Annotated in this window: 213 protein-coding genes, 1 tRNA gene and 1 other RNA gene (1 of these 215 cut by a window edge); 140 read left to right on the forward strand and 75 right to left on the reverse strand. The window is 62.7% G+C overall.

Features of this window, described 5'->3' with window-relative positions; translation table 11 throughout:
* Positions 1-72 precede the first annotated feature (72 nt).
* The 3 genes from ACP146_RS04375 to ACP146_RS04385 are packed head-to-tail and all read left to right on the forward strand — an operon-like array spanning position 73 to position 2,650.
* On the forward strand, positions 73-1,365 hold the full coding sequence (locus ACP146_RS04375) for an O-acetylhomoserine aminocarboxypropyltransferase (protein ID WP_422365545.1): 1,293 nt from the start codon (positions 73-75) through the stop codon (positions 1,363-1,365).
* Positions 1,366-1,417: 52 nt separating this feature from the next.
* Entirely contained in the window at positions 1,418-2,206 is a 789-nt protein-coding gene (locus ACP146_RS04380; RefSeq protein ID WP_422365546.1) for an alpha/beta fold hydrolase, read from the forward strand.
* 9 nt (positions 2,207-2,215) lie between these two features.
* The gene (locus tag ACP146_RS04385) at positions 2,216-2,650 is read left to right on the forward strand and encodes an acyl-CoA thioesterase (RefSeq protein WP_422365547.1); all 435 of its coding nucleotides are present in this window, start codon (positions 2,216-2,218) and stop codon (positions 2,648-2,650) included.
* A 64-nt stretch (positions 2,651-2,714) separates the two neighbouring features.
* Here the strand turns inward: ACP146_RS04385 and ACP146_RS04390 are convergent, their stop codons facing one another.
* The 7 genes from ACP146_RS04390 to ACP146_RS04420 form a co-directional block, all read right to left on the reverse strand.
* Positions 2,715-4,070: an IS4 family transposase gene (locus ACP146_RS04390; protein WP_422364713.1), complete on the reverse strand. Its 1,356-nt coding sequence runs from the start codon at positions 4,068-4,070 to the stop codon at positions 2,715-2,717.
* Positions 4,071-4,262: 192 nt separating this feature from the next.
* Positions 4,263-5,063 carry an ABC transporter permease gene (locus ACP146_RS04395; protein ID WP_422365548.1) on the reverse strand — a complete coding sequence of 267 codons (801 nt, stop codon included), beginning with the start codon at positions 5,061-5,063 and terminating at the stop codon, positions 4,263-4,265.
* Entirely contained in the window at positions 5,060-5,671 is a 612-nt protein-coding gene (locus ACP146_RS04400; RefSeq protein ID WP_422365549.1) for an ABC transporter ATP-binding protein, read from the reverse strand. Before ACP146_RS04400 ends, ACP146_RS04395 begins: the two co-directional genes overlap by 4 nt.
* 41 nt (positions 5,672-5,712) lie before the next feature.
* Positions 5,713-6,441 carry a TPM domain-containing protein gene (locus ACP146_RS04405; protein ID WP_422365550.1) on the reverse strand — a complete coding sequence of 243 codons (729 nt, stop codon included), beginning with the start codon at positions 6,439-6,441 and terminating at the stop codon, positions 5,713-5,715.
* Positions 6,344-7,123 (reverse strand): TPM domain-containing protein, encoded by a 780-nt coding sequence (locus ACP146_RS04410; RefSeq protein ID WP_422365551.1) that lies wholly within the window; start codon positions 7,121-7,123, stop codon positions 6,344-6,346. The genes ACP146_RS04405 and ACP146_RS04410 overlap by 98 nt, the downstream gene beginning before the upstream one ends.
* Before the next feature lie 9 nt (positions 7,124-7,132).
* Positions 7,133-7,735 carry a LemA family protein gene (locus tag ACP146_RS04415; protein WP_422365552.1) on the reverse strand — a complete coding sequence of 201 codons (603 nt, stop codon included), beginning with the start codon at positions 7,733-7,735 and terminating at the stop codon, positions 7,133-7,135.
* A gap of 202 nt (positions 7,736-7,937) precedes the next feature.
* A complete protein-coding gene (locus tag ACP146_RS04420) occupies positions 7,938-8,393 on the reverse strand; it encodes an Hsp20 family protein (RefSeq protein ID WP_422365553.1) in 456 nt (151 codons plus the stop codon).
* A gap of 333 nt (positions 8,394-8,726) precedes the next feature.
* On the opposite strand from ACP146_RS04420, the gene ACP146_RS04425 reads away from it, so the two are divergent.
* Positions 8,727-9,149 (forward strand): DUF1465 family protein, encoded by a 423-nt coding sequence (locus tag ACP146_RS04425; protein WP_422365554.1) that lies wholly within the window; start codon positions 8,727-8,729, stop codon positions 9,147-9,149.
* A gap of 158 nt (positions 9,150-9,307) precedes the next feature.
* Here the strand turns inward: ACP146_RS04425 and rpmE are convergent, their stop codons facing one another.
* Entirely contained in the window at positions 9,308-9,535 is a 228-nt protein-coding gene (rpmE, locus tag ACP146_RS04430; RefSeq protein ID WP_422365555.1) for a 50S ribosomal protein L31, read from the reverse strand.
* 284 nt (positions 9,536-9,819) lie between these two features.
* Between rpmE and ACP146_RS04435 the strand changes: the two genes are divergently transcribed.
* Positions 9,820-11,643, forward strand: coding sequence for an ABC transporter transmembrane domain-containing protein (locus tag ACP146_RS04435; RefSeq protein WP_422369617.1), 1,824 nt, complete (start codon positions 9,820-9,822; stop codon positions 11,641-11,643).
* A 10-nt stretch (positions 11,644-11,653) separates the two neighbouring features.
* Here the strand turns inward: ACP146_RS04435 and ACP146_RS04440 are convergent, their stop codons facing one another.
* Positions 11,654-12,283, reverse strand: a complete 630-nt coding sequence (locus tag ACP146_RS04440) for a hypothetical protein (protein ID WP_422365556.1) — start codon at positions 12,281-12,283, stop codon at positions 11,654-11,656.
* Positions 12,284-12,493: 210 nt separating this feature from the next.
* Between ACP146_RS04440 and ACP146_RS04445 the strand changes: the two genes are divergently transcribed.
* Complete coding sequence (locus ACP146_RS04445) at positions 12,494-13,375, forward strand: DMT family transporter (protein ID WP_422365557.1); 882 nt, start codon at positions 12,494-12,496, stop codon at positions 13,373-13,375.
* 22 nt (positions 13,376-13,397) lie between these two features.
* On the opposite strand, the gene ACP146_RS04450 is transcribed toward ACP146_RS04445, so the two are convergent.
* Positions 13,398-14,723, reverse strand: a complete 1,326-nt coding sequence (locus ACP146_RS04450) for an NAD(P)/FAD-dependent oxidoreductase (RefSeq protein WP_422365558.1) — start codon at positions 14,721-14,723, stop codon at positions 13,398-13,400.
* 160 nt (positions 14,724-14,883) lie between these two features.
* Positions 14,884-15,612 carry a helix-turn-helix domain-containing protein gene (locus tag ACP146_RS04455; RefSeq protein WP_422365559.1) on the reverse strand — a complete coding sequence of 243 codons (729 nt, stop codon included), beginning with the start codon at positions 15,610-15,612 and terminating at the stop codon, positions 14,884-14,886.
* Positions 15,613-15,631: 19 nt separating this feature from the next.
* Here ACP146_RS04455 and ACP146_RS04460 point away from each other — a divergent pair, with 19 nt between their 5' ends.
* A complete protein-coding gene (locus tag ACP146_RS04460; protein WP_422365560.1) occupies positions 15,632-16,837 on the forward strand; it encodes an acyltransferase family protein in 1,206 nt (401 codons plus the stop codon).
* Positions 16,838-16,903: 66 nt separating this feature from the next.
* On the opposite strand, the gene ACP146_RS04465 is transcribed toward ACP146_RS04460, so the two are convergent.
* From ACP146_RS04465 to ACP146_RS04495, 7 genes are all read right to left on the reverse strand, one after another.
* Positions 16,904-17,632 carry a DNA helicase gene (locus ACP146_RS04465; RefSeq protein ID WP_422365561.1) on the reverse strand — a complete coding sequence of 243 codons (729 nt, stop codon included), beginning with the start codon at positions 17,630-17,632 and terminating at the stop codon, positions 16,904-16,906.
* Positions 17,633-17,893: 261 nt separating this feature from the next.
* Positions 17,894-19,321, reverse strand: coding sequence for a peptidoglycan -binding protein (locus ACP146_RS04470; RefSeq protein WP_422365562.1), 1,428 nt, complete (start codon positions 19,319-19,321; stop codon positions 17,894-17,896).
* A gap of 6 nt (positions 19,322-19,327) precedes the next feature.
* Positions 19,328-20,536 carry a flagellar motor protein MotA gene (locus ACP146_RS04475; RefSeq protein WP_422365563.1) on the reverse strand — a complete coding sequence of 403 codons (1,209 nt, stop codon included), beginning with the start codon at positions 20,534-20,536 and terminating at the stop codon, positions 19,328-19,330.
* Between the two features lie 240 nt (positions 20,537-20,776).
* On the reverse strand, positions 20,777-22,234 hold the full coding sequence (locus tag ACP146_RS04480) for an OmpA family protein (RefSeq protein ID WP_422365564.1): 1,458 nt from the start codon (positions 22,232-22,234) through the stop codon (positions 20,777-20,779).
* 144 nt (positions 22,235-22,378) lie between these two features.
* A complete protein-coding gene (locus ACP146_RS04485) occupies positions 22,379-23,194 on the reverse strand; it encodes an inositol monophosphatase family protein (protein WP_422365565.1) in 816 nt (271 codons plus the stop codon).
* A gap of 90 nt (positions 23,195-23,284) precedes the next feature.
* A complete protein-coding gene (gene efp, locus ACP146_RS04490; protein WP_422365566.1) occupies positions 23,285-23,851 on the reverse strand; it encodes an elongation factor P in 567 nt (188 codons plus the stop codon).
* Between the two features lie 87 nt (positions 23,852-23,938).
* The gene (locus ACP146_RS04495; protein ID WP_422365567.1) at positions 23,939-24,583 is read right to left on the reverse strand and encodes a thiamine phosphate synthase; all 645 of its coding nucleotides are present in this window, start codon (positions 24,581-24,583) and stop codon (positions 23,939-23,941) included.
* Positions 24,584-24,708: 125 nt separating this feature from the next.
* On the opposite strand from ACP146_RS04495, the gene ACP146_RS04500 reads away from it, so the two are divergent.
* Together ACP146_RS04500 and ACP146_RS04505 are read left to right on the forward strand one after the other, a co-directional pair.
* Positions 24,709-25,017 carry an ArsR/SmtB family transcription factor gene (locus tag ACP146_RS04500; RefSeq protein WP_422365568.1) on the forward strand — a complete coding sequence of 103 codons (309 nt, stop codon included), beginning with the start codon at positions 24,709-24,711 and terminating at the stop codon, positions 25,015-25,017.
* A gap of 88 nt (positions 25,018-25,105) precedes the next feature.
* The gene (locus tag ACP146_RS04505; protein WP_422365569.1) at positions 25,106-26,329 is read left to right on the forward strand and encodes an NADH:flavin oxidoreductase/NADH oxidase family protein; all 1,224 of its coding nucleotides are present in this window, start codon (positions 25,106-25,108) and stop codon (positions 26,327-26,329) included.
* Positions 26,330-26,518: 189 nt separating this feature from the next.
* Here ACP146_RS04505 and ACP146_RS04510 read toward each other — a convergent pair whose 3' ends face one another.
* The 4 genes from ACP146_RS04510 to tkt form a co-directional block, all read right to left on the reverse strand.
* Entirely contained in the window at positions 26,519-26,935 is a 417-nt protein-coding gene (locus tag ACP146_RS04510; protein ID WP_422365570.1) for a class II fructose-bisphosphate aldolase, read from the reverse strand.
* A gap of 189 nt (positions 26,936-27,124) precedes the next feature.
* Complete coding sequence (gap, locus tag ACP146_RS04515) at positions 27,125-28,135, reverse strand: type I glyceraldehyde-3-phosphate dehydrogenase (RefSeq protein WP_422365571.1); 1,011 nt, start codon at positions 28,133-28,135, stop codon at positions 27,125-27,127.
* A gap of 79 nt (positions 28,136-28,214) precedes the next feature.
* On the reverse strand, positions 28,215-29,213 hold the full coding sequence (locus ACP146_RS04520) for a class I fructose-bisphosphate aldolase (protein ID WP_422365572.1): 999 nt from the start codon (positions 29,211-29,213) through the stop codon (positions 28,215-28,217).
* Between the two features lie 57 nt (positions 29,214-29,270).
* Entirely contained in the window at positions 29,271-31,238 is a 1,968-nt protein-coding gene (tkt, locus tag ACP146_RS04525; protein WP_422365573.1) for a transketolase, read from the reverse strand.
* Positions 31,239-31,331: 93 nt separating this feature from the next.
* Here tkt and ACP146_RS04530 point away from each other — a divergent pair, with 93 nt between their 5' ends.
* The 6 genes from ACP146_RS04530 (at position 31,332) to ACP146_RS04555 (ending at position 33,870) form a co-directional block, all read left to right on the forward strand.
* Positions 31,332-31,526 carry a hypothetical protein gene (locus ACP146_RS04530; protein WP_422365574.1) on the forward strand — a complete coding sequence of 65 codons (195 nt, stop codon included), beginning with the start codon at positions 31,332-31,334 and terminating at the stop codon, positions 31,524-31,526.
* Between the two features lie 47 nt (positions 31,527-31,573).
* Entirely contained in the window at positions 31,574-31,798 is a 225-nt protein-coding gene (locus ACP146_RS04535) for a hypothetical protein (protein WP_422365575.1), read from the forward strand.
* A 5-nt stretch (positions 31,799-31,803) separates the two neighbouring features.
* Complete coding sequence (locus ACP146_RS04540; protein ID WP_422365576.1) at positions 31,804-32,166, forward strand: cell division protein ZapA; 363 nt, start codon at positions 31,804-31,806, stop codon at positions 32,164-32,166.
* Between the two features lie 18 nt (positions 32,167-32,184).
* Positions 32,185-32,342, forward strand: a non-coding RNA gene (gene ssrS / locus ACP146_RS04545) — 6S RNA.
* Between the two features lie 66 nt (positions 32,343-32,408).
* A complete protein-coding gene (locus ACP146_RS04550; RefSeq protein ID WP_422365577.1) occupies positions 32,409-33,014 on the forward strand; it encodes a 5-formyltetrahydrofolate cyclo-ligase in 606 nt (201 codons plus the stop codon).
* Positions 33,015-33,057: 43 nt separating this feature from the next.
* Positions 33,058-33,870 carry a TIGR00282 family metallophosphoesterase gene (locus ACP146_RS04555; RefSeq protein ID WP_422365578.1) on the forward strand — a complete coding sequence of 271 codons (813 nt, stop codon included), beginning with the start codon at positions 33,058-33,060 and terminating at the stop codon, positions 33,868-33,870.
* Positions 33,871-33,920: 50 nt separating this feature from the next.
* Here the strand turns inward: ACP146_RS04555 and ACP146_RS04560 are convergent, their stop codons facing one another.
* Positions 33,921-34,214 carry a hypothetical protein gene (locus ACP146_RS04560; RefSeq protein ID WP_422365579.1) on the reverse strand — a complete coding sequence of 98 codons (294 nt, stop codon included), beginning with the start codon at positions 34,212-34,214 and terminating at the stop codon, positions 33,921-33,923.
* A gap of 259 nt (positions 34,215-34,473) precedes the next feature.
* On the opposite strand from ACP146_RS04560, the gene ACP146_RS04565 reads away from it, so the two are divergent.
* The 17 genes from ACP146_RS04565 (at position 34,474) to ACP146_RS04645 (ending at position 50,894) form a co-directional block, all read left to right on the forward strand.
* On the forward strand, positions 34,474-35,223 hold the full coding sequence (locus ACP146_RS04565) for a YebC/PmpR family DNA-binding transcriptional regulator (protein ID WP_422365580.1): 750 nt from the start codon (positions 34,474-34,476) through the stop codon (positions 35,221-35,223).
* Positions 35,224-35,294: 71 nt separating this feature from the next.
* Positions 35,295-35,861: a crossover junction endodeoxyribonuclease RuvC gene (gene ruvC / locus ACP146_RS04570; protein ID WP_422365581.1), complete on the forward strand. Its 567-nt coding sequence runs from the start codon at positions 35,295-35,297 to the stop codon at positions 35,859-35,861.
* Complete coding sequence (gene ruvA / locus ACP146_RS04575; RefSeq protein ID WP_422365582.1) at positions 35,858-36,463, forward strand: Holliday junction branch migration protein RuvA; 606 nt, start codon at positions 35,858-35,860, stop codon at positions 36,461-36,463. The genes ruvC and ruvA overlap by 4 nt, the downstream gene beginning before the upstream one ends.
* Complete coding sequence (ruvB, locus tag ACP146_RS04580) at positions 36,460-37,539, forward strand: Holliday junction branch migration DNA helicase RuvB (protein ID WP_422365583.1); 1,080 nt, start codon at positions 36,460-36,462, stop codon at positions 37,537-37,539. The genes ruvA and ruvB overlap by 4 nt, the downstream gene beginning before the upstream one ends.
* Complete coding sequence (gene ybgC, locus ACP146_RS04585; RefSeq protein ID WP_422365584.1) at positions 37,536-37,982, forward strand: tol-pal system-associated acyl-CoA thioesterase; 447 nt, start codon at positions 37,536-37,538, stop codon at positions 37,980-37,982. Before ruvB ends, ybgC begins: the two co-directional genes overlap by 4 nt.
* Positions 37,983-37,985: 3 nt before the next feature.
* Positions 37,986-38,714, forward strand: a complete 729-nt coding sequence (gene tolQ / locus ACP146_RS04590; RefSeq protein WP_422365585.1) for a protein TolQ — start codon at positions 37,986-37,988, stop codon at positions 38,712-38,714.
* Between the two features lie 4 nt (positions 38,715-38,718).
* Entirely contained in the window at positions 38,719-39,210 is a 492-nt protein-coding gene (tolR, locus tag ACP146_RS04595; RefSeq protein WP_422365586.1) for a protein TolR, read from the forward strand.
* Positions 39,211-39,261: 51 nt separating this feature from the next.
* Complete coding sequence (locus tag ACP146_RS04600; protein WP_422365587.1) at positions 39,262-40,167, forward strand: hypothetical protein; 906 nt, start codon at positions 39,262-39,264, stop codon at positions 40,165-40,167.
* Between the two features lie 5 nt (positions 40,168-40,172).
* Complete coding sequence (tolB, locus tag ACP146_RS04605; protein ID WP_425032981.1) at positions 40,173-41,558, forward strand: Tol-Pal system beta propeller repeat protein TolB; 1,386 nt, start codon at positions 40,173-40,175, stop codon at positions 41,556-41,558.
* Between the two features lie 147 nt (positions 41,559-41,705).
* Positions 41,706-42,221, forward strand: coding sequence for a peptidoglycan-associated lipoprotein Pal (pal, locus tag ACP146_RS04610; protein WP_422365588.1), 516 nt, complete (start codon positions 41,706-41,708; stop codon positions 42,219-42,221).
* A gap of 295 nt (positions 42,222-42,516) precedes the next feature.
* Positions 42,517-43,611, forward strand: coding sequence for a tol-pal system protein YbgF (ybgF, locus tag ACP146_RS04615; RefSeq protein WP_422365589.1), 1,095 nt, complete (start codon positions 42,517-42,519; stop codon positions 43,609-43,611).
* A gap of 36 nt (positions 43,612-43,647) precedes the next feature.
* Positions 43,648-44,988: a tRNA lysidine(34) synthetase TilS gene (gene tilS, locus ACP146_RS04620; RefSeq protein WP_422365590.1), complete on the forward strand. Its 1,341-nt coding sequence runs from the start codon at positions 43,648-43,650 to the stop codon at positions 44,986-44,988.
* A 111-nt stretch (positions 44,989-45,099) separates the two neighbouring features.
* Positions 45,100-47,037 carry an ATP-dependent zinc metalloprotease FtsH gene (ftsH, locus tag ACP146_RS04625; protein ID WP_422365591.1) on the forward strand — a complete coding sequence of 646 codons (1,938 nt, stop codon included), beginning with the start codon at positions 45,100-45,102 and terminating at the stop codon, positions 47,035-47,037.
* Positions 47,038-47,228: 191 nt separating this feature from the next.
* Entirely contained in the window at positions 47,229-48,326 is a 1,098-nt protein-coding gene (gene folP / locus ACP146_RS04630; RefSeq protein ID WP_422365592.1) for a dihydropteroate synthase, read from the forward strand.
* Between the two features lie 62 nt (positions 48,327-48,388).
* Entirely contained in the window at positions 48,389-49,768 is a 1,380-nt protein-coding gene (gene glmM, locus ACP146_RS04635) for a phosphoglucosamine mutase (protein ID WP_422365593.1), read from the forward strand.
* Positions 49,769-49,803: 35 nt separating this feature from the next.
* Positions 49,804-50,178 (forward strand): CidA/LrgA family protein, encoded by a 375-nt coding sequence (locus tag ACP146_RS04640; RefSeq protein ID WP_422365594.1) that lies wholly within the window; start codon positions 49,804-49,806, stop codon positions 50,176-50,178.
* Entirely contained in the window at positions 50,178-50,894 is a 717-nt protein-coding gene (locus ACP146_RS04645; RefSeq protein ID WP_422369619.1) for an LrgB family protein, read from the forward strand. Before ACP146_RS04640 ends, ACP146_RS04645 begins: the two co-directional genes overlap by 1 nt.
* 29 nt (positions 50,895-50,923) lie before the next feature.
* On the opposite strand, the gene ACP146_RS04650 is transcribed toward ACP146_RS04645, so the two are convergent.
* Positions 50,924-52,312, reverse strand: coding sequence for a PLP-dependent aminotransferase family protein (locus ACP146_RS04650; RefSeq protein ID WP_422365595.1), 1,389 nt, complete (start codon positions 52,310-52,312; stop codon positions 50,924-50,926).
* A 94-nt stretch (positions 52,313-52,406) separates the two neighbouring features.
* On the opposite strand from ACP146_RS04650, the gene ACP146_RS04655 reads away from it, so the two are divergent.
* The 8 genes from ACP146_RS04655 to ACP146_RS04690 all read left to right on the forward strand — a co-directional run bounded on the left by ACP146_RS04655 (position 52,407) and on the right by ACP146_RS04690 (position 59,042).
* On the forward strand, positions 52,407-52,655 hold the full coding sequence (locus ACP146_RS04655; protein WP_422365596.1) for a DUF1127 domain-containing protein: 249 nt from the start codon (positions 52,407-52,409) through the stop codon (positions 52,653-52,655).
* A gap of 46 nt (positions 52,656-52,701) precedes the next feature.
* Positions 52,702-53,499 (forward strand): PhzF family phenazine biosynthesis protein, encoded by a 798-nt coding sequence (locus ACP146_RS04660; protein WP_422365597.1) that lies wholly within the window; start codon positions 52,702-52,704, stop codon positions 53,497-53,499.
* 54 nt (positions 53,500-53,553) lie between these two features.
* Positions 53,554-54,093 carry a cupin domain-containing protein gene (locus ACP146_RS04665; RefSeq protein WP_422365598.1) on the forward strand — a complete coding sequence of 180 codons (540 nt, stop codon included), beginning with the start codon at positions 53,554-53,556 and terminating at the stop codon, positions 54,091-54,093.
* Positions 54,090-54,590, forward strand: a complete 501-nt coding sequence (locus ACP146_RS04670; protein WP_422365599.1) for a GNAT family N-acetyltransferase — start codon at positions 54,090-54,092, stop codon at positions 54,588-54,590. The genes ACP146_RS04665 and ACP146_RS04670 overlap by 4 nt, the downstream gene beginning before the upstream one ends.
* 53 nt (positions 54,591-54,643) lie before the next feature.
* Entirely contained in the window at positions 54,644-55,090 is a 447-nt protein-coding gene (locus ACP146_RS04675; protein ID WP_422365600.1) for a MaoC family dehydratase, read from the forward strand.
* A gap of 205 nt (positions 55,091-55,295) precedes the next feature.
* Positions 55,296-56,465: a phosphoserine transaminase gene (locus tag ACP146_RS04680; RefSeq protein WP_422365601.1), complete on the forward strand. Its 1,170-nt coding sequence runs from the start codon at positions 55,296-55,298 to the stop codon at positions 56,463-56,465.
* A 78-nt stretch (positions 56,466-56,543) separates the two neighbouring features.
* On the forward strand, positions 56,544-58,121 hold the full coding sequence (serA, locus tag ACP146_RS04685) for a phosphoglycerate dehydrogenase (protein WP_422365602.1): 1,578 nt from the start codon (positions 56,544-56,546) through the stop codon (positions 58,119-58,121).
* Between the two features lie 9 nt (positions 58,122-58,130).
* Positions 58,131-59,042 (forward strand): FG-GAP repeat domain-containing protein, encoded by a 912-nt coding sequence (locus ACP146_RS04690; protein ID WP_422365603.1) that lies wholly within the window; start codon positions 58,131-58,133, stop codon positions 59,040-59,042.
* Here ACP146_RS04690 and ACP146_RS04695 read toward each other — a convergent pair.
* The gene (locus ACP146_RS04695) at positions 59,033-59,593 is read right to left on the reverse strand and encodes a paraquat-inducible protein A (protein ID WP_422365604.1); all 561 of its coding nucleotides are present in this window, start codon (positions 59,591-59,593) and stop codon (positions 59,033-59,035) included. The genes ACP146_RS04690 and ACP146_RS04695 overlap by 10 nt on opposite strands.
* A gap of 296 nt (positions 59,594-59,889) precedes the next feature.
* Between ACP146_RS04695 and ACP146_RS04700 the strand changes: the two genes are divergently transcribed.
* From ACP146_RS04700 to ACP146_RS04715, 4 genes are all read left to right on the forward strand, one after another.
* Complete coding sequence (locus tag ACP146_RS04700; protein ID WP_422365605.1) at positions 59,890-61,044, forward strand: ATP phosphoribosyltransferase regulatory subunit; 1,155 nt, start codon at positions 59,890-59,892, stop codon at positions 61,042-61,044.
* A gap of 6 nt (positions 61,045-61,050) precedes the next feature.
* Positions 61,051-62,343, forward strand: a complete 1,293-nt coding sequence (locus ACP146_RS04705) for an adenylosuccinate synthase (protein ID WP_422365606.1) — start codon at positions 61,051-61,053, stop codon at positions 62,341-62,343.
* Between the two features lie 208 nt (positions 62,344-62,551).
* On the forward strand, positions 62,552-64,591 hold the full coding sequence (locus ACP146_RS04710) for a hypothetical protein (RefSeq protein ID WP_422365607.1): 2,040 nt from the start codon (positions 62,552-62,554) through the stop codon (positions 64,589-64,591).
* 12 nt (positions 64,592-64,603) lie between these two features.
* Positions 64,604-65,185, forward strand: coding sequence for a hypothetical protein (locus ACP146_RS04715; protein ID WP_422365608.1), 582 nt, complete (start codon positions 64,604-64,606; stop codon positions 65,183-65,185).
* 29 nt (positions 65,186-65,214) lie between these two features.
* Here the strand turns inward: ACP146_RS04715 and rpoH are convergent, their stop codons facing one another.
* Both rpoH and ACP146_RS04725 read right to left on the reverse strand, forming a co-directional pair.
* Positions 65,215-66,099, reverse strand: a complete 885-nt coding sequence (gene rpoH, locus ACP146_RS04720) for an RNA polymerase sigma factor RpoH (RefSeq protein WP_422365609.1) — start codon at positions 66,097-66,099, stop codon at positions 65,215-65,217.
* A 177-nt stretch (positions 66,100-66,276) separates the two neighbouring features.
* Positions 66,277-67,254 carry an RluA family pseudouridine synthase gene (locus tag ACP146_RS04725; RefSeq protein ID WP_422365610.1) on the reverse strand — a complete coding sequence of 326 codons (978 nt, stop codon included), beginning with the start codon at positions 67,252-67,254 and terminating at the stop codon, positions 66,277-66,279.
* Positions 67,255-67,299: 45 nt separating this feature from the next.
* Here ACP146_RS04725 and ACP146_RS04730 point away from each other — a divergent pair, with 45 nt between their 5' ends.
* From ACP146_RS04730 to ACP146_RS04750, 5 genes are all read left to right on the forward strand, one after another.
* Positions 67,300-67,599, forward strand: coding sequence for a hypothetical protein (locus tag ACP146_RS04730; protein ID WP_422365611.1), 300 nt, complete (start codon positions 67,300-67,302; stop codon positions 67,597-67,599).
* Between the two features lie 40 nt (positions 67,600-67,639).
* Positions 67,640-68,692 (forward strand): threonine aldolase family protein, encoded by a 1,053-nt coding sequence (locus tag ACP146_RS04735; RefSeq protein WP_422365612.1) that lies wholly within the window; start codon positions 67,640-67,642, stop codon positions 68,690-68,692.
* 2 nt (positions 68,693-68,694) lie between these two features.
* Positions 68,695-69,357 (forward strand): NUDIX hydrolase, encoded by a 663-nt coding sequence (locus ACP146_RS04740; protein ID WP_422365613.1) that lies wholly within the window; start codon positions 68,695-68,697, stop codon positions 69,355-69,357.
* A gap of 139 nt (positions 69,358-69,496) precedes the next feature.
* Positions 69,497-69,572 (forward strand) — tRNA-Glu (locus tag ACP146_RS04745).
* Positions 69,573-70,226: 654 nt separating this feature from the next.
* A complete protein-coding gene (locus tag ACP146_RS04750; protein ID WP_422365614.1) occupies positions 70,227-70,868 on the forward strand; it encodes a toxin-activating lysine-acyltransferase in 642 nt (213 codons plus the stop codon).
* A 59-nt stretch (positions 70,869-70,927) separates the two neighbouring features.
* Here the strand turns inward: ACP146_RS04750 and ACP146_RS04755 are convergent, their stop codons facing one another.
* Positions 70,928-71,530, reverse strand: coding sequence for a hypothetical protein (locus tag ACP146_RS04755; RefSeq protein ID WP_422365615.1), 603 nt, complete (start codon positions 71,528-71,530; stop codon positions 70,928-70,930).
* Between the two features lie 81 nt (positions 71,531-71,611).
* Here ACP146_RS04755 and ACP146_RS04760 point away from each other — a divergent pair, with 81 nt between their 5' ends.
* The 3 genes from ACP146_RS04760 (at position 71,612) to ACP146_RS04770 (ending at position 87,209) form a co-directional block, all read left to right on the forward strand.
* A complete protein-coding gene (locus tag ACP146_RS04760) occupies positions 71,612-72,784 on the forward strand; it encodes a hypothetical protein (protein ID WP_422365616.1) in 1,173 nt (390 codons plus the stop codon).
* 912 nt (positions 72,785-73,696) lie between these two features.
* Entirely contained in the window at positions 73,697-84,931 is an 11,235-nt protein-coding gene (locus ACP146_RS04765; protein WP_422365617.1) for a calcium-binding protein, read from the forward strand.
* Positions 84,932-85,937: 1,006 nt separating this feature from the next.
* Positions 85,938-87,209, forward strand: coding sequence for an O-antigen ligase family protein (locus ACP146_RS04770; protein WP_422365618.1), 1,272 nt, complete (start codon positions 85,938-85,940; stop codon positions 87,207-87,209).
* A gap of 43 nt (positions 87,210-87,252) precedes the next feature.
* On the opposite strand, the gene ACP146_RS04775 is transcribed toward ACP146_RS04770, so the two are convergent.
* Positions 87,253-88,494: a glycosyltransferase family 4 protein gene (locus ACP146_RS04775; RefSeq protein WP_422365619.1), complete on the reverse strand. Its 1,242-nt coding sequence runs from the start codon at positions 88,492-88,494 to the stop codon at positions 87,253-87,255.
* Positions 88,413-88,703 (reverse strand): hypothetical protein, encoded by a 291-nt coding sequence (locus ACP146_RS04780; protein ID WP_422369620.1) that lies wholly within the window; start codon positions 88,701-88,703, stop codon positions 88,413-88,415. The genes ACP146_RS04775 and ACP146_RS04780 overlap by 82 nt, the downstream gene beginning before the upstream one ends.
* 221 nt (positions 88,704-88,924) lie before the next feature.
* Here ACP146_RS04780 and ACP146_RS04785 point away from each other — a divergent pair, with 221 nt between their 5' ends.
* The 25 genes from ACP146_RS04785 to ACP146_RS04905 all read left to right on the forward strand — a co-directional run bounded on the left by ACP146_RS04785 (position 88,925) and on the right by ACP146_RS04905 (position 117,797).
* Entirely contained in the window at positions 88,925-90,211 is a 1,287-nt protein-coding gene (locus ACP146_RS04785; RefSeq protein ID WP_422365620.1) for a nucleotide sugar dehydrogenase, read from the forward strand.
* Between the two features lie 391 nt (positions 90,212-90,602).
* Positions 90,603-91,226 (forward strand): winged helix-turn-helix transcriptional regulator, encoded by a 624-nt coding sequence (locus ACP146_RS04790; RefSeq protein ID WP_422365621.1) that lies wholly within the window; start codon positions 90,603-90,605, stop codon positions 91,224-91,226.
* Positions 91,223-91,738 (forward strand): transcription termination/antitermination protein NusG, encoded by a 516-nt coding sequence (gene nusG / locus ACP146_RS04795; protein ID WP_422365622.1) that lies wholly within the window; start codon positions 91,223-91,225, stop codon positions 91,736-91,738. The genes ACP146_RS04790 and nusG overlap by 4 nt, the downstream gene beginning before the upstream one ends.
* Positions 91,739-91,857: 119 nt before the next feature.
* Entirely contained in the window at positions 91,858-92,796 is a 939-nt protein-coding gene (locus tag ACP146_RS04800; protein WP_422365623.1) for a Gfo/Idh/MocA family oxidoreductase, read from the forward strand.
* Positions 92,797-92,847: 51 nt separating this feature from the next.
* Positions 92,848-93,468 (forward strand): DapH/DapD/GlmU-related protein, encoded by a 621-nt coding sequence (locus ACP146_RS04805; RefSeq protein WP_422365624.1) that lies wholly within the window; start codon positions 92,848-92,850, stop codon positions 93,466-93,468.
* Positions 93,465-94,595, forward strand: a complete 1,131-nt coding sequence (locus ACP146_RS04810; RefSeq protein WP_422365625.1) for a DegT/DnrJ/EryC1/StrS family aminotransferase — start codon at positions 93,465-93,467, stop codon at positions 94,593-94,595. The genes ACP146_RS04805 and ACP146_RS04810 overlap by 4 nt, the downstream gene beginning before the upstream one ends.
* A gap of 32 nt (positions 94,596-94,627) precedes the next feature.
* Entirely contained in the window at positions 94,628-95,629 is a 1,002-nt protein-coding gene (locus ACP146_RS04815) for an NAD-dependent epimerase/dehydratase family protein (RefSeq protein ID WP_422365626.1), read from the forward strand.
* A 53-nt stretch (positions 95,630-95,682) separates the two neighbouring features.
* Positions 95,683-96,474: a class I SAM-dependent methyltransferase gene (locus tag ACP146_RS04820; RefSeq protein WP_422365627.1), complete on the forward strand. Its 792-nt coding sequence runs from the start codon at positions 95,683-95,685 to the stop codon at positions 96,472-96,474.
* Between the two features lie 23 nt (positions 96,475-96,497).
* Positions 96,498-98,378 carry an asparagine synthase (glutamine-hydrolyzing) gene (asnB, locus tag ACP146_RS04825; RefSeq protein WP_422365628.1) on the forward strand — a complete coding sequence of 627 codons (1,881 nt, stop codon included), beginning with the start codon at positions 96,498-96,500 and terminating at the stop codon, positions 98,376-98,378.
* A gap of 35 nt (positions 98,379-98,413) precedes the next feature.
* Positions 98,414-99,292: an NAD-dependent epimerase/dehydratase family protein gene (locus tag ACP146_RS04830; protein ID WP_422365629.1), complete on the forward strand. Its 879-nt coding sequence runs from the start codon at positions 98,414-98,416 to the stop codon at positions 99,290-99,292.
* A 9-nt stretch (positions 99,293-99,301) separates the two neighbouring features.
* Positions 99,302-100,519, forward strand: a complete 1,218-nt coding sequence (locus ACP146_RS04835; protein ID WP_422365630.1) for a hypothetical protein — start codon at positions 99,302-99,304, stop codon at positions 100,517-100,519.
* Between the two features lie 129 nt (positions 100,520-100,648).
* A complete protein-coding gene (locus ACP146_RS04840) occupies positions 100,649-102,124 on the forward strand; it encodes a glycosyltransferase (protein WP_422365631.1) in 1,476 nt (491 codons plus the stop codon).
* Entirely contained in the window at positions 102,117-102,821 is a 705-nt protein-coding gene (locus ACP146_RS04845; RefSeq protein ID WP_422365632.1) for a WbqC family protein, read from the forward strand. The genes ACP146_RS04840 and ACP146_RS04845 overlap by 8 nt, the downstream gene beginning before the upstream one ends.
* Positions 102,822-102,848: 27 nt before the next feature.
* Positions 102,849-104,285 (forward strand): oligosaccharide flippase family protein, encoded by a 1,437-nt coding sequence (locus tag ACP146_RS04850; RefSeq protein WP_422365633.1) that lies wholly within the window; start codon positions 102,849-102,851, stop codon positions 104,283-104,285.
* A gap of 198 nt (positions 104,286-104,483) precedes the next feature.
* Complete coding sequence (locus tag ACP146_RS04855; protein WP_422365634.1) at positions 104,484-105,824, forward strand: hypothetical protein; 1,341 nt, start codon at positions 104,484-104,486, stop codon at positions 105,822-105,824.
* A gap of 36 nt (positions 105,825-105,860) precedes the next feature.
* Positions 105,861-106,703, forward strand: a complete 843-nt coding sequence (locus ACP146_RS04860; RefSeq protein WP_422365635.1) for a class I SAM-dependent methyltransferase — start codon at positions 105,861-105,863, stop codon at positions 106,701-106,703.
* Between the two features lie 125 nt (positions 106,704-106,828).
* Positions 106,829-108,778 (forward strand): asparagine synthase (glutamine-hydrolyzing), encoded by a 1,950-nt coding sequence (gene asnB / locus ACP146_RS04865; RefSeq protein WP_422365636.1) that lies wholly within the window; start codon positions 106,829-106,831, stop codon positions 108,776-108,778.
* Between the two features lie 372 nt (positions 108,779-109,150).
* Positions 109,151-110,095 (forward strand): NAD-dependent epimerase/dehydratase family protein, encoded by a 945-nt coding sequence (locus ACP146_RS04870; protein ID WP_422365637.1) that lies wholly within the window; start codon positions 109,151-109,153, stop codon positions 110,093-110,095.
* Between the two features lie 12 nt (positions 110,096-110,107).
* Complete coding sequence (locus tag ACP146_RS04875) at positions 110,108-111,049, forward strand: NAD-dependent epimerase/dehydratase family protein (RefSeq protein ID WP_422365638.1); 942 nt, start codon at positions 110,108-110,110, stop codon at positions 111,047-111,049.
* Between the two features lie 16 nt (positions 111,050-111,065).
* Entirely contained in the window at positions 111,066-112,118 is a 1,053-nt protein-coding gene (locus ACP146_RS04880) for an NAD-dependent epimerase/dehydratase family protein (protein ID WP_422365639.1), read from the forward strand.
* A 15-nt stretch (positions 112,119-112,133) separates the two neighbouring features.
* Entirely contained in the window at positions 112,134-113,180 is a 1,047-nt protein-coding gene (wecB, locus tag ACP146_RS04885) for a non-hydrolyzing UDP-N-acetylglucosamine 2-epimerase (RefSeq protein ID WP_422365640.1), read from the forward strand.
* Positions 113,177-114,406: a glycosyltransferase gene (locus tag ACP146_RS04890; protein ID WP_422365641.1), complete on the forward strand. Its 1,230-nt coding sequence runs from the start codon at positions 113,177-113,179 to the stop codon at positions 114,404-114,406. Before wecB ends, ACP146_RS04890 begins: the two co-directional genes overlap by 4 nt.
* Positions 114,407-114,422: 16 nt before the next feature.
* Complete coding sequence (asnB, locus tag ACP146_RS04895) at positions 114,423-116,339, forward strand: asparagine synthase (glutamine-hydrolyzing) (protein WP_422365642.1); 1,917 nt, start codon at positions 114,423-114,425, stop codon at positions 116,337-116,339.
* A 178-nt stretch (positions 116,340-116,517) separates the two neighbouring features.
* Entirely contained in the window at positions 116,518-117,225 is a 708-nt protein-coding gene (locus ACP146_RS04900; RefSeq protein ID WP_422365643.1) for a Crp/Fnr family transcriptional regulator, read from the forward strand.
* A complete protein-coding gene (locus tag ACP146_RS04905) occupies positions 117,222-117,797 on the forward strand; it encodes a DUF4202 domain-containing protein (protein WP_422365644.1) in 576 nt (191 codons plus the stop codon). The genes ACP146_RS04900 and ACP146_RS04905 overlap by 4 nt, the downstream gene beginning before the upstream one ends.
* A 7-nt stretch (positions 117,798-117,804) precedes the next feature.
* Here the strand turns inward: ACP146_RS04905 and ACP146_RS04910 are convergent, their stop codons facing one another.
* From ACP146_RS04910 to ACP146_RS04980, 15 genes are all read right to left on the reverse strand, one after another.
* Positions 117,805-118,065 (reverse strand): hypothetical protein, encoded by a 261-nt coding sequence (locus ACP146_RS04910; RefSeq protein WP_422365645.1) that lies wholly within the window; start codon positions 118,063-118,065, stop codon positions 117,805-117,807.
* A gap of 5 nt (positions 118,066-118,070) precedes the next feature.
* Positions 118,071-118,628 (reverse strand): cytochrome c oxidase subunit 3, encoded by a 558-nt coding sequence (locus tag ACP146_RS04915; protein ID WP_422365646.1) that lies wholly within the window; start codon positions 118,626-118,628, stop codon positions 118,071-118,073.
* Complete coding sequence (locus tag ACP146_RS04920; protein WP_422365647.1) at positions 118,625-120,568, reverse strand: nitric oxide reductase activation protein NorD; 1,944 nt, start codon at positions 120,566-120,568, stop codon at positions 118,625-118,627. Before ACP146_RS04920 ends, ACP146_RS04915 begins: the two co-directional genes overlap by 4 nt.
* 9 nt (positions 120,569-120,577) lie before the next feature.
* On the reverse strand, positions 120,578-121,381 hold the full coding sequence (locus ACP146_RS04925; RefSeq protein WP_422365648.1) for a CbbQ/NirQ/NorQ/GpvN family protein: 804 nt from the start codon (positions 121,379-121,381) through the stop codon (positions 120,578-120,580).
* Between the two features lie 5 nt (positions 121,382-121,386).
* Positions 121,387-122,757, reverse strand: a complete 1,371-nt coding sequence (locus ACP146_RS04930; RefSeq protein ID WP_422365649.1) for a cbb3-type cytochrome c oxidase subunit I — start codon at positions 122,755-122,757, stop codon at positions 121,387-121,389.
* A gap of 13 nt (positions 122,758-122,770) precedes the next feature.
* Positions 122,771-123,223 carry a c-type cytochrome gene (locus ACP146_RS04935; protein WP_422365650.1) on the reverse strand — a complete coding sequence of 151 codons (453 nt, stop codon included), beginning with the start codon at positions 123,221-123,223 and terminating at the stop codon, positions 122,771-122,773.
* 113 nt (positions 123,224-123,336) lie between these two features.
* Complete coding sequence (locus tag ACP146_RS04940; RefSeq protein WP_422365651.1) at positions 123,337-123,720, reverse strand: c-type cytochrome; 384 nt, start codon at positions 123,718-123,720, stop codon at positions 123,337-123,339.
* 28 nt (positions 123,721-123,748) lie between these two features.
* Positions 123,749-124,684: an FAD:protein FMN transferase gene (locus tag ACP146_RS04945; protein ID WP_422365652.1), complete on the reverse strand. Its 936-nt coding sequence runs from the start codon at positions 124,682-124,684 to the stop codon at positions 123,749-123,751.
* Complete coding sequence (locus ACP146_RS04950) at positions 124,681-125,193, reverse strand: nitrous oxide reductase accessory protein NosL (protein ID WP_422365653.1); 513 nt, start codon at positions 125,191-125,193, stop codon at positions 124,681-124,683. Before ACP146_RS04950 ends, ACP146_RS04945 begins: the two co-directional genes overlap by 4 nt.
* Positions 125,190-126,014, reverse strand: coding sequence for an ABC transporter permease (locus tag ACP146_RS04955; RefSeq protein WP_422365654.1), 825 nt, complete (start codon positions 126,012-126,014; stop codon positions 125,190-125,192). Before ACP146_RS04955 ends, ACP146_RS04950 begins: the two co-directional genes overlap by 4 nt.
* A complete protein-coding gene (locus tag ACP146_RS04960) occupies positions 126,011-126,913 on the reverse strand; it encodes an ABC transporter ATP-binding protein (protein WP_422365655.1) in 903 nt (300 codons plus the stop codon). The genes ACP146_RS04955 and ACP146_RS04960 overlap by 4 nt, the downstream gene beginning before the upstream one ends.
* A complete protein-coding gene (locus ACP146_RS04965; RefSeq protein ID WP_422365656.1) occupies positions 126,903-128,165 on the reverse strand; it encodes a nitrous oxide reductase family maturation protein NosD in 1,263 nt (420 codons plus the stop codon). The genes ACP146_RS04960 and ACP146_RS04965 overlap by 11 nt, the downstream gene beginning before the upstream one ends.
* A 4-nt stretch (positions 128,166-128,169) precedes the next feature.
* Positions 128,170-130,101 carry a TAT-dependent nitrous-oxide reductase gene (nosZ, locus tag ACP146_RS04970; protein WP_422365657.1) on the reverse strand — a complete coding sequence of 644 codons (1,932 nt, stop codon included), beginning with the start codon at positions 130,099-130,101 and terminating at the stop codon, positions 128,170-128,172.
* Positions 130,094-132,289 carry a 4Fe-4S binding protein gene (locus ACP146_RS04975; protein WP_422365658.1) on the reverse strand — a complete coding sequence of 732 codons (2,196 nt, stop codon included), beginning with the start codon at positions 132,287-132,289 and terminating at the stop codon, positions 130,094-130,096. The genes nosZ and ACP146_RS04975 overlap by 8 nt, the downstream gene beginning before the upstream one ends.
* Positions 132,290-132,365: 76 nt before the next feature.
* The gene (locus ACP146_RS04980) at positions 132,366-134,444 is read right to left on the reverse strand and encodes a 4Fe-4S binding protein (protein ID WP_422365659.1); all 2,079 of its coding nucleotides are present in this window, start codon (positions 134,442-134,444) and stop codon (positions 132,366-132,368) included.
* 131 nt (positions 134,445-134,575) lie between these two features.
* Between ACP146_RS04980 and ACP146_RS04985 the strand changes: the two genes are divergently transcribed.
* The 18 genes from ACP146_RS04985 (at position 134,576) to ACP146_RS05070 (ending at position 151,272) form a co-directional block, all read left to right on the forward strand.
* Positions 134,576-136,330, forward strand: coding sequence for a cytochrome D1 domain-containing protein (locus ACP146_RS04985; protein ID WP_422365660.1), 1,755 nt, complete (start codon positions 134,576-134,578; stop codon positions 136,328-136,330).
* 82 nt (positions 136,331-136,412) lie between these two features.
* Positions 136,413-137,204, forward strand: coding sequence for a uroporphyrinogen-III C-methyltransferase (gene cobA, locus ACP146_RS04990; RefSeq protein ID WP_422365661.1), 792 nt, complete (start codon positions 136,413-136,415; stop codon positions 137,202-137,204).
* Complete coding sequence (locus ACP146_RS04995; protein ID WP_422365662.1) at positions 137,197-137,523, forward strand: c-type cytochrome; 327 nt, start codon at positions 137,197-137,199, stop codon at positions 137,521-137,523. The genes cobA and ACP146_RS04995 overlap by 8 nt, the downstream gene beginning before the upstream one ends.
* Entirely contained in the window at positions 137,520-138,689 is a 1,170-nt protein-coding gene (locus ACP146_RS05000) for a cytochrome D1 domain-containing protein (RefSeq protein ID WP_422365663.1), read from the forward strand. The genes ACP146_RS04995 and ACP146_RS05000 overlap by 4 nt, the downstream gene beginning before the upstream one ends.
* Positions 138,690-138,691: 2 nt before the next feature.
* On the forward strand, positions 138,692-139,702 hold the full coding sequence (locus tag ACP146_RS05005; protein ID WP_422365664.1) for a hypothetical protein: 1,011 nt from the start codon (positions 138,692-138,694) through the stop codon (positions 139,700-139,702).
* A complete protein-coding gene (locus ACP146_RS05010) occupies positions 139,699-140,163 on the forward strand; it encodes an Lrp/AsnC family transcriptional regulator (protein ID WP_422365665.1) in 465 nt (154 codons plus the stop codon). The genes ACP146_RS05005 and ACP146_RS05010 overlap by 4 nt, the downstream gene beginning before the upstream one ends.
* Positions 140,160-140,651 carry an Lrp/AsnC family transcriptional regulator gene (locus ACP146_RS05015; RefSeq protein ID WP_422365666.1) on the forward strand — a complete coding sequence of 164 codons (492 nt, stop codon included), beginning with the start codon at positions 140,160-140,162 and terminating at the stop codon, positions 140,649-140,651. Before ACP146_RS05010 ends, ACP146_RS05015 begins: the two co-directional genes overlap by 4 nt.
* A complete protein-coding gene (gene nirJ, locus ACP146_RS05020; RefSeq protein ID WP_422365667.1) occupies positions 140,651-141,859 on the forward strand; it encodes a heme d1 biosynthesis radical SAM protein NirJ in 1,209 nt (402 codons plus the stop codon). The genes ACP146_RS05015 and nirJ overlap by 1 nt, the downstream gene beginning before the upstream one ends.
* Entirely contained in the window at positions 141,834-143,393 is a 1,560-nt protein-coding gene (locus tag ACP146_RS05025) for a cytochrome D1 domain-containing protein (RefSeq protein WP_422365668.1), read from the forward strand. The genes nirJ and ACP146_RS05025 overlap by 26 nt, the downstream gene beginning before the upstream one ends.
* Entirely contained in the window at positions 143,350-144,141 is a 792-nt protein-coding gene (locus tag ACP146_RS05030) for a sirohydrochlorin chelatase (protein ID WP_422365669.1), read from the forward strand. Before ACP146_RS05025 ends, ACP146_RS05030 begins: the two co-directional genes overlap by 44 nt.
* Positions 144,142-144,346: 205 nt before the next feature.
* A complete protein-coding gene (locus ACP146_RS05035) occupies positions 144,347-144,826 on the forward strand; it encodes a hypothetical protein (protein WP_425032262.1) in 480 nt (159 codons plus the stop codon).
* Between the two features lie 192 nt (positions 144,827-145,018).
* Positions 145,019-145,996: a homocysteine S-methyltransferase family protein gene (locus ACP146_RS05040; protein ID WP_422365671.1), complete on the forward strand. Its 978-nt coding sequence runs from the start codon at positions 145,019-145,021 to the stop codon at positions 145,994-145,996.
* A 4-nt stretch (positions 145,997-146,000) separates the two neighbouring features.
* Positions 146,001-146,894 (forward strand): alpha/beta fold hydrolase, encoded by an 894-nt coding sequence (locus tag ACP146_RS05045; RefSeq protein ID WP_422365672.1) that lies wholly within the window; start codon positions 146,001-146,003, stop codon positions 146,892-146,894.
* A gap of 69 nt (positions 146,895-146,963) precedes the next feature.
* Entirely contained in the window at positions 146,964-148,277 is a 1,314-nt protein-coding gene (locus ACP146_RS05050; RefSeq protein WP_422365673.1) for an O-acetylhomoserine aminocarboxypropyltransferase/cysteine synthase family protein, read from the forward strand.
* A gap of 145 nt (positions 148,278-148,422) precedes the next feature.
* Complete coding sequence (locus tag ACP146_RS05055) at positions 148,423-149,361, forward strand: dihydrodipicolinate synthase family protein (RefSeq protein ID WP_422365674.1); 939 nt, start codon at positions 148,423-148,425, stop codon at positions 149,359-149,361.
* Positions 149,362-149,500: 139 nt separating this feature from the next.
* The gene (locus tag ACP146_RS05060) at positions 149,501-150,001 is read left to right on the forward strand and encodes a hypothetical protein (RefSeq protein WP_422365675.1); all 501 of its coding nucleotides are present in this window, start codon (positions 149,501-149,503) and stop codon (positions 149,999-150,001) included.
* Positions 150,002-150,008: 7 nt separating this feature from the next.
* Complete coding sequence (locus ACP146_RS05065) at positions 150,009-150,671, forward strand: aspartate/glutamate racemase family protein (protein WP_422365676.1); 663 nt, start codon at positions 150,009-150,011, stop codon at positions 150,669-150,671.
* Between the two features lie 112 nt (positions 150,672-150,783).
* Positions 150,784-151,272, forward strand: coding sequence for a YtoQ family protein (locus ACP146_RS05070; RefSeq protein WP_422365677.1), 489 nt, complete (start codon positions 150,784-150,786; stop codon positions 151,270-151,272).
* A 27-nt stretch (positions 151,273-151,299) separates the two neighbouring features.
* On the opposite strand, the gene ACP146_RS05075 is transcribed toward ACP146_RS05070, so the two are convergent.
* The 9 genes from ACP146_RS05075 to ACP146_RS05115 all read right to left on the reverse strand — a co-directional run bounded on the left by ACP146_RS05075 (position 151,300) and on the right by ACP146_RS05115 (position 160,591).
* Complete coding sequence (locus ACP146_RS05075; protein WP_422365678.1) at positions 151,300-152,157, reverse strand: hypothetical protein; 858 nt, start codon at positions 152,155-152,157, stop codon at positions 151,300-151,302.
* A 12-nt stretch (positions 152,158-152,169) separates the two neighbouring features.
* On the reverse strand, positions 152,170-153,027 hold the full coding sequence (locus ACP146_RS05080) for a hypothetical protein (RefSeq protein WP_422365679.1): 858 nt from the start codon (positions 153,025-153,027) through the stop codon (positions 152,170-152,172).
* Entirely contained in the window at positions 153,024-153,827 is an 804-nt protein-coding gene (locus tag ACP146_RS05085) for a TIGR04255 family protein (protein ID WP_422365680.1), read from the reverse strand. Before ACP146_RS05085 ends, ACP146_RS05080 begins: the two co-directional genes overlap by 4 nt.
* Before the next feature lie 182 nt (positions 153,828-154,009).
* On the reverse strand, positions 154,010-154,936 hold the full coding sequence (locus ACP146_RS05090; protein ID WP_422365681.1) for an N-formylglutamate amidohydrolase: 927 nt from the start codon (positions 154,934-154,936) through the stop codon (positions 154,010-154,012).
* Positions 154,926-155,945: an ABC transporter ATP-binding protein gene (locus ACP146_RS05095; RefSeq protein WP_422365682.1), complete on the reverse strand. Its 1,020-nt coding sequence runs from the start codon at positions 155,943-155,945 to the stop codon at positions 154,926-154,928. Before ACP146_RS05095 ends, ACP146_RS05090 begins: the two co-directional genes overlap by 11 nt.
* Entirely contained in the window at positions 155,942-156,946 is a 1,005-nt protein-coding gene (locus ACP146_RS05100) for an ABC transporter ATP-binding protein (RefSeq protein WP_422365683.1), read from the reverse strand. The genes ACP146_RS05095 and ACP146_RS05100 overlap by 4 nt, the downstream gene beginning before the upstream one ends.
* Positions 156,943-157,884 (reverse strand): ABC transporter permease, encoded by a 942-nt coding sequence (locus ACP146_RS05105; protein ID WP_422365684.1) that lies wholly within the window; start codon positions 157,882-157,884, stop codon positions 156,943-156,945. Before ACP146_RS05105 ends, ACP146_RS05100 begins: the two co-directional genes overlap by 4 nt.
* The gene (locus ACP146_RS05110; protein ID WP_422365685.1) at positions 157,881-158,861 is read right to left on the reverse strand and encodes an ABC transporter permease; all 981 of its coding nucleotides are present in this window, start codon (positions 158,859-158,861) and stop codon (positions 157,881-157,883) included. Before ACP146_RS05110 ends, ACP146_RS05105 begins: the two co-directional genes overlap by 4 nt.
* A 125-nt stretch (positions 158,862-158,986) precedes the next feature.
* Positions 158,987-160,591 (reverse strand): ABC transporter substrate-binding protein, encoded by a 1,605-nt coding sequence (locus ACP146_RS05115; RefSeq protein ID WP_422365686.1) that lies wholly within the window; start codon positions 160,589-160,591, stop codon positions 158,987-158,989.
* 309 nt (positions 160,592-160,900) lie between these two features.
* On the opposite strand from ACP146_RS05115, the gene ACP146_RS05120 reads away from it, so the two are divergent.
* The 3 genes from ACP146_RS05120 to ACP146_RS05130 are packed head-to-tail and all read left to right on the forward strand — an operon-like array spanning position 160,901 to position 164,388.
* A complete protein-coding gene (locus ACP146_RS05120; RefSeq protein ID WP_422365687.1) occupies positions 160,901-161,848 on the forward strand; it encodes a LysR family transcriptional regulator in 948 nt (315 codons plus the stop codon).
* A gap of 9 nt (positions 161,849-161,857) precedes the next feature.
* Positions 161,858-163,396, forward strand: a complete 1,539-nt coding sequence (locus ACP146_RS05125; RefSeq protein ID WP_422365688.1) for a M81 family metallopeptidase — start codon at positions 161,858-161,860, stop codon at positions 163,394-163,396.
* A 29-nt stretch (positions 163,397-163,425) separates the two neighbouring features.
* Positions 163,426-164,388, forward strand: coding sequence for a M14 family metallopeptidase (locus ACP146_RS05130; protein ID WP_422365689.1), 963 nt, complete (start codon positions 163,426-163,428; stop codon positions 164,386-164,388).
* Here the strand turns inward: ACP146_RS05130 and ACP146_RS05135 are convergent.
* Both ACP146_RS05135 and ACP146_RS05140 read right to left on the reverse strand, forming a co-directional pair.
* Complete coding sequence (locus ACP146_RS05135; protein ID WP_422365690.1) at positions 164,385-165,530, reverse strand: DegT/DnrJ/EryC1/StrS family aminotransferase; 1,146 nt, start codon at positions 165,528-165,530, stop codon at positions 164,385-164,387. The two genes, ACP146_RS05130 and ACP146_RS05135, sit on opposite strands and share 4 nt — an antisense overlap.
* Positions 165,531-165,541: 11 nt before the next feature.
* A complete protein-coding gene (locus tag ACP146_RS05140) occupies positions 165,542-166,558 on the reverse strand; it encodes a Gfo/Idh/MocA family protein (protein WP_422365691.1) in 1,017 nt (338 codons plus the stop codon).
* Positions 166,559-166,797: 239 nt separating this feature from the next.
* Between ACP146_RS05140 and ACP146_RS05145 the strand changes: the two genes are divergently transcribed.
* The 6 genes from ACP146_RS05145 (at position 166,798) to ACP146_RS05170 (ending at position 170,445) form a co-directional block, all read left to right on the forward strand.
* Positions 166,798-167,403, forward strand: a complete 606-nt coding sequence (locus ACP146_RS05145) for a CDP-alcohol phosphatidyltransferase family protein (RefSeq protein WP_422365692.1) — start codon at positions 166,798-166,800, stop codon at positions 167,401-167,403.
* Positions 167,404-167,455: 52 nt separating this feature from the next.
* Complete coding sequence (locus ACP146_RS05150; protein ID WP_422365693.1) at positions 167,456-167,869, forward strand: RidA family protein; 414 nt, start codon at positions 167,456-167,458, stop codon at positions 167,867-167,869.
* A gap of 240 nt (positions 167,870-168,109) precedes the next feature.
* The gene (locus tag ACP146_RS05155; protein ID WP_422365694.1) at positions 168,110-168,775 is read left to right on the forward strand and encodes a trimeric intracellular cation channel family protein; all 666 of its coding nucleotides are present in this window, start codon (positions 168,110-168,112) and stop codon (positions 168,773-168,775) included.
* 21 nt (positions 168,776-168,796) lie between these two features.
* Positions 168,797-169,417, forward strand: coding sequence for a TrmH family RNA methyltransferase (locus tag ACP146_RS05160; protein WP_422365695.1), 621 nt, complete (start codon positions 168,797-168,799; stop codon positions 169,415-169,417).
* 97 nt (positions 169,418-169,514) lie between these two features.
* Positions 169,515-169,661 carry a hypothetical protein gene (locus tag ACP146_RS05165; protein ID WP_422365696.1) on the forward strand — a complete coding sequence of 49 codons (147 nt, stop codon included), beginning with the start codon at positions 169,515-169,517 and terminating at the stop codon, positions 169,659-169,661.
* A 223-nt stretch (positions 169,662-169,884) separates the two neighbouring features.
* Complete coding sequence (locus tag ACP146_RS05170) at positions 169,885-170,445, forward strand: tetratricopeptide repeat protein (protein WP_422365697.1); 561 nt, start codon at positions 169,885-169,887, stop codon at positions 170,443-170,445.
* Between the two features lie 363 nt (positions 170,446-170,808).
* On the opposite strand, the gene ACP146_RS05175 is transcribed toward ACP146_RS05170, so the two are convergent.
* A complete protein-coding gene (locus ACP146_RS05175) occupies positions 170,809-171,333 on the reverse strand; it encodes a YHS domain-containing (seleno)protein (RefSeq protein ID WP_422365698.1) in 525 nt (174 codons plus the stop codon).
* A gap of 103 nt (positions 171,334-171,436) precedes the next feature.
* Here ACP146_RS05175 and ACP146_RS05180 point away from each other — a divergent pair, with 103 nt between their 5' ends.
* Positions 171,437-172,312 (forward strand): cupin domain-containing protein, encoded by an 876-nt coding sequence (locus tag ACP146_RS05180; protein ID WP_422365699.1) that lies wholly within the window; start codon positions 171,437-171,439, stop codon positions 172,310-172,312.
* A 90-nt stretch (positions 172,313-172,402) separates the two neighbouring features.
* Here ACP146_RS05180 and glxR read toward each other — a convergent pair whose 3' ends face one another.
* Genes glxR through gcl form a run of 3 tightly spaced genes read right to left on the reverse strand, consistent with a single transcriptional unit; the run spans position 172,403 to position 176,012 of the window.
* A complete protein-coding gene (gene glxR / locus ACP146_RS05185) occupies positions 172,403-173,317 on the reverse strand; it encodes a 2-hydroxy-3-oxopropionate reductase (protein WP_422365700.1) in 915 nt (304 codons plus the stop codon).
* 38 nt (positions 173,318-173,355) lie between these two features.
* Positions 173,356-174,153 (reverse strand): 2-oxo-tetronate isomerase, encoded by a 798-nt coding sequence (gene otnI, locus ACP146_RS05190; protein ID WP_422365701.1) that lies wholly within the window; start codon positions 174,151-174,153, stop codon positions 173,356-173,358.
* Positions 174,154-174,185: 32 nt separating this feature from the next.
* On the reverse strand, positions 174,186-176,012 hold the full coding sequence (gene gcl, locus ACP146_RS05195; RefSeq protein ID WP_422365702.1) for a glyoxylate carboligase: 1,827 nt from the start codon (positions 176,010-176,012) through the stop codon (positions 174,186-174,188).
* Positions 176,013-176,303: 291 nt separating this feature from the next.
* Here gcl and bhcR point away from each other — a divergent pair, with 291 nt between their 5' ends.
* From bhcR to ACP146_RS05225, 6 genes are all read left to right on the forward strand, one after another.
* Positions 176,304-177,152: an HTH-type transcriptional regulator BhcR gene (bhcR, locus tag ACP146_RS05200; RefSeq protein WP_422365703.1), complete on the forward strand. Its 849-nt coding sequence runs from the start codon at positions 176,304-176,306 to the stop codon at positions 177,150-177,152.
* A 407-nt stretch (positions 177,153-177,559) separates the two neighbouring features.
* Positions 177,560-180,907, forward strand: coding sequence for an ATP-binding protein (locus ACP146_RS05205; RefSeq protein WP_422365704.1), 3,348 nt, complete (start codon positions 177,560-177,562; stop codon positions 180,905-180,907).
* The gene (locus ACP146_RS05210; protein WP_422365705.1) at positions 180,904-182,211 is read left to right on the forward strand and encodes a YcaO-like family protein; all 1,308 of its coding nucleotides are present in this window, start codon (positions 180,904-180,906) and stop codon (positions 182,209-182,211) included. The genes ACP146_RS05205 and ACP146_RS05210 overlap by 4 nt, the downstream gene beginning before the upstream one ends.
* Positions 182,208-183,647, forward strand: a complete 1,440-nt coding sequence (locus tag ACP146_RS05215; protein ID WP_422365706.1) for a TfuA-like protein — start codon at positions 182,208-182,210, stop codon at positions 183,645-183,647. The genes ACP146_RS05210 and ACP146_RS05215 overlap by 4 nt, the downstream gene beginning before the upstream one ends.
* Positions 183,634-185,070, forward strand: a complete 1,437-nt coding sequence (locus ACP146_RS05220) for a hypothetical protein (RefSeq protein ID WP_422365707.1) — start codon at positions 183,634-183,636, stop codon at positions 185,068-185,070. The genes ACP146_RS05215 and ACP146_RS05220 overlap by 14 nt, the downstream gene beginning before the upstream one ends.
* A 143-nt stretch (positions 185,071-185,213) precedes the next feature.
* Complete coding sequence (locus tag ACP146_RS05225; protein WP_422365708.1) at positions 185,214-185,816, forward strand: hypothetical protein; 603 nt, start codon at positions 185,214-185,216, stop codon at positions 185,814-185,816.
* A 40-nt stretch (positions 185,817-185,856) separates the two neighbouring features.
* On the opposite strand, the gene ACP146_RS05230 is transcribed toward ACP146_RS05225, so the two are convergent.
* Positions 185,857-186,741, reverse strand: coding sequence for a TIGR01459 family HAD-type hydrolase (locus tag ACP146_RS05230; protein ID WP_422365709.1), 885 nt, complete (start codon positions 186,739-186,741; stop codon positions 185,857-185,859).
* A gap of 458 nt (positions 186,742-187,199) precedes the next feature.
* Here ACP146_RS05230 and ACP146_RS05235 point away from each other — a divergent pair, with 458 nt between their 5' ends.
* The 4 genes from ACP146_RS05235 (at position 187,200) to mtnA (ending at position 190,014) form a co-directional block, all read left to right on the forward strand.
* On the forward strand, positions 187,200-187,547 hold the full coding sequence (locus tag ACP146_RS05235; RefSeq protein ID WP_422365710.1) for an ArsR/SmtB family transcription factor: 348 nt from the start codon (positions 187,200-187,202) through the stop codon (positions 187,545-187,547).
* Between the two features lie 72 nt (positions 187,548-187,619).
* Positions 187,620-188,129, forward strand: coding sequence for an arsenate reductase ArsC (locus ACP146_RS05240; protein ID WP_422365711.1), 510 nt, complete (start codon positions 187,620-187,622; stop codon positions 188,127-188,129).
* Between the two features lie 18 nt (positions 188,130-188,147).
* Positions 188,148-188,846 (forward strand): MIP/aquaporin family protein, encoded by a 699-nt coding sequence (locus ACP146_RS05245; protein WP_422365712.1) that lies wholly within the window; start codon positions 188,148-188,150, stop codon positions 188,844-188,846.
* 70 nt (positions 188,847-188,916) lie between these two features.
* Positions 188,917-190,014, forward strand: coding sequence for an S-methyl-5-thioribose-1-phosphate isomerase (mtnA, locus tag ACP146_RS05250; protein ID WP_422365713.1), 1,098 nt, complete (start codon positions 188,917-188,919; stop codon positions 190,012-190,014).
* On the opposite strand, the gene ACP146_RS05255 is transcribed toward mtnA, so the two are convergent.
* Positions 190,011-190,829, reverse strand: a complete 819-nt coding sequence (locus tag ACP146_RS05255; protein ID WP_425032273.1) for a helix-turn-helix domain-containing protein — start codon at positions 190,827-190,829, stop codon at positions 190,011-190,013. The two genes, mtnA and ACP146_RS05255, sit on opposite strands and share 4 nt — an antisense overlap.
* Positions 190,830-190,973: 144 nt before the next feature.
* Here ACP146_RS05255 and ACP146_RS05260 point away from each other — a divergent pair, with 144 nt between their 5' ends.
* A complete protein-coding gene (locus ACP146_RS05260; RefSeq protein WP_422365715.1) occupies positions 190,974-191,972 on the forward strand; it encodes a type II toxin-antitoxin system RatA family toxin in 999 nt (332 codons plus the stop codon).
* Positions 191,973-191,987: 15 nt separating this feature from the next.
* Here ACP146_RS05260 and ACP146_RS05265 read toward each other — a convergent pair whose 3' ends face one another.
* Positions 191,988-192,836: a DUF2189 domain-containing protein gene (locus ACP146_RS05265; RefSeq protein WP_422365716.1), complete on the reverse strand. Its 849-nt coding sequence runs from the start codon at positions 192,834-192,836 to the stop codon at positions 191,988-191,990.
* A 192-nt stretch (positions 192,837-193,028) separates the two neighbouring features.
* On the opposite strand from ACP146_RS05265, the gene ACP146_RS05270 reads away from it, so the two are divergent.
* Positions 193,029-193,643 (forward strand): LysE family translocator, encoded by a 615-nt coding sequence (locus tag ACP146_RS05270; protein ID WP_422365717.1) that lies wholly within the window; start codon positions 193,029-193,031, stop codon positions 193,641-193,643.
* Between the two features lie 108 nt (positions 193,644-193,751).
* Entirely contained in the window at positions 193,752-194,165 is a 414-nt protein-coding gene (locus ACP146_RS05275) for a DUF1761 domain-containing protein (protein ID WP_422365718.1), read from the forward strand.
* 151 nt (positions 194,166-194,316) lie between these two features.
* Here the strand turns inward: ACP146_RS05275 and ACP146_RS05280 are convergent, their stop codons facing one another.
* On the reverse strand, positions 194,317-195,165 hold the full coding sequence (locus tag ACP146_RS05280; protein ID WP_422365719.1) for a phytanoyl-CoA dioxygenase family protein: 849 nt from the start codon (positions 195,163-195,165) through the stop codon (positions 194,317-194,319).
* Between the two features lie 185 nt (positions 195,166-195,350).
* Between ACP146_RS05280 and ACP146_RS05285 the strand changes: the two genes are divergently transcribed.
* Positions 195,351-195,770, forward strand: coding sequence for a globin family protein (locus ACP146_RS05285; RefSeq protein WP_422365720.1), 420 nt, complete (start codon positions 195,351-195,353; stop codon positions 195,768-195,770).
* Positions 195,771-195,803: 33 nt separating this feature from the next.
* Here ACP146_RS05285 and ACP146_RS05290 read toward each other — a convergent pair whose 3' ends face one another.
* Positions 195,804-196,670, reverse strand: coding sequence for a LysR substrate-binding domain-containing protein (locus tag ACP146_RS05290; RefSeq protein WP_422365721.1), 867 nt, complete (start codon positions 196,668-196,670; stop codon positions 195,804-195,806).
* Positions 196,671-196,811: 141 nt separating this feature from the next.
* On the opposite strand from ACP146_RS05290, the gene ACP146_RS05295 reads away from it, so the two are divergent.
* Together ACP146_RS05295 and ACP146_RS05300 are read left to right on the forward strand one after the other, a co-directional pair.
* Positions 196,812-197,261: a globin family protein gene (locus ACP146_RS05295; protein ID WP_422365722.1), complete on the forward strand. Its 450-nt coding sequence runs from the start codon at positions 196,812-196,814 to the stop codon at positions 197,259-197,261.
* Between the two features lie 47 nt (positions 197,262-197,308).
* Positions 197,309-197,593 carry a DUF1330 domain-containing protein gene (locus ACP146_RS05300; RefSeq protein WP_422365723.1) on the forward strand — a complete coding sequence of 95 codons (285 nt, stop codon included), beginning with the start codon at positions 197,309-197,311 and terminating at the stop codon, positions 197,591-197,593.
* Between the two features lie 12 nt (positions 197,594-197,605).
* Here ACP146_RS05300 and ACP146_RS05305 read toward each other — a convergent pair whose 3' ends face one another.
* On the reverse strand, positions 197,606-198,358 hold the full coding sequence (locus tag ACP146_RS05305; RefSeq protein WP_422365724.1) for a winged helix-turn-helix transcriptional regulator: 753 nt from the start codon (positions 198,356-198,358) through the stop codon (positions 197,606-197,608).
* Positions 198,359-198,500: 142 nt separating this feature from the next.
* Here ACP146_RS05305 and ACP146_RS05310 point away from each other — a divergent pair, with 142 nt between their 5' ends.
* Positions 198,501-199,916 (forward strand): FAD-binding oxidoreductase, encoded by a 1,416-nt coding sequence (locus tag ACP146_RS05310; protein WP_425032278.1) that lies wholly within the window; start codon positions 198,501-198,503, stop codon positions 199,914-199,916.
* 19 nt (positions 199,917-199,935) lie between these two features.
* Here ACP146_RS05310 and mtnK read toward each other — a convergent pair whose 3' ends face one another.
* The gene (gene mtnK / locus ACP146_RS05315) at positions 199,936-201,219 is read right to left on the reverse strand and encodes an S-methyl-5-thioribose kinase (protein WP_422365726.1); all 1,284 of its coding nucleotides are present in this window, start codon (positions 201,217-201,219) and stop codon (positions 199,936-199,938) included.
* Between the two features lie 131 nt (positions 201,220-201,350).
* Here mtnK and ACP146_RS05320 point away from each other — a divergent pair, with 131 nt between their 5' ends.
* The 12 genes from ACP146_RS05320 (at position 201,351) to ACP146_RS05375 (ending at position 213,997) form a co-directional block, all read left to right on the forward strand.
* Entirely contained in the window at positions 201,351-202,376 is a 1,026-nt protein-coding gene (locus ACP146_RS05320; protein ID WP_422365727.1) for a hypothetical protein, read from the forward strand.
* Positions 202,377-202,686: 310 nt separating this feature from the next.
* Positions 202,687-203,709: a carbohydrate ABC transporter permease gene (locus ACP146_RS05325; RefSeq protein WP_422365728.1), complete on the forward strand. Its 1,023-nt coding sequence runs from the start codon at positions 202,687-202,689 to the stop codon at positions 203,707-203,709.
* Positions 203,710-203,719: 10 nt separating this feature from the next.
* Positions 203,720-204,559, forward strand: coding sequence for a carbohydrate ABC transporter permease (locus ACP146_RS05330; protein WP_422365729.1), 840 nt, complete (start codon positions 203,720-203,722; stop codon positions 204,557-204,559).
* A gap of 4 nt (positions 204,560-204,563) precedes the next feature.
* A complete protein-coding gene (locus tag ACP146_RS05335) occupies positions 204,564-205,673 on the forward strand; it encodes an ABC transporter ATP-binding protein (RefSeq protein WP_422365730.1) in 1,110 nt (369 codons plus the stop codon).
* Between the two features lie 3 nt (positions 205,674-205,676).
* The gene (locus ACP146_RS05340; protein WP_422365731.1) at positions 205,677-206,783 is read left to right on the forward strand and encodes an ABC transporter ATP-binding protein; all 1,107 of its coding nucleotides are present in this window, start codon (positions 205,677-205,679) and stop codon (positions 206,781-206,783) included.
* A gap of 83 nt (positions 206,784-206,866) precedes the next feature.
* The gene (locus ACP146_RS05345) at positions 206,867-208,405 is read left to right on the forward strand and encodes an ABC transporter substrate-binding protein (RefSeq protein WP_422365732.1); all 1,539 of its coding nucleotides are present in this window, start codon (positions 206,867-206,869) and stop codon (positions 208,403-208,405) included.
* A gap of 122 nt (positions 208,406-208,527) precedes the next feature.
* The gene (locus tag ACP146_RS05350) at positions 208,528-209,520 is read left to right on the forward strand and encodes a dihydroxyacetone kinase subunit DhaK (RefSeq protein WP_422365733.1); all 993 of its coding nucleotides are present in this window, start codon (positions 208,528-208,530) and stop codon (positions 209,518-209,520) included.
* Between the two features lie 7 nt (positions 209,521-209,527).
* Positions 209,528-210,136 carry a dihydroxyacetone kinase subunit L gene (locus tag ACP146_RS05355; protein ID WP_422365734.1) on the forward strand — a complete coding sequence of 203 codons (609 nt, stop codon included), beginning with the start codon at positions 209,528-209,530 and terminating at the stop codon, positions 210,134-210,136.
* Positions 210,133-211,647, forward strand: coding sequence for an FGGY-family carbohydrate kinase (locus tag ACP146_RS05360; protein ID WP_422365735.1), 1,515 nt, complete (start codon positions 210,133-210,135; stop codon positions 211,645-211,647). Before ACP146_RS05355 ends, ACP146_RS05360 begins: the two co-directional genes overlap by 4 nt.
* 53 nt (positions 211,648-211,700) lie before the next feature.
* On the forward strand, positions 211,701-212,147 hold the full coding sequence (locus ACP146_RS05365; protein WP_422365736.1) for an RbsD/FucU family protein: 447 nt from the start codon (positions 211,701-211,703) through the stop codon (positions 212,145-212,147).
* A 117-nt stretch (positions 212,148-212,264) separates the two neighbouring features.
* The gene (locus tag ACP146_RS05370; protein ID WP_422365737.1) at positions 212,265-213,095 is read left to right on the forward strand and encodes a class II aldolase/adducin family protein; all 831 of its coding nucleotides are present in this window, start codon (positions 212,265-212,267) and stop codon (positions 213,093-213,095) included.
* Positions 213,092-213,997 (forward strand): ribokinase, encoded by a 906-nt coding sequence (locus ACP146_RS05375; protein WP_422365738.1) that lies wholly within the window; start codon positions 213,092-213,094, stop codon positions 213,995-213,997. The genes ACP146_RS05370 and ACP146_RS05375 overlap by 4 nt, the downstream gene beginning before the upstream one ends.
* 23 nt (positions 213,998-214,020) lie before the next feature.
* Here ACP146_RS05375 and ACP146_RS05380 read toward each other — a convergent pair whose 3' ends face one another.
* The 3 genes from ACP146_RS05380 to ACP146_RS05390 all read right to left on the reverse strand — a co-directional run bounded on the left by ACP146_RS05380 (position 214,021) and on the right by ACP146_RS05390 (position 217,261).
* Positions 214,021-214,449: a truncated hemoglobin gene (locus ACP146_RS05380; RefSeq protein ID WP_422365739.1), complete on the reverse strand. Its 429-nt coding sequence runs from the start codon at positions 214,447-214,449 to the stop codon at positions 214,021-214,023.
* Positions 214,450-214,654: 205 nt separating this feature from the next.
* Positions 214,655-215,593: a polyphosphate kinase 2 gene (ppk2, locus tag ACP146_RS05385; protein WP_422365740.1), complete on the reverse strand. Its 939-nt coding sequence runs from the start codon at positions 215,591-215,593 to the stop codon at positions 214,655-214,657.
* Between the two features lie 276 nt (positions 215,594-215,869).
* Positions 215,870-217,261, reverse strand: a complete 1,392-nt coding sequence (locus ACP146_RS05390; RefSeq protein ID WP_422365741.1) for an MBL fold metallo-hydrolase — start codon at positions 217,259-217,261, stop codon at positions 215,870-215,872.
* A gap of 163 nt (positions 217,262-217,424) precedes the next feature.
* Between ACP146_RS05390 and ACP146_RS05395 the strand changes: the two genes are divergently transcribed.
* On the forward strand, positions 217,425-218,018 hold the full coding sequence (locus tag ACP146_RS05395) for a TetR/AcrR family transcriptional regulator (RefSeq protein ID WP_422365742.1): 594 nt from the start codon (positions 217,425-217,427) through the stop codon (positions 218,016-218,018).
* Between the two features lie 31 nt (positions 218,019-218,049).
* Here ACP146_RS05395 and ACP146_RS05400 read toward each other — a convergent pair whose 3' ends face one another.
* Genes ACP146_RS05400 through ACP146_RS05410 form a run of 3 tightly spaced genes read right to left on the reverse strand, consistent with a single transcriptional unit; the run spans position 218,050 to position 219,673 of the window.
* Positions 218,050-218,772: a DUF2161 domain-containing phosphodiesterase gene (locus ACP146_RS05400; protein WP_422365743.1), complete on the reverse strand. Its 723-nt coding sequence runs from the start codon at positions 218,770-218,772 to the stop codon at positions 218,050-218,052.
* Positions 218,773-218,816: 44 nt separating this feature from the next.
* Positions 218,817-219,347 (reverse strand): rhodanese-like domain-containing protein, encoded by a 531-nt coding sequence (locus ACP146_RS05405; RefSeq protein WP_422365744.1) that lies wholly within the window; start codon positions 219,345-219,347, stop codon positions 218,817-218,819.
* Positions 219,348-219,349: 2 nt separating this feature from the next.
* Complete coding sequence (locus tag ACP146_RS05410) at positions 219,350-219,673, reverse strand: ArsR/SmtB family transcription factor (protein WP_425032285.1); 324 nt, start codon at positions 219,671-219,673, stop codon at positions 219,350-219,352.
* A gap of 139 nt (positions 219,674-219,812) precedes the next feature.
* Here ACP146_RS05410 and ACP146_RS05415 point away from each other — a divergent pair, with 139 nt between their 5' ends.
* Positions 219,813-220,724, forward strand: coding sequence for an MBL fold metallo-hydrolase (locus ACP146_RS05415; protein ID WP_422365746.1), 912 nt, complete (start codon positions 219,813-219,815; stop codon positions 220,722-220,724).
* A 6-nt stretch (positions 220,725-220,730) separates the two neighbouring features.
* Here the strand turns inward: ACP146_RS05415 and ACP146_RS05420 are convergent, their stop codons facing one another.
* A complete protein-coding gene (locus ACP146_RS05420; protein WP_422365747.1) occupies positions 220,731-221,663 on the reverse strand; it encodes a sugar kinase in 933 nt (310 codons plus the stop codon).
* 156 nt (positions 221,664-221,819) lie between these two features.
* Positions 221,820-222,041, reverse strand: a complete 222-nt coding sequence (locus ACP146_RS05425) for a hypothetical protein (protein WP_422365748.1) — start codon at positions 222,039-222,041, stop codon at positions 221,820-221,822.
* 748 nt (positions 222,042-222,789) lie between these two features.
* On the opposite strand from ACP146_RS05425, the gene ACP146_RS05430 reads away from it, so the two are divergent.
* The 4 genes from ACP146_RS05430 to ACP146_RS05445 form a co-directional block, all read left to right on the forward strand.
* Entirely contained in the window at positions 222,790-223,797 is a 1,008-nt protein-coding gene (locus ACP146_RS05430) for a BMP family lipoprotein (protein ID WP_422365749.1), read from the forward strand.
* A 113-nt stretch (positions 223,798-223,910) separates the two neighbouring features.
* A complete protein-coding gene (locus ACP146_RS05435; protein ID WP_422365750.1) occupies positions 223,911-225,503 on the forward strand; it encodes an ABC transporter ATP-binding protein in 1,593 nt (530 codons plus the stop codon).
* A complete protein-coding gene (locus ACP146_RS05440) occupies positions 225,503-226,633 on the forward strand; it encodes an ABC transporter permease (RefSeq protein WP_422365751.1) in 1,131 nt (376 codons plus the stop codon). The genes ACP146_RS05435 and ACP146_RS05440 overlap by 1 nt, the downstream gene beginning before the upstream one ends.
* 3 nt (positions 226,634-226,636) lie before the next feature.
* Positions 226,637-227,548 carry the 5' portion of an ABC transporter permease gene (locus ACP146_RS05445; RefSeq protein ID WP_422365752.1) on the forward strand. 63 nt of this gene lie beyond the right edge of the window, so 912 of the gene's 975 nt are visible here — the first part of the coding sequence; it begins with the start codon at positions 226,637-226,639; its stop codon lies off the right edge, out of view.

Consider the following 227,548-nt stretch of genomic DNA (forward strand, 5'->3'; position numbering starts at 1 on the left):
GCCCGGCGAATTCTGGCTGCGTCGCTTCGGTCTGTTTGTGTAAGCTTCAGCGCAAACCAACGGAGGCCAGCCGTGGCGGACCCAAAGTTCCTGAAATTCGATACGCTTTCACTCCATGCCGGTCAGCAGCCAGACCCGGTGACCGGTGCCCGGGCAGTGCCGATCTACCAGACGACTTCTTACGTCTTCCGCGACACCGATCAGGCCGCCGCGCTGTTCAATCTGGAGCGGGCCGGCCATATCTACAGCCGTATTTCCAACCCCACGGTGGCGGTGCTGGAAGAACGCATTGCCGCCCTGGAACTGGGGGTCGGGGCCATCGGCACCGCCTCCGGCCATGCGGTGCTGCATCTGGCGGTTGCCACGTTGATGGGCCAGGGCGGGCATATCGTGGCCTCGTCGTCGCTCTACGGCGGCTCGATCAACCTCTTCACCCATACCCTGCCGCGTTTCGGGATCACCACGACCTTCGTCAATCCCCGCGATGTCGGGGCCTTTCGCGACGCCATCCGCCCGGAAACCCGGCTGGTTTTTGCCGAGGGCCTGGGCAATCCGGGCCTGGAGGTGCTGGACATTCCAGCGGTGGCCGAGGTCGCCCATGCCGCCGGCCTGCCGCTGATGATCGACAGCACGTTCGCCACGCCCTACCTCTGCCGGCCCGTCGAACTGGGCGCCGATCTGGTCATGCACTCGGCCACCAAGTGGCTCGGCGGCCACGGCCTCGCGCTTGGCGGTCTGCTGGTCGACGGCGGGCGTTTCGATTGGGAGGCGAGCGGGCGCTTCGACACCCTGACCGAACCCTACGAGGGCTATCACGGCATCGACTTTGCCGAGGAGTTCGGTCCCCAGGCCTTTTCCATGCGGGCGCGGGCCGAGGGCCTGCGCGACTTCGGTGCGGCGATGAGCCCGCAAAACGCCTTTTACATCCTGCAAGGCGTTGAGACGCTGCCGCTGCGTATGGAGCGGCACATGGCCAACACTCACAAGGTGCTGGATTACCTGCAGCGCGAGGAAGCGGTCTCCTGGGTCATTCACCCCGACCTGCCGGAGCATCCCGACCATGCCCTCGGCCAGCGGCTCATGTCCAAGGGCTGCGGCTCCATCGTTTCCTTCGGGGTGAAGGGCGGGCGCCCGGCCGGCGCGAAGTTCATCGAGGCCTGCCAGCTCTCCTCACACCTCGCCAACGTTGGCGATGCCAAGACGCTGGTGATCCACCCAGCCAGCACCACCCACCAGCAGATGAGCGTGGAACAGCTTGCCACCGCCGGGGTGGGGGAGGATATGATCCGACTCTCCGTCGGTCTGGAAGATGCCGACGACATCATCGGCGATCTGCGCCAGGCGCTCCGTACTTCGCAAAAGTAGGGGGCTTCCCAAAAAGACTGAGTGCCACGGCTCTACGGACGGACAAGGCTTTATGGAACTGACGGTAAACGGTGCGCGGGTCTATGCCGCGACCGGCGGGCGCAACTTCGATCCGGATCTGCCGGTCATCGTTTTCCTGCACGGCGCAGGCCTCGACCATACGGTCTGGGCTTTGCCGGCGCGCTACTTCGCCCATCACGATTGTTCGGTGCTGGCGGTCGACCTGCCCGGCCACGGGCGTTCGGAGGGGGCACCCTTGACCTCTATCGAGGCCATGGCTGACTGGGTGGTGAAACTGCTGGACGAAGCGGCGCTCGGCCGCGCCGCCCTGGCCGGCCATTCCATGGGCGCGCTGGCGGCGCTGGACTGTGCCGGACGGCACGGCGACCGCGTGCGCGCCGTCGCCCTGATGGGGGCGGCGCCCAAGATGCCGGTGCACCCGGACCTGCTGGCGGCGGCCGAGGCCAACGACCCGCTGGCCTTTGAACTCATGACCTCCTGGGGGTTCGGACCCAGCGGTCACTTCGGCGGCGCGCGCATGCCGGGCAGTTGGATGATGGGCGGCGGCGAGCGCTTGTTGCAGCGTATCCCCGACGGCGTGCTCCATGCCGATCTCTCGGCCTGCAACGCCTATCAGGGCGCCATGGCGGCCGCGGAGAATGTCACCTGTCCGCTGCTCATCGTCATGGGCGACCAGGATAAGATGACCCCGGCCCGCGCCGGCGCCAAGTTGGTTGCCGCCATCGCGGGCGCGCAGCAGGTCACCATCCCCGCCTGCGGCCACATGATGCTGGCCGAAAAGCCGGACGAAAGTCTCGATGCCCTGAAGACCATTCTGTGACCGGATAAGATGACCGAAAGCACGCCCGCCACCCGTGCGGACTATCCCCACGCCTTGACCATCCCGACGCGCTGGATGGACAACGACATCTACGGCCATGTGAACAATGTGGTCTACTATTCCTACTTCGACACCGTGATCAACGACTACCTGATCCGCGAGGGCGGGCTGGACATCCACGACGGCCAGGTGATCGGCGTCTGCGCCGAAAGCGCCTGCCAGTATAAGGCCGCCTTTGCTTTCCCAGAGGCGGTGGAAGCGGGCCTGCGTGTCGCGCATCTCGGCAACCGCGCGGTGCGCTACGAAATCGCCCTGTTCAAGGAAGGCCGGGAGGAGGCCGCGGCGACCGGCAGCTTCGTCCACGTCTTTGTCGAGCGCGCCACCATGAAGGCGGTGCCGATCCCCGAAGGCCTGCGCGCGGCGCTGGAGAAGCTGCAGGCATAGTTTTTCGTGTTTGCCCTTCGGGCTCCCCCTCACCCCGGCCCTCTCCCGCGAGGGGCTATGGGATTCACACATTTTCGATGTTTGTTGCGAGTGCGAATCCGGTGAGTTGTGCTGCGAGGGTTTGCCAACCGGTTTTCATGGTCTTTGGTCCGGGCGGTTTGTAGTAGCAGTTCCATCCGCCGAGGCGGGCGCAGACCCAGGCGAGGAACGCGAGGCTGTCGGCTGGATGCGGATTTTTCTGGCGCTCGGTGTTGCCTTCGAGCGTCTTGGAGATCGCCTGGAGTGCGGGCAGAAAGCCGGCGTCGAGGGCGTCCGTCGCCGGTCGGCGCGAGCCGTCGCGGGCATCGACCAGTTGCATGATGCGGGCCGCCGCGCCGAGCGCCATGGCGGCGAACTTCATCAGCCGCCCGGCATCGTGCATCTGGGTTTCGTCGAAGCGCAGGCCGTCGCTCTTGCAGGTTCGGAACAGCTGCTCGATGCGCCAGCGCAGGCGGTAGAGCTGAACCGCACGCTGCGGCGCGATGTCCGCCGACGACAGCAGACGCCAGTGCAGCGCCGCCTTGCCCGCCGGCGGATCGGGCTCGCGCGCTTCGACGACGGTCATCTCGACCATCTCTGCGGCATGCGCCTTCTTCAGCCTCGAGGGGCGGACGATCCGCACACGGCGTGCCCGCAGTTCCACCGTGGCCTCGCGGCCCTTGTCGCCCGGCCCACGCGGGCCGACCTTCACGACAGACCGGCCTTGCGCAGGTTCCGCCGCCAGTGCCTCGAACAGGCGGCGGCCATCCGCCCCGTCTGCTTCGTTCTCCCCGTCCGCCAAGCCACGGTCGTGGCGCGCCCGCACCACAAGCTCCACGCCCTCGGGCTTGCCGGCAAACAGCGTGTAGACGTCGCTTTCCCGGTCGGCCACCACGGTTACGCTGGCGGCGCCGGCCAAACCCTCGCCGGCGCAGCGCGCCCCGGACAGCCAGCGACCGCTCTCCTTGTCCGAAGGCGCACGCCGCCGACGATCGCCCGCCTTGACCGGCGGCCGGGTCCAGATCTCGGCCCCCACAAGGCCAAGCACCGCCTCGTCCTCGGCGTCCACCGCAAGCAGCGGGTGCAGGAAAAAGGCCGGGCTCGTGCCATCCGCCCCGCATCCAAAACCCCGGCGGTTGGCCGCGCGGTTCTTGAAGTTGATCTCGCTCGTATCCTGGATGCAGATCACATGCCGACCCGCGCACACCGCCGCCGTCCGGGCCGCAAGGCCGGACAGGATCGCCGCAACGCTGGAATGCGGCGAAGACAAAAACCGGTGGCACGCCATCTCACCAGCCCGGTCACCACCAACCTTGCGCAATACGCAACTGCCGCTCGACACCAACTGGTCCATCATCCATTCCGACCGACCCGCAACACGCACGTCTCCAAACCCAGCCATCCAGATCCCCCAAAAAAACCTGGATTGCTTGAATCACATCATCGCCTCAAAGAGAAGCAATTCCGTGAATGCCGTAGCCCACGGAGGGGAGAGGGGGAATTAAAAAGAGGGTCGTTTCTAAGACCCTCTCCCCTCGTGGGAGAGGGAGGGTGAGGGGGCTTGCCGCGTAAGCGGCAAAAGAAGGGGTCTTCCTTACTCCGCCGCCAGCCGGTCGAGCCGCAGCCGGTCGCGGCTGTCGGTGAGGCGGTAGAGGCCGACAAAGACGGCGGTGACGGCGCCCAGGGTGGTGCCACCGGCGATCAGGAACATGATCATCAGCTGGTATTTCACCGCCTCCATGGGCTCGACGCCGGCAAGAATCTGACCGGTCATCATGCCGGGCAGGGACACCAGGCCGGTGGCGGCCAGCGCGTTGATGATCGGCATCAGGGCGGTGGTCAGCGCCTGGCGGGTGATTGGCAGCATGGCGGCGCGCCGTGTCGCGCCGAGGCAGAGCTGCGCTTCGATCCCCGCACGCTGCTGACGCGCACCTTCGGTCAGGCGCTGGAGGCCGAGGGCGATTCCGGTCATGGTGTTGCCGAGGATCATACCCAGCAGCGGCAGGGCATAGCGCGGATCGTACCAGGGCTCCGGCTGCACCTGGGTGGTGAGCGCAAAGAGGGTCACGAGCGTGGCGGCCATCAGCATAGCCGATGTGCCGATGCCATAGGCCCAGAGCTTCTGGAATCCGCGTTCCTGGCGCGCCATGATTTCGCGTCCCGCAAAGAGGATCATGGCCAGCGCTGCCAGGCCGGTCCACCAGGGCGAAACCAGTTGAAAGAGCTTGGTCAGCACGAGGCCGACAAGGAAGAGCTGCAACACACAGCGCAGTCCGGCCAGCGCAAGACTGCGTTCGATCCTGAGCTGCAGTGCCAGAGACAGGCCGGCGACGGCGAGCAGCAGGAGCGCGGAAAGGCCGAGATCCAGATACTCGAGACGGATGTAGTCGGTCATTGCGCGTCTTCCTGCAAGGCTTCGCGCAGGCGCCCGCGGTCGATCCAGAAACGGCGCGTTGCCACCCTTTCCGCCTGACGCCGGTCGTGGGTAACCCAGAGCAGCGCCAGACCGTGGTTCTGCTGTTCCTTCAAAAGGGTTTCGACGGCCGCGGTTGCCTCTTCGTCCAGCGGGCCGGTCGGCTCGTCGAGCAGCAGAACTTTCGGTTTTCTTTCGATGGCGCGCAGCAAGGCCAGCCGCTGGCGCTCGCCGGTGGAGAGCTGCGGCACCGGCCGGTCGTCGACCCCCGCTTTCAGGTGCAGGCGCCCGGCGAGAGGCGCGAGGGCATCCCAATTCTGGAAGTGATCCTCCAGCCGGTCGGACCACCAGCCCGGCTCGGCGGGCAGGTAGCCGACCAGACGGCGCCAGCCCGGCCCGGACATCGCCCGCCGGTCCTTGCCGTCCAGCGTGACATCGCCGACGCAGGGGTCGAGGTCGGCCAGGGCGCGGAGCAACAGGGACTTGCCGGCGCCCGAGGGGCCGCTGAGCGCAACACTCTCCCCGGCGGCGAGCGAAAAGGACAGCGGCTCCAGACCGGGGCGGGAAAGCGCGTCGACCGACAGTGTCATGCGGCCGTCTTAGGGGAAGGGACCGAGTCCCGGCCAGCGGGCTAAATTTCGATCAGATGATCGGGCAGTTCGTTTTTGCTGGCGTGCGCACGGCCGGGTTCGGGAGGAAAGTTCTCGGCCAAGATGGTGCCGCAGGCCGCCACCGCCTGCTCGAAGCCTTCGGCCACCCGTTTCGCTTTTACGGCGACAACGAAGTCGGCGACGATGGCATCCCAGCGCTCTTGCGTCACTTTCTCGTTGATGCCTTTGTCGGCCAGAATCTCGACATAGCGCTCACCGACCGAGACGAAGATCAGGACGCCGCTACGGCCCTCTGTGTGATGCAGACCCAGATCGAGAAATTGCTCGCGGGCGGTGCGCGCGGCGCGGTGCTGTTTCACCTTGGCGGGGATCAGGCGCATTTTCAGGGCCGGCGAGCGCAAGGCGACGGCGAGTACGAGGAACAGCACCAGCTGAACGATGGAAACCAAAGCCAGCGGCCAGGCAAGCTGCAGCGCCAGCACCAGCGGCGGCACGGCAAGTGCAATCAGGCCTGCCCAGAGCAGGGGGATGTAGGGATAGGGGTCGCTTTCGCGGGCGATCACGGTGACCAGTTCGCCGCTGGTCTTCTGCTCGATGTCTTTGATTTGCGCTTGAAGCCGCTGCTTGTCGACCTTGCTCAGGAATGCCATGTCACCATCCTCCGGACGCGCCACCGCCACCGCCGCCGCCACTGCCGCCGCCGCCGCTGAAACCGCCTCCGCCGAAGCCGCCGCCCCCGAAGCCGCCACCGCCGGAATACCCGCGGCCCGAACGTCCTCTGTGGTAGCCGTCGCCGATGCCGCCGCCGTCGCCGAACTCCTCGCGGTAACGGATCAGCAGGATGATGGCAAAGACAATGAACAAGAACATCACCGGCGAGAATCGTTCCAGGAGGGGAATCTTTTTGGGCAAGGGGTCGTAGCTGCCGTCGATGGCGGCAAGGATGGCATTCACCCCGGCTGTGATTCCGCCGGCGAAGTCGTTGTTGCGGAACGCGGGCAGGATCTCCCGCTCGATGATCATCTTGGCGATGGCGTCGGGCAGTTCCCCTTCGAGACCATAGCCGACCTCGATGCGCACCTTGCGTTCATTGGGCGCCGCGATCAGCAGCGCGCCGTTGTTGCGTCCTGCCTGTCCAATGCCCCATTGGCGGAGGAGTTGGTAGCCGAATTCTTCGATCGTAGTGCCTTGCAGCGAAGGAAGGGTAACCACCACGACCTGGTTGGAGGTTGCACTCTCGTGGTCCGCCAGGAGCTGGGTGAGGCGGCTTTCTGCGCCGGCGCCCAGCAGGTTGGCATCATCGACCACCCTGCCGCTGAGGACGGGGAAATCCAGTGCCGCCCGGGCCGGCAGAGAGACGAAGGCCAGCGCCAACAGCAGTAAGACAATGGCCTGAACCCGCAGGCCCGGAGAAGCCAGGAGCGCGCGCACCACGCCAGCCTAGTTGAACTTCACTTCTGGCGGCTCGGCCAGGGATTCAGGTTGGCTGAAGGTCTCGCGGAGATCCATGTCCGAGTAGAGCAGCGCGGCCCAGATACGGCCGGGGAAGGTGCGCAGTTCGGTGTTGTAGACCTGCACTGCCTGGATGTAGTCGCGCCGCGCCACGGCGATGCGATTCTCGGTACCTTCCAGTTGGGCCTGCAGGTTGAGAAAATTCTGGTTCGATTTCAGATCGGGGTAGCGCTCCACCACCAGAAGCAGCCGCGACAGTGCCTGGGTGAGAGCGCCCTGATTGGCTTCGAAAGCCTGAAAGGCCTGGGGGTTGGAGAGAATGTCGCTGGGGATCTGCATCTGGGTCGCCTTGGCCCGCGCCTCTACCACGGCGGTCAGGGTTTCCTGTTCCTGGGCGGCAAAGCCCTTCACAACCTCGACCAGATTGGGGATCAGATCGGCCCGGCGCTTGTACTGATTGTCGACCTGGGCCCAGGTGGCCTTCACCGCCTCGTCATAGGTCGGGATATCGTTGACACCGCAGGCGGCCAGCAGGGAAACCAGAATGCTGCAGGCCATAAAGCGGGGGAATAAGCGGCCAATCACATACATGCGTGGAAATTCCTCAAAAGGCTAATAAGCCGGAACCTATCACCCGATGGGTCGGAATTCTACCGCGCCGTCTGTGCCGGCCAGCCTCACCGCGGGCCGAGATTCCAAGCTCGATCGCGAGGGGCGGAAACAAAGACTGCCGGCCGGCGATCGCTCGCCGACCGGCAGGGCTGGAAGTTGGAGGTCTGTGCGGGAAGCCGCTTTAGGCCGCTTCGCTCTCGATCACCTTGGACTGGCCCGCGATCTTGATGGTGCGGGGCTTCTTGGCCTCCGGCACCTCGCGGAGCAACTCGACGGTCAAGAGACCGTTTTCGAGCCGGGCGCCGGCGACCTTGATGTAATCGGCCAGATCGAAGCGGCGCTCGAAGGCGCGGTTGGCGATGCCACGATGCAGATACTTGGTCTGCTCGTCTTCAACGGCGGCCTTTTTGCCGGTGATGGTCAGGGTGTTTTCCTTGGCCGTGACGTCGAGCTCGTCTTCGGAAAAGCCGGCGACGGCCATCACGATCCGATAGCTGTCCTCGTCGAGGCGCTCGATGTTGTAGGGCGGATAGCTGTAGGCGCTGTCATCCTGCCGGCTGGCCGAATCCAGGGCCGAAGCAAGGCGGTCGAAACCGACGGTGGCGCGATACAGGGGGGAAAGATCAAGACTACGCATGTCCATATTCTCCTTGTTGAGCAACATGGTTGGTCATTGGGTCCACCGGATGGTCGAACCCTCGTCATATGCCGCATTTCCGGGAAACCCTGCTGGAGGCGTAACCCCGCGACACCCCGTATATGGGGGGCCGGGAAACCGATTCAAGCCTTGCTCAGAGCCATGAATATGATATTATTCCTAGTTCATGTGGCGCCTTCCGGGACTTGCCGATCCCAAGGGATTGTTAAGCCGCAACGCGCTAAACTTCGGCGTCAACGCGAGGGAAACCGTGGCCTGACACCGGCTGCGGGGACTCGGCTTCGGGTAACGAAAAGCTGTAAGAGATCCGTTTTGAGCGATCAGACCGTCGCCTTTTTTGATTCGACCTTCGACGAGGCCTTGTCGCTGACCCGCGAGGCGCGGGATTACCTGACTCATCGCGAGCCCGCCGAGCGCAAGGACCTTACGCCGAAGGACCGCATGGCCGTGAGCTGCGAGACCATGCGCCTGACCTCCCGCCTGACCCAAATCATGGCCTGGCTGCTGGTGCAGAAAGCCGTCCATGCCGGGGAGATGACCCGCGCCGAGGCCACCGCGCCGGAGTTCCGGCTGGCCGGCAAGGAGGTCTGCGAAGAGACCATGCCGCCGGTGGAGGGGGCCACCCTGCAGCCGCGCCTCGTGGAGCTGCTGGATCGTTCCCACAAGCTCTATCAGCGGGTGGCGCGCCTCGATGCCATGCAGGACCAATCTCACCGCCCGGCGCTTCACCAGTAGCCCGGGACCGGTAGCGCAGTATCTGCGCCAGCCCGGCAAAACCGACCGAATACCGGCAAGACAAAAGGGCGGCCAAACAGCCGCCCTTCGTTTTCTTTCGAAACCTTAACCTCCCGGCCGGCCCCCAACAAAAATGGCAGGGCGCCGGTAGAGGCAGGTTACTCGGACTTCAGTCCGAAACCGCCGAAACGCTTGTTGAATTTCGCCACCTGACCGCCGCTGTCCACCAGACGATGCTCGCCGGTCCAGGCCGGGTGGGTCTTGGGGTCGATGTCCAGGCGCATGGTATCGCCCGCAGCCCCATAGGTGGAGCGCGTGGTGAATTCGGAGCCGTCGGTCATAACCACCTTGATTTCGTGGTATTCCGGATGCAGGTCTTTTTTCATGGCTTTGATCCTCGCGAAAGCGCCGGGCTGTATACCCGAGGGCGGGCCGCGATGCAAGCACCGAGAAGGGGCCTCCCGCCGCCCTGCCGGGAACCCTGGAAATCCGCCGAAAATTCACCATTTCAAGGCTTTGCGGGGCCGTTGCTGCGCCTTCGGGCTTGCGGGCCCGGCGCCGCCTTGCTGGAATGCCCCGCCAGCCCGGACCAACCTCTCCGGTTGATCCGCCCCTGGGTTGATTCGCGGCCGATCCGCCCGGCTGATCAGAAAGAGTATTGCCGATGCGTATGTCTTCCCCCGCACCCCAAGGTGTCCGTAGCGATCTTGGGGAGGCCGCACCAGCCCGAAGCAGCTTGAAGCTTCTCGTCGAGCTCTGGCAGTTCGTGCGGCCCTACTGGCGTCAGCTCATCGGTGCGATGGCGGCCCTGCTGCTTGCGGCCTCCACCGTTCTGGGCCTCGGCATGGGTCTGCGCCGTTTGGTCGACGAGGGGTTTTCCGCCGGCAATGCCGCGCTTTTGAACCAGGCGGTCCTGGTCCTCTTCGGTGTGGTGATTCTACTGGCGGCGGCCAGCTATGCACGCTTCTTCCTGGTCTCCTGGATCGGTGAGCGCGTCGTGGCGGATATCCGCAAGCGGGTTTTCGATCACATCCTCACCCTCTCGCCCGGTTACTACGAGGTGACCCGCACCGGCGAGGTGCTGTCGCGTCTGACCACCGACACCACGCTGTTGCAGACCGTGGTCGGTTCTTCCGTCTCCATCGCGATCCGCAACTCCCTGCTGCTGATCGGCGGCTCGGTCCTGCTGATCATCACCTCGGCAAAACTGACCGCCCTGGTTTTTCTGGTGGTGCCGCTGGTGCTGCTGCCGATCCTGACCTATGGCCGCCGGGTGCGCCGCCTCAGCCGCGACAGCCAGGACCGTATCGCCGATCTCGGCGTTTATGCCGGGGAAACGCTGGACGCGATCCGCACGGTGCAGGCCTTTGTGCACGAAGGCGAGGACCGGCGCCGTTTTGCCGGGCGGGTGGAGGAGGCTTTCGGCACCGCCCGGCGGCGCATCTCGGCCCGCGCCATGCTGACCGCGGTGGTCATCGTGCTGGTCTTCGGCGCGGTCAGCGTCATCCTCTGGATCGGCGGTCACGATGTCCTCAGCGGCCGGATCTCCGCGGGGGAGCTTTCCGCCTTCGTCTTCTACGCCATCATCGTGGCCGGTGCCGCCGGGGCGGTAAGCGAGGTGATCGGCGATCTGCAGCGCGCCGCCGGCGCCACCGAAAGGCTGATGGATCTCTTGGAGGCGGAGCCGGAGATCACCGCCCCCTCCGACCCGCGTGCCCTGCCGCTGCCGGCCCGCGGCGCGGTCAGCTTCGACAACGTGGTGTTCAACTATCCTTCCCGCCCCGACCGCTCGGCCCTTCAGGGTCTTAGCTTCACGGCGGAGCCGGGCGAGAAGATCGCCATCGTCGGTCCTTCCGGTGCCGGCAAGACGACGATCCTTCAGTTGCTGCTGCGGTTTTATGATCCCCAGCAGGGCACGATCCGCCTGGACGGCGTGCCTCTGGCGGAGGCCGATCCAGGGGAGCTGCGCGCCCGCATCGGCTTGGTGCCGCAGGAGCCGATCGTGTTTTCCACCAGCGCCTGGGAGAACATTCGCTACGGCCGCCCGGAGGCCAGCGATGAAGAGGTGCGTCAGGCCGCGGCTGCCGCCGGGGCGCTGGAGTTTCTGGAGCAGTTGCCCGAGGGCCTGGACAGCTACCTCGGCGAGAAGGGCGTGCGTTTGTCGGGCGGCCAGCGCCAGCGCCTCGCCATCGCCCGCGCGATCCTGAAAGACCCGCCGCTGCTGCTGCTTGACGAAGCGACTTCGGCCCTGGATGCCGAGAGTGAGCGTGCCGTGCAGCAGGCCCTGGACCGGCTGATGGCCGACCGCTCCACCCTGGTGATCGCCCACCGTCTGGCGACGGTGTTGAAGGCCGACCGCATTCTGGTGATCGACGAGGGCCGCTTGGTGGAAAGCGGCAGCCACCAGGAACTTGTCGCCGCCGACGGCCTTTATGCCCGTCTCGCCGCCCTCCAGTTCGGCCAGGCCGCGGCCTTGGATACCTCGGCGGCCTAACACTGCGGCTTTAAGTGATGCTGGGATGCAAGACGGGTACGTAACCGGCGGCCAGGGCGGTCACGGTCGAGGCCGGCGTTATGACGGAGACCGTGACACCGGCCGGTCGCTGGCGGGGCGGGCCGTAGCCGCTGTGTGACCAGGGGTGAAGTGCTGAGCCCCGGACCAGCCATGGTCTCGGATCGTCCGGCAGCAGTACGAAGCTGCCGTCCGGCAGGTTTTCGAGGTCGGCGTCGTGATGGCGCTGGTGGCGCCGTTGATCGAGGCGGTCTGCATGAAGCCGGGCATCGACGTCGGGTTGCCGCGGTGGCCGCGCTTGGGTCCAGCCGGTCCCGGCGGCCCAACAGGCCAGGAACTTCCGGTAAGCCTCGCGCCGGCAGTAGCCGCAGGGGCGATGGCCAGCGGCCAGCGCCACGGCTTCGTCGAGGAAGAACAATTCGGTCCAGGACCGCGGCCTCATCAACTCTCGCCGAACCCCTTTCCAGGCGAGGCGGCAGATGATCCAGGATTTGGTCCGCCAGCCTTGGCTGCGCAGCGCCCGGTCGTTGTTGTGAAGGCAGCCGCGATTGCCCATGACGAGGCCGCGGCTGTCCACGGCCTCGATGGTGGAGAAGGGCGTAACGCGGTTCTGCAGCGGCATTCCAAGTTCTCTGTGGTCAACCCGCCGGCCGGCGGCCTTGAAAGCGCCGGATCGAAAGACTGTGGACGGACAGTCTATCACCTCCGGCACGGCGCAGGGATGGTGCCCTTCACCGGTGAAGGTGTCGCGTGATGTTCCTGACAGCACGCTGGCAGGAGTCGTCGGTTAGGTTCCGCTGAAGGTACCCGGAACCAAGGATCAGCGGCTGATATGGCGACACCAAAGACCGGAAACGATATTGCCCTTGGCACGTTTTACATGATCCTTGCGGCGCTGCTGTTGGCGCTGGGCGCCACTTCGGCACGATTTGCGGCCAGCGATCTGAACGTCTTTACCCTCGTATTCTGGTCGAACCTGTGGATGTTCGCCCTGATGTGCGCCTGGGTGTCATTCAAGCCCCCGGCCGGTGGTATCGGAACGAAGCGGCTGGCACGGCATTTTTTGCGGTCGGTCTTCACCTACAGCGCCTTGGTGACGTACTTCTACGCCTTGGCGCAGATCCCCTTTGCCAATGCGGTTATCCTGCAGTCGATGGGTCCGATCTTCGTTCCCGTTCTGGCACTGCTCATTTACCGCCGCTTGTCGGATCGCTATGTCTGGCTCGGTGTGCTGATAAGTTTCGCCGGTGTGGCCATGATCATTCAGCCCGGCAACCTCGGGATATCCCTGGGTGATGCCTCTGCCATCCTTGCTGCGCTCGGCGGTGCGGCTGCGGCGCTCGTCATCTGGTCGCTGTCGACGACCGAGCCGCCTGTCCGGCAGATGTTCTATTTCTCACTCTTTGCGCTGCTTCTATCGGCTATTCCACTACCCTGGACATGGTCCTGGCCCAGTTCAACGCAGCTCTGGCAAATCGCTTTCGTTGCCGCTTTCACGCTTATCGGACAGTATTTCTATGCCAAGGCTTTTTCAGCCGCGCCCGCCGACAAGGTGAATACCTGGAGCTACATGACGATTGTGTTCGCGGCGGGCATCGGCTTTGTCGCTTGGAACGAGCCCATCCTTGCAGTGACGGTCGGCGGTGCGGTCTTGGTTGTGGGCGGTGCCCATCTGGCGACACGGGAACGCCGGATTGCGCACAGCAGCCCTTGATCCTGCACAAGAAGAGCCGGCCTCAATGCAGCTTCAGCTTCGGCCTGACGATGCGATTGACGTGGCCGACCAGGATCAGGGCGAGGCCCTTGATCCAGCCATGGATGGCGATGAGGTGCATGCGGTAGAGGGAGGTGTAGGCGATGCGGGCGAGGCGGCCCTCGATCGCCATGCGGCCGCCGACCAGGTTGCCCATCAGGCTGCCGACGGTGGAGAAGCGGCTGAGCGCGACCAGCGACCCCCTGTCGTTGTAGACGAAGTCCTTCAGGGGCCGGTCTTCGGTCAGCGCGACGATGTTCTCGAAGACCTGGGTCGCCATCTGATGGGCGGCCTGGGCGCGCGGCGGGATCGGACGCTCTTCGCCTTCCGGGGTGTAGGCACAGCAGTCGCCGATGGCGAAGATGCGCGGGTCCCGGGTCGTCTGCAGGCTCGGCCCGACGATCAGGCGGTTCGCCCGGTCCACCTCAAGCCCGTCGAGGGCGGAGAGGTAATCCGGGCCCTTCACGCCTGCCGCCCAGAGGGTCAGCTCCGCATCGACGGTCCGGCCGCTTTTCGTTTTCACGGCGCCGGGTGTCACCGCTTCGACGACGGTGTCGGTGAGGATCTCGACCCCGAGGGCTTCGAGCTCGGCGGCGGCGGCCTCGGAGAGTTTTTCCGGCAGGGCGGGCAGGATGCGCGGACCGGCTTCCAGGATCGTGACCTTAAGGCGCGTCTCGTCGAAGACCTCCAGGCCGTAGTGGCGCAGCGCATGGGCGGCGTTGTAGAGCTCGGCGGCCAGTTCGACCCCGGTGGCCCCGGCGCCGACGATGGCGATCCGCACGAGGCTGCCGCTCTCGCCCTGGGCGACGTTGTGTGTGACGCGCAGGCAGGCGTTCAACAGCTTGGAGCGGAAGTGGTCCGCCTGGCTGCGGTCTTCCAGGAAGAGGGCATGCTCCAGCACGCCGGGAATGCCGAAGTCGTTGGAGATTCCGCCGACGGCGAGCACGAGGTAGTCGTAGCGGATGCTGTGGGCGCCGATGACCTCCCGCCCGTCTTCGTCCGTGAGCGGTGCCGTGTGCACCAGACGCCTTTCCCGGTCGACCCCGGCAAAGGTGCCGTAGAAGAAGCGGTAGCCCCAGCGCACGCCGTGGCCGCCGTAGCCGACCTCGTCCATGTTGGCATCCAGCGAGCCCGCCGCCACTTCGTGCAGCAGCGGCTTCCAGATATGCGTGCGGTTGCGTTCCACAAGGATGATGTCGTAGCCGTCGCGCCCGAAGCGGCTGCCAAGCTTTCGCACAAGCTCCAGGCCGCCGGCCCCGCCGCCGACCACGACGATCTGCGTTTTTTGCTGCTCCGCCGTCGCGGTCATCGCTCGCCTTGCTTTCGTTGGAGGGGGTATCGAGAGGGATTAAGTGCGGAGTGCGTCGGGCGGGATTATGTCGGGCAGGGCTTGTCGCTGCAATCCTATCCCTCCACTGCCGCAGTGGCTCAGGTCTGTGCTGAAATGAGGGCGCTCTATCCGACGCTCTCTAGCGTGCGGCAAGCCCCTGGATCAGCAACGAGATGCTGGTGTCGCGTGCCGCGATGTCATCGCAGCTGGGCGGTTCGGGATCGCCCCTGCGGCGCATGGCCATCCAGACCAGCATTTCCAAAGAGGCACGTGCAGCCGCGGCGAGGTCGAGATCGCCGCGCAGATGGCCGGCCGTAGAGAGGCGGCGCAGGCAGGACTCAAAATCGACGTAAAAGCGGTGGCGCGCGCCCTTGATGTAGAGGTTTTCCAGCACCGTCACCTCGCGGGAGCAGCGGTCGAGGAGGCCGATCAGCAACTTCTCACGTGCCAGCATGTCAAAGGTTTCGGCCAGCACGTCCCGCAACGTCTGCGCCGTCGGTGTTTCGGTCACGGCGGCTTTCAGGGCCGGCCACTGGAACCGTTTCGCGATGACGGACTCGGCCACGCGCCTTAACCGAGCCGCATTGAAACGCACCGGTTTGCTGACCGGGGGCAGGTCGCAGCGTGCCGCTGACAGCAACGCCAGTTCGATAAGCGCATCCTTCTCCGCGACATAGATGTAGACGGTGCCCGCGGCGACACCTGCCTCGCGCGCGACATCCGCAACCTGGGTGAGGCGTGGCCCCTGTGCGGTCAGGACATGGCGTGCCGCAGCGCCAATCGCTGCCAGCTTCTGCGGATCGCGTTTCGGCCCGCGTCTTGATGCGGGCGCGGATCTGTGTTTATTATGAATGAATGGATCGTTCATTATTTGAGGTTACTCGAAAATGACTAATCCGTCCAGTCCGATTCCCAGAGACGAAGCCCGGGTTCGACGCCACGATGTCGACTTGCTGCGGGCCTTCGCCGTTCTGCTGCTGGTGCCGTTTCACACCGCCCGTCTGTTCGATGCGGAGCCCTGGCATATGAAGGATTTGGAGGCCCCTTATTGGGCCGCCGACTTCCTCATCCGGAGCCTGAACATCGCGCAGATGCCGCTGCTGTTCCTTCTGGCCGGGATGAGCGCGGCCTGGGCATTGGAGCGCCGGACGAGCGGCACCTTCCTGCGGGAAAGAGCTGCCCGTCTGCTTTTACCTTTGATAATTGGCATGGTGGTGTTGGTCGCGCCGCAGGTCTGGCTCGAACGGATCAGCGGCGAGGTGCCTTTGCGGATGAGCCCGATTGATTTCGACGCCGGATTCTGGGCCTTTCTTCCCTCCTATTTTTCCTGCTGTTATCCGGCGTCGAACCTGTCGTGGCATCACCTGTGGTTTCTGCTTTACCTGTTTGTCTACTGCCTGCCGCTGGCAGCGTTGGCCCGTAGTGGCGGCGGCCAGGGTTTGGCGCGCTGGACAGCCCGGGCGCCGTGGCGGCTGTTCCTCTTTGGCCTTGTCTTGGTGGCGGTCGAAGCGGCGTTGCGGCGGACCTTTCCGAGCACGCACAATCTGGTCTGGGACTGGGCGAACCATGCGCATTATGGCGCCCTGGTCCTCTTCGGCTGGTGGCTTGGCCGCAATCCTGTGCTGGAAGATTCGCTCCAGACGATCCGAAGAGCGGCGCTGACCGCGACGGCCCTGCTGACACTGCTTTGGTTTGCCGCCATGCCGACGATGTTCGGCGGTTTCGGGCTTCTGGATATGCCAGGCGCGCTTCGGCACCTGGTCCGCATCGCTGCCGAGTGGTGCATGCTGCTGACGGCGCTGGCCTATGGGCGGCGCCTACTGGGCAACGCGCTCACCGGCCTCCGCAGATGGCTGCCGCTCGCTCTCCCTTTCTACCTGTTTCATCAGACGGTCATCGTGATCCTCGGATGGGTCTGGCTCGGTTGGTCCGGCACACCGCTTCCGAAAGCCCTGGTCATTGCCGTGCTTGCCACTGTCCTGAGTCTGCTGCTGGCCTGGGCTTGCGCGCAGTTCCGGATCACGCGGATTGCCACCGGCTTGCCGATGAAGCGGAAGCAAGGCGCCCCGCCCGGTGCCACGGCATTGCCGTGATCCGCCTTAGCGCTGCGTCAGTTTGAATTCGATCCGGCAGTTGCGGTTCCGCTTACTACATGGGCTTCAGTTTGTCGCCGCGATCTGGACCTTCCCGTCGTTCAGGAAGCAGGTTTTGTCGAACAGCGTGAGATCCAGGGGATTCGGCAAGCGGACATCTTCAAGACCGGGGCACGGCCTCGACGAGGGATCGTAGGAGCGGTCGATCTGGGAGATGAATACGATGATCAATCCCCTGTCGGCGGCGAGTGATTTCAGCGCACGCACCTGAGCCATGAGTGTCGGGTTCTCCCGCTTCTGATCCAGAAGCTGCAGGTAATCTATGACCACCACGGCACCGGATGGCGCGGCCGCCAGCCGATTGATGATGTAGTCGGCGTTGATGGCGTCGGAGGTATCGAAGGCGAAGCGATCACTGAGAGTCGCGGGATCCCCGGCAACCTTTCGGATGCGATCCAGAACCTCGTTCTCGTTGTACTCTAAGGTGAAGAACACCCCGTATCGGCCTCGCTTTATGGCTTCCACGATGAGTTCTAGGCTCATTAGCGTCTTACCGTGTCCGGGACGCGCAGCCAGCAGCACCAAGTCCCCCGGGTTCAAACGGGCGAGCAAATCACGCGACGGGCCGGTGGCGGCTCCCCGGGCGGCAAGCAGACTCCAGTTGCTGAAGCCCTCTTCCCCGGCAACACGATCCAGTGCCGCGTTCAGCGGTATGTGCTCCGCGCGGGACAGCACTCTTGCCCGGCGTTTCAGGCGATAGATGGGTGCAGACAGTTTAAGTGGGGGCAGTTTCATAAGAGAACCTCCTATTGCGGGTGGTCGTCGCAATCCCTCCTTATGCGTGGTGCCCGAACAGTCGGTTCGATGAGATCAGAGCCCCATATGTCAGATACTTTCCCGGATGGAGGGGGGAGGCATGGGCCATGGCCTGATCGTTAGTATGGGCCAAGTTCGAGCGGATTCGCAATCACCGGGAAGCAGCTCTGGGCACGGAGATGCGGCAACAAGGGCCCCGCATTTTGGCTTTGAGGGCGTGACGCCCAAGCCGTTCCTAACCTATCTCTGGGTCAGTTTGAATTCGATGCGGCGGTTGCGGCGGAAGGCGATTTCGTCGTTGCCACCGTCCAGTGGCTGGAACTCGCCGAAGCCGGTGGCGGCGAGACGGTTGGCCGGGATGCCGCGGTCGATCATGAACTTCACCACGGCGATGGCGCGGGCGGCGGAGAGTTCCCAATTGGAAGGGAACTGGAAGGTGGCGATGGGCGCCCGGTCGGTGTGGCCGTCGACCCGCATCACCCAGTCCAGCTCCGGCGGAATGGTGCCGGAGATTTCCTTCAGGGTTTCCGCGAGGCGGCCGAGCTGTACCCGGCCCTGATCGCCGATGGTGGCGGAGCCGCTCTGGAACAGGATCTCAGACTGGAAAACGAAACGGTCGCCGACGATGCGGATATCCTGGCGATTGCCGATGGCTTCGCGCAGCCGCCCGAAGAATTCCGAGCGGTAGCGCGCCAGTTCCTGAACCTTGCTGGCCAGAGCGACGTTGAGGCGCTTGCCGAGGTCGGCGATCTGCACCTGCTGGGCTTCGTTTTCCGCTTCAGCCAGGTCGAGAGCTTCCGACAATGTGGAAAGCTGCTGACGCAGGGTGGCCAGTTGCTGGTTCAGCAGGGTGATCTGGATCTGCGCTTCCTCGGAGAGCTGCTGCTGCTCGGCCAGGGCGGCGGAGGTGTCGCGGCCTGCCGCCTCGGCCGCCTGCAGCTTTTCCACCAGATCGTCGCGCAGGGACTTCAGGATCGCCAGTTCTGCCAACTGGGCTTCGATCTTGGCCTTGTCGGCGTCGATGGTTTTGTAGGCGTCTTCCAATTCCGCCGCATTCGCCGCGATGGCGGCCAAGGCCTCTTCGAGCCTTTTCTGGTCGGTCTGCATGCGCGCGAGGGCGGCATCGAGTTCGGCCTGGCGCGCATCCAGCGCCTGCCGGGTTTCGGCCAAGGCGGCCTCCCGCTCGGCGAGCGCGCTGCGGCTTTGCTCGAGTTCTTCCTCACTGGCTTCGGCAAGGGCGGCGAGGCGGTTGGTTTCGTCCTGTTCGGCGGCCAGCAGGCTGGCCAGGCTGTCGCGTTCATCGGCGAGGGCGGCAAGCTGCGCCGCCAGGGACTCACGCTGTTCGGTCAGCGCCGCCAACTGCCCGGCCAGGGATTCCCGCGCCGCCAGGGAAGACTGCAGTTCGGAGGAAAGCTGGGCGATGTTGACCCGCAGCTCCGTATTGGCGTTGCGTTCCAGCGCCAGCAGGTCGGCCAGTTCGTTGATCTCGTTTTCCAGCCGCAGCAGGGCCTCGTCCTTGCCGGAGATGGCGACCGAGAGGAAGAACTGCGCCACCATGAAGACCATCAAGACGAAGATGACGACCAGCAGAAGGGTCGCAAGGCCGTCGACAAAGCCCGGCCAGATGTTGATGGAGCGGCGGGAACCGCCACGGCCCAGGGCGTACATGCTGGGCTATTCCTCTTCAGCCATGGCTGCCAGGGTGCGGGTCAGCAGGCGGATCTCGCCGCGCAGTTCCTCGACCGCCTGATCGCGGCCGCTGGCCATCTCTGCGGAGATGCGCTCCAGCCGCAGGTCGAGGTTGCGGATGTGCCCCTTGGTCGCCTTGTCGAAACCCCCGTCCTCGCCGCCGGCATCGGCGATGCGGGCGAGAATCGGTTTCAGGCTGGCCTGGGTTTCGGCGATCGACAGCATGACGGACTGCTCCGTGCGCATGTGGTCGGTCAGGCTGCTCAGCCGCTCGGTGAGGGCGGCAAGGTTCTGGTTCACCAGACCCCGGTCTTCCTCACCCCGCGCCACAGTGCGCTGAAGCATCTCAAGGCTGTCGGCGGTTTTTTCCAAGAGCGCATGAACATAGGCCGATACCGGCTGGTCGCCCTCGCCGGAGGCACCGGCGCTGCCCAGCTTGGTGACGCTGGAAAGCCACTCTTCCAGCTCGTTCACGAAGCGGTTATGGGCCTGGGCCGAATTCAGTTCCAGGAAGCCCAGCACCAGCGAGCCGGCGAGGCCGAAGAGCGAGGAACTGAAGGCCGTGCCCATGCCTGACAGCGGGGCCTCCAGGCCGCCCTTCAGTTCTTCGAAGAGGGAGACCGGATCGTTGCCGCCGGAGAGGCCGCCGATGGTCTGGCCGACCGCGTTCACCGTGTCCAGCAGGCCCCAGAAGGTGCCCAGCAGGCCGAGAAAGATCAGCAGTCCGATGATGTAGCGGGAGATTTCATGAGATTCCTCGATGCGGGCGTGGATCGTATCCAGCAGGGTCCGCATCGACATGGTCGAGAGGCTGAGGCGCCCGGCGCGGTCACCGATCATCGTCACCATGGGGCCGAGCAGGCGCGGCGGCGTATCCTGGGACAGGGTGCCGGGGAAGATCAGGCCGCCGCGGCTCTCCCGGCGCAGGGTTTCCAGCCAGTGGATCTCGCCGCGCAGCCCCAGCACCTGGACAAAGCTGAGCCCGATGCCGAAGAACAGGATCAGCATGATCAAGCCGTTGAGCAGCCAGTTGGCGAGAAAGGCATCCTGGAGCTGCGGTGCGATAAAGGCGGCGGCGATCAGCACGGCCACCAGAAAGAGCACCATGCGGAGGAGGTAGGTCTGCAGGAAGGACATGCTTACGGTCTTTTCCTCGTGCCCGCCCCATTCCCCAAAGGCGGGCCGGTTGGTCATCGGTTCCGGCCGCTGAGCCGAAGTCGGGCCAAGACTGGGTCGGGTCAAGTCTGGGCCGGGCCGGGTCAGGGCCTGACCCTACATATCACGTCCTCGGGCCTCGACACAGATTTTCGTATAAGCGGAAAATGCGGCAGAATCACGGCTAACCGGTTGAATCAAGGATGATTCAACCGGCAGATCATCGCCGTCGAACAGAAATCGGATTTGGCCGGTTTTGACCCGGAAAGGCTTTCGGGGTCAGCTACCGACAGGCTTGATGTCGACCCGATTCGCAGGACCGCTGCCCGATGCGTTGCTCGGCGGGCGCACCTGAATGCGGGCCGAGGGGATCCCGGCGTCAATCAGGAAGGTCCGAACTTTCAGGGCCCGCGACAGGGCCAACTGGCGGGCCAGATCGGGTGAACCCTCGGTGCTGGAGGCAAAGCCCAGCACCTGAATGCGGTCGTCGCTCTTGCCGCGCAGGTCTTCGGCGAGGGACCGCAGCGTCGCCTGGGCGGTGGTCGAGAGTTCGGCGGAATCGGTATCGAAGACGAAGGAGATATCTTCCGCCGCCAACGGCGTCTCACCTGTGTCCGAAAGGCTCGCGACCTGCTGAAGTCTCTCCGCGGGTTCCGCTCTATCGACCGAAGCCGTCTTCTCCGCCTCACCCGGCATCGCCGTCTGGTCCTGCGGCAGCAGACTCACCGGGGCCGAAGCCTCGGCAACCGAGCGTTCTGCGGTCTCGACCGGGTCGGTCCTGGCCTGTGCGCTTTCCATCGGCGCAGGCTCGGGGGAGGTTTCCGGTGAAGCAGGCGTTTCGGCGGCGGCTTCGTTCAAAGCCGTGGTCTCTGCCTCGGCCAGGGGTGTTTCGGCCAGGGGTGTTTCGGCTAGAGGTGATTCGGGGCGCGCGTCGTTTGCGGCCTCATCAGCCGCGGCAAGGCGGTCGGTTGCCGGCTCGTCCCTGAATTCCGGGGCCAGCAGGCCGTCAGCCGGAAGCTCGGCGGTGGCGACAGCGACCGGGGGCAGGCCCTGTGCGACGGCTTCCTGCAATCCCGGTTCTTCCTGCTCGGCTGCTTCCAGCGCGGCGAGCATCGCCGGCGAGGGCGCGGGTTTACGCGGGGAGGGCTGCGGAATCGGTTTGGATTCGATAATCACGGTCTGGAAGATCCATTCGCCCTCATCTTCCATCGGGGCTGCGCTGTCGGCATTGGCCAGCGGCAGCAGCAATTGGGATTGGGGCTCCGGCCCGTCGGCAAAGGCATTGTCGAAGGCCTGCTTGCGCTGTTCCTCGGCGACATCCCGCGAAAACCCGGGGGTCAGGCTGCTCGACGGATCGCGCAGGGGCGGGAACAACAGGGTTCCGGGCCGGGTGACGACGATGGCGCCGTCGCCGCGTTGCGGGAGCGTGCCGCCGCTGTTACCGGTGCCGATATTGAACTGCGGAAGCGGTGCGGCGCCCGGGTTTTCCGGTGCGGCCAGCGGCGGCGCGGCGGGCGGCGGAGGCGCGAGCGGCAGCGGCGCCATGGGCGCCGGGCCCGGGCCCAGGCTGTCCAGGACGTCGGTGTTGACGGTGATGCCGGATTGCGACCGGTACTGAGCTTCGGCGGGGCTGCTGCCCAGGCCAAAGGCCAGGCAACCCGCGACGGCCATCAGGCCCAGCGCTGTCGCGCGGCCGCTTCGGCTTCGAAAACACCCCTGCTCGGCAAACATGGTCATTTAGCCCCTGGAACCCGTTCTCCTTGGAGAACCCTTTTGGTTAACAGTATTCCTCCGGCAGGCCCGGGACAACCGCTTTGCGGGCGTCGCCAAGCGCAGCCCACCCTTAGGATGTGACCCAGGGTGTGGACTGCCGGGACGCTATTATTGCGCCTTTTGGTTACTCAAAGGTTTGCGGAGCAGCTTCATTAAGTCGCTGTGGGTATTGTTGTTACTGGCCAGGATAGAGGGGCTGTCCAGGTTGAAAGACTTGCCGTTCATCTCGCTCACGTAGCCGCCGGCCTCGCGGACCAGGATGACGCCTGCCGCCACGTCCCAGGATGACAGGCCCCGTTCCCAGAAGGCCTCGAAGCGCCCGGCGGCCACATAGGCGAGATCCAGGGCGGCCGATCCCCAGCGCCGTACGCCGGAGGTATTTTCCATAATAACGTCGATTTCACCGAGAAATGTCGCCCGGTCGCCGTGGCCCAGGAAAGGCGCGCCGGTGGCGATCAGGCAGTCGGCCAGGCGGTTTCGTGCGGAAACCCTGAGACGGCGGCCGTTCTGATAGGCGCCGGCACCGCGCTCCGCATGGAACAGGTCGTTCTTGATGGGGTCGTAGACCAGCCCGGCGATGATCTCGCCGCGCTCCTCCAGGGCGATGGAAATGGCGAAATGCGGCAGGCCGTGCAGGAAATTGGTGGTGCCGTCCAGCGGATCGACGATCCAGCGCCGGCCGGAGCCGTCGCTGGCCTTCTGCTCGCCGGATTCCTCCATGATGAAGCCGTAGCCGGGCCGGGCCTTGGAGAGTTCCTCCTTGATCGTCTTTTCCGCCTTCAGATCGGCGGCGGAGACGAAGTCGGCCGGCCCTTTGCGGGAGACCTGGAGATTCTCAAGCTCCCCGAAGTCCCGCTTCAGGCTGCGCGCGGTCTTGTCGGCAGCCTTCTCCATAACGTTGATGAGGGCGGAACGGGTGGCCATGGCAGGCAGGCTTTCTAGCGGGATCGCTGTGGGAAGGCGGTTCAGGGAAACGCGGTTCGGGTCGAGGGCGAAGGGAGGGGCGGGCCGGGATCAGTCCTTGGCCCGCTCCACGTAGCTGGCATCGGCGGTGTTGACCACGATGCGGGTGCCGCTGGCGATGTGCGGCGGCACCATGACGCGGGAGCCGTTCTCCAGCTTTGCCGGTTTATAAGAAGAAGAGGCGGTCTGGCCCTTCACCACGGCATCGGCCTCGACGATCTCCATGGTCACCGTCTCCGGCAGCATCACCGAGATCGGCTCTTCCTCGTAGGACTCGATGGTAACGGCCATGCCGTCCTGCAGGAAAACCACCGGCTCGCCGACCAGATCCTTGTTCAGGGTGATCTGCTCGTAGGTGTCGTTGTCCATGAAGGTCAGCATGTCGTCGTCGGCGAAAAGGAACTGGTATTCCTTCTGGTCGAGGCGCACCCGCTCCACATCCTCGCTGGCGCGGAAGCGCTCGTTCAGCTTGGTGCCGTCGCGGATGTCCTTCAGTTCGACCTGCAGATAGGCCCCGCCCTTGCCGGGCTGGGTGTGCTGGGTCTTCACCGCGCGCCAGAGGCGGTTCTTGTGCTCGATGACGTTGCCGGGGCGGATGGCATTGCCGTTGATCTTCATGGCTGTCTGGTCCGGAAAATGGCGGTTTTGGAAAGCGCGCGGAAGCTACCAGCTTGCCCTGGGGGTGGCAACGCCTGTGGTGGCGTCTCAGGCCGGGCTGCGAAGAGCGGCGACGGCTTCGGCAAAAGCGGCGGCGGGGTCGGGGCCATCGAGCCAGAAGCCCGGCGTCAGGGCCAGGAACTCGGCGCCCTGGCCGGCCAGGGTCTTTGCCGTCTCCAGGTCCGCCGCGCCCAGGGCGACCAGGGGCGGGGTCATCCAGTGGACCCACCAGTCCACCAAGTCGGGGTCTGCGGCCTCGCCGCCGTCGAGCGCACCGAAGGCGACGTAGTCGGCGCCCTCGTCGCCGGCCTGGATCGCGGCATGACGCGAGGCGCCGCAGCCGGCCCCGATGATCAGATCGCCGCCGAGGCGCTCGCGCAGCCGTTTCACGCTGCCGTCTTTCTCACCCAGGGTGATGTGGACACCGTCGCAGCCGGCGGCCTCGACCAGACCCACGCGGTTTTCCAGCAGGACCGCCACGCCTGCGCTCTGGGCCGCCTCTACGAGGGGGCCGACGGCTTGGAGAAAGGCGTCGTCCTCCAGAGCGCCGTCGCGCAGCAGCAGGACCGAGGGGTTGGGCGCAGTGTCGTCGCGCAGCAGCTTTTCCAGCGCCGCCGCCAGTTGGCCGTCGGTAAACACCGCCTCGTCGGGGCCGGGCGAGATGAGAAGGATCTGGGGAAGGTCGTCGGACAAAGGGCGTCTTTTCGGGGCGGAACGAGGCAGAGCCCGGTTCACTAGCCGAGGCGCTGTGGGATTGCAAATCCAAGCGCGGGCAAACAGGTCTTGAAATCAAGAGATAAATCGATATATCTCGATATATGGAATTTGATAAAGCTCTCGCAGCCCTCAACAACCCGGTGCGGCGCCAGATCCTGGCCTGGCTGAAGAAGCGGTCCAACTTTCCGCCTGCCTTGCCGGAACATGCCGACCTGGATGGCGTTTGTGTCGCCTACATCCAGGAAAAGGCCGGGCTGTCGCAGTCGACGATCTCGAACTACATGGGCCTCTTGAAGCAGGCCGGTCTGGTGATTTCCGAACGTCACGGCCAATGGACCTTTTACCGGCGCGATGAGGCGGCGATCCGCAAGTTCCTGGCAGCGGCGGAAAAAGAACTGCTGAAGCCTTAAGGCAAGAAGGGGCGGCAGCCGATATCCCAGGTCTAAAGTCGATCTCAATAGAACGATAAATCGAAATATTTCGATGAAAGAAGCGAATATGATTGATCAACCGCTGACACTTCCCAATGGGGTCGTACTGGCCAACCGCCTCGTCAAGTCGGCCATGTCCGAAGCCTTGGGCGATGCGCGGAGTAACACCACCGAAGCCCACATCGGGCTCTTCGACCGCTGGGGCAGGGGCGGCGCGGCGCTGCTCATCACCGGGAACACGCCGGTCGACCGCCTGCACCTGGAACATGCCGGCAACGTCGTTCTCGATAAGCAGACGGACCTGGCGCGCACCGCCCGGCTTGCCGAGGCCGCCAAGCGCGGCGGCGCCCGGGTTCTGGTGCAGCTGGCCCACGCGGGACGGCAAACGCCCGAAGCGGTCAATCCCCGGCCCCTTTCGATGTCCGGCCTGCGCCTGGACCTGCCGGGCTATGGCACGCCCCGCGCGGCGACGGAGGAGGACCTGGAAAGGGTCGTGGGTCAGTTTGAAGAGTCCGCCCGCCTGGCGAAGGCCGCCGGCTTCGATGGCGTGGAGGTTCATGCCGCCCACGGCTATCTGGTGAGCTCCGCCTTGTCGCCGCGGATCAACACCCGCCGCGACCGCTGGGGCGGCTCCTTGGAAAACCGTGCGCGGCTGGTGCTGTCCATCATCAGGGCGGTGCGCCGGGTGGGCGGCCCCGGTTTCACTCTTGCCGTGAAGCTGAATTCTTCAGACTTCCAGAAAGGCGGTTTCAGCCATGAAGACAGCATCGCCGTCGCCAAGCTGCTGCAGGACGAAGGCATCGACTTGCTGGAAATCTCAGGCGGCAACTTCGAGACGCCGGTCGCCTATCAGCATGGCGCCGAGAAAAACAGCAGCGCCTCGCGGGAAGCCTACTTTCTGGACTACGCCCGCGACATCAAGGCGGCGCTGACGGTGCCGGTGATGGTCACCGGCGGTTTTCGTTCGCGCGATGTGATGAACGAGGCGCTGACGTCGGGCGCAACGGATCTCATCGGTATGGGCCGCCCCTTCATCATCGATCCGGCATTTCCGGGGAAACTCCTGAGCGGCGTCATCGACCGGGCGCCCGCCGTCGAGCGCGACTTCCCCGCCGCCGCGACGCTTCCGCGCGGCGCGGTCCTCAACTGGTTCTGCCATCAACTGGCGCTGCAGGGGAACACCGGCGCCGCCGACCTTTCCCTGCCTGTTGTCGAAGGGCATGCACGTTATCTGGCTGATCTGGAAAGGGCGACCGAGCGGCTTTTGGAAGCCCGCGGTAGCCAGGGATGATGAATCTTGCGGCTGCCTGAGAGCCGTTGCGGAGGATGGCTTATGATGTCTGTTGGCCATCCTTCGAGACAGCCCCTGCCGGGCTTCCTCAGGATGAGGTGGTGCCTTAAATGGTCCTCATGCTGAGGAGGCGTGAAACGCCGTCTCGAAGCATGTTCGTTTCGTTCTTTCGATTCTTCCTGCAACCGTCTACGGCTTCGCCGCCAACCAGCTGCGGCAGGCATCGGGCACATCGGTTTCTTGCGCCAGGTCCAGGCTGTCCAGCTTGCCGGTGATCAGGTGATAGCCTTCATGCTCTGCCAGCGCCGCCAGCTTCTCGGTCTGGAGCTTGCCGCCGGTGAAGCGCACCGATCTGACCCCCTGACGGAAGGCTGCCATCACCAACCCCGGTTTGTCGCCGCAGTCCAGGATGGCGGTGAAGTCGGCCTCCGGCACCTCGCGGGCGGCTTCCTTTACGACTTCGCGAAACCACAGGGCGCCGGTATAGGCCGCCGCGCCGGGCGGGGAGGCGAGGGTGACCGCACAGTCCAGGGCCCGGGCGGCCTTCAGGGCCGCCACGGCGTGCTCCAGGGAATGGATGATGATGGTTCTGCCGCCTGGGGTCATATCCGGGGGTGCTGATGTTGGGGGGAACCGCACCAAAGGGGTGTTGCTGCAGAAGATAGCGCCCGAGGTAGGCAGAATCCATGCCCCTCAAAAACACCGTTGACGCGGGGCGGCAGGTCAAAAAAAACGGGAGCCGCCAGGGCCCCCGCTTTTGTCGTCAGATCAGCTTCTCTCCAGAGAAGCTTGCCCCTAGAGGAGCTTCCCGAGGGCAACCGCGGTGTCGCTCATGCGGTTGGAGAAGCCCCACTCGTTGTCGTACCACGACAGGACGCGCACGCAGGTGCCGTCGAGCACCTGGGTCTGGGTCGCATCGAAGGTCGAACTGGCATTGGAATGATTGAAGTCGCTGGAAACCAGCGGCGCCTCGTTGACCGCCAGCACGCCCTTCAGGCGGGCGCTCGCGGCGGCTTTTTTCATGGCGGCGTTGATTGCTTCCGCCGTGGTCTTCTTCTTCGCTTCGATGGTCAGGTCGATCAGGCTGACATTGGCGGTGGGCACGCGGATCGACGTGCCGTCCAGCTTGCCGTCGAGGCCCGGCAGCACCAGACCGGTCGCGCGTGCGGCGCCGGTCGAGGTCGGGATCATGGACATCGAGGCGGCGCGGGCGCGGCGCAGGTCCTTGTGCAGGGTATCGACACTCGGCTGGTCGCCGGTGAAGGAGTGCACGGTGGTCATGAAGCCGTGCTTGATGCCGACGGTCTGTTCCAGCACATGGGCGACCGGCACCAGGCAGTTGGTGGTGCAGGAGGCATTGGAGATGATCTTGTGGCTCTTGCGCATCTTGTCGTGATTGACGCCGTAGACCACGGTGATGTCGGCGCCGGAAGCGGGCGCGGAGACCAGGACCTTCTTCGCGCCGGCCGCCAGATGCTTGCCGGCGGCTTCCTTGCTGGTGAAGATGCCGGTGCATTCCAGCACGATATCGACGCCCAGCTTGGCCCAGGGCAGGTTGGCCGGATCACGCTCCGACAGCACCTTCACCTTTTTGCCGTCGACCTTGATGGCATCCTTCATGGCCTCGACCTTGCCGGGATAGGTGCCGTGTACGGAATCGTACTTCAGCAGATGGGCATTGGCCGCGGGGGTGCCCAGATCGTTGATGGCGACGAACTGGATATCCTTGCGCTTGGCCTCCATCGCCGCGCGGAACACCAGCCGCCCGATCCGGCCAAAGCCGTTGATTCCAACCTTCACTGCCATCGTCCTGTCTCCCTTCGTGCAGTTTCCGGTCTTCGCCCGCGAAGACCGGTATGTCTGTTATATGGCGCGGCGCCGGTCTTCAGGCGTAGCTGCCGGTGGCCGCTTCGCCGTTGGCTTTGGCGCGTTCGAAAAAGGCCGCCTGACCGGCTGAAACATTCTTCGCCTTGCCCGACCAGGCTTTCAAGGGCGCGGCCTGCAGGGCACGGCCATAGGAGAAGCTGAGCTTCCAGGGCAGGTTGCCGAGCTTGTTCATGGCATCGAGGTGCTGCGTGGCCAGTTCATCGTCCTGACCGCCGGAGAGGAAGACGATCCCGGGCACCACCGCGGGGACCGTGCGTTTCAGGCAGCGGACCGTGCGCTCGGCGACCTCGGCGACGCCGGCCTGTTCCGGACAATCCTGGCCGGAGATCACCATGTTCGGCTTCAGCAGCGTGCCTTCCAGCCAGACGTTCTGGCCTGCCAGTTCGGCATAGACGCTGCGCAGGACCTCCTCGGTCACTTCTTCGCAGACATCGATGCTGTGGTCGCCGTCCATCAGGACTTCCGGTTCGACAATCGGCACCAGGCCGGCTTCCTGGGCCAGGGCGGCATAGCGCGCCAGGGCGTGAGCGTTGGCGACAACGCAAGCCGGGCTCGGGATCGTCTCACCGATGCGGTAGACGCCGCGCCACTTGGTGAAGCGGGCGCCGAGCTTGGCATATTCCTTCAGCCGGTCGCGCAGGCCGTCCAGCCCCTCGGTGACCGTCTCTTCCGGGTGGCCGGCCAGCGGCTTGGCGCCCATGTCGACCTTGATGCCGGGGATGATGCCGGCGCCCTTAAGCTTGGAGACCAGGGTCTTTCCGTCGGCTGCCTTCTGACGGATCGTCTCGTCATAGAGAATGGCACCGGAGATATAGGTGCCCGCCTCGGGCGTTGTGAACAGCATGTTGCGGTAGTCGCGGCGGTTCTTCTCCGTCGAGGCCAGCTTGATGCTGTCGAAGCGTTTCTTGATGGTCGGCGAACTCTCGTCGGCGGCGAGGATACCCTTACCGTCGGCGACGAGCGCGTTGGCTGTTTCGGCGAGTTTCTTTGAAGTCATGGCTGAGCCCTCCGTCTGCGCGCTTCTATATAGGAAGGCCGCTCCGCTTTGGAGTGGTCAAAAACGTGTCTTGACGGCTTCCACTACGGCTTCGGCTGTTATCTTAAAGTCTTTGTAGAGATCCTTGGCCGGCGCCGAGGCACCGAAGGACCGCATGCCGATGAAACCGCCGCCGGATTCGACCCAGCGTTCCCAGCCGAAGGGGCTGGCGGCTTCGATAGCGATGTGCAGGGTGCCGGGACCGAGAACCTCGTCGCGATAGTGCGGCGGCTGCTGGTCGAACAGCTCCCAGCAGGGTACGGAGACGACCGCGGCGGAGATGCCTTCTTCCTTCAGCATCTTCTGGGCATCGACGGCGATCTGGACTTCGGAGCCGGAGGCCAGAAGCGTCACCTGACGCTCGCTGTCGGCAGGCACCATGATGTAGGCGCCGTAGGCGGAGTGATTTTCCGAGCCGTCTTTGCGCAGGGTCGGCAGCCCCTGGCGGGTGAGGGCGAGCACCGAGGGCGCGTCTTGGTTGTCCATCGCCAGTTCCCAGCACTCCGCCGTTTCGACGGTGTCGCAGGGGCGGAACACCAGCAGGTTGGGGATGGCCCTGAGAGCGGCAATCTGTTCGACCGGCTGATGGGTCGGGCCGTCTTCGCCGAGGCCGATTGAGTCGTGGGTCATCACATAGATGACCCGCTGCTTCATCAGCGCCGAGAGACGGATCGCGGGACGGCAGTAGTCGGTAAAGACCAGGAAGGTGCCGCCGTAGGGGATCAATCCGCCGTGCAGGGCGATACCGTTCATCGCCGCGGCCATGCCGTGTTCGCGCACGCCGTAGTGGAGGTAGGCACCGGAGAAGTCATCCGCGGAGACAACTCCCTGGCTCTTGCTCTTGGTGTTGTTGGAGCCGGTCAGGTCCGCCGAGCCGCCGATCATCGCCGGCACCACGGCGGTCAGGACGTCCAGCGTCTTCTGGGAAGAAACACGGGTCGCCACCGTCGGCGACTCCGCCACGATCTCGGCCTTGAAGGCCGACAGCGCTTCGCGCCAGCCGGCCGGCAGTTCGCCCGCCATCTGCTGCTTGAAGGCCCTGCGGCTTTCGGCAGGGGTGTCGTTCAGGCGCTCCTGCCAGGCCGCCGTCTCGGCGGCACCGCGCGCGCCGGCGGCGCGCCAGGGTGACAGGACCGTGTCGGGAATCTCGAAGGGCGCATGGGGCCAGCCGAGCGCTTCGCGCGTACCGGCGATCTCGTCATCGCCAAGGGGCGCGCCGTGGGTTGCGGCGGTGCCCTGCTTGTTCGGCGCGCCGTAGCCGATGGTGGTTTTGCAGGCGATCAGGCTTGGCCGGTCGCTCTTCTTCGCGGCGGCGATGGCCGCGGCGATGGCTTCGGGGTTGTGACCGTCGATACGGGTCGCGGCCCAGCCCGAAGCCTCGAAGCGCTTGATCTGGTCGTCGGAGACCGTGAGATCGGTGCTGCCGTCGATGCAGATGGCGTTGTCGTCGAACAGGACGATCAGTTTGTTCAGCTTCAGGTGGCCGGCCAGGGAAATCGCCTCGTGGCTGATGCCCTCCATCAGGCAGCCGTCGCCGGCGATCACATAGGTGTGGTGGTCGACCAGATCGTCGCCGAAGCGGGCGTTCAGCAGACGCTCCGCCAGGGCCATGCCGACGGCATTGGCCAAGCCCTGGCCCAGCGGGCCGGTGGTGGTCTCGATGCCCGCAGCGTGACCGTATTCCGGATGGCCCGCGGTGCGGCTGCCGAGCTGGCGAAAGTTGCGCAGCTCGTCCATCGTCATGTCTTCGTAGCCGGTCAGATGCAGCAGCGCGTAGAGCAGCATGGAGCCGTGGCCGGCGGAGAGAACGAAGCGGTCGCGGTCGGGCCAGTCCGGTGTGGCCGGATCGAACTTCAGGAACCGGGTGAAGAGCACGGTGGCCACGTCGGCCATGCCCATGGGCATGCCGGGGTGGCCGGAGTTCGCCTTTTGGACCGCGTCCATGGCCAGTGCACGGATCGCGTTGGCCATATCTCGGTGGTTCATGTCTTGATGATCCATGGGGGGCTTGCTGCTGTCTTGCGGGGCAGACGACGGGACGGCGTCCATCAAACGGGTTCACCTGCAGGAGAACGGAGGATGGCGGCGCAGAAGCTGCGCGACCGGATGGGCGGCAACATGCCGACACCACCGGCCAAGGTCAACCGGCATGTGGTGGATAACCCGCTGAATTCCGCTGCCGGACCTGGGGACAGCGGCTTCGGGCGCATCAGGGGTGCCCGGTTGACCGGTTACGGCGCGCGCGCCTATGTTGACACTGGTATGAAAGTGTAGCTGCTGTAGGACTTTGCGGCTGCCGGAAAGAACCGAACGGAACGCCCATGGCACGATTGGATGAAGCCAGCACCAGGCTGCAACGCGCGATCGACAACCTGGAGAAGGTCGTCTCGGCGCGTGCCAGCGCAAGCGGCGGGCAGGATGACAAGGCTCTGCGTGACGCCTTGTCTGCCGCGCAGCGCGAAAACGTGGCCCTGCAACAACTCACCAGCACCGTTTCGGCGCGCCTCGATTCGGCGATCCTGCGGCTGCGGCGTCTGGCGGGCTGACGCGCATGGCTCAGATCTCACTCTCGGTTCACAATCGCTCCTATCAGGTGACCTGCGACGACGGGCAGGAAGCCCACCTCAGGGCCCTGGCCGAATACATCGACCGCAAGCTCGGGGAACTGGAAAACAGCATCGGTCAGGTGGGCGAGCAACGCCTGTTGTTCATGTCTTGTCTGTTGATTGCCGATGAACTCTTCGACGCCCGCCGTCAGATCGACGGCCTGAAGGCCGGTGGACAACCCGGCGGTCAGATGCCCGGGCGGGCGGGGAACGCGGGCTCGGGCGGTGACGAGGGCCGGGCTTCCGAAGCCCTGGAAGCCTGCGCCGAGCGGATCGAGGCTATTGCCGCACGACTGCAGGAAGCCTAGATAAAGAGATCGTGTCGGGTGGCGCTGCAGGGTGCGTCAGGTTTCGAGATCCCTGGGGCCAATACCGAACCTCTAGGGAGCTGTCCCTGCCGGGGCCGTGGTCCTGGTATATGGCGCCCACCTGCTTGGCAGGCCACAGAGGATCCTATGCTACCAACGGCCTTTGCGGCGCCACCCGATGCTTTTTCCCACGTTCATGAATCCGTTCCGCCTGGCGCTGAGCCCCCGCTTGGCGCTAGGCCATGGATGAGGCCGTTTTCGTGACCCAGATGCTTCAGGCGGCCAAGCAGGAACTGCGGCTCGCCGCCAAAGCAACCCGCAAACAGGCTGCCGCGGCGGACCGGGCAGCAGGGCCAATGGCAGCCAAAGCCGTCAGCGATCTCTTCCTGGCAGAACTGAGGCCGGAGCCGGGCAGTATCGTGGCCGGCTATTGGCCGATGGGGGACGAGATGGACCCGCGGCCGCTGCTCCAAAACCTTGCGTCCTTGGGCTGTTCTCTTGCGCTGCCGGCCCTGCAGGGCGCCGAAAAGCCGCTGCTTTTTCGTGCCTGGGCACCCGGCGAACCGCTTTTCCCGGCCGCTTTCGGCACAGAAGAGCCGGATGCCGCCCAGCCGCTGCGAACCCCTTTGATCCTGCTGGTGCCGCTGCTGGCATTCGACGCCCAGGGCTATCGCCTGGGTTACGGGGGCGGATTCTACGACCGCAGCCTTGCGCAGTTGCGCCCCAAGGGTGATACCCTGGCGGTCGGCCTTGCCTTTTCAGCCCAGCAGGTCGAGCGGGTGCCGCGCGACGGCAATGACCAGAGGCTCGACTGGCTGGTGACGGAAAACGGCGTGATCCGCCCCTAGAGGCTGATGGCTGGGTGTCCGACAAGGGATTGCGGTTGCATATATGAGACTTCTTTTTTGCGGCGATATCGTCGGCCGTCCCGGGCGCGATGCCGTCCTGTCCCGTTTGCCGGGCCTGCGTTCACAACTGAAGCTTGATTTCGTGATCGCCAATGGCGAGAACGCCGCTGCCGGTTTCGGCATCACCGAAAAAATCTGCAAGCAGCTCTTCGAGGCCGGGGTCGACGTGATATCCGGCGGCAATCACAGTTGGGACCAGCGCGAGGTGATGGGCTACATCTCGAACGAGCGCCGCCTGCTGCGTCCGCTCAACTATCCGGCCGGCACACCCGGCCGGGGTGCCGGTGTCTTCGAAACCCAGCGCGGCAAGAAGGTGCTGGTGATCAATGTCATGGGCCAGCTCTTTATGGAGGACCTGGACGATCCCTTCGCCGGCCTGGCGGCCCAGTTGGCCCAGTATCGCCTGGGCGCGACGGTCGATGCGGTGGTCGTCGACTTTCATGCCGAGGCGACCTCCGAGAAGATGGCGGCCGGGCATTTCCTCGACGGCAGGATCTCGCTGTTCGTCGGCACCCATACCCATGTACCGACGGCGGATGCCATGATCCTGCCCGGCGGCACGGCCTATCAGAGCGATGCGGGGATGTGCGGGGACTACGATTCGGTGATCGGCATGGATAAGGCCGTGCCGATCGAGCGTTTCGTGAAAAAAGTGCGGGGCGACCGCCTTTCCGTCGCCGCCGGCGAAGGCACGCTTTGCGGTGTCTTTGTGGAGACCAGCGATTCAACCGGCCTTGCCGAGCGTATCGTGCCGCTGCGTCTGGGGCCGCGCCTGGCCGAGAGCCTGCCGGACTGAAAGACTAGAGGTTCCTGAGGGCAGTAGATTCTTGAGGTCAGTCGGGCCGGTCAGCGCTCGGCGGATACCGAGATGAAGCGCTCGACCTCGCCGTGCAGGACGCTGCTCTGCTCGGTCACTTCCTCGGAAATCCGCTGCGTTTCCTCGACCATTTCAAGGGTCGTATCGGCGTTTTCGGTCTTCTCCGCCATGGTCAGCAGGCGGTCCAGAGCGTCCAAACCGCTCTGTTCGGCGAAGTCCTGGACCAGGTCGGCAGCCTTATCGAGTCTGCGGGCGACCTCGGCCGAATCGCCCGAGATGTCCTCGGTGATGGCGAGATCAATGATATTCAGCGGCGTCGACATGGCGGTTCTGGTCCTGTCCCGGCGGATTGCGAGGTCCTGAGTGTCCCTTATGGAAATTAACGAGGCCTTAACCGGGACCGCCGTTTCCGCGGTTTTTGGCGCGGTGGGGGGCTTTAGGTTCAGTCCGTGACCTGTTAGAAGCCGCCCTAATGTCGCCATATTGGAAGGTTAACGCTGGCGGTCGAATGCGCCGCGTGACCTCAAAATATGGTAGGCTCCACTGACTTTGTCCCACTATGTAGGATAGGATCGTCCAGTTATGGCGGGCCATTCACAATTTAAGAACATCATGTACCGCAAGGGCGCGCAGGATAAGAAGCGCGCCAAGCAGTTCGCGCGGCTGACCCGGGAAATCCTGGTCGCCGCCAAATCGGGCTTGCCCGAACCGGACAAGAATCCGCGTCTGCGCGGCGCCATCCAAGCGGCGCGGGCGGCGAACATGCCCAAGGACAACATCGAGCGGGCCATCAAGCGGGCCGCCGGCGGCGAGGACGATACCAGTTACGACGAGGTCCGTTACGAAGGCTATGGCCCGGGCGGGGTCGCGGTGATCGTCGAGGCCCTGACCGACAACCGCAACCGCACGGCATCCGAGGTGCGCGCCGCCTTCAGCAAGCATGGCGGCAGCCTGGGGGAAACCAATTCGGTCTCCTTCATGTTCGATCGTCTCGGCGTCGTCACCTATCCGGCCGCCATCGGCTCCTCCGACGAGGTTTTCGAGGCGGCGGTCGAGGCGGGGGCCGGTGACGTCGAATCGACGGCTGAAAACCATGAGATCACCTGTGATCCGGACGATTTCTCAGCGGTGCGCGATGCGCTGACCGAGCGTTTCGGCGACCCCAGCGAGGCGGAGCTGATCTGGCGGCCCCAGACCACGGTGGCGATCGACGAGGACAAGGCGCAGACCATGTTGAAGTTTCTGGACGTGCTGGACGAGAGCGACGACGTGCAGCGTGTTTCCGCGAATTTCGAGATCAGTGAAGACGTAATGGCCCGCCTGACGGCCTAGGCCGGCGGACAGGCGAATGGATCCGGTCCCGGCGCGGGGCCTTTGCGAAGAGGGAAACCGAAGTCATCGCGATGCGAGTTCTTGGATTGGATCCTGGTTTGCGTCACACCGGTTGGGGGGTGATCGAGGCGGAGGGCAACCACCTGCGCCATCTTGGCAACGGTGTCGTGGTCTCCGACGCCAAGGCTGAACTGGCCGAGCGCCTGTTGCAGTTGCACCGCGGGATCGCCGAAGTGGTCGAGGGCTATACGCCCGATGCGGCGGCGGTTGAGGTCACCCTGGCCAACAAGAACCCTTCGTCTACCCTGAAACTCGGCATGGCGCGGGGCATCGCCCTTTTGACGCCGGCGCTGAGCGGCCTGACGGTCGCCGAGTACCTGCCGATGATCGTGAAAAAGGCGGTGGTCGGCACCGGCCATGCCGACAAGAAGCAGGTCGAGATGATGGTCGGGCGTCTGCTGCCGGGCTGCGCCATTGCCGCCCCGGATGCCGCCGACGCCCTGGCGGTCGCGATCTGTCACAGCCATCACGTCGCCACCGGGCAGCGCTGGGCGGCAGGCAGTGAAGACCCCTTGCGGGGCCGGGCCTCGGCGGGCGGGGCTGCAGCGCGCCGGGCGGCCTCGGGAGAGCCGGCGTGATCGGCAAGCTGACCGGCCTCATCGATTCCCTCGGTGACGACTGGGTGCTGATTGATGTCGGCGGCGTCGGCTACATGGTGTTCTGTTCCGGGCGCACGCTGGGTCTGCTGCCGCCGGCAGGTGGTGCCGCCAGCCTGTGGATCGAAACCCACGTCCGCGAGGATCACATCCATCTTTTCGGCTTCGCCGATCAGGCGGAGCGCGACTGGTACCGGCTGCTGAACGGGGTGCAGGGCGTCGGCGCCAAGATGGCGCTGGCCATTCTCTCGGTGCTGCCGCCTGCCGAACTGGTGCAGGCGATTGCCGCCCAGGACAAGGCGGCCCTGGCGCGGGCCAGCGGTGTCGGCCCCAAGCTCGCCGGGCGCATTGCTTTGGAACTCAAGGACAAGGCCGGCGGTATTGCGCTGGGGCCGGTCGCTCTTGCCAATGGCGGCAGCCGTGCCGGCGGCGGCGTCTCGGAAGACGCCGTCTCCGCCCTGGTCAATCTCGGTTATCGCCGGGCCGAGGCGTTCTCCGCCGTCGCCAAGGCGATGGGCGACCTGGGCGGCGAAGCCCCGGTTGAAGCCCTGATCAGGGCCGGCCTGAAGGAGCTGGCCCAATGAGCGATCACGACGAGCGCGTCGTCACGCCGAACTTCCGGGAAGAAGACGGCGGCGATCTCAGCCTGCGGCCGGCCCAGCTTGACGATTTCGTCGGCCAGCGCGCGGTGCGCGAAAATCTTCGGGTCTTTGTCCAGGCGGCCCGCGCCCGCGGCGATGCGCTGGACCATGTGCTGTTTTTCGGCCCTCCGGGGCTCGGCAAGACGACCCTGGCGCAGATCGTCGCGCGCGAGATGGCGGTCGGCTTTCGCGCCACCTCGGGTCCGGTGATCGCCAAGGCCGGCGATCTGGCGGCGATCCTCACCAACCTGCAGCCCCACGACGTGCTCTTCATCGACGAGATCCACCGCCTCTCGCCGGCGGTCGAAGAGGTGCTCTATCCGGCGATGGAGGATTTCCATCTCGATCTCATTATCGGCGAAGGGCCGGCGGCGCGCTCGGTCAGGATCGATCTGCCGCCCTTCACCCTGGTCGGCGCGACCACCCGTTCCGGACTCATCACCACGCCGCTGCGCGAGCGTTTCGGCATTCCGCTGCGCCTGCAGTTCTATGAGCCGGAGGAACTGCAGCAGATCGTCAGCCGCGGCGCGAAGGTGCTGAAGATGAACCTGACCGACGACGGCGCCGCCGAGATTGCACGCCGGGCGCGGGGCACGCCCCGGGTGGCCGGACGCCTGCTGCGGCGGGTGCGCGACTTTGCCGCCGTGGCCGGCGTCGAGGTCATCGCCGCGCCCCAGGCCGACGGCGCCTTGCGGCGTCTGGACGTCGACGAGCGCGGCCTGGATGCCATGGACCGGCGGTATATGCGGTGTATTGCCGACAACTACGGCGGCGGCCCGGTCGGGGTTGAGACCATGGCCGCGGCTCTCTCCGAGCAGCGCGACGTGCTGGAAGAGGTGATCGAACCCTATCTGATTCAACAGGGCCTGGTTCAGCGCACGCCGCGCGGGCGGGTGCTGTCGCGCGGCGGCTTTGCCTATCTGGGCCTGGAGGTGCCGCGCAGCCTGGAGCAGCTCGATCTGCTCGGCAGTAACGCCGACGAAGAATCGGGTAATGGTTCGGGGGAGGGCGCCGCTTGACCGCTCTGTCCGGCAGGATCGTGGACGGCGAGCATCGCTATCCGCTGCGGATCTTTTACGAGGACACCGATGCCGGTGGCATCGTCTATCACGCGCGCTACCTGAACTTTGCCGAGCGCGCCCGTACCGAGGTATTGCGCCTGGCCGGCATCCAGCAGACCGAACTGCAGGCAAGTTATGGCGTGGTCTTCGCGCTGCGCTCCTGCAAGGTCGATTTCCGGCGCCCGGCGCGCCTGGACGATCTGGTCGAGGTGCGCTCCCGCTTCACCGCCATGAAGGGCGCCAAGCTGACGGCGGCGCAGACCATCTGGCGCGCTAACGAAGAACTTACACGTATTGATGTAGAGGTCGCTTCCGTCAGGGACGATGGCCGACCGATTCGCATTCCGGAGACGGTTCGCGCCGCCCTGGAGCCGTATTTGCAGTCTATGGAGCAGGGGTAACCCATGGAACAAGACGCTATTAACTCACTGGTTCTCGAGGGCTCGGTCGATCCGAATCTGTCGGTCTGGGGGCTTTTCCTGGAGGCCGACATCGTCGTGCAGGCGGTCATGGTCATGCTGATCCTGGCCTCGTTCTGGAGCTGGGCGATCATTTTCGAGAAGGTCCTGCGCATGCGCCGCCTGAAGGAGCGCGCCGGCCAGTTCGAGGAAGCCTTCTGGTCCGGCGGCTCCCTGGACGACCTTTACGACCGTCTCGACAACCGTCCCCCCGACCCGATGGCCTCCGTCTTCGTCTCGGCGATGCGCGAATGGCGCCGCTCCTCGGCGCGGGGGATCAGCGGCGGGGCCGATATCAAGGCCAGCCTGCAGCAGCGCATCGAGCGGGTGATGGAAATCGCCCTGGGCCGGGAAATGGAACGCCTGGAGCGGCACATGACCTTCCTCGCCTCGGTCGGCTCGGCGGCGCCCTTCATCGGCCTGTTCGGCACGGTCTGGGGCATCATGAACGCCTTCACCTCCATCGCCGCTGCCAAGAACACCAGCCTTGCGGTGGTGGCGCCGGGTATCGCCGAGGCGCTCTTCGCCACCGCGCTGGGGCTGGTCGCGGCGATCCCCGCCGTCATCGGCTACAACAAGCTGTCCAACGACCTGGGCCGCTATGCCGGCCGCCTGGAGGCCTTCGCCGGCGAGTTCGGGGCGATCCTGTCGCGCAAACTGGACGAGAAGGCCTAGGGGCATGGCAGCGACACTGATACAGGTAAGGCGTGGCCGTGGCGGCCCGCGCTACACGCCGCTCAGCGAAATCAATGTGACGCCCTTCGTCGACGTGATGCTGGTGCTGCTCATCGTCTTCATGGTCACCGCACCGCTCTTGACCGTCGGCGTTCCCGTCGATCTGCCCAAAACCCAGGCCCAGTCGATTGCCGATCCAGACGAGCCGCTGGTCATCTCGATCAACGCGGAAGGGGTGATCTATATCCAGGATTCACCGGTCGAGATCGGCCAACTGGTGCCGCGTCTCAGGGCGATTACCGAGAGCAAGCCGGACACCCGCATCTTCGTGCGCGGTGACCGGGCCATCGCCTACGGCCGGATCATGCAGGTCATGGGCACGGTGAACACGGCGGGCTTTCAGCGCGTCGCTCTGATCGCCGAACTTCCCAAGGGTGGCGAAGTGCCGGCGGATGGCGGCGCCGCCCCGGAGACGGAGCCGCAGCAGGAAAACTGAAGGCCGAGGATTTAGACATCACAACCGGAACAACAGTGGTTCGGCGCAGGCATGGGTAAGGCAGCCTTCTTTTCAGCACTTCTGCACCTGGCGGTGGTTGTCGCCTTGGTGGTTGGGCTGCCCGTGTTTCGCGAGCCGCTGCCGGACTTCGAAGCGATCCCCGTGCAGTTGGTGGCCCTGCCCGAGGAGGCGGTGGAGATCGAACAACCGATTGAACCGGAACCCGAACCCGAGCCGGAGCCGCAAGCCCCGGAGGAGGCCGCCGAGCCCGAGCCTGAGGTTGCCGAGGCACCGGCGCCGCCGGAGCCCGAGCCCGAGCCGATCCCAGAGCCGGAACCTGAGCCGGAACCTGAGCCGATCCCAGAGCCCGAGCCCGAGCCTGAACCGGAGCCCGAGCCGGAGCCCGAACCCGAACCAGAGCCGGAACCTGAGCCCGAGGCAAAGCTGCCGCCGAAGCCGCTGCGGAAGCCGGAGATCCAGGTTGCCCAGCAGACCGAGGAACCGGAGCCGGAGCCGGCCAAGCCGGAAGACCGGATGACCTCGATCCTGAAGAATGTCGAGAAGCTCGCAGAACAGGCACCCAAGCGTGAGCAGCAGACAGCGAAAGCCCCGACCCCGGCGCCGCAGGCCAGGGTCTCGGCAGTGCAGCGCGTGCAGCTCGAGAACTCGATCCGCGGTCAGGTCGAACGCTGCTGGAGCCCGGATGCCGGTGCCCTGCAGGCCGAGGATCTGATCGTTGAACTGACCGTCAACCTGGCGCCGGACGGCCGGGTGGTCGGCCAGCCGAAGGTGGTCGACCTCCGCCGCATGGGCCGTGATGCCTATTTCCGCACAGCCGCCGAGGCGGCTGTCAGAGCTATACTGCGGTGCAGTCCTTTCGAGCTGCCCGTCAATCAATATTCCGAATGGAAGCAGATGAACCTGACCTTCAACCCGAGGGAGATGTTTGGGCCATGATGTCGATGCAGCGCTTCAAATCCCGTCTTGCCGGGCAATCCCCCCGCTTGGCTCCCGCCCTTCTTGCTGCCGCGGTGATGGCTTTTGCTGCCGCCGTGGTGGCGCCCGCCGGCCCGGCGCAAGCCCAGTTGCAGGTGGATATCACCCGTGGCTTCGTGGAGCCCCTGCCGATCGCCATCGCTGACTTTTTCGGTGAGATCCCGGAGGAGCAAAAGCTCGGCAACGACATTGCCGCCGTCGTTTCGGCCAATCTGGAGCGCAGCGGGCTTTTCCGCCCGGTGGACAGGGGCGCCTTTATTCAGGACGCCAGCAGCCTGCGCAGCGGTCCGCGCTACGGCGACTGGCGGCTGATCAATGCCCAGGCCCTGGTGGCAGGCAACATCCAGCTTCAGGGCGACGGCCGCATGCGGGTTCAGTTCCGGCTCTGGGATGTGTTTTCGGAAGCGCAGATGACCGGCCTGCAATACACGACCACACCGGCCAACTGGCGCAACATCGCCCACCGCATTTCCGATCAGATCTATCAAAGACTGACAGGCGAATCCGGCTATTTCACCACGCAGATTGTTTATGTGGCGGAACAGGGGCCGCAGAACCGGCGCATCAAGCGTCTGGCCATTATGGATCAGGACGGCGAGAACCACCGCTTCCTGACCAGCGGCAATGAGACCGTCCTGACCCCGCGCTTCTCGCCCTCGACGCGGGAGATCACCTATCTGGCGTTCCAGAGAAGCGGCGGGCGCGAAGTTCCGCGGGTCTACCTGTTCAATCTGGACACCGGTCAGCAGGAGGTGCTCGGCGAGTTCCCGGGCATGACTTTCGCCCCGCGTTTCTCGACCGAGGGCAACTCCGTGATCCTTTCCATGGCCAAGGATGGCAACACGGAGGTCTATGGTATCGACCTGAGGACCCGCCGCCAGCAACGCCTGACCAACCATCCGGGGATCGACACCTCGCCGTCTTATTCCCCCGATTCGAGCCAAATTGTCTTTAATTCAGACCGCGGCGGGCGCGCTCAACTTTATGTGATGAACAGCGATGGAAGTAATGTGCGCCGAATCAGTCAGGGTAAGGGCAGCTACTATACCCCGGTCTGGTCGCCGCGCGGCGACCTCATCGCTTTCACCCGCCAGCATGCAGGGGAATTTTACATCGGAATCATGCGCGCCGACGGCAGCGGAGAGCGGATGTTGGTACGTGATTACAACGTCGAAGCCCCGACCTGGGCGCCAAACGGCCGGGTGCTTTCCTACTTCAGAACGACCCGTGCGGATTCGCAGGGCCGCATCACTAGTAAGATCTTTACGATTGATCTGACAGGTTTCAATGAACGTGAGCTTGTGACACCCCTGGACGGGTCTGATCCGGCTTGGTCCCCCTTGATTCCCTAGGGGGCCGTCGGTATAGTCCGTTAACCATTTTCGGCGTTTACACGTCGACGTTGGGGGGGCATATCAAGCAGGCATGACCTGTGAAGTCACCGGTGGCAGGTCAGCCTCAATCCATAAAATCCGGGGATGTGTTTGAGAGGGCAGAATATGCGCTTTTCCCTTGTTACTACCTTCGCCGCGGCGATGTTGCTTGCAGCTTGTTCCACGCCGTCCGAAGAGGCCTCGACCACGTCGGGCAGCGGCTCCAGCGGCTCCACCACGACGAGTTCCTCGGATACTCAGTCCGGCGCCATTCCAGGCCCCGCCGCTGGTACGCAGGAAGAGCTGACCGTCGAGGTCGGCGATCGGATCTTCTTCGACTACGACCAATACAACATCCGCGCCGACCAGCGCGGCACGGTCGAGGCGCTGGCCGCCTGGCTGGATTCCAACCCGGCAGCCACCCTGACCGTCGAAGGTCATGCCGACGAACGCGGCACCCGGGAGTACAACCTGGCTCTTGGTGAGCGGCGGGCGAACTCCGTGCGTGACTACCTGATCGCCCTCGGCACCAATCCGGGCCGTCTCAGCGTGGTGAGCTTCGGCGAGGAGCGCCCCGCGGTTCTCGGGTCCAATGACTCGGCCTGGGCACAGAACCGCCGCAGCGCCTTCGTGGTCAACTAAGACCGCCACGGTGTTGATGGGTCCCGGCTTGCGGGGCCCGGCAATTCGAAGAAACCCCTTTCGGCCCTGCGGCTCGCCGCCGACGCCGGAAGGGGTTTTTCGTATCTCGGGTCTTTCTTTACCGCTTGTTGCCGAAACAGCGTGCAGGATCGGGGCCTGTCGGGACTTGGCTGCGGACGCGCCGCGCCATAAAAATGACAAGATGGCCTGTCATAAGAGACGGTGCCGGGACTGCGGGCGCGGTTTTCCCTGCCCGGAAACTACGACTTGAGAGACCTTGCGGAGGAAAACGGCGATGATCATCGCAAAGCCCCTGGTGCCGGAGATCGAGCGGCCGATGCGAAATCAACCCCGTGCGGAGCGCCGCGCAAGCGATGGGTTTTGGGTGCATGGCCGGCTCCTGGCCGCCTCCGTCTGTGCGGCTTTGCTGCTCGGCAGCTTGGCCCCGCAGTCCGCGGCGGCGCAGTCGGTCGACGATCAGATCCAGCGTCTGCAGCGCGAGCTTTCCGATCTGCAGCGTCAGGTCTACGGCGGCGAGACGCCACCGGCCGGGGCCTCTTCCGGCGCTGGGGTCGCGCCAACCCAGGCGGCGCGCATCGAACTGCGCCTGAACCAGTTTGAAGATCAACTGCGGGACCTGACCGGCCGGGTTGAGGAGATGCAGTTCCAGGCCGACAGTGTCGCAAGCCGCCTTGACCGTCTCGTCGCCGACGTCGATCTGCGTTTGCAGCAGCTTGAACAGGGCGCGCCGGCGCCGCTGGCAGCGGCAGGTGACCCCGGCACTCCCAGTGGCGGCCTCAGCGGCGATCCCGGCGCTTCGCAGCAAGGGTTGGCTCCGGGTTCGCCGGCGGCAACCACCAGCCCCGCAGCGCCGCAAACCCTCGGCACCATCCCCGAGACCGACCTGCAGAATTTCCAGCGGCAGCAGGGCAATGTGGCGGCCAACCCGCCGGCCGCCGCGCAGAGCGCGCCCGCTGCGGGCCAGGCGCTCGCCGCCGTGCCGGCCGGCACCCCGCGTGAGCAATACGATCAGGCCTTCGCACTGCTGCGCCAGGCCAACTATCAGGGCGCTGAGCAGGCCCTTTCCGACTTCCTCGTCCGCCATCCCGACGACCCGCTCGCCGGCAATGCCAAGTACTGGCTGGGAGAAACCTATTATGTGCGCGGTGACTATCAGTCGGCGGCCGTGACCTTCGCCGAGGGTTTCGAGGCCTATCCCGACAATCCGAAGGCGCCGGACAACCTTCTGAAACTCGGGATGTCCCTGGCCTCCCTGGGCAGCAAGGACGACGCCTGCGGCACCTTCGAGGTGCTGCAGCAACGCTATGCAGATGCTTCGGCGACAATTATCCAGCGCGCGCGCCAGGAATCCCAGCGCATCGGCTGCTGAGATCGCGGTGCCGCGGCGAGGCTGCAGGAGCCCGCGATGAAGGCCCTGAATCGCGAAGACTTCGCGCTGCTGATGGAAGGCCTGGGTCCTTTCGAGCCGGAACCGGCAATGGCCGTCGGTGTTTCCGGCGGCGCTGACAGCCTTGCCCTAGCGTTGCTGTTGAACGACTGGCTCGCCGATCGTGGCGGCAGCCTGTTGGCCCTGACGGTCGATCACGGCCTGCGGCGCGGGTCGGCAGAAGAAGCGGCCGAGGTCGGCGCCCTGATGCGGCGGCTCGGTATCGCGCAGGAGACTCTGCATTGGCGCGGCGAAAAGCCCAGTGCCTCCCGCCAGGCCGCGGCCAGAGAGGCGCGCTATGCTTTGATGACCCGGGCCTGCGAGAAGCGCGGCATCCTGCATCTCGCCTTGGCCCATCACCAGGAAGATCAGGCCGAGACCTTTCTTCTGCGTCTCGGGCGGGGCAGCGGTCTCGACGGCCTGGCGGCCATGGCGCCCCTGGCGGAAACCGCCGGTCTGCGCCTCCTGCGGCCCCTCCTGACGGTGCCCAAGGCGCGGCTTGAGGAAAGCCTGCGGCAGCGGCACATCGCCTGGGCCGAGGATCCGAGCAATGAGGATGCGGCTTTTGCCCGGGTGCGTCTGCGCCGTCTGCTGCCCGATCTGGCCCGCGAAGGACTGACCCCGGGGCGGGTCGGAACGGCCAGCCGCCATCTTGGACGTGCCCGCGCGGCCTTGGAAACCGATGTCGCGGCCCTGCTTGCCCGGGCGGCGCGGCCCCATCCGGCGGGCTTTGTGGTGCTGTCGCCGGCGGTCCTGGCGGCAGCGCCGGGCGAGGTCTCGCTGCGGGCCCTGGCGCGCTGCCTGATGATTGTCGGCGGTGGCGCTTATACACCGCGGCTTGACCGGCTGGAGCGTCTGCACGGCCAACTGGCTGCCGGTCTGAAGCGTGGGGTGACCCTCGGCGGCTGCCGCATCCTGGCTCAGGGGGAGAGCTGGCTGATCGTTCGGGAAGCCGGCCGCTGTGCCGAAGAGGCCCTGGCGCCGGGCGAAAGCCTGCTCTGGGACGGCCGTTTTGAATTGTCCCTCGGCCGCCGGCGTGGTGCGGCCCTAGGAGCAAAGTCCGGAAAACTGACGGTCGGCGCACTGGGAACGGCGGGCTGGCGGCGGCTTCTGGCGGAGCTTTCACCGTCGAAAAGCCAGCTGGCGCGCCTGGTTCCGCCGGCCGCCCGTGCCGCCCTGCCGGCGCTCAGCGACCGCAAAGGGCTGGTGGCGGTTCCACTGCTGGGCTATTTTCGCGACGGAACAGCGGCCAAGAGGTTGATCCGCTGTCGTTTTGCCCCCACAAATGGGTTAACTGGCGCTGCATTTACGGTTGTTTAGAGCGCTTCGAACATTATCTTTATCTATGTGCCCAGGCGTGATTTACGATGCCGGGCAGCTTTGCACGCCCCCAGCGCCTCGAATGGCCCGCGTCTAACAGGGAAGTTGATCGTGAATTTCAGCCGGAATGCAGCTCTGTGGATCATCATTGTTCTACTGCTGTTCCTCTTGTTCAATTTCTTCCAGACCTCGATGAGCGGGCGCGCGCAGCCCCCGGTCGCCTATTCCGTTTTCCTCGATGAGGTAGCGGCGGGCCAGGTCGGTGAAGTCACCATCCAGGGCAGCGAGATCACCGGGTATTACACCCAGGGCGGCCGCTCCTTCTCGACCCGCGCGACCGACGACCTGGACGGCCTGGTTCAGGCCTTGAGAGACGGCGGGGTCACCTTCGAGGTGAAGCCGGTGGAGGGCTCCAACACGCTCTTCATGATCCTGATCAACTGGTTCCCCATGCTGCTGCTGATCGGCGTGTGGATTTTCTTCATGCGCCAGATGCAGGGAGGTGGCGGCAAGGCCATGGGCTTCGGCAAGTCCAAGGCCCGTCTGCTGACCGAGAAACTGGGGCGCATCACCTTTGACGACGTCGCCGGCATCGACGAGGCCAAGCAGGAACTGGAAGAGGTCGTCGAATATCTGCGCGACCCGCAGAAGTTCCAGCGCCTCGGCGGCAAGATCCCGAAGGGCTGTCTCCTGGTCGGCCCCCCGGGTACCGGTAAGACGCTGCTGGCGCGCGCCATCGCCGGTGAAGCCAACGTTCCGTTCTTCACCATCTCCGGCTCCGACTTTGTCGAGATGTTCGTCGGCGTCGGCGCCAGCCGGGTGCGTGACATGTTCGAGCAGGGCAAGAAGAACGCTCCCTGCATTATCTTCGTCGACGAAATCGACGCGGTCGGCCGCCATCGCGGCGCCGGTCTCGGCGGCGGCAATGACGAACGCGAGCAGACCCTCAACCAGTTGCTGGTGGAGATGGACGGCTTCGAGGCCAATGAAGGCGTCATCCTGATCGCTGCCACCAACCGGCCGGACGTGCTCGACCCGGCGCTGCTGCGCCCGGGCCGCTTCGACCGCCAGGTCGTGGTGCCGAACCCCGACATTCTGGGCCGCGAAAAGATCATCAAGGTGCACATGCGCAAGGTGCCCCTGGGACCGGACGTGGAAGCCAAGGTGATCGCCCGCGGTACGCCAGGCTTCTCCGGCGCCGATCTCGCCAACCTGGTGAACGAGGCCGCTCTCCTCGCTGCCCGTGCCAACAAGCGCGTGGTCACCATGGCGGATTTCGAGGCCGCAAAGGACAAGGTGATGATGGGGGCGGAGCGCCGCTCCATGGTCATGAGCGAAGAGGAAAAGGAGATGACCGCCTATCACGAGGCCGGTCATGCCCTGGTCGGCCTCTTCGTGCCGGGCAACGATCCGCTGCATAAAGTGACCATCATCCCGCGCGGCCGGGCGCTCGGCGTCACCATGAATCTGCCGGAATCGGACCGCTACAGCCTGAAGTTCAAGGAGATCGTCGCAAAGCTGGCCATGATGTTTGGCGGGCGTATGGCCGAGGAACTGATTTACGGGATGGAAAACGTCTCCACCGGCGCCAGCAATGACATTCAGCAGGCCACCAACATGGCCCGCCGTATGGTCACGGAGTGGGGTATGAGCGACAAGCTCGGCCGCCTGCGCTATGTCGACAACCAGGAAGAGGTATTTCTCGGCCACTCGGTTTCGCGCAGCCAGACCATTTCCGGCGCCACTGCCAAGCTGATCGACGAAGAAATCCGCCGTATCATCGAAGAAGCGGAGGAAAAGGCGCGGCAGGTGCTGACCGACCACATGGATCATCTGCACGCCGTCACCAAGGCCTTGCTGGAGTATGAGACGCTGAGCGGTGACGAGGTCCAGACCATCATCGACGGCGGCGATATCGACCGTGGCGACCAGAGCGACCAGGGCCCCTCGGGCCGCCGCTCCTCGGTGCCCACCAGCGGCAAGCCGGCGAAAGACTCCGGAGAGGATACCTCCGGCGGCATGGAGCCGGAGCCACAGCCGGGCAGCTAGGTAGGGTTCTACCGAAAGCCTGCTTCTAGAGACAGGGTCTCCGCGCTGCGATGCCGGAGGCCCTGTCGGTTTTCGCAGTCGGCTTTCCACCGTCAAAGCTTGGCCGTTTTAATCCCGACCCGGCGCGTATATAAGCAATTCCTATGACTGCATCGCCGATCATGCCTGCAACCTCAAAAGGAAAGCTCACCTTGCGTCCGCTCGGTCTGCGCGGCCCGGCCGAGTGCGAGGCGTCGAGCGAACCCCTGCGGCTTCTGGCCGGCGGACCGCTGTCGTTCAGCCATTGCGAGGCGGTCTGGCGGACGGCGGAGGAAACCCGGCGCAGCGTGCAGCCCTTGGCGGAGATTGGCGCCTGGGCCGAGCGGCAGGCGCCGGGGCAGAAGATTGCCGCCGCCCGGATCCTGGAGCGCCTGACCGCGCCGCGGCGGCCGCTCTGTGGGGTCAGCTTCGAACGGCCCTGTATCATGGGCATTCTGAACGTCACGCCGGACTCCTTCTCAGACGGCGGCGACCGGGCCGATCCCGAGGTTGCGATCCGCGACGGTCTGGCGATGTTGGAGGCAGGCGCCGATATCCTGGATATCGGCGGGGAGTCGACCCGCCCAGGTGCCGAGGCGGTGAGCCTGGAGGAGGAAGAGGCTCGGGTCCTGCCGGTGGTAACCGCCCTGGCCAAGCAGGGCGCCTGTGTTTCCATCGATACGCGCCATGCCGCCGTCATGCGTGCTGCCGTGGCGGCCGGTGCACGGATGATCAACGACGTGACCGCCCTCAGCGGCGACCCCGACAGCCTGGCCGTTGCCGCTGAGAGTGACGTGCCGGTGGTGCTGATGCATATGCAGGGCCAGCCGCAGACGATGCAGCGCGATCCGCGCTACGACAACGCGGCCCTGGATATCTACGATTACCTGGCGGCGCGCCTCGAAGCCTGTGCCGCCGCGGGCATTGCGGCGGAACGGCTGATCGTCGATCCGGGCATCGGCTTCGGCAAAACCCTGACCCACAATCTCCAGGTTCTCGAACAGATCGCATTGTTCCAGGGGCTGGGCTGCCCGGTGCTGCTGGGTGCGAGCCGGAAGAGCTTCATCGCCAGGCTTTCCCATGGGGAGCCGGCGAAGGAGCGTCTGCCCGGCTCGCTGGCGGCGATTCTCTTTGCGCTGCAGCGCGGGGTTCAGATCCTCCGGGTCCACGACGTCGCCGAGACTGTGCAGGCCGTGTCGGTGTGGCAGGCCATGACCCGGGTATCCAGCGGGTTTGAAGCATCGGACATCCCGCCGCGGGCTCTGCTATAAGGAATTGATTAGGGAGAGGGTCGCGTGTCGGGCGCGGCCTTGCCCGACCGGAAGGACGTAGAATGTCTCGTAAGCTTTTTGGAACCGACGGTATTCGCGGTACAGCGAACCAGGAACCCGTTACCGCAGAAACCGCCCTGGCGGTGGCCAAAGCCGCCGGCCGCCAGTTTTTCCGCGGCGATCACCGCCACACCGTGGTGATCGGCAAGGATACACGCCTCTCGGGCTATCTTCTGGAGCCGGCCCTGACCGCCGGGTTCATCTCCGTGGGCATGGATGTCGTGCTGCTGGGCCCGATGCCGACCCCGGCGGTGGGCATGCTGACCCGTTCGATGCGGGCCGACCTCGGGGTCATGATCTCGGCCTCCCACAATCCCTATCAGGACAACGGCATCAAGCTTTTCGGCCCTGACGGCTTCAAGCTTTCAGACGAGGTGGAAAAGGCAATCGAGGCGCGCATCGAGGACGGCGGCGGTCCGCTGGCACCGGCGCATCAGTTGGGCCGGGCCGAGCGTCTCGACGGCGCCCTGGGCCGCTACATAGAGTTCGTCAAAAGCAGTTTCCCGCGCGGCCTGCGCCTGGACGGCATGAAGGTGGTCATCGACTGCGCCAACGGCGCAGCCTACCGCGTGGCGCCCAAGGTGCTGTATGAGCTTGGCGCGGAGGTGGTGCCGGTCGGCGTCTATCCCGACGGCTTCAACATCAACCAGCGCTGCGGCGCGACCGAGCCGACGCGCATGCAGGAGGCGGTGGTTACCCACGGCGCCGACTTCGGTATCGCCCTCGACGGCGATGCGGACCGGGCCATTCTGGCGGACGAGAAGGGCCGGGTGATCGACGGCGATCAGGTGATGGCGCTGGTCGCCCGCTCCTGGCAGCAGTCCGGCCGGCTTGCCGGCGGCGCCGTCGTTGCGACGGTGATGTCCAACCTGGCGCTGGAACACTATCTCACCGAACAGAGGCTCGGTCTGATCCGCACGCCGGTGGGGGACCGCTATGTGGTCGAACGCATGCGCGCAGAGGGTTACAACGTCGGCGGCGAACAGTCCGGACACATCGTGCTGAGCGACTTCGCGACCACCGGCGACGGCCTGATCGCCGCCTTGCAGATTTTGGCGGTGGTGGTGCAGTCCGACCGCCCGGCCTCCGCCGTCACCCAGGTCTTCCAGCCTTATCCGCAGTTACTGCGCAACGTGCGCTTCAATGGCGGTGCGCCGCTGGAGGATGCGGCGGTGCAGTCGGCGATCAGCGCCGGCGAAGAGCGCCTGGGCACTGCGGGTCGCGTGGTGATCCGCAAATCCGGCACCGAACCGGTGATCCGCGTCATGGCCGAGGGCGAAGACGAAGCGCTGGTGGATCAGGTGGTCGGCGATATCTGCCGGACCATCGAAGGCTGCAGTGTGGGAACGGCGGCCGATGCCAAACGGGCCGGTGCCGGTTAAGCCGAACGCCGTCTCGTGATAGGACGCGGTTTCCGATGCTGCCTTCCCTGACGGCGCTTTTGCTCTGCCAGCTGATCGGGGAGGCGCTGGTCCGTTTTTTGGGTCTGCCGGTTCCGGGGCCGGTTGTCGGGCTGGTCCTGCTTTTTTCCTTTCTGGCGCTGAGGCGTTCGGTTCCGGACAGCCTGAACCGGACCGCTACCGGCCTGCTGCATCATCTCTCGTTGCTTTTCGTGCCCGCGGGTGTCGGCGTCCTGCAGCATGTCGACCGCATTTCCGCAGAGTGGATGGCCATCGCCGTCGCGCTTCTGGTCTCGGCGGTCTCCACCATTCTGGTCACCGCCGCGGTGATGCGCGCCATGATCCGCCTGATGAAGCTGGATGACGAAGCGGGGGAGGCGACGGATCCGTGATGGAAGGTTTCCCGGAGATCTGGGTCTATCTGCGAACCGGTCCGCTGCTCTGGTTGACCGTGACCCTGGCGGCTTACCTTCTGGCGCAAAGCCTTTACGAGCGTGCCGCTCTCAATCCCCTGCTGAATCCGGTCGCTCTTGCGGTGATCCTTCTGTCCGGCCTGTTGCTGGTCACCGGTACCGGCTACCAGGCCTACTTCGAAGGGGCTCAGTTCATCCACTTTCTTCTGGGCCCGGCAACGGTCGCTCTGGCGGTGCCCCTCTACAGCCATCTCGGCAAGGTGCGGGCCGTGCTTCTGCCCATGCTGGTCGCTTTGCTTTGCGGCGCGGTCACGGCTGTGGTGACGGCCGTCGGGACAGCACTGCTGCTGGGCGCCAGTTTTGAAACCCTTGCCTCTCTGGCGCCAAAGTCGGTCACCACGCCGATTGCCATGGGCATTTCCGAACAGATCGGCGGCCTGCCATCGCTCACCGCTGTGCTGGTGATCCTGACCGGCGTCCTGGGGGCCATGCTGGCGACGCCGCTACTGAACGCTGTCGGTATCCGCGATTGGCGTGCCCGCGGTTTCGCAACCGGGGTGGCCGCCCACGGGATCGGCACGGCAAGAGCCTTTCACGTCAGTGAAGTGGCCGGCACCTTCGCCGGCATCGCCATGGGCCTGAACGGCCTGGTCACGGCCTTCCTGGTGCCGCTGCTGATCGACTGGGTGCGGTAGAGCGCTACCGCTCGGGGGCCTTCAGTTGGTCAGACCATGCTGCTGAAAGCGTAGGAGGGTCCTTCCTGCAGCACCCCGGCAAGGATATCCAGCCCCCGTTTCAGTTCTTCGGTATCGCGTGACGGTCCGAAACAGACCCGCACGGCATGAACGCTGTCGCGCCGCCCGACCTGAAAAACGTCGCTCGGCGTGATCAACACGCCGCGCCGTTCGGCCTCTTCCACGAAGGCGTTGGAACGCCAGGGGTCCGGCAGGTGAAGCCAAAGAAAGTTTGCGCCCGGATCGCTTTCGAAGTCCCAGCCGCGAAAGGCCGCCAGCGCGAGGTCGCGGCGTTGCGCCGCAGCGCGCCTGCGCCCGGCGGCGACTTCTGCCGCCACGCCGCTGTGGATCAATTCAGCGGCGATCTCGGCGGTCAACGGGCAGGCCATCCAGCAGGTCGAGTTGATCGCCTGACTGAGGCGCAGTTGGGCGTCATCCGGTGCGACGACATAGCCGACGCGCAGGCCGGCTGATACGGTTTTCGACAGCCCGACAATGTAATAGCCCAACTCCGGCGCATGGGAACCGACTGGCGGCGGCCGGTCCTCTGCCAGAAAGCCGAAGACGTCGTCCTCGACGATCCCCACGTCGTAACGCCGCGCAACCGCAGCCAGGGCGCGGCGGCGTTCGTCGGGCATGGTGACGCTGGTCGGATTGTGCAGCGTCGGGCAGAGATAGATCGCCTTTACGTCATGGGCCCGGCAGGCATCCTCGAAAGCGTCGGGCAGGGGGCCCTCGCGGTCGCGGGCGAGCCCGTCGAGGCGCAGACCCAGGAGGCGTGCCAGGCCGAGCATGCCGGGATAGGTCAGGGAATCGGCAACGATGTGATCGCCGGGCCGGGTAATGGCGGCGAGGACGACCAGCATCCCGTGATGGGCACCGGCGGTGACGGTGATCTGTTCGCCTGAGGTCTCGACGCCGTTCTGGGTGAGCCAGTCAGCGCCGGCCTGGCGATGTTCGGGTCGGCCGCGCTGCGGCTGATAGCCGAGCATCTCCATAGCGCGTGGGCTCGCGGCGCAACGCGCCATAACCGCGGCGATGGCGCTTTCCTCCGGGCAGGGGATGGGAAACGACGAGCGCATGGGGATGCTGCCCGGCGGGGCGTCATTCCAACGGTGCAGATGCTCGTTGCTGGCCGGTGCGGAGACAAAGGTGCCGCGCCCGACCTCGCCGGCGGTGAGGCCGCGCCGTTCAGCCTCGGCATAGGCGCGGCTGACCGTTCCCACCGTAACACCCAGGTGCCAGGCCAGATCGCGGTGGGTGGGCAGCCGGTCGCCCGGTTTCAGCCGTCCCTCCGTGATGTCGCCGGCCAGGGCATCGGCGATGGCCATGTAGCGCGGCCCCGCGGCCTCGGCAATCTGTGGGGTCCATTTTGTCATGATGACAATAATACAATTGACCTTAAAGCACGGCAACAATAATTACAATCATTGCCTATTTCATTGATACATTCGCATTTGGCGGGAGGATTGAATGCATACAATTTCGAAGCCGCCGGTTCTGCTGGAGATTCCAGGCCGCCTTGGCCGCAAACCGGGCCATGGGTTCAGAGAACTGGCTTTCAGATTCCTGATGACTTGCCTGGAGACCTTGGCGGTCTGGCAGGAGCGGGCGGCGGCGCGCTATCGCCTGGCCGAGATGGATGACCGACTGCTCAACGACATCGCGCTGAGCCGGGCCGATATCGAGCCGGAGGTCCGCAAACCCTTCTGGCGGGCTTGATGCTTTAGCGCGCCGGAACCATCGCAAGAGACTTTAGGATCACCCCATGACTGAGATCGCACTTTATCAGGTCGACGCTTTTACCGACCGCGTCTTCGGCGGCAATCCGGCAGCAGTCTGTCCGCTGGAGGCTTGGTTGCCGGACGAGACCATGCAGGCCATTGCCTTTGAGAACAACCTGTCGGAGACCGCCTTCTTTGTGGCCAACGGCACCGGCTACCACCTGCGCTGGTTCACCCCCGCGATTGAAGTACAGCTTTGCGGCCACGCCACCCTGGCGGCGGCCTATGTGATTGCCAATCACATCAACCGCGGTGTCGAGAAGGTGCTCTTCGACTCCGCCAGTGGCCCGCTGCTGGTGGTTCGCCGTGGCGAAGTCTATACCCTGGATTTTCCGGCCATCGCCTCTGCGCCCTTCGACGACAAGGGCGCCGTGAGCGAAGCGCTCGGCGTGACTCCGCAGGCGGTTCTGAAGGCGGAGAAGGGAAAGGCCCGGAAGATGATGGCGGTGCTGGCCAGCGAAACCGAAGTGCGCGACGTTGATCCATACCTCGCAAGGGTTGCGCGTCTGCCGGCGCAAGGGCTGATCGTCACCGCGCCTGGCGACGACTGCGATTTCGTTTCCCGCTACTTCGCCCCCCATGCCGGCATCGACGAAGACCCGGTGACCGGCTCGGCGCATTGCCTGCTGGTGCCTTACTGGGCCGAAAGGCTGGGCAGGAAGAAGATGGAGGCAAGGCAGATTTCCGCGCGCGGCGGCAGCCTCACGGTGGAAGACCTGGATGATCGGGTTCTGCTGTCGGGTCGGGCCGCCCCCTATCTTGAAGGTCGCCTTCGCGTATGAATTGTCGCAAGATCCGTCTTGCCGCCGGACGAGACGATATGCGAGAGGCGCAGAATGAGCGACAACCTGAATTCTCCAGCCCCGAATCCTCCAGCCCCGAATCCTCCAGCCCCGAATCCTCCAGCCCCGAATCCTCCAGCCCTGGATCCTGACAGCCTGGAACCGAAGCTCGGCTCGAGCTATCCGGCCCCCTTCCGGGATGCCTGTGGCGCGCGGGAGAAGCGTGCCCTCGGCGACGCTCTGGGCCTTACCCACTATGGCGTCAACCTAGTGCGCCTGCCGCCGGGGGCGACTTCGGCCCAGCGCCACTGGCATACCCATGAAGACGAGTTCGTCTATGTCCTGGAAGGCGCGTTGGTGCTGATCACCGAGGGCGGCGAGCAGACTCTGACAGCGGGCACGGCGGCGGGCTTTCCGGCCGGCAAGGAAGACGGCCATCAACTGGTGAACCGCAGCGATGCCTGGGCGGTCTATCTCGAAATCGGCAACCGCTCCGACGCCGATGAAGTGCATTATCCTGACGTCGATCTTTTCCTTACGATGAGGAACGGTGACTGGGTCTTCACGCACAAGAGCGGAGAGCCCTACGAATGAGCGCCAAAGGAACCAACGACGCGCAGATCCGCGCGGCGGGCGCAGAGGAGATGGATGCCGTCCGAGGGATCTTCCGTGAATATGCCGACTGGCTGCAGGTCGACTACTGCCTGAAAGACTTCGAGGCGGAGCTTGCCGGGCTGCCCGGCGCCTTCGCGCCCCCCGCCGGCGGGCTCTGGCTCGCCTGGGTCGGTGACGATCTTGCGGGTTGCATCGGGTTTCGGTCCCTCGAGACGGGGGTCTGCGAGATGCGCCGCCTCTGGGTGCGCGAGGCCTTCCGTGGCCATCGGCTCGGACGGCAATTGGTAGAGGCAGCCTTGGCGGCGGCGCGGGCGGCGGGCTATGCGCGCATGTCGCTGGAGACGCTGGGGCACATGACCGCGGCCCGCAGCCTCTACGCCAACCTTGGTTTTCGTGCCGAGGCGCGCGCCTATGACGGCCTCGACGACGACCTGCGCTACATGGTATGCGATCTCACGTCTCCGGTCGCCGCCTGACCACCGCCTTCCCAGCCGCAACCTTGATTTCCCTGCATGAGAGGTGCACAGCCGTGCAAGCGCTGTACTTTGAAGACTTCGAACCCGGCCAGCAGTTTCACAGCAAGGGCGCGACCCTGAGCGAGAGCCAGATCATGGACTTTGCGCTGACCTACGATCCGCAGCCCTTTCACATCGACAAGGTGGCCGCGGCGGAAGGGCCCTTCGGCGGGCTCATCGCTTCCGGCTTCCAGACCCTCTCACTCGCCTTTCGCCTGTTTTACCAAGCCAACGTGATCAACGCCTGCTCCATGGGTTCGCCCGGCTTCGACAAGCTGCGCTGGGTCAGGCCGGTGCGCCCCGGCGACACCCTGTCCGTCGCCGCCGAGGTAGCGGAGATGCGCCCCTCAAGCTCCAAGCCCGACCGCGGCACCCTGCTGATGGACTACACCGTCACCAATCAGAACGCCGAGCCGGTCATGACCTTCACCGCCATCCATATCCTGGCCCGGAAGGTCTAGGCCGATTTCCTGACCTTTCGGTCAAGTTTGCCGTCTGCGACGCTTTGGCGCCGGAAAGCGGCGTATGGGCAATTGACGCAGTGCAGCATAGTGCTAGTATCCGGCCCGCGCGCGCCGCGGGATTTCAGGCTTTTGGCTGTTTCGGGGCGCAGACTTTCGAACGGGGCCAAGATAGAGCGCCCTCACAGAATTTAGGAGCAGTGCTATGAATGCCGCCCGCCCGGCCAGTCGGCCTGGGAACCCTTGCTTTTCATCAGGACCCTGCGCCAAGCGGCCCAGCTGGTCCCTGGATGGTCTTGGCGAGGCGTCCCTGGGTCGATCTCACAGGGCGAAGGGCGGCAAGGCCAAGCTGGCCGAGGTGATCGAGCGCTCCAAGGCGCTGCTCGGCCTGCCGGCGGACTATCGCCTGGGCATCGTCCCGGCCTCCGATACCGGCGCGGTGGAGATGGCCATGTGGTCGCTGCTCGGTCCGCGCGGCGTCGACGTGCTGGCCTGGGAAAGCTTCGGCAAGGGCTGGGCGACCGACGCCCAGAAGCAGTTGAAGCTGGATGATCTGCGGGTGCTGGAAGCCGGTTACGGCGAGTTGCCGGACCTCGGCCAGGTCGGCGCCGACCGCGACGTGGTTTTCACCTGGAACGGCACCACCTCCGGCGTGAAGCTGCCCGACGGCGACTGGATCGCCGCCGACCGTGAGGGGCTGACGATCTGCGACGCGACCTCGGCCGCCTTTGCCATGGAACTGCCCGCGGCGAAGCTCGACGTCATCACCTGGTCCTGGCAGAAGGTGCTGGGCGGCGAGGCGGCCCACGGCATGCTGGCGCTCTCGCCGCGCGCTGTCGAACGGCTGGAGTCCTTCACCCCCGACCGTCCGCTGCCGAAGATCTTCCGCCTTACAAAGGGCGGCAAGCTGATCGAAGGCATCTTCAAGGGCGAGACCATCAACACCCCCTCCATGCTGGCCGTCGAAGATGCGCTGGACGGCCTGAAGTGGGCCGAGGGGATCGGCGGTCTGCCCGCGCTCGTCGCCCGCTCCCAGGCCAATCTACAGGCGGTCGAGGACTGGGTCGCGCAGTCCGACTGGGCGGACTTTCTGGCGGTGCGGCCGGAGACTCGCTCCTCCACCTCGATCTGCCTGAAGATCGTCGATCCCTGGTTCCTGGCGCTGGACGATGCCGGCCAGTCCGCTGCGGCCAAGCGGATCGCCGGTCTGTTGGAAGAAGAGGGCATCGCCTTCGATATCGGCGGCTACCGCGACGCGCCGGTGGGCTTGCGTCTGTGGGGCGGCTCCACCGTCGAAGCCTCCGACATGCGGGTGCTGCTGCCCTGGCTCGACTGGGCCTACGGCCTGGTGAAATCGGAGAAAGCGGCGGCCTGACGGCACCCCAAGACCAGAAGCCAAAGACATCATCCGGCCCGCCGTTAAACGGCAGGGCCGTCGGAGAGGGACATCGAAATGCCCAAGGTACTTATTTCAGACAAGTTGAGCCCGCGTGCGGCGGACATTTTTCGCGAGCGCGGCGTCGAGGTGGACGTGAAGCCCGGCATGACGCCGGAAGAACTGAAAGCGGTGATCGGCGCCTATGACGGCCTTGCCATCCGCTCCGCCACCAAGGCGACGGCTGAGATCATTGCTGCGGCGGACAATCTGAAAGTCATCGGCCGCGCCGGCATCGGCGTCGACAATGTCGACATCCCGGCGGCGACCGGGCGCGGCATCGTGGTGATGAACACGCCGCACGGCAATTCCATCACCACGGCGGAACACACCATCGCCATGATGTTCGCCCTGGCGCGGCAGATCCCCGCCGCCGACCGTTCGACCCAGGCCGGCAAGTGGGAAAAGTCGCGCTTCATGGGCACCGAGCTGACCGGCAAGGTGCTGGGAGTCATCGGCTGCGGCAACATCGGCTCCATCGTCGTCGAAAGGGCCCAGGGCCTGCGCATGCGTGTCATCGCCTTCGATCCCTTCCTCTCGCCGGACCGGGCCGAAGACCTGGACATCGAAAAGGTCGAGCTGGACGAGCTTCTGGCCCGGGCCGACATCATCACGCTCCACGTCCCGATGACCGACCAGACCCGCGGCATCATCGATGCGGCGGCACTGGCCAAGACCAAGCCGGGCGTGCGCATCGTCAACTGCGCGCGCGGCGGCCTGGTGGTGGAAGAGGACCTGAAGGCGGCCATCGAGTCGGGCCACGTCGCCGGCGCGGCCTTCGATGTTTTTGCCGAGGAGCCGGCGAAGGAAAACGTGCTCTTCGGGATGGAACAGGTGGTGGCCACGCCGCACCTGGGGGCCGCCACCACCGAGGCACAGGAGAAGGTGGCCCTGCAGGTTGCCGAGCAGATGGCCGACTACCTCTTGACCGGCGCCGTCACCAACGCGCTCAACATGCCCTCGCTCTCGGCGGAGGAGGCCAAGCGGCTCGGCCCTTACATGCAGCTTGCCGAACAACTCGGCAGCTTCGCCGGACAGCTCACCCGTACCGGTCTTAAGGATGCGCGCATCGAGTACGAAGGCCATGTCGCCCATCTGAACACCCGGCCGCTGACCCAGGTGATGCTCTGCGGGCTGCTGCAGCCGATGCTGGATACGGTGAATATGGTGAATGCGCCCAGCGTGGCGCGGGAGCGGGATATCGATGTCGCCGAGGTGAAGCACGAACGCGACTGCGACTACCAGACGCTGATCCGCCTGACGGTGACGACGGAGCGAGGCGAACGCTGTGTTGCCGGCACGCTCTTCGGCACCGACAAGCCACGCCTTGTCGAGGTGAAGGGCATCTCCGTCGAGGCGACTTTGACGCCGCACATGCTCTACATCACCAACGAGGACAAGCCGGGCTTCATCGGCGCCCTGGGGACGACCCTGGGTGATGCCGGGGTGAACATCGCCACCTTCCACCTCGGGCGCGCGGAGCGCGGCTCCGATGCAATCGCGCTGTTGGAACTGGACGCCGCGATTCCGGCCGACGTTTTGCAAAAAGTGCGGGCCCTGCCGCATACCAAGCAGGCCGAGGCGCTGCGCTTCTAGGGCTGGGGCGTGCGTTTTCTCGGCACCCTCCTGCTGGCTCTTGTGCTTGCCGGTCCCGCCCGGGCCGGCAGCCTGGAAGCGTTGGGACTCCGGCCCCTCATCGTCGAGACGGCGCGGGAGCTTGCCATCGAAGTGCGTCCGGTGGCGCGTCCGGTGAATGCCTTGCCGGACGGCCATCCGGCCCTGGGGTCCGGCGTCATCACCGAGGTCTGGCTGACCGAACCGACGGAGCGCTATGGCCATGCGGTGCTGGGCGACGGCATCGAGGCCGGCGGCCTGCTGATGCGGCTGGCCGGTGGCGAGGAACGCAGCCTCTCGCTGCCGGAGCATCAGGTCTTCGAGGACCTGCAGCCGCGCCTCGCCGACCTCGACGGCGACGGCAACCCGGAGATCCTGGTGGTGCGCGCCTCGCAAAGCAGCGGCGCTGTGCTGACGGCCTATGGTCTGGTTGACGGAGAATTGCAGCTTATCGCCAAGGGACCGGAACGCCTGACCGCCTTTCGCTGGCTCAACCCGGTGGGCGTTGCCGACTTCGACGGCGACGGTGTTCTGGAAGTCGCCTATGTGGAGACGCCGCACATCGGCGGTGTGCTGCGGATCCTTTCTCTTGATGACGGCGCGCTGAGGCAGGAGGCCGAGGCCTATGGGTTCTCCAATCACTTCATCGGCTCCCGGGCGCTGGGCCTCTCCGCGATCCTGGATGTCGATGCGGACGGCCTGCCGGAAATCCTGCTGCCGGACACCCGCCGACAGGCGCTGCGGGTCATGGGTTTCGTCGATGGTGAACTGCGCGAGCGGGCGATTTACCAGATCGACGGCCGGATCGTCGGCGACTTCCGCCTGGAGGATCTCGACGCCAACGGTCTCGACGGAGTTGTCGTGCCCCTGGACGGCGACCGAGAGCTGCGTCTTTACCGATAGTCCGAAGGTTTCTCCGCGGCGGTTTCTTTCCCCGCAGACAGACTCCGATGGGCGAGGATCGCAATTCTGCGCACGGCGATCATCGAGAGGATTACGGCCAGCATGAAGACATAGAGCCCGGCGTGGATCTCAACATCTGAAATCAGCGACAGCTTGATCACCACGACGAGCAGGGCGACGACGAAAACATCCAGCATCGACCAGCGGCCCAGAACTTCGATCCAGGCCAGGGCCCGCCGCACCCGCGGGTCCTCGACGTTGAGCAGGCTCCAGGCGACATAGGCAACGATCAGTTTCACGACCGGCAGGATCACGGTGAAGACGACGATCACCACAAACAGCAGATAGTCGCCGCTGTCGAGCAGGCGAAAGGCGCCGGTGAGGATCGATACCTCGTCGAAGAAGACCAGCAGCGTGCGAATGGTCATGACCGGCAGCAGCCAGCCGGCGAGCAGGGCGACAGCGGCGGCGAGGATTAGCAGGCCCAGGAAGCGATCGAAGCCCTGGCTGTCGGCGGCCAGGGTGGCGGGCTTGGAAAATCTGGAAAGCAAGAGCTTGGCCGCAGTCCTCGGCAGTTCGTGGGGTAATCTTCGAGAGGGGCAGTCTATCCGGCACAAGGGCGGCCCGCCAGTCTTCTAGGTTACGGAAAACGCTGCATTTTTGCGATCTTTTGAGGCCCGGGCAGGCACGCGCCGCGGGATTTCTGTTTGCCCGCCGGGGCCCGGGCTGCTAACAGAAGGCGGAAGCGGAGCCGCCCAGGAACCCAGCTTGGGACCCAGGCCGACGGTATCACCGCTTCCATGCTTGCCCATGGAACCGGACCGCACTTCTCCGAAGACCTGCTGACATGACCGAGACTGCTGAAAAGGGCCTTTTGCCGGCCGGCCTGCAGGATGTGCTGGCCCCGCTCGCGGCGCATGAAGCCGCCAACGTGGAGCGGCTGATCGCCTGTTTCCAGGCGCATGGCTACGACCGGGTGAAGCCGCCGTTGCTGGAGTTCGAAGAGGCGCTGCTGACCGGCGCCGGCGCGGCGGTCGCGGGGCAGACCTTTCGCCTGATGGACCCGGTCAGCCAGCGCATGATGGGTCTGCGCGCCGACATGACGCCCCAAGTGGCGCGTATTGCCACCAGCCGTCTGAAGAACGCGCCGCGCCCGCTGCGCCTCTGCTATGGCGGTCAGGTGCTGCAGGTGCGCGGCAGCCAGCTGCGCCCGGAACGCCAGTTCGCCCAGGCCGGGGTCGAATTGATCGGTCCTTCGGCTGCAGCCAGCGACGCCGAAGTGATCCTGCTGGCGATCGAAGCGCTGACCGGACTTGGCGTGAAAGATCTGTCGGTCGACCTGAATCTACCTCCGCTGGTGGGCTCTCTCGCGGCGGATCTGGGGTTGGCGGACGCAGAGGTTGCCGCGCTGCGCCTGGCACTCGACCGGAAGGATTCGGCGGCCGTTGTCGCCCTGGCCGGCGAACAGGCACCGACCTTCATGGCGCTCCTGCAGTCTGCCGGAACCGCGGAACAGGCACTGGAGGCGCTGCAGAAACTGGCGCTGACCGGCGATGCGCTGCGCGCCGTCGAGGGGCTTGCGGCCGTCGTGGCGTTGATTCGCGCGGCGGCGCCGGAGGCGCGGCTGACCGTCGATCCGGTCGAGCATCGCGGTTTCGAATACCAGACCGGCATCAGTTTCATCCTCTTCGCCAAGGGCGGCCGCGGTGAGCTCGGCCGCGGTGGGCGTTATCAGGCAACCGGCCCGGGCGGCGAGCGCGAGTCGTCGACCGGGTTCACGCTCTACATGGACACGGTGTTGCGGGCGATTGCGCCGCCGCAATCTCCGGCGCGTATTTTCCTGCCTTTTGGAACCGCAACGGCCAAGGCCCGGGAACTGCGCGATGCCGACTGGGTGACCTTGGCCGGCTTAAGCGCGGATGAAGATCCCGAAGAAGAAGCCCGCCGTCTCGGCTGCAGCCATGTGCTGAGCGGTGGCGAGATCATCGATATAGAGGACTGACAGAGCATGGCAAACGTGGTGGTCGTCGGCTCCCAATGGGGGGACGAGGGAAAAGGCAAGATCGTCGATTGGCTGTCTGAGCGCGCGGATGTGGTGGTGCGCTTTCAGGGTGGTCACAACGCCGGCCATACCCTGGTCGTCGGCAGCGAAGTCTACAAACTCTCTCTCTTGCCCTCAGGCGTCGTGCGCCAGAACAAGCTGTCGATCATCGGCAACGGCGTGGTGGTCGACCCCTGGGCGCTGGTGGAGGAGATCGACCGGCTGCGCGCCCAGGGCGTCGAGGTCACGCCGGAGTTCCTGAAAGTCTCGGAAGGCGCAACCCTGATCCTGCCCATGCACGGCGCCGTGGATCGTGCACGCGAAGCGGCGAGAGGCGAGGGCAAGCTGGGCACCACGGGTCGTGGTATCGGCCCGGCTTATGAGGACAAGGTCGGCCGTCGCGCGGTGCGTTTTTGCGATCTGGCGGACCCTGATCTGCTGCGCCAGCGGGTCGACGGGCTGCTGCTGCACAACAACGCCTTGCTGCGCGGCCTCGGCCAGCCGGAGTTCACCGCGGAGGAGGTCGTGGAAGGCCTCCTGGCCTTGGCGCCGCGCATTCTGCCTTTTGCGGACCGGGTGTGGCAGCGTCTCGATGAAGCCCGGCGCGCGGGCCGCCGCATTCTTTTCGAGGGCGCGCAGGGCGCCATGCTGGATGTCGATCACGGCACCTATCCCTTTGTGACGTCGTCGAACACCATGGCCGGCAATGCCGCTGCGGGTTCCGGGACCGGACCGGATACCATCGACTTCGTTCTCGGGATCACCAAGGCCTACACCACCCGTGTCGGCTCCGGCCCCTTTCCGACCGAATTGGACGATGCCACGGGGGAGCTGCTTGGCGAGCGCGGCCATGAATTCGGCGTGGTGACGGGACGCAAGCGCCGCTGCGGCTGGTTCGACGCTGTCATGGTCCGTCAGGCGGCGAAGATCGGCGGGATCACCGGCATTGCGCTCACCAAGCTCGATGTGCTGGATGGCATGGAGGAGCTGAAGGTCTGCGTCGGCTACGAGATCGATGGCGAGAAGCGGGACTATCTGCCCGCCGCCCAGTCCCGTCAGGCGCGGGTCACCCCGGTCTACGAGACCATACCCGGCTGGGCGGAAAGCACCCGGGGGGCTCGCTCCTGGGCCGATTTGCCGGCCGCGGCGGTGAAGTACATCCGCCGCGTCGAGGAACTGATCGAGGTGCCTGTGGCCCTGCTGTCCACATCGCCGGAACGCGATGACACCATTCTGGTGCGTGATCCCTTTCTCGATTAACCCCAGATAGAATGTTGATGCCCGGTGACTCAGGGGGAAGATCCCGGAAATCCCGGCGTTCGAGCATTCGCCGCCATCGCGCCTTAACGAACTCTTTGCCTTATCCCGCGTAACTTTACGGCTGGAATCGGGCCATAGCGCCCGTTTCACGCGGCCGTGCCAGATAACTGGCGGGCCGGATTGAACGCGGGCCAGATCAGCGACGGCAATGAGCAGTAAAACCGAGGAAAGCGGGCAGGGCGCTCACAACGACGGTAGCCACATTATGCTGGCCGACCGCTACCGCCTGCATCCCGAATCGCCCCTGGCCGAGTTGAGTTCGCCTGACGTGCCGGCCTTTACGGTGACGGACGAAAGGGGGACGCCCAAGCCACTGTTCGCACTGGTCTGCCGGCAGGGTATTGGTGCGCGTACCGAAGTGCTGGCGCAGTTTTCGCGCTTCCGCCGCCTGCCGATGCTGAATCCGGTCCGCCACGGTGTGGTTTACTGGCCACCCTCCCGCGCCCGCCGCTTCGTGATTGTCTTCGAACAGCCCGAGGGCGAAAGAGTTCTTCCCAGCCCGGATGCGACGATCGAGCCCTGGCGCGAAGACCGTGTGGTGCGCTGCGTGGTGCAGCCTCTGACGCCGATGCTGAAAGAACTGAGCGACCGTATCCTGTCTCACCGGTCGATCAGAGCGGACAATATGTTCTTCGCGGACCCCAGCCGTGAATCGGTGATCATGGGGGAGTGCTTCAGCGGGCCGCCCGGGCTTACGCAGCCGTACTACTACGAGCCCATCGACAGCGCCATGGCGATGCCCGAGGGTCGCGGGACGGGTACGCCGGCCGATGATTTCTATGCCCTCGGCGTTATGATGCTGGTGCTGCTTTGCGGGGGCAACCCCGTCGCCGATCTCACCGAAGAGCAGGTGGTCGAAGACAAGATCAGCAGGGGCTCCTATGCCGCCCTCGTGCGCGACACGCGCTTGTCCTTGCCCATGGTGGAGGTGCTGCGCGGCCTGCTCTGTGACGATCCGGACCAGCGCTGGCGGTATGAAGACCTCAACATGTGGCTGAACGGCCGTCACCTCAGTCCCAAGCAGGCGCTCTTGCCCCCGAAGGCCGCGCGGGTCTTTGAGTTTGATGAGGTCGAGTATCTGAATGCTTCGGCCTTGTCGCAGGCGCTGGGCCGCAAATGGGCCAAGGCGCTGCTGGTCATCAAGAAGCCCGGCCTGGAAAGCTGGGTTCGGCGGTCTCTGGCCGATGATCAGAAAGCCGATGGCGTGCGCCTCTCGACCAAGGCCGCCTCGGGTGGATCCGGCGCCCGAAGCTTCGTTGACGACCGATTGCTGTCACGTGTCCTGATGACCCTGGATCAAAGGGCGCCGCTTCGATACAAGACGGTCTCGGCGCGGCTGGATGGCCTGGCGCAGGCTTTCGCGGTGACCTATCACGACAAGGACATGCGCCAGACCTTCACCGAGATTTTCACGCAACGTCTGCCACAGACCTGGATCGAAAATCAGCCGGCGCTGCGGCCTGAACTGGCGGTGCTTCGGCGGCTCTACGACACCGTCGCTCTGACCTTGTCCAAGCAACGCATCGGCTATGGCGTGGAGAAAGCTCTCTATGTCAGCAACCCCACCTGGCCCTGTCAGAGCCCGCTGTTGAAAAACGATTATGTGGTCGAACTGGAAGATCTGCTTCTGGCGCTCGAGCGCGTGGCGGATCAGGAGGGGCTGGAGCGAAGCCCGGTCGATCCGCATATTGCCGGCTTTGTTTCCGCGAAGATGAAAGCCTCAATAGAGCAGGCGCTCAGTGAGTTGGGAAGCCCCGGCGATCCTTCGGTATTCAATCTGGGGGTTTTGCGCCTTCTGGCCGACGTGCAGCGCGCCGCCGGACCGTCGCGCGTTCCGGGTTTGGCGATCTGGTGCTGCGCCCTTTTGAAGCCTGTGGTCGAGGGCTTCCGCAACCGCACCCGTCGCAAGCAGATGGCCGATACAGCCGCCAAGCTGGCCGCAAAAGGTAACCTGACGATCCTTCTGGCCCTGATCGACGACCCGGACCGCAAGGCGGCGGACGAACTCGGTTTCCAGAAAGCCAAAGAAGACTTCGCTGCCTTGGTGGAGCAAGCCAACTGGCTCCGTGGCGGCGGCATGACCTCGCCCGCAATCGTCAGGCATCACGCCCGTGAGGCCTCGAGCATCGTGTCTTCCGTGATCGCCGGGGTCGCCTTGATCGGCATCACTCTGTCCGCAGTGTTTTAGCGGGGGGCGGGCATGGCAAAGAAGGTGAAAGCCAAAAAGGCAGTGAGGAAACCGGCGCCTCTGAAGCCCTGGGTCAAGGTCCTGGTGCTCATCATGCTGTTTCCCTTTGCCGCCCTGCTGCTGCCGACGACCTTGGTATTCGCCACGATGATGGCGCCCACCTGGGTTGCCTACATCACCGACCGCTCTCGAGAAAAGCATCTGGCCATCACTGTCGGTCTGCTGAACTTCAGCGGCACGCTGCCGGCCATCATCGATCTCTGGTCGCGCGGACAGAGCCATAATGCCGCGATGGCGCAGCTCGGCGATGTTTTTGTCTGGGTTGTGGCCTATGGAGCGGCCATGGCCGGCTGGGTTCTCTTCGCCATCATGCCTTCACTGGTCGGCAGCTATTTCAAGATGACAACCGACAACCGGATCAAGAACCTGGCGGAGCGGCAAAAAACCCTCATCGACGAGTGGGGCCATGCCGTAGCCACGGGCTCCGGAATGGCCTCTCCCGACCAGATCGATGAAGACGAGGAAATGGAAGACGAAGACGATTCCGCAGAGGTCACGGAAGCCGAACTGGTTGAGCCCGCACAGGCGAGCTGAGCCCGCCCCGTGGCTTTCGCGGTCGACCCTTAGCTTATCGCCAGACGCTCTTCGATCGCGGCGTTACGAATGGCCCGCTGCAGCTTCTCAAAGGCCCGAACTTCGATCTGGCGGACCCGCTCGCGGCTGATGCCGTATTCCTGAGACAGATCCTCCAGTGTCGTCGGATTGTCCTTCAGGCGGCGCTCTTCAAGAATGCGTCTTTCGCGTTCGTTGAGGTTCGCCATTGCCGCCTTTAGCAGGGTACGGCGCTTGCCCAATTCCTCGGATTCTGCCAGCAGGCTTTCCTGATCCTCGGTGTCGTCCACCAGCCAATCCTGCCACTCACCGTCGCCGTCGATGCGCAGCGGTGCATTCAGCGAATGGTCCGGGGCTGCGAGCCGGCGGTTCATCGAGACCACGTCCTGTTCCGGCACGCCAAGGGTTTCGGCGATCTTGGAGACGTTCTCCGGGTGCAGGTCGCCCTCTTCCATTGCCTTCAACTGGCCCTTGAGCTTGCGCAGATTGAAGAACAGTTTTTTCTGGGATGCCGTGGTGCCCATCTTCACAAGCGACCAGGAGTGCAGGATGTATTCCTGGATTGCGGCGCGGATCCACCACATGGCGTAAGTCGCCAGACGGAAGCCGCGCTCAGGATCGAAGCGCTTGACCGCCTGCATCATGCCGACGTTGCCTTCGGAAATCAGCTCGGACAACGGCAGGCCGTAGCCGCGGTAACCCATGGCAATCTTGGCAACGAGGCGGAGGTGGGAGGTGACGAGCTGGTGCGCCGATTCGGTATCGCCGCGCTCACGCCAGGCTTTCGCCAGCATGTACTCCTGATCCTGTTCCAGCATCGGGAACTTGCGGATCTCCTGCAGGTAACCCGAGAGATTACCTTCAGGGACGAGAACAGGGACTTTTGCAGCGGCCATGATACACTCCGAATTTCGCGGTAAGCGCGATCAGCAGAATAACTATAGAACCTTTATGAGTGTCGGTTTCCGCAAAAACCCGGCTTTCGCCCAGCTTTCAAGGCTGACACTGCGCAGTATAGCATGGATCCCCCGTCTGCGGCGATATATGACTCATTTGGTCATATATAGATGGAACTATTCCAAAGACTCGATCAAGCTACACATATCACTTGGTAATTCGCTCTCGAATTGCAAGGTCTCAGACTTCACAGGGTGGTGAAAGCCCAGAGTTCTGGCGTGCAGGGCCTGGCGGCCCAGGGCGGCGAGGGCGGCCTTCGCCGGTTCGGGCAGTTCCGCCAGCCGTTTGCCGCTGCCGCGTCCGTATTGCGGATCGCCCAACAGGCCGTGGCCGGCCTCGGTCATGTGGACACGGATCTGGTGGGTGCGGCCGGTCTTCAGGCGACACTCGACCAGGCTGACCGCGCCGTTTTGAAAGCTCCGCAGCACTTTGTAGCCGGTTTCCGCCGGCCGGCCGCCGCGGCTCAGAACCGCCATTTTCTTACGGTTTCGCGGGCTGCGGCCGATGTTGCCGGTCAGTTTGCCCTGGTGCGGAACCGGCCGGCCCCAGACCAGCCCGAGATAGGAGCGCTCAACACTGCGGTCGGCGAACTGTTCCACCAGGCTGCGATGGGCGGTTTCGCTCTTGGCCGCCACCATCAAACCGGAGGTATCCTTGTCGAGACGGTGCACGATGCCCGGCCGGCGCTCGCCGCCGATCCCGGTCAGGCTGTCGCCACAGTGGGCGATCAGGGCATTGACCAGGGTGTTGTCGGGGTTGCCGGCGGCCGGATGGACAACCAGCCCGGCGGGTTTGTTGAGGACGATCAGGTCTTCGTCCTCGAACAGGATCTCCAGGGGTATCGCCTGGGCAGCCAGGGGGGCCTGGACAACCTCGGGAACCGTCACGACCAGGTGCTGCCCCGCCTTCACCTTGGTCGACGCCGCGCTTGCCGCGGCGCCTTCCAGACTGACCTGCCCGGCGTCGATCAGCGCCTTGAGGCGGCTGCGGGAGAACTGGGGCAGGGCCTCGGCCAGCAGACGGTCGAGCCGCTTGCCCGAGGCTGCGTCGTCCACGGTGACCTCATGTCGCTCTTGACCCTTCTGCCCGGTCATGCTTCCTCGCTCCTTTGACGCCCAATAAGCCTGAGGCCTCCGTCGATGCAAGCTTTGAAGTTCCTCGTCATTTTCATGGCCGTCCTGATTGTGGCGGGTATGGGCCTTCTGGCCTATGGCCTGATCAGCCGGGGCGGCGGCGGTGGCAGCAGCGGCGATAGCTTCGCCGAGGTCGAGGTGCCGCTGCCCGAGGGCTGCACCATCGCCGAGACCGAGGTTGCCGAGAACCGCCTGATCCTGCGTTTCGACGGCTTGGCGGAACGTAACTGCCAGCAGGTGGTGGTGATCGATATGGAAAGCGGTAAGGTGCTGGGACAGGTGCGCGGCGTACCAGGAGCCCCATAGGGGCCCGGCCACAAGAGCCGGCAAGAGAAAGACGACAGCAATGGGCAACTTCGCATCCGATAACGTGACCGGCATCTCGCCGCAGATCATGGCGGCTCTGGCAACGGCCAACGAGGGTACGGCGATGCCCTATGGCGACGATGCGATAACCCAAGGGTTGCGGAATCGTGTCTCGGAGGTTTTTGAGCGTGACTGCGCCGTCTTTCCGGTGGCGACAGGCAGCGCTGCCAATGCCCTGGCGCTGGCCACGCTGGTGCCGCGTTATGGCGCCGTCTACTGTCACCGTGAGGCGCACATCAACGTCGATGAGTGCGGCGCGCCGGAGTTTTTCACCAGCGGCGCCAAGCTGGTGGCGCTCGACGGTCCCCGGGCCAAGATCGACGCTGCTGCCGTGGAAGCGGCGATCGACGGCGTCGGCGACGTACACCGGGTGCAGCCGGCGGCTGTCTCCATCACCCAGGCCAGCGAATTGGGCGCGGTCTATACGCCCGATGAAGTGTCCGCGCTGAGCGATTTGGCGAACCGTCACCGCCTCGCCCTGCACATGGATGGCGCCCGTTTCGCCAATGCCCTGGTGACACTGGGTTGTGCCCCGGCTGATATCACATGGCGGGCCGGGGTCGATGTGCTGACCTTGGGCGCAACCAAGAACGGCGCCCTGGCGGCCGAGGCGGTGATTTTCTTCGATCCGGCGAAGGCGGGGGCGTTCGAGTTTCTCCGCAAGCGCGGCGGTCATCTTTTCTCCAAGATGCGCTTCGTTTCGGCCCAGCTCGAGGCCTATCTGACCGATGGTCACTGGCTTGAAAATGCCCGCCATGCCAACGCCCTGGCGAAGCGTCTCGCCGAAGGCCTTGCGGACTTGCCGGGTATCGAATTGCTCAATCCCGTTGAGGCCAACGAGCTGTTCCTGGCGTTGCCTGACGCGGTTGTCGAGGGACTCGAGGCCCGGGGGTTTCGGTTTTACAGCTGGGGCAAGGTGGGGGAAAAACAGGTTCGGTTGGTCACCGCTTTCAACACCCGGCCGGAAGATGTCGAGGCCTTTATTGACGCTGCTGTCGCGCTGACGGGTGCAGCGGTTCGCGCAAGCGCCTGAACATGACGTCTGAGGAAAGAGGCGCGCTTGAGACGCCCACGGAGGCCGGCGAACCGCCTTGGCTTGCCTGGGCAAGGCGTCTTCAGGCGCTCTCGCAGAGCGGCTTGTATTACTGCGAAGACGCTTTCGACCGGGAGCGTTACGGCGAGGTCGCCCGCATCGCCGCGGAGATCATGGCCCGGCACAGCAGTGTGGCGGCAGAGCAGGTCGAGCGGTTCTTCAGCGCAGAGGTCGGCTATGCCACGCCCAAGACCGATCTGCGCGCCGTGGTGCTGCGGGAGGACAAGCTGCTGTTGGTGCGTGAGCGCAGCGACGGCCTATGGTCGCTGCCCGGCGGTTGGGCCGATGTGGGGGAGACGCCGGCGGCCTGCATCGAAAAGGAGGTCTGGGAGGAAGCGGGCTTTCGCAGCCGCGCGGTGAAGCTGCTGGCGTTCTATGATCAACGCAGGCGCGGCGCCAAACCCCACCCGCTGCACACCTACAAGGCCTTCTTCCACTGCGAGATCACCGGTGGCGAGGCCCGGCCCAGCGTCGAGACCTCCGAGGTCGGGTTCTTCGCCGAGCACGCGCTGCCGCCGCTCTCCACCGGTCGGGTCACGGCCGAGCAGCTGACCCGTATGTTCGAACTGCTGCGCAACCCGGACTTGCCCGCCGATTTTGACTGATCCGGCCGGCGGCGGTGCCCGGTTGTAAGAGTGCCGGCCCCCAGGCCCGGGGACCCCGCCGCCGAAACCCGCGCAGCGCGGCGATCGGGGCTTGCCTTCCCCCGGATCTTGGGCTACACCACCGGCCTTCCGGCCATTGGTCCCCTTCGTCTAGTGGCCTAGGACGCCGCCCTCTCACGGCGGAAACAGGGGTTCGACTCCCCTAGGGGACGCCAGGAACTCTCCAAGCCATTGATAGCTTTGTGAAGCGCCGCGTTTCCGATCGCACAAGGTCGCGACGGTCTCTGTTGTCCTGGGGTCCGGAATGCGCGGGCATCGATGCAATGATTTTCCTGTGATGCTGCGCCGCTTCGCCGCGCCTTAAGCGGGTCGGTTGCCTCTCTGCGTCTTCGCGCCCAAGGGTGTCAGTTTTGGATCGCATGATCTGAAAAGTTGTGCTACCTTTGATTGATTGATGGGGAATGCACACGCTGTACCGGAGGGGGTCGCAAATGCGGTCAGCAGGCAAGTTCAATGCTTCTCTTGTTCTCGGTGCCGCCGGGGAATCACCGCAGCGCTTCCTGCGACTCCTCTCGATACGGAAATATGCCGTTATTTATCATGGAGATGGGGACGAGTGCCCCGGCTCAAAGCTCCTGTGGCCTCAGCACAGGAGGATGGGATGAATTTCCGGCAGCCGTTTGCCGGCGCTGTATCGAGCCATCGAGAAGCGGCAACTTCAGGTTTTCTCTGCTCTATCGCACCAGGCGCGGCCCGACCGGGCAGGTGTTTGGCGTTGTCATGCCCTGTCGCGGGTGCAGGAGGCATGGCGCGGAAAACCCGCTGTGTTGTGCAGGAAAACGGCTGACTTGTAAGGAGTAGGCAGGAGCATGGCGAAAGAGCAAGGTCAGGCGGCGCGCAAGGCCGCAGCGGCGATGGCAGGTGCGCTGAAGGCAGAGGCGGCGGCATCCACCGCCGCGGTTAAGGGCAAGGCGTCCGACGACAGGAAGCCCGAAGGCGCGGAAAAGACCGGGCAGAAACGCTCCCCGGACCAATTGCTGCGGGCGGCCTTCGCGCAGGCCTCTCAGGTTTTCGGCCAAGCGGTCTCCATAATGATGCAGTCGCCCCAGCACCGCCATCTGCTGCTGAGCGACTTGGAATGGCGGGTGATTCCGCCGATCGCGCTTCAGCAATACCGCCTGGTACAGCGCAACGGCACCCCGGCCGGCTTCGTCTCCTGGGCCTTTGTCAGCGACGCGGTCGAACAGCAACTGCAACAGCCCGACTTCCGCCTGCGCCCGCAGGACTGGAAGTCCGGCGAGCGCGTCTGGATCGTTGACGTCGTCGCCCCGCCGCAACAGGCCCCGGTCTTGATCGAGAAGGTAAAGGCGGAACTCTTCAAGGACCGCGAGGTAAAGTTGCGGAACGGGTTGGTGGCGGAGCCCCAGCGCCGAGAGACCTCAGACGGCGCGAAGGCGCCCGATTCAACAGAGTCTTACGAAGGCACGCCGGTGGTGGGGGACGTGTTGTGATCGGCGCATTTCGCTTAGCGGCGTGGAGTTGAAGGTCGATGCGGTGTGGGGCAAGACCTCTAAACGGGCTCTCTCAAGGGCGCCATATGCGTCACACCAACCATGACCTCAAGCGCCAAGGTGGCGGCGATCCCCGGCGGCAGCACCCCTTTGGTCTGGTTTATCAGGAGCACGATGGCCAGGACGACGGCTTTGGCCATGTCCGCGGCTTCCAATCCGTGATCGGCGAAGATCTGCTCGATACCGTCGCGCAGTCGCGGGCAGGCATTCGGCGACCACTCATGCGGGTAGTGTCTTTCCGGGACCGATATCGGTGGAAAGGGCGACCCGCCGACCGCCTCGGCGGTTCGCGCGGTTACCTCCGCAGGGTCAGGCAGGTCGGCTGCGCCCGCGCCGGCCTTTACGGCACCTTCTCTAAGGATATCCCAAAGCCCGACTTGGCCTCTGGCGTGGTCGCCAAAGAGAAGGCCGCTGGTCTTTTCGCTGACCACCCAACCGCTTTCCGGCAGTTCCGGCTCGGCCGCGCGCAGGGCCGACTCGCCGGCCAAAGCAGCGGCGGCCCCGATGATGGTTTCCGCGTGCACACCCCGCTCGTTGCGATAGCAGGTGATCAGGAATTTCAGGATGTCGGAACTGGCTGCGGCAACGGCGGGCGGAATCATGACAGGCACTTTCATAATGTTCGTCGGCAAGGCGATCTCGCCGTCGATATGTAGTCGCTAATAAAGGAAATGGGAAGCTTGGTGGCGGAGAGCACGTTAACGACGGTTTTTGGTTGGTGGGATTGGGATGCCGAAACGCCGGCCCTGGTCAACCGCGTAACTGGCGAACGCGTCGCTTTCCGCGGCAAGTTTGGAGATCCGGATCTGGTCCCCTCGGACGAAACCTGGCTGCGCTTCGACTACGAACACCCGGAACTGAGCTTTCCATTGCTTGTGGAAGAACGCCAGGCGGAAGAGAGACTCGAAAAAGGTCTTCCAGCTTGGCGGCTTGACTACCAACGCTCCAGCCACCTATGGAGGCGCGAGTTTGAGGGTGAGACACGTCGACCTATTTATGGTGCTTGGCGACGCGTCGATGATTGCGTAACCGATGCGCTATCTTGTTGGCCGGAAAGCGAATACGATCGGAATGGTCGAGCATCGTATGTTTGTTTTGATGGCGGTTGGCTGAATGGTGACTGGGATGAAGCGGTGTCGCGTAGAGAGACGCGGTTGGCCACCCCCGCGAAAGAGCAACCGAACGGCGATGACTACAATCCATGGCTTTTTCCAATGGATGCAGTACCGCCGAGCCGCTTTGACTTCTACGATCTTGTCCTGCGGCGCAACGGACCGGAGAATTGGAGTATCGATAATCCGGTGCTTTTGGATGGTCTGAGGTTCGAGGATCCAGAGCTCCGCTACGGACCAAGCTTACCGGCAAACACGCCCTTGAAGGGCCTTGATGGCCGCACGGCCTATCTTCTTTCGGAGGATAGCACACGTGTTCTCTATCCATACTTTGGCGATACCAAGAGGCGCTCCGATTCGGGTCACTGGAAGCCACACTTTTCGCTGATCTATGTGGACAACGAACTTCTATTGACGGGCCTCGCAAAGCCGATCGCCCCAAGCCGCCGACCTGTCGACTGGACATTCAGGTTCTATAACGAAGGCTTCTACTTTCGGTCAGACTCTGTCGACGCGGCGTTTCATATCAACTCCCGCCATCCTCTTCCATCCATTCCGTCGCGCGCGCTTTGGCTGCGATCCCGTTGGGCGATCTTGGACGGCTTTAGCTGTTGGGAGGGCAGTAAGGCAAGGAGTCCCGACTGGTTACCGGAACTCGAGTTGGTAGCCGCGTCTGGAATTCAAGTCGCTTTGGGGTACCGCGGCGGTCAGTGGGCTGCGCCGCTAATGACAGCGCGCTTTTGAACTCATCAAAATTCTGGGGGAAAGCAAATGAGTGGAGACGATTTCAGTGGCATCGACGCAGGGCTGAAAGCCGATGTTACTGCATTCCTCAATGCTCAGTACTCAGACGTTGACTGGTGGATTCAAACCAGCAGCTTCGCCACAGGTGAGCATGGTTCCATCTTCTGGTCCGGCAGCTTCGAAGGACAACACCTGGGCCAAGTCGCCGACGCATGGTCTGTGGCGGACAACACCACATACACTTCCCTCGCGACGACACCGGGCGGCTCCCAAGTAGGAGGGTTGCTGGATGGGGTCGATCTGTCAGGTAAAGTTGCCGAGATCAATACCCTAACGCAGGCGTACAGCGACTCTTTGCCGACGCCACTCTCCCAGCAGGACCTGGATCAACTCCGAGCCGACTTAAATGCCTATGCCGATGCGCAGCGAGGTACCCTCGATCGTCAACGTTGGCAAGCCGCTTCGGCGAAATACGCTCAGTCTGCATCTGGGGATGTGACGGTTCTCATCAATACCATTGGTACCAATGATGCTGGAGAGACGGTTGACTTTCGAGACAAAACGATTTTCTGGGACACAGAGCTTGAACACTTGATGGCTAATGATGCCGTTACTAGGATAAATGGTGTCAAAAAGGCAGACCTAGCGAACCTACCTGACAAGGCAGCACGGTTCGCGCTGATACATGATGTATCGATAGATGCGCTGCACATCTACAAGGAGATTGGCGGAGGAACGCTCGCGGATCTCTCCGCCTTTCAAAATACCCCTGACAAACCACAACTGACATCCACGCATCAACTGATGCATGCCGCTGGAGAGTATCGATCCACTCACGACGTTCCTCTCGGCGACCGATCGCACGTTTTACAGATGGGACTGCGTAATGCTAGCGCGGATGCCCTGCCCAGTATGCATACCCGTTTCTTGGGCAATGCTGATGGCGCGGTCAATATGGCCGATGCTTTGGTTTTGGGAGCTGCTGCATGGCTCCTTTACAAATCCAATGATTACGACCTCGAGGCCGCATGGGAAGAAGTAAAGTCTAAGGTTACGGCGGAAGCAGCCACGGAGTTGGTCGTCGGAGCAATCGGTTTCGGGGTCGGCGCAGCAGCCGTGACAACACTGCTTGGCCCGCTTGGTGTGGCTGCTGTCGTTACATTCGGTGCCTATGCAACTTATGACGACTTCCGCACGCTTCTTGATGCCTACCGTGAGGAATATCCGGATTGGGAGTTTCTCGAGTGGTTAGATACGTCGCTTGATGAACTGGAGGCGGAACTTAAGAGCTTCCTTCCGGATCTCAAGCTCGAGTTCCCCGACGTTTACATTGCCGACAAGGAAACCAAGGTCGTTGGTGACGAGAACACCAACCTTCAAATGGGCCGAGAGAATAGTGTGCTCGAAGGCGAGGGTGGCGATGATTACCTTGTCCACTTCGGTTACGGCGAAATGGATGGCGGCGCGGGTGATGACCTGCTAGTCGCGATCTTCCCCGATTATGTCTCCGATGGGGAAGGGGGTTTTTTGCGGCTTGAGATCGATGGTGGTGCCGGTAACGACACCATCATCTCGATCGGCGGTAATGGCCCTATCGTCCACGGTGGTGCGGGGGATGACTGGATCTTCGTCTGGAGCTTCGGTGCCGAGGTTTACGGCGACGAGGGCGCCGACCGGTTTTTCTGGGCGCCGGATATCCTGATTGCCGATGCCGAGGCGCACGATAGTCTCAGTTTCTTCGGCATCACGCTGACCGGCGGCATTGCCTATGGCGGTGAGGAAGCGCAGTGGGCTTTCCAAAGCTTCCTGCCTTTCATTCGCTATGGTCTCAACACCGAAGGCGAACTGGTCATCGACGTCTTTGGCCATCAGATGTTCGTTGCCGACTACAAGGGTGGGCCGGGCGCGGACGAAAACAGTTTGGGTATCTACCTCGCCCGCATCGAATTCGCCTTTTATCAGATTCTTGACGACCGGCCGGCGCTTGAGGCTTCGCCGCTCAGTGAGATCATCGGCGCGCAGCTGAAGGCCATGGGGATTACCCACCCCGACGACCCCCTGGCGCTGGACCTGGATGGCGACGGGCTGGAGTTCACCGGGCTCAAGACCTCCGACACCTATTTCGATCTTGACGGCGATGGTTTTGCCGAGCGCACCGCCTGGCTGCGCTCCGACGACGGCTTTCTGGCGATGGACCGCGACGGCGACGGCGCTATCGGCGACATTGCGGAGCTGTTCGGCGCGCCGGGCGTCTCCGGTTTCTCGGAACTGGCCGAACTGGACAGCAACGGCGACGGCGTCATCGACGCGCTGGACAGTCTGTTTGGCGACCTGCTGGTCTGGCGCGACCTGAATCAGGATGGCGTCAGCAGCAGCGATGAGCTGTTCTCCCTGGCCGACCTGGACATCACCTCGATCAACCTCAATGCGACGGTCATCAATACCGAGACGCCGAGCCAGAACGTCCTGCACGCGGAATCGACCTTCACGCGCGGCGATGGCAGCCAGGGCAATCTCTATGACGTGCTGCTGGACGCCAGCCAGTTCGATACGCAGTACATGGGCGACCCCGGCATCGCCGACTGGGCGGCCCAGGTGCCGGACCTCAAGGGTTACGGCCTGCTGACGGATCTTCAGCTTGCGGTCTCCAACGATTTCGGCGTGGCGGAGACCTTGGCCCAGGTCGGCGCCAATCTCAACGTCGTCGACCTCGACGCTTTGGTGGCCGCGACCGAGCCGCTGCTTTTGGCCTGGAACGCTGCCAACACGGACTCCCAGGAACTGGCCCCGGTCCTCGTACAGACCGATGCCAACGGTGCCCAGTGGCTCGACCACGGCGTCTATCAGGAAGATGCCCAGGGCGGCTATTGGACCCTGGCAAACGGCAATCCGATACTGGACGGCGGTGGGGTGGAGATCCCAAGGGCGACGCTCGAAGATCTCCTCGCGCAAACGACCGGAGCGGACCAGGTCTGGCGGCTGGAGCAGATGTGGTCGCCGGAGCGCAGCACAGCGCCCAGCGACCGGCCCGCAGCGCCCTACAAGGTGTCGGTCGATGCCGCAGGGGTCGTCACCGTCCTCGACTACGGCATTCATCACGAGGATGCCCAGGGCAGCTATTGGACGCTGGCCAGCGGTGCAGACATATTGGACGGCCTGGGCGATCCCATCGCGCGGCCGACGCTGGACGATATCCTGGCGCAGGCGCCGGGTGAGGGCGCTGCCTGGCGGGTCGAGAGTTTTGCGCCCGCCGCGGAAGCCGCTGTTGTCGATTCCTTCGCCGTGTTCTACCTCAATGGCAACGCTGTGGATTACTCGGTCTATGTCGATGATCCCAACGGTGGCTACTGGGCATCGGCCCAGGCGGTTGCCGAGGCGGTCGGGCTCGGCCTTGCGGCGCCGGCCGGCCCCACCCATGCCGATCTGCAGGGCTTCGTCGATCTCTATCTGGTGGAGAACGCCGGCAGCATCACCGGCAGCCAGGTCGTGGAGACGGAAAAGGCCGGCTATGCCATCAAGACCGGCGGCGCGGAACTGAGCGACCTGAATTCTCTGGTGGCCAGCATCGATGGGTCGGGCGACCTCGTCTACGTGCAGAACGTCGAGCAGCAGGCCGAGTTCCTGCAGGAAGTCATGGAGCGCTACGAATTCTGGGGCGAGGCCGTGGCGGTGCGCGTGGCCTCTCAGACCGGACTTTCGTCATTCTTCCAGGGTGTCGTCTATAACGCCGAGACCGATGTTTTCGAAGCGGCGACGGTCCGCGAGCTGATTCCGCTCTACGAGGCGATCTTCGCTGCTGCGCCGGGCGATGCCCAGGGGGCGCTGGACTATCTGCAGGCCTGGCGCGAAATCCTCGACGTCGTCTACGCCGATTTCGAGCAGCACGGCAACGGCGCCATGAGCGCCAGTTTCGTCTTCGCCAATGTGGTGGCGGCCTATGAGAGCACCGGCCTGGCCGCGGGCATCCTGGAGGCGGCGGAGATTCTGGGCGTGCCGACGGAAACGGTGATCCACGACACCACCGACAACGCCGTTGTCGACGGCACCGGCGGGCGGGACATCTTCTATCTCTCCACCGGCGACCAGACCCTGCGCGGCGGCCAGGACAGCGATGTCTATGTGGTCGGCAAGAACTTCGGCAACGACGTCATCGACGAGAGCGAGGCGCCCTTCTCCAACCGCGGACCCGATCTGCTGCGCTTTGCCGACATCGGCTCGACGGAAATCTCGGCGCATCGCGAGGGTATCGACCTGATCCTGACCGTCGATGCGACCGGCGATACGCTGCGAATCAAGCGCCAGTTCGAGGGGCGGGAGCCCGGGCTTTTCGGCGGCGATGCCTCCGACGATACCGGGGTGACCGAGATCGCCTTCGCCGACGGGGTGGTATGGGATCGGGTCGATATCGCCTGGGCCGTTGCCGACCCACAGGCGACCAGCGATCTCATCGAAGGAACGCCGGAGATCGACGTGCTGGACGGCGGTGCCGGCGACGATACCCTGATCGGCGGCGAGGAAAGTGATCTCTACGTCTTCAAGCTGGGTTACGGCAAGGATGTCATCGAGGACAATAATGACAATATCCTGATCGAGCATACCGATGTGGTGCTGTTCGGCGAGGGGATCGAGAAAGACAACGTGACCCTGCAGCGGGACGGTAACTCCGATACCTTGGTCTTTATCGTCGGCGATGGCGGCGACGAGCTGAAGGTCGTCGGCCAGTTCTCGGCGATCTATACGGGCCCCCTCGGCAAGCAATGGCTCGACCGCATCGAGCTCTTCACCTTTGACGACGGCAGCTACTACAGCGCCGAAGACATCATGGTGAAGCTGGTCGCTGACGCCAAGACGGCCGGCGACGATACCATTTATGGTTTTGCCTATGAGGACAACCTGGACGGTGGCCTCGGCAACGACCGTCTCGTCGGGGCTGAAGAAAGCGACACTTACATCTTCGGGGCCGGCTATGGGCACGACACGGTCTTTGAGAACAGTCCGAATATTCTCTCCGGAAACGAGGACCGCGTTGTCTTCAAGGACGGCATCACCGAAGCGGACGTCACCTTCTCCCGTGACGGCAACTCGAGCAACCTGGACATCCTGGTCAATGGAACCACAGACGTCCTGACGATCGAAGAGCAGTTCGCCGCGACCTATACCGGTCCCTTCGGCACGCAGTGGCTGAACCGGATCGAGGAAGTCTTCTTCGACAATGGCTTCTCCTACCGCTGGTACGAGATCATGGAGAAGATGGTTGCCGACGCGAAGACCGGCGGTAACGATACGATCTACGGATTCTCCTATGAGGATACGCTCGACGGCGGTGCGGGCGATGATTTCCTCTCCGGCGGCAATGAAAGCGATATCTATATCTTTGGCCTGGGCTATGGCCAGGACGTCATCCACGACCAGATGACCAACCCCTTGGGTGGCGATCAGGATCAGGTCATTTTCCAGGACGGCCTGACCGCGGCCGACCTTACTTTCTCACGCAGCGGCAACAACCTGATCATCGAGGTGACCGCCACCGGCGAACGCCTGACCATTCAGAGCCAATTCGGCGCCAACAATCTGGGGTCGCGCTTCGATGAGATCGAATCCCTGGTCTTTGGCGATGGCGCGGTCTGGGGCCGCAGCGAGATCCAGCAGCACCTGCTTCAGAGCACGGACGGTGACGATACGCTGACCGGATTTTTCAGCGATGACGTTTTGGACGGCGGCCTCGGCAATGATCTGCTCCTGGGTCAAGACGGCGCCGACACCTATGTTTTCGGCCTCGGCTACGGTGTAGACGTCATTCATGATCAAACCCTGAGCATCTTTGCCAAGGGCCCCGATAAGCTGCAGCTGGGGGAAGGGATCACGACCGCCGATGTGTCGCTAAGCCGCGGCGGCAGCAGCCTTAACGACCTCGTCGTCACCTTGGACGCGACCGGCGAGCAGGTCACTATTCTCGGTCAGTTCGGCACCAACAACCTCGGCAGCCGCCTGGACGAAGTCGAAGAGATTCATTTCGCCGACGGCACGATCTGGACCCGCGGCGACATTCAGGCACAGTTGCTGAATGACGGAGCGACGGCCGGCGACGACACGCTGATCGGCTTCTTCGGCACCGATATCATGGATGGTGGCGCCGGCAACGACTATATGGAGGGCGGCAACGGCGGTGACATCTATGTCTTCGGCACCGGGTCGGGTGTCGATGTCATCTACGACAACGCCTCTTCGATCTTTGCGGACGAGGGTGATCAGGTCGTCTTTACTGATGATATCGCCCCGGAAGATGTCGTTCTCAGTCGTGACGGCAGCAGTCTGATCGTCAACCTGACTGGTTCGGATGATCAGTTGACCATTCAGGGCCAGTTCGGTTGGAACAATCTCGGCAGCCGCCTGCAGGAGATCGAGTCGTTTGCTTTTGCCGACGGCACGGTCTGGAATGCCTGGGACATCCAGCTCATCCTCCTTCAGGGCACCGCCGGCGACGACAACCTGCTGGGCTTCTACAGCTCTGATACCCTCGACGGGGGCGCCGGCAATGACACTCTCGCGGGCGGCGACGGCAGCGATACCTATGTCTTCGATGTCGGTTATGGGCACGACCAGATATCCGAGAGCAGAGTCAGCATCTTCGCCGGAGAGGACGACCGCGTCGTCTTCGGGCCGGGCATCACGCCGGCCGACCTCGCCCTGTCACGCGAAGGCAACGATCTCATCATGACCGTCACGTCGACCGGCGACAGCCTGCGGATTGTCAACGAGTTCTGGGGGTCGGACACGCGGGTTGAGTCCTTCTTCTTCGATGACGGCACGGTTTGGAGTTACGCCGACGTTACCGAGATGATGACCGTGGGTACTACGGGCGACGACGTCATTCCGGGCTTTGACGTTGGCAACCATATCGACGGCCTCGCCGGCAACGATACCCTGCATGGCGGCAGCGGCAATGACACTGTCATTGGTGGCCTGGGCGACGACAGCCTTGTCGGCGGTTTCCACAACGACACCTACATCTACACCCGCGGCGACGGCGATGATGTCATCGTCGAGGAGGAAGCCCGCTGGCACACGCATCCTGGCGGCACCGCGGACAAATTGTTGTTGCACGGCATCGATCCGGCGGCTGTATCCCTTGTTCGTGCCGGCAATGATGTGACCCTGGTAATCGCGGAATCGGCGCCCGGCGCCGGTGATGGCGGATCGATACTGCTGAAGAACAATCTGGACGAGTGGTACAGCCGCGGTGTCGATGAGATCATTTTCGATGACGGCACTGTCTGGACCCGTGGCGAGCTGCGTCTGACAGTTCTGGATCAGGCGCTGAGCCCGGCCGATGATGTGGTCAACGGGTTCAATACCAGCGACAGCATAGACGCAGGAGCGGGCAACGATACGGTCTTCGCCGGGTCCGGCCATGACACGATCATCGGTGGAGCCGGCGACGACAGCCTTGTCGGTGGCTTCCACAACGACACCTACATCTACACCCGTGGCGATGGCAATGACGTTATCGTCGAAGAGGAAGCCCGCTGGCACACGCATCCTGGCGGTACGGCGGATACCCTCATTCTTCAGGGTATTGATCCGGCAGAGATCTCTTTTGTGCGCAACGGCAATCACATCACTCTGGTGATTGCCGAATCCGCACCGGGCGCCGGGGATGCCGGATCCATCGAACTGAGGAACAACCTCAACGAATGGTACAACCGTGGCATCGATCAGATCACCTTCGACGACGGCACGGTTTGGACGAGAGCCGATCTGCGGGCGCTTTGGCTTGAGCAGGCGCCTACTGAAGGGAATGATCTGATCCAGGCCTTTACGTCGTCGGACTCCATCGCAGCAGGAGGTGGGGACGATACGGTTTTCGCCGACAGCGGAAACGACACGGTCGATGCGGGTGACGGCAACGATACGGTCAATGGGGGCAGCGGCAACGATTCCATCATCGGCGGTGGCGGAGATGATTATCTGACCGGCAGCCACGATCAGGATACCGTCTACGGCGGCGCCGGCGACGATGCCCTCTTCGGGGGCAACGGCGACGATCAGCTATTCGGCGGCGACGGGAATGATACCCTGCGCGGCGACAACGGCGTCGACACATTCGATGGCGGTGCCGGCATCGATACCATCGATTACAGCACCAGCAGTTCGGGTCTGGTAATCGATCTCACGACCGGTGATGTCAGCGGCCTGGAGAGTTTCGTCAACATTGAGAACGTAATTGCCGGTTCCGGAAACGACACCGTCTTCGGTGACGCCGGAGCCAACCACCTAGCAGGTGGCGGCGGCGACGACTCGCTAGTTGGTGGCGCCGGGAACGATACTTTCAGCGGTGGCGGTGGGGTCGACAGTTTTGTGGGTGGTGCCGGTGTCGACACCGCGGACTATAACGAGTCCACGAGTGATTTCGTTGCGGACTTGGATAGCGATACACTGACAACATCTGTCGGGACCGTGGAACTTCTGGTCGAGATCGAGAACGTTCTTGGATCGACCGGCGAGAACGCGCTCTACGGCGACGCTGCGGGTAATCTGTTGGACGGTTATCTCGGCGACGATACCCTGATAGGGCGCGGCGGCGACGACACCTTGTTGGGTGGCGGCGGCAGTGACGACTTTATCTACGATATCGGGGATGGGAATGATCTGATCACCGAAGTCGCTGGTGAGAGCGTCGGCGACCGCCTTGTCTTTGGCGCCGGCGTCGCTCAGGGAGATGTCAGCTATGCCTTCGGCGTAGACCAGAGCGAGCTTCTTGTCTCACTGGCGGGCGGTGGCACGATCATCCTTCAGCAGCAGTTCGCCGGTGATCAGACCGGTGTCGACAGCATCCAGTTTGCGGATGGCACCAGCATTTCGACGCTCGACATCTATGATGAGCTGACCAATGTGGCGCCTCTGGTCGACCAGGGAATAGCTGACGTTGCGATCGACGAAGACGCTCCTCTTAATCTGGCGATTGCTGCCGATGCTTTCTCCGACGCCAACCTTCGTAATACGCTGACCTACACTGCACAACTGGCTTCCGGTATGGCCTTGCCTGCCTGGTTGTTGTTCGATGGCACAGCTTTTGCCGGTACGCCTCTCAATGCCGACGTCGGGTCTTTGGATATCGAAGTGACCGCGACCGATGACTTCGGTCAAAGTGCAACCACGCAGTTCACCCTTACGGTGGCGAACACCAATGACGCCCCAACGGTTGGGGACAGCCTGTCGACAGTTGAGATTGAGGTGGGAGGCTCCCTGGCGGCCGCGATACCGGATGCAGCCTTCACCGATGTAGACGTCGGCGACCAGTTGACCGTAACCGCAACCCTTGCGGATGGTTCGCCCCTGCCGGCTTGGCTCCAATTCGACGGCGCGACTTTTACGGGGATGCCGGGCGATTCCGATGTCGGATTTGTTGCGCTCACGATACAGGCCACCGACCTGGCGGGAGAATCGGTCAGCCAGAACATGCAGATCAACGTGCTGCCCAGTGGCGGATTTGCGCTGGTTCTGGGCACGCCCGGTGATGACGACCTTTCCGGCACTGTGGCTGACGAACTGATTGTCGGTGGGTTGGGTGATGACACGCTTTCCGGCGGTGAAGGCAACGATGTCTATCTGTATAAAACTGGTGAAGGGACTGACTTGCTCCAGAATGCCCAGGGCCGCGGGATTTACGACCTCGATGTTCTCCGGTTTGGCGAGGGAATTGCTGTTGCTGACGTCTCACTTGCCCAAAGTGGTGATGATCTCCTGCTCTCACTTGCGGGTGGCGGCCAGGTTCTCGTGGAGGACTACTATCACCGTGGCCAGTTGTCGGGGATCGAGTGGTTCGATGGCACGACGCTTTCTTATACCGACGTATTGGCACAGACACTTGGCGGCACCGCTGGCGACGACAGTCTCGTAGGCGACAGTTCCAATGAAGTCATGGCCGGCGGTGTAGGGAACGATACGATCAAATCCTCGACGGGCGCCGATGTCCTGATTGGCGGCGCCGGCAACGACTATATGGAGGGGTGGTGGCACGCCGACATCTACGTCTACAACCTGGGTGACGGCGACGACACGATCTACGAATACAGCAGTTCCACCCAGTATTCCCGCCACCTGGGCGACAAGCTGGTGCTGGGGCCGGGTATTGCGGTTGGCGACATCATCGTCACCCGCGACGCTGCAGACTGGGAGGATGTGACCATCAGCTTCCAGGGCGCGGCGGGCTCGATCCTGTTGAACGAGCAGTTCGGCGACAATCGCTTTGGCGTGGAGGAGATCGTCTTCGCCGACGGTACGATCTGGAACCAGTCGCAGCTTGCGCATCTGGGCTACGCCCAGGCGATGACCGCCGGCGACGACTACATCTTCGGCATCCATGAGAACGACACCATCAACGGCGGCGAGGGGAACGACAGTCTTTACGGCTGGTTGGGTGCGGATAGCCTGACCGGTGGTGCCGGCAACGACTATCTGGAAGGCAGTTGGCACGCCGATACCTATATCTACAATCTGGGTGACGGCGACGACACGATCTACGAGTACAGCAGTTCCACCCAGTATTCCCGCCACCTGGGCGACAAGCTGGTGCTGGGGCCGGGCATTGCGGTTGGCGACATCATCGTCACCCGCGACGCTGCAGACTGGGAGGATGTGACCATCAGCTTCCAGGGTGCAGCGGGCTCGATCCTGCTGAATGAACAGTTCGGCGACAATCGCTTTGGCGTGGAGGAGATCGTCTTCGCCGACGGTACGATCTGGAACCAGTCCCAGCTTGCCCATATCGGCTATGCCCAGGCGATGACCGCCGGGGACGACTACATCTTCGGCATTCAACAGAACGACACCATCAACGGCGGTGAGGGCAACGACAGTCTTTATGGCTGGTTGGGTGCGGACAGCCTGACGGGCGGTGCCGGCAACGACTACCTGGAAGGCAGTTGGCACGCCGACATCTACGTCTACAACCTGGGTGACGGTGACGACACGATCTACGAGTACAGCAGTTCCACCCAGTATTCCCGCCACCTGGGCGACAAGCTGGTGCTGGGGCCGGGTATTGCGGTTGGCGACATCATCGTCACCCGCGACGATGCAGACTGGGAGGATGTGACCATCAGCTTCCAGGGCGCGGCGGGCTCGATCCTGTTGAACGAACAGTTCGGCGACAATCGCTTTGGCGTGGAGGAGATCGTCTTCGCTGACGGTGCGATCTGGGACCAATCCCAGCTTGCCCATGTCGGCTACGCCCAGGCGATGACTGCCGGGGATGACTACATCTTCGGCATTCAACAGAACGACACCATCAACGGCGGTGAGGGCAACGACAGTCTTTACGGCTGGTTGGGTGCGGACAGCCTGATCGGCGGTGCCGGCAACGATTACCTGGAAGGCAGCTGGCACGCCGATACCTACGTCTACAACCTGGGTGACGGCGACGACACGATCTACGAATACAGCAGTTCCACCCAGTATTCCCGCCACCTGGGCGACAAGTTGATTCTCGGATCTGATTTTGCGCCGCGTGATGCGATGTTCGCCAAAGGTGAGGTTGATGCCCTTGATGTGACGATCACCTTCGGCGATTCACCAGGGTCAATCCTTCTCGATAACCAACTGGGCGATAGCCGTTACGGACTGGAAACGATTGAATTGAATGATGGCACGATCTGGACCAAGGCGCAGATTGCCGGGATGGTTTCTTCCAGTGGCGACGATACGGTCACGGGCACAGTTGGGGAAAACTATCTAAATGGTCAGGCAGGTCGGGACTTGATCATCGGCAATGAAGGGGACGACATCCTTCTTGGCGGACTGGGTGACGACACGCTGATTGGTGGCCTTGGCAGCGATACGCTTGAAGGCGGCGATGGCGCCGATACCTTCGTCTATCAAGATCTCCTCGACGCCGGCGACGTGATCGATGGTTTCGATGCCACGGGCCCGGATCTCATCGACATTGATGCACTGTTGGACAGCCTTGGCGTTGCCGACGCCGAGCGCAGCGCCAGATTGGATATCCAACAAGCCGGCAGCGACCAAGATGCTGTGATCTCCCTGGATAGCGATGGTGATCTCGTTTTTGAAACGGTGCTCGCCACCGTTACGAACGTCACGGGCAGTTTGGACAATGGCGACGTGGATCTCGGTACCCTTGTTTGAGCGATGGGACGTTCTGACAATCCAAGTCCTGAAGTCATTCGCAAACTGAACAGGCTGTGGTTATGGTTTGGCTGATACTTGACATCGTTAGACCAGTTCTATCGGCGAATGTTGGTCTTAATAATCGAAAGTCCTGGGCTTCAGCTATTGCGACGGGAAAGCCATAAGGTCGGGAAAGCCGTACAAGGGCGGTTGCGTGCCCTCGAATTGAACCTGCAGTCAGACCTCACAGCGTTACATCCAGGCGAAGGGGTTATCGGTGAGCTTGCACTCCTGACCGGATCTGGCTGATCGCTTAGGTATTGGATTATGGTCCTCACCTCGGAGGTTGAGTCTGGTTGATGCCGAAGTTCTCGTTCTTCAAGTCCATGGGCCGTTGGACAGATCATTGGATCGATCGAAGGCTGCCAGCGTAGACCTTTTCCCAGTGCTACAAAGACTGCTACAAATTGCTCATTGAGTAAGTCAGTAATGCATTGTTTTTAAATGTTTTTTTGACGTCAGCTGTAAATCCTCTAGAGGACGCCGATTAATTCAAGTGGTTCACTTCCAACGCCCGAAGTGGCCTGATGATTCAGGGTGTTTTTGGGAGTACGATTGTTTGGGATATCCCATTTGCCGGATATGAGGTGAAACGCTGTAGAGGTTTGCCAAGGCGGTGGCTTTCGGGGATGCCTCTCCAGAGGAGGATAGATCCTATCTGCCGCAGCGGTCCGTCGCCGGCTTTCCGCCACCGATGAGAGCTCTCGGCCTTATCTGCAACCGCGAAAAACGCTGTTCCTTAGCATTTGTCTCTGTGATAAAAGCCTCTCGGTTATGACGTTTCGCGTCCTCATCCAGTCGCAAACTTCAACCTATCGGAATTCAGCTTAATCAGGTGGCGGAGTGTCGGCCAATCGGTCTCCGGCAGGGCGGCCTGGACGGGACACGCTTCCAACATCATGAAGATCGCGGTCACCCCATTATCTTGCGGTAGATGACCAAACCCTGCGCTGGACGGAACGTAGTGACAAACGCCTCGGAAGCCCTTTCCAACAACCCACAACGCGCCAACCGTCTCAGCATCATCCTGATGCTCTTTGCTCTGCTGCTGGCCCCGCTCAGCCTGCTGGCGGCCAAGGCGGTGGTGCCGCTGGTGTTCGCCGCTGCGCTGGCGGGCGGCCTGGTGCTCGGCACTTCGGCTTTGCCCTGGCGTGTGATCGACCGCCGTCTGGCCGGCGCGCTCGCCCTTTTCATTGCCTGGTGTCTGGTAGCCGCCTGGTGGAGCTTTCATCCGGCGGATGCCGCCACGCTCGCGCTCCGGGTAGGCGTGCTGCTGTTGGTGTTGCTCTATCTCGCGGGCTTGGTGCGGTTGCTCGATGACCGCCAGCGCAAACGCGTGGTGCATGGGCTCTGTCTCGGATTTGCCGTGGCGGCCTCTATCGTCTTGATCGACCTGCTGTTCGGCATGCCCATTTTCGGCCTGCTGAAGGGCACGGCTGGCGGCGGGAACACCAATTGGCAACTGAATCGGGGCGTTTCCGCCTTGGCCATTCTTGTCTGGCCGCTCGCCGCTTTTGCCTGGCGACAGGGATGGCATGCCGCCGCGCTGCTGCTGCCATCGGCATTCTTCGCCTTGACGCTTCTGTCCGATTCCTCCTCCTCCATGATTGCCCTGGGGGCTGCTCTTCTGGCGACCGCAGTGGCTTGCTTCGGCCGCGCTGCCGCGCGTTTGGTGCTTGCAGCCGCTGTCGTCGGCACCCTGCTCGCTGCCCCGCTGGCCGTGGATCTGATCCCGCGGGCTGGTTTGGATCAGGACGAGATGTTGCCGCGGAACGCTCTCCACCGCCTGCACATCTGGGAAGTCGTCAGCGATCGCATCGGCGAACGCCCGGTCCTCGGCTGGGGATTCGATGCCTCGCCCGACCTGCCAACGGCCGGCGTCGAGCCCTTTGCACCCGGCGTAAAAATCATCCCTTCCCATCCACACAATGGCGCGCTGCAGATCATGGTGGAGACCGGGGCCGTCGGCATCTTGTTTGCCGTGGCCGTTCTGGTCCTGATCGCCCGGCGGATCGATCGCTTGGGGTCACCGGCAATGGTCTTTGCGGTTGCGATGTTCGTTACCGTTCTGGGGATCGCCAGCATTGCCTACGGGCTCTGGCAGAGCCATTGGCTAGCTTTGGCCGGCGCCGCCGCAGCGGTCTTTGTCGCTGTCCTGCCTGCACCGGGGCCGAAGGAGGCCGGTCAGATGACTGCCCAACTGCTTGGCAGTGATGGCCGCACCACAGAGCCCTGACAGACAGTGCGCTCCTTCCTGTAAGCTTTACTGATGCACCGCATCAACCACGGGACATTTCAATTTCGCGGTTCGTCTGAAGATCGTCATCAAGCCCCATAACAAATATCATCTTCTCGTTTATTGCTTTGATATCAAAGCGCTCTTCGGCGAGCCGGCGGCTGCTCTGGCCCATGACGGAAACCTGCTGCGGGTTCTCGACGAAATACAGCATCGCTGTTACAAGGGCGTCGACGTCACGCGGAGGAACAAGGACACCGTTCTGACCGGAGATGACGGTTTCTCTGCAGCCAGGCGCATCCGTTGTTATTATCGGGCGCCCGGCGGCGAGAGCTTCCTGGGTGCTGCGTGGAACACCCTCACGATAGGAGGGGAGTACGAAGACGCTGGTTTGTGCCAGCCAGGGCCGCACATCCACGTGACCCTGCCATTCCACCGCACCCTCGGCCACCCAGGAAGCCACCTCTGTTTCTCCGATGGCGGAGGGGTTGGAGTCTATTCCTCCAAGAAGAAGGAAGCGCACTTTGGGGTGTTTCGCCTTGATCCGGCGCGCAGCAGAGACGTACTCACGCACGCCCTTTTCCGCCAAGAGTCTTGCCGTTAACGCAAAGGTCACCGGCAGGCCGGGCAAATCCATCAAGGGCCAGGCAACGAGATCGACTCCGGTCCCGTTGACTCGAACGACCTTATCAGGCGCGACCATGTGCCGGGCAACAAGCTCATTGGCATCATCCGGGTTCTGTACAAAAACCACATCGGCTTTGTGCAGGGCTATACGGTAAAGTTGGCGCGCTGCTGTTTGCACGACCCGGTCTCTGAGCGTTTTGCTCTCGGAAGACACGTATCCCAGCCCCGTTACCAGCGCAAATCGCCGGGGCACACGCGCCATCGCAGCGGCAAGCAAGCCGTAGATGACCGGTTTGACAGCGATGCCCAGAAAAACATCCGGATTAAGTCGGCGCATCGTCTGATAGAGTCTGACAATATCTCGGAGGTCCGTAAGCGGGTTCATCCCCGTACGTGACAAAGAGATATCGACGGGTGTGACGCCAATTGCAGACAATTCAGCCCGCGTTTCCGCATCGAAGTCTGGGGCCATCGCTGAAATCTCGTGGCCGCAGGCCTTCATTGCCTGCATCAAAGGGCTGCGAAAGTTGATCAAATAGCGGGCGTGGGCCCCGACAATAGCGATGTGCAAGCATGTCATCGTGCCGCGCCCCCGCTCAGATCCATCCAGTTTTCGTTGGGCCGGACTGAACTTGATGTGGTGAGTCTTGTCAAGCAATGGCCGCCTCGGCGCCCTCTGTGGTTGTCTTCCAGGCGCCCAGCATCGTCTGCACCGCGGCCGTTGCGGCACTGAATTTCAATGATCTTCGGAGTTCCGGGGCCGCAGTTCGCCAGGCGATGCTTTTGGTCGGGTGCGATGAAGGTGGACTGACCGGGTTTCAATTCGCAGACCTCGGCAGGGGAATGCGAGGTCTTCCAACCGTCGATTTAGACCTTGCTGATCGCCAAATCTCTTATTACCAATGCCCGGCTTGGCTCGGCTTAGCGCCGATCCGAGCGACGCGCGGCAAGTGACGTCGAGCGGAGCTTAGCGACGTCAAATCAGCGCATGAGTGCTACATCAGCGCTGGCGCGCTGGTTTTGTTTTCTGCGGCGCAGTCAGAGCAGCAGACAGAGATCCTCCTTTTTGCGCCCTGGAGACGCAGTCTATGAAGAGTGATGAGAGAATTGCCGTCATTGGCCTCGGGTATGTCGGCCTTCCCCTGGCCGTCGCCCTTTCCGGTCGGTTTAAGGATGTCGTTGGCTTCGACGTAGACAGCAAGCGCGTAGAAGCGGTCGCAAACAACGACGACTGGACAGGCGAGATCGCACCAGAGGTCTTGGAGAGCGCCAGCCTGGTCGTATCCGACGATCCAGAATGCCTGCGCGACCGGACCTTCTATGCGATCACGGTACCGACGCCGGTGGACCAGAACCACCGTCCGGACCTGGGTGCGGTCAAGAGCGCCTGCCGCACCGTCGCCGGCTATCTGACCCCCGGGGCCATCGTCGCCCTGGAGTCCACGGTCTACCCGGGCGTCACAGAGGACGTCTGCGGGCCGCTCCTCGCCGAGGTTTCGGGCCTTACCTGCGGCAAGGATTTCAAGCTCGCCTACTCCCCCGAGCGCATCAATCCTGGTGACCGCGAGCACGTATTGGAGCGCATTGTGAAGGTTGTCTCTGGCCAGGACAGAGAATCGCTCGACCGGGTCGCGAAAATCTATGGCGCGATCACCTCTGCCGGTGTGCACTGCGCCGGTTCCATCAAGGTGGCCGAGGCAGCCAAGGTGATCGAGAACACCCAGCGCGACCTCAACATCGCTCTCATGAACGAGCTGGCCATCATCTTTGAGCGCATGTCGATTCCAACACGCGATGTCCTCGCTGCTGCCGGCACAAAATGGAACTTTCTGCCCTTCTCCCCCGGTCTTGTCGGCGGGCACTGCATCGGCGTCGACCCTTACTATCTCACCGCCAAGGCGGAGGAGGTCGGCTACACGCCTGAGGTCATCCTTTCCGGTCGGCGGATCAACGACAGCATGGGCACTTTCATTGCCGGGCGGGTGGTGAAGATGCTGGGTCAGGAAAGGCGTCTGAACGGCGCGGTGAAGGTTGGTATCCTGGGCCTGGCCTTCAAGGAGAACGTCCGCGACCTGCGTAACAGCCGGGTTCCCGACATCATCACCGAGCTTCGCGAGTACGGCATTGAGGCTGTGGTCTATGACCCCTTGGTCGACAAAGACGAAGCCCGCGAGGAGTTTGGTATCGAGTTGGCCGGAGAAGAGGTAATGACCAATCTCGATGCACTGGTGCTCTGCGTGCCTCATCGCGCCATAATGGAAAGTAAGGATCCACGGCCCGTCGATCGATTGGCCAAGGGGGGCATACTGGTGGACGTGAAGTCGGCCTTGGATCCTTCCGACCTTCCTCCGTCGATCCGCTACTGGAGCCTCTAAGCCGCTGTGCTGCCGAGGAGTTGGTCCCATCAGCGGCCTCTGGCTTTGGAACATCGGATTTACCGCGTGTTGCCGGTCCAGAACTTGAGCCCGGAACAGGTCACCCTTTTTGCGGCCCGGATTTGCGAGCTGCTACACGGCGTGATCAGGACGGCAGGGATGGGCTCGAACCCTCTTTCAGGTTAAGTCATTATGGTTCCTACATATTTTCGTTCAACATGGGCATTTTTTAATATTCACGACGTGAACAAAGTCTTTGACATTCATGCCGTGAACAAACTATACGGTTGGTGTGGTAGCTCAACCTTTGAAATGGCGGCAAGGGGCCATCCTCCAGTTGGGTCCAGGGGAAAACATGGCGAGTTCTGACATCTCGGAAGAGCAGCGACAGATGACGGCGAGCATAACACTGGGTGTGCTTAACGCCGTCGAAGGCGACCGCGCCGTAACCCAGCGGCGTATCGCCGCCGATCTCGGCATCGCCGTCGGCCTGGTCAATGCCTACCTCAAACGCTGCGTCAACAAGGGACTGATCAAAGTCCAACAGGTGCCAAAACGGCGTTACGCCTATTATCTCACCCCTAAGGGTTTTGCCGAGAAATCGCGTCTTACAGCCAGCTATCTGCTCAATTCCTTCGACTTCTTCCGTCAGGCGCGCGCCTCTTGCGAGCAGAAGCTGGGCGAGGCGGCGGCCAATGGCTGGAAGTCGCTGATCCTGGTCGGGCGGAGCGACATGGCTGAGATCGCGTTGGTCTGTGCGCTGCACCATCCGCTGCGCTTGGTGGCGGTGGTCGATGAGGGTGCCGCTGGGCAGGAGAGCTTCGCGTACCTGCCGCTGGTGCCGAGAATCGGCGCCGTGACCGAACCTTTCGACGGCGTGTTAATCACGGATATCGCGGATGCCCAGAAGGCATATGACGTTGCGGTGGCCGAGCTTGGGGCTGACAGGGTGCTGGTGCCGCATCTTCTCGCCCAGGCCATCGCGAGGCCCAGACAGAGCGACGATGAAGTATGATGAGGGGCGACGACATCCGCTGGCACGCGGTGCAGACCAAACCTGGCCAGGAAAACAAGGCCGCTTTCAACCTGCGCCGTCAGGGCTATGGTGTTTACTTGCCCAAGTATGCCTGCTTGCGCCGCCACGCGCGCAAGACGGAAAGGGTGGAACGTCCGATTTTTTCCGGCTATCTCTTCGTCGCCTTCGATGCTGGCCGCCAGGGCTGGCACTGCATCAATTCGACCCTTGGCGTTGCCCGGCTGGTTGCCGCGGCGGATAAGCCCGTCGCGGTGCCTCATGCCGTGATCCAGGCGCTGCGCGATCGCGAAGGCGAGGATGGTTGCGTCCGTCTCGAGCCGCAGCGTCATCTGAAGAGCGGCGACAAGGTGCGCGTTACCGAGGGCGCGTTCGAGAGCTTTCTCGGACTCTACGAGGGCTTGACGGCGAGCGAGCGCGCGATCGTCCTCATCGACTTTCTGGGGCGCAAGGTGCGCACCCTGTTTGATCCGGAGGCCCTGGCTGCCGCCTGAAGGGCGTGGCGCCGGCTGACGAAAAGGAATTGCAGCTCCGGGAGGCGAATCCGCCGTCACCCGGAGTGCGGTAGCGTGGGCTAAGTGATCTGAAGTGCGGAAAAAGGATTGTTCCCCTAGTGACCAACTTTGCACTTATCGGTGCCGCCGGCTATGTCGCGCCCCGTCATATGAAAGCCATGCGCGCCGTGGGCGGCACGCTGAAAGCTGCGGTTGATCCCAATGATTCTGTCGGCATCATGGACAGCCATTTTCCAGATGCCCACTTTTTCACCGAGTTCGAGCGCTTTGACCGCTATATCGATAAGCAGCGCCGCAGCGGCGAGTGCATCGACTATGTTAGCGTCTGCTCACCCAACTACCTGCATGATGCCCATGTGCGTTTTGCCCTGCGCTCTGACAGCGACGCCATCTGCGAGAAGCCGCTGGTGCTTAATCCGTGGAATGTCGACGGGCTGGCCGAAATCGAATCCAGCACCGGGCGGCGGATCAACACCATCCTCCAATTGCGCCTTCATCCTGCGATTATTGCCCTGAAACAAAAGGTGCATGGGTCCGACCGGCGCCACTCGGTGGATCTCTCTTATGTGGCTTCGCGAGGGCGCTGGTATCACCAATCCTGGAAAGGCGATGACAAAAAATCCGGGGGTGTTGGCACCAACATCGGTGTGCATTTCTTCGACATGCTCAACTTCGTTTTCGGCACCGTTACCGATAGCGCTCTTCATCTGAGGAATGAGCGCCAGATGTCCGGTTTTCTGCAGTGCGAGAAAGCCGATATCCGCTGGTTCCTCTCCGTCGACCGCAACGACCTGCCTGCCGGCATTGACAGTGGTCGGTCAACCTATCGCGCGGTTACCGTCGATGGTGAGAACGTGGAGTTTTCAGATGGCTTCACCGATCTTCACACAGCGAGCTACGAGGCGATCGTTGCCGGCAATGGCTTCGGCCTGGAAGACGTGCGCCCGTCGATAGAGATGGTGTCGGCCATGCGCACAGCCGACGTCGAACTGGGACGGGGCGAGCAGCATCCGATGACCCGGCAGGCCGCGGAGTGAGTGCAAGGATACAGGGATGCGCGTCTTGTCGCGTCGTGGCCGAGCCACCTATTGGCATGGAAGAGTATTGTTCGCTTTGAAGAACTTGAACGCTTGATGGGATTACCAGAAGTCAGTATCCACCCTACCGCGATTGTCGACGAAGGAGCCCGTATCGGACCCGGCAGCCGTGTTTGGCACTGGGTTCACGTTTGCGGCGGCGCCGTTATTGGCGAAAACTGTTCACTGGGGCAGAACGTATTCGTTGGAAACAGGGTGACCATCGGCAACCGAGTCAAGATCCAGAACAATGTGTCGATTTACGATGACATAGTCTTGGAAGACGGTGTGTTCTGCGGCCCGTCCTGTGTGTTCACCAACGTCATCAATCCGCGCGCCGAGATCGAGCGCAAGAGCGAATATAAGCCCACAACCGTGGAGCGGGGGGCAACAATCGGCGCCAATGCAACGATTGTTTGTGGCAACAGGCTGGGCGCTTATTGCTTTGTCGCGGCGGGTGCCGTGGTGACCAGGGATGTTCCGGCCTTTGCTCTCATGGCGGGGTTGCCCGCCAGACGGATCGGCTGGATGAGCAAAGCCGGCGATCGCCTGGGCGATGATCTGGTCTGCTCCATAGACGGCAGTCGCTATCGGTTGACCGGCCCCGAGACTCTGGAAGAGATTTCTGGATGATCGACACTTCCATTGCCTTCATCGATCTGGCCGCTCAGCAACGCCGCCTGGGTACGCGGCTCGACCAGGCCATCGGGCGGGTGCTGGCCCATGGCGCCTATATCCTGGGCCCCGAAGTGGCGGAACTGGAGGGGCAACTGGCTGCCTTCTGCAATGCCGCCCATTGTGTAACCTGCGCCAACGGCACTGACGCCTTGCAACTGGTGATGATGGCCGAAGGCGTGGGGCCGGGTGAAGCCGTCTTCGTGCCCGCCTTCACCTTCGTCGCCACGACCGAGGTGGTGCCGCCGACCGGTGCCACGCCCCTGTTTGTCGACGTGGGTGAGGATAACTTCAACATGGACCCGGCAAGCCTGGAGGCCGGCATCTTGGAAGCCAGGCGCCTGGGCCTGACCCCGCGCATGGTCATCGCTGTCGATCTGTTCGGCCATCCGGCCGACTACGATGCCATCCGGGATATCTGCACACGCGAAGGCATGACCCTGGTGGACGACGCCGCCCAAAGCTTCGGTGCCGCCTATAAGGGTCGACGGATCGGTGCTTTGGCGGACTACACGACGACCAGCTTCTTTCCGGCCAAGCCGTTGGGCTGCTACGGCGACGGCGGCGCGGTATTCACAGAGGACTCTGTCAAGGCGGGTCTGCTGCGCAGCCTGCGCTTCCACGGCAAGGGCGGCGACAAGTACGACAATGTGCGGATCGGCCTGAACTCCCGCCTCGACACCCTCCAGGCGGCCATACTGATCGAAAAGCTTGCAATCTTTGAAGACGAACTGGCCGCCCGCCAGACGGTGGCTGCGCGTTACGCCGCCGCCCTGCAAGGTCTGAACACAGTGACGGCGCCCCGTGTAGACGAGGGCTGCACCTCGACCTGGGCGCAATACACCCTGCTGGTCCGCGGTCGGGACGCCTTGGCCGCGGCCTGCAAAGCCAAGGGCGTGCCGACGGCGGTCTATTACCCGATTCCGCTGAACCGCCAAACCGGCTACGCCATGCATCCGACAGTGCCCGGCGGCGTGCCAGTTGCGGATCGGCTGGCGGCCCAGGTTCTCAGTCTACCCATGCATCCCTATCTGGACAGAGACCAGATTGCGATGATCACAGACGCGGTGCGGGCGGCGGCCTAAGGCCCGCACCACCGAAAACAAGGAAACGGACGTTGGATATCAGAGGGAAGAAGTTAGTAGTGATTGGCGGTGCAGGGCTTATCGGTTCGCATACCGTCGATCAGCTGACAAAGGAAGATGTTGGCGAGATCGTCATTTATGACAATTTCACCCGCGGATCACTGGAGAACCTCGAAGCAGCGCTGAAGGACCCTCGGGTGCGCATCTATGAGGCTGGAGGCGATATCTGCCAGACTGATATTCTCAACGCGGCGCTTAGGGGGGCCGCCGGCGTGTTTCATTTCGCCGCCCTTTGGCTATTGCAATGTCATGAGTTTCCCCGCGCCGCTTTCAACGTCAATGTGGGGGGTACCTTCAACGTTATGGAGGCCTGCGCTCAGCAAAATGTGGCACGTCTTATCTATTCTTCCTCCGCCTCGGTCTATGGCGATGCGGTGGAGGAGCCGATGAATGAGGATCATCCATTCAACAACAAGAATTTCTACGGCGCGACCAAGATTGCTGGTGAGGCGATGATCCGCTCCTTCCATCACCGCTATGACCTTGATTACGTGGGCTTGCGCTACATGAATGTGTACGGGCCGCGCCAGGACTATCACGGCGCCTATATCGCCGTGATCATGAAGATGCTGGATGCCATCGATAATGGTGACGCGCCAACAGTTTTCGGTGATGGTAGCGAGGCCTTCGACTTCGTTGCGGTAGAGGATTGTGCGCGAGCCAATGTCTGCGCCATGAAGGCCGACAGCGTTGATCGCTTCTACAATGTCGGAACGGGCAAGCGCACGTCGCTCAAGGAACTTGCTGAGAAGCTTCTTATGCTTACCGGTTCTAACCAACCAATCAACTATCAGGAGCGCAGCCTTGTTACCCTGGTGCGCAATCGAATCGGCTGCCCGAAGCGGGCAAGCGAGGAGATCGGGTTTGCCGCCCGTGTCGGTCTTGATGACGGACTGAGGGCGTTGATTGAATGGCGTGGCCAGCACAAGCAGGAAGTGGCGGTGCGGCGCCAAGCGCAGAGGGCCAGCGCTTGAGTGTACCTCCCCAGCTTGTGTGTGATACGCACCAAGTGAGTGCAGGCGAGCTAATGGCGGCTCCCCATGCCTCCGCACTTATGTTAAGTGAGGTTCTTCCTCTGCTCACCTCTCCCGACAGCGGCAAGCAGCTAGCGCCCGTCGATGGCGGCGCAGCCCTCTCAGATGGCGAGCATCTTTATCCTCAGCGCGGTGAGGCGCAGCTTCTTCTGCCTCATCGTCTCCAGCCGCATTTCACCGATAGGTTAGTGGTGCCGCTGGCTGATTATGCTGATGATAGCTTCATGCAGTACTTCCTGCTGGCTTCGATCAAGCAGTCGGGTGAGATTAACGCGCCGAGTGATGATACTCACTACGAGCGTCATTTGCATCGGCTACGTTCTCTTTTGGCGGGGGCTGAGGGAGCTCTTCTCGATGTTGGCTGTGACGACCCGGAGATCGGTGCTAGCCTGCTACCCCCTACCGTTCATTATGTCGGTCTCGATCCCTTTTGCAGCCGCCAGGCGCCTTTTCGTCTCATTGGGGTTGGCGAATACCTGCCTTTCAGGGACGCCAGTCTGGATGGCGTACTATTCAACACCAGCCTTGACCACATTCTCGACTGGCGCCGTGCTATAGAAGAGGCCCGTCGTGTCCTCACCCACGGCGGACGCCTCTACCTTAGTACCTTGGTGTGGACCGAGCGCGCTGATCTCGTTACCGACGCAGTACATTTCCATCATTTCCGCGAATATGAGATTTTCGGTGCGCTGGAAGGTCTCGCCGTTGAGGATGTGCGCCGCTACGATTACAAGGGTAACAACCATCGCCACGGTCTCTATCTCACGGCTCACAAGCCGGCCTGAAAAGAGGCGGGACAAGTATCGAAATGTGTGGGCTGGCTGGGTATATCAACGTTGGCGGCGCGCCAGTGAAGCAGGGCGTCCTGCAGGCTATGGCGTCCGCGATCGCTCATCGTGGACCCGATGGCGAGGGCATCTGGCGTGAGGGTAATGTCGGGCTCACCCACCGGCGTCTAGCGGTCATCGACCTTTCTGATGCCGCTAGTCAGCCCATGCACAGCGCCGATGACCGTTACGTGTTGGTTTTCAACGGTATGATTTACAATTTCCGTGAGTTGCGGGGTGAACTGCAGGCTCTCGGTTACGTCTTTCACTCGCGCACGGATAGTGAGGTTCTGCTTAACTCCGTGATCCATTGGGGACCACATGCGCTGAGCCGCTTCAACGGCATGTTCGCCTTTGCACTCTGGGATCGACAGACCCGTCAGCTTCTGCTCGCACGCGACCGCTATGGCATCAAACCGCTCTACTATTGCCGGCAAGGCAGACTCCTTGCTTTTGCCTCAGAGCAGAAGGCCATGCTCGCCATTCCCAATCTCGCGCGTCGGCTCGATAAGAAGGCGCTGCTTGAGTATTTCACTTTTCAGAACCTGTTCACCGACAGTACCTTTCTTGAAGGTGTTTCGGTCTTGCCACCCGGTCACTATGCATCGGTCGATGTGAGCAGTTCCGATCCGGAACTGGAACTGGTTCGCTACTGGGATTTCCATTTTCGCGAACCGGTGCGCGAGGCTTCGCGCGCCGAGTACCGGGAAGAGCTTGATCGGCTGTTCCGACAAGCAGTAAACCGACAGCTGGTATCCGATGTTGCCTTGGGCAGCTATCTAAGCGGCGGCATAGATTCAAGTTCCATCACAGCGGTTGCTGCTCATAACAGACCCAATATCGACACCTTTACCTGTGGCTTTGATTTGGCCTCTGCGTCGGGCATGGAAATTGCCTTTGATGAGCGTGAAGCGGCGCGCTGCATTGCAGATTTCCTCCACACGACGCATCATGAGACCGTGCTGAATTCCGGCGATATGGAGCGAGCGCTTCCCACGCTTGCCCATCACCTTGAGGAGCCGCGCGTCGGCCAGAGCTATCCGAACTTCTACGCGGCGCAACTCGCCAGTCGCCATGTCAAGGTAGTGTTATCAGGTGCTGGTGGTGACGAGATGTTTGGGGGATACCCTTGGCGCTACTACCGAGCGGCTGTGAGCGATGACTTCGAGCACTATATCGATCAGTATTACGGTTTTTGGCATCGCCTAATCCCCAATGTCGAGGTCGCCAAGCTTTTCGCGCCAATCTGGCCAGATGTGAATGACGTTTGGACCAGGGATATCTTTAGAGACGTTTTCGATTTCCATGAAAACAAACTCGAGACAGCGGAAGACTACATAAACCACTCGCTTTACTTTGAAGCCAAGACGTTCCTTCACGGCCTTCTGGTGGTGGAAGATAAGATCAGTATGGCTCATGGGCTGGAGTCCCGAGTGCCTTTTCTCGATAACGATCTTGTCGACTTCGCCATGAAATGCCCTGTTTCGCTCAAGCTAAACAATTTGCGGGGCGTGATTCGAACAAACGAGAACGAGATGCTGGGGCGGAAGGGCAAGTATTTCCAGAAATCTGCCGACGGCAAACAGATTTTGCGTGACGTGATGGAACGCTACGTGCCCCGAAGTACGGCAAAGGCAGTCAAGCAAGGGTTCTCCGCGCCCGATGCCAGCTGGTTCAAGGGGGAAAGCATCGACTTTGTGCGCCGCTCGATCCTCTCCGACAACGCCCGCATCCATGAATATCTTGACCGCGCTACCACAACGCGGCTGGTGGAAGAACATACGAAGGGCGCCACCAACCGCCGCCTGTTTATTTGGTCGCTACTTAGTTTTGAAGCTTTTCTTGCGGAGTACCTGCCCTAACCATGCCTATTTTCCCAGCCTCGAGAAGCATTCTGGTGACAGGCGCCGGCGGCTTGCTGGGCGGCGAGGTCTTAGCTGCTTGGCAGGGCGGTTGCGAACTCCATGCGCTGGTGCGCCGGATGCCCGAGAAGCCCCTAGAGGGGGTTTCCTATATCGTGATGGATCTGGCAGCCCCGCTGGAGCCTGGGCGCCTGCCCGAGCGTATCGATGCGGTGATCCACCTGGCCCAGTCATCGCACATGCGGGATTTCCCTGATGCTGCACTTGATATCTGCGCTGTCAACACAACTTCAACGGCACAATTGCTAGATTGGGCGATGAGAGCGGGCGCTGAGCATTTTTTCTTTGCTTCTACTGGTGGACTCTACGCGCCCTCGTCCATCGCTTTGACCGAAGACTCGCCGCTCGATCCGCAGCGCGGATCTCTCGGCTACTACTTCGACACCAAACGTTGCGCGGAGATTCTCGTGCGAGCCTACGAGGAGCAGATGCGCACTGTAGTACTGCGCCCGTTTTTCATTTACGGACCCAGACAGAGAGAATCGATGCTGATGCCCCGGCTGATCGACAGCGTCTGCACGGGTAACGCGCTAACCCTGCGCGGTGGGCAGGGAACTAAGCTCAATCCAATCTTTGTTAATGATGCGGTTAACGCTCTTGCTGCCTGCCTTGCGGACGACGCGCCGAAGTTACTAAATCTCGCCGGACCAGAGGTGCTGAGTATCCGCGACATTGCGCTTCATATCGGAGCGATTGTCGGTCGCGAACCGCTCTTCGATGAGCAGGAAGGCGAGGCCGATTGCTTGATCGCTGATATTTCTCTGTTGAAGCAACGGTTGAGTGCACCGATGACAAGCTGTCGGGACGGTATCGCGACGGTCGTTGGATCAATGGAAAGCAATTTTGTAGATTGAGCTGGAAGGATGAAGCAAAATCCCTTGGAATTCAGCCCAGCTGGCTTAGCGCATTTGCTGACGGCGCTCTCCGGCGCAGGCTATCGGACTGCGACCTTCGGCGAGGTAAGCGCGGGCGAAGTACCACGTGAGAAAACCGTGTTGCTGCGCCATGACGTCGACGTCTGCATGGACTTCGCGCGAGAGATGGCGTGGATTGAAAAGGCACAGGGTGTGCGCGCTACTTATTTCCTCATGCTCCAGTCGCCGCTCTACAATCTCTTTAGCCGACACAGCATGGGCGCGCTGCAGGAGATCTGTGATCTCGGACACGAAATTGCGCTTCACTTTGACGCCGAGTTCGCTGTGCGGGAAGGCAAAGATATCACGCAGCAGCTTCAATTCGAACTCAGAACCTTGGGGTCTTTGGTGAACGCACCGATCCGTGCCTTCTCCTTCCATCAACCAACCGATGACGCGATTGCTCTCTGCCTGGCGCCCGAGGGAGTTATTAACACGTATCACCCGCAGCATATGGCTGGTTTCGAATATCTATCTGATTCAAATCGTGGCTGGCGTAAGGATCCGCTCGAAACGATCAATGGGAAGCATGACGGCCTGCAGATCTTGTTACACCCAATTTGGTGGATGTCGGAAGGGCCCACCACCGAAGACTGCTGGGATCTCGCCATAAAACGCAACTTCGAAAGCGTTCAAGAGCAAATTCTTGAAACCGAGCGTGCCTATGGGCCAGCGCGGGAGCTAGCTGTTCGGCGTGCAGGGAGCGGCAAGGTGACGGAGGTCGGATTATCAGAAACAGAACACGTTACTACTCGGGTGATGGACCCGGAGTCCTTATCGGTCTGGATTGATCGCGCCATCCAGTTGGAACAAGACAGCGGGCTTACGCCTTGGTCTCGGGAAAATTTTCTTTTGGACTTGCCGGACAAGTGGAAACTATCCAAGTGGGTTTACTGCGGGAATTCTGAGGCACCAGTCGGATATGCGGTAATTTCTCGCAAATCGTCATTCAGTGCACATATCCACAGGTTTGTTATTGGAGACACGGGCGTGGGCGTGGGTACGGCAGCTCTAAGGAATGTAATTGAGAGTTTAGAAGGATCAGTGTTTTTTCTCACATTGTTTACAGAAACGAACTCTTTTCGAGTTCAGAATTTTTATGAAAATAATAATTTTAAGAAGGTACTCAGTGTAGGTGACAATTTTCTTTATATATATAGTTTCTAACACGCTCAATGAATCTCAATGCCAATCTCGGGGTAAACTGGTCCTTTAATGAACGGATATATTACTTCGTTTGCCGAAAGACTAAGGCCACGCCACAGGCTGCGCCTGCTTAATTCAAAGCTTGGACTAATGGCTGGTTACGTTGGATCGATAACTGGCTATCTAAGTAACAAATCCGGATCGCGTTTACTGCTTGCTGAGCTTGATCAACAGTTTCCCGAGCTCGGCAAGCAGTCCGGTCTACTGCCTATTGGCGAAGCTGATCGACGCGCGAGATTCTTGCGGAACCGTGTCCGCGCCGCTGCGGGGCTTTCAACAAAGCTCGACGGGAACGAGGCGGTCGATGAGCTCTGGCCGGAAGTGGTCTTTCTGTATCATCACGGATCAAAACTGAGGCCCTATTTCGAGGGCTTGCGTGCGCGTAGGGTGCTTTATGCAGGGCAGTGTTACTACAATCATTGGTATCTTTCGCACGGATTGCGAGACCTGGGTTGGCGTGCTGATGTACTCAACTGGGATTCCAAGCCAGATACGCAGATCTTCTACCATGGCGCAGATGTGCATTTTTCTGAAGAGCGACCCTACGATTTGGCGCGAGACCTGCGCTTCTATCTTGAAGCACTTTACAGCTATGACGTCGTGCACTTTGCCAATGCGCATGGAATCTGTTTTGGTTTTCGCCTTCAAGCTCTATTCGGAGCGAAGTTGGGTAGCCATGCGGAGATCTACCTGTTGCGAAGCTTGGGCAAGAAGGTTTGCTATACCAACAACGGCTGTCTTGACGGTGTAACGCAGACTTCTTTCACTAAGTGGGGTCCAGCATCCGTCTGTGCCATCTGCCGTTGGCGCGACGTGCCCGAGGTTTGCAGTGATCGCCGTAATAGTACTTGGGGGGCATTCCGCAATTCGGTAACAGACTATCAGTGCTTACTTGGCGGAAATCGAGTCGATTTTAACTCTGCACAGACAGTCCACGAGTCACCAGAGGTCTATTGCCTTGACAAGAACTTCTGGGACCCAGACCTCAAAGTGCCGCAACGAATGCGCCTTGCAACGCTCCCGGAGAGAACAATTCGCCTCTACCACAGCGTCGGAAACAAAGAAGCACGTACACGCGACGACGGCACTAGTATCAAGTGCACGCATATTTATTTGCCCTTAGTCGAAAAACTACGAGCTGAAGGTCACCGCCTGGAATTGATTTCTCCGACGAATGTTCCAAACAGGGATGTGCGGTTCCTGCAGATGCAGGCAGATATCTTTCTCGAAATGCTGACCTTCGGCTGGTTTGGTGCAAACGCCCGTGAGGCGATGATGCTGGGCAAACCGGTGATCTGCTTTATAAGGCCGGAGTGGCTGGATTCACTTCGCGCGGAGATCCCCGACTACGCCGATGAACTGCCGATCATCAGCGCAACACCCGATACCGTAGAAGATGTATTGCGCGATCTTGTGAGCGACAAAAAGAAGCGGCTGGAGATCGGTAAAAGGTCGCGTGAATTTGCCATAAAGTGGCACTCGAAGGAGGTTTCCGCTAGTCGTTTTGACATGATTTACCGCGAGCTCCTTTGCGGGAATCCGCTTTTGTTGGAGCAATATGCCTGAACGGATTGTCGCCATCCATCAGCCGAATTTTTTCCCTTGGCTCGGCTATTTCAACAAGATCGTGCGCAGTGATGCCTTCATCTTCTTGGATCATGTGCAGTTTCCCAAGAAAGGCGGTAATTGGTCGAACCGGGTCAAATTGATCGACGGTAGCGGAGCGGGTTGGGTCACGGCGCCGGTTGCGCGCAACTATCATGGATTTCGCTCGTATCGAGAGATGCGGTTTAGAGAAGACTCATCCTGGAGAGAAAAGATACTGCGGACCATCGAGGTAAACTATCAGCGGGCGCCTTTTTTCCTGGACAATTTCGACTTCGTCGCCGGCCTCGTTCTCAGTGGAGAGTGTGGACTTGCCGCCTATAACGAGAACGCGGTGCGCAAGATCTCAGCACGTCTAGGGATTGGAGAGGAAAAGTTCCATCGATCCTCGGAGCTACCCTTTGAAGGGCAATCCAATGAGATGCTCGTTTCGCTGGCTAAATCGGTGGCTGCCGACGTCTATATGTGCGGCGGCGGGGCAGGCGAGTATCAGCAATCGGAAGTATTTGAAGCGGCTGGCGTGACTCTATTGGAACAAGGCTTTCGGCCGACCCGATACACCCAGGTCCACGGCGAATGGGTGCCTGGGCTGTCGGTGATTGACGCTTTGCTAAATGTGGGCACTCTCGGCGTGCGCAGGCTTCTAGGCGTCAGTTGACGGGCAGTGTGGCGTGAACTCAACCGTTTGGCCAAGGGTTCGGTCGTCTACGGCATCGGCGGTGTGTTGCAGCGCTTCCTGAGCTTGCTTCTTCTGCCATTTTTTACTCGAGTGCTCAGCCCGCAGGAATATGGTGTGGTGGCTTTGGTCGGCTTAGTGGCAATGGCGCTTTCCGGACTGTTTAGCCTCGGTACCGGCAGCTCGATGAGCATCCTTTACTTCGAGTGCGATACCCGTAGCGAGCGGCACAAAGTGGTGTGGTCAACCGCCGCGCTGCTGACAGTCAATTGCATCGTGCTGCTGGCGGTACTGGTAGCGGCGGCCCCCTACATCAGCCATGTCGTGTTCGAAACGACGGAGTACGCCAATCTGCTCCGAATCGCTTTTACCTCTACGATGATAGTGGTCGTTCTCGAACCCTTTTACGCATTTCTAAGACTGGAGGGGAAAGCGGCAAGGTTTGTTACCTTGAGTGTCGTGGGAGCTGTGGCGGGTGCCTTGATAAGCATTGTGCTGGTTCTCGTGTTGGGCTGGGGGATACAGGGGTTGCTCCTGGCGTCGCTGTTCGCCCAGATTCTATCCGCTACCCTTGTCGCTGTGACTGTGGCCCCGCACCTCATGTTCGGGATCACCACCAGATTCTTCGTGCCGTTGGTGCGAATAGGATTTCCTTCGATCTTCGGGGTTTTTGCTTTTTTTGTGATCGACTATCTCGATCGACAGATGCTGCAGCGGATGATCGGCCTTGATGCTGTGGGCGTTTACTCGGTGGGCTACAATCTGGGCTTAGTGATGCTTATCGCTGTGTCAGCTTTCGGTATGGCCTGGCCGCCGTTTTTCACCTCCTTCATCAAGCGCCAGGAAGAAGCTAAGCTATTATTCGGCAAGATCCTCAACTACTACCTCATCGTCTTCGGCGGACTGGCAGCCTTGTTTTTTGTCGCAGCAAAGCCGCTGGTGACTATGCTCGCCCCGGACTTTGTGACCGCTGGACAAATCATTGGCTTAGTAGCGGCCGCCTATATGCTCAAAGGAGCTTACCTCATCATCTTGCCCGGGATTTACTTTGCTAAGAAGCTTCACTGGCAGTCCGCTGTGGAGTGGATCGCGGCTATTGCTAACATCGGCCTAAATCTGCTGCTGATTCCAGTCTTCGGCATTGTCGGTGCCGCGGTGGCGACCTTGGTTAGCTACGCTCTGATGACGACTCTGGCCTGGATGGTAGCGCGTCACTATCTTGCGGTCCAATACCATTGGCGGCAGATTGCGACTGCTGTTGGTGGGCTCGGCGTGACTTGCGGTTGGGTTTCCTGGGCTTCGATGCAGTTTTCGTTCTCTGGTCTGGCGATACACTCGCTGCTGGCCTTGTCCGTGCTCTTCTTTGTCTTTGGCTTTTACGTGCTGGACAGAAGTGAGCGCAACGCTCTGACCGCCCAGGTGATCCAATTGGTACAGCGCTCATGAATAAGGAAGGTATCCATTCTGCTCATCGAGCCGAACCACCATTGCATCTTTATCTAAAAACGGAAAAGAGGGAAAATGGAAGAGGAGGCCCGCATAAATGCTGAGGCACTGCATCGAGTTCTTGATATGCTTTAGCTGCAGGAATCATCTTGGGCGTAATGGAGCGATATTAATTTCTCCTTCAAGAGTGTTTATTGCGTGAAGAAGAAAACGATTCTAATGCTCTATGGAGAGCAGTTCCGTTTCATCGGAACGATTGGAGCGCATCTCGAAGCATTTAAAGCCTATAGTCAACATGACGTTTTGCAATTGGACTCGATCGCACTCTCTGCCATCGACCTCGATTTGAATGGTTTTGATTGTATAGTCCTTCATTACTCACTGATTGTTTCGCAGCCTAGGCACATCAAAGAAGATGTGCGACAGGAACTTCGAGAATACAAGGGCCCCAAGCTCCTGTTTATACAAGATGAAATGCGGTGGGTGGATGCGACCAGCGCCGCGATCAGAGATCTCGACATAACCACGGTTTTTACCGTCGTCAACAAGGATGTGATCCGTAAGATCTACCGTGACCCTTGGATGAACAAGGTGCGCTTCGAGCAGACCTTAACCGGCTTCGTGCCGGAAGACCTGACAAAGATTGCGGTACCTACCTATCAGGATCGACGGATCGATGTGTCGTATAGGGCGCGAAGACTGCCGGGCTGGTGTGGAGCATTCGGTCAGGAGAAATGGATCATCGGTGCGCGTTTTGCCGATGAGGCCGTGGACTTTGGTCTCAAATGCGACATCTCGACAACTGAGCGCGATCGAATCTATGGCGAAAAGTGGGTCGAGTTCGTCGCAAATTCCAAAGCGACGCTTGGGACGGAAAGTGGTTCCAGTTTTATCGATTTTTCCGGAAATGTCGCCCCTGCAGTCGATGCTTTTGAGGCGGCCCACCCTAAAGCGTCTTTCGATGAAGTACGTGACGGATTTCTAGAAGGGCGGGACGGTGAGATCGTCATCCACGTGATCTCGCCGCGCTGTTTCGAAGCTGCGGCGTTGCGCACCCTGATGATCATGTATGAAGGGGAATACTCCGGCGCACTTACTGCCAACCGTCATTACGTCGCCTTGAAACGCGATCACTCCAACATGGAGGACGTGGTGGCGGTGCTGCGTGACCCGAAACGCGCTGGTCGCATCATCAATCAGGCTTATGAGGAGGTAGCCTGTTCCGGAGCATGGACCTTTGCAGCTTTTATCCGACACTTCGACAACGTAGTCTCGGAGGAGTGTGCAAAGAACAGTCAGGTGCCCAACGTCGTGCTTGAGCGCGACGAAGCTGTGGCTCTGGAGCTTCGCAGTAAGGAGTTGGCCGCGGTCCGCATCCGCTGGACTCAGATCGCTATGAAACTGCAGACACTTGAAGGTAAGGCTTTGCGCTTGATCGAGGACATGTTGCCAGGCTTTGTCGGCCGGCCCATTTTGCATATTGAGCAACAGATCATGACATGGCTGAAGTCGCAGTTGCGTCGAATTCTCTTGGATTAGAGAAATCCACTTGATGGCGAATATCGAGAAAAGAAGATGAACGGTTCGGCTTCCTCTGAATCAATCCAAAAACAAGTGGATCAGGCCAACAGAGCATTCTGGAACGAGTTGTGCGGAACAGGACTGGCGCAGTCCTTAGGCATTACCGATGACAGTGTGGAGAGTCTCCGTCGCTTTGATGAGTGGTACTTGGATTTCTATCCTTACCTGAAGACCCACATCCCGTTTGAGAGTTTCGCTGGTCAAAAGGTTCTGGAAGTTGGACTTGGCTACGGAACAGTCGCCCAGCGCATTGCGGAACACGGCGCTGCCTATTTCGGACTGGACGTTGCTGCAGGCCCCGTCAGCATGGCTAACCGTCGTTTGGCGGACGTTAACGGAACTGGGGTTGCGATTGGGGGCAGCATCCTTGAGGCACCATTTCCCGACGCCACATTTGACTATGTTGTCGCCATCGGCTCGTTGCACCACACGGGTGCGTTGGATCGAGCTCTGAGCGAAGTATATCGCCTGCTTAAACCAAGTGGCGGAGCGACGGTAATGGTCTACAACGCTATCTCGTATCGACAATTGATACTTAATCCGATCAAGACGCTACGGCGTAAGATGTCGGATCCGGCGCAATACGTCAGTCATAACGAGACTGATGAGCGGATGCGCCGAGCCTATGACGCCAATGCCGCCGGGAGCGGTGCGCCGCAAACGGAGTTTGTGACTCGGGCTGAACTGGCGCACCTGGCGCGTGACTTTTCACGCTGCGAGATCTCGGCAGAAAACATCGGAGGCGAGTCGGTCTTGAGGTATCTGTCAAGGTCGACTGCCTGTCGGCTCTTCGGTCCCCATCTCGGCCTTGATCTATATTGCAGGCTGGTCAAATGATCTGCCCGGCAGAGCAAGGGGCATCGATTGCAGCCGCCTGACAACGGACTGCTGCCGGAGTTGGTGGACGGACAAACGGCGGTCGGGAAATGGATCGGCTATCTGGCTAAAAGGATGCGAATACTTTGTGTGGAATAGCGGGAATTGTTGATCTGGCGGGCGAGGGATTGCCGCGGCTCAAGTCGCGCCTCGCCGTGATGAACCGATTGATCGCCCATCGCGGGCCGGATGGTGCGGGGGTTTGGACAGCGCCCGACGGTAAGGTCGGGTTGGCTCATCGCCGGTTGTCGATTATCGACCTGACCGAGCACGGCGCACAGCCCATGGCTGCCGAGAACGGCACAGTGATTTCCTACAACGGAGAGATCTACAACTACGTCGAGCTGCGGGAACAGCTTGCCTCTGGCTGGTCTTTCCGCAGTCACTCGGATACCGAATGCATCCTTGCCGGCTATGCGCGCTGGGGCCGCGATGTTGTTGATCATCTGCGCGGCATGTTCTCATTCGCGCTGTGGGATGAGGCCAACCAGCGCATGTTCTGCGCCCGCGACCGCTTCGGCATCAAGCCGTTTTACTACACGGTGGTCGACGGCGTGTTCTATTTCGCTTCGGAAGCCAAGGCTCTGCTGCCGTTTCTGCCTGAGATCGATACCGATCCCGGTGCTTTGGCCGAATACCTGACGTTCCAATACACTATTGGCGAACACACCCTGTTCAAGGGCATCAAGCAACTTCTGCCCGGTCATGCGCTGACGCTGGAGAATGGCGAAGTTACGGTCCGGCGCTACTGGGATGTGCACTATCAGATCGACTACGATCACAGCCAGAGCTATTTCGAACGCCGATTGACGGAATTGGTGGAAGACTCCGTGGACGTGCATCTGCGCAGCGATGTGCCGGTCGGTGCCTATGTTTCCGGCGGTATCGATTCCAGCCTGATGGGGCTGCTCGCGGCCCGGCATGACGAAAGCAATCGCAAGGCCTTCAACGGTCGTTTCACCCAGTTTCCAGGCTATGACGAGAGCCAGTATGCCGGCTTGGTTGCCGAGCGCATGGATGGGGACCTCCATGTCGCCGACATCACCCATGAAGATTTCCGCGAGAATGTCGCTGACGTCATTTACCACCTTGATTTTCCTGTCGCGGGGCCTGGTTCATTCCCGCAGTTCATGGTCTCCAAACTGGCGGCCGAGCATGTAAAGGTAGTGCTCGGCGGACAGGGCGGGGACGAGATCTTTGGCGGTTATGCACGCTATCTGTTGGCTTACTTCGAGCAAAGCATCAAGGCGGCGATGGATGGCACCTACAAGAACGGCAACTTCGTCGTGACCATCGAATCCATCGTGCCCAACCTTGGACTGTTGCGCGAGTACAAGCCGCTGATGCGCGAGTTCTGGCGTGAGGGGTTGTTCGGCCCCCTGGACGAGCGCTACTTCCGCCTCGTCAATCGCGCCAATGACATCGATAGCGAGATCGACTGGAGCAGCCTCGATATGAGGGGCGTTTTCGAGCGGTACCAGGCGATCTTCAACAACCAGTCCAATGTGCGCAAGGAAGCCTATCTCGACAGCATGACGCATTTCGATTTCAAGTGCTTGCTGCCGGCACTGCTGCAGGTGGAAGATCGCATGAGCATGGCCCACGGTCTGGAGAGCCGGGTGCCGCTGCTCGATCACGCCTTGGTGGAGTTCGCCGCTACCGTTCCCGCCGATATCAAGTTCTCTGGCGGTCGCATGAAGCATCTTATCAAAACCGCCTTCGCTGATACCATCCCCCACGATGTGCTCAACCGTCGTGACAAGATGGGCTTTCCCGTACCGCTTAAGGAATGGTTTGGCGGCGAACTGCGCGGCATGATCCTGGACATCTTCACCAACCTGCGCGATTGCCACCGGCCTTACATCAATGCGGAGGCTGTACTCGCCAATTTCGACAAGGCGGCGCCATTCTCGCGGAAGACCTGGGGATTGCTCAGCCTGGAGTTATGGCACCAGGCTTTCCACGACAAAGCGGCGCAGTATCGCGCGCTTCTCGCCCCCCAGGCGGAAGAGGAAATAGAGCGGGCCACAGGGTGAATGCTATTGTATGAAGTGCGGCCAGTTGGGCCCGGCGACAACGGGGGGAGCGCTGACAAGCAGCGGCGGGATGATGGCCGTTGATGGTCCTTTTCGCTACTGGCAATAAGAGCCCCCTGGCAATCAAAAGGCCTTTGATGAGCTGCTTGTGGCCGACTGCCGGATCAGGAAACTACCCCTCGGAAGTCGCGGCATCTGGTGCGTCGGTGATCGAGCTGAATACCCGCTCTAAACCAGCTTGCATATTCGTGGCTTGATGCTAAGGGATAGCCTCCGGGGAGGTGCGGCAGTAGCGCAACCTGCGCTAAAGCTGTTTTTCTCGAGTTCCTTCGTGCCCGGCGATCCGGCTTTTGTAATAGGGAGTGCGTTTACGTGAAAGTTCTCATCACCGGCGGGTGCGGCCAGGTCGGTTCGCATGTGGCCGAGCTTCATCTGCAGCGCGGCGACGAGGTGCTTGCCGTCGATAACTTCGACACTGGCCGCCGCATTCACTTGCCGGAGAATCATGATCGCTTGACTTTCGTGGAGGGTTCCATCGCGGACAAGGCCCTGGTCGATAGACTGGTCGGGGACTTCAAGCCCGACGTTCTGATTCACACCGCTGCTTCCTATAAGGATCCGAACGACTGGCACTCAGATATGCTGACGAACGGCGTCGGCGGTGTGAACCTCATCCAGGCGGCGAAGGACAGCAACGTCGGCCGGTTTATCTACTTTCAGACCGCACTGACCTACGGACTGCATCCGCAGCAGAACCCCATTCCTATCGACCATCCAAAGAACCCCGGCAACTCCAGCTACTCTATTTCGAAGACCACGACCGAGGACTATCTGGACCTGTCCGGGCTCGACTATGTTACCTTCCGCCTTGCCAACGTGGTCGGCCCGCGTAACGTCTCGGGACCTTTGCCGATTTTCTTCCAGCGTTTGTCCGAGGCGAAGAAATGCTTCGTCACCACCGCCCGGCGCGACTTTGTCTTCGTCAAGGATTTGGCCCGGACGGTGATCGAGGCGACCGACGGTAAGGGCCATGGCGCCTATCACTTCTCCTCCGGCTCTGACGTGGCCATCAAGGAACTGTATGACGCGGTGGTCGAGGCGATGCAGATCAACGACTATCCCGAGCCGGAAATTCGTGAGCTCGGTCCCGACGATGCGGCGTCGATCCTGCTCGATCCCAGCCGCACTTTTGCCGATTTCGGTGATCTCGAGTTCACACCCCTGAAGGACACTGTAAAGGCCGCGGTCGAATACTATCGCTCCTTTGGCGCCGTCGGCGGATATACGCATCTCAAGCTCGACGAAAAGACGAAGTAAGGACCCCATCCTGTGCGCATCGTGATTTCCGGCGGCGCCGGCTGCCTGGGCTCGAACTTGGTGGAGCGGCTGATACCCGAGGGCCACGAGGTTCTGGTGCTGGACAATTTCGCCACCGGCAAGCGTGAGGTTCTGCCCCCCGTCGCCGGCCTGACGGTTGTTGAGGGCAGCATTGTCGACAAAGCCGTTGTGGATGACTGTTTCGACCGCTTTCGACCGAGCCATGTCATCCACAGCGCAGCCGCCTACAAGGACCCGGCCGACTGGCAGGAAGATGCAGCGACCAACGTCACCGGCACGATCCACATGGTGGAGGCGGCAAGACGACATGAGGTGCGGCGCTTCATCAACTTCCAAACGGCCCTCTGCTATGGTCGGCCATCGCAGGTGCCGATTCTGATCGATCATCCGGCTCGACCCTTCACCAGCTACGGCATTTCCAAGACAGCCGGCGAGCAGTATCTGTTGATGGCCGCTGAGGGCCTTTCGGTGGTTTCCTTGCGGCTGGCCAACGTCACCGGCCCGCGCCTGGCGATCGGTCCGATCCCTACGTTCTACAAGCGGCTGAAGGCCGGACAGAATTGTTTCTGTTCGGACACCGTGCGCGACTTCCTGGACATGGATGATTTCTTTGCCCTGATGGACAAGGTGATGACCGATGACGCACCGACCGGCGTCTTCAATGTCTCCACCGGTGACGGCCATACAATCAAAGACATCTTCGATGTGGTGGTTGACCATCTGGGCGTCACCCTTTCTGAGCCGGTACCGGTCGTGCCGCCGGGGGATGACGACGTGCCGGCGGTTGTGCTGGACCCCTCGGCAACCGAGGCTGCCTTCGACTGGAAGGCCCGTTACGGCTTTGAGGAAACGATCCGTCGCATGCTGGCTTGGTACGACGCTTATGGCGTAACCGACATTTTCAGCCACCTCGCTGCGCCCAAGAAGGATTAAAAGGGGCTCCCTAGAGATGCACGAACTGAGTTTTAACAAGGCGACGATCCTTGTCGTCGGCGGTGCCGGCTTTGTCGGCTCAAACCTTGTCCTAAAGCTGCTGCAGAAGGATTCCGCACGGGTCATCATTGTCGACAATCTACTGTCATCGGACATTGCAAATGTGCCGGATGATCCGCGGGTCGACTTCCGCTACGGCCCGATAACCGACGACCGCATCCTGGGCGCTCTGCCCGAGAACCTCGATTTCGTCTTCCACCTGTCCTGCTATCACGGCAACCAGTCATCGATCGCAGATCCGCTGGCTGATCACGAGAACAACACCTTGACCAGCCTCAAGCTGTTCGAGCGGCTCAAGGAAATCAAGGGCCTGAAGAAGGTGGTCTACGCCGCCGCCGGCTGTGCCGTGGCCGAGAAAACCTACGACACTGCGCGGGCGACCAACGAGGACGCGCCGGTCTCGCTCTATCACGACAGCCCCTATTCGATCTCCAAGCTGATCGGCGAGCTTTATGGCAATTTCTACTGGAAGCACTGCGGCCTGCCGCTGGTCAAAGCACGCTTCCAGAATGTCTACGGACCGCGCGAGGTGCTTGGTGCCGGGCGCTGGCGCGGCACTCCGCACACTGTCTGGCGCAACGTTACCCCGACCTTCATCTGGAGGGCTCTCCGTCAGGAAGCCCTGCCCCTGGACAACGGCGGGAATGCCAGCCGCGACTTCATCTTCGTCGAGGATATGGCGCGTGGCCTGATGTGCGCGGCGGCGCGCGGCGAGCCGGGTGGGGTTTATAACCTAGCCTCAGGAGTGGAGACGACGATCCGGGAGCTGGCCGAAATCATCAATGCGGAGACCGGCAATACCACGCCGGTGGATCTGCGCCCGGCACGCGATTGGGATCGCTCGGGCAGGCGTTTCGGCTCTACCGAAAAATCACGAGACAAGATTGGTTTCACGGCGGAAGTTCCGATACGCGAGGGTATTGCGCGCACCGTGGCCTGGACCCGCGAGAACCGCGATATGATCGAGCGCTGTATCCATCAGCACGACCGCTTCATGGCAGCGCTCTAGGAGACGCCGTCCATAATGGTCAAGCTTGTCACTGTCATTGGCGCCCGCCCGCAGTTCATCAAGGCGGCAAGTGTCAGCCGGGCCGTTGCGCGCCAGGACGGAATTTCCGAGATCATGCTGCATACCGGGCAGCATTTCGACGCCAACATGTCGGATATCTTCTTTGAGGAGCTGGGCATTCCGGCTCCGGACCATCACCTCGGCATCGCCGGCGGCAACCACGGTGAGATGACCGGGCGCATGCTTGGCGGCATCGAGACGATCCTGATCGAAGAGAAGCCCGACTGGGTGCTGGTCTACGGCGATACCAACTCGACTCTGGCCGGAGCATTGGCTGCTGCCAAGCTGCACATCCCGGTTGCCCATGTCGAAGCGGGGCTGCGTTCCTTCAATCGCCGCATGCCGGAGGAGGTCAACCGTGTCCTGACAGACCATGTCAGCGCCCGGCTCTATTGTCCGACCAGCGCGGCGGTGAAGAACCTTGCCGATGAAGGGGTTCACGATGGTGTCGTTCACGTCGGCGATGTCATGTATGACGCCGCACTCAATGCACGCGAGCGGGCGCGAACCGGCTCCGATATTCTGGATCGGCTCGGCCTTGAGCCCGATCGCTATTCCTTGGCCACCATTCACCGCGCAGAAAACACAAATGATGCAAACAGCCTGCGTTCGGCGATCGCCCACCTGGAGAAGGTGACCGCGGAACGCGCGGTCGTATTGCCACTGCACCCCCGCACGGCGCAGGCGGCCACCCGCTTCGACGTTTCACTGAAGGCCCTTAAGGTCATAGAGCCCGTGGGCTATCTCGACATGAGCGCGCTGCTCGATGGCTGCGTCGATGTGCACACCGATTCCGGCGGGGTGCAGAAGGAAGCCTACTTCCACGGCAAACCCTGTGTCACGCTTCGCAGCGAGACCGAGTGGGTGGAAACGGTAGAGGCAGGTTGGAACCGGTTGTGGTCGGAGTCCGACTACAGACAGCCCCGTCAAACCATTGACGAATATGGCAGCGGTAATGCCGCCGATCTCATCGTTTCGAGTCTTCTAATGGCTGATGCGTGAGCGCTGAATCCTCCGCGCTGCGCGCTTTGGTGGTGAGTGCCGAATACACGGACCGTCTCAGCTACTACGACGATTGGAAGACGGCGTTCCAGACATCACCACAATTCGAAACGGTGCTTTTCAACGTTGCCGGCGGCAACGCTGCCCGGCGGCTGTGGTCCGCGTTGAGGGGCATCGATGCGATCATTCTTCTGCACTCGACCAACGGCGACACCACGCGATATCTGGAGCCGGTGGCCCCGGTGCTCGCGGAGCGCTCTTGCCCGCTGCTGGCTTTTGTCGGCAACGAGGTCAACCTGCCGGGTTCGCCGATCAGCGCCAAACGCGCGGTCTTCGCTACCATCCGGCCGGACTTTATCGCGACCCAGCTTTTGCCGGAGAGCGGTGAATACCTGTTTGGCGATCTCACGAGGCGCGGCGTCGTGGCATTGCCCCACGGCCTCAACCCCGAAGTCTTTCGTCCGCAAGTTCCTCACAGCGAACGCATCCGCGATATTGGGGTGCGATCGGTCAGATATCTGGCGCATCTCGGTGATGACGATCGCAACAGGGTCCATGACTTTTTCACCCGTCATGAGTTTGCGCCGGACCTGACCGTTGATATCTCCGCCGAGCGGTTCAACCGCGACGGATGGGCGGCCTTTCTCAATGATTGCCGGGGCACGGTCTCCACTGAGGCCGGCTCCTGGTTCATCGAGCGCGATGATGCCACCATAGAAGCAATCCGCGCCTGGACGGCGGAAAGACGAGCTGGGCAAGGTTTTGTCATCGCCAATGACAGTCCGCTGCGTCTAATCGGACACAAGCTGCCCTTCAGGTTGCGGCAATGGCTGCGCAAGAGGCTGAGCCGTGGACCGATCCGCCACGAGTCGACGGTTACCGAGGCATTGGCATTTGACGAGGTTTATGAGAGGTTTTTCGCCGGTCGGCCTGTTCCGAAGCATCACGGAAAGTGTATTTCTTCTCGCCATTTTGACGCTATCGGGACCGCCACCTGCCAAATTCTTTTGGAAGGGCGCTACAACGACATTCTGACGCCCGGGGTTCATTACATCAGCTTGGCGTCAGATTTTTCGAATGTTGCCGAGGTTATGGAAGTCTTCGAGGATGAGCGCCGGCGTCTTGAGATTACAGAAGCGGCCCTTGCCCATGTAATGGACCGGCATACCTACGCCCATCGCGTCGGGGCTGTTTATGACATCCTGACCGGGAGTGCGCCGGCCTGATGGTAGGGAGGCGTCTATGTGCGCCATAGTCGGATTCCTCGGGCCTGCCGGGGAGGGGCGAGACCTTGAGGGGCTGGCAAGGCGCATGGCCGACTGCCTGGTTCATCGGGGTCCGGATGATGGTGGAGCCTGGGCCGACGGAGAGGCTGGTATCGGCCTTGGACATCGCCGCCTTTCGATCATTGATCTCTCGGCAGCGGGGCGCCAGCCTATGGTCTCCGTCAACGGTCGCTATGTGCTGACCTACAATGGGGAAATCTACAATGCCCCGGAATTGCGCCGGGAGTGCGAGGAGGCTGGCATCGTCTTTCGCGGCGCCTCCGACACCGAAGTTCTTGTCGAAACCATCGCCCGCCTCGGTCTAAGGCCAACGCTCGAACGCCTTATCGGTATGTTTGCGTTCGCTCTTTGGGACCGCGAGCTGCGCGAACTAACCCTGGTGCGTGACCGGCTCGGCATCAAGCCCCTCTATTGGGGAGCTTTCGGCAAGAGTTTTCTTTTCGGCTCCGAGCTTTCAGCCCTAAAGCGTCATCCCGGTTTTGCCGGCGAGGTGGACCGCGATGCGCTTTGTAGCTTCTTACGATTCAGTTACGTACCGGCGCCGCAGAGCATTTATCGTGGCGTCCACAAGCTGCGTCCCGGACACTTGCTTACGGTTCGCCCGGGCGCAGGGCCGCAAATCGAGGCATGGTGGTCGCTTGCCGCAGCGCGGGAGAAGGGTATCTCGGCGCCGTTTGCAGGCAGCGAAGACGAGGCGATCTCGGCGCTCGACGCCCTGCTCGGCGATGCGGTCCAAAAGCGCATGATCGCCGATGTGCCGCTTGGCGCTTTCCTGTCCGGTGGCGTGGACTCATCAACGGTTACTGCGTTGATGCAGGCATCCTCTTCGCGACCGGTGCGAAGCTTTTCCATAGGCTTCGCCGAGGATGCCTATAACGAAGCGGTTCACGCCAAGGCGGTGGCAAGTCATCTCGGTACCAACCACACCGAGCTTTACGTTACGCCGGAAGAGGCCCGCGCCATCATTCCGAAGCTGCCCGCACTCTATGACGAACCTTTTGCTGACGCCTCGCAGATTCCAACCTTTCTCGTTTCGCGCATGACCCGTGAGCATGTCACTGTCGCCCTGTCCGGTGATGGCGGCGACGAGGTTTTCGGCGGCTACAATCGCTATCTTCAGGCTCCCGATATTCTGTCACGGACGTCGCTGGTGTCCGGCGCACTGGCCCGCGGCGGCGGCGCGCTGATTTCCGCAGTGTCTCCGAACCGATTGTCGCAAATTCTGGGGCCTTTGCCGAAGATTGGCGCCACTCCGATGCTCGGTGAGAAGCTGCATAAGATTGCCGGTATTTTGGGCAAGAGCCCGCAACAAGCTTACTGCGCCTTGGTGAGCCATTGGCCGGAGCCCAACACGCTTGTCCTCGGCGGGCATGAACCTGTTGATGCCATCTGGAACGAGGTGGACGGCGACTTGTCCGGCTTCGCGGCGCGTATGCAGTTCGCCGATACCCTCACCTATCTGCCCGACGACATCCTTACCAAGGTCGACCGTGCCTCCATGGCGGTATCGCTTGAGGCACGGGTGCCTCTGCTCGATCACCGGGTGGTCGAGTTTGCTTGGTCGCTGCCGCAAGGTCTGAAGATCCGCGGCCGCGAGGCCAAATGGATATTGCGGCAAGTGCTCGATCGCTATGTGCCGCGCACACTGATCGAGCGGCCGAAAATGGGCTTTGGCGTTCCCATAGATTCCTGGCTGCGCGGTCCTCTGCGAGATTGGGCGGATGACCTGCTCAGCGAGCCTCGCCTCAGGCGGCAAGGCTTTCTCGATCCGACGCCGATCCGTACCCGCTGGAGAGAGCACCTTTCCGGAAAGCGTAACTGGCAGTACTCGTTGTGGAATGTTTTGATGTTCAATGCTTGGCTGGATGCGTAACTGGTCAGCTGGGTTCCGGCTCCCCGCGCGGTGAGACGGCCGCGATCCCAGCTTCTGCCCTGTTTGACCCATCTCAATGATGGTTCGTCTGTTACCCTTTAGTTTCCGCTCCAAATACAGTCGGGGCCAAACATAACTGGGGTTAAGTACAACGGGGCCAAGCACAGCGGGGAAGGTCATGCATCCGAACGAGGACTGGCGGATTGCCAAGGAATCCGTGTTGTTGGCGAGTGTGCCCGAGGACCTGGTCGAGACCATCCTGTCTCATACGGAGACCCGATCCTTCGATCGCGGCACCACGATATTTCTTCAGGGCGAGCCAGCGGACAGCGTCTACATCGTGCTGGAAGGCTGGGTCAAGCTGTTCCGGATCTCGCAAAACGGTGCCGAGGCCGTCGTCGGTGTCTTCACCAAGGGCCGCAGCTTCGGTGAGGCCGCGGCTTTCCGCAACGACGTTTATCCCGTAGCGGCCGAGGCGGTTACTGACTGCCGGGTGATGCCGGTGCGTGCCGGCCTCATCCTCGGGTTGATGAAATCCCGCCCGGAACTCTGCACGGCGATCCTGGCATCGACCTTCAAGCACCTTCATGCCCTGGTTTCCCAGGTCGAGCAGTTGAAGGCCCACACCGGCGCCCAGCGTGTCGCAGAGTTCCTGCTTGAACTCTGTCCGATCACCGAGGGCGCCTGCGCTGTTACGCTGCCTTATGACAAGGTGCTGATCGCCGGCCGGCTTGGCATGAAACCCGAAAGCCTGTCGCGGTCTTTCGCCCGGCTAAAGGAGGTCGGCGTCAAGATCAGCCAGAACCATGCGATGGTTTCCAATGTCGAGGCTTTGCGCCACTACGCCGAAGAGGATCGCGCCATGGCCTGGAGCCGGGCTCAATGAGCGATCGCCTTGCCGGTATCACCGCCGCCATAGACAAGGCCAATGCTGAAGACCCGACCCTGGAAAACGACGGGGCGGAAGAGCGGCCCGCCGCCCTGCTCTATGGCCAGCGCATGTCGGCGGAGCTGGACCGCATTTGTCCGCAGGCCTCCGAGCTGTTGAAGATTGCCGCGCGGGGCCAGCATATCGAGCGCTGGAAGATGCCGCGCAATTCCTATCCGGAAGGCCGCAAAGCCTATCTCGCCTGGCGCAGAGACCAGGCGGTGTTCCACGGCAGGCGGGTGTCCGAGCTAATGGCCGAGGCCGGTTACACTGCGGAGGAGGGCGCAAGGGTTGCCCAGATGCTGCGCAAGCAGGGGATCAAGCGCGATGCCGAGGTGCAGATGCTGGAGGACGTCATCTGTCTCGTTTTCCTCCGCTGGTACTTTACCGACTTCGCCGCGGACCGCGCGCCGGATCAGGTCTTCAACATTGTTTCCAAGACGGCCCGCAAGATGTCGGAGGCCGGCCGGGCGCGGGTTGCCGCCGAATTCGATCTACCCAAGGAACTGGTTCCGGCCCTGTCGGATTAGCCGCCGGTCAGGCGAAGGGCATGAGGTAGAGGCCTAAAAGGCCGAGCATGTAGAGACCCAACACCAGGCCAAAGCCGGCGTTCCAGTAGGGTGTTGCGGCGAGCCCCAGGTAACGTGACAGAATCAGGCGCATCTTCAGATAGGCCAGGGCGAGTATCAGAATCCCGACCATTGGAGCATAAGTCTCCAACCACTGCGCAGCAAAGGTGCTGACGAGGCTGAAGGCGAGAAGCCAGGCCCAGGCGCGCCAGAGGTTGTCACGGATCATCTGCATCACCTTAGGAGATAGATCACCGGGAACAGCAGGATCCAGACGAGATCGACCATGTGCCAGAAGGCTGTCCCGCTTTCGAGGTTTCGCGGGCTGTCGCGCCAGGCGATGAGGGCCAGGATGATGATCCCGGCGACGACGTGTGCGGCGTGGAAGCCCGTCAGCAGATAGTAGAAGGTGAAGAAGGGGTGGGTCTCGGTGCCGATGCCGGCGGAGACCTTCGCCTCGTACTCAACCGCCTTCACCCAGAGAAACAGGCCGCCGAGAAGGCCCGCCGCACCCAGCCACAACCTTGCCGCCAGGCGCCGTTCAGCAAGGCGCAGGCGCGATGCCAGAGCCGCGCAGAGGCCGCTTGTCACCAGCACCGCCGTGTTGATGCCGCCGGCGGTTCGGTCGAGCAGATCCTGTGCTTCGGCAAAGCCCACAACGTCGGTGGTTCTCACCGCAAGGAAGGCGACGATACCGGCGCCAAAGACCAGCAGTTCGCTGACGATCAGCACCCAGATCATCAGGTCGCCGGGCAGCTCGGCGAGGCGGCTCTCTGGGGCCGGGGCGCTCATCCCCCGACGAGGTGGCGGTAGATGTCCGGCAGGGCCGCTGACAGCCGGTCGGGATCGGCGATGACGGCATAGCCGCCGCGCCCGAAAATGCGGGCGAACCAGGACTTTCCCTTGGCATCGATGGTGACGCCGAAGACCGACTGCCCGGTGCGGCGCGCCTCGCGGATCGCCATGCGACTGTCCTCGATGCCATGGCGTCCCTCGTAATGGTCGAGATCGTTGGGCTTACCGTCAGTGATCACCAGCAACAGGCGGCGTTGGTGGCTCTGCCGCGCGAGATCGGTAGAGACATGGCGTATCGCGGCACCGAGGCGCGTATAGAACCCGGGGCGCAGACCGGCGATGCGGGCTTCGACTTCCGTGGACATCGCTTCATCGAAACCCTTGCAGCGCAGCAGGTAAACACGTTCCCGGCGCAGCGAGGAAAAGGCGTTGATGGCACAGTCGTCACCACAGGCGGAGAGGCCCCAGGCGAATGCGGTCAGGGCCTCGCGCTCGATATCGATGACAGCGCGCCCGGTCACGGCGCTCTCGGTTGAGCGGGACACGTCCAGCAGGATGGAGACCGCCAGGTCGCGCGCTTCCTGGCGGGTAGCACGCCAGATGCGGTTCGATCCGCGCCCGGTGGCGAGCAGGTCGATGCGGGAGCGTACGGTCGCTTCGAGGTCAAGGTCATCGCCATCGGGCTGCGCGGGCAGCACGACGCGCCGGGGTCTCAGGGCCTCGAACTGACGCTTCACCGCGCGGATGCGCCGCCGCGCCGCGGAATCGGCCGCAAAGCTAGCCGGTGTTTCGGCGGGCTCGGCATCGCTGGCGAGAACGCAGCAATGATCCGGCAGGTACCGGCCGCTGCGCACATCCCATTCCGGATAGAGGTGACGGCCGGAGAGCCGCTCGCGATTGACGTCTTCCGGCGCGAGATCGAGGTGCAGCTTCAGCCGGGTGGCCGGTGCCTTGGAGATCTGGCCGAGCGCGATTTCCTCCTGGTCGTCCAAGGCCTTCTTCGCGCCTTCGGGATCGTCGTCGTCCACCTTGCGGTTGAGGTTCAGGAACTCGGCCCAGGAGAGTATGGCCTCGAAGCGGTGCAGGATGAGGCTGTCGCGACGCTCCGCGTTGTCGGACTCCTGGCGTCGCGCACGGCGGAGTTTGTTGTCGTCTTCCTCGGCGCTGCCGCCGGACTCGGGCGTATCGACGTCCGCCGCGAGACTGTGGAGCAACGGCCTCAGGTCCGGCCACAGCGGGACCGGCATGAAGGGCCGGTAACCGCGCGGGGCGGAGATGTTGCCGAGATCGAAATCGGGGGCGGCGGTCTGGGCGAGCAGGTGATCAGTCTCTGCCGTGTCAGGCGCCTCGCCGCCCAGGAGGGAGTGAACGGCGCCTTCCATGGCGGCCTCCCATCGCGGCAGACCCTGGCGTTGCCGCGTGGCCCGGCAGGCGGCGGCAAGGCCGTCGTAGAGCGCCCGCAGTCCGGGGCAATCTGCCAGTGTCGCATCAATCATGTATCGGGCGGCCGCCAAAGCCCGTAGATCGGCGCGCAGCGGGTCCTCTTCGATGACCGGCGCCGGGGCGTGAGCGACGGCGGCGGCCAGCCAGAAGTACAGCGAGGCATTGACCGAGCGTTGTGGGAAGTGCGCAATGCGCGCCGGCAGGCGCAGCACGTCACCGTCGAAGGAGCTCCGCGCGAGCTTTTCCTCGACCGTCGCAAGACGCTGCCGCCAGGACAGACGGTGCCGGCTGGTTTCCAGAGTGACCGGCCGGATTTCCACCGAGCGTTCGCCGCCCAGGCCCCGGAAAAACACCGCTAGGCGGCCCCGAACCTCCTCCAGATCGACGGCGGCCTCTTCATGGTCCTGCGGGTTTTCCAGGCGGCTGGCGATGCTGTGCCACAGCTTACCGACGGTTTCTTCCGGCTCCCAGGGTTCGAAGGCCTTGGCCGACATGGCGGAGGCCTAGCCGAAAACGGCGGTGACGAGATCGAGGAGGCCCGCCTTCACGTCTTCGTCGTCGGTCAGCGGCTCGATCATGGCGGCCAGAACCGCACGCTCCACCGGCATTTCCTGCCGGATCAGGGTGGCGCAATAGACCAGCAGCCGGGTCGACACCCCTTCTTCAAGATCCTGGCCCTTGAGGGCGCGCAGCTTTCCGGCGAGGCGCACCAAGGGCTTGACCCGATCCAGCGGGAGACCGCTCTCGGCGGCGACGATCTCGGCTTCCTGGGCGGGACCGGGAAAGTCGAACTCGATGGCCAGGAAGCGCTGACGCGTCGAAGGTTTCAGTGTCTTCAGGATGTTCTGGTAGCCGGGATTGTAGGAGGCAACGAGCATGAAACCCTTTGCTGCCTCCAGCTCCTCGCCGGTGCGGTCGATGGGCAGGATGCGCCGGTCGTCGGTCAGGGGATGCAGCACCACCGTCACGTCCTTACGGGCCTCGACCACCTCGTCGAGATAACAGATCGCCCCTTCACGAACCGCGCGGGTCAGGGGGCCGTCGACCCAGACGGTCTCGCCGCCCTTCAGCAGGTAGCGGCCGATCAGATCGGCGGCGGAAAGGTCGTCGTGGCAGGCGACTGTATAGAGCGGCCGTCCGAGCCGGGCCGCCATATGGGCGACAAAACGGGTTTTGCCGCAGCCGGTCGGGCCCTTCAGCAGCAGCGGCAGGCCGTTTGTCTGGGCGGCGGCAAAAACGTCGCACTCGTCACCCTGGGGAAAGTAGAAGGGGACTTGCGCCCCCTCCAGTACTTGCGCTGGGCCCACGGTTTTCACTCCGCCGGGACCGAGCGGGTCGGCCCGGGTTCGATGATCTCCTTTCGCGGCGCCAGGACGGCGTAGATGAACAGCACGGCGCCGAGAACGACGGCCACACCGGAGCCGAAGCGCATCATGTAGAAGATGGCGACCTGGTCCTGCACGTCCATGAAGTTCTCGCCCAGGACCCTCTGCAGGTGGGTTTGGATAACGCCGGCAAAGGTCAGCACGAAGGTCATGAAGGTCATGCCGCCGGCCATCAGCCAGAAAGAGGCCATGTTGAGAACCTGGTTGTAGGGATCGCGGTTCCTGAGGATCGGGAAGGCGTAGGTGAAGATCGCCAGGTTCAGGCAGACATAGGCCCCGAAGAAGGCGAGGTGGCCGTGCGCCGCGGTGATCTGGGTGCCGTGGGTGAAGTAGTTGATGGTATGCAGCGTGTGCATGAAGCCCCAGACACCAGCGCCGAAGAAGGCCAGGGTTGCACAGCCGAGCGACCACAGCAGCGCGGCTTTGTTCGGATGATCGCGCCGTCCCTTCCAGACCATCACAAAGGCAAAGGCCATCATGCCGAAGAAGGGAATGACTTCCAGGGACGAGAAGATCGATCCGATCCACTGCCAGTAGCCGGGCGTGCCGATCCAATAGTAGTGGTGGCCGGTGCCGAGGATGCCGGTGATCAGCGAGGTGGCGACGATCAGATAGAGCCACTTCTCGACGATCTCACGATCGACGCCGGTCAGTTTCAGCATCAGGAAGGCGAGGATCGAGGCCATGATCAGTTCCCAGACGCCCTCGACCCAGAGATGGACGACGTACCACCAGTACTGTTTGTCGAGACTGAGGTTTTCCGGGTTGTAGAAGGCGAAGAGGAACAGCAGCGCCAGGCCCCAGAGCCCGATCAGCAGGACATTGGCGATGGCCGTCTTGCGGCCTTTCAGCACCGTCAGGGTGATGTTGTAGAGGAAGATCAGCGCCGCCACGACGATGCCGATCTTCACCCAGAGCGGCTGTTCCAGAAACTCGCGCCCCTCCTGGCCGAGCAGAATGTTGCCTTCAAAGAGGTTGAAGACATAGGTCACCACCACGCCCAATGTGCCGATGACCAGAATGGCGAGCTGCAGGTAGGCCAGCATCGGTGAGTGGATTTCCCGCTCCGCTTCTTCGGGAATCAGGAAATAGGCCGCCCCCATGAAGCCGAGAATCAGCCAGACGATCAGGCTGTTGGTGTGCAGCATGCGCACGATGTTGAAGGGCAGCAACTCACTCAGCGCATTGGGCGCCACGTAGATCCAGCCGGCCAGCAGGCCACCGCTGACCTGGATCGCAAAGAGCGCCATGGCGACGATGAAATAGATCTGAGCGATCTTCTGTGTCTGATACTTCATCTTCAGGCCCTCCTCAGCCCGCGTCGTTCGGCGGCCAGTCCTGGGTCCGGATCTTGTTGGTCCAGAGCAGGAACTCGGTGAGGTCGCGGATTTCTTTGTCTGTCAGGTTGAAATTCGGCATCTGACGGCGGCCTTCGATGCCGCTGGGCTGAGACTCCATCCAGGCCTTCATCACCTCAAAGGCGGCTTCCGGGTCGTCGTCGACGCCCCAACGGGTCATCACGTTGCCGACCTCTGGTGCGAAGTAGGCCCCTTCACCCAGGATGGTGTGACAGTTGACGCAGGCCTTGCGTTCCCAGATCCGTTTGCCTGCCGCCACGCTCTCCGTCAGGCCCGCCTTATCGGTGGATACATTCACAATGTAGATGTGACTGTGAATCGACAGGCCGACGAAGATGACGATGAAGAACAGCGACCCGCCGTAAAAGACGTTCCGGGCCATGGATTTCGTCATAACTTCGCGCATCGCGCTCTCCTACCAGGAGTCGTTTCCGGTAGGCGGCAGAATGGCCCTGAAGGCGCAGCGAGGCCTTAACGAAAGTCAAGCAATGACCGCGCCGCGCGGTGGGGTTTTGCGGTTCAGGGGTAATCCTTCAGATAGGCGATGACGTCGGCGCGGTCCTTCTCTTTGCGCAGTCCGGCGAAGCTCATCTTGGTGCCGGGAATGTAGTCTTTCGGTTTGGCCAGGTAGGCGTCCAACTCGGCCTCGCCCCAGGTCAGGCCCTCGGCCTTCTTTTCGAGAAAGGCCTTGGAGTACTTGAAACCTTCCACCGAGGCGATCTCGGCATCGATGATACCGTTCAGCAAGGGGCCGACCTTGTTCTTCGCCTTCTCGCCCACGGCATGGCAGGCTTTGCATTTCCTGAAGACTTTTTCGCCTTTCGCCGGGTCCCCTTCGGCGAATGCCGGGCTTGCGATGCAGACGGCGAGTCCCGCCAGGATAAGGCTTCTGAAGACAGTCATACTGTTTCCCCCTTTTGGGTTGTTTTGGTCATAGAAGAGCTTCGAGGCTGACATCCGGATACCCGGCGAGCGCAGCCGTGATGGCCGGACGGTCCATCAGGCAAAAAGCGGTGGAAAGGCCGTCGGCCAGGGCGGCGCGCTCCGCCGCAAGCGACACCAGGCGCCATTGTCCGCCGGGCTCGCCGCTGCGCGGATCGAGGATGTGGCCGACCCGGCCGCCGGGATCCAGCAGGGTGCCCAGCGGCGCCGAGGTGGCCAGCGCGCGTTCGGCAAGCTGTACCTGCCGTACGATTTCACCTTCCGGCGTGGCGATACCGGCGCGCCAGGGTCCGCCGTCCGGGCGCCTGCCGAGCGCTGCGATCTCGCCCATGTCGATCAGCAGGTCGCGCAGCCCGCGGCGGCGCAGCAGTGCCGCGACCCGGTCGGCGATGAAACCCTGGGCGATACCGTTGAAGGTCAGAGCCATGCCCTTGCGGGAGAAAGAAACCTCTGCGGCGTCATAATGCAGCTGGTTCCAGCCGCAGCGTGACCGGGCCTCGGCGAGCGTTGCTGCCTCGGGAACTTCTCCTCTGGCGGCGCTAAGGGCGTGCACCTGCCAAAGCGGCTGGATCGTCGGGTCGAAGGCTCCGCCGGTCACTTGGTGAAGGCTTTGCGAAAGGCCGAGCAGTTCCAGCATCTCGGCGGGCGGGGAGGCGAGCCTTCCGGCCCCGTTCAGGCGGCGTAGGGCAGAGCCCGGGCGATGCAGGCTGAAGATCTGCTCCAGGCGGCTCACTTCGGCCCCGACCGCAGCAAAGATTTCATGGGCGGTTTGATCGGTCATACCGACCAGGGTCATGGAGGCAGCGGCGCCCAGCGCCTGTCCACGCCACCGCGCCACCGGTGGCTGAGCCCAGGCCGATCCCGGCAGAGCCGCCGCGGCGGCGGATATGGTGAGGAAACGCCGCCGGTTCAGCCCGGGTTTCATTGTGTCTCCTCCCCCGGCAGATCGAAGTCGGCGGCGCCCAGAACGGCTTCGGCCGGAATTTCCTCCAAGGCCATGACGCTGCCGCCATGACGGGCTGCGAAGGCCTCGGCGGCGATTGTGGAACCGAAGGGCGCGACTTCCGGCGCCCCCATACCGCCGGTGACATCGGCGCCGACAACGAAAGCCGCAGTCTCGGCGTCGACCCAGTTGGCGGGGCCGGGTTCCTCCCAGCTTACGGCCTGCGCCATGTCGCTGACATAGACGGCGGTAACCGGCGCCTCGCGCTCGGGGCTGCGCAGATAGGCGAGAGCGTCGCGCACCTGGGCGAAGAAAATCGGCTGATCAAAGCCCTCCAGATGGATCTGCGCTTTCGGGCCGCCATGATCGGCGATCCACATCTGACAGAAATAGCTGAGAGCGGTGTCGGTGAGCGGAACCGGATCCGGCGCCACCGCGACCTCGTCGTTGCAGGCCGCCAGAAGCAGCAGGCTAAGCAGGGCGCGTTTCATGGTTCGATCCTTCCAAAGGTGATCCGCGCGAGGCCGAGTGCTGCCAGCGGCCAGAGGATGAGCGCAGCCGGTGCCGCCCAGGCAGGCAGAGCGCTCGCCGCGCCGTTCATACCGGTCGCCAGTGCCACCCCTTCGGCGGCGGCGACATTCCACAGCCGAAAGGCATCGGCAGGGTTGATGGTCAGCAGCCAGGGAAAAATTGTGCGGGTAAAGCTGCCGCCATCATCGAGGACCACGGCGCCCAGCAGACCGAGATCATAGAGGACGACAAAGATCAGCCAGAGGCCGGCGGCCAGTCCCGCCGCGCCGGTGCTACTGCCGGCCAGGGCGGAGAGGGCATAGCCGAGGGCGATGAAGGCGGCGCCGAGCAGGATCGAGGTGCCGATCAGGCGCGCGAGCGCCATCAGGCTCTCGGCACCGGCCCCACCGGCAAGTGCCGCCGCGGCGCCCGCCGCGCCGAAACCGATCGTCACCGCGAAGGCCAGAACGCCGAGCTGCGCGGCGAACTTGCCGAGCAGAAGCTCTCCTCGGGAAACCGGGTATGTCAGCAGCAGCGCCAGCCCGCCACGCTCCGCTTCGCCGGCAATGGCGTCAAAGGCCATCAAGAGCGCCAGAAGCGGCGTCAGGTAGACCGAGAGGGTGGTCATCGAGGCGACGGAAACGGTGAGCAGATCGACACCCAGCGAACCGGTCGGGGCTGCTCCGGCGAAGGTGAGCGCCAGGGCGAAAAGGATCATGATTCCGGTTGCCATGAAGACCCAGCGGTTACGCCGGGCGATGGCGAACTCGGCGGCGGCCACGGCCAGACTGCGCGATATCATCGGCGATCCTCCCCGGAGTAATGGCGATAAAGATCTTCCAGGCTCGGCGGTGCCATCTCGACATCGGCCACCAATCCGCCCAGCCCGGCGATCCTCGCCAACTGGCTCATCTTTTCTTCCGGCCGGCAGTGAAGCTCGACAGCGGTGCCGTTCACCCGCAGGCCGCCAAGGCGGTTCTGGATTTCCGCGGCGCCGTCCTGACGCGCGGTCAGCCGCAAGCGGATCGGCAGGCCGGCCTTGGATCTCAGCCGGTCCAGGGTGTCGTCGGCGACCAGGCGGCCCTGGCGCAGGATGGCGATGCGGTCGGTCCGCGCCTCAACCTCGGTCAGGGTGTGAGAGGCGATCAATACCGCCGCCCCGCGGGCCGCAATCTCGTCGATGATGGCATAGAGGTCATGACGCGAGATCGGGTCGAGCCCGCTGGTCGGCTCGTCGAGCAGGGCGACGCGCGGCGATCCCAGCAGGACCTGGGCGAGGCCGAGCCGCTGGCGCATGCCCTTCGACCAAGTGCCGATGCGCCGCCCGGCCGCTTCGCCGAGGCCGACCCGTTCCAGCAGCGGCTCGACGCAGCTTGGCGATTCTCCGGCCAGACGGGCGAAGAGACGCAGTTGCTCGCGGCCGCTCAGCAGTTTGTGAAAGGCGACGGCTTCGGGCAGATAGGCGGAGGCCTTGCGTGCCGCCGCCGAGCCCGGCTGTGCGCCGTCCAGGGTGATGCTTCCGGCGGTCAGCCCCGTCAGGCCCAACACCAGTTTCATCAGGGTCGTTTTGCCGGCGCCGTTGTGACCCAGCAGGGCGACGCGCTCACCCGGCTTCACGGTGAGGTCGATGCCCTTCAGGGTTTCGGTCTTGCCATAGCGTTTGGCAACGCTGTCGAGGGTGAGGGCGGGATTATCGGTCATTTTCGATCTCCCAATCCGGAACCGGGATTTCGACCGGCCGCATCAGCGGGTTGCTGTCGATCACGCCACCGGGCAGCAGGGCTGGGAAAGCGGATTGGGCCCAGCGCACAAGCTGCACCGCGGGGGCGCCGAGCAGCAGTTTGGCCGCCGGCTGCGTCCAGAGAATATGGTCCATGTGATCGTTCGGCCGATAGGGCGCATCGGCGATGCCGTCACCGTCGACGTCGTAGGCGGCCAGGTCGCTCCAATGGTTGCCGCGACCGTCATCCGACCACTCCAGCCAGCGCGAGCCGACATACTTCACCTGGGTGCGGTTGCCGATGAAGGCGTTATCGGTCAGGGCATTGCGCTCCGAGCCTGCGGTGAAGTGAATACCGATCCTGCAGCGCTCGAAGCGGTTGCCTTCGATGCGATTCTTATGGGCGTTGTAAAGGAAGGCGCAGCGATTCTCGCCGCCGCGCACGAGGTTGCCGGAGACCAAGGAACTATTGGCATAGTTCAGCATGATGCCGTGCTCGCGGTCGTCGAGAGAGATGTTGCCGGTGACGCGCAGGCGCTTGGAAAACATGACGGCGTAGCCCAGATCGTTGCCGACCGAGAGGTTGCCGGAGACTTCGCTGTCGTCGGCATACATGTAATGCACCGCGAAACGCAGTTCGCGGAAACGGTTGTTCCGAAACACATTCTTCCGCGATGTGTTGACGAAGATGCCGTCCCGGCCCCAGCGGATGTCGTTGCTTTCGACCACGGCGCCCGGCGCATTCCAGACGTAAACGCCGTTGCCCCGCTGGTTCACTCGGTGGTCGCGGCGGCCGTCGATGACGTTGCCGGCAACCCTGGCGTCGCGGGCGCCGTGGATGTCGACGCCGTAGAGGTTGCCCAGTAGTCTGTTGCCCTCGACCACCGCATTCCGGGCCTTCTTGCCGAGAGAGACTCCTGCATCGATGGTCTCATGAGAGGAGCCCGAGCCGACGATGGTCAGGCCGCGCAGGACAACATCCGGGGCGGCGACGGTGATGACGCTGCCTTCGCCTCCGCCGTCGATGGTCGCGGCGCCGCCGCCCTCCAGCGTTAGCGGCTGTTTGATGACAATGGGCCCCTGGTGACGGCCCGGTGCGAGATGCAGGACGTCCCCCGACGCCGCCTCCCGAACCGCGGCCGCCAGGGCCCCGGGCTCAGCCGGCACGTCCCGCTGCGCCGCCGCGGCGGCGGGCATCAGCAGAATGGCGAGCATGAGCCCGAGGCGCAGCATGCGGTCAGACCCCCCTCGGCTCGACCAGCATGCGGCCGCGCATCTCCATATGGAGTGCGTGACAGAACCACTGACAGTAGTACCAATGGACCCCAGGGCGTTCGGCGACGAAGGTTACCGAGGCCGTTGCCAGCGGTCCCACCTCCATGGCGACGCCGAAGTTCGATAGACAGAAGCCATGGGTCAGATCGTCGATGTCGTCCAGGTTGGTGACGTAGATCGTCACCTCGTCGCCCTGCTTCACCGTGAACTTCTCCATGCTGAAGACGGGGGCGACAGAAGTCATGTAGACCCGTACCTTGTTGCCGTCGCGGATCGGTTCCTCAGCGCCGTCCTCCAGGTTGACGCCATCGGCTTCGGCCTGTTTGACCGCGTCGGCGAACATGGGGTCATCGCGCTTCCAGACGATTTCCGGATTCAGCTTGGAGCGATGCACCAGCACGCTGTCATGGGGTTCGGCGAAGGTCGGGCCGTCGTGGACGACCTTCATTTCATCGCTGGAGATATCGATGAGCTGCTCGTTCTCCGGCTTCAGCGGGCCGACGTTCAGGAAACGGTCCTTGGAGAACTTGTTCATCGAGATCAGCCACTTGCCGTCGGCCTCTGCCGTTTCGCCCATGGAGGTCGAGTTATGGCCGGGCTGGTAGTGGACATCGACCTTGGAGATGATCGGGTCGACGTCGCTGCCGGCGTAGACCTGGATCGCCTTGTCGATGTTCCACTTCACCACCTGGCTGTCGAGGAACAGCGTGGTGAAGGCATTGCCCTTGCCATCGAAGGCGGTGTGCAGAGGGCCGAGACCCAGTTGCGGCTCGGCCACGATGCAGGAGCGCGGATCGGCATCTTCCTCAAAGAGGGCGTCCACCTTTGTGACGTCGATGACCGAGACAGTGGGCGACAGCTTGCCGTTGATCACCACATGGCGCTTGTCGGGCGCCGTATTGCAGCCATGCGGGCTGTTGGGGATCGGCACATAGCGGGTGTACTTCGACCCCTTGCGCCCGTCGAGCACCGGCACGCCGTGCAGCATTTGAACATCGCCGGCTTTCACGCCTTCTTCGATGCGCTTGATGTTGAAGATCACCACATGGTCGGTTTCGCTGGCTGTCATCTCGGCCAGATTCATGCCCATTTCCGAGTTGTAGCTGGTCGAGAATGCGTACTTGCCCTGATAGTCGGCGTCGCAGTTATCGAGGTTGCCGCTGACGATCACCTGCCAGGCGACCTTCATTTCATCGCCGTCGATGGCGCTGAAGATGTTCACGTACTCCTCGGGCTTGTCGAGGATCATGCCGTCGTTGATCAGCGGCGCCTCGTGCTCGCCGTTGGCGAAGACATAGCCGGTGCGCGGGAACTTCTGCGGGCGCAGGCCATGAATGTCCTTGGCGTTGGGAATTTCGATGATCTTGTCGCATTTCATGACATCGCAGCGCACCCGGGCGACCCGGGTGTTGGCCTTGTCGTTCATGAAGATGTAGCGGCCGTCGTAAGTGCCGTCGGTGAAGGACATGTGTGGGTGATGCAGGTCGCCGTTGTCGTAGGTGACCTTGCCCTGGGCCTTGAGGTAGGTCTTGGTTTCCGGCAGCAGCCCCTCGGTCAGGACCTTCAGCGACTCGTTGGTCTGGCCCCAGCCCGTTGCCGAGCAGCGGTTGAAGACCGGCACCCGCATCAGCTCGCGCATCGACGGCACGCCGAGGATACGCATCTCGCCGGATTGGCCGGAGGACCAAAAGCCGTAGTACTCATCGAGTTCGCCCGGCTCCAGGGCGAAGGCGCCGCTGGCGGCCTGGGCTGGGCGGCTGGCAGTAAGAGCCGAGCCGCCCGCGGTCGCCGAAGCCAGGAGGGCGCCGCCGGCCGAGGCTCCAAGGAGATCGCGCCGGGTGATGGCCCAGGGATTGGCCGAGGGATTGGCCTGGGGATTGGACTTATCAGACATAGCTTTTCTCCTTCTGAGAGGCTGGGGCATTGGAAGGTGGGGCGGCGAGTTTGCCGTCCTGAAGTTTGGGGGCGGCCTTCATCCGCTCGGCGGCGGTGGCAAGGCGCTTCATCTGGCGGGCGACCACCGGGCAGCGCTCCTGCGACTGATAGAGCATCTGGCAGTGCAGGCAGTTGACGCATTCGTTGGGATTGATTTCGCCGGTCGGATGAATGGCCTGAACGGGGCACTCGCTCGCGCAGGTTTTGCAGGGGCGCCCGCACTCGTGGTAGCGCTTCAGCCAGTCGAACATTCGCATTCTCGCCGGGATCGCCAGCGCCGCCCCCAGCGCGCAGAGATAGCGGCAGTAGAAGCGCTCAATGAAGAGTCCGGCGACCAGCAGGGCAACGGCGAAGATCACGAAGGGCCATTCGCGAACGAACTTCAGGATGATGGCGGTCTTGAAGGGTTCGACCTCGGCATAGGTCTCCGCCAGCGGGATCGAAGCCAGCGAGATGCCGAAGAGGCCGAAGAAGAGCATGTACTTGATCGGCCAGAGCCGTTCGTGCAGGCCCCAGGGGAGTTCCCACTGCGGGACGCGAAGGGCTCGCGCGATTTTGTTGGTCAGTTCCTGCAGCGCGCCGAAGGGGCAGAGCCAGCCGCAGTAGGCGCCGCGGCCCCAGAACACCAGCGCTGCGGCGACGGAGAACCAGAGAATGAAAACCAGAGGGTCGAGCAGGAAGGCATCCCAGGTGAAGTTGGTCCTGAGCGCCCCGGCCAGAGCCATCAGGTTGACCACCGAAAGCTGCGCGTTGGCGTACCAGCCGAGGAAGACCAGGGTCACTGTCAGGTAGCCCATGCGGAACCAGAAAAGGCCGCGTTCATTGACCGTTGCCTGACGTTGGAAGAAGAATAGGCCGGTGAGGACCACCAGCATGATGCTGAGCCCGGCGATCTCGATCTTGCGCTCGCGCCAGATGCGCTGCCAGAGGGCTGCCTTTGCGGCGGCCTCTTCACCGGCACTGTCGACCACCGGGGCGAGGGGCAGAAGGTAGCGCTCCGGCAGGCGGTAGCCGAGATCGAAGGTAAGAAAAGTCTTCTCGACCGGTCCGACTGCGCGCTGCGCCAGGAGTTGCAGGCGCCAGGGAGCGGCCGGATCGAAGTCGGCATCGGCGGGGATCTTGAAGAGATCCAGTTCGTCGAAGGAAGGGGCGCCCGCTGCCGCGACCTCGCCGAGGCGCCGGTGCTGGCGGTCGAAGAAGCGCACCGAACGATCGCCTTGAATCAGTTGAATGCGGTCGAATATCCCGCCGCGGACATAACCGGAGCCCTTGAAGGAGTAGCGTCCGCGCCCGGCGACCAGAATGGCGTGCTCACCTTCCTGCAGCCAGTTGACCAGATTGGCGTACTCCGCTTCGCCGAGCAGACTGAGCCCGATGGAGGGCACGCTGACGAGCGCGGCTTTCATGTCGATGAAGGTGTCGGTATCGGGGCCTTTCTCGGGGCGGGCCGCGGCCCTGTCATCGCCGGAAGCGGCGAAGGCGGCGTTGATCTGGCCGACGTCGATCGCCAGGCTGCGCAGGGAGCCGTCACCGGCCAGGGTAGTCCAGTCTTCGTGCCGCTGCAGTTCTGGGTTGAGCGCCCGCTGCGGCCCCCTGGCTTCCGGGGCAAGGCCGCCGAGGCCCAGGGTCCGCGCAACCTTAAGCCCACCGCGCACCACCGAATCGTCGATCACCATGATGGTGACGGTGGCGCCGGAGATGATGTCGAGATCGTGGGCAGAGCCGCCCGCCGCCGCTTCCGCCTTTAAATCGAGACCGGCATAGCTTTCGGTGAGTTCGCGGACCTCGGCTTCCGGAATGCCGATGAGGACGATGGGTTCGGAATGTTCGACCAGTTGGACGCCGGTCAGAACGGCGTCCGGCGAGATCGCCGCAACCACATGGATCGGTTTGCCGGAATAGCCGGTGGTGCCGACGAAATCCGACGTCAGGAAGGCCCAGGCAAGAGTCTCGCCGTCTTTCAGGACCGGGGCGACGGGAATATCCTCGCGCAGCGCCCCGAACCCGGTGGCACCGGGAACCAGCGCCGATGCCTCAAGTTCGGCAATCAAACGCGGCAGTTCCGCCTGCGCCGAAACAACCGCAGGTTCGGCGAAAAAGCCGGCGGCGAGGGCGAAAAGGGCGGTCAGGCATGCACCGAGGCGCATGGGGGGCTTCCTCCATAGCGGAGGACGGAGTCTGCAGGCTTTTGAGCCTGTCCACCTTGACTATGGTCAAGCTCTCTTATCCCGGCGTCGGGGCTTCGGTTGCCTGCTTGCGCCGGCTGCTGCGGCGCTTCAGCACCGGACAGGTGGCATCGTCGTGGAAGATCATCTGGCAGCGCAGGCAGAGCACGCATTCATTGGGGTTTATCCGGCCAATGGGATCGATGGCCCCTACCGTGCACTGCTGCTCGCAGAGCCGGCATTCGCGTCCGCACTGGGGCCGGCGGCGCAGCCAGTCAAACAGCTTCAATTTGGCCGGAATCGCTAAGGCGGCCCCCAGCGGACAAAGATAACGGCAGTAAAAGCGCTCAATGAACAGTCCCGCGATGAGGATAAGCGCGACGAAAACAACGAAGGGCCAGGCCCGCAGGAAGTACATCGACATGGCGGTCTTGAAGGGTTCCGCCTCGGCCAGGATCAGGGCCTGCTCCATGGAGTAGAAGGACAGGCCGAGAATCGCCACGAAGAGCGTGTATTTGATGACCCAGAGCCGCTCCTGGATCACAAAGGGCACTTCGATCTGGGCGATGCGCAGACGCTGCGCGATCTCGTTGGTCAATTCCTGCAGTGCGCCGAAGGGGCAGAGCCAACCGCAATAAACGCCGCGCCCCCAGAACAGCAGACCGAGAGCGACGAAGCCCCAGAGGATGAAGACCACCGGCTCGATCAGGAACGTCTCCCAGCGGAAGCCGCTGAGCAGGGAATGCAGGAAGGCCACGACGTGGACGACAGAAAGCTGACCGCCGGCGATCCAGCCCAGCCAGACGAGGGTAACCGTCAGGAAGGCGATACGGCCCCAGCGCCACAGGTGGGCGCGCCGAACGAAGGATTCCTGGAAGAACAGGATGCCCGCCAGGACGGCGAGCATCAGGCCAACCCCGGCAATCTCGGCCCGTTTGCGCTGCCAGGCCGAAATCCACAGCGGCGCGGCCTCCGGCAGGTCTGCGGCCTGCTGGCGGAAACCCGGGGGCAGCAGGTAGGGCAGCGAGGTTACCATGGAGATGCTGCCCGTCGCGGTTTCGCGCTCGGCGGTGACTTCCAGTGTAAAAGGCGCCGTCGGGTCGAAGACTTCGGTGGAAAGCCGGAACAGACTCATCTCTTTGAAGTCCGGCGCTTCCGGCAGAGCAAGCTTGTCGATGCGCCTGTAGTCCTCGGCGCGGAAGAAATAGGTCTCGTTGCCTTGCCGCAGCGCGATCCGGTCGAAGACGCCGCTGCGCCGCCAGGCCGTTCCGCGGTGGGATTGCAGGCCCTTTGAGGCGACGAAGAGAGCGACCTCGTCGGGCCCCAAAGCGGCCATGGCGCGGGTGTATCCCTGCTGACCGAGGAGATTGCGGCCGATGGTCGGGGGATCAAGCACCGCGACACGGAGGTCGATGAAGGCGCCGCCGCCCGATGGTATGGGGGTGCTTGCGCCGGCCAGCGCCTCCCTTGCCTGGTCCAGCGTCACTTCAGTTCCGGCAACGGCCTTTTCCGCTGTCAGGCCCGCCCAGGTTATCGGTGCAAAGCTTTGCCGGTCGATCCCCGTAGCACCGCTGCTTTGAAGACGCCGGCCCAGGATGACGCTTCTTACGGTGCGCAGAATGGCGTCGCGGATCACGCCGGTGGAAACGGTGGCCCGGGCGATGACATCCGGCAGAACACTCTCTGTATCGCTGCCGTGATGCAGCTCCGTCAGATCGACACCGGCGAAGCCATCGACATAGCGTGCGATGTCGGCGGTCGAAATTCCAAGAGTGAGGATCGGTTCGTTGTGCCGGATCAGTTCCGCGCCGGCGATCCGCCCGTCGGGCGTGACCGCGACGAGGATGTCGATGGGGCGCCCCGAGTATCCGACGGAGCGGGAGATTTCCCAGGTCGACGCGAGGTAGCCTATAGGCTTCCCGGAAGCTTCCACCGACCAGTCGGGAAGCGGCGTTTCCTGGCGCCTTAGCCGTAATGGCGCGTTGCTGTTCAGCAGGCGGGCGGCAATGGCCTGGTCGGGAACGGCCGCCTCAAAACTGCGGTCCAGAAAGGACCCCCCCGCTGCCAGTACATTGCCCGCCGACGTTGAAAGCAGGGCGGTCAAGATGACGGCAGCGAAGGTTCCAATGAGCCGCATGATGTGCCCCGGTTTTCGATGATCGAAACCTGCGGCTGCTGACCTTCCGTTGCCTTAACGAAAGTCAAGGAAGGCCCGGGGGACGGGGCGCATCCTCGCGCTGGCCCCACCCGTGCAATGGAGAGATCGTCATGCACAGCCTCCGCGGTATTAGAAAACTTGCGCTCCTCACTTCCGTTGTCCTGCCTATGGCCATCGCCGCCAACGGCGCCCTGGCACAGGACAAGCCGAACGCCCATGGCGACGGCCCTGCGGCGGCTTACAATCCCAGCCTGACAACCCTCGGCCAGATCGATGTCGAGATTCCCGGACGCAAGCCCGGCGATCCCGTAATCTCGCCAGAGGAATTCCAGGCCGCCAGCAAGATGTACTTCGAACGCTGTGCCGGCTGTCACGGCGTGTTGCGCAAGGGCGCCACCGGCAAGCCGCTGACCACCGACATTACGCGCGAGAACGGCTACGAGTATCTGCGCGACTTCATCACCTACGGATCGCCGGCGGGCATGCCGAACTGGGGTACCTCCGGTGAAATGACCGAAGAGCAGGTCGACCTCATGTCGCGGTACCTGCTGATCGAGCCGCCGTCGCCGCCGGAATTCGGCATGGCGGAAATGCGGGAGACCTGGAAGGTTCTGGTTGCGCCGGAGGATCGGCCGACCAAGAAGATGAACGACATCGATATCGACAATCTGTTCTCGGTAACCCTGCGGGATTCCGGTCAGGTGGCTCTGATCGACGGGGCGTCCTACGAGATCCACGCGATTATCGAGACCGGTTATGCGGTGCATATCTCGCGGATCTCCGCTTCGGGGCGCTACATCTACGTCATCGGCCGCGATGCGTTGATCAACATGATCGACCTTTGGATGGAAACGCCGGCAACCGTCGCCCAGATCAAGGTCGGCGCCGAGGCACGCTCGGTCGAGACGTCCAAGATGAAAGGCTGGGAAGACAAGTACGCCATCGCCGGCAGCTATTGGCCGCCGCAGTACGTGATTATGGACGGCGGTACCCTTGAGCCTCAGAAAATCGTCTCGACCCGGGGCATGGTTTACGACACCCAGGAGTTCCATCCGGAGCCCCGCGTTGCCGCCATCGTCGCCTCTCACTACCGTCCCGAGTTCATCGTGAACGTGAAGGAGACCGGCAAGATCCTGCTGGTCGACTATTCCGACATCAAGAACCTGAAGGTCACGGAGATCGAGGCCGAACGGTTCCTGCATGATGGCGGATTCGACTCCACCAAGCGCTACTTCCTCACCGCCGCCAACGCGCGCGGCAAGATCGCCGTGATCGACACCAAGGAGGGTTCGCTGACGGCGCTTTTGGAGAGCGGTGGCGAAACCCCTCATCCCGGCCGCGGGGCGAACCTGAACCACCCGGTATATGGACCGGTCTGGGCAACCTCCCACCTCGGCGACGAGACGGTCGCGCTGATCGGCACAGACCCGGAAGGCAATCCCGACCATGCCTGGAAGATGGTGCAGCAGCTCTATGCGCTGGGTGGCGGCTCGCTGTTCGTTAAGTCGCATCCGACCTCCAATCATCTCTATGTCGATACGCCATTGAACCCGGAAGCCGAGATCTCCGCTTCGATTGCCGTGTTCAAAGTCGATGAGCTGGATCAGGAGGAGCCGGAGTACACGATCCTGCCGATCGGCGAGTGGGCCGGCATCGCCGAGGGCCAGCCGCGCGTCGTGCAGGGTGAATTCAACAAAGAAGGCGACGAGATCTGGTTCTCGGTCTGGAACGGCCGTGAGCTTGAATCGGCAATCGTGATCGTCGACGACAAGACCCTGAAGATGAAGCACGTCATCAAGGACCCGCGTCTGGTCACGCCGACCGGCAAGTTCAACGTCTTCAACACCCGTCAGGACGTTTACTGACGGGAAAGAGGGAAGGGCGGCCGGCTTGGGGCCGCCCCTTTCCGCCCAACTTCTAGCGCTAAACGTGATCAGGGAGAACGCCATGAGAAAGCCGGGACAGGTATTTCTGGTTGGCGCCGGGCCCGGCGACCCTGAGCTTCTGACACTGAAAGCCCTGCGGATGCTCAAACGCGCCCAGGCGGTCGTCTATGATCGGCTGGTTTCGCCGGAAATCCTGGCGCTGGCGCCGCCTTTGGCGCGCAGGGTCCCGGTCGGCAAGGCACCCAAGGCCCATCCGGTTCCTCAGGAACGCATCAACGAGATCATGGTCGAACTGGCGCTCGACGGACTGACGGTGGTGCGCTTGAAGGGTGGCGACCCTCTGGTCTTCGGGCGCGGTTCCGAAGAGGTTGCGGCCTTGAACGCGGCCGGCATTCCGGTCGAGATCGCCCCCGGCATCACCGCAGCCCAGGGTGTGGCGGCGGCGACAGGGGTGCCGCTGACCCATCGCGGCCTCGCCAACGGCCTGCGTCTGGTCACCGGTCATTGCCGGGACGATCAGCCGCTTGATCTGGATTGGTCGGGCCTTGCCGACCCCGACACCACCCTGGTCGTCTACATGGGGGCCGCAAACATCGCCGAGATTGCCACAAGACTGATCGGCCAGGGCATGCCCGAATCGCTGCCGGTCCTGGCGGTGGCCAGTGGGACGACGCCGCGCGAACGCCGCCTGGTTTCCCGCCTCGACAGGATTGCGGACGAAGCCTCGGCGGCCCAGTACTTCGGACCGGTTCTCTTCGTCATCGGTCGGGTCGTATCGCTCTACCAGAGTTGCCCCGCCGAAGTGCTGGCGATGCTGGCGACCCGGCCTTTGCGGGAAGCCGTCTATGCCTAGCGCACTGAAAATCCCCATGCTGGCGGTTCTGCTGTTGGGCAGCCTACCGGCGGCGGCGGTTGATCTGCCGCCCGGGCGCGCTGCGGAGTTGGAGCGTCTGGTGCTGCAGGACTGCGGGTCCTGTCACGGTCTGACACTCAAGGGCGGGCTCGGGCCCGACATCCGTGCCGCGACGCTGGCGGGCACGCCGCCGGAGAGCCTGGCTCATATCGTTCTCCACGGCGTGCCCGGTACGCCGATGCCGCCTTGGCACCCACTGCTGAGCGAAGCCGAGGCCCAATGGATTGCCGAGTTCCTGTTGAAGGGAGAAGCCCCATGACCCGCTTTGTCGCCGGCGGCCTGCTGTTTGTGACGATCTGCTTTACCGTCTGGTTCAACACAGTTCTGGCCGATACGGCCCTGCGCGCCACCGGCGACCTGGGCGTGGTGATTGAGCGCGGCTCCGGCTCCCTGCTGATCGTCGATCAATCCGAGCACGCCGCAATCGGCCGCGTCAAAGGCCTGGGCGATCTTTCTCATGCATCGGTGGTCTTTTCACCGGATCAGCGCTTTGCCTTTGTCTTCGGACGCGACGGCGGGCTCAGCAAGGTCGACCTTCTGACCCAGACGATCGCGGCCCGGGTTCTGCAGGCGGGGAATGCGATCGGCGGGGCGATCTCCGACGACGGCGCGTTGGTGGCGGTCTCCAATTATGAACCGGGCGGCGTCAGGGTTTTTGATGCCGGCACAATGGAAATGGTGGCGGACATTTCGACCGGGTCCAAGACCATTGGGCTGGTGGATGCCCCCGGGCGCCTCTTCGTCTTCACCCTCTGGGATGCAGGCGAAACCTGGATTGCGGATTTCTCGGGCGACCAACCTCAGATCACCCGGATCGAAGGCATCGGCAAGAATCCTTACGACGCGCTGATCACTGCCGATGGGCGTCATTACATCGCCGGGCTCTTCGGTGAGGACGGTTTGACGGCGCTGGATCTCTGGCAGTCGCCGCCGATCCCCAAGCGCATCCTCGCGGGCTACGGGCGCGGCCAAGAACCCCTGCCGGTCTATAAGATGCCGCACCTGGAGGGCTGGGCGCTCGCCGGCGACCGCTTTGTTCTGCCCGCCGTCGGCCATCATGAGGTGCTCTGGATCGATGCACGCAGCCTGGAAGAGGCTGGCCGCACCAAAACCCATGGCCAGCCGGTCTTCGCCGTCGCCCGGCCCGACGGGCGCCAGGTCTGGGTGAACTTCGCCCACCCCTTGAACGACACGGTTCAGGTGATCGATACGCCCTCGGGCGAGGTGATCCACACTTTGCAGCCGGGCCCCGCCGTGCTGCACATGGAATTCACGCCGCGCGGCCACGAAGTCTGGGTCTCGGTGCGCGATGCCGGCCGGATCGATATCTACGACACCCAAAACTTTGAGAAGCTGGGGGAGATCGCCGCCGAGACCCCCTCCGGCATATTCTTCACCGCGCGTGCCCACCGGACGGGACTCTAGCCATGAGCCCGGTCCTTGATCCTATCGACCACGCCCTGCTGGACGGCTGGCAACGCGGTTTTCCCCTGGTGCCGCGTCCCTTTGAGGTGATCGGTCAACAGTTGGACCTTGCCGAAGAGGAGGTTCTCGACCGTCTGCGCCGACTTTCCATGGCCGGGGCGATCAGCCGTATCGGGGCAACCTGCCGGCCCAACACCGCAGGGGCCAGCACGCTGGCCGCCGTGGCGGTGCCGGATTTACAGATCGACGACGTGGCCGCGACTATCGGCGCAGAGCCGGGCGTGAACCATTCCTATCTCCGCGAGAACAAGTGGAACATCTGGTTCGTGGCCACCGGCCCCGACCGGGCCCATGTCGACGCGACCCTGGACCGCATCAGACGGCACACCGGGCTGGAGGTCCTCGACCTGCCGCTGCTGCGTCCTTTCAACGTCAATCTTGGGTTCTCGCTGGACGGAACGGGCCGGCTGCCGACAACGCGCAAATCCGTGGATGCCGGGGTCCTGCTGCCCGAAGACCGGCCGATCATGCAGGCGCTCTCCAATGGCTTGCCGTTGGTTTCGCGCCCCTATGCGGAGCTCAGCGCCGCGCTGGAGCGCCCGGAATCTGAAATTCTGTCGCGCATCGCCGCTCTTTCGGCGGCCGGAATTCTATCGCGGATCGGCGTCATCGTGCGCCACCGGGCACTCGGCTGGCGCTCCAACGCCATGGTGGTCTGGGAGCTGCCGGAGGAAGACATCGATCGCGTCGGCCCCGCTCTAACCGCGGTGCGCGGCGTCACTCTCTGTTATCAGCGCCGCCCGGTGCTGGGCGTCTGGCCCTACACGCTCTATTGCATGATCCACGCGCGCAGCCGCGCCGAAGCCATGGAAGTGCTGGACCGTGCCTGTGCCGAGGTGGGCTTGTCCGAAGTTCCCCATCAGGTGCTCTTCAGTATCCGTTGTTTCAAGCAGACCGGCGCCCTCGTCAGCTCGTCGAACGGGGGTGCCTCGTCCAGTGGAGCCGCCGCATGAGAAGACAGCCGCTCAAACTTGATGCGACAGACCGGCAGATCATCAATCTGCTGCAGGAAGGCTTCCCGCTTTCTTCGAGGCCTTATGCCGAGGCGGCCAAGCGTCTCGGCCTCAGTGAGAATGGGCTCATCGCCCGGCTCGGGATGTTGCGCGAGATAGGTGCCATTACCCGTTTCGGGCCTTTTTTCGACGCGGCGGCCATGGGGGGCGCTTTTTGTCTTTGCGCGATGGCCGTGCCGGGCGCCGAATTCGATGCGGTCGCGGCCAAGGTCAATGCCCATGCTGAAGTCGCGCATAACTATGAGCGTGCGCACGTCTTGAACATGTGGTTCGTGCTGGCGACCGAGACGCCGGGGGAAATCGAAGCAGCCGCCTGTGCCATCGAAGCGGATACCGGGCTTGCCGTCTTTCGGTTTCCGAAAGAGGAAGAGTTCTTCATCGGCTTCAGGGTGGTGGCATGAGCATATCGGCCAACGACCGCCGGATCATCGAGGCAACCCAGTCGGGTCTGCCCCTGACTCCCGCACCTTATGCGGAGATCGCCGCGAGTCTTGGCCTTGAAGAGGGCGAGGTGATCGGCCGTCTGGCGGCGCTGCAGGCGCGCGGAGTCGTTCGACGGATCGGCGTCGCACCCAATCATTATGCCCTGGGCATGGTTGCAAACGGGATGACGGTCTGGGACGTGGCGGACGCCGAGGCGAGCCGCCTTGGAGCAGCCGTTGGTGCCCTGGATTATGTGTCTCATTGCTATCTGCGGCCGCGCGCCCTGCCGCTCTGGCCCTACAACCTCTTCGCCATGGTCCATGGCGCCGACCGAGACGAGGTTGAGGAAAAGCGCGCCGGGATCGCAGCGCTGCTCGGCGATGCCTGTCGCGACAGCGATGTTCTCTACTCGATAAGGATTTTGAAGAAGACCGGTTTGCGGTTGACCCGGAAAGGAGGGCGCTGATGTTTCGCCTGTCCCATTACATGCGCCAGCTCGTTGCGCCGACGCCTCTGCGTCCGAAGCGTCATCCCGTTAAGCCGGTGGTGATCTGGAATTTGACGCGGCGCTGCAACCTGCGGTGCCGGCATTGTTACTCCGTCTCCGCCGACCGGGATTTTCCGGGAGAGCTGAGCCATGAACAGGCGATGGCGGTGCTGGAAGACCTCGGAAGCTTCAACATTCCGGCCCTGATTCTTTCGGGGGGAGAGCCGCTCGACCGGGCCGATCTGTTTCAGATTGCCGCGCGGGCTCGGGAAATGGGCATGTATCTGGCATTGTCGAGCAACGGGACAAAGATCATCGGTGAGCAGGCAGACCGCGTGGCCGAGATCGGTTTCGACTATGTCGGCATCAGCCTGGACGGCATCGGCAAAACCAACGACTGGTTCCGTGGCCGCGAGGGGGCGTTCGATCAGGGGCTTGCGGGGGTCCGCGCCTGCAAGAAGCGCGGCATCAAGGTCGGTCTCCGCTTCACCCTTACGCAGGATAACGCCCACCAACTGCGCGACCTGCTGGCTCTGGCCGATGACGAGGGCGTCGACAAGTTCTATCTGTCCCACCTGGTCTATGCCGGGCGCGGAGACAAGCACCGGGGCGCTGATGCCAGCTGGCATCGCTCACGGCACGCCATGGATGTTCTGATCGATCGGGCCTGGATCGCGGAAGCCGAGGACATGCCGATCGATATCGTCACCGGCAACAACGATGCCGATGCCGTCTACTTTCTGCGTTGGGTGGAGGAGAACTTCTCGGCCGACAAAGTCGCGCATCTGCGCAGGCACTTGGCGGCCTGGGGCGGTAATGCCTCCGGTGTCGGTGTCGCCAACATCGACCCGCAGGGCCGTGTGCATCCGGACACCTACTGGTCGGACTACACCATCGGCAGCGTGAAGGAGCGTAAGTTCTCCGAGCTCTGGACCGGCCGGGACCCGATGCTGGCCCAGCTTCGCCGCCGGCCGCGTCCGCTGAAGGGGCGCTGCGGTGCCTGCATCTACAAGGATGTCTGCGGCGGGAACACCCGTATCCGCGCCCTGCAACTGACCGGCGACCCCTGGGCCGAGGATCCGGCCTGTTACATGAGCGATTCCGAGATCGGTGTCGCAAGCGGTGATCGCCTGACGGTGACCCCTTTCCTGGGAAAAAGCCATGATCCGCTTCATCGCTTTCTCTAGCGCGTTGATTTTCTTCGCAGGTCTGGGGGCGGCGGACCCGGTGCCGCCCGCGGAAGAGCTTTACCGCGAACACTGTGCCGCCTGTCACGGCATTGACCGCCTGGGCGGGACGGGGCCGGCCCTGATCCCGGAAACCCTGAAGCGGTTGCGCGGGCCGAAACTTGCAACGGTGATCGGCAAGGGCCGGGCGGCGACCCAGATGCCGGCCTTTGGGGAGACGCTGGGCGCAGAAGAAATCGCCGCGATCATCGATTACGTGAAGGTGCCGCTGAGCGAAACCCCCGCCTGGGGCCCTGAACAGATCGCGGAGAGCCGCACCGTCGACCCGGACTATCAGCCTGTTGCGGCGCCGGTCTTCGATGCCGATCCCATGAACGTTTTCCTGGTGGTCGAAACCGGCGATCACCACGTCTCCGTGCTCGATGGCGACCGCTTCACCGTCATGGATCGCTTCCCGACACCTTTTGCCGTGCATGGCGGGCCGAAATTCACGCCCGAGGGGCGCTTCGTTTTCATCATGTCGCGTGACGGCTGGGTGCAGAAGTACGATCTCTGGAGTCTGGCCGAGGTCGGGCGGATCCGGGCCGGGCTGAACAGCCGCAACATCGCGATCTCCAAAAACGGCCGGTACCTGGCGGTCGCCAATTACCTGCCTCGGACGCTGACCATCCTCTCGACCGATGACCTCTCGGTCGAACGGGTCTTCGACGTCGCGGCAAATGACGGCGCGGCCTCGCGCGTGTCAGCCGTTTATCAGGCACCTCAGCGCGACAGCTTCATACTGGCGCTGAAAGACGCGCCGGAGATCTGGGAGATCGCCACCGATCCGGAGGCCGAGCCGGTCTACGAGGGCAAGGTTCACAGTTATGAGAAGGGCATGGTCGAAGCTCTGCCGTCTTCCGAAGGCCTCTTTGCCCTGCGGCGGATCGAGGTCAGCGAGCCGATCGATGACTTTTTCTTTACGCCCGACTACCGGCATCTGATCGGTGCTTCGCGCGACGGTGCGCGGGGCGTGGTGGTCAATCTGCATGTCGGCCGCGAGATCGCCGATCTGCCCCTGCCGGGGCTGCCGCACCTTGGCTCGGGCATCTCCTGGTTCAACCAAGGACGCCGGGTGATGGCGACGCCGCACCTGAAGGAGGCGCGGTTGTCAGTCATCGACATCGAGGACTGGCAGGTGGTGGAAACCATCGAGACTCTGGGTCCGGGCTTTTTCCTCCGCAGCCACGAGAATGCCGATCACGTCTGGGCCGACGTTTTCTTCGGTCCCAATCGGGACGCGGTCCATGTCATTGACAAGGAGTCGCTGGAAATCGTGAAGACGCTCCGCCCCGTCCCCGGCGCCACCGTTGCCCACGTCGAGTTCGATCGCAGCGGCCGCCATGCCTTGGTCAGTGTCTGGGAGGAGGAGGGGGCGGTAATCGTCTACGACGCCGCCACACTGGAGGAAGTAAACCGCCTGCCGATGCGCAAGCCTTCAGGAAAGTACAATGTCTGGAACAAGATTACTTTCTCGGACGGCACCAGCCACTGAAGGCGCACCGGCGCCCCTTGCCGGTGCCTGTCCTTCGGCGGTGATCGTCTCGCACGGCTCCCCTTCGGCGCCGGAGGGGCCGGAGGCGGCGGTGCAAGGCCTGGCGCGTCGGGTGGCCGACCGGCTGCCGGGTTGGAAGATCCGTGGTGCGACCCTTGCCGCCGAGGGCAGGTTGGCGACGGCGTTGGACGGCCTCTCCGACGGGCAGCCGCTGATCTATCCGTTTTTCATGGCCGATGGCTGGTTTGTTCGCAGCAAGCTACCGCAGCGGCTCCGCGAGATCCGGGAGGGCGAATATCAGGTGTTGCCGCCTCTCGGTCTCGATCCGGTGCTGCCGGCAGTCTGTCTTGAAGAACTGCACCGGGCAGCCCGGCGTGAAGGCTGGCCGCTGCGGGAAACAAGGGTGCTGCTGGCCGCCCATGGATCGCCGACCGACGCAAGGCCTCGGAAAGCCGCCGAAAGGCTTGCGGAATCGATCAAGGCGGCCGGCCTGTTTCGAGATGTTCACCTCGGCTTCATCGACGAACAGCCGTTTCTTGCCGAGGCAGCGCGGATCGAAGGGCCGGCGCTTTGTCTGCCGCTTTTTGCCGGTCGCGCCGGCCATGTCGAGATCGACCTGCCGCAGGCTCTGGCCAGTGCCGCCTTTTCCGGCCCGTTGCTCGATCCCATCGGCCTGCGGCCGGGAACCGCGCAAGTCGTTGCCGCTGCGCTGATGCGCAGCCGAATGTCCGGGCTGGACATGGGCTGACCGGCTTTTCTCGACCAGTATTCCTTGTCAAAGGACGGTAAGGCGACCGCCAGAGCCCAACCGTTGGATCTTGCCTTTGCTTTGCGTTGGATGGGCGTTGCCTGGGAATTCTCTCCTTGGGCGGCGTTTTGCCTTTCATGAAATCTTTACCATCGGGCATCACATTCCAGTATGCAAAGCAACTCCAGATTGATTTAGAATGCCCTTGAAACAGATCAGTGTATTGGACCTGCCGAAGGCCCATCCCGTGGCGGTTTTCGCCGCCTTCTGGACCTTGGCGGCCAACGGCAGGACGGCGCTGCCCTGGTCTGTCTTCGATCCGGCTGAGCACAAGGATGTTCTGCCCTGGGTGCTGCTGCTGAAGCGCGACACCGCTGCAGATCCGGCGCTGGCGCGGTCCTGGTGTTACGCAATCTGCGGTACGGGTTGTACCGAGCTTTTCGGCCAGACATACCAGGATAAAGTCTTCGGCGAGAACCTCTCGACCCAGGCGGTGGCCGAGCGTCAGGCAGAGATTGCTCAGGTGATGGCCGGTTCCGGCCCATTGTTCTCCCACACGCCCCTGCCCTGTGAAGGCCGTGAGTTCGTTCGCGTGTTCCGCGGCGTATTCGCCTTTACCGACGATGACGGCGACATCGACCGCTTGCTCTTCGTCGTGGCCCGCGAGGATGAGCGGTTAACCTAGGCGCATCCCAAGGTCGGCAAGGCCTCAAACAACCGCAAACGTAGAGCACCACCGGGTTCCGCGCGTGTTTCACCTAGGCGGCGGTTCTTTTCCTTTGTTTCAAATGCGCGAAATCATCGGGAAATAGACAAGTCTTAGCCTCCCGCACCATTGCAGGTCTGAACCTGCGGTTTATGGATTTGGGAAGGCACTATGACAGAGACTCAAACCCCGCGCTCCGCGAAGTACCGTGGTCAACTGCCACAGTTGGGGGGCGGCTTGTTCCTGACCGACGGCGGCATCGAAACGACGCTGATTTTCCACGACGGTTTTGAGCTGCCTTACTTCGCCGCCTTCGACCTGATGAACAAACGCGAGGGCCGCGATGCCCTGCGCCGCTACTTCACCCGCCATGCCGGCATCGCCAAGGCGAACGGCCTCGGCTTCGTTTTTGAAAGCCCGACCTGGCGCGCGTCAATAGATTGGGGCGCCAAGCTCGGCTATTCCGAGTCCGACATGGCTCAGGTGAACAAGGACTCCATCACTTTCCTGGCGGCTCTGCGCGACGAGATGGAGACCGCAGCCACATCCATGGTGATCAGCGGCTGTGTGGGCCCCCGCGGCGACGGCTACGACCCGGGCGAGATGATGACCGCGCTGGAGGCGGAAGCCTATCACCGCAAGCAGGTCGCCGCCTTCGCCGAGAGCGAAGCGGATATGGTGACGGCCATCACCATGACATACGTCGAGGAGGCGATCGGGTTGACCCGCGCGGCCCAGGCCGAGGGGATGCCGGTGGTGATCTCTTTCACTGTGGAGACCGACGGACGCCTGCCTTCCGGGCAGAGCCTTCACGAAGCGATCGAGGCAGTGGATGCGGCGACCCAGAACGGTCCTGCCTACTTCATGATCAACTGCGCTCATCCTTCCCACTTCGAGGACAGCCTGAGCGCAGGAGAATCCTGGGTGAAGCGGATCAAGGGCCTGCGCGCCAACGCCTCACGTCTCAGCCATGCCGAGTTGGACGAGGCGGAGGAATTGGACGACGGCAATCCGCAGGAACTGGGCCAGCAGTATCGCGGCCTGCGCGACCTTATGGCGCAGATGACGGTGCTGGGTGGCTGCTGCGGCACCGACCATCGCCATATCGAGGCGATCTGCCACGCCTGCAAGACCGAGCAGGCGGCCTAGATCGATGACGCCGGAGGAGCGCAGTTGGGCATTTTTGGGACGGGAACGCAGCCGCTTTCCGGTCATGGCCCTGCACAGTTCCGCATCCTCCGGCGGGCAGTGGAAAGCTCTAACGCGGAACTTGGGCTGGGAGCGCCCGGTGCTTACCCCGGACCTGCCCGGCTACGGCAAAGCCAGCGAGTCGGCTCCGCTGATGACGGCAGCGGACTTGGCCCGGGAGGCCGAGTGGCTCTTGCGAAATGCCGGTTTGCCGGCCGGGCCGTTTCACCTCGTGGGCCACTCCTACGGCGGCGCGGTCGCAATGAAGCTGGCACTCTTGGCGCCGCGGCGGGTGCGCAGTCTCACGCTTATTGAGCCGGTGCTGTTTCATCTGCTCTCGCCGGCGGTGGTTCCGGCGATGTGGGATTGCGAGAGACGGCTCCACCGCGACATAGTCGGCCTGCGCGACCGGATTCGCGGCGCCGTTGCCGCCGGCTGGCCGGGTCATGGCATGGCGGCTTTCGTCGACTTCTGGTCGGGCGAGGATACCTGGCGGAGGCTGGATCCGGCAAAGCGTCGGTTCCTGGCCTTGCAGGCAAAATCGGTATTGCGCAATTTCGAGGCCGCCTTTGCTGAGAACTGGAGCATCGACGACGTCGGGCGCCTGAACCTGCCCCTTCAGATTGTTTTCGGCGATGCCTCTCCGCCCGTGACGCGGCGGCTCTGTGACCTCCTGGTCGAGGCTGCGGGCAAGGGGAATCACCGGGTTACGACGACGCGGATTTTCGGTGGTGGCCACATGGCGCCGATCACGCATGCCGCGGCGGTCAATACGGCAATCGTTCATCATTTGGAGGTGGCGGAGGGGCACTGGCAGCGGCCCGCCAGCTTTGCTTCCTGTCATCCGATGGTGGCCTGAGTTCAGAGCAATTCGATTTCAAACCGAGATTTTCGACGACAGTTTACGACAGAAGAGGATTCATAGAGGATGACGAGCAGTAACCCGGAAACCCTGGCGCTTCATGCCGGCTATCGTGCCGATCCGACCACCAACGCGGTGGCGGTGCCGATCTACCAGACGACGGCCTATCAGTTCGAGGATTCGGCCCATGCCGCACGGCTCTTCGAATTGTCGGAGATGGGCAACGTCTATACCCGCTTGATGAATCCGACCAACGATGCTTTCGAACAGCGCATTGCCGCGGTAGAAGGCGGGGTTGCGGCCCTGGCCGTCAGCTCCGGCCAGGCGGCGACAACCATGTCGGTTCTCAACATCGCTCAGGCGGGTGACAACATCGTCTCCTCCACGGACCTCTACGGCGGCACCTGGAACCTTTTCGCCAACACCTTGAAATCCTTGGGAATCGAGGTGCGCTTTGTCGATCCATCGGATCCGGAGAACTTCAGCCGCGCCACCGATGCCAGGACCCGGGCCTACTATGCCGAGACCCTGCCCAATCCGAAGCTGCAGGTCTTCCCGATCCGCGAGGTCGCCGACCTGGCGGAGGCGTTCGGACTGCCGCTCATCATGGACAATACGGCCTCCCCGATCATCTGCCGGCCTTTCGACCACGGTGCTCACATCGTCGTGCATTCCTGCACCAAGTACATCGGCGGCCACGGCAATTCCATCGGCGGTGTGATCATCGACGGCGGCGCCTTCGACTGGGTGAAGCACTCTGAGCGCTTCCCCTTGCTGAACCAGCCGGACCCGAGCTATCACGGTGCGGTTTGGACAGAAGCGACCAAGGAACTCGGCCCCGTCGCCTACATCGTGAAGGCACGCTGCACCCTGCAGCGCGACTTCGGCATGTCGCTCAGCCCCTTCAATACCTTCAACTTCATTCAGGGCCTTGAGACTCTTCCACTGCGCATGCGCGAGCATTGCCGCAATGCGCAGGCGGTGGCCGACTATCTTGCAAAGGATGCGCGGGTGGCGAAGGTGATCTATCCCGGCATGAGCGCGGATGACCGCAGTGAACGGACCGAGAAATACCTTCCGGAAGCCAAGGGCGGTCTGGTCGGTTTCGAGATCAAGGACGCAACGGAAGAGACCGGCGCCCTTTTCATCGACTCGCTGCAGATGATCTACCACGTTGCCAATATCGGCGACACACGGACCCTGGCGATCCATCCGGCCAGCACCACCCACCAGCAACTGAAACCGGAAGAACGCCTCGCCACCGGGGTGACGCCGGGTTATCTGCGTCTTTCCGTCGGTATCGAACACATCGACGACATCCTGGCCGATCTCGACCAGGCCTTGACCGCAGCCGTCAACGGCACCGCGCGGGCTGCCTGACTGCGGGTGCCTTTCCGCTCTCTCCAGACTTAAAGGGCGGCCCTCTGCGGAGGGCCGCCTCTTTTCTTTTCCGTAGCCGGTCTTGACGTTGCCGGTCTGCTCCTCAATCCTGCTGCCGGAACCATGGCAGCAGGAGGGGGCGATTGTGCGCATTTCAGAAGAAACGAGGGGCGTTTATATCATTGCCGCCACACCGTTTACCGCGGACGGGGCCTTGGATTTGGCGAGCACCGACAGCCTGATGGACTTCTATCTCGCCGCCGGGGTTCACGGTATGACCATTCTCGGCATCATGGGCGAGGCGCCGAAACTGACCCAGGAAGAATCGGTCGACTTTCTTTCCAGGGTGATGGCGCGGGTCGACGGCCGGGTGCCGGTTATCGTCGGGGTCAGCAATCCCGGGCTCGACAATCTGGCACGCCTTGCCCACACGGCGATGGACAGGGGCGCCGCCGGGGTCATGGTGGCGCCCCTGCCGGGCCTCAATACCGAGGCCAAGTTGTTGAGTTATTACGGTCAGGTCTGTGCGGTGCTGGGCCCGGATGTGCCGCTGGTCTATCAGGACTATCCGCAGACCACCGGTGTGCCTGTTTCCGTCGACAGCCTCAACACACTGATCGACCGCCACCCGCAGATGGTGATGCTGAAGCACGAGGATTCGCCCGGCCTCGCCAAGATCACCGGGCTGCGCAAGAGCGCGGCGGCGGACGGGCGGCGGCGCATTTCGATTCTTGTCGGCAACGGCGGGCTGCATTATCCGCAGGAACTGGCGCGCGGCGTCGACGGCGCCATGACCGGCTTCGCCTGTCCGGAAATGCTGGTGCGGGTTTATGACCTCTTTACCGACGGTAAAGTCGACGCTGCTGAGGACCTCTTCGATGCCTACCTGCCCCTGGTGCGTCACGAATTGCAGCCGGGCCTCGGCCTTGCCATTCGCAAGGAGGTGCTGAAGCGGCGCGGCGCCATCGCCTCATCGAAGGTTCGTGCCCCCGGGCCGAGCCTCTCGCCGGAGGATCAGGCGGAATTGGGCCGTCTTATTGACAGGGTCGAGGCGCGCCTGTCGACCCTGGGTCTGGCGGCCTGAGACGCCGAATTGGAGTAAGCTGGAAGCTGACATCATAGGGTTTTGCCGGGAAGGGCTGGACCCGGTGCGGTCCTTTGGGGCAGAAGGGTCTTGGGAGAGACATAAAGAGGGGTGGTGGGTCCGATGAAGGAGCTTTGCCATGGCAAAGAAACAGGTCTTTCGCCTGCTGATGATTCCCATCCTGATGGTGACGGCCGGGCTGTCCTATTACTTCTATGAGCGCAGCAGGGAGACGCCTGCTCTCAGCGGCGCGGGGCCGGGTTCCGCCGTGGTCTATCCCGAACCGCGCCTGGTCGGTCTCATTTCGCTCTTGTCTGCGGAAAAACCCCGCCTCGTCTTCTCCGATCTGGTGAACGTGTCTTGGGACTATGTCTGCTTCGTATCGCCCTACTATGATGTTGCGCGAGACCCGAAGCTTGCTGGTGTTTCAATCCCCTGGGTCGACAACGACTCTCTTCAGACCATTGTCTTGGTCGAGGAAGGCAAGCATGAACTCTACAAGGTCAGCCGCGGCCGTGTGGTCGCTTTTGAGCTGGCAGGGCTTGACGAGGGCGAGGCTTGTTATGATTCTACCGCCGTGGTGATCGAGCATGTTGAGGGCGAGAGGCCGATGAAGCTTCGGGTCGTACCACGGGAGTGATCAAGCCATGAGCCGCCGTATCGTGATTATCAATCCCAACTCGACAGAGGCCGTTACCCAGGGCATCAGCGCGGCGGTAGATCCGCTGCGGAGTGCCGACGGCCCAAAGATCGACTGCGTGACCTTGGAAGAGGGACCGCCGGGGATCGAGACGGCAGAACACATCCGCGATGTCGTGCCGCCGTTGCTCGCGCGGCTAAGGCATGAGGATGCGGAGGTTTCGGTGATCGCCTGCTTCAGCGATCCCGGCCTGAAGGCGGCACGGGAACAGAGTGCAAAGCCGGTGTTCGGCATCGGGGAGAGCGCCTTTAATCAAGCGCTTGGGGTCGGCCGGCGCTTCGGTATCGTCGCCATCCTGGAGGCTTCGACGATCCGCCATCGCCGCTACGTCGCCGAGCTTGGACTGGCAGGGTCTTTCGCCGAAAGCCGGCCTCTCGACCTCGGTGTGTTGGAATTGCAGGACCGCGACAGGACTTTCGGGCGGATGCTGGAGGTGGGCCGCAAGCTGCGCGACTCAGACGGGGCCGACGTTCTGGTCCTCGGCTGCGCCGGGATGACCGGTTATCCCGCCGAGCTTTCAGCCGCCCTCGGCCTGCCGGTGATCGAACCCTGCCAGGCCGCAGCAACGGAGGCCCTTGCGGCCCTTGCGGCAGATCCGGTGACACCCTGATCAAAGCTCACTAAAGCGCCCGCAGCGAAGGCCGGGGCTGCATGTACCCGTCAGGCTGTGGTAGATATTGTATCCGAGAGTTCAAACCCGGCGGCAGCAAGGATCAGCGAAAATGAGCGAACGGCTTTGGAAAGTCTATCTTTCCGGTGAGATTCACAGCGACTGGCGCGAGCAGATCGCCCAGGGCGTGGCCGAGGCCGGTCTGCCGGTGCGTCTCGACGCCCCGATTACCGTGCATGAGGACAGTGACGACTGCGCGGCGGTAATCCTGGGTGAGGAAGATCAGCCGTTCTGGCGCGACCAGAAGGGCTCCCGCATGAACGCCATCCGCACCCGCACCCTGATCGGCGAAGCAGACGTGGTGGTCGTGCGTTTCGGCGACAAGTACAAGCAGTGGAACGCCGCTTTCGATGCCGGCACCGCGGCGGCTCTTGGCAAAGCGCTCATCACCCTGCATGACCCGGCGCTGACCCATGCCTTGAAAGAAGTCGATGGGGCGGCGTTGGCGGTCTGCGAGACACCGCAGCAGGTGGTCCAGACCCTGGCCTACGTCATTCGCGGCGAACTGCCCGGCCGTAGTGGCAGCCTGGCGGCGGAGTAGGAGGGATAGAAATAGGGACTGCCCTGCTTAGTAAGACAGAATTTCGAAGTCGAGCGGTTGGGATTCGTAGATCATTTGGGCTTCGAACCCTCGAGCGTCATCCACAAACTCGAATGGTTTGTTCTTCTCGTAGCCTTCGGGCAAAACGACCTTACTTAGCTGCTCATGAATCTCTGTCCTCACCTGCTCTGCTGATACAAGCATCCTCGATTGGTCTTGTAGGACTATGAATACAGCCAAAGTCTTGTGTGGAGCATCCCAGCGTGGGGCAGCGCGAACCCGAATCTCTCGAATTGATCTATAGATGTTTGCCAGAGGTGAGTTTGGGTTTGAGTGCTTGGAGCGAACATGCTTGTGGAATTTCTGGAAAGCTTTGGCAAAGTCATCTGGGAATGCAAATCGGCCAAATTTCCGCTCAACGGCCTTGCCAAACCTAATCCTTGATTGTTCTTCATTGAAGCCGCGGTGCCGAGTCCAACCTAACAGTAGCCGCTTGCTGATACACATTGTGCAGCCTAGGTCGGCTGCTACCAGCTCCTCTGTATGGTGCTCAATTCTAGCAAACTTTGCACTTGCACCTCGCTGCATGTCACCCAGCGCTGAAGGGTCCAGTTTGACAAGAGGACTCGCAGTGACATAACTGCGATCAGGATCATTGTTTGGGTTGATGACTATGTCGCAGGTTTGCGAAATCAGCACTAGCCCTATAACTTGCCGATCATTGACATGTGACATTTCGATGGCGGTGTAGGGCAGATCTGAACCCCCTTCGGGAGGCTCGAAGAAGGTGAAGCCATCTATGTCATCAACATAGTCGCCCTGTCTCCACTCATTGAGACCTGAAAACTCATCACTTTCATCTTGGCTGTCCGACAGGGCAGTCAAACTTCAGTAACCTTATCTTCGTTGGATAGGAACCCGTCGCTGCCTATTAGGTTTCAGGGCAGACTGATCTGGAGAATTTGAGAGCTGTTCCTTTTCCTTGGTTGCTTCGCCAAGCCTATCGCGGAGTTGCAATGGACCATGTGCGTCGATCCATTCCTGATCGACAACAGTTTTTGGGTATTTAGGCCGTCCCTCGCCCTTGCCACCAAAACGCCGTGCCTCATTGTGTTGGCCCGCAGCAACCAATTCGAAGATCGTTTTTCCTTCGGGAGTTGAGGAGAAAAGCATATCGCGATTGGAGTGAACCATTCCACGATCTAGAAATCGAAAAGTGGCTAGAACCTCTGCGACGTTCCTTTCGTTCTTTTTACTTATTACTTTGCCAGATGCCCAATTGTGAAGAGATCTCCTCCTGACGTTTAGGAGTAGAGAGAGTTCGTCCCACGTCAGGCCAGCTATGCGGCGTAGTTCAGTAAGCTTAAGATGTACCTTTGAACAGGTTTCGGTACCTGAATACAGGCGTTCATCTGGCTCATCTTTACTAGCAAGCTCGGTGTGAATTAAGGACTGGAACGCCGCAACAAGTTCCGTTGGCAACTCCTCAACCATCTTCTCGAGGAACTCACGCGTGATGATTTCAGAGTCTGATGACGTTTGAGTAGCTGTGTTGACCAAGAAGTACACATTCTGCCAATTGTCGCTAATGACGGCGTCAGACCGGTCAGTCACAAACCCTCTCACGCTCCGGGGGCTGATATGAATTGGTAAAAGATAGGACTCGGCCGCATTTGCGTTTGAAGTCCCTTTGTCATGCCATGTAAGTGATTGACTGGTTGGTGTGGCTGGACTTAGGAGCGCGGCGCTAGTCATACCTTTCCTCCGTAAGTCCGAATAAACTCATCGCGGACAGCCCAACGAAAAAATGCGTAGGCTCTCCCTGCAAGGGCAAAGGCGATTTCTTTAACATTTTCCCCATCGAAAGGAGTTTGTTGATCGGGGAACTCTCGATATGCATCAAGGTCCAACATCCATGATTTATCTGGTACCGCAGGCATCATGATTGCGTCGTGTGTCGTATTCTCTTGCATCAATCCCCAACGTACCAAGAGCCGACCTTCTTCGACTTCGCAAAGAGTTTCATTCAAGCTACGGACTAAGTGGGGCTTTAGTTCTGAAGTAGAGAACCCAACAAGCTCCCGTCGAACTAAGTCATGCAATCTGCTAAGTGGCTCTTCCTTAATGTGATCAACATAACGAACACCGATCCGGGTAACTCTGCTAGGTTGGAAAACATCAGATACTACCTTAAGAAGTTTACCAAGGCGATTATTAAAATCCTGGCGAGATTCATATGCTTTAGTCTCCAAGCTCATGAAGTCAGTCGCGATCGATACGCGCCAGTTCATTTCATCATTCTCAAAGCGCCAAATGGGTACGATTTTAGGCTGCGGCATAGGTCCGCTTACTTGCAATGATACGTTGTGCTCTTCCTTCGCTATTGGGAACTCATCGCTAATTTCATTGTGAAAATCTGCGATAAAGCTTTGATCTGCAGCCGCGAATACATGGGTAAAGCGAATTTGTGCGAGCACTGTCGTAAGTGGCGCGTCCGGTAAGGGAATCTGACTGGGTACAGGACCGAATAAGGGATTAACTTGATTCCCATCCATACCATTTAGCTCCTCATTCGAATCACAAGTTGTAACAGTATGTGAAGTAGAATGTGAAATAAACCTTGACAAGATGGAAAGCCATTGGTTTTCCACACATTAACCAATTACAATCTTTGGAACATCAAAACTCACAATATAGTATGAGTAATTTTGGGGCGTCAGATGTTTGTTTTCGAGGGCTAGCAATCCTCATTAGACAGATCGTCTCGACACGGCTTCAGGTCCCCAGTCTCTCGCGTCCAGGCCACGATCTCGGCGACCAGCCGGCGCAAGTCGGCACGCAGAGGCTCGAAGCCCTCGGTGGCGGTGACCGTCGCCTCATCCATGTAGAGGGCGCGCTTCATTTCGATCTGAAGGGAGCGGCGGTTTTCCGCCGGCCGGCCGTGCAGCCGGATCAGCTCGGCACCCTTGTAGGGGTCGTTGATCGCCACGCTGTATCCGAAGCTGCGTAGACGCTCTGCCACAAAGGCAGTGAAGGCCGGCTCGCAACTCTTGCCCTCCAGGTCGCCCAGCACCATGTCGGCCCGCTCGGCGCCGGGGCCGTCCGGTGTGATGGCGGTGCCAGTCGACTTCATAGAGTGAACGTTCAGATGCCAAACGGCGCCGTGGCGTCGATGAACCTGATCCAGCTCTTCCTGCAAGGCACGACGATAGGGTTTCCAACACCGTTCGATGCGGGCCTGCAGGGCGGCGACGGAGAGGGGCGCATCGAGCAGCGGTTTGCCGTCGCCGGTCTTGGCGCGGAAGAGGCCGATGCCGAGCGCCGTCTTGGGGCCGGGGTTGAGGGCCTCCGGCCAGGGGCCGTCCAGCAGTGCCGGATCGATATCGTCGAGGCGGCGGTTCGGGTCGATGTAGGCGCGGGGAAAACGGGCGGCCAGCAGGCTGGCTCCTTCCGCCGGGGCATCGCCGAACAGGCTGTCGACCTGCCAGTCCTCGGCGCCGCGCAGCACCGTCTCGGGAACGGCGGTGCGAAAGTCCTCGGGATAGATGCGGCCGGAATGAGGGGAGTCGATGAGCAGCGGTGTCGGCTTGGCCGCTTCGAAGAAATCGAAAGCGTTCTCGTCGAAAGGCGGCAGGAGGTCCGGTTTTGCCGTCTCAGCCGTCATTGAGGTGACAGGCCGACCAGCGGCCAGGTGCGATCTCCTTCAGGGCGGGGCGTTCGGCGGCGCAGCGTTTGGTCGCAAAGGGACAGCGCGGATGGAAGTGGCAGCCCGTCGGGGGTTCGAGCGGTGAGGGGATTTCGCCCTTCACCGGCTGATAGGCTCGCTTGCGCAGATCGATGCGCGGCACCTCGGAGAGCAGGGCCTGGGTATAGGGGTGGTTGGGCTGGTCGAAGAGTTCGTCGGTGGGCGAGACCTCGACCACACGCCCGAGATACATGATGACGATGCGGTCGGAGATATGCTCGACCACAGAGAGGTCGTGGCTGATGAAGAGATAGGTGAGGTCGAGGTCTTCGCGCAGGTCCATGAACAGATTGATCACCTGGGCCTGGATCGAGACGTCGAGCGCCGCAATCGCTTCGTCACAGACCAGGAAGCGCGGCTTCACCGCCAGGGCGCGGGCGATGCCGATGCGTTGGCGCTGGCCGCCGGAAAACTGATGCGGATAGCGGCGCCGGAAGTCCGCGTCCAGGCCGACCCGCTGCATCACCTCGGCGACGTAGTCGTCCATGTCCTTGGCGCTGACCATGCCATGCACCTTCGGCGCCTCGCCGATGATGTCCAGAACCCGCATGCGCGGATCAAGCGAGGCGAAGGGGTCTTGGAAGATCATCTGCACCGCCAGGGCGGTCTCCTTGGAAACCGGCTTGCCGTCGCGCCAGATCGGCCGGCCGTCGAAGGTAAGGTTGCCGTCGCTCGGCGGCAGGATGCCGGCGACCATGCGCCCGAAGGTCGACTTGCCGCAGCCGGACTCGCCGACCAGGCCCAGCACTTCGCCTTCGTCGATGGTCAGACTGACGCCGTCCACCGCATGAACGGTTTCCTCACGGATCGAGGAGCCGAGACGCTGAGCGATCTTGCCCGCAAGGTCGAGGCGTTTGACGAAGCGCTTGCTCACCCCTTCAGCGGAAAGGATGGGCGCTTTCTCGGTCTTCAGGGCCGCCTCGCTCATGCCGCCGTCCCATCGGTTGCCTGTGCGATCATTGGTCTGACGCAGCGCACCAGGCGCCCGTCGTCGATGCGGCTCTGGGGCGGTTCGACGTCGCAGGCGCTGTCGGCGTGCGGGCAGCGGCTGCGGAAGGCGCAGCCGTCCGGCAGGTTCAGCATCGACGGCGTCATCCCGGGAATCTGGAACAGCCGCCGGCCGCGCTGGTTACGCCCGGGGACCGAACCGATTAGCCCGGCGGTATAGGGATGGGCCGGTGCATCGAGCACCCGCTCGACCGGCCCTTGCTCGACGATGCGCCCGGCATACATGACCGAGATCTGGTCGGCCAGGCCGGCGACGACGGCCAGATCGTGGGTGATCCAGATCATCGCCGTCCCGGTGTCGCGGCAGAGGTTCTGCGCCTCGTAAAGGATCTGCCCCTGGATGGTGACGTCCAGCGCCGTGGTCGGTTCGTCGGCGATGATCAGTTCCGGCTCGTTCAAGAAGGCGATGGCGATGGCCACGCGCTGACGCATGCCGCCGGAGAATTGGTGCGGATAGGAAACCAGGCGTTCGTCCGGCGCGGCGATGCCGACCTTCACCAGGGCTTCCCGGGAAATCTCCAGCGCCCGCTCGCGCGAGACATCGCGGTGGGCGACGACCGCCTCGACCATCTGCGTGTCGATGCGCAGCACCGGGTTCAGGGTCATCATCGGGTCCTGGAAGATCATGGCGATCTTGGAGCCGCGCAGCTTGCGCAGTTCCTCTTCGCGCAGCTTCGCCAGGTCTTGGCCCTGAAAGAGGATTTCACCCTCGACGATGCGGCCGGGCGCGTCGACCAGCCCGAGAACGGAAAAGCCGGTGATCGACTTGCCGCTGCCGGATTCCCCGACCAGTCCCATGACTTCCCCCGGCGCGACGTCGAAGGAGATTCCATTGACCGCCTTCACCACGCCCTCGCGGGTGAAAAAGTGAGTCTTCAGGCCGCGCACCGAAAGCGTCGGCTCGGCACCGCCGCCTGTCATCGCTTCAGCCTCGGGTTCAGGACGTCGCGCAACTGGTCGCCAACCAGGTTGATGGCGATGATGGTGACCAGCAGGGCGATACCGGGAAAGAAGGAAACCCAGTACTTGCCGGAGAGCATGTAGCCGTAACCGTTGGCGATCAGCAGGCCGAGGGAGGGCTCGGTGATCGGCACGCCGACCCCCAGGAAACTCAGCGTTGCCTCCAGGGCGATGGCGTTGGCCACCTGCACCGTGGCCACCACGATCAACGGCGGCAGGCAGTTGGGCAGCAGGTGGTTGAAGACGATGCGCCGGTGAGACAGCGCCAGACAGGTGGCGGCTTCGATGTATTCCTTGCGGCGTTCCACCAGAGCGGTGCCGCGGACGGTGCGCGCGTAGTAGGCCCACTGGATCGCAACAAGGGCGATGATCACCTTGTCGACGCCCTTGCCGAGAGCAGCCAGCAGGATCAGTGCGATCAGAATGGTCGGGAAAGAGAGCTGCAGGTCGACGATGCGCATGATGATGGTGTCGACCTTGCCGCCGAAGTAGGCGGCCAGCACGCCCAGCGACATGCCGATGCCAAGGGCGATGGCCACGCTGATGGCGCCGACCCCCAGGCTCATGCGCAGGCCGAAGATGATGGCGGAGAGCATGTCGCGGCCCTGCTCGTCGGTGCCGAGCCAGAAGGTCCGGGCGCCGTCGAAGGTGGTGCCGCCGGGCGGCAGCATGCCGTCCATGATGTCGAGCTGCGCCAGATCGTAAGGGTTTTGCGGCGTGATGAAGTTGGCGAAGATCGCCAGCAAGGCCAAGATCACGACCAGCAGCAGAGAAGCCACGGCAATCCAGCTGTCGGCGAATTCGGCGGCGAAGCGGGCAGCGGGTGTGCCGCGCCAGCGGCCGGGGCGCAGAACCTCGGCCTCGGCAAGGACGCCGGTGGGTTTGGCGGCTTCGCTCATGCCTTTGCCTCCGAAAGACGCACCCGCGGATCGAGCAGGCAGTAAAGCATGTCGACCACCAGGTTGATGACGATGAACATGAAGACCGTCAGCATCAGGTAGGCGACGACGACGGGGCGGTCGAGGGCCTGGATCGAATCGATCAGCAGTTTGCCCATGCCGGGCCAGGCGAAGACCGTCTCGGTCACCACGGCAAAGGCGATCATGCTGCCGAGTTCGAGGCCCAGGATGGTGACCACGGGGATCATGATGTTCTTGGCGATGTGCACCAGCACGATGCGGCGCTCCGAGAGCCCTTTGGCGCGTGCAAACTTCACATAGTCCTGCAGCGCTGCTTCGCGGGTTCCCGCGCGCGCCAGGCGAATTACGAGAGAGGTCTTGAAGAGCGCCAGGTTGATCGCCGGCAGCAGCATGTGCGAGAGGCCGTCGGCGGTCAGGAAGGAAACCGGGACGCCCAGCAGGTCGACGGTCTCCCCGCGGCCGCCGGAGGGCAGAAAGCCGCGCAGAATGACCGAGAACACGAAGATCAGCATCATTCCCTGCCAGAAGTTCGGCAGGCTGAAGCCCATGATCGAGCCGGTCATGATGGCCTTGCCGGCAACCGAGTTCGGCCTGAGCCCGGCGATCATGCCCAGCGGTACGCCCAGGAACACGGCGAAGACAAGCGCGAGGAAGGCCAGTTCCAGGGTTGCCGGCAACTTGGAAAGGATCAGTTCGGCCGCCGGCGTGGCATAGACGAAGCTGTTGCCGAGATCGCCCTGCAAGGCATTGGAGACGAAGATGAAGAACTGTTCCCAGAGCGGCTTGTCGAGGCCGAGGCGCGCAATGGCAGCCTCCATTTCGGCCTGATCCGCGTCGGGCGAGATCATCATGTCGATCGGGCTGCCGATCGCATAGACGCCGATGAAGACCAGTACCGCCATGGCGGCGATGACGAGACAGCTCTGACCCAGACGGCGGAGGAAATAGACCAGCATCGGCGAAGCCTTGTGCTGACGTTGCCGGATGGTTTGTTCAGGCGCCGGCCCGGGTCAGCTCTCGTGAGTACGATCCGCAAAGGGCGGGATCACGAGATCCCGCCCCTTTTGGATTTCAGTTACCGTCAGCTCGCCGGCTTAACGCCCGTCGCGATGGTGTACTGATCGGTCCGCGGGGTGTAGCTGAGCCCCTTGCGATAGGCCCAGGGAGTCACCTCATAGTGCAGCGGCAGGATGGCGTAGTTCTTCATTGCCTCCTGGCTCGCTTCCCGCAGGATCGCCTCGCGCTTGTCGTCGTCGACCGTGGCCAGGGCCTTTTCGATCATCGCGTCAAGCTCGGCATTGGAGTAACGGCCCCGGTTGGTGCCGCCCATGCCCTTGTCCTTATCGCGGGTCGCGACCAGCGCCCGCAGGGGTGAGGACATCTCGCCGGTGCCCGAGCCCCAGCCCGCCATATAGAGACTGAACTCGTACTTGTTGCGGCGGGCGAAGAAGGTGCTCTTGGTCATGGCATCGACTTCTGTGGTGATGCCGACACGGGTCAGCATCTGGGCCACCGCCTGAGCGATCTGGGCATCGTTGATGTAGCGGTCGTTGGGTGAACCCAGGACCAGCTTGAAGCCGTCGCCATAACCCGCTTCCGCCAGCAGTTTCTTGGCGGCTTCCGGATCATAGGCGTCATGCTCTGCGCCCGGTGTGGAGCCGAACATGCCCTGCGGCAGCAGTTCACCGGCGGGCACCGCAACACCGCCCATGATGCGGGCAACGATGGCTTCCCGGTTGATGGCCTTGGAAACGGCTTCGCGTACCCGGGCGTCCTTGAAGGGATTCTTGCCGCCGGTGCCGTCGATACCAGGCGTCGGCTCCTGCTCATGGTCGAAGTGCAGATAGATCACCCGGTTTGACAGACCCTGGGTGACTTCAAAGCCTTCGGTCCTGATGCGCTCCAGATCCTGAAGCGGCGGCCTGTCGATCATGTCGACATCGCCGGCCAGCAGGGCGGCCACACGTGGACCGTTGCTGGTGATGGGGCGGAAGGTGACGGTCTGCCAGGCAGGCTTGTCGCCCCAATAACTCTCGTTGCGCTCCAGCACGATCTTCTCGCCGCGGGTGAACTCCTTGAACTTGAAGGGGCCCGTGCCGTTTGCCTTGGAACCGTCGTTGAAGGCCTGGGTCTTGGGGAAATCACCGGTGCCGCTGCAGCCGTCACGGCCAAAGGTGATGTCGCCGTCGACCCCGTTGGCCGTCGCTGAGAGTACGCCCCAGGTCGAAACCTCGACCGGCAGCAGGGGGTACGGCTTGTCGGTCTTCACGATCAGGGTGTGATCGTCCTTGATCTGAAGGTCGGCGATCGCCTTGGTGTAGACCGTGAAAGAGGAGGGGCTGTCTTCCACCGCCGGGATGCGGCAGACGGTATAGACGATGTCCCTGGCGGTGAAGGGCGAGCCGTCGTGGAAGGTGACGCCCTGGCGCAGCGTGAACTCCCAGGTGGTGTCGTCGGTCGGCTTCCAAGCGGTTGCCAGGCCCGGCTTCAGTTGCTGCGACTCGTCCTGCAGGACCAGCGAGTCATACATGTGCCGCCGCATGGCATTGTTGGGCCCGAGATTGTGGAAATGCGGGTCCAGTGCCGAAGGTTCCGACGACAGACCGATTTTCAGTTCCTGTGCGGCGGCTGGCGCTGCCATGACGGCCGCCAGCGAAACCGCGCACATGAAAGTGCTCTTGCGCATGAGTTCGTTCCCCAAAAGACGTAGCCGCAGATGCTGTCACTTCATTGGATGCATCTGACGGCGGCGTTTTGCCTGTTCCTGTTATCCGCGCGACCTGAGGGCGCGCGGCGCTTCCTTTTTGGCCCCGTCCTTCCCTGCAGGGGCGCATATCCCAATGCCTCCCCGCTCGACGGCGGTACCTTGTCAGGTATAATGGGAGCGCCTATCGTTGCTGTCAAAGCGAAATCGAATGCATGGACCGCAGGATGATCTGCGAGAGAAAACCTGTCTATTTGGTCAGATCAGCCATAACGCTATGTTATGGATGCCATGTTTGATTCGCAAACAACGGGTGATGGCAAAGGCCAGCCCACGCCCCGCATGATGGAGGCCTTTCATGCGGTTTTGGAAGCAGGGTCGGTCACCGCGGCGGCAAAGCAGCTCGGCGTGTCGCAACCGGCGGTAAGCCGCCTGCTGAAACAGTTCGAAGGCGAACTCGGTGTTCCGCTGTTTCACCGGGCCAAGGGCAAACTCACCCCGACGCCGGAGGCGCACCGTCTTTCCGTCGAAGTGGGGCGCGCCTTGGACGGGATCGAGCGGGTGCGCCGCTCCGCTGAAGACGTCCGCAGGCATGGGGTCGGGCGGTTGCGGGTCGGCATCACGCCGATGCTCTACGAAGGGGTGCTGCGCGATCTGATCGGCGATTTCATGGCGGTCCATTCCCATCTGGTTCTGACCGTGGAGACGGGCTTGACCGACATGATGATCGACTGGCTGCTGCGCGATCAGGTGGAGCTGGCTTTTGCCTCGCTGCTGGACACCCACCCTGGTGTGGACACCGTTCCGCTGATCGAGACCCACAGCGTTGTGGTTCTGCCGCCGGATCATCCCTTGACCGCGAAACAGGCCATCGGCGCCGAGGATCTGGTCGATGTGCCGTTGATCACCATGACCCGCCGCTATTCCTCGCGTCACCGTATCGAGCAGATGTTCCGCCGTGCAGGGGTGCCGATGCGCTTGCGCGCGGAGACCAACCTCTCCAGCACCATCTGCGATCTGGTGCGCATGGGGCAGGGGGTCGCGATCCTGAATGCGCTTACCTGGGGCGGCTCCGGACCCGCTCATCTGGTGGCGCGGCCGCTGACGCCGCGTCTCATCAACCGCTATGGCGTCCTGCATCTGGCGGATCGCGGGTTCTCCCGCCAGGCCCGTCAGTTGATCGCCGCCGTGCGCGCGCATCTGGCCCGGGCCAAGCCCGACCTCTATCTCGGTGAATGATTGCCCGTAATGCCGCGTGAACGACCAGAGAGCTTGAGGATCGCCGTCGGCGGCTTTGCCCTGGAGTCGGTTTCCTTTCTGACTCAGGAGACGGGCGTAGAGGCCTTCGAGCGAGAGGCGCGACGTGATGCCGCGTTGACGGAGGGCTTGCGGTGCAGCGCCACGGTGGCAGGGGGATTTCTGGAGGTCCTGGCTGAAGCGAGAGCCGAAGCCTTTCCTCTTGTCTACAGCGACTGCTCCGCCGCCGGTCCTGCCAGCGATGCCGCTTTCGAGTTTTTTCGTGACGAGCTTTTGGAGCGCCTGAAAGCGGGGCTGCCTCTGGATGGTGTTCTGCTTTTCCTGCACGGTGCCATGACCACACCGACGCGGACGGATCCGGAAGGCGACCTGTTGGAATCCATAAGGGCATTGCTTGGTCCCGGGTTGCCGGTGATGGTGGCCTTCGACCTTCACGCCAACCTTTCGCCGCGAACGGCGGTGCTTTGCGATGGTATCTTCGGCTTCCACTTTTCGCCGCACGTCGACATGGCGGAAACCGGCCGGCGGGCGGCGCGCGGTCTTCTGGCCAAACTGAAGGGCGGGCAAGACCCGCAGTTGGCCATGGTGAAGGTGCCGCTGGTGCTGCCCAGCATCTTCACAGCCACGGCGCTGGCGCCGCTGTCGGATATCGTAGAGGAATCGCTGTCGCTGCCGAAGCGGGTGCCGGATATCGTCGATGCTTCGGTGTTCTGCGGCTTTGCTTACGCCGACACGCCGGATCTGGGGTTCTCCGTCGTGGTTATCGCCGACGGCGACCAAGACCTCGCAGAGCGTGAGTCCGAGAGCCTGGCAGCGCGGATCTGGCAAAACCGCGAAGCATTGCTGCATGAGGAACTCGTTTTTGGGCTTGAGGAAGGCCTCTCCGAGGCCCGGCGGATTGCCGCTGATAGCGATCATCCTGTTGTGGTGCTGGAGCACGCCGACCGACTGAACGACTCGACCTGGTGCCTGCGCCGTCTGATAGAAGAGGCGCCGGGTCTGCCCGGCCTTAAAGTTCATTGCCCCTATCTCTGGGATCCGGTGACGGCCGCCGCCGCGGTGTCGTCAGGCGCCGGCCGGCGTCTCGACGTAAGGCTCGGTGGCCACTCTTCGCTGCGCGCCGGCGGGCCCATCGTGGTCGAGGCGGAGGTGCTCTGGGCCGGAGAGAAGGTCTTCACCGGAACCGGTCCGATGCGCGAGGGTCGGCGCATCGATCTCGGTGCCGCCGCCTTACTGCGCATCGGAGATGTCACTGTCTCCGTGATCTCGAACTCCACAACGGCGATCGATCTTGATGCGCTGGAGCAGTTCGGTATCGACAGCGGCGAGCAGGACATTCTGCTGCTGCGCTCGAAGACCCACTTCCGCGCGGTTTTCGAACCGCTGGCCGCCGCCGTGGTAATCGTCGATACGCCGGATTGGGGAACCGCCGAACTTGCCCGCTTGCCCTATCGCCACATGAAGCCCGGACTCTTTCCTCTCGACCCAGCGGCGGAATGGGCCGGACCGGAATCAGAAACCACAGTCTAAGAAAATCAGACCTAGCAGGGAGACGAGAGATGACCCAGGACGACTATCCCATTGAACTCGAACAACCGGACATCACGCCCTATAAGGCGGGCAACACCGGTATCGATTACATCACGCGTCTCGAGGCACCGGAGCCGGGCCCTCACGTGATGATCACGGCGGTTGTCCATGGCAATGAAGTCTGCGGTGCCATCGCCCTGGACTGGCTGTTCCGCAAAGGCGTGCAGCCGCTTAAGGGAACGCTCTCTCTGGGGTTCATGAACATTGAAGCCTACCACAGCTTCGACCGCGCTGATCCTTCGGCATCGCGTTTCGTGGATGAAGACTTCAACCGGCTCTGGTCCGCCGAGACGCTCGACGACCCTGCGCGTGACTCCGTCGAGTTACGCCGCGCCCGGACGGTGCGGCCTTACATGGATAACGTCGACGTTCTTTTGGACATTCATTCCATGCAGCACAAAACGCCGCCGCTGATGATGGCCGGGCCGCTCGCCAAGGGCCGGGCTCTGGCGCGGGAGGTCGGCCTGCCGGAACTGGTGGTGACCGATGCCGGCCATGCCGCCGGTCGGCGGATGCGCGACTATGCAGGCTTCTCCGATCCGAACAGCCCCAAGAACGCCGTCTTGATGGAGTGCGGGCAGCACTGGGAAGCCGCCGCCGGACCGCTGGCCATCCACACGGCCTTGCGGTTCCTCTTGGCCAAGGGTGTGATCGCTGCGGACTGGGCAGCGGAAGAGCTGGCCGGTGTCGTATTGCCGCAGCAGCGCTTCATCGAGGTGACCGGTCCGGTCACCATCGAAAGCGAGGACTTCCGTTTCGCCGAAGACTATCGCGGCCTCGAAGTCATTGCGAAGGCAGGCAGCGTGATTGCCTACGACGGCGCTAAGCCGGTGACGACGCCTTATGACGGCTGTGTGCTGATCATGCCGTCGCGGCGCCTGAACCCCGGCGCTTCGGCGGTCAGGCTCGGCCGATACCTGGAAGCCGGTTAGAGCGCCTGCAGCAGGGCATCACAGACTCGTTCGACGGTGATTTCATCGAGATAGCCGTGCATTGGCAGGGCGAGCACCTCTTCGGCGACCCTTTCGGAAACCGGCAGCGATCCCGCGCCCTCGCCGAAGCCGGCATAGGCAGCGTGGAGGTGCAGCGGCTTGCGGTAGTAGACGGCGCTGGCGATGCCGGCGTCTTGCAGCGCCTGTTGCAGGACATCGCGACGCGGCGAGCGCACGGCGTAAACCGCCCAGGCCGATCGGTCTTTGCTTTCCAGCAGCGGAGTCCGCAGTCTGGCCGAGAGCCGCTGATCGTACCATGCGGCCGCCTTTCTTCTGGTTCGCAGTTCCTCTTCGAAGACCTCCAGCTTGGCGAGCAGAACGGCGGCCTGAAGACTGTCCAAGCGGCTGTTCAGCCCGACCTGCCGGGCTTCGCCGGCCGGGTCGAAGCCGTGGCCGCGCAGGCGACGGCAGGCTTCGGCAAGCGCGGGCTCCTGGGTCAGTATGGCGCCGCCGTCACCAAAGCAACCCAGAGGTTTTGAGGGATAGAAGCTGACGGTTGTTGCAGGCGCCAGCCTACCGACGCGGCCTTCATTACTGGCGGCACCGAAACTCTGGGCTGCATCCGCCAGAACCATCAAGTTCTCTGCCTGCGCCAGACCAAGGATCGCCGGATAGTCGGCCGGCCGGCCGAAGAGATCGACGGGAATGATCCCCTGCGGCTTGAGACCGCCGACTTTTTTGACCTTGGCGATCTGCACTTCAAGATGTTTTGGATCCATGGTCAGCGTGACGTCGTCGATATCGACGAAAACCGGCGTTGCGCCTGTCATTGCCACCGCGCCGGCCGTGGCGGCGAAAGTAAAGGCGGGTACGAAAACCGCGGCGCCGGGGCCGATGCCCATCGCCATCAGCGCGATTTGCAGGGCATCGGTACCGTTGGCGACGGTGATGGCGGCTTTGGTCCCGGTAAAGTCCGCAAGCTTTGCTTCGAGCTCGGTTACCGGGGCGCCGAGGATGAAGTCGCCTCGGGCCATCACCGCTTCCATGCGGCTCCGGATTCGGTCGTCGAGAGCGGCCTGCTGCTTCTGGAGATCGACCAGGGGGACCGGTGTGGGAACCTGATGATGCGCTGTGACCGCCATGGAAATCCGTCCTAGCCGCCAAGTTGCCGCTTCAACGATTGCTTCAGAGGGTCTTTCAAGTCCAGGCTGCGGTTAACGGCCATGACGAAGTCGGCATGGGCCTGCAACTCCCGGGTTGCGACCAGGGCCGCCTCCAGGGCGCGACGGCCTTCTTCCCCGCCAACCAGCGGGCGACGGCCCTCCCGCACGCAGGCGATGAAGTCCTCGATCTCCCGTTCCAGCGCATCAACTTCGTCATAACTCTCCTCGGCGATATCCGCCGTGGCGCCACCGCCTTCTTCGTCGGTTTTGCGGGCGATGATCATGGTCTGGGTGTCAAAGTTCACGCTCAGATAGCTGCTCGGCTGGAAGATGCGCATGCGCCGCTCTGTCTTGAAGCTGATGCGGCTCGCGGTGATGGTGGCGATGCAACCGTTGGCGAACTTGATCCTGGCGGAGCAGATATCCTCGTGGTCGGTGAACACCGGCGCCCCGGCGGCATCGATGGTGAGTATCGGCGAATCGACCAGAGAGAGCACGAGGTCGATGTCGTGGATCATCAGATCGAGAACCACGTTCACGTCTGTGCTGCGGCCGCTGAAGGGCGTGATGCGGACCGAGTCGATATAGAGAGGCTGACTCACATGACGCTGAAGCGCCTGGGCAACGCCGGAAAAGCGCACCAGATGACCGACCTGGAGAATCAGGTCCTTTGTTCTGGCAAGGGCAATGAGGGCGTCGGCCGTCGAGAGGCTGTCGGATATCGGCTTTTCGACGAGTACGTGGATGCCTGCGGTCAAACAATCGCGGGCAATGTCGAAATGCGCATGGGTTGGCACCGTTATGCTGGCGGCTTTCACCCGCCCGAGAAGTTCCCGGTGATCGTTGAACGCCGCTACGCCGAGCTCTGACCCAACCTCGGCCGCCCGTTCCGGATCGATGTCGGCGATGCCGACCAGTTCGGCGGTATCAGAAGCGGCAATCTTTTTGGCGTGGTAGAGACCGAAGTGTCCCGTACCAATTACGGCCATCGGCAATTTGCCAAGCATCAGGGGACCTCCGTGCACGGCCTCGAATCCTGCACAAACGCTAAAAGCGGGTCCCCCTGTCGCCGCGCTTGCAATCTATCGGTGTTCTATATTGTCGCTTCTGCAGTGTTTGTCCATGGCGGATTGTGGGGCAATTAACCGTATGCCGGGCAAGGATAATCGGCTTGCGACCATCAGCTGCCGCTGCCTATGGGAATCGCCGGGCTGGCCCCGCGGTCCCTGAACCGCTAAGGAGAGGCATGCTGGATGCCCGCCTTCGTCAGATCATAGACCCGCCGCTCGATAGGGTCGGCAAGAGCCTTTCCCGCCTGGGGGTGACCGCCAATGGGATCACCGTTACCGGCTTTCTGGTCGGTTGCGGCGCCTGGGCGATGCTGGCCCTGGAGAGTTATTGGTGGGCGCTGGCGCTGATCCTGTTGAACCGCCTGGGCGATGGACTGGACGGCGCGGTTGCGCGCCACGGCCGGGTGACCGACCTGGGCGGCTATCTCGATATCGTGCTCGACTTCCTGTTCTATTCAGGGGTCATTTTCTTTTTCGCCGTCGGACGACCGGACCAGGCGCTGCCGGCCGCTTTCCTGATCTTCTCCTTCATCGGCACGGGGGCGAGCTTTCTGGCCTTTGCCGCCTTGGCCGCCAAGCTTGGGATCACCACGGCGGCGCGGGGCAAAAAGTCGATCTACTATCTCGGCGGGCTGACCGAGGGCACCGAGACCATCGCCCTCTTCGTCGCAATCTGCCTCTTCCCCGATCTCTTCGCCTGGTTCGCCTGGATTTTCGGCGGCCTCTGCTGGCTGACCACGGCGGTGCGCATCTACTCGGCTGTGGAGACCTTCAGGAATTGATTGGTGCTGCGACCGTCTTTAATCATTCTTGTCTATCAAAGGGGATCGACGGATGATCAAGAGCTTCAACCCACCTGACGTCTGGGCGCCCTTCGGCGCTTTTTCCATGGCGGTGGCCCAGGGAGAGGGGCAGGTCGTTCATCTGAAGGGGCAGGTCGCGCTCGATCCCGACGGTGAGATCGTCGGCAAGGGCGACATGCAGGCGCAGTTGCGCCAGGTCCTGGACAACATCCGGGCCGTACTGGCCCATGTCGGTGGGACGATGGCGGACATCGTGTCGCTCACCCAATACGCCACCGATATCGAAGCCTTCATGGCGGCGGGTGCTCTGCGCAAGGAATACTTTGCCGAGCCTTTCCCGGTGACCACCACCATCGAGGTCTCGCGGCTCTACCACCGCGACCTTCTGATCGAGATCACCGCCATTGCCGAAATCCCCCGCGACCGCTTCGTGGAACCGGCTTAGCATACGGGCGGAGATGAATAATGGAACCCTTGGCCATCCTTCGAGACAGTCCCTTGCGGGACTTCCTCAGGATGAGGTTTGTTCTAGTGTCGAAGAATCAGCCTCATGCTGAGGAGGTGCGAAGCACCGTCTCGAAGCATGCTTGCGCGGTTCCCCAGTTTTTACGGCGATCCGCGAGCGTGATGTGATTCGCTTACAGCAGGATGGCAATCATCCAAAGTCTCGGAAGGCAGGTCTGACATGTTGGAAATCGAAGCGCCGCCGCAGTTGGTGCTGACCATCGACGTGCTGGCGGTGATCGTCTTTGCCGTCTCCGGCGCCCTGGTCGCCTCGCGCAAAAGTCTCGATGTCGTCGGCTTCATGTGGCTTGCGGTCTTGACCGGTGTCGGCGGCGGCACGGTCCGCGACCTGCTGCTGGACGTGCCGGTATTCTGGATGGTCGCACCGCATCACATTATCGCCTGTCTGGTTACGGCGGTGGTTGTGCACTTCACCGCGCATCTGGTGGAATCCCGTTATCGGCTGCTGTTGTGGTTCGATGCGCTGGGCCTCGCCCTGGTGACCGTGGCCGGCACCGCCAAGGGCCTGGACAACGGCACCGGCGCGCTGGTGGCGGTGGCCATGGGCGTTGTCACCGGTACCGTGGGTGGCATCGTCCGGGATCTCATCGGCAACGAACCCTCGGTCATCCTGCGGCGGGAGATTTACGTCACCGCCTCGGGCCTCGGCGCCTGCACCTACGTCGTCCTGGCCGAACTGGCGCTGCCGGCGCTGGTCTCCGGCGCCGCAGGCGTGCTCGTCACCTTCGCCGTGCGCGGCCTCGCCATCACCTGCAACTGGTCCATGCCCGCCTACCGCCGCCGCCCCGGCCGCACCCTCAAGGAAATCGAGGACCTGCGGAAATAGGGCCATGAAAGATGTTCTGTGATGTCCGATGAAGTAACCCCAAAAAAGAGTGCGACACGTCAACGCGCAGACGGGATCAAGCCCTATCGTTGCAAAAACCTCATCGCTGTCTTGGAGAACCCAAACGATATCAAGAACATCGGTACGGTGATCCGCAATGTGAATGCGCTGGGTGTTGAGAAGACCTATATCGTTGACCCTCGGAGGGCCCTGCCAGACGATTGGCAGGACATGCGGGAAAGAAGATCTCTGTCGAAAACCTCCGTCTCGGCCATAAAGTGGAGCTTCGTAAAGCGGTTCGATAGTTCCGAAGAGTGCTTGGCGCATCTGAAAAGGAACCGGTTTACTTCAATCGTGACTTCGCCACACATAAAGGGGCGGAGAAACATGATTCTGCACGAGGCAGACTACACCGTGTTCACAAAGCTTGCGGTCTGGTTTGGGAATGAATCGAGAGGCATAAGTGATCTGGCCGTCGAACACAGCGAAGTGTGTGTCGGTATCCCTATGTTCGGCATGATTGAGAGCCTGAACCTGGGCACGACATCAGGTATCGTTTTGTATGAAATCACGAAGCAACGACGTGAATATCAGAGCAAATACAAGCGGAGCGGAAAGCGCCGGAAGAAGCCTTCTGCCTGATGATGACCCTCTCCAGGCTTGACCTATTCGTTCGAACGGCAACCAAACTCATGCCACTTGAGTCGCCGGAACCGTTTCTCTCGTGGGGGCCGTTCAGTTGACCGAGTCTCCGTCAGCTCTGGATGCCGGTGACTTCATCCACGATGCCATCTATGAGGCTTCTGAAACTCTTTCCTATGTCGTGACGCTCACGCCGCTGCTCGAAAGCCTGGACGTGATAAGCGCCGTTTCGATCGACTCCTGATCGAGGCGGAGTATGAACGGAGGGCTGACGTTGCAGCGAGCGAAAGAAACCCATCGTGAAGAATCCGGTGCTTTGGACGGATGTCTGATAAGCGGCTGTTGATTGGCAGACTGCCCATGCCCCCGCGGCGGGAGTGTTCCCAGCGAGTGATCGGGCCTACGACTTAAGTCACGGTGACCTGGTTCAGCTGCGATGCTATTGTTGCGATGCGGAGGTGATCAACATGCGACGATTGACACTGCCCCTGACGCTGTCTGCCATGGTTTTGGCGGGTACGGCGCTGGCTGATTCGCCCCCTACGGTCGAAGACGAGCTTGGTATTCTTAATCCGCAAGACACCGGCCGTGAAATGCTGACACGCAAGATTGAGATGGGGGTCATTGACTCCATTACCTGCTCTCTTGGGATCAACGTTACCAAGAACGACAACCACGAACTTGCCAGGAAGCTGACCAGGCGCTGCGCTGAAGCTGGCTACGCCAAGGCCATGACGTGGATGAGCCAACTTGAAAACAATGGCCTGGGCGGTGACTACAACCCCGATGCGTCCGCTGAATGGGACCGTCGTGCTGCCGAAGCGGGGGACCCGGTGGGACGCTTCAACCACGGCCTGAACCTGATACGCGGCCATGGTATTGCCAGGGATGAAGCTTTGGGTCGCCGCTTTGTCGATCAGGCTGCAGAAGATGGGCTGGCAATTGCAAAACGCCTGCAAAAGGCAGGCTACGATCTAGACGAAGTTACGCCTGACGCCGACAACTGGAAGTATGGACCGATGTTTTAAAGCATCTGCCGTGCCTTCCGGGCGTTCTCGCGGCCCAACCCCAAAGACCGTCTTGGATCGGTTTGGACCTTTGTGGGGATGAGGCCGAGGCATCGACCAGGGTTTGGATCTGATCCTGGAGCGGTCTCGGACTTCGGGACCGCGCCCTTGCCAAAGGCTTTGGTGCGCAGAAAAGCACCGACCGAACCGCAAAAACAACCGCCGTTCCCGCCACCATATCCTTGGCTGCCGCAGGGTGAGGCAAAGAATACTGTAACCATGCAAAGACGCGGAGAGCCGATGTCATGCGGCCCTTAGGTGGAACCGCATGACATGGCTCCCGCGCCGCTGCCCTGGAGACTAGTGGGCAGGCTAACGGGCAGGTTACTGGGCGCCGATGGTCACGCCGGCAGGCGCCGAAGCCTCAAGGCTTGCGTCGGCGACGCTGCGGATCAGCGGCCAGTTGTTCTCCGCACCGCGGATGAAGCCGGGCACGTCCTTTTTCCAGCGCGCCTGAATGTCTTTGTTCAGGTTCAGATAGAGCTTGCCGTCGACAACGGCCCAGGCATTGGGGTCGCCATCGAACTTGCGGCCCATGGCCGTGCCGAAGGCGCAGTATCCGCCGTACTGCGGGGCGTATTGGGCCGGGTCGGCGGTAAAGGTGTCGCGATGCTCGGCGCTGGCAAACCGATAGGTGGCGCCTTCGTAGTCTGCGGTAAAGCGATCGCTGCCGGCCACCGGCTTTCCTTGGGTGAAGTAAGCCACGACGTCATAGCCATGCACGGCGTAACCTTCCACGATGTTGACCTCGGTCTCCGCCGTGGCAAGCCCTGCCGTGGCCGGCACGACGGCCAAAGCCAGGCCTGCCGTCAACACAGCATTGCGAAGTGTTTTGATGAGAATGGACATTGCAATTTCCTTCCGCTGGGTTCATTGACCGATAGGCCGGAACGGGCGTCAGGGCGCCGAGTTCCGTCCGTCACAGAAGATTTAAGTCATCAGGTGTGATCATTTGTCCGAAAAAGCACACAGTTCGTCCGAAGAGCCGGCCGTCTTTCCCCTGCTGAGCCGCCGAAGCTTCAGTGCCAGCGTCTTCTTCTCCGGATCTCTCTGCGGGGGGTCGGACCACAGCGCCAAGGATGCCCAGATGCACCTGCATCTGCTGCGCCGCGGGTCACTGTGTCTGAATACCCAGGGCGGTGCGGCCAGGCAAATCGACCGGCCGAGCCTCATCTTCTTTCCCCGCGCTCAGGATCACCGGCTGGAGGCCAGGGAACTGCCGGGCGCCGAGCTGGTCTGCGCGCGCCTGACTTTCACCGGCCCTGAAGCCGAACTTCTGCTGCTCGGCTTGCCCGACCTGTTGGTCATCCCGCTCGATGCCCCCATCGGTCTGGGCCCGGTGGTCGAGCGTCTGTTCGAAGAGGCCTTCACGCCCGCTTTCGGCCACAGCGCAGCCGTCGATCTGATCGCCGAACTGTTGCTCGTCATGTTGCTGCGCCACTGCATCGCCGAGGGCCTGACGGAGGGCGGATTGCTGGCCGGTCTGGGCGATACCAAACTCGCCCGGGCTCTTGTCGCGATGCATGATCGCCCGGCAGCGGATCTGAATATCGAGCAATTGGCGGCGATTGCGGGCATGTCGCGTTCCAACTTCGCCGCCGCTTTCAAGCAGCGGGTCGGTACCTCGCCCGGCGACTATCTCGCGACCTTGCGCCTGGCCCTTGCCAAACAGGCCCTGCTGCAGGGCACCTCCTTGAAAACCGTGGCGCCGCTGGTCGGATACAGCAGCGCCACCGCTTTGGCCCGTGTTTTCCAGCGGCAGTTCGGATGCGGGCCGCGTGACTGGCTGGCGCAGCAGCAACGAAGCGCCAACCCTGACGACGCTTGACTCGGCGTAACCGCCGGGGTCGGCCGTCCGAAACACAAACAGCCCCGCCGGAACCGACCGGCGGGGCTTCGCTTTACTTTGCGTGCAAGCCTACTCCGCCGCTGCAGACGCGGCCTCGTCCTCGGCCACCGGGTGGGCGGCCATGAGTTCCAGGGCTTTCACCATGGCGGAGTGATCCCAGCCGGCGCCGCCGTTGGCTTTGCAGGTATTGAACAGCTCCTGCGCCGTGGCCGTGTTGGGCAGGGCCACGCCCAGGGCTTTGGCGCCCTGCAGGGCAAGGTTCAGGTCCTTCTGATGCAGCTCGATGCGGAAGCCGGGATCGAAGGTGCGCTTGATCATGCGCTCGCCGTGGATTTCCAGGATGCGCGAGGTCGCAAGGCCGCCCATCAGGGCCTGGCGCACCTTGGCCGGATCGGCACCGGCCTTGGAGGCGAAAACCAGGGCCTCGCCGACGGCCTCGATGGTGAGCGCCACCACGATCTGATTGGCGACCTTGGTGGTCTGCCCAACGCCGTTGCCGCCGACCAGGGTGATGTTCTTGCCCATCAGCTCGAAAATCGGCCTGGCCTTTTCGAAGGCTGCCTCGCTGCCGCCGACCATGATGGTGAGCGAAGCCCCCTTGGCGCCGACTTCACCGCCGGAGACCGGGGCGTCCAGATAGTCGCAGCCGAGCGCCTTGATCTTCTCGGCGAAGAGCTTGGTTTCGATGGGGGAGATCGAACTCATGTCGATCACCAGCTTGCCGCTGGAAAGCCCCTCGGCAACGCCGTTCTCGCCGAACAGCACGGCCTCCACCTGGGGCGTGTCCGGCACCATTGTGATGACGATGTCACTCGCCTCGGCCACCGCCTTGGCGCTTTCGACCAGCTTCAGGCCCTTGCCCGTCAACTCATCAGGCGCGGGCGTCCGATGCACGCTGCTGGTGACCTCGTGCCCGCCGTCCAGCAGATGGCCGACCATGGGCGCGCCCATGATGCCGAGGCCGATGAATCCGATTTTTGCCATGTCTTCCGTTCCTTTTTTATCGTTCTTGGCGTTGCTGCTTATTCGGCGGCAGCGGTTGTCGCCAGATAGGGGCGCAGCCAGCCGAGGCCTTCTGAGGTGCCGGCCTTGGGTTTGTACTCGCAGCCGATCCAGCCTTTGTAGCCCATGCGGTCCAGCGCGTCGAAGACGAAGGGATAGTTGATCTCCCCGGTGCCCGGCTCGTGGCGGCCCGGGGTATCGGCCAGTTGCAGATGCGGGATCTTGTCGAGGTTTGCCTCGATGGTGCGCACCAGATCGCCCTCCATGATCTGCATGTGATAGATGTCGTACTGGAAGTAGAGGTTGTCCGACCCCACCGTTTCAATGGTGCTCAGGGCCTGGGCCGAGGTGGAGAGATAGAAGCCGGGCATATCGATGGTGTTGATGGCTTCGATCAGCAGCTTGATGCCGGCCTCTTTGGTTTTTGCGGCGGCGAAGCGCAGGTTCTCGACATAGGTCTCGTCGAGCTTGTTGGGATCCACACCCTCGGGGCGCAGGCCGGCCATGGCGTGCAACTGGGTGCAGCCCAGCGCCGTAGCGTAGTCGATGGCTTTGCCGACGCCGTCCTGGAACTCGCCGATACGGTCGGGCAGGCAGGCCAGGCCGCGCTCCCCGGCATCCCAGTCGCCGGGCGGCATGTTGTGCAGTACCTGGGTCAGGCCGCTGGTCTGCAGCCGCTCGACCAGCGCATCTTTCTCAAAAGCATAAGGGAAGAGGTATTCGACTCCCTGGAAACCGTCTTTCGCCGCGGCGGCGAAACGGTCGAGGAAGTCGTGCTCGCCGTAGAGCATGGAGAGATTGGCGGCAAATCTGGGCATGATGGGGTTCCTCCTGAAAATCCTGGGGCAGCCTATTCGGCGGGCTCCAGTTCGTTCACATCTTCGTCGATCCCGGCGTTTTCCCGGGTGATCGGCACGCCATCGGTCCCTAGCGAGGGATCAAGGCAGAGAATTTCTTCGAATTCGTTGACCGCGTCCAGCTCCGTGCCCATGGAGACGTTGGTCACGCGCTCCAGTATGAACTCTACCACAACCGGTACCTGGAACTCAGCCATCAGCCTGTGGGCCTCGGCGAAAGCCTCCTTGAATTCGTTGGGGCTCTTCACCCGGATCGCCTTGCAGCCCAGGCCCTCGGCCACCGCCACATGGTCGACGCCATAGTCGCCGAGGTCCGGCGCATTCACGTTCTGGAACGAAAGCTGGACGTTGTAATCCATCTCGAAGCCGCGCTGTGCCTGGCGGATAAGGCCGAGATAGGAGTTGTTCACCACCACATGGATGTAGGGCAGCTTGAACTGGGCGCCGACGGCCAGCTCTTCGATCATGAACTGAAAATCGTAGTCGCCGGAGATGGCGACGATCTCGCGCTCCGGGTCGGCTTTGCGCACCCCCAACGCGGCGGGCATGGTCCAGCCCAGCGGGCCGGCCTGGCCGCAGTTGATCCAGTTGCGCGGGTGATAAACGTTGAGGAACTGGGCGGCGGCGATCTGCGACAACCCGATGGTGGTCACGTAACAGGTGTCGCGCCCGAAGACCTCTTTCATCTCCTCATAGACCCGCTGCGGCTTCAGCGGCACGCTGTCGAAGTGGGTCTTGCGCAGCATATGCTGCTTGCGGTGTTCGCATTCACCGGCCCAGGCGCTGCGATCCCTTAGCTTGCCGGCCGCCTTCCATTCCCGCGCGACCTCGACGAAGAGTTCCAGCGCCGCCTTGGCGTCGGAGACAATGCCGTAGTCGGGCATGAAAACCCGGCCGATCTGGGTCGGCTCGATATCCACATGAACGAACTTGCGATCCTTCGTGTAGACCTCGATGGAGCCGGTATGGCGGTTGGCCCAGCGGTTGCCGATGCCGAGGACGAAGTCCGATTGCAGGAAAGTCGCGTTGCCGTAGCGGTGACTGGTCTGCAAGCCGACCATGCCGGCCATCAGCGGATGATCGTCGGGGATCGAACCCCAGCCCATAAGGGTGGGGATGACCGGAATGCCGGTGGTCTCCGCGAACGCGACCAGCAGATCGGAGGCGTCGGCGTTGATCACGCCGCCCCCGGCCACGATCAGCGGCTTTTCCGCTGTGTCCAGCATGGTCAACGCCTTTTCGATCTGGCGGCGCGAGGCGGCGGGCTTGTAGACCGGCAGTGGTTCATAGGTCTCGTCGTCGAATTCGATCTCGGCCATCTGCACGTCGACCGGCAGGTCGATCAGCACGGGCCCCGGACGGCCGGAGCGCATCAGGTGAAAGGCCTGTTGGAAGGCCCGCGGCACCAGGGCGGGCTCTTGCACCGTGACAGCCCACTTGGTGACGGGCTTGGCGATGGATTCGATGTCGACGGCCTGGAAGTCCTCTTTGTTCAGCTTGGCGCGCGGCGCCTGACCGGTGATGCAGAGGATTGGAATCGAGTCCGCCGAGGCGGAGTAGAGCCCGGTGATCATGTCGGTGCCGGCGGGTCCTGAGGTGCCGATGCAGACCCCGATGTTGCCGGCCTTCGTCCGGGTATAACCCTCGGCCATGTGCGAAGCGCCCTCGACGTGGCGGGCCAGGACATGATCGATGGTCTGGCGCTGACGCAGGGCTGCGTAGAGCGGGTTGATCGCGGCGCCGGGAACACCGAAGGCGGCGGTGACACCCTCTTTTTCCATAACGCGGACGGCGGCTTCGGCGGCGGTCATCTTGGGCATGATCGACTCCCTCTCTCGTTTTGTTCGTTGTCCTTGACGCTGAAAATAGGGATTGCATGCACGAAAGCAAGAAAAATGAAAATAAATTCCACATTGTGGAAATATGATGAGAAAATGCCAGAATCCGTGGGTTTCATCGCCGTCGCTAACCCGGTGAATTGCGGAAGTGGATCCCAAAAACGATAGACCAGGTTCCTGCATCACCGCTTTCAGGCTTACATGACGGTGCCTTCATCCCTATGCTGCGCAGCCGATGAATGCCGGTTTTCGGCAATGGATGGAGTCTTGAGAATGGCAAGAACGGCGGCGCGCGTGCGCGATCCCGCAAAGGGTCCGCTGCGCAAAACGGCGGCACAGGGGGGCCAGGTTCAATCGCTCGACCGCGCCATTTCGATTCTGGAACGGCTGGCGGAGTCCGATGGGATGAGCCTGACGGATCTTTCCCAATCGGTTGGCCTTGCGCCTTCCACGACCCATCGCCTGCTGACCACCTTGCAGCAACGGCGGTTTGCCGATTTTGACGACGAGTATGGCGTTTGGGTCGTCGGGGTGGGCGCTTTCAACGTCGGCAATGCCTTTCTGCGGTCACGCAAAATCATCTCCCTTGGACGGCCGGTCATGCGCCGGCTCATGGAAGAGGTGGGCGAGACCATCAATCTGGCGGTTGAGGACAAGGGTGAGCTTGTCTACGTGACGCAGTTCGAAAGCCATGCGCCCATGCGGGCCTTCTTTCGGCCCGGGCGCCGTGCGCCGATGCATTCCTCGGCCATCGGCAAGGCCATGCTTGCGGAGATGGATGGGAATGCGTTGCGCGACTTTCTCCAGAAACGGGGGATGCAGCGCTTTACCGACCACACGATCGTAGACCCAACTGTTCTGCGCGAGCAATTGCGGCAGATTCGCCAGCGCGGCTGGGGGGTCGACGACGAGGAGCATACCGTCGGCATGCGCTGCGTCGCCGCCACTGTTCACAATGAGCACGGCGAGGTGATCGCCGGTATATCCATTTCCGGTCCGTCGGTGCGGGTGACTCAGGGCCGTCTGGGGGAACTCGGCGCCAAGGTGGTTGCGGCGGCAGAGAAAGTCACAGAGCAGATTGGCGGTATCGTGCCACGGTCGCTGCGGAGTGGCGCCGACTGAGGCTTTGGCGCAGGTCGGGATTCTGGCGCATCGGTTTCCACAAGCCAAGCGGGAGTTGGGCAGGGGCAATGGTCGCCCGGTACCGAAAACCAACGGGATTGTGAGAGAAAACACGTCGACGCCGTTCCGTCCGGGGTAGTATAGAGGCTCTTGGGGATACGGAACGTGATCAAAGCATCTTCTCTGCTGGCCATTGCTGCCGATGCCATCGCGGATTCCCGGTGCGATGCCGGCTGGAATCTCGCTGCAGGCTGGCCGGGGGTCACAAGCCCGGGGGTCACAAGCCCGGGGGTCACAAGCCCGAGGGTCACAAGATGGTCACAGGCCGGCAGCAAGTGGCGGGCCGGATCTTGCGGGACGGCGCCTGCCGCAGTTGGCCGTTCTTTTGAGGAAAAGGGATTCAGGCGATGGCCATTCGGCGCTGGCTGACGGCTATCGGCCTCGGGGGCCTGGCTGATACCTTCGAAGAAAACGATGTCGACCTCGATCTGGTGCCCGACCTCAGTGAAGAGGATCTGCGCCAGCTCGGCCTGACTCTCGGCCAGCGCAAGCGCCTGCTGCGCGCCGCCGAAGCACTGAGCGGTGCCGAGGACAATCCGCAAAGCGGCGCCGGGGCAAAAACGGACCGGGTACCGGCTGAGCGCCGTCATCTTACGGTCATGTTCTGCGACATTGTCGGCTCCACCGTCCTCTCCGAGCGTTTGGAGGCGGAGGATTTGCTGGAGGTCGTGCGGCGCTATCAGACCTACTGCGCCTCCATCATCGGCACCCACGAAGGTTTCATTGCCCGCTATGTCGGCGACGGCATCCTGGCCTACTTCGGCTACCCCATGGCCCACGAAGATGCGCCGACCCATGCGCTGCACGCGGCGCTCAGCATCACGGAGGGAATCGGCGCGCTGGAGATGCCGGCGGACACCCAATTGGCGGTGCGGATTGGTATCGCCTCGGGTGTGGTGATCGTCGGCGACCTGATCGGCGGCGGGGCGGCGGTGGAACAGCCGGCCATCGGTGTGGCGCCGAATCTCGCTGCCAGGGTTCAGGGGATTGCCGGGCCGAACGAGATCGTCGTCGCCGATGTGACCTATCGCCTGACCCAGGATGTTTTCGACTTTGAGGATCTGGGGAGCCGGGAGTTTCACGGCATCAGCGAACCGGTGCGTACCTGGCGGGTGCTCCGTGAGCACAGAGGCGACCGCAGCGACGTCAATTTCGGCCGCTGGACCCAGACCTCTTTCGCCGACCGCAGTGAGCCTTTGGATCTGCTGCGCGCCCAGTGGCAGCAGGTTCAGGAGGCGCGCGGGCGGGTGCTGGTGATTTCCGGCGAGCCGGGCATCGGCAAGTCGCGGCTGACCCATCAGTTCCTGCGCGAGGTCGAGCAGGAAGCGACCGTTCAGATCTACCAGGCGACGCCGTACAATCAGGATTCGCCGCTGCATCCGATCATTCAGCGCTTCCGCCTGATTGCCGGGATCGATCACGGCGACGGACCTGCCGAGATTCGCGAGAAACTGGACGCCGTTGTGAAAGGCGAGGGGGCGGAGCGGGAAGCCCGGGTGGAGGTCTTCGCCAATCTGCTGACCCCGGTTTCCATCGACAATCCGCAGTCGCAGACCGCTGCCAAGCAGAACCGGGAACGCACCCTGCAGACGATCGTCGATTATTTCACCGTTCTCAGCAAGCTGCAGCCCGTCGTCGTTGTGGTCGACGATTTCCAGTGGCTCGATCCGACCTCCGTCGAACTCCTGGACCGCGTCATCCATTCGATCCCCGACAAGCGCGCGCAGGTTCTGGTGACGTCCCGCAGCGGCTTCTATGCGCCTTGGGAATCTCTTGCCCATGTAACTCAACTCGAACTCGGCCGCTTGCCGGCCAAAGATGCCCAGGCGCTGATTGCCAGCCTGGCTCAGGGGACCTCCCTGTCGAAGGCAGTTGTCGGCGAGATCGCCGAGAAGGCCGACGGTATTCCGCTGTTTGTCGAGGAGCTGACCAAGTCGGTGATCGAACTCGATTTCGAGCAGGCGGCCCGGGGCCGGGGTCCGCGGCCCAATGAAACCTCCCGCGTGCCGATCTCTCTGCACGACTCGCTGATGGAGAGACTGGACCGCGTCGGTCCGGCCAAGGTTGTCGCCCGTGTCGGGGCGGTTCTGGGGCGCTCGTTTTCGCGCGAGCTGATCTCCACGGTGGGCGGCTTCGATCCGGCGCATCTGAATGCCGCCCTCGTCACTCTCTCGGATGCCGGCCTGGTGCTTCGCGAGGTCGATCAACGCGGCAAGGAAAACTTCGTCTTCAAGCACGGACTGGTGCAGGAAGCGGCCTATGCTTCGCTGCTTCGCGAAGAGCGCCAGCGTCTTCATGCCGAAACCGCCCAGGGCCTGAGAAAACTGCGGCCGCGAATTGAGGAAGAGCGTCCCGACCTGCTGGCTCACCATGTCAGTGCGGCGGGCCTGCACGAAGAGGCCGTGCGGTTGTGGCTGCAGGCCGGGCGTCTCAGCCTTGCTCAGTCTGCGATTGTCGAGGCGGTGCATCATCTGCGCCGCGGCCTGGAGGCGCTGGACGAGTTACCGGTCGTGAAGGAGTCCAAGGGGCTCCATCTGCAGCTTCTCATCCACCTCGGGCCGGCCTTGATCGCGCTTCACGGTCCGGGCTCCAAAGAGGTCGAAGAGATCTACAGCCAGGGCTACGAGCTGTGCCGCAGCCTGCCGGAATCCCGCGATCACTTTCCCGTCTATTGGGGGTGGTGGCGTCGGTCGCGCAATTTCAACGAGATGCATCAGCGCGCCGATGAGCTGCTAAGTCGCGCGCAGGCGCGTAACGATGATGAATTGATGCTGCAGGCCCACCACTGTCAGTGGGCTTCGCACTTCAACAGCGGTGACTTTCATAACTGCATGGATCACATCGCCAGCGGCCTTGACCTCTATGAAAAGGGCGACTACCGCACCCATGCGACGCTTTACGGCAACCATGATGCCAAGGTCTGTGGTCATGGCGAGCGTTCGCTTGTCTACTGGCTTCTCGGCAAGCCCGAGGAGGCGATGGAATCCGAGCGGCGTGCACAGCGCTGGATGGAGACGCTGGGGCATGGCGGCAGTTGGATGCATCTGAAAGACATCAACATCATGCACCGCCTCTATCGGCGCGATGCAGTGGAGGTCTTGCGGATCGCCGAAGAGATGATCACTTTTGCCGAGGATCAGGGATTCTCGGACCACAGAGCCAAGGCACTGGTTTTCTGCGGCTGGGCTCATGCCAGGCTGGGCGATCCCTCCAAGGGGTTGAGCGAAATCCGTGCGGGTCTCGAGCGGCAGATCGCCATCGGCACGGAAGAGGATTTCCCGGTCTACTACGACATGTTCGCCGAGGTGTTGGCCATGAACGGGCGCATCGACGAGGCGCTGGAGGAGACAACGGCTGCTCAGGCGAAGTTCGAGGCCATGGGCCTGCGCATCTGGGCGCCGGAGCTGCGCCGGCGCATCGGCTATCTTTTGCAATTGCGCATGCCGAACGATCCCGAGCCGGCCATTGCCGCCTACCAAGGCGCCCTCGATCTATCGACGGATCAAGGCGCCCGCACCCTCGCCCTCCGCGCGGCGACCAGCCTGGCGGGCCTGTTGCGTGGCCAGGGCCTGACGGATGATGCCCGCGCAACCCTTGCGCCGCGTCTCGTCGGCCTGGAGGGCATGGCCGGAACGGCCGACTACGCCGCGGCGACCGCCTTGCTGGCGACAGCGCGCGGACGCAACAGCGGATGACCTCCGGGGCAGAAGCGGTCGGCCGAAACGACGGTCCAGCCGAGGCGCGACAGGCAACGAGCGCCGCCGTACCGGACTCCACCAAGGTCTATCGCGGCGGTACCCATCGCAGCCGCCGGCCGGCGGAAACCCTGGATCGGGTTTTGCCGCTCGCCGACAAGATGGGCATCACGCGTCTTGCCAATGTGACCGGCCTCGACAATATCGGCATCCCCGTCTACATGGCCTGTCGTCCGCTCTCCCGCTCGGTTGCCGTCTCCCAGGGCAAGGGGCTGACCGCGGCGGAAGCGAAGGTCTCCGCTTTCATGGAAGCGGTCGAAACCTATCATGCCGAAACCATTGCTGCGCCGGTGAAGGTGGCTTCGCTGCATGACTTGGCCGCCGGTCATCCCGTGATCGGTGTCGCGGGCCTGCCCTTCTCGGCGCTCGGTGACTTTCTTCCCGACCATCCGATTTCCTGGATTGAGGGGAACAGGCTTGCGAGTGGGGGGTCGCGCTGGGTGCCTCTGGAACTGGTCTCCACCGACTTTACCCTGCCGCAACCGCCGGGCAGCTTTGCCTTCCCGGCCAACACAAACGGTCTTGCCTCCGGCAACACGCAGGAGGAAGCGCAGCTTCACGCGCTCTGTGAACTGATCGAGCGCGATGCGCTCAGCCTCTGGCGGCTCGGCGGAGACGCGGCGCGGGCTGCCAGCAAGCTCGATGCGGCGACGGTGGAAAGCGATGCGGCGGCCGCGCTTCTCGACCGCTACCGCGCCGCCGGTCTGGATGTCGGCATCTGGGATGTGACGTCCGATGTCGGTGTACCGGTGTTCTGCTGCGCCGTGGCCGAGCCCAGCGATACGGCTGTCGAAGCGGAACTGGGTGCGGGCTGCCATCCCGACCGGGAGATCGCCCTGCTGCGCGCTTTGACGGAAGCGGCGCAGTCGCGCACCACCCGTATCGCCGGTTCGCGCGACGACTATGTGCCGGAGAGCTACGACTCCGCCGCAAAGCTGGCGCGCAACCGCACCGCTCAGCTCTGGTTGGCCGACCCGCCGCGCCGCAGCTTTGCAGCCGTCCCGAGCCTTGCCGGAGACAGCATTGCCGGTGATCTTGCGGCGGTGGTGACACGGCTTGCCAAGGTCGGGGTTGACGACCTTGTCGCCGTCGATCTCAGCAGGCCCGAGATTGGCATCCCGGTCGCCCGGGTCGTCGCTTCGGGTCTGGAAGGCGCCTATCAGGGCGCGGGCAGCGATTACAAGCCCGGGCGGCGGGCAAGGGCGCACGGGCTTGACCTTCCCGGCGCGCAGGCTGCGCGATGACGGCGACTGTCTTCCTCGGACCGAGCCTGCCGCTTCGCGAAGCGCAAAACCTGATCGAAGCGGACTTTCGCCCCCCTGTGCGCCAGGGCGATGTCTACCGGGTGGTGCGCGAACGCCGGCCGCGGGCGATTGGGATCGTCGACGGTTATTTCCAGGAAGTCCCTTCGGTTTGGCACAAGGAAATCCTCTGGGCCATCGATCAGGGTGTAAAAGTCTACGGCGCTGCCAGCATGGGTGCCTTGAGGGCGGCCGAACTGGAACGCTTCGGCATGCACGGCGTGGGCCGCATCTTCGAAGCTTTCCGCGATGGCGTCTATCGACCTTACGACGCGGAGGATTTTGAGGACGACGATGAGGTCGCGGTGATCCACGGCCCTGCCGAATTGGGTTTTCCCGCTCTTTCCGATGCCATGGTGGATCTACGATCGACTTTTGCCCGTGCGGCGGCAGAGGGTGTCATCGACGATCGCTTGCGTGACCGGATCGTGGCGGCGTTCAAGGAGCGGTTCTATCGTGATCGGAGCCTGTCTGTGCTGCCGGAGGTTATGAACGCCATCGCCGTTCCGGCGGCGCAGAGCGGAAGCCTGCTGGATTGGCTGTCTCAGGGGCGGGTCTGGCAGAAAGGCGATGACGCAAAGGCGCTTCTCGAAGCCCTGCGAACGAACGAGACCGAAGAGGCCCTGCAAGCCGAAGCGAAGTCTTTCGTTTTCGAGCGTACGACGCTTTGGGCGCAGTTTGTCGAATCCGATGACGCCGGGAGTGCTGGGCAGGCGGGCACTGCGGTCACGGCCGTTGAACAGCGGGTACTGGACGAGCTGCGTCTGGAGCCGGGCCTTTACGCTGATCTGCGGCCTCTGGCGGTGCTGCGCTTCGCCTGTAAAACGCAGACCGCGGTGCCAGCGCCGAGCCTGGAAGAACGCCGCGTCGCGCTCAACCATCTGCGGCGGCGCAACGGCCTCTGGTCGCGCGCGGCTTTGGAGAATTGGGCGCAGACGAACGATCTCGATCGTGAGGGGTTTGACCGCTTGATCGAAACCGAAGCGATAATCGAACAGCAGTCGACATCGGCGGGTGCAAAGCTGGATGTCTTTCTGTTGGATGTGTTACGCAGCAGCGGACGCTACGAGGCTTTGGCCCGACGCGCCGCAGAGAAGACGGCTGTTGATGACGGTGAAGGATCACGAGGAATTGAGACGCTGACGCCGGCCTTTCTGATCGATTGGTTTTTTGAACAACGGCTCGGCCGCGCCTTGCCGCACGATCCGGATGAGGTCTCCAAAGAGCTTGGTTTTGCCACCTTTGAGGGCTTTGTCGCGGCGCTGGCGCGCGAGTATCGTTACGCGCGCCGGGATTCGGGCGTCGCGGCGGTGGACGGTGGCAAGGTCTCGACAGGGACGGGTGCTGAGAAGCCCGGAGGTTTCAATGCTGATCGATAGGCACAGGTGGCTGGACGGTGTAGCCGGTGGTACCCGGTTCCGCCTCTTCCCGCAGATGCCCGATCTGGAGGGCTTTGCCGAACCGGAAACGGTTCTCGTTTCGCCCGCCCCCGGCAGCATCGCGCCCGGCCCCTTCGATGGCGCCATGCGGGTGGTTGATCCGATCGATAAGCCCGAACCCTACGCCTTTCCGGATATGCCGCCCTTCCGCGGTGCGGTTTTTCCCCCCGCCGTCGCGGGGCCTGACGGCCACTTCGACCACATTCCGCCGGACAGCCGTCAGTTCCTCTCCGCCCACATGTATGGCTCGGTCCGCTTCGTGCTGGACATCTGGGAGGATTACTTCGGCAAGATGGTCGACTGGTACGATCCGCGCGACGGCTTTCAGGTGGAACTGGTGCCCGAGGTGGATTGGGACAACGCCCACGCCGGCATTGGGTTCATCGAAACCGGCGGCCGCGTGAACAAGAATGGCGAATACCAGCCCTTCGCCCTGAATTTCGATGTGCTGGCGCACGAAGTCGGGCATACGCTGTTGTTTTCGGAACTCGGCATTCCGACTTCGGACGGCCTGACACCGCAGTTCCTCGCCTTCCACGAATCGATGTCGGACATGGTGGCGCTGCTCTCGACCCTCCACTTCGAAAGCATCAACGACGACCTGATCGACCAGACTGGCGGCAATCTCTATGTGCTGAATTTTCTCAATCGGATCGGCGAGCTTTCGGACAGCGAACAGATCCGTATTGCCAGTAATTCGGCCGTCATGGACGACCTCGCCGGCCTGCAGTTGGCGCCTGATGGCGAGTGGATCGATCCCAGCGGGCAGGGGCGCAAAGGCCATGATCTTGCACTGCCGCTGACCGGTGCGATCTTCGATACCCTGATCGAGATTTATCAGGATGGTTTGGCGCGGCGCGGCGTGATCGCCGGCAGCGCCGATCCCCGGGGTTGGGACCGCGGCACCGTGGCCGCGAGCCTGGACCGGTTCCAGCAGGCTTCATCGGAAAGCCTGGCACAGCATCGGCCAGCTTTTCTGGACGCGCTGCACGAGGCCCGCGACATTGTCGGGCGAGCCCTGGCGCAGACCTGGTTGCGGCTGAGGCCGGATAACCTGAGTTTTGCGGATGCTGCCGGCACCTATCTGGATGTGATGGCCGAGTTGGGGCAGGGCCATAACCTGCAGGCTTTTGCCCGGGATTTCCGCGCCCGCGGAATCGATATCGCCGGTCCCGGCCGGCAGCAGCAAGCGCCAACGGAACCGGCCCCGCCCGCTTCCGCCCCTTATCTGGTTCGCTGGCAGTGGCTTCAACGCCGCCGCGCGACTGGCGGGGCAAGCTATGCTCAAAAACCTGAAGCGCCCGACGGCTACGAGCGCGTATATCGGATGTTCGACCACAGTTTCAGGTTGGGTCAGGGGTGACTGATGAAGAAGTAAACACAAAGATGTAAACAAGGTCACTTGCTGCCTGGAAAGGCGCCGCTATGATCGCGGCTGGGAAGTGGCAAGCCGGAAGACCAGTTTTCGCGAAATGACTTTTTTGCTTTTTTTAGGAGGGGAAGACGATGGCCGATGCAAACGACAGCCGGAAAGACGTGTCGATTTTTGACGAGACACTTCTGGCTTCATCGCAGATCCGGCTTTTTGGGCGGATTTTCCGTGGATTGAAGCTCGACGAAGAGGGCTTGCAGGCGTTCAACGACGACGGCCGGCCGTTCAACAAGAATCCTTTGACCGACAAGCTCGATCCGGAGCTCAAGCCGCGCTTGGCGCGCATCTACGGTTTCTCTTACGAGGGCAGCTACTACAAGCTGCAGGCCCCTTACGTCTTTCTGGTTCATGGCCCGGGCGTCGAGATCAAGGAACCGACGAACATCGCCGACGTCGGTATCGAAATGAAGGACGAGCGCTTCCTGGAAGGCGTCAAGATGTGGTCCTACGACAAGGTGGACTTCACGGTTCGCATCGATGTCGTCAGCGGCTGGCTGGAAGAGATCCTTCTGGACGCGGCAATCGGCAGTGCGAGCAACATGACCGCGGGCGAGTTCACCACCCGTGCCGATATGGCGGCCCGCGCCGATATGACTGCGCGGGCGGATATGACCGCGCGGGCGGACATGGCGGCACGTGCGGATATGGCCATGCGCAGCCGTTTCAAAGGCAAGTAACGGCCGTACTGCTTCGGTAAAGGCTTCCCGACAGGCCGGGCTACCAGGTCAGGCCGTGAAGCAGAAAGTCGGGCTGCGCGCCGTAGCGGCGCGTCAGTGCGGCGAGGCGGCTCTTGAAATCCGGTGTCGTCGCCGGGCTGCCGAGGTCGTCGCGGTGGATGCCCTGTAAAATCAGGGCGCTGCTGAGGCCGGCTCCGGCGGCGCCGACGATGTCGTGCGCCAGGGAATCCCCTACGGCGAGAACGCGGCGTGCCGGCATTGGGGAAACCGCCTCAAGTATGGAGCGGTAAACCAGCGGATGGGGCTTGCCCACATAGATCACGCTGCCGCCGGCCTCCTCATAGCTTGCCGCCAGCGCCCCCGGGGCGGGGTGCAGGCCCTCGGCGGTGATGCCGGTTACATCGGGGTTGGCGCAGACCAGGGTCAGGCCTTTGTTGCCGGCCTCCGTCAGAATTCCCAGAAAGGTCTCAAGCGAGGGCGGGCTGTCGCCAAAGCTTGCCAGCAGCATGAAGTCGGCCTCGGCAACGCTCTCCACCAGCTCGACGTTCAGACCTTCCAGCAAGGCGCGCTCGGCTTTGCCGCCGAGCGGCAGGCAGCGCAGCGGACCGGACTTGTCACCGCCGCCACGCAGCGCATCCGGTTGTCCGTTCAAGAAAGCGCGTGTCACCTCGCCGGAAGTGACGAAGTCCTCATAGAGATCGGGGGCGATACCAAGTCCCGCCAGGCGCGCTGTATTGGGCTCCTTGCGTTTGCCGGAGTTCGACAGGATGAACACCCGTTTCCCGGCCTCGCGCAGCGCCGCGAGGCAATCCAACACCGCGGGATAGAGTTCCGTCCCGTTGTGCAGAACCCCGTATTGGTCAAGCGCGAAGGCGTCGAAGTCTTCTGCAACGGCGCTGAGGCCCTGCAGCTGGATGGGACTCATAAGAGGGTTGTCGCTTTCTCGTTTTCAATCATCGGGCCTGAGCCGCGAGGGCTGTCATATTTCTGCAAGGCCTCCGCATTAACGTGAGCCAAAGAACCGTAAAAGCGCCGCCGCCGCAATCCCGGAAGAACGGGGTCGCCCTGTTCCGGTAAGGCGGTAGCGGCCGGAGGCGGAAACATGCGAGGCGGCATCGAATCAGCCGGCCGGGAAACAGGCGAAGACAAAGCCCTGGGCATCTGCGCCCCTGGAGCCGTCGAAGCTGGGGACGGCCACGGCCAGCACCTAGGTTACTTTCGTTTTCTCCCTCAACGCCAATTGTCCGACCGGCGAAGACAAGGTCCGCCTGCTTTGAGGCGCGGCTGGCCAGCGCTCCCCATCTGCAAGGCATTCAATAAAGCTTATCTTTCGGGCTTGCCATATTTTGATATTTTTATAAATATAAAAATATGGAAGAGAATTTGGCCATATCTGCGCTTAGCGCCCTGGCTCAGCCAACCCGGCTGGCGGCGTTTCGGCTTCTGGTCCGCGAGGGGCCGGAAGGGCTGCCGGCCGGGGTTCTGGCAGAGCGCCTCGCGGTTCAACCGGCGACGCTGTCGTTCCATCTGGCGCAGTTGGAGCGCTGCGGTCTGCTGGTTTCCCAGCGGCGCAGCCGTCAGATCATCTATGCGGCGGACTTTGCCGCAATGCGCGGGCTTGTCGGCTTCCTGCTCGAGGATTGCTGTCATGGCCGCCCGGAAATCTGCGGCGACCTTCTGGGAGAACTGCCGGCAGATGACGGGCCCGGCAAGTCAGCACCGGCAGCGTGAGCTTGCGGGGCAGGGGCCATGGGACCGACAGGACGTTTACCTGTCCCGGTGATTTAGGAGCAATAAGCGACCATGACTGACAGAGTTTACAACGTGCTGTTTCTCTGCACCGGGAACTCGGCGCGCAGCATTCTGGCGGAATCGATCCTCAACCGCCTGGGCGCGGGGCGGTTCAAGGCCTACAGCGCCGGCAGCCATCCGGCCGGCCGTGTTCATCCCTATGCGATCGATCTGCTGCGGCGGTTGAACCATCCCGTCGACCACCTGGCCAGCAAGTCCTGGGATGTTTTTGCGGGCGAGGGCGCGCCCCAGATGGACTTCGTCTTCACCGTCTGCGACAACGCGGCGGGGGAGGCTTGCCCGATCTGGCCGGGTGCGCCGATGCGCGCCCACTGGCCGTTCCGCGATCCCGCTGCCGCCGAGGGCACCGAGGCTGAGAAACGTCAGGTCTTCGCCGATGTCTACGGGCAGATTCATAATCGCGCGGAGATTTTCGTGAACCTGCCGATGAGCGCCCTCGACAACCTGAGCCTCCAGAAGCGGCTGGACGAGATGGCAACGTCTTTTCCAGAGTCCGCTTAGCCTGAAAGGTCGCGAGCCGTGAACCAAGACCTTTCCCGCCGTCTCGCTGCGGAAGCCCTCGGCACCGCCTTTCTCCTCGCCGTGGTCGTCGGCTCCGGCATCATGGGCGAGTCCTTGGCGGGCGGGAATACCGCCATCGCCCTGCTCGGCAACACCATCGCCACCGGCGCCATTCTGGTTGTGTTGATTCTGATCTTCGGGCCGCTTTCCGGCGCCCATTTCAATCCTGCGGTAACCCTCTCCTTTGTCATGCAGGGAACCCTGGAAAAGCGCATCGCGCTGCTCTATGTGGCCGCACAGATCGCCGGCGGCCTGGCCGGCATGCTGATCGCCCATGCGATGTTCGAGGAGCCACTGTTCCAGGCTTCGGAAAAGCTGCGTACGGGCCCGGCGCAGTGGCTGGCGGAGTTCGTCGCCACCTTCGGCCTGCTGGCGACGATCCTCGGCTGCGTCAGGTTCCGGCCCGATGCCGTAGCCTATGCCGTGGGGCTCTATATCACCGCGGGCTATTGGTTCACAGCCTCGACCTCCTTCGCCAATCCGGCGGTGACTATAGCGCGCAGCTTTACCGACACTTTCTCCGGCATTCGCCCGCTCGATGCACCGGGCTTCATCATCGCCCAGTTATTGGGTGCGGTGGCCGCGACCCTGGTCTTCGCTTGGCTGCTGGCCCCCAAGGCGGCAGAGTCATCTGCTTCCGAGCAGGCCGCCGAATAGCAACCCTGGTCCTCGCCGCTCAGCCGATTTAGGATGCCGCCTCGATATTGCAGAGGGACGAGAGGCATTCATGAAGGTCGACGGCAAGCCATACAGAACCATCTGGGTGAACGGCGACGGCTGGTCGGTGGAGATCATCGATCAGACCAAGATGCCGCACGTTTTCGAAACCGTGACCCTGAAGACCGTGGCCGATGCCGCCCATGCCATCAAGGCGATGCTGGTGCGCGGTGCGCCGCTGATCGGTGCGACGGCGGCCTATGGCATCTGTCTCGCCCTGCGCGAAGACGACAGTGACGAAGCCATCGACCGCGCCCATGATCTGCTGATCGGGACGCGCCCGACGGCGGTGAACCTGCGCTGGGCACTGGACGAGATGCGCGAGGCCCTGCGCAACCGCCCGCGCGGCGAACGCCTGGAAGCGGCCTACAGGCGCGCAGGGGAGATCTGCGACGAGGATGTTGAGATCTGCCAGTCCATCGGCCGCCACGGCCTGAAGATCATTCAGGAAATCGCGCAGAAGAAGCCTGCCGGGGAGCCGGTGAACATCCTGACCCATTGCAACGCCGGCTGGCTGGCCACCGTCGACTGGGGCACCGCGACAGCGCCGATGTATATGGCCTTCGAAGAAGGCATCCCAGTCCATGTCTGGGCCGACGAAACGCGGCCGCGCAACCAGGGCGCCTCGCTCACCGCCTGGGAACTGGGTCACCACGGGGTCTCTCACACCGTCATCGCCGACAACGTCGGCGGCCATCTGATGCAGCACGGCCAGGTCGATCTCTGCATCGTCGGCACCGACCGCACCACGGCGTCAGGCGACGTCTGCAACAAGATCGGCACCTACCTGAAGGCTCTGGCGGCCTACGACAACGGCGTGCCCTTCTATGTTGCCCTGCCGTCGACTACCATCGACTGGAGGGTGCACGACGGGGTGAAGGAAATTCCCATCGAACAGCGCAGCGGCGACGAGGTCTCGCAGATGACCGGCCGCACGGCGGCCGGCGCCATCGAGACCGTCACCATCACGCCGGACGGCAGCCCGGTCGCCAACTACGCCTTCGATGTGACGCCCCGCCGCTACGTCACCGGCCTGATCACCGAACGCGGCGTCGCCGAAGCTTCACCAGACGGTCTGGCAGCGCTGTTCCCGGAGCGGGCGGGTTAGGTCCGAAAGAACGCTTCCGTCTCTTCGTCCGCCGGGAAGAAGTGTTCGACCCGCACCTCCTGCAGGGTCACATCGAAGGGGGTGCCCAGGGTGGTGATGGTGGTGAAGAAACTCAAATTGTGACCGTCTTTTTCGAAGGTCGTCGTCAGCACCGGCGCGCGCCATTCATGGGCGGTTTCCAGCGGGCAGTGCTGCGGCACGTCGGGATAACGATAGAGGGCGTCGATCAGGTCCACCATGTCCTGCGGTTCGCCGGCGGCGATTGATTCCGCCCGCATGCGACAGAGCAGGAAATGGGCGACCTTCTCCCAGTCCTTGATGTAGGGCCGCAGGCCGTCGGGGCTGAACAGCACGTGCATCAGGTTCGGCTGGCCGCCGGCGGCAAGATCCGATTGAGCATCCGCCATGAGCAGCGCCATCAGGCGATCGGCGCCCTGGTTGGCGCGCTGCAGGTTCGCCAGGTGATCGATGACCACCGCCGGGTAGGGCTCGTGCTTTTGCAGCAGATGATCCAGCGCCTTGGTCACCGCCGCCATTTCCGGCTCCGAGAGATCGCTCTCCCTGTAGCGCGGGGCGAAGCCTGCCGCCAGCAGCAGGGCATTGCGTTCCCGCAAGGGAATCTCCAAGGCCTGCCCGAGGGACAGCACCATGCCTTCGCTGGGCCGGGCCCGGCCGGATTCGAGAAAGGAGAGGTGGCGCTGGGAGACGTCGCAGCGCAGCGACAACTCCAGTTGGGAGATGCGCCGCGACTGCCGCCAGGACTTCAGGCGCTGGGGGAAGCTCTCGCTGCGGCTCAGGGTGGTCATGACTGTCATTCCGGCATTCTGGCGAAAAAGAAACCAGCGGCCAATTACCTGTCAGGTAATTGCGGGGTGCCGCCGTGGAGCACAGTCTGCCGCCCAAGTTCCGTAAAGGCCAAGACTCAAGACACCCAGTCTCAGATCAAGGAGTTTCCAGCCATGTCTGACCTCCCCTCCAATCAGCCGTTACCACACCAGGCCAATGACGGCCTGCTGCGTACCGCGTTGAAAGCAAATGCCGCCCTGTCTCTGACGACAGGGGTGATCCTGATCATCGCCGCCGGCCCACTGGCAGCCTGGATGAGCCCGCTTGCCGAGGCGCTTTTCGGCCTCTCGACGGTGGCGCTGCTGCGTCTGACCGGGATCGAGTTGTTGGTTTTCGCCGCGCTGCCCTTTTGGGTTTCCAGACAGGCCCGCTTGTCGATTCCGCTGACCCGTCTCGTTATCGCCCTGGATCTTCTTTGGATTGCCGGTTCCGCCGCTCTGATTCTTGTCCTGCCCCAGGCTCTGACCACGGGCGGCGTCTGGGTCGTCGGTCTCTCGGCGTTGCTGGTGCTGGACTTCGTGCTGCTGCAAGGTTTCGGGCTCTGGCAGCTTTATCAGGGCCGTGCCGCCGTTGCCCTGCGCCACGAGGGCCGCGACCTGCATATCCACGCCGCGAACCTGGTGGATGCACCGCCGGAGGTGGTCTGGCGCGTGATGGCCGATCAGGAAGGTTACGCCGACGTCGCCGACAACATCGGCAAGGTCCAGGTGCTGGAGGGATCGGGCCTGGGTATGATCCGCCAGTGCAGCGACACCGCCGGGCGATCCTGGCGAGAGCGCTGCACCTTCTGGGAAGAAGGCCGCGCCTTCACCTTCGTCGTCGACACCGAGGCCGCGGACTACCCCTATCCCCTGGAGTACCTGCAGGGGCGCTGGTCGATGACGCCGGTGGGCGATTTGGTTTCGGTGGAGATGGACTTCATCGTCAGGCCCAAGCCCGGTCCGATGAACGGGCTGCTTTTCCGGATGCTGCTGGGCATGCTGCTGCCGGTTTGTGACCGCCTGCTGGCCAGTTGGGCCACGCGTATGCAAGGCGAGACGGTGGCGGCCTGGGCCCGGCCCGAACCGCGTAAGCCCGAGCTGCGTAAGCCCGGCCTGCGCAAGACCGCCTGAGCAGGACTGGACCGTTCAGATCGCCTGGGGCGGGGCCGGCTGCGCGGCCCGGTCCTCCGGGTCTTTGCCTTCCGAGGCTACCAGCTTGCGGTAGAGATGCCAGGTGGTGTGACCGAGGATCGGCAGCGCCAGGAACAGACCGATGAAGAAGGGGGCGATGGCGATCATCAAGAGGATCATGATGATGAAGGCCCAGCCGATCATCGGCAGCGGATTGGTCACCACCGCGCGCACCGAGGTGATCATGGCGGTGACAAAATCGATCTCCCGCTCCAGCAGCAGCGGAAAGGAAACCACGGTGAGAGAGAACAGCACCAGGGCCATGGCCGCACCGATGACGTGGCCGACCGCCAGGAACATCAGACCTTCCGGCGTGCCCAGCACCACCGAGACGAAGCCGTCCAGGGTAGTGGGCGCGCGCAGGCCGATGAAAAGGGCGATCAGAATGCGCACCTGATACATCCAGACCACGAGGATGAAGAGCGAAACGAAGGCCATCCAGCCCAGCTCACGCTTGCGCTGCGCCACGATGACTCCCAACACGCCGCGCCAGTCCAGCGCCGTCCCGCTTTCGCGCCGCCGGCTCACTTCGTAGAGCCCGACGGCGACGAAAGGTCCGATGAGGGCGAAGCCGACCGCCAGGGGGTAGGAGAGATAACCGACGTCAAGCGCGGCTGCGCAGAGCACGATCAGCATGCCGCCGACGGCGTAAACCCCACCGAAGAAGAGCCCGAAAAGCGGCGCGGCCCGAAAGTCGCTTAAGCCCTGGCCCAGCGCATCGACGACTTCCCCGGCGCCGATGGTCCGCACCCTGGGGGCCGTTTTTGGCGTTTCGGTGCCAATGTCAGTCCGCTCGTCGGTCATGGCTTTGTCATCCCGGCTGATTGCTGATGTGATACCCCAAGCGCCCGAACCCTCCCTTGATCTGGATCAGGCGGCTTGCGGCCTTGATTTCCAAGCACTCCACGGTTTCCGTGAACTCTGCTAAACCTCTAATATAGTTCGTATTGTTTCTTTGCCGAATTTTTTGGAAATGGGCTGGTAATGGCAATTTCGATGTCGTTGGAGTCTTTTTTGGCCTTTCTGGTGGCGATGTCGCTGCTTTCGCTGACCCCGGGACCGGGCTTCCTGGCGGTGGTCGCGCGCAGCCTGACGGGCGGGCTGGCATCCGGCTTTGCAGCCATTTCCGGTCTCATTCTGGGGGACATTCTCTTTCTCATCCTTGCCATTGCCGGTCTTTCGGCGCTGGCGGCGGCGATGGGCGAGTTTTTCCTGATCGTGAAAGTTATGGGCGCCGGCTACCTGATCTGGCTTGGGGTCATGACCTGGCGCAGCAAGGCGCCACCGCCCAGGCTGGAGGCTGCCGCGGGACGGGCCGATCTGCGGCGCTCCTTCGTGTTGGGCTTTGTGGTCACCCTCGGCAATCCCAAGACGATCCTGTTCTACAGCGCCCTGGTGCCGACCTTCATCGATATCGCGGCCCTGACCACGGGGGACGTGGCGCTGCTCAGCCTGGTGGTGGCGGTGGTGTCGCTGGTCATCCTTGGGGCCTATGCTTTCCTGGCGACCCGCGCCGGACGCTCGATCACCTCGCCGCGTGCCTTTCGCTGGCTGAACCGGGCGACGGGCGGGCTTCTGGTGGGAGCCGGCGTCGCCGTGGCGACGCGCTAGAGAACAAGTGGCGACGCGGTAGAAACCAAAGCCGTCGCAGCGGCGACGCCCTAAGAATCAAAATCGTCGCAGTGGCGGCGCGTTAGAAACAACAAGGGGAGGGGGATCATGGAGTTTACCGGCATCAACTATCTGGCGGTCCTGGCTGCCGCTGCGACCAGCTTTGTCTTTGGAGCGGTTTACTACACGGCCTTGGCGAAGCCCTGGATGGCCGCCCTCGGCAAGACCGAGGAAGAAGTGAAGGCCGGTGCCGGGCCGGCGCTCTACATCGTTACCGCCGTCGCCCAGTTGGTCATGGCCTTCATGCTGGCCGGCGTGATGGGCCATCTGGGGTCCGTCACCATGGGGGTGACCGGCGGCCTGACCACCGCCTTCTTCGTCTGGCTTGGTTTCGTCGCCACCACCCTGGTGGTGAACCACGGCTTCCAGGGCGCCAAACGCAGCCTGACCGTCATCGACGGCGGCCACTGGCTTGGCGGCCTGCTGATCCAGGGCGCGGTGATCGGGTTGTTTGGCGTTTAATGAGGTTCCCCTCACCCTCCCGCTTCGCGGGCTCCTCCCTCTTCCACGCGGGGAGAGGGTACCTAAGCGGCTCTTCTTGTTTCCCCTCTCCCCTCGTGGGAGAGGGCCGGGGTGAGGGGGCTTCCGCGCAGCGGAGAAGGTGCTCTGGCCGTCAATCCACAAACATCGGGCCGGGCTTGCTGTAGAGGTCTTCGTAGTGGACGAGGCTCTGTTCTCCAGCCAGGGGGCAGGGTTCGCCGCCGCGGAAGGCCCATTCGCCGCGGTCGCAGTTCTCAGCCGTCACATAGCCGTTGATGTAGAAGCGCCGGTCGATCCCTGAACGGTTGGGGCCGGAGCCGTGCAGCGTGTGCACATGCCAGAGCGCGACGTCGCCCGGCGCCATGTCCAGGGTGACCGTGTGGTCGGCATCGACGCCCAGGCGGGCGAGGTCGGCCCTGTCCAGGGCTTCATGCATCGAGGGCCGCTGCGGATCGAAGGGCAGTTCGCCCAGGCGGTGGCTGCCGGGGCAGACTACCATGGCGCCGTTGTCTGCGCGGTGCGGGTCGATGGCGATCCCGGTCTGCACATAGGAATTCGCCAGGTCGCGGAAAGCCGCGCGCGGACGGCGGGAGCGTGAGTCCTGATGAAAGCCGAACTCGGCGTCGCTGCCCGGCGCCTTCCAATGCATCTGATTGATGATCTGTTTCAGATCATGGCCGATCAGCGGTTGCAGGATCTCCAGCAGACGCGGGTCACGGCGCACCTGTTCCAAACCCGCGTCGATCCAGCCGGGCCACTGTACGAGGCGCAGCACGCGCCCGGCGCGGGGGTCGTCCGCAAGGCGGAAAAAGGTGTTCCGGTCGCGCCAGTTGCGCCCGCCGGCCAGAGCCCGCGCCTCGATCCCGTCGAAGGAGTCGGCCATGGCGGCGACCTCTACGGAGCTGAACACGCCGCGGACGACAGCGTAGCCATCGGCATGGAAAGCGGCGGCGGCAGGGGTGCTCGCTGAAGGGCTGATCATGACGGTCTCTGCATAGCACGCCCGGCCCGCGCCGGGGCACGGCTTTCATCAGATTGAACTTTTCCGGACTTCATACGACCCACGGTCGGGTGCGTCTGCCGCGGCAAGGAAATGGCCTGCGGACAGGACGGCGCACCGCAACCCAAAGCCGCGCCACACCAAGGCAAATGTTTCGGAGAGAACTGATGACACCAAGCCAGATTGAAATCGTTAACAAGACCTGGAGGCAGGTCCTGGCCCTGGGCGACGAGGTGGCCAAGCTGTTTTATGACCGCCTGTTCGAGATTGATCCTGCGGTCAGGCCGCTGTTTACCGCCGACAATATGCCGGAGCAGCGCAAAAAGCTGATGCTGATGCTGGGCGCTGCCGTCGCGGGGCTTGAGGATCTCCATGCTCTGGTGCCGGTTCTCCAGGACCTCGGCCGACGTCATGTCGGCTACGGTGTGACGGAAGACCATTATGATTCGGTGGGCGCCGCGTTGCTCTGGACCCTTGAACGGGGATTGGGCGAGGCCTGGAACGAGGACGTGAGCGAGGCCTGGGCGGCGGTTTACGCGCTGGTCGCCGAGGTCATGATCGATGCGGCCCGGGACGCCGCTGCCTGAACCTGCTGCCTGACTCTGGGGGCTTCTTCCCCGTCAGTGCCGGCGGTGCTTGCTCTTCAAAACCTCCGCCAGGGCGTCGATCTTGGCGGAGCCGGCACCCTTGCGCCAGAACAGCATGGTCCAGGCCTTGTCTCGGTTTTTGGGCAGCGGATGCAGCGAAAGGCGCCTGCGCTCGGGATAAGTGACCAGCACGCTCTTTGGCAGCAGGGTGATCCCCATGCCGACCAGAACGCAGCCAAGCATGGCGTAGTATGAGGCGAGCTGCAGGGTCTGAGCCGGCGTTTCACCGCGTTCCGTGTACCAGTCCTCCAGGCGTTTTCGATGCGGACAGCCGTTCTCGAAAGCGATCATGGTGCGTGGGGCCGGTTTACCCGGAACGATGGGCGGTTGATCGGCAGCGGCGACCAGCACCAGTTCTTCCTCAAAGACCGGTATCTGCTCGAACTGTTCCCTGGCAATGGGTTCTGCGGCCAGTGCGGCATCCAGATCTCCGGCCAGAACCGCACGCGCCAACTGCTCCGGGTTGCCGGTGCGCAGCTCGATGTCGACCTCGGGGTAGCGTTTCATGTAAGCACTCAGCGGTGCCGGCAGCCGCACGGCCGAGGTGCTTTCCATGGAGCCGAGGCGGAAAGTACCCCGCGGCCGCGAATCCTGCACGGCCTCCCGCGCTTCTTCCGCCAAGCCCAGAATCCGGTCGGCATAGTCGAGCAGCACCCGGCCTGCCGGCGCCAGGTGCAGCCGCTTGCCCTGACGGATAAAGAGCGCCACCCCCAACTCCTCCTCAAGCTGGCGGACCCGGGTTGTTATGTTTGACTGAACCCGGTGCAGGCGTTCGGCGGCGCGGGTGATGCTGCCTTCTTCGACAACGGTACGGAAGATGGTGAGATCGGATAGATTCATTATCTCATATTGAGAATGATTAAATCATATATTTTCATTTTATAAGATAATGGAAGTTTGGTAAAGCCACGCTTGAAAAGACGCCCGACATTGTCGGACTATCACCGGAACGCCTTCAGTCGCCGCGATTGGAGAAACGCTATGACCCCCGTACAGACGGCCTTACTCCGGGAAACCTGGGAGCAGGTCATCCCGATCGGCGACGCTGCAGCCACCCTTTTCTATGATCGCCTCTTTGAGATCGATGAAACAGCCAAACCGCTCTTTGCCGGTGTTGACATGGCGGAACAGCGCCGGAAATTGCTGAAGACGCTGAATGGCGTGATCGAGGGCTTGAACGACCTTGAAGCCCTTATCCCGGCCATTCAGGATCTCGGCCGGCGTCACGCCGCCGTTGGCGTGACCGATGCGCAGTATGATTCCGTCGGCGCCGCCTTGCTTTGGACACTTGAAAAAGGGCTGGGCGACAGGTGGAGCACGGAAGCTCAAGTGGCCTGGGCGAGAGCCTATGGTCTGATCGCCGACACCATGCGTGAAGCAGCGAAAGAAGCTTCCGATCCGGGTGCAAAGGCCGATAGGCTTGCCAACTGAGTCCGCAGAGTTCGTTACCTTACCTCAGTATTATCAGGAGAAGAGATATGGTCGCCTATTGGATCGCCCATGTAACCGTTACCGACGAGGCCGTTTACGGCGACTATGCAAAGCTTGCGACGGAGGCCGTGACCAAGCACGGCGGGCGCTTCCTTGCCCGCGGCGGGCGTCATGTCACCAAGGAAGGCACGGATCATGCGCGCAACGTCGTTGCCGAGTTCCCGTCCTTCGAGGCCGCGGTCGGCTGTTACGATTCGCCGGAGTATCAGGAGGCCCTGACCTACGCCAGCCGTTCTTCTGAGCGGCATCTCTCCATTATCGAGAGTGTCTGACGCCGGGCCCGGTCAGGCCCGGACTTTGGCGGTCTTGTTTTTCTTGGCAAGGTCCCGCTCCTTGTCGGGCCGCCGCCGTTCGAAGGGGGCAAGGGCCGAAAGCATCAGCCATCGCGGCAGGGCGCGCTTCAACTCGGTCGGCCCCTCCAGCCGGATGGCGCCGCCGGCGATCTCCCGCCTCAGGGAGCGGAAGCCTCGCCAAGCATCAATGAAAAGCCGCAAGTCGGACATCACCTTCACGTCGACCTCGTAACCCGGATCTTTCAGGCACATCTCCACCTTGCCGTCAGTGTTGACGAGCCAGAACCGGCGGCTGTCTCTGGGCGCGCCTGTGAACTCGAATGCCAGCACGGTGCGGTCGGGCGGCATGGCTGCGGTATTGATGCGCTCATGCATGCTCCAGACCAGGAACCCGGGATCGAGATCTTCCGCAGTCATGTCCCTTGCCCAACGCTGGCCCCAGGCCGCCAGTTCCATGATGATCGGCTCCAGCTCCCAGCCGGCCTCACTCGGTTCATAGCTGTAGCCGTGCCCGCCGGGCAGGGGGCGCCGCTCGGCCATGCCCGCCGCTTCGAGCTGGGCGAGACGCTGTGAAAGCAGGCTGGCAGACATGCGCGGGACACCGCGGTGAATCTCGTTGAAGCGGCGGCAGCCGTCGATCAGACGGCTCATCACCAGGATCGCCCAGCGTTCCCCCAGAACCTCACAGGCCAGTGCAAGGGGACAGTACTGACCATAGCCACGGGTCACGGATCCACTGGTCATGGCGGTCTCCTCTCGGGTGCGGCGGATTCAAGAATGCGCCACCGGCCGGCCAGGGTCCACTCCAGATTTAGGAGTAGTTTGCCCTCTGGTCAGGCGCCAGACTGCCATGAAAGTCGCGCCCCCAAGCCACGAGACCCTTCCCATGCGCCAATCCCTGCAACAAGTTCCTCCGGCCGCCGCCGCCCTGGGTCCGGCGGCCATCGACGCTCTGGCCTCCCGACTGCGCGGCCGCCTGTTCGACCGCGATGCCCCCGATTACGACGAAGTCCGCGCGGTCTGGAACGCCATGATCGATCGCCGGCCCCAGCTGATCGCCGTCTGTTCCGGTGTCGCGGACGTGATCGAAGCGGTGAACTTCGCCCGCGATCAGGGCCTGCCCCTGGCGGTGCGCGGCGGTGGCCACAACATCGGCGGCTCGGCGCTCTGCGACGACGGCCTGGTGGTGGATCTCTCGCAGATGCGGTCCGCCCGCGTGGATGCGCAGGCCAAGCGCGCCTGGGTGCAGGGCGGCGCCCTTCTGGGCGATCTCGACCGCGAGACCCAGGTCTTCGGACTCGCGACACCGGGCGGCGTGATCTCCCACACCGGTGTGGCGGGCCTGACACTCGGCGGCGGTTTCGGCTGGCTGTCGCGCAAGTACGGTCTCACCGCCGACAACCTGTTGGTGGTTGAGTTGGTGACGGCGGAAGGACGGTTGATCCGCGCCTCGGCGGAGGAACACCCCGACCTCTTCTGGGCGTTGCGCGGCGGCGGCGGCAACTTCGGAGTGGCGGTCGGTTTCGAGTTTCAACTGCATCCCGTGGGTCCGGAGGTGCTCTTCGGGCCCACCCTCTATCCGCTCGACCAGGCCGCCGCCGTCTTGCGCAATTTCCGCGACGTCGCGCCGGGCCTGCCGCCGGAGGCCTGTGCCTGGGCCGACATGCTGACCGTGCCGCCGCTGCCCTTTCTCGATTCTAGCTACCACGGCACCCGGATGATTTCGATCATCCAGTGCTATGTCGGCGATTCCGCGGAGGGCGCGGCGGCGCTGGCGCCGTTACGCGGCTTCGGTGCACCAGTAGCTGATGCGGTCATGCCGCGGCGCTATACAGAGGCGCAGTCGATCTCGGACAGCTTCTTCAGCCACGGCCTGCGCAACTACTGGACCTCGGCCAACTATGTGACCCTGAGCGACCGCAGCATCGATGCCTTTGTCGATCTGGCTCAGAGAACACCGACGCCGCAGTCGGAGGTGATGATCCATCTGGTCGGTGGAGCGATCAACGACGTGGCGCCGGCGGCGACCGCCTATCCCCACCGCGATGCGGTCTTCGTGCTCAGCCCAGGCGCCCGCTGGAGCGATCCGGCCGACGACGGCGCCTGCATGGCCTGGATCGGCGACTGCCGTAAGGCCCTGGCGGCGGAATCGAACGGCGGTGCCTACGTGAACTTCATCGCAGAGGGCGCGGGCCGGGAGCGGGAGGCCTATGGCCGCAACTACGAACGCCTCGCCGAGGTGAAGCGCCGCTACGATCCGCATAACCTCTTCCGCATCAACCAGAACGTGGCACCGGGATGAGTCGGCGGGCGCTTGCCCGTCAGTAGGCGTCGCGCGCTTTTCGGGCCGCAGCCGTCACCGCTTCGATGCTGCGATAGTTTTCCGTGTTCACCATCAGGTCGCGGGCAAGCCTAAGGCAGCGGGTTTCGCAAAGGGCTCTGGCGCCCGGGTCTTCGATCCACTCCAGGTCGATGTTGTGGGCGAGGCCGAGGATACGGCGGATCATCTTGGCGGCGGCGAAACCGATAGAGTCGGCGAAGAGACGGTCCATATAGACCTCCTGCTCGGCCCTCAGGGCTTCAGGCCCTGCGCCTGCGGTAAAGAGGATGTGCGGGTAGGCGTCGCCCGCAGCCCGGTCGCGCCAGAGCGCCAGAAACTTTCTTCGGAACTCGTTCCAGCACCCTTCGACCGCTTCCAGCACCCAGGTCTGATAGTCCTCCCGCGGGTCGCCGGGCTTGGCGTGACCGTCCTGGCTGAAGTAGTTGATCAGCAGGTTGGCAATCACCGCGCCGATGTCGAATCCCATGGGTCCGTAGAAGGCGAACTCCGGATCGATCACCCGGGTATCGCTTTCCGTGACCATGACCGAGCCGGTATGCAGATCCCCATGCAGCAACGCCTGGGCCTCGGAGAGGAACTTCAGCTTGAGGCGGGAGACCGCGACCTTCAGCGCGCCGTCCTCGCGAAATTCGTGGGCGATGCCGTCGAGCTGCGGCGTGGTCCAGCGATTGTTCTCCGCGATCATGTAGGGCTCGGTGAAGATCAGGTCTTCGGTGATCTTGCAGAGCGCGGTATTGCCGCAGAACGCGGCAATGGCAGCTTTCTTTTCATCGGCCGGCAGGGCGAGGTCGGAGGTGTGGAACAGCGTGCGGGCCATGAAGTCGGTGATGGCCTCGACGAAGTCCGGGTAACGGATCGCCTTGATCATGCCCTGGCGCATGATGATGTGCGGCCGCAGCAATTCCATGACGATAAGGGCCAGGGTCTCGTCGTAGTGCAGCACCTCCGGCACCAGGCCGGGCGCGTGTTTGGCCTGGGTGGCGAGCGCCATCTGCTCAAAGTGCGCGCGGCTGAGGGGCAGGGGCCAAGACTCGCCGACAAGGCGGACATAGGGCAGCGCTTGTTTCACCGCGACGCCACCGGCGGGTCCGTCGACGATGAAAACCAGGTTCAGGTTGCCGTCGCCGACCTCGCGTACCCGCCAGTCTGCCTGCGCACCGCCGAGCCGTGCGGCGACGGCGGGTGCGCCGGCCAGATAGGCCGGCAGACTGTCTTCGTCTTTCGGGGCGTAGCCCTCCGGCACCGGTAGTCCCTTATCGGCCATCACCCTTCCCCGTCTCTCAATCCCATCGTGGAGGTTGATATCGCAGATTTGCTCGGTGATGCAACACAATGGGGCTGTCCGGACAGGACCGTCGAGGGCGATCATCATGAAATCAGCCGACGATCTCTCTTGTGACCTTCTTAGGTTTTCGCGGCGGCTTTGAACGATCTGCGCAGGTACCGCGACTGAGTTGGGAATGCCTGTGGGGGCACATCTCAATCGAAGCTTTCCTCAATCGCCGGGGGACGAGCATACTTAAGGAGATATTCGTGTCCAAATTATTGAAGACAACAGTTCTGGCTCTGGCGGCATCCGCTGCAATTACCGGTGCCGCACAATCCGCCCAACTGCTGCAGCAAGTGAGCCTTTCCGCCTCTCCCGATGTGCCGAACAAGCTCCCAAAGCTGGAGTACATTCTCAAGGACGGCAAGTACGTTCTGGGCAAAGGCGCTGAGCAGCCTTTCGTCAAGTTCAGAGTCAAAGCGAAGAAGATGAACGATGGCCGGATCGTTTCCTATCGGGTTGAAAGCCAGGACTCGGGTAAAAAGTTTGCCAGTGCCGGGGCCTTCTATGAGAAGAAGATCGACATATCCTTCAAGCACAGAGTGCGCGGCGATGAACTGAACGCACTTGTCTCTGCGGGCCGCAAGATCTGCGAAACCCAGGGTGATCGGGACAAAGTGGTCAAACAGCTGATCAAGCCCGGCCTGCGCTACAAAATGGTGGTGCGCGCGGTCGCCCTGGCTCGCAAGGGGGAGGATATCGAACATCGTCAAGCCAGGGTTTCCGTCCAGGTCATCTGTCATCCGGAAGAGTTCCAGGTGAAGGACGCCGACCTTACAGTGAAGTTCGATGGATCGCCGTTTAGCTGTCCGGTAAAGGCTACGTTGACCGCGAAGTTCAAGACCAATAAACCCGGCACCTTCAAGTTCAATCTCTACCGGGGCGACGGTGAGTTCCAGTCCGTCACGAAGACGGCCGGAGAATCCGGTATCGTAACTTTCAAGAAGCACTACACCTTCAAAAAGGCCACAGACCGCAAGTACCTCATTGCGGTGATGGGCCACCCGATCTCCACCCAGTGGGTGCCGATGAAGGTGAAGTGTAACCCCAAGACCGGCGGCTTCCAGACTGCGCCAAAGCCGCACAACAACTGACGCGTAGACGTTGTCTGAAATCGATCGCGCCGGTGCTCCCCTGGGAGTGCCGGCGTTCTCTTGTGCGCGTGATGTCTTGCTGTCAGGGGCGGCCCGGTCTTGGTCCCTTGACTTCGACCCCGGACACGACGAATGATAGGACAGGTGTCGTAAGACACCGCAAGGCACGGAAAAAGAATTAGAACAAGGCGTTGGGGAGGATTCTGGGGATGCAGGTGGCTGCAGCCTCGGCCGTTTGGGGGGCCGTGCGCGGTATCTTTGCAATCGATTGTGCAGAATCGCTTCGGGGACGGGAGCGATCGCACAACTGATGGTGGATGGCAGCGCAGCAGATGAGCCTTCCGGCGGCAATTCGGCATTGGGACGCCGCCTCGACCGTGGCGATCCCGCGACCTTTCCCGAATGGTTCAATACCCGAAAGCCGCGCGCCAACCTGATCGTCGCGCGCTGGGTGCCGCTGGCCCTGGTTGGCCTGCCGGTGCTCGTACTGTTCTGCATCGTGGTCTATCCGACCGTCTGGATGTTCTACCACGCTCTCCACGACACCAACATGATGCGCCTGTTTCAAAGCAACTGGAGCTGGGTTGGCTTTGAGAACTTCGCAACGGTGCTGTCGTCGCCGCGCTTCGGTGATTCGGTCGTGCATCTCGGGATCTACCTCACCTTCGGCGCCTGTCTTCAGGTGCTCTTGGGGGCGGCGCTGGCGCTGATCCTCTATGAACTGGTGAAGAACAACTTCCTGCGAGTGGTGTTCCTGATCGCCATGGTGCTGCCGATGATGCTGCCGCCGTCGATCGTGGGTGTGCTCTGGAAGTTCCTGCTGACGCCGTCCAATGGCGCGATCAATCAGGCGCTGCTGAACCTCGGCCTCATCGACCAGCATATCGAGTGGTTCAACGCCGGCATGTCGCTCTGGACCATTATTATCGCCGACGTCTGGAACTGGACCGCCCTGCCGCTGCTGATCGTCTATTCCGGCCGGGTTTCGCTGCCGCCGGCGGTCTATGAGGCCGCGCGGGTCGACGGCGCCGGAACCTGGACGACGCTCCGGCGCATTACCCTGCCGATGTTGAAGGAGGTGATTGCCATCGCCTTCATCGTGCGTTTCATGGATGCCTTCAAGTTCGTCGATCTGGTCTTCATCATGACCTCCGGCGGCCCGGCCCAGTCCTCCGAGTTGCCGGCCTATATCGCCTTCCAGCGCGGCCTGAGGGAGTTCGCCATCGGCGAGGCGGCCGCCTATGCCATCATCATCTTCCTCGTCTCCGCCGTGCTTATCACCCTCTTCCTGAAGTACCTGAAGAAGGTGCTGAAAGCCCAGGGTTTCGCATGAGGGGTTTCGCATGAGCAGATCCAACTACGGTTTGGTGAAGTACCTGTTCCTCGCCTTCATGGGGCTCTGGCTGCTGATCACGCTGTTTCCCTTTTACTGGCAGATCATCACCGCCCTGAAGTCGGCGGCGGAGACCAACCGCACGATCCCGACCTTCTGGCCGGAAGTGCTGCATCCCGAGAATTTCGTCGCGGTCTTTGCCGAGGCTTCCAACTTCAACGCTCTGGTGGACAGCTTCATCATCGCCACTGGCAATACCCTGGCCTCGCTCTTCCTGGGCACCTTGGCCGGCTATGCCTTCGCGCGCTTCCCGCGCCAGGCCGGCGGCGAGAATATGGCCTTCTGGGTGCTGTCGAACCGCATGTTCCCGCCGGTGGCCGTGGTGCTGCCGATGTTTTTTCTTTTCGATGCCACCCCCTGGGGTACCGACAGCCACATCACCCTCATTATCCTTTACCTGGTCTTCAACATGCCGCTGGCGACTTGGCTGATGATGGTGTTTTTCCGCGACGCTCCGCGGGAGTTGGAGGAGGCGGCCTATCTGGACGGCTACACGCCGCTGCGCGCTTTCTTCAAGGTGACGCTGCCGCTGGTGCTGCCCGGTATGATCTCGGTCGCCATGCTGTGCTGGATCTTCGCCTGGAACGAATACCTCTTCGCCAACCTTCTGGTCGGTACCAACGTGCGGACTTTCACCATCGTCATTCCGACCTTCACCCACGGCAGCCAGACGCTGTGGAACCTGCAGATGGCCTTCAGCCTGATCGCCATGCTGCCGCCGGTGATCCTCTTTATCCTGCTGCGCCGCTATATGGTGCGCGGCCTCTCCCTTGGCGTCGTGAAGGGGTAGGGCGATGGCGCGGCTTGAGATAGAGGGGCTCTGCAAGGGCTGGGACTTTCCGGTCATCGACCGTCTCGACCTGACGGTGGAGGAGGGCGAGTTTTTCGTCGTGGTCGGGCCCAGCGGCATCGGCAAGACCACGCTGCTGCGGCTCGTCGCCGGTTTGGAGCGGCCGGATGCCGGGACCATCCGGGTCGGCGAGCGCGACATCACCGCTCTGCCGCCTTACCGGCGCAAGGTGGCCATGACCTTCGAGAGCTATGCGCTCTATCCCCACCTCTCGGTTTTCGAGAACATTGCCAGCCCGCTGCGGGCCCGCGGCATGGCCAAGGCGAAGATCGAGGAGACGGTGATCGGTGTCGCCAAACTGCTGCGCATCGAACAGTTGCTCAACCGCCGCCCGGGCGAAATCTCCGGCGGTCAGAAGCAACGCACGGCCCTCGGCCGCACCCTGGTGGCGGAGCCCGATGTCTTCTTGTTGGATGAACCCATCAGCCATCTCGACGCCAAGATTCGCCATGAATTGCGGTTGCAGTTCCATACCCTGGAGGAACTGCGCTCCGTAGCCACGCTCTATGTCACCCACGACTATGCCGAAGCCCTGTCTCTCGGCGACCGGATCGGGGTGATGGGCAACGGCGGTCTTCTCCAGGTCGGCACGGCGCGGGAGATTTTTCAACGGCCACAGCATCTCTTCGTCGCCCAGCATCTGGGGCAGCCGAGCATCAACGTCGTGGAGGCGTCGCTGAGCCGGACGGACGGCGACCTGCGGTTTACCGCCGAGGCCGGCAGTCTTGCCCTGCCGGTTGCCGGACCGCATAGCGAAGTGCTGGCCGCCCACAAGGCGGGGCGCATCACCGTCGGCATTCGCCCCCAGCACGTGCAGGTGGCGAAGGCGGGCGCGGAGACCAACGGCGCCGCGGTGGTCGAGGCCAAGGTGGAGATCTTCGAGGCGCTGGGTGCGACCGGCATCCTGATGGCCGAAAGCGGCGGCGTGAAGCTGATGGCGCTGACCCCGCCGGATGCCGAATTTCAGCATGGCGAGCCCGTGAAGCTGGCGCTGCGCAACGAGGCCTTCCTCTATTTCGATGCCGATAGCGGCCGCAACGTGATGGTGAGCTGAACCATGGCGCGGGTCTCGCTGAAGGATGTGAACAAGATTTACCGCTCGCGCCATGACGAGGTGCATGCGGTAAACGATCTGAACCTCACGGTGAATGATGGTGAGTTCGTGGCGCTGCTCGGGCCCTCCGGCTGCGGCAAGACCTCCACGCTGCGCATGATCGTCGGCCTGGAGGAAATCTCCTCCGGCCAGATCCACTTCGATGATGTGCTGGTGAACGATCTGGATTCCCAGGCGCGCAACGTTGCCATGGCCTTTGAGACCTATGCGCTTTACCCAAACTTCACCATTGAGGAAAACCTCGCCTTTCCGCTGGAGGTGCGGGGGCTTTCGGCGCCGGAGCGCAAGAAAAAAGCGCGGGAGATCGCCGAGATTCTGCGCATCGACGATATCCTGGATCAGCGGCCGGGATCGCTCTCAGGCGGCCAGCAGCAGCGGGTCAGCCTTGGGCGCGCGTTGATCCGCGATCCCGCGGTGTTCATCCTGGACGAGGTGATGAGCCACATCGATGCGCATCTGAAATTTCAGATGCTGTTCGATTTGAAGGCCATCCATCAGGAACTGAAGAAGACGATGATCTACGTCACTCATGATCAGGTTGAGGCGTTGGCCCTGGCCGACCGGGTGGCGGTGATGAGCAACGCCGAACTGCGGCAGTTCGGCACCCGCAACGATCTTTATCATACCCCGGCCAGCGTTTTCGTTGCCGACTTCATCGGCGAACCGCCGACCAACTTCTTCGAGGCCGAGCTTTTCACCGATCAGAAAGGCACGGCCCTGCATGTTGCCGATTCCGACCTGGTGATCCAGATCGACCAGCAACACGCGCAGCGGATCGCGCGCTGGAACGAGAGCAGGCTGACGATCGGTATCCGTCCGCAGTCGCTCCACCTGAACGGCGACCGGAATCTGCCTGCGCTGGAGGCCGAGGTGGCGATCAACGAATATCTCGGCGAGCGGTCGATCCTGACCCTGACCAGCGGCGCCTGCCGTTTTCGCGCCGTGGTCGACGCGGACACTGCCGCGGCGCGGGGCGAAAGGGTGCGGGTTCACTATGCGCCCGAAGATGTGATGGTATTCAGTGGACAGACGGAGTTGATTATTCTCTAGAGGCAGAAGCCAAAGCGCAGTCCTGCGCAGAACCGTCCGGTCCGTTCGGCGGTCCGGCAAAAAAGAAGAGGGAGGAAGAAGCTATGGGTCTCTTTAGCGGATTTACACGGCGGAAGTTCCTGCAAGGCGCGGCGGCCGGCGCCGCGGCAGCCGGCGGCATGGCGCCGGGAATGTCCTTTGGCGCTCAGGCGGTGCCGCCGGGCAAGAAGCTCTTCAAAGACATCGAACTGACCTACTTCCAAGACTCCAACTGGCTGCACTCGCCGCTCTGGTTGTCGCCGCACCTGATGAAGGAAGCCGGTGTCGGCATCAAGAGCCGGGAGAACTACGACGGCGGCGACGCGGTCGCCAAGATCCTGCCGCAGCTCCTCTCCAAGCGCCCGCGCTTCGACTGGGTGCAGTTCCCCAGCCTCTTCTTCGGCGCCTTCGCCGAGACCGGCCAGCTTGAGCCGCTCGACGACTACTTCGCCCAGTACGAAGGCAGCCAGGACTATCTCGATTGGGTCATGCCAGCCTATCGGGAGTTCTACACCAAGTGGGACAACAAGACCTACGGCGTGATGCTGGACGGCGATATCCATATCCTGCACTACCGCAACAGCTACTTCCAGGATGCCGGCCTGCAGAGCAAGTTCTCCAAGCGCTTCCAGCGCGACCTGGAGGTGCCGAAGACCTGGCTCGACTTTGTCGATGCGACGCAGTTCTTCACCGAAGAACTCAGCAGCCAGGGCATCTACGGCAGTTCCATGGTGGTGAACCCGCCGAACTTCGGTTGGGGCTTCTGGATGGATATTGCCGCTTCCGCCGGGGTGAACTACTTCGACGAAAACATGAACCCCACCATCAACCAGGGTAAGGCGGCGGAAAGCCTGGATATCTACAAGGAGATCATCAAGTTCGGCCCGCCGGGCGCCGAAGCCATGGACATCGGCACGACGATCCAGCGCTGGCAGTCCGGCTCCGATGTCATGTCGGTCTGGTGGATCGATCTGTCGGAGTTCACGGTCCAGCAGCAGGGCCCGGAACTGGCCGAGGATCAGCGCGGCGCCATTGTGCCGGGCTGGGTGAACGATGACGGCTCGATCACCAACCGGGCCATGTCGCTGTGGTGCCGCACCGCCTCGATTCCCAAAAATATCCCGCAGGATATCAAGGACGCGGCCTTCTACTTCATCTACCGCATGTCCCATCCCGACTATTCCAACGAAATGGTGGCGGACGAGTACTGCGGTTCGGATCCCTATGGCCGGAGCCACTACGGCGATGCCGCCGCGCAGCTCTATCTGCAGGCCAACCCGCAACGCGGCACCGACAACGACCTCTGGTCGACCAACGCTGGTATCTTCAAGAACTTCGACACCGCGAAGAACCATCTGGATGCGGGGCTCGCCAACGTCGAGGTCGGTTATCCGCAGTTCTTCTGGGAAGGTACGCCGGAATATGCCGATGCTCTGGGGCGCAACATCTCCAAGGCGGTTTCCGGTGAACTGACCAGCCAGCAGGCGCTGGACGAGGCGGCGGAGGAGTGGGCGCAGATCGCCCAGAAGCTCGGTCTCGACAACCAGAAGCGTCAGTACAAGAACTTCATCGATGGGGCGCGGAAGCTCGGCTACAAGATCTGATCCTTCCGGCTTTTGTCTTTCGCGGCGGCCTCACGCTTCTTTCCCTGGCGCGTGGGGCCGTTCCGCCCCTTTGATGATTTTGATCGGCCCTGTTCTGCCCGGCTTGTTTCAGGAGGCCCCAGATGAAAAAGATTCTGAACGATCCCTTCAGCTATGTGGACGAGATGTTGGAGGGGCTTTGTGCCGCGCATCCGGAGTACTATGTCCAGCCGGAACCGCGGGTGATTGCGCGCGCCGGCGGCGCGACCAAGGGCAAGGTCGGCATCGTCACCGGCGGCGGCTCGGGCCATTTGCCGATTTTTACTGGCTATGTCGGCAAGGGCCTGTTGGATGCGGCCGCGATCGGTGATGTCTTTGCCTCGCCCTCGGTCGAGCAGATGGCCGGTTCCATGCGCCAGGCCGACGGCGGTGCGGGGATTCTGCGCCTCTACGGCAACTACGGCGGCGATGTGATGAACTTCGATATGGCCGGCGAGATGCTGGAGATGGAGGACGTATCTTCGACCACCGTGGTCCTCGCCGACGACATCGTCTCTGCGCCGCCGGAGGAGGCTGCCAAGCGGCGCGGCGTTGCCGGCATGGTCTATGCTTTCAAGTGCGCGGGCGCCAAGGCCGAAGAAATGGCCGACTTGGTGGAAGTAACGCGTGTCGCCCAGAAGACCGCCGATGCCTGCCGCTCCATCGGCATGGCGCTCACCCCCTGTACCGTGCCCCAGGCCGGCAAGCCGACCTTCGAGATCGGCGACGACGAGATGGAGATGGGCATGGGCATTCACGGCGAGCCGGGCATCTGGCGCGACAAGCTGAAACCCGCCGACGCCATCACCGACGAGATGATCGACCGCCTGCTGGCCGACATGCCCTTGGGCTCTGGCGACCGCATTTCGCTGATGGTGAACAGCCTCGGCGCGACACCGCCGGAGGAGCTCTACATCATGTACCGGCGGGCGAAGGCGCGACTGGAAGACGCCGGGGTAACCATCGTCATGCCGCTGGTCGGCCGCTACGGCACTTCAATGGAGATGACCGGTGCCACGGTCACCTGGTGCCGGCTGGACGATGAACTGGAAACGCTCTTGAAAGCGCCGGCGGACTGCGCTTTCTGGCGGGTCTGAGGACGCCATGGGCGCGCTCACGAGTGCGAGCTTGAAGGCGGCGCTTCCCGGCCTCGCCGCGCATCTGGAATCCCAGGCCGCCTTTTTGAACGAAGCCGATGCGAAGCTCGGCGACGGCGATCTCGGCGTCACCCTGCAGCGCGGCGGGCGCGGCCTGATTGAGATCGCGGAAGACCTGCCGGCGGATGTCGGCATGGCCTTCATGCGCTGCGCCCAGGCCTTCACCAAGATTTCCGGATCGAGTTATGGAACCCTTCTGGCCACCGGCCTGATGGCGGCGGCTAAGGCCTGCAAGGGCCAGGAGGCCATCGCCTGGTCCCGCGTGCCGGGACTGCTTGGCGATGCCCAGGCGGCCATGATGGTGCGCGGCAAGGGGGCCTTGGGCGAGAAGACAGTGCTGGACACGCTGGAGGCGGCGCGCCACGCCGTGGAGGGGCTCGACGAGCCCGGGGCGCAGTTGGAAGCGGCGCTCAAGGCGACCGAAGAAACTCTGGATCGCCTGCGCGACCAACCCGCCCGCCAGGGCCGGGCGCGCATGTTCGGCGAAAAGTCGGTCGGTCTCGACGATCCGGGGATGCTTGCCTTTCGCTGTCTCATCGAAGGGCTGAAACGATGATCGGCGGTCCCTACGTCATCGGCGTCGACGGCGGTACGGAATCGCTGCGCGCCGGTGTTTTCGATCTGCAGGGGCGGCCCCTGGCTTTCGCCGCGACACCCTATCGCACTGAGTTCCCGCAGCCGGGCTGGGCCGAGCAGAACCCGGCGGACTGGTGGGCGGCCATCGGCTCTTCGGTGCGCCAGGCGGTGCAGGAGGCGGGGATCGACCCGACGGCGGTCGCCGCTCTTTCCGTCGATACAACCTGCTGCAGTGTCGTGGCTTTGGATGAGGCGGGGCAGGCCCTGCGTCCAGCGCTGATCTGGATGGATGTACGCTCGTCGGCGGAGGCGGACAGTGTTGTGGCCAGCGGCGATGCGGCGCTGAAGATCAACGGCGGTGTCGCCGGGCCGGTCTCGGCGGAATGGATGATCCCCAAGGCGCTCTGGCTGCAGCGGCACGAGCCCGAAGTCTTCGAGAAGGCGGCGACGGTCTGTGAGTACCAGGACTACCTGAACTTCCACCTGACTGGCCGGCGGGTGGCGAGCATCAACAACGCAGCGATCCGCTGGCATTACCTGGCGCAGGACGGCGGCTTTCAGCCGGGCCTGCTGAACAAGCTCGGGCTCGATGCGCTGCTGGAAAAATGGCCGGCGGAGGTGGTGCCTCTGGGTCAGGTGATCGGTGGACTGACGGCAACGGCCGCGGAACACCTGGGCTTGCCGCCTGATCTGCCTGTGGCTCAGGGGGGCGCCGATGCCTTCATCGGCATGATCGGGTTGGGGGTCGTAAAGCCCGGTTCGCTGGCTTTCCTGACCGGCTCGTCCCACCTGCAACTCGGCCTCAGCGACAAGCCGTTTCACGGCGCAGGTGTCTGGGGCACTTATGCCGATGCCGTCATTCCCGGCCTGCATGTGGTTGAGGGCGGGCAGACCTCTACCGGCTCTGTGGTGAAGTGGTTCCGCGACCTGCTGGGCGGCGGTGTGACCTACGACGATCTGAATGAAGAAGCGCGGGATCTGCCGCCGGGCTGCGAAGGCCTGATCGTGCAGGATCACTTTCAGGGCAATCGAACGCCGCATACCGACCCGCTGTCGCGCGGCGCCTTTACCGGCCTCAGTCTGAAGCACAGCCGCGGTCACATGTTTCGGGCGATCATCGAAGGCATCGCCTTCGGCAGTGAGTTGATCCTGGAGACCATGCGCGGACGCGGGTTCGAGCCGCGGGAGATCGTCATCGCCGGCGGGGCGACTCGCTCCGATCTCTGGCTGCAGATCCATGCCGATGTTTCGAACGTTCCCCTGAAGTTGACCAAGGTCCCGGATGCGCCGAGCCTGGGTTCCGCCATTCTGGCGGCTGTTGCCGCCGGGCAGTTCCCGGATATCGCAGCAGCGGCGGAATCAATGGTGTCGGTTGAGCGGGTGGTGGAGCCGAATCCTCACACCCATGAGGCCTACCGGCCATACTATGAGGCTTACAAGCGCGCCTATCCGGCGCTCGCCGGGATCGCCCGGCCGCAAGGGGACCGCTGACGGGCTGACGGCCCGGGGCAAGAATGCCGCCGCGCAAGAGGGAGAGACCGACCATGCTGAAGAACATCGATCCGACTTTGAGCCCGGACCTTCTGCAGGTGCTGGCCGCCATGGGGCACGGCGATGACATTGTCGTTGTGGATGCGAATTTCCCGGCGGATTCGGTGGCGCGGCAAACGGTGACCGGAAAGCTCATCCGCCTGGATGGTGTCGACGCTGTCCAGGCCGTCTCTGCCATCCTCTCCGTCTTCCCGCTCGACAGCTTTGTCGAGGCACCGGCGCGGCGCATGGAGATCGTCGGTGCGCCGGATGAAATTCCCGAGGTCCAGCAGGAGGTCCAGCGGGAGATCGATGACGCTGAGGGGCAGGCCCTGCCGATGGCTTCCGTCGAACGCTTTGCCTTTTATGAGGAGGCCAAAAAGGCCTACGCGGTGGTGGCGACCACCGAGGGCCGCGCCTATGGCTGCTTTATGCTGAAGAAGGGCGTGATTTTCTTTTGAGTCTCTGGAAAGGCGGTCGGCAGGCGACCGCAAAACCCTTTCCCGGCCGCGGTTGAACCGTCATAGCCCGACGGATAGAGTGCGGCTTCCACCATCCATCCGAGGAATAAGGGCACCATGGCCGCGCTCAAGCATCTTTCCCTACGTAAAGCGATTATTGCTGCTTGCCTGAAAATGAACGAACTGGGCATCAACCAGGGGACGTCCGGCAATATCTCCGCGCGGATCGATGGCGGCTTCCTGATCACCCCTTCCGGCATCCCTTACGAGAAAATGAAGCCCGAACAGATCGTCCAGATGGATCTGGGCGGCGGTTACTTCGGCGAGTATCTGCCGTCGAGCGAGTGGCGGATGCACTATGACATCTATCTGAACAAACCGGATGCCAGTGCCGTCGTTCACACCCATGCCACCTATTGCACGGCCCTGGCCTGTCTGCATGAGCGTATTCCCGCCTTCCATTACATGATCGGCGTGGCCGGCGGCACCAACATCCGCTGTGCCGACTATGCCACCTTCGGCACCCAGGAGCTTTCGGGCCATATGCTGAAGGCTCTGCAGGGCCGCAGCGCCTGCCTTTTGGCCAATCACGGCATGATTTGCTTCGGCAAGGACCTGGACAAGACCCTCTGGCTGGCGGGTGAGGTGGAAACCCTGGCCCAGCAATACTGGACCGCCCGGCAGATGGGCAAGCCGACCATCCTTTCCAAGCGCGAGATGGCGACGGTGCTGGCCCGCTTCAAAAGCTACGGCAAGCAGGCGAAGGATCTCGCCAAGGGCGAGGCCCTGGCGGTCGAACCGCCGCCGCGCCGTGATGGTGCCGCTGCCTCGAAAACCGGCCCGGTAAAGAAAACAGCGAAAGCACGAAGCAAGAAACCGGCGTCGCCGCGCCGGCCGGCGGCGCGCAAGCGAACGGCGAAGAAACCGGTCAAGGCGCCTGCCGCATGATCACCGTCTTCGGTTCGCTTTCTGCCGATCTGGTGGCTCAGGTGAAACACCTGCCGACACCGGGGGAGACCGTGACCGGTCCGTCTTATACCGTGGTTCCCGGTGGCAAGGGCGCCAATCAGGCTTTGGCTGCGGCCCTGGCCGGCGCCCCGGTGCGGATGGTCGGCGCGGTCGGCAGCGACGGCTTCAGGGAAATGGCCCTCAGCGGCATGCAGAAGGGCGGGGTCGACCTGACCGCCATGGCCGACAGCCCGGAGAAGACCGCCTGTGCCTTCATCGCCGTCGATGCCCAGGGTGAAAACCTGATCTTTGTCGCCAGCGGTGCCAATCTGGATGCCAGGGCTGCGCAGCTGCAGGACGTGTCTTTGAGCGAAGGTGACGTTCTGCTGCTGCAGATGGAGGTCACCCATGCCGAAAACTGGAAGGCCATCGAGATTGCCAAAGCCAAGGGCGTGAAAGTGGTCCTCAATCTGGCGCCGGCCGGGCCGATTCCCGAGGATAGCCTGCGCCGGCTCGATGTGCTGGTGGTGAACGAGACGGAGGCCGGGCAATTGGGGGAGCAACTGGGGCTAAGCGACCAGGACCCCGAAGCCATCGCCGCAAAGATCGCCGCCGATTTCGATCTGGATTGCATTGTCACGCTGGGGCCGGCGGGCGCCCGTTCCTTCGGGCCCTCAGGCCGCTTTTCGGTGCCTTCCCTGGCTATCGATGTCGTCGATACCACGGCGGCGGGGGATGCCTTTGTCGGTGCCTTCGCCGCCGGGCTCGACCAGGATCTGACGATGGAGCAGGCCCTGCGCCAGGGTGCCGTGGCAGGCAGCCTGGCCTGCCGCGCCGTCGGCGCCCAGCCCAGCCTGCCGAATCGCGAGGAAATCGCAGCACACCTTGCAGATCTTTCCTGAACGGCAAGTCTTGCTTAGTCGGCTTACGGTAGGGCCGGCTTCTCGACTACCAAGACAGCTTCATTGTTGTAGCGCTGCTCGCAGTCTTCCACAGAGGCTTTGACCAAGGCCTTTTTCATGCGCATGTAATAGTCCAGCCAACGCGCCATCAAGTCCGGTCGTACGCTGGCCTCGACAAGGGATTGCTTCAGAAGATCGTGGCGGGCCAGGAACACCTCTTCGGTGATGAACATATGCTTGTGGGCGCTTCTGGGCAGCTTTCCCGCGTAAACCTTCGGGCCGCCGAAAAGACCGGCCATGAAATCGCTCTGCTGTGCTTCCAGATGCGGACGCGGTACGCCGTCGAAGAATCCCTTGAGCCATGAGTCGCTTAAGAGCTTGCCGTAGAAGATGCGGTGAACCTTTTCCAGACAGGCCATGCCGCCGAGTTCGTCAAACAGTGTGTCTGCCATGGTCGGGCTTCCCGCAGTCGGCGTTCGGTCCGGCCATCGCAGCCAAGGTCGGACAGCTTCATCCTAGCGGGCTGCCATAAACAATTTGCTAAGTGCGCTTGGCGTAAAGCGTGGGCCCTCAATCACCCGGGGGTTTTGCAGACTCCGCCCTGGGGGGTGTCCCTCAGCATGTCGAAAGTTACCTTTCTGCGGCTTGTGGGCCTGTTCAGAACACCTCCGGCACGAAGTTCTGGTGCTCGATCGGCGGCCTGACGTAGCCGACGGGTTCCTGGCGCGGCGGAAGCGTCACCGGTCGCGGCGTCAGATCCTCGTAGGGGATCATGCTGAGCAGGTGGTTGATGCAGTTGAGGCGCGCCCGCTTCTTGCTGTCGGCGTTCACAACAAACCAGGGCGCCCGGCTGATGTCGGTATGCAGGAACATATCGTCCTTGGCCTTGGAATACATGAACCAGCGGCTGCGTGATTCCAAATCCATGGGGCTGAGTTTCCAGCGCTTGGTCGGATCGTGGATGCGGGCCTGGAAGCGGCGCTCCTGTTCCTCGTCGCTGACCGAGAACCAGTACTTGATCAGAATGATGCCGGAGCGGATCAGCATGCGCTCGAACTCGGGGCAGGAGCGCAGGAACTCGCGGTATTCGTCGTCGGTGCAGAAATCCATCACCCGCTCAACGCCGGCGCGGTTGTACCAGCTGCGATCGAAGAGGATCATTTCGCCCTCGGCGGGCAGGTGCGGAACGTATCGCTGGAAGTACCATTGGCCGCGTTCCCGCTCCGTCGGCGTGCCTAGCGCGACAACCCGGCAGACCCGCGGGTTGAGGCTCTGGGTGATGCGCTTGATGACGCCGCCTTTGCCAGCCGCGTCACGGCCTTCGAAGACGACCACGACTTTCAGACGGCGGTCCTTGATCCATTCCTGAAGCTTCACCAGCTCGATCTGCAGGCGCGCCAGTTCTCTTTCGTAGACTTTGTTCTTGATGGCCTTGCCGTTCGATGCCGCAACCTTCTCTGGGGCTGGTTTCTGCCCGCTATTGGCCGCCTGTGCGCTCTTCATCTTGGCTTTGCCGGCTCCCGCGGCACTTGGCGTCCTGGCCTTGCGCTTTCGGCCGTTTCCTTTGGCGCTTTTGCCCGCTGTCGCTTTCGTCATTCCGATTCTCCCTGGCTTACGGCTTTCTCCGCCTGCGTGTACCTGCTTGTCAGCGTGATCCCCCACCCGCTGGCCCGCCACGGTCTCAAACCAGCTTCCAATTGTCAGTCTGGGAGTCCGCGACACCGCGGCGGGACCAAAACGCTATCAGATCGATTAGTCGAAGGCGAATCGCGGTCTGTTCGCAACCGCAGAAGCGCAGGGCTTTGCCTGCTTCGGCGCTCCCAGAGGAGGCCTCGTCCCGTGTCATGGGAACGAAGGCCCCAACTGTCCGGCCTATCTAAAAGCAGCGCTGCCCTGAACTTCGGCACCACGCTGTTCGGCAACGATGCCGGCAACCGCACTCAGCACCTCAATGCGGGCATTGCCGCCGACGCCGTGCCAATGCGGATAACGTCCCTCCAGATCAAAAGCGATGGCTGCGGCTTCCTCGCCGGTCAGGAGGCTGTCGTCAATGGCTGCCGAAACAGCGGCATCCAAGGCTTCCAGGTAGCTGCGCTGGGCCTCAAGCCGGACATCCAGTGGCCCGTGTTTGCCGTGACCGATGTAAACGCTTGTCTGCGCTGGGAAGCGATCTTCGATGTCGTCAAGCTGGGGCAGCCAGTTGTCCAGGCTTTCCAGAGGCGCAGGGACGAAGCCGTCGTTGATCAGGTCGCCTGCGAAAAGGATTCCTTGGTTGCGCAGATAGAGCATAGAGGTCACCTCGGCCTCGCTGGGTCCCATTTTATGGACTTCGAAACGCAGACCGCCGAGTTCGACAACATCGCCGTCGTCGATCACCCGGTCCGGCAGGTTGTCGCTGATCACTTGCTGTGAGGGAAAGATATCGCCGTGCCGGGCCTTGCGTGCGGCGTTGTAGCCGCGGCTGTCTTCGCGCATGGAACGGGTGGTCTCTGCCGCGGCAAAGACCGGGACGTCAGGAAAGGCTGCCTTGAAGGTCGGGAGCCCGCCGTAGTGATCGGTATGAGCATGGGTGACAAAGATACCCAGCACCGGTTTGTCCAGCCGCTGAATATGACGAACGGCGCGCTCCGCTTCGGGCACGACACGCTGGGCATCGATCACGATCACACCCTGATCGGTCTCGATCCAATGGGTATTGGCACTGTCGACGAGTTTAGGTTGCGAGGCAAAGCTATGCACGGTGACGCTCTCGCTGGCTATGGCAGGTAAAGAGACGGTCGCGAAGGCCAGAGCGATAGCCCCGGCGCCCATGGCGGGCAAAGTGGTCGAGACGCCGTCTTTGGCCGGGTTCTTGGTTGGTCGGCGCAAAACCAGCAGCGTGTCGCGCTCGCGCAACAGGAACAGCACGAACAGCAATCCCAGAACCGGCACCGCCGCCCAAAACAGGTGGTTCGGCGGTGAGAACGGGTCCATCAGGCTGGGTATGGTGGAAACCACTGAGATACTGTGCATGACCAGCAGCGCGCCGTAGGTCCAGAACCGCAGAAGTCCGGCCATGAAGGCAAGAACGACGGCCCCCTGCAGAATGCCGGTGGCCAGCAGCACTTCGTCGGAAGGGGAGGAGAAGTAAAAGGTCTCATAGACCCGCCTGGCAATGTCTGGGGCCAGAATCTTTTCCAAGGCCCAGACGAGAAAGAAGGCGCCGGTCGAAAAGCGCAGGATGGTCAGACTCAAGGTCAGCCGGCGGTCGCTGGATATGGACATGGCTTGTTCTCCTTGTGGCTTGAGGGCCGACAAGCGGCCCGGTAAGCAAGGAGATTGTGATGTTTGACATTCATGTCAAACATAGTTTTTACTGCGAGATATCCAAACCCATCACGGCTGCGTGAGCCGCAGCGATGGGGCGGCTCTACGGAGGAGGGCCCCTATGGCTGGCGTGCGGCAGTTTGACGAAGACGAGGTCCTGGAGGCGGTCATGCAGACTCTCTGGGCCAGAGGCTATGCCGAAACAACGATGGCCGATCTTGCCGCGGCAGCCGGCGTGCAGCGGGGCAGCCTCTATCACGCCTATGGCGACAAGGAGACACTGCTGCTGAAAGCGCTGGATCGCTACGGCACCCACTATGGCGCCGCCACCCGGAAGGCTCTGGCCGACCCGGACCCGCGCAAGGCACTCGAGGGTTTTTTTGAAACTCACCTGGCGCGGATGGCGGCACCGTCTAACCCGGCGGGCTGCCTGATGTGCCAGACGGCGATGGAATGCGGCGGGCGCGATCCGGCTCCGGCGAAAGTCGTTCGCAAGCAGTTTTTGCGCACCGAAGCGGCGCTTAAGGATACGCTGGATCGCGCCACGGCTGCGGGCCTGCTGGCCGAGGGGGCCGACACGCGTGCCCTTGCGCGTTTCTTTCTCGGCGTCTCCCGCGGGATGGCGGTGATGCACAAGGCCTACGGGGATCTGTCCGCTGCCCGTGATGCAGCAAAAACGGCCCTGACGGTGCTGCAGTCGCCGCCGGCAAAATAGTTCGGACGATCGGGTTTGGACCCTCAAGCGCTTATCGTGATGCTTCTCCATCGAGACTGGCGACGACGTCGGCGAAGGTCTGTAAGGCTTCTTCGCCCTTGGGCGAAAGCGCATAAACGCCGCGCTCGACGCGCTGGAACCAGCCGTAAACGTCGCGCTGCAGGATGGCCGCGGCCTTTTCAACCGAACTGAGTTTCGCCACCTCGGCTGCCTTCGTCGCCCCCTGGCTCTGCAGCAGGACGGCGCAGCGCAGGGCGCGCTGGCGGTAGGCGGTGACGATGGGTCGGCGGGTCTGGCCGCCGGTGTTGGGGTCGCCGACGCGGTGGGCGAACTCCTTCAGCAAGAGTGCCTGGCGTTTGCGGTTGGGCCGTGGCCGGTAGGGCAGGGGGTCGAGCAGGGGTTCGACCAGGGGTGGCGCCTTGGCGCTTCCTTCGTGCACTGCCAGCAGGCCGAGGCCCAGACGGCGGCAGAGTTTCAGGATGCCGCGCCGCTCACGCCGCCAGAGGCTGTTGCGGGCCGGCTTTTCGGCAACCGCCACCGCCAGATAGACATGATCGCTCAGCGCCAGACGGTCGATGCCTTGCAACACAAGAGGCAGGGTGAAGCCTGTCTTCAGTTCGACGATGACAGGGGGTTCGTCACCGCGCCGGGCGATCAGATCGCAGCCGCGGACCTCCGCCTTCACCTCATAGCCCTGGCCTTCAAAGAAGGTTTTTACCGGGCCGTAGAGGTCCTCTTCTCTCTCGAATCGCACGCCTGGGAGTCTAGCCCCGGGCCTGCCGTTAGGCCAGGGGCCGGTCAGTTTGTGATGGGGCGGTTCCAGGGCATCAGGCCCAGCAGGTTTGCCATGGCGCAGGTGCCCGAGATGCCGGCGAAGGTCAGCCCGGCGCCGACGAAGCCGGAGAGCGCGAAGAACCAGGGCGAAAACGCGAAACCGAGAACAACACCGATCAGAACCATCAGCCCGGCGGTCATTTGTACCTGGCGCTGTATTGAAATCGGCACCTTGCGGTTCACCAGGGTTTTCAGCCCGGCCTTCTTCCAGCCTGCCAGGCCCTGGTCGAGCTGATAGACCTCGGCAAAGGCGGTGCCCAGAATGTGGGGTGCGGCCTCGGCGGTCCGCGCGCCGCTGGCGCAGTGAAAGATTGCCACTTTGTCCCGGTCGTCGGGGAAATCGGCGCCGTCGAAACCCGACAGGGGAATGTGATGGGCACCGGGCACATGTTCGCGGGCAAACTCATCGCTCTCGCGAATGTCGATCAGGATGGCTTTGCCGTCGTCCAGCAGGGTCGCGGCGTCTCCGGCGGTGATTTTGTTCAAGGCGGCCATCTCTACATTCCCCCCGGTTGGGTTTTAGGCGCTGCTTTGGCCGGCGCGCAGAACAGCTCGTAGAGCAGGGCGATGACGGCCTGGGCTTCGCGGCCGATCAGACGGTAGTGGATCGACCGGCCGTCGCGCCGCGCTGCGACCAGCCCGTCCTTGCGCAGCAGGGCCAGTTGCTGGGAGACGGCGGCCTGTCGCAGGCCGAGTTCCTCCGAAAGGTGGCCGACGGTCTTTTCCGCCTCGGCAAGCTGACAGAGAATCATCAGCCGGTTCTCGCTGGAGAGCGCCTTCATCAGTTCGGCCGCACGGGTCGCCGAGGCCTGCATTTCCATAACATTCATAGTTTCAGATATATGAATATATAATAAGCCTGTCAAGGGCCCGCCGCGTTTGCCGGGATTGCCCTGAACCGCGGCGGCGGGCTAAGGATGAGGCTTATGAGAAAAGGTTGGCTCTGGGAGTGAGGGACGGATGAAAGAGAGTGCTGCAGGCGGGGCGGGCGGCCAGTCCGGGCCGGACGTCAAACCGGAGGTCGAGGCTTTCTTCGATGAAACCACCTTCACCGTCAGCTACGTGGTCGCCGACCCTGCAAGCGGTCGCGCCGCGGTCATCGATTCCCTGCTGGACTACGATCCGAAGTCCGGGCGCAGCGCGACGACTTCTGCCGACCGCCTGATCGCTTTCCTGCGCGAGCGCAGCTACGGCGTCGACTGGATTCTGGAAACCCACGTTCATGCCGATCATCTCTCGGCTGCGCCTTATCTGAAGCAACAGCTTGGCGGAGAGATCGGTATCGGTGCCCAGGTCTGCCGGGTTCAGGACGCCTTCAAGGCAATCTATAACCTGAAAGACGATTTCGTTGCCGACGGTAGCCAGTTCGACCGCCTGTTCAAGGACGATGAGACCTTTGCCATCGGCGGGCTTCAGGCGCGGGTGATGGCGACCCCGGGGCATACGCCTGCCTGTATCACCTATGTGATCGGCGATGCCGCCTTTGTCGGCGATACGCTTTTCATGCCGGACTACGGCTCGGCGCGGACCGACTTCCCCGGCGGCGATGCGCGGCAGCTTTATCACTCGGTAAAACGCATTCTCTCCCTGCCGAGCGAGACGCGCCTTTTCATGTGTCACGACTACAAAGCGCCCGGCCGCGACGTTTTTGCCTGGGAGACGACGGTCGCCGCGCAGCGTTCCGACAACGTCCACATCCATGACGGGGTGAACGAGGAAGAATTCGTCGCCCTCCGTGAAGGCCGCGATGCCGGCCTGTCCATGCCGGTTCTCCTGCTGCCGGCGGTTCAGGTGAATATGCGCGGCGGCCGGTTCCCGCCGGCGGAGGAAAACGGCGTCTCCTACCTGAAGATTCCGGTGAACGGGGTCTGACCTGTCTCAGGCGGGAATGATCGCACCTTTGGTTTGAATCACCCGGGCGGCGAGGCGATGGCCGGCGCGGGCCGACTCTTCCGGGTCCGCGCCGTTCAGGCGGGTGGCCAGATAGCCGCCGTTGAAGGAATCCCCGGCCGCCGTGGTGTCGACCGGATGGGCAACCGTCTCTCCCGCGACCCGGCTCTGCTTTCCCTCCAGGCTGATCAGGCAGGGCGTGCCGCCGCACTTCACGATGACCTCACGGACCCCGAGGCCGTGCAGCCGTTCCGCCGTCGCTTCGGGGGAGGCGTCGTCGAACAGAGCCACCTCGTCTTCATGGGTGGGCAGGGCGAGGTCGGCCAGGGAGAGCGTGCGTCTCACCGCCTCTTGAGCCTCGGCCCGGTCCTGCCAGAGGCGCGGCCTGTAGTTGGTATCGAACGCGATCCGGCTGCCGCCTTGGCGCAGCCTTGCCAGCAATCCGTAGAGCCGTTCACGGCTGTCGGCGTCCAGAATTCCCAGAGTGATGCCGGAGAGGTAGATCAGGTCGAAGCCGGCAAGAGCGGCAGCAAGGCGCGGCGCTGCCTCAGCCTGCAGCAGATCGCGCGCCGCCGCGGCGCTGCGCCAGTAGTGAAAGGTCCTTTCGCCCGCCGCGTCGGTGCGGATGATGTAAAGCCCTGGCAGCTTGCCGGGCAGTCTGGCCACCAGGTCGGTTTTCAGCTTCTCCGCCTGCCAGGCCGCCAGCATCTCGGCGCTGAAGGGGTCGTCGCCCAAGGCGGTGACGTAGTGGACCTCACCGGCGCCCTTGGGAAGGGAGCGGGCCAGATAAACAGCCGTGTTCAGGCTGTCGCCACCGAAGGTGCGCTGCATTGCGCCGTAACCGCCTGCCGCACGGTCGTTCGGGCCCGCGCTTTCCGACAGCTCGATCATGCATTCGCCAAGGCTTGCAATGCGCAACATGGGTTTTCCCCGCTTCTTATCGTTACCGCCACCCAACTGCGACCGCCGGGCGGCGGCGCAGAGGGCATAGGCAATAGCGGCTGAGAAGCGTTGCGGCAAGCGCCCGGGACGACGATCCGGTTCCCGGTGTCAGGCTTGGGGGGCAGCTTGGGAGTATCAGGCGGCCCGGCGCTGTTTGGTGATGCTGTTGGTGAAACCTGGATTGAGACGTTGGCGGCCCAGGGCGACCGCGGCGCGGACGTCGTCGCTGGTCAGCCCGTCACGTTGCAGCAGGGTGATCACCACGGGATCGTCGAGCAGGTCGTCGACCGTCGGCTCGCCATGGATCCAGGCGGAGGCGTGGCCGGAGCGGCGGGGGGCTGCAAAGGGTTCGGTCATTCAGATGGCCTTTCCGAATATCATAGACTTGCGGTGAATTTCCGTTCTTGTCGCGGTTTTCGCGATCGCCCCTTTCCGCACATATTGGACCATAGGCATGAGAATGATCTGACCTATTTGTGACAATTCTGTCATGGCGGCAAATCGTTAGGTTGCCTGCTTCAGATTCTGGGCGAGCTACCGGCGATGGAATGACGGCGCAGCGCATTTGCCTGGGAAATTATGACGGGATTGTCATGCGGCGGACCCATCTTCCTAACAAATGGGGGTTAGTTTTTCGTTATCGCAGGCAGTCGTCGAGAACTCTGCGGATTTCGGTGGCCGCGAGATGGTGGCGGGGCCTTAAGCTCAGTGATGATCCCGCCATTCGGCCTCTCCGCGCTGCCGGGTCTTGCCGCTCTTCCTGCGATGAACGAGTTCCGAGTTCCGGTCTTATCCCCCAAGCCGGAATACCCCATCGGAACGTCCGGGCGGCGCCGTCCGCCGGGACATCCGGACCCGGGGCCCGTCCGAGGTAAGGGCCTCACGGTGGTTTAGAACCCTAGCCGACTTGCCGGACCTCCCCTTGGGGGCGGCCCGGCACTTTTTTGCCGCCATGCCAAGCCCCGGCTGCGGGCAATTTCAACTGGCGCTTCTGTGCGATCATGGTAGCGTAGTCGCTTAGACGCGGCAGAATCCGGGCCTTTTCCGGATAAAAGCGGCGTTACGCGATGAAGCTAAAAAACAAGAACTCAGGCGAGGCATCTTCATGTTACGCACAATCACAGCCGCCACCGCGGCTCTGGTCCTTTCCACATCCATGGCCGTCAGTGTTGCCGGCGCCGCAGACATCAAGCCGGCGGTCATTTTCGACATGGGCGGAAAGTTCGACAAATCTTTCAACGAAGGCGTCTTCAACGGCGTCGAGAAATTCAAGGAGGAGACCGGTGTCTCCTACCGCGAATTCGAAGTCACCAACGAAACCCAGCGCGAACAGGCGCTGCGGCGCATGGCGCAGCGCGGTGCCGATCCGATCATCGGGGTCGGCTTTGCCCAAGCGCCCGCCCTTGAAAAGGTCGCCAAGGAGTTTCCCGACACCCGCTTTACCATCATTGATGCCGTGGTCGATCTGCCGAATGTCCGCTCGGTGGTTTTCAAGGAGCACGAGGGGTCCTTCCTGGTCGGTATGATCGCCGCCCTGAAGTCCGAATCGGGTAAGGTCGGCTTCGTCGGCGGCATGGACATTCCGCTGATCCGCAAGTTCGCCTGCGGCTACGAGCAGGGCGCCAAGCACGTCAATGGCAATGCCGAGGTCCTTCAGAACATGACCGGCACCACCCCGGCGGCCTGGAACGACCCGACCCGGGGTTCGGAACTCGCGAAAAGCCAGTTCGGGCGCGGCGTGGATGTGGTCTATGCCGCGGCCGGCGGTACCGGCATCGGCGTCTATCAGACGGCCAAGGACAGCGGCAAGTTCGCGATCGGCGTCGATTCCAACCAGAACCATCTGCAGCCGGGCACCATGCTGACCTCCATGCTGAAGCGTGTCGACGTCGCCGCCTATAAGGCATTCAAAGACGCCAACGATGGCACCTGGGGGCCCGGCATCCAGGTGCTGGGGCTTGCCGAAGACGGCGTGGGCTGGGCGCTTGACGAGAACAACCAGGACCTGATTTCCGCCGACATGAAGGCGAAGGTCGAGGCCGCAGCCGCTGATATCGTCGCGGGCAAGCTCTCCGTGCATGATTACATGAGCGACAATAGCTGCAGCTACTAGGCACGTCCTGGGGCTAACCATCCTGTCGGATGCCCGGCGGCGATCATGGCGATGCGGTTTGACCGCCCTTCGCCGTGATCCCGCCGGGGCTCCGGCCGGTGCGGGATCTTCTCTTGTCTGATCCAGAAATACAAAATCAGGACGATGTCCGCTCGCTGGGGACGGACGCTCCCCCCGCGATCGAACTGCGCGACATCAACAAATCCTTTGGGCCGGTGCGGGCGAACAAGAATGTCTGCCTCAGCGTCAAACCCGGTGCGATCCACGGCATTATCGGCGAGAACGGGGCCGGTAAGTCGACACTGATGAGTATCCTCTACGGTTTCTACGAAGCCGACAGCGGGGAGATCCTGATTGGCGGAAAGCCGGCCACGATCCGCTCTTCCCGCGATGCCATCTCAGCCGGCATCGGGATGGTCCATCAGCACTTCATGCTGGTGGACAACATGTCGGTGGTCGAGAACATCATGCTGGGGGCGGAATCCGGCGCCATCCTGACCTCCAGTGTGGCGGCGGCGCGCGCTGAACTGGAGCGTCTGGAGCGGGATTACAGCCTGGACGTCGATCCCGACGCACTCGCCGGCGACCTGCCCGTCGGCCAGCAGCAGCGGGTGGAAATCCTGAAGGCGCTTTATCGCGGCGCTGAGATTCTTATTCTCGATGAGCCCACCGGCGTGCTGACGCCGCAGGAAACCGATCAGTTGTTCCGAATTCTGGATTCCCTGCGCAAGCAGGGCGTCACCATCGTGCTGATTACCCACAAGCTGCGGGAAATCATGGCTGTGACCGACGATGTCTCGGTCATGCGCGGCGGCGAGATGATCGCCCACCGCGAGACGGCGCAAACCAACAAGGAAGAACTGGCGGAGTTGATGGTTGGGCGCAAGGTCCTGCTGTCGCTGGACAAGGCCGCACCCCAGGCCGGGGAGACGGTGTTGGCGGTCGAAGGCCTGACCTTCGTCGATAAGGCCGGTGTGCCCAGGGTGGACAACATCAGCTTTTCCGTCCGTGCCGGCGAAATCGTCGGTATCGCCGGGGTTTCCGGCAACGGACAGAGTGAGCTGCTGGAACTGCTGTCCGGCGTCCGTCCGGTAACCGCCGGCGGCTTTTCCCTGATGGGCGAACGGTTTTCGGCCAGCCGGCGTCTCGACCCGGCAAAGATGCGTGATCTGAAGGTCGCCCATGTTCCCGAGGACCGCCTGCGCAGTGGCCTGGTGCGAACCTTTGCCGCCGAGGAGTCCGCTGTTCTCGGTTACCACCGCGATGCGGCTTATAACGGCGCTGTCTTCACCAAGCGCGATGCGATCCAGCAGGACTGCGCCACGAAGATGACGGACTTCGATGTGCGGCCGCCGAACCCCAAACTCAAGACCGCCAACTTCTCGGGCGGCAACCAGCAGAAGCTGGTCCTGGCGCGTGAAATCTCGCGTGATCCGCGCCTGTTGCTGGTCGGCCAGCCGACCCGCGGTGTCGATATCGGCGCCATCGAGTTTATTCATCGCAACATCGTCGCCATGCGCGATGCCGGCTCCGCCGTCCTTTTGGTCTCCGTCGAGCTGGACGAGATCATGTCGCTCAGCGACCGCATTCTGGTGATGTTCGAGGGGCGTATCGTCGGCGAGGTGCCGGCCCACGAGGCGGACGAGCGTCTGCTCGGCCTGATGATGGCCAACGCGGCGCCGGAACGCAGCGAGGCGGCGGGCTGATGGCGGCGGCACCGGGAAAGATTCCGCGCTGGGTCGATGTCGCCCTGATTCCTCTCGTCAACATCGCACTCGCCTTCATCGTCTCGGGCTTCATCCTCTGGACCATCGATGTCGATCCGCTGACGGCGCTGAAGACCATTCTCGTTGGCGCATTCGGCTACAGCGACGCCATCGGCTACACGCTCTACTACACGACCAACTTCGTCTTCACCGGGCTTGCCGTGGCTGTGGCCTTTCATGCCGGCCTCTTCAATATCGGCGGCGAGGGGCAGGCCTATATCGGCGGGCTCGGCGTCGGCCTGGGTATTCTGTTGGTCGACAGCAGCCTTCCATTCCTTTTAATCCTGCCTATCTCGATCCTCCTGGCCGCTGCTTTCGGCGCCGCCTGGGCGGCCGTTCCGGCTTATCTGCAGGCCTATCGCGGCAGCCACATCGTCATCACCACCATCATGTTCAATTTCATCGCCGCAGCGCTGATGGTCTATCTGATGGTGAACGTGCTGATCCAGCCCGGTTCCATGTCGCCGGAGAGCCGGGAGTTCGCGCCGGAAGGCCAACTTCCCTTCATGCACGAGGTCTTCGGCTGGTTCGGCATCGCGGTCACACCGTCACCGCTCAATCTCTCGGTGGTCTGGGCGGCAATCTGCTGTGTGCTGGTCTGGGCCTTCATCTGGCGCACCCGCTGGGGCTACGAAATCCGCACCGTGGGCGCCAACGAGACCGCCGCGGTTTACGCCGGGATCGATCCGCGCCGGGTGATCATGCTGGCGATGTGCGTCTCCGGCGCTCTGGCCGGCTTTGTCGGCATCAACGAAATAATGGGCGTGCACCACCGCCTGCTGCTGAACTTCACTGCCGGCTACGGCTTTACCGGCATCGCCGTTTCACTGATGGGGCGCAACCATCCGATCGGGATCGTGCTCGCCAGCCTGCTGTTCGGCATGCTCTACCAGGGCGGCGCGGAGCTGGCCTTCGAAGAGCCCAAGGTAACCCGCGAACTGGTGGTGACCATCCAGGGGCTGGTGATTCTCTTCTCCGGCGCCTTGGCTTACATGATGAAGGGCCCGATCGAGCGGGCCTATCTGCGCATTGCAGGCGGCCTCGGCCGCCCGGCCGGGCAGGAGGGCTGAGCCATGGCGGACCTGCTGTTCAACCTGCTGCTCTCCGTCGATGCCACTTTCCGGGTGGCAACGCCCCTGGTGCTCTGTGCCATGGCCGGCTTCTTTGCCGAACGCTCCGGCGTGGTCGACATCGGGCTGGAAGGCAAGATGCTGGCCGCCGCCTTTGCTGCGGCAGCGGTTGCCGCGGTGACCAACTCCGCCTGGCTGGCGCTGGGGGCCGGGATGGCGGTTTCGGTGGCCTTGGCTCTGCTGCACGGCTTTGCCTGCATTACCCACCGCGGCGATCAGGTGGTCAGCGGGGTGGCCATCAACATCCTGGTATCCGGTCTCACCGTGGTGCTGGGCATCGCCTGGTTTGCGCGCGGTGGGCAGACGCCCTCGGTCGGCAACGAAGCGCGTTTCACCCCGATCAACTGGCCGGGCGCCGAGGCGCTGGCCGATGTACCTGTTATCGGAGGGCTCTACAGTGAACTGCTCTCTGGCCACAACCTTCTGGTCTATGTCGCCTTCCTGATCGTGCCGCTCACCTGGTGGATCGTTTACCGCACCCGTTTCGGCCTGCGCCTGCGCGCGGTGGGTGAGAACCCCAACGCCGTGGACACCGCGGGGATTTCGGTCAGCGGCCTGCGCTACGCGGCAATGGGCTGCTGCGGCCTGCTTTGCGGTATCGCTGGCACCTACCTCTCCATCGCCCAGAACGCCGCCTTCGTGCGCGATATGACGGCGGGGCAGGGCTACATTGCCCTGGCGGCGATGATCTTCGGCAAATGGCGTCCGGTTCCGGCCATGCTGGCCTGCCTGATGTTCGGCTTCCTCGATGCCGTCGCGATCCGCCTCCAGGGTGTTGTGGTGCCGGTGATCGGGCCTATCCCGGTTCAATTGATTCAGGCTTTGCCCTACGTGCTGACCGTGGTTCTGCTCGCC

Source organism: Pelagibius sp. (assembly GCF_965249265.1).
GTDB lineage: Bacteria > Pseudomonadota > Alphaproteobacteria > Kiloniellales > Kiloniellaceae > Pelagibius.

Coding starts and splice junctions, on each gene's coding strand:
- nirJ (WP_422365667.1), top strand. CDS start 140,651: ATGTTTCGCCTGTCCCATTACATGCGCCAGCTCGTTGCGCCGACGCCT.
- ACP146_RS04840 (WP_422365631.1), top strand. CDS start 100,649: ATGGCTGGTTACGTTGGATCGATAACTGGCTATCTAAGTAACAAATCC.
- serA (WP_422365602.1), top strand. CDS start 56,544: ATGCCCAAGGTACTTATTTCAGACAAGTTGAGCCCGCGTGCGGCGGAC.
- ACP146_RS05060 (WP_422365675.1), top strand. CDS start 149,501: ATGGCAAAGAAACAGGTCTTTCGCCTGCTGATGATTCCCATCCTGATG.
- ACP146_RS04665 (WP_422365598.1), top strand. CDS start 53,554: ATGAGCGACAACCTGAATTCTCCAGCCCCGAATCCTCCAGCCCCGAAT.
- ACP146_RS05290 (WP_422365721.1), bottom strand. CDS start 196,670: ATGAATCTATCCGATCTCACCATCTTCCGTACCGTTGTCGAAGAAGGC.
- ACP146_RS05350 (WP_422365733.1), top strand. CDS start 208,528: ATGAAAAAGATTCTGAACGATCCCTTCAGCTATGTGGACGAGATGTTG.
- ACP146_RS04905 (WP_422365644.1), top strand. CDS start 117,222: ATGAGCGATCGCCTTGCCGGTATCACCGCCGCCATAGACAAGGCCAAT.
- ACP146_RS04385 (WP_422365547.1), top strand. CDS start 2,216: ATGACCGAAAGCACGCCCGCCACCCGTGCGGACTATCCCCACGCCTTG.
- ACP146_RS05365 (WP_422365736.1), top strand. CDS start 211,701: ATGCTGAAGAACATCGATCCGACTTTGAGCCCGGACCTTCTGCAGGTG.
- ACP146_RS05135 (WP_422365690.1), bottom strand. CDS start 165,530: ATGGCGGTCACAGCGCATCATCAGGTTCCCACACCGGTCCCCCTGGTC.
- ACP146_RS04700 (WP_422365605.1), top strand. CDS start 59,890: ATGACCGAGACTGCTGAAAAGGGCCTTTTGCCGGCCGGCCTGCAGGAT.
- ACP146_RS04750 (WP_422365614.1), top strand. CDS start 70,227: ATGGCGAAAGAGCAAGGTCAGGCGGCGCGCAAGGCCGCAGCGGCGATG.
- rpmE (WP_422365555.1), bottom strand. CDS start 9,535: ATGAAAAAAGACCTGCATCCGGAATACCACGAAATCAAGGTGGTTATG.
- ACP146_RS04910 (WP_422365645.1), bottom strand. CDS start 118,065: ATGATCCGTGACAACCTCTGGCGCGCCTGGGCCTGGCTTCTCGCCTTC.
- ACP146_RS04500 (WP_422365568.1), top strand. CDS start 24,709: ATGGAATTTGATAAAGCTCTCGCAGCCCTCAACAACCCGGTGCGGCGC.
- ACP146_RS04480 (WP_422365564.1), bottom strand. CDS start 22,234: ATGACCATGTTTGCCGAGCAGGGGTGTTTTCGAAGCCGAAGCGGCCGC.
- ACP146_RS04935 (WP_422365650.1), bottom strand. CDS start 123,223: ATGCGCGAAGTTATGACGAAATCCATGGCCCGGAACGTCTTTTACGGC.
- ACP146_RS05325 (WP_422365728.1), top strand. CDS start 202,687: ATGGTGGATGGCAGCGCAGCAGATGAGCCTTCCGGCGGCAATTCGGCA.
- ACP146_RS04900 (WP_422365643.1), top strand. CDS start 116,518: ATGCATCCGAACGAGGACTGGCGGATTGCCAAGGAATCCGTGTTGTTG.
- ACP146_RS05305 (WP_422365724.1), bottom strand. CDS start 198,358: ATGACCAGTGGATCCGTGACCCGTGGCTATGGTCAGTACTGTCCCCTT.
- ACP146_RS05280 (WP_422365719.1), bottom strand. CDS start 195,165: ATGATCAGCCCTTCAGCGAGCACCCCTGCCGCCGCCGCTTTCCATGCC.
- ACP146_RS04680 (WP_422365601.1), top strand. CDS start 55,296: ATGAATGCCGCCCGCCCGGCCAGTCGGCCTGGGAACCCTTGCTTTTCA.
- ACP146_RS04380 (WP_422365546.1), top strand. CDS start 1,418: ATGGAACTGACGGTAAACGGTGCGCGGGTCTATGCCGCGACCGGCGGG.
- glxR (WP_422365700.1), bottom strand. CDS start 173,317: ATGGCAAAAATCGGATTCATCGGCCTCGGCATCATGGGCGCGCCCATG.
- ACP146_RS04560 (WP_422365579.1), bottom strand. CDS start 34,214: ATGTCGACGCCGCTGAATATCATTGATCTCGCCATCACCGAGGACATC.
- ACP146_RS04940 (WP_422365651.1), bottom strand. CDS start 123,720: ATGACTGTCTTCAGAAGCCTTATCCTGGCGGGACTCGCCGTCTGCATC.
- ACP146_RS04765 (WP_422365617.1), top strand. CDS start 73,697: ATGCATACCCGTTTCTTGGGCAATGCTGATGGCGCGGTCAATATGGCC.
- ACP146_RS05045 (WP_422365672.1), top strand. CDS start 146,001: ATGACGCCGGAGGAGCGCAGTTGGGCATTTTTGGGACGGGAACGCAGC.
- ACP146_RS05230 (WP_422365709.1), bottom strand. CDS start 186,741: ATGAGTCCCATCCAGCTGCAGGGCCTCAGCGCCGTTGCAGAAGACTTC.
- ACP146_RS04980 (WP_422365659.1), bottom strand. CDS start 134,444: ATGCGGCTCATTGGAACCTTCGCTGCCGTCATCTTGACCGCCCTGCTT.
- ACP146_RS04510 (WP_422365570.1), bottom strand. CDS start 26,935: ATGACCCCAGGCGGCAGAACCATCATCATCCATTCCCTGGAGCACGCC.
- ACP146_RS04555 (WP_422365578.1), top strand. CDS start 33,058: ATGAGACTTCTTTTTTGCGGCGATATCGTCGGCCGTCCCGGGCGCGAT.
- ACP146_RS04505 (WP_422365569.1), top strand. CDS start 25,106: ATGATTGATCAACCGCTGACACTTCCCAATGGGGTCGTACTGGCCAAC.
- wecB (WP_422365640.1), top strand. CDS start 112,134: ATGGTCAAGCTTGTCACTGTCATTGGCGCCCGCCCGCAGTTCATCAAG.
- ACP146_RS05215 (WP_422365706.1), top strand. CDS start 182,208: ATGACGGCGACTGTCTTCCTCGGACCGAGCCTGCCGCTTCGCGAAGCG.
- ACP146_RS04860 (WP_422365635.1), top strand. CDS start 105,861: ATGAACGGTTCGGCTTCCTCTGAATCAATCCAAAAACAAGTGGATCAG.
- ACP146_RS05065 (WP_422365676.1), top strand. CDS start 150,009: ATGAGCCGCCGTATCGTGATTATCAATCCCAACTCGACAGAGGCCGTT.
- ACP146_RS05260 (WP_422365715.1), top strand. CDS start 190,974: ATGTCTGACCTCCCCTCCAATCAGCCGTTACCACACCAGGCCAATGAC.
- nosZ (WP_422365657.1), bottom strand. CDS start 130,101: ATGTCTGATAAGTCCAATCCCCAGGCCAATCCCTCGGCCAATCCCTGG.
- ACP146_RS05340 (WP_422365731.1), top strand. CDS start 205,677: ATGGCGCGGGTCTCGCTGAAGGATGTGAACAAGATTTACCGCTCGCGC.
- otnI (WP_422365701.1), bottom strand. CDS start 174,153: ATGCCCAGATTTGCCGCCAATCTCTCCATGCTCTACGGCGAGCACGAC.
- ACP146_RS05390 (WP_422365741.1), bottom strand. CDS start 217,261: ATGTCCATATCCAGCGACCGCCGGCTGACCTTGAGTCTGACCATCCTG.
- ACP146_RS05240 (WP_422365711.1), top strand. CDS start 187,620: ATGACTGACAGAGTTTACAACGTGCTGTTTCTCTGCACCGGGAACTCG.
- asnB (WP_422365642.1), top strand. CDS start 114,423: ATGTGCGCCATAGTCGGATTCCTCGGGCCTGCCGGGGAGGGGCGAGAC.
- ACP146_RS04395 (WP_422365548.1), bottom strand. CDS start 5,063: ATGACCGACTACATCCGTCTCGAGTATCTGGATCTCGGCCTTTCCGCG.
- ppk2 (WP_422365740.1), bottom strand. CDS start 215,593: ATGACGAAAGCGACAGCGGGCAAAAGCGCCAAAGGAAACGGCCGAAAG.
- ACP146_RS04670 (WP_422365599.1), top strand. CDS start 54,090: ATGAGCGCCAAAGGAACCAACGACGCGCAGATCCGCGCGGCGGGCGCA.
- efp (WP_422365566.1), bottom strand. CDS start 23,851: ATGAAGATCAACGGCAATGCCATCCGCCCCGGCAACGTCATCGAGCAC.
- ACP146_RS05175 (WP_422365698.1), bottom strand. CDS start 171,333: ATGTCCATTCTCATCAAAACACTTCGCAATGCTGTGTTGACGGCAGGC.
- mtnK (WP_422365726.1), bottom strand. CDS start 201,219: ATGGCCGATAAGGGACTACCGGTGCCGGAGGGCTACGCCCCGAAAGAC.
- ybgF (WP_422365589.1), top strand. CDS start 42,517: ATGATCATCGCAAAGCCCCTGGTGCCGGAGATCGAGCGGCCGATGCGA.
- ACP146_RS04600 (WP_422365587.1), top strand. CDS start 39,262: ATGGGTAAGGCAGCCTTCTTTTCAGCACTTCTGCACCTGGCGGTGGTT.
- ACP146_RS04735 (WP_422365612.1), top strand. CDS start 67,640: ATGGGCAACTTCGCATCCGATAACGTGACCGGCATCTCGCCGCAGATC.
- ACP146_RS04955 (WP_422365654.1), bottom strand. CDS start 126,014: ATGATATCGCGCAGTCTGGCCGTGGCCGCCGCCGAGTTCGCCATCGCC.
- ACP146_RS04790 (WP_422365621.1), top strand. CDS start 90,603: ATGACGGCGAGCATAACACTGGGTGTGCTTAACGCCGTCGAAGGCGAC.
- ACP146_RS05120 (WP_422365687.1), top strand. CDS start 160,901: ATGTTTGATTCGCAAACAACGGGTGATGGCAAAGGCCAGCCCACGCCC.
- ACP146_RS05410 (WP_425032285.1), bottom strand. CDS start 219,673: ATGGAAATGCAGGCCTCGGCGACCCGTGCGGCCGAACTGATGAAGGCG.
- ACP146_RS05125 (WP_422365688.1), top strand. CDS start 161,858: ATGCCGCGTGAACGACCAGAGAGCTTGAGGATCGCCGTCGGCGGCTTT.
- ACP146_RS04835 (WP_422365630.1), top strand. CDS start 99,302: ATGAAGCAAAATCCCTTGGAATTCAGCCCAGCTGGCTTAGCGCATTTG.
- ACP146_RS04650 (WP_422365595.1), bottom strand. CDS start 52,312: ATGACAAAATGGACCCCACAGATTGCCGAGGCCGCGGGGCCGCGCTAC.
- ACP146_RS04450 (WP_422365558.1), bottom strand. CDS start 14,723: ATGACCGCGACGGCGGAGCAGCAAAAAACGCAGATCGTCGTGGTCGGC.
- ACP146_RS04445 (WP_422365557.1), top strand. CDS start 12,494: ATGGCGACACCAAAGACCGGAAACGATATTGCCCTTGGCACGTTTTAC.
- ACP146_RS05425 (WP_422365748.1), bottom strand. CDS start 222,041: ATGACCGAACCCTTTGCAGCCCCCCGCCGCTCCGGCCACGCCTCCGCC.
- ACP146_RS04455 (WP_422365559.1), bottom strand. CDS start 15,612: ATGAACGATCCATTCATTCATAATAAACACAGATCCGCGCCCGCATCA.
- ACP146_RS05310 (WP_425032278.1), top strand. CDS start 198,501: ATGCGCCAATCCCTGCAACAAGTTCCTCCGGCCGCCGCCGCCCTGGGT.
- ACP146_RS04550 (WP_422365577.1), top strand. CDS start 32,409: ATGGATGAGGCCGTTTTCGTGACCCAGATGCTTCAGGCGGCCAAGCAG.
- ACP146_RS04725 (WP_422365610.1), bottom strand. CDS start 67,254: ATGACCGGGCAGAAGGGTCAAGAGCGACATGAGGTCACCGTGGACGAC.
- ACP146_RS05090 (WP_422365681.1), bottom strand. CDS start 154,936: ATGACGGCTGAGACGGCAAAACCGGACCTCCTGCCGCCTTTCGACGAG.
- ACP146_RS04465 (WP_422365561.1), bottom strand. CDS start 17,632: ATGAAACTGCCCCCACTTAAACTGTCTGCACCCATCTATCGCCTGAAA.
- ACP146_RS05345 (WP_422365732.1), top strand. CDS start 206,867: ATGGGTCTCTTTAGCGGATTTACACGGCGGAAGTTCCTGCAAGGCGCG.
- ACP146_RS05150 (WP_422365693.1), top strand. CDS start 167,456: ATGATCAAGAGCTTCAACCCACCTGACGTCTGGGCGCCCTTCGGCGCT.
- ACP146_RS05015 (WP_422365666.1), top strand. CDS start 140,160: ATGAGCATATCGGCCAACGACCGCCGGATCATCGAGGCAACCCAGTCG.
- ACP146_RS05335 (WP_422365730.1), top strand. CDS start 204,564: ATGGCGCGGCTTGAGATAGAGGGGCTCTGCAAGGGCTGGGACTTTCCG.
- ACP146_RS04920 (WP_422365647.1), bottom strand. CDS start 120,568: ATGTCGGCCAAGGCCTTCGAACCCTGGGAGCCGGAAGAAACCGTCGGT.
- ACP146_RS05205 (WP_422365704.1), top strand. CDS start 177,560: ATGGCCATTCGGCGCTGGCTGACGGCTATCGGCCTCGGGGGCCTGGCT.
- ACP146_RS04740 (WP_422365613.1), top strand. CDS start 68,695: ATGACGTCTGAGGAAAGAGGCGCGCTTGAGACGCCCACGGAGGCCGGC.
- ACP146_RS04975 (WP_422365658.1), bottom strand. CDS start 132,289: ATGCGCCTCGGTGCATGCCTGACCGCCCTTTTCGCCCTCGCCGCCGGC.
- ACP146_RS05300 (WP_422365723.1), top strand. CDS start 197,309: ATGGTCGCCTATTGGATCGCCCATGTAACCGTTACCGACGAGGCCGTT.
- glmM (WP_422365593.1), top strand. CDS start 48,389: ATGTCTCGTAAGCTTTTTGGAACCGACGGTATTCGCGGTACAGCGAAC.
- ACP146_RS04640 (WP_422365594.1), top strand. CDS start 49,804: ATGCTGCCTTCCCTGACGGCGCTTTTGCTCTGCCAGCTGATCGGGGAG.
- ACP146_RS04985 (WP_422365660.1), top strand. CDS start 134,576: ATGCACAGCCTCCGCGGTATTAGAAAACTTGCGCTCCTCACTTCCGTT.
- pal (WP_422365588.1), top strand. CDS start 41,706: ATGCGCTTTTCCCTTGTTACTACCTTCGCCGCGGCGATGTTGCTTGCA.
- ACP146_RS05430 (WP_422365749.1), top strand. CDS start 222,790: ATGTTACGCACAATCACAGCCGCCACCGCGGCTCTGGTCCTTTCCACA.
- ACP146_RS05210 (WP_422365705.1), top strand. CDS start 180,904: ATGACCTCCGGGGCAGAAGCGGTCGGCCGAAACGACGGTCCAGCCGAG.
- ACP146_RS04415 (WP_422365552.1), bottom strand. CDS start 7,735: ATGTATGTGATTGGCCGCTTATTCCCCCGCTTTATGGCCTGCAGCATT.
- ACP146_RS05355 (WP_422365734.1), top strand. CDS start 209,528: ATGGGCGCGCTCACGAGTGCGAGCTTGAAGGCGGCGCTTCCCGGCCTC.
- ACP146_RS05395 (WP_422365742.1), top strand. CDS start 217,425: ATGGCTGGCGTGCGGCAGTTTGACGAAGACGAGGTCCTGGAGGCGGTC.
- ACP146_RS04470 (WP_422365562.1), bottom strand. CDS start 19,321: ATGTACGCCCTGGGCCGTGGCGGTTCCCGCCGCTCCATCAACATCTGG.
- ACP146_RS04995 (WP_422365662.1), top strand. CDS start 137,197: ATGCCTAGCGCACTGAAAATCCCCATGCTGGCGGTTCTGCTGTTGGGC.
- ACP146_RS04710 (WP_422365607.1), top strand. CDS start 62,552: ATGAGCAGTAAAACCGAGGAAAGCGGGCAGGGCGCTCACAACGACGGT.
- ACP146_RS05140 (WP_422365691.1), bottom strand. CDS start 166,558: ATGCTTGGCAAATTGCCGATGGCCGTAATTGGTACGGGACACTTCGGT.
- ACP146_RS04965 (WP_422365656.1), bottom strand. CDS start 128,165: ATGCTGCGCCTCGGGCTCATGCTCGCCATTCTGCTGATGCCCGCCGCC.
- ACP146_RS05255 (WP_425032273.1), bottom strand. CDS start 190,829: ATGACAGTCATGACCACCCTGAGCCGCAGCGAGAGCTTCCCCCAGCGC.
- ACP146_RS05105 (WP_422365684.1), bottom strand. CDS start 157,884: ATGAGCGAAGCCGCCAAACCCACCGGCGTCCTTGCCGAGGCCGAGGTT.
- gcl (WP_422365702.1), bottom strand. CDS start 176,012: ATGCCCAAGATGACCGCCGCCGAAGCCGCCGTCCGCGTTATGGAAAAA.
- ACP146_RS05420 (WP_422365747.1), bottom strand. CDS start 221,663: ATGTTGCGCATTGCAAGCCTTGGCGAATGCATGATCGAGCTGTCGGAA.
- ruvC (WP_422365581.1), top strand. CDS start 35,295: ATGCGAGTTCTTGGATTGGATCCTGGTTTGCGTCACACCGGTTGGGGG.
- nusG (WP_422365622.1), top strand. CDS start 91,223: ATGATGAGGGGCGACGACATCCGCTGGCACGCGGTGCAGACCAAACCT.
- ACP146_RS04945 (WP_422365652.1), bottom strand. CDS start 124,684: ATGAAACCCGGGCTGAACCGGCGGCGTTTCCTCACCATATCCGCCGCC.
- ACP146_RS04730 (WP_422365611.1), top strand. CDS start 67,300: ATGCAAGCTTTGAAGTTCCTCGTCATTTTCATGGCCGTCCTGATTGTG.
- ACP146_RS05360 (WP_422365735.1), top strand. CDS start 210,133: ATGATCGGCGGTCCCTACGTCATCGGCGTCGACGGCGGTACGGAATCG.
- ACP146_RS05380 (WP_422365739.1), bottom strand. CDS start 214,449: ATGGCAGACACACTGTTTGACGAACTCGGCGGCATGGCCTGTCTGGAA.
- ACP146_RS04530 (WP_422365574.1), top strand. CDS start 31,332: ATGGCGGCGCAGAAGCTGCGCGACCGGATGGGCGGCAACATGCCGACA.
- tkt (WP_422365573.1), bottom strand. CDS start 31,238: ATGAACCACCGAGATATGGCCAACGCGATCCGTGCACTGGCCATGGAC.
- ACP146_RS04460 (WP_422365560.1), top strand. CDS start 15,632: ATGACTAATCCGTCCAGTCCGATTCCCAGAGACGAAGCCCGGGTTCGA.
- ACP146_RS04845 (WP_422365632.1), top strand. CDS start 102,117: ATGCCTGAACGGATTGTCGCCATCCATCAGCCGAATTTTTTCCCTTGG.
- ACP146_RS05440 (WP_422365751.1), top strand. CDS start 225,503: ATGGCGGCGGCACCGGGAAAGATTCCGCGCTGGGTCGATGTCGCCCTG.
- ACP146_RS05225 (WP_422365708.1), top strand. CDS start 185,214: ATGGCCGATGCAAACGACAGCCGGAAAGACGTGTCGATTTTTGACGAG.
- ACP146_RS05025 (WP_422365668.1), top strand. CDS start 141,834: ATGATCCGCTTCATCGCTTTCTCTAGCGCGTTGATTTTCTTCGCAGGT.
- ACP146_RS04520 (WP_422365572.1), bottom strand. CDS start 29,213: ATGACTTCAAAGAAACTCGCCGAAACAGCCAACGCGCTCGTCGCCGAC.
- ACP146_RS04540 (WP_422365576.1), top strand. CDS start 31,804: ATGGCTCAGATCTCACTCTCGGTTCACAATCGCTCCTATCAGGTGACC.
- ACP146_RS05100 (WP_422365683.1), bottom strand. CDS start 156,946: ATGACAGGCGGCGGTGCCGAGCCGACGCTTTCGGTGCGCGGCCTGAAG.
- ACP146_RS04950 (WP_422365653.1), bottom strand. CDS start 125,193: ATGAAACGCGCCCTGCTTAGCCTGCTGCTTCTGGCGGCCTGCAACGAC.
- ACP146_RS05130 (WP_422365689.1), top strand. CDS start 163,426: ATGACCCAGGACGACTATCCCATTGAACTCGAACAACCGGACATCACG.
- ACP146_RS05275 (WP_422365718.1), top strand. CDS start 193,752: ATGGAGTTTACCGGCATCAACTATCTGGCGGTCCTGGCTGCCGCTGCG.
- ACP146_RS04645 (WP_422369619.1), top strand. CDS start 50,178: ATGGAAGGTTTCCCGGAGATCTGGGTCTATCTGCGAACCGGTCCGCTG.
- ACP146_RS05005 (WP_422365664.1), top strand. CDS start 138,692: ATGAGCCCGGTCCTTGATCCTATCGACCACGCCCTGCTGGACGGCTGG.
- ruvB (WP_422365583.1), top strand. CDS start 36,460: ATGAGCGATCACGACGAGCGCGTCGTCACGCCGAACTTCCGGGAAGAA.
- ACP146_RS04390 (WP_422364713.1), bottom strand. CDS start 4,070: ATGGCTGGGTTTGGAGACGTGCGTGTTGCGGGTCGGTCGGAATGGATG.
- tolB (WP_425032981.1), top strand. CDS start 40,173: ATGCAGCGCTTCAAATCCCGTCTTGCCGGGCAATCCCCCCGCTTGGCT.
- ACP146_RS05220 (WP_422365707.1), top strand. CDS start 183,634: ATGCTGATCGATAGGCACAGGTGGCTGGACGGTGTAGCCGGTGGTACC.
- ACP146_RS04485 (WP_422365565.1), bottom strand. CDS start 23,194: ATGGCCACCCGTTCCGCCCTCATCAACGTTATGGAGAAGGCTGCCGAC.
- ACP146_RS05000 (WP_422365663.1), top strand. CDS start 137,520: ATGACCCGCTTTGTCGCCGGCGGCCTGCTGTTTGTGACGATCTGCTTT.
- ACP146_RS05040 (WP_422365671.1), top strand. CDS start 145,019: ATGACAGAGACTCAAACCCCGCGCTCCGCGAAGTACCGTGGTCAACTG.
- ACP146_RS04960 (WP_422365655.1), bottom strand. CDS start 126,913: ATGACCGATAATCCCGCCCTCACCCTCGACAGCGTTGCCAAACGCTAT.
- ACP146_RS05405 (WP_422365744.1), bottom strand. CDS start 219,347: ATGGCCGCCTTGAACAAAATCACCGCCGGAGACGCCGCGACCCTGCTG.
- ACP146_RS05370 (WP_422365737.1), top strand. CDS start 212,265: ATGGCCGCGCTCAAGCATCTTTCCCTACGTAAAGCGATTATTGCTGCT.
- ACP146_RS04930 (WP_422365649.1), bottom strand. CDS start 122,757: ATGAAGTATCAGACACAGAAGATCGCTCAGATCTATTTCATCGTCGCC.
- ACP146_RS05010 (WP_422365665.1), top strand. CDS start 139,699: ATGAGAAGACAGCCGCTCAAACTTGATGCGACAGACCGGCAGATCATC.
- ACP146_RS04565 (WP_422365580.1), top strand. CDS start 34,474: ATGGCGGGCCATTCACAATTTAAGAACATCATGTACCGCAAGGGCGCG.
- mtnA (WP_422365713.1), top strand. CDS start 188,917: ATGAAGGTCGACGGCAAGCCATACAGAACCATCTGGGTGAACGGCGAC.
- tolQ (WP_422365585.1), top strand. CDS start 37,986: ATGGAACAAGACGCTATTAACTCACTGGTTCTCGAGGGCTCGGTCGAT.
- ACP146_RS04880 (WP_422365639.1), top strand. CDS start 111,066: ATGCACGAACTGAGTTTTAACAAGGCGACGATCCTTGTCGTCGGCGGT.
- ACP146_RS05270 (WP_422365717.1), top strand. CDS start 193,029: ATGTCGTTGGAGTCTTTTTTGGCCTTTCTGGTGGCGATGTCGCTGCTT.
- ACP146_RS05285 (WP_422365720.1), top strand. CDS start 195,351: ATGACACCAAGCCAGATTGAAATCGTTAACAAGACCTGGAGGCAGGTC.
- ACP146_RS04705 (WP_422365606.1), top strand. CDS start 61,051: ATGGCAAACGTGGTGGTCGTCGGCTCCCAATGGGGGGACGAGGGAAAA.
- ACP146_RS05030 (WP_422365669.1), top strand. CDS start 143,350: ATGTCTGGAACAAGATTACTTTCTCGGACGGCACCAGCCACTGAAGGC.
- ACP146_RS04400 (WP_422365549.1), bottom strand. CDS start 5,671: ATGACACTGTCGGTCGACGCGCTTTCCCGCCCCGGTCTGGAGCCGCTG.
- ACP146_RS04660 (WP_422365597.1), top strand. CDS start 52,702: ATGACTGAGATCGCACTTTATCAGGTCGACGCTTTTACCGACCGCGTC.
- ACP146_RS05375 (WP_422365738.1), top strand. CDS start 213,092: ATGATCACCGTCTTCGGTTCGCTTTCTGCCGATCTGGTGGCTCAGGTG.
- ACP146_RS05330 (WP_422365729.1), top strand. CDS start 203,720: ATGAGCAGATCCAACTACGGTTTGGTGAAGTACCTGTTCCTCGCCTTC.
- ACP146_RS04655 (WP_422365596.1), top strand. CDS start 52,407: ATGCATACAATTTCGAAGCCGCCGGTTCTGCTGGAGATTCCAGGCCGC.
- ACP146_RS04820 (WP_422365627.1), top strand. CDS start 95,683: ATGGCGGCTCCCCATGCCTCCGCACTTATGTTAAGTGAGGTTCTTCCT.
- ACP146_RS04810 (WP_422365625.1), top strand. CDS start 93,465: ATGATCGACACTTCCATTGCCTTCATCGATCTGGCCGCTCAGCAACGC.
- bhcR (WP_422365703.1), top strand. CDS start 176,304: ATGGCAAGAACGGCGGCGCGCGTGCGCGATCCCGCAAAGGGTCCGCTG.
- rpoH (WP_422365609.1), bottom strand. CDS start 66,099: ATGGCCGCTGCAAAAGTCCCTGTTCTCGTCCCTGAAGGTAATCTCTCG.
- ACP146_RS05085 (WP_422365680.1), bottom strand. CDS start 153,827: ATGGATGGGAATCAAGTTAATCCCTTATTCGGTCCTGTACCCAGTCAG.
- ACP146_RS04715 (WP_422365608.1), top strand. CDS start 64,604: ATGGCAAAGAAGGTGAAAGCCAAAAAGGCAGTGAGGAAACCGGCGCCT.
- ACP146_RS05265 (WP_422365716.1), bottom strand. CDS start 192,836: ATGACCGACGAGCGGACTGACATTGGCACCGAAACGCCAAAAACGGCC.
- ACP146_RS05080 (WP_422365679.1), bottom strand. CDS start 153,027: ATGACTAGCGCCGCGCTCCTAAGTCCAGCCACACCAACCAGTCAATCA.
- ACP146_RS05160 (WP_422365695.1), top strand. CDS start 168,797: ATGTCCGATGAAGTAACCCCAAAAAAGAGTGCGACACGTCAACGCGCA.
- ACP146_RS04785 (WP_422365620.1), top strand. CDS start 88,925: ATGAAGAGTGATGAGAGAATTGCCGTCATTGGCCTCGGGTATGTCGGC.
- ACP146_RS04440 (WP_422365556.1), bottom strand. CDS start 12,283: ATGCCGCTGCAGAACCGCGTTACGCCCTTCTCCACCATCGAGGCCGTG.
- ACP146_RS04535 (WP_422365575.1), top strand. CDS start 31,574: ATGGCACGATTGGATGAAGCCAGCACCAGGCTGCAACGCGCGATCGAC.
- ACP146_RS05070 (WP_422365677.1), top strand. CDS start 150,784: ATGAGCGAACGGCTTTGGAAAGTCTATCTTTCCGGTGAGATTCACAGC.
- ACP146_RS04420 (WP_422365553.1), bottom strand. CDS start 8,393: ATGCGTAGTCTTGATCTTTCCCCCCTGTATCGCGCCACCGTCGGTTTC.
- tilS (WP_422365590.1), top strand. CDS start 43,648: ATGAAGGCCCTGAATCGCGAAGACTTCGCGCTGCTGATGGAAGGCCTG.
- ACP146_RS04755 (WP_422365615.1), bottom strand. CDS start 71,530: ATGATTCCGCCCGCCGTTGCCGCAGCCAGTTCCGACATCCTGAAATTC.
- ACP146_RS05145 (WP_422365692.1), top strand. CDS start 166,798: ATGCTGGATGCCCGCCTTCGTCAGATCATAGACCCGCCGCTCGATAGG.
- ACP146_RS05110 (WP_422365685.1), bottom strand. CDS start 158,861: ATGCTGGTCTATTTCCTCCGCCGTCTGGGTCAGAGCTGTCTCGTCATC.
- ACP146_RS05295 (WP_422365722.1), top strand. CDS start 196,812: ATGACCCCCGTACAGACGGCCTTACTCCGGGAAACCTGGGAGCAGGTC.
- ACP146_RS04915 (WP_422365646.1), bottom strand. CDS start 118,628: ATGAGCGCCCCGGCCCCAGAGAGCCGCCTCGCCGAGCTGCCCGGCGAC.
- ACP146_RS05115 (WP_422365686.1), bottom strand. CDS start 160,591: ATGCGCAAGAGCACTTTCATGTGCGCGGTTTCGCTGGCGGCCGTCATG.
- ACP146_RS04435 (WP_422369617.1), top strand. CDS start 9,820: ATGTCTTCCCCCGCACCCCAAGGTGTCCGTAGCGATCTTGGGGAGGCC.
- ACP146_RS05415 (WP_422365746.1), top strand. CDS start 219,813: ATGAAAGAGAGTGCTGCAGGCGGGGCGGGCGGCCAGTCCGGGCCGGAC.
- asnB (WP_422365628.1), top strand. CDS start 96,498: ATGTGTGGGCTGGCTGGGTATATCAACGTTGGCGGCGCGCCAGTGAAG.
- cobA (WP_422365661.1), top strand. CDS start 136,413: ATGAGAAAGCCGGGACAGGTATTTCTGGTTGGCGCCGGGCCCGGCGAC.
- ACP146_RS05155 (WP_422365694.1), top strand. CDS start 168,110: ATGTTGGAAATCGAAGCGCCGCCGCAGTTGGTGCTGACCATCGACGTG.
- ACP146_RS05170 (WP_422365697.1), top strand. CDS start 169,885: ATGCGACGATTGACACTGCCCCTGACGCTGTCTGCCATGGTTTTGGCG.
- ACP146_RS05050 (WP_422365673.1), top strand. CDS start 146,964: ATGACGAGCAGTAACCCGGAAACCCTGGCGCTTCATGCCGGCTATCGT.
- tolR (WP_422365586.1), top strand. CDS start 38,719: ATGGCAGCGACACTGATACAGGTAAGGCGTGGCCGTGGCGGCCCGCGC.
- gap (WP_422365571.1), bottom strand. CDS start 28,135: ATGGCAGTGAAGGTTGGAATCAACGGCTTTGGCCGGATCGGGCGGCTG.
- ACP146_RS05095 (WP_422365682.1), bottom strand. CDS start 155,945: ATGAGCGAGGCGGCCCTGAAGACCGAGAAAGCGCCCATCCTTTCCGCT.
- ACP146_RS04475 (WP_422365563.1), bottom strand. CDS start 20,536: ATGACCAACCGGCCCGCCTTTGGGGAATGGGGCGGGCACGAGGAAAAG.